This is a genomic window from Aeromonas sp. S2(2024) (genome assembly GCF_041402505.1).
Lineage (GTDB): Bacteria > Pseudomonadota > Gammaproteobacteria > Enterobacterales > Aeromonadaceae > Aeromonas > Aeromonas media.
Genome location: NZ_JBGLRL010000003.1, coordinates 56,910 through 284,277, shown reverse-complemented (window position 1 = coordinate 284,277; position 227,368 = coordinate 56,910). Strand labels below are relative to the sequence as shown.

210 protein-coding genes, 8 tRNA genes, 1 other RNA gene, 1 pseudogene and 1 riboswitch (2 of these 221 only partly in view) are annotated in these 227,368 nt (G+C 61.8%); of the genes and pseudogenes, 129 read left to right on the top strand and 91 right to left on the bottom strand.

Annotation, left to right across the window (positions count from 1 at the left end):
* The 4 genes in view from dolP to ACB039_RS05480 are tightly spaced (at most 9 nt apart) and all read right to left on the bottom strand, a layout consistent with a single transcriptional unit that may run on beyond the window.
* A protein-coding gene (dolP, locus tag ACB039_RS05495) for a division/outer membrane stress-associated lipid-binding lipoprotein (protein ID WP_005331387.1) crosses the window boundary here: on the bottom strand, positions 1–268 show its start. The gene continues 311 nt to the left of window position 1, outside the view; the window shows 268 of its 579 coding nt (coding positions 1–268); it begins with the start codon at positions 266–268; its stop codon lies beyond the left edge, outside the window.
* Between the two features lie 4 nt (positions 269–272).
* Positions 273–863 carry an SIS domain-containing protein gene (locus ACB039_RS05490; RefSeq protein ID WP_005331389.1) on the bottom strand — a complete coding sequence of 197 codons (591 nt, stop codon included), beginning with the start codon at positions 861–863 and terminating at the stop codon, positions 273–275.
* 9 nt (positions 864–872) lie between these two features.
* Positions 873–1,268 (bottom strand): YraN family protein, encoded by a 396-nt coding sequence (locus ACB039_RS05485; protein ID WP_081805612.1) that lies wholly within the window; start codon positions 1,266–1,268, stop codon positions 873–875.
* Positions 1,186–2,976 (bottom strand): penicillin-binding protein activator, encoded by a 1,791-nt coding sequence (locus tag ACB039_RS05480; RefSeq protein ID WP_005331397.1) that lies wholly within the window; start codon positions 2,974–2,976, stop codon positions 1,186–1,188. Before ACB039_RS05480 ends, ACB039_RS05485 begins: the two co-directional genes overlap by 83 nt.
* 199 nt (positions 2,977–3,175) lie before the next feature.
* Here ACB039_RS05480 and rsmI point away from each other — a divergent pair, with 199 nt between their 5' ends.
* The 20 genes from rsmI (at position 3,176) to mutT (ending at position 26,326) form a co-directional block, all read left to right on the top strand.
* A complete protein-coding gene (gene rsmI, locus ACB039_RS05475) occupies positions 3,176–4,009 on the top strand; it encodes a 16S rRNA (cytidine(1402)-2'-O)-methyltransferase (protein WP_041204888.1) in 834 nt (277 codons plus the stop codon).
* 187 nt (positions 4,010–4,196) lie between these two features.
* Positions 4,197–4,583: RNase P RNA component class A (gene rnpB, locus ACB039_RS05470), an RNA gene on the top strand.
* A gap of 443 nt (positions 4,584–5,026) precedes the next feature.
* Positions 5,027–5,485, top strand: a complete 459-nt coding sequence (gene mraZ / locus ACB039_RS05465) for a division/cell wall cluster transcriptional repressor MraZ (RefSeq protein WP_005332092.1) — start codon at positions 5,027–5,029, stop codon at positions 5,483–5,485.
* The gene (gene rsmH, locus ACB039_RS05460) at positions 5,486–6,424 is read left to right on the top strand and encodes a 16S rRNA (cytosine(1402)-N(4))-methyltransferase RsmH (RefSeq protein ID WP_218410014.1); all 939 of its coding nucleotides are present in this window, start codon (positions 5,486–5,488) and stop codon (positions 6,422–6,424) included.
* A 3-nt stretch (positions 6,425–6,427) separates the two neighbouring features.
* Positions 6,428–6,742 (top strand): cell division protein FtsL, encoded by a 315-nt coding sequence (gene ftsL, locus ACB039_RS05455; protein WP_005332094.1) that lies wholly within the window; start codon positions 6,428–6,430, stop codon positions 6,740–6,742.
* On the top strand, positions 6,739–8,505 hold the full coding sequence (locus ACB039_RS05450) for a penicillin-binding transpeptidase domain-containing protein (protein ID WP_139751892.1): 1,767 nt from the start codon (positions 6,739–6,741) through the stop codon (positions 8,503–8,505). Before ftsL ends, ACB039_RS05450 begins: the two co-directional genes overlap by 4 nt.
* A gap of 104 nt (positions 8,506–8,609) precedes the next feature.
* Complete coding sequence (murE, locus tag ACB039_RS05445; protein WP_139751896.1) at positions 8,610–10,094, top strand: UDP-N-acetylmuramoyl-L-alanyl-D-glutamate--2,6-diaminopimelate ligase; 1,485 nt, start codon at positions 8,610–8,612, stop codon at positions 10,092–10,094.
* Complete coding sequence (gene murF / locus ACB039_RS05440) at positions 10,091–11,446, top strand: UDP-N-acetylmuramoyl-tripeptide--D-alanyl-D-alanine ligase (RefSeq protein WP_041204900.1); 1,356 nt, start codon at positions 10,091–10,093, stop codon at positions 11,444–11,446. Before murE ends, murF begins: the two co-directional genes overlap by 4 nt.
* Entirely contained in the window at positions 11,440–12,522 is a 1,083-nt protein-coding gene (gene mraY / locus ACB039_RS05435) for a phospho-N-acetylmuramoyl-pentapeptide-transferase (protein WP_005332102.1), read from the top strand. Before murF ends, mraY begins: the two co-directional genes overlap by 7 nt.
* A gap of 3 nt (positions 12,523–12,525) precedes the next feature.
* Entirely contained in the window at positions 12,526–13,809 is a 1,284-nt protein-coding gene (gene murD / locus ACB039_RS05430) for a UDP-N-acetylmuramoyl-L-alanine--D-glutamate ligase (RefSeq protein ID WP_005332104.1), read from the top strand.
* Positions 13,806–14,990 (top strand): cell division protein FtsW, encoded by a 1,185-nt coding sequence (gene ftsW, locus ACB039_RS05425; protein ID WP_005332106.1) that lies wholly within the window; start codon positions 13,806–13,808, stop codon positions 14,988–14,990. Before murD ends, ftsW begins: the two co-directional genes overlap by 4 nt.
* On the top strand, positions 14,987–16,072 hold the full coding sequence (gene murG / locus ACB039_RS05420) for an undecaprenyldiphospho-muramoylpentapeptide beta-N-acetylglucosaminyltransferase (RefSeq protein ID WP_371165272.1): 1,086 nt from the start codon (positions 14,987–14,989) through the stop codon (positions 16,070–16,072). Before ftsW ends, murG begins: the two co-directional genes overlap by 4 nt.
* A gap of 109 nt (positions 16,073–16,181) precedes the next feature.
* The gene (murC, locus tag ACB039_RS05415) at positions 16,182–17,636 is read left to right on the top strand and encodes a UDP-N-acetylmuramate--L-alanine ligase (RefSeq protein ID WP_371165271.1); all 1,455 of its coding nucleotides are present in this window, start codon (positions 16,182–16,184) and stop codon (positions 17,634–17,636) included.
* Positions 17,637–17,733: 97 nt separating this feature from the next.
* Complete coding sequence (locus ACB039_RS05410) at positions 17,734–18,486, top strand: cell division protein FtsQ/DivIB (protein WP_171274318.1); 753 nt, start codon at positions 17,734–17,736, stop codon at positions 18,484–18,486.
* Positions 18,467–19,726, top strand: coding sequence for a cell division protein FtsA (gene ftsA / locus ACB039_RS05405; RefSeq protein ID WP_025328454.1), 1,260 nt, complete (start codon positions 18,467–18,469; stop codon positions 19,724–19,726). The genes ACB039_RS05410 and ftsA overlap by 20 nt, the downstream gene beginning before the upstream one ends.
* 39 nt (positions 19,727–19,765) lie before the next feature.
* A complete protein-coding gene (ftsZ, locus tag ACB039_RS05400; protein WP_005305686.1) occupies positions 19,766–20,917 on the top strand; it encodes a cell division protein FtsZ in 1,152 nt (383 codons plus the stop codon).
* 101 nt (positions 20,918–21,018) lie between these two features.
* A complete protein-coding gene (gene lpxC / locus ACB039_RS05395; RefSeq protein ID WP_025328453.1) occupies positions 21,019–21,942 on the top strand; it encodes a UDP-3-O-acyl-N-acetylglucosamine deacetylase in 924 nt (307 codons plus the stop codon).
* A gap of 140 nt (positions 21,943–22,082) precedes the next feature.
* A complete protein-coding gene (locus tag ACB039_RS05390; protein WP_042649032.1) occupies positions 22,083–22,988 on the top strand; it encodes a M23 family metallopeptidase in 906 nt (301 codons plus the stop codon).
* Between the two features lie 57 nt (positions 22,989–23,045).
* Positions 23,046–25,766: a preprotein translocase subunit SecA gene (secA, locus tag ACB039_RS05385; protein WP_371165270.1), complete on the top strand. Its 2,721-nt coding sequence runs from the start codon at positions 23,046–23,048 to the stop codon at positions 25,764–25,766.
* Positions 25,767–25,921: 155 nt separating this feature from the next.
* Positions 25,922–26,326 carry an 8-oxo-dGTP diphosphatase MutT gene (gene mutT / locus ACB039_RS05380; RefSeq protein WP_263684549.1) on the top strand — a complete coding sequence of 135 codons (405 nt, stop codon included), beginning with the start codon at positions 25,922–25,924 and terminating at the stop codon, positions 26,324–26,326.
* 75 nt (positions 26,327–26,401) lie between these two features.
* Here the strand turns inward: mutT and yacG are convergent, their stop codons facing one another.
* The 9 genes from yacG to ACB039_RS05335 form a co-directional block, all read right to left on the bottom strand.
* Positions 26,402–26,596, bottom strand: a complete 195-nt coding sequence (yacG, locus tag ACB039_RS05375) for a DNA gyrase inhibitor YacG (RefSeq protein ID WP_371165269.1) — start codon at positions 26,594–26,596, stop codon at positions 26,402–26,404.
* 9 nt (positions 26,597–26,605) lie between these two features.
* Positions 26,606–27,328, bottom strand: a complete 723-nt coding sequence (gene zapD / locus ACB039_RS05370; RefSeq protein ID WP_161507570.1) for a cell division protein ZapD — start codon at positions 27,326–27,328, stop codon at positions 26,606–26,608.
* Between the two features lie 37 nt (positions 27,329–27,365).
* Positions 27,366–27,980, bottom strand: a complete 615-nt coding sequence (gene coaE / locus ACB039_RS05365; RefSeq protein ID WP_371165268.1) for a dephospho-CoA kinase — start codon at positions 27,978–27,980, stop codon at positions 27,366–27,368.
* A gap of 18 nt (positions 27,981–27,998) precedes the next feature.
* Positions 27,999–28,871 carry an A24 family peptidase gene (locus ACB039_RS05360; protein WP_371165267.1) on the bottom strand — a complete coding sequence of 291 codons (873 nt, stop codon included), beginning with the start codon at positions 28,869–28,871 and terminating at the stop codon, positions 27,999–28,001.
* Positions 28,872–28,951: 80 nt separating this feature from the next.
* The gene (locus ACB039_RS05355; protein WP_371165266.1) at positions 28,952–30,193 is read right to left on the bottom strand and encodes a type II secretion system F family protein; all 1,242 of its coding nucleotides are present in this window, start codon (positions 30,191–30,193) and stop codon (positions 28,952–28,954) included.
* A 129-nt stretch (positions 30,194–30,322) separates the two neighbouring features.
* Positions 30,323–32,029: a PilB family type IVa pilus assembly ATPase TapB gene (gene tapB / locus ACB039_RS05350; protein ID WP_371165265.1), complete on the bottom strand. Its 1,707-nt coding sequence runs from the start codon at positions 32,027–32,029 to the stop codon at positions 30,323–30,325.
* Between the two features lie 3 nt (positions 32,030–32,032).
* Positions 32,033–32,491: a prepilin-type N-terminal cleavage/methylation domain-containing protein gene (locus ACB039_RS05345; protein WP_371165264.1), complete on the bottom strand. Its 459-nt coding sequence runs from the start codon at positions 32,489–32,491 to the stop codon at positions 32,033–32,035.
* Positions 32,492–32,800: 309 nt separating this feature from the next.
* Positions 32,801–33,664: a carboxylating nicotinate-nucleotide diphosphorylase gene (gene nadC / locus ACB039_RS05340; RefSeq protein ID WP_371165263.1), complete on the bottom strand. Its 864-nt coding sequence runs from the start codon at positions 33,662–33,664 to the stop codon at positions 32,801–32,803.
* A 3-nt stretch (positions 33,665–33,667) separates the two neighbouring features.
* Positions 33,668–34,129, bottom strand: coding sequence for a TIGR02281 family clan AA aspartic protease (locus ACB039_RS05335; protein ID WP_371165277.1), 462 nt, complete (start codon positions 34,127–34,129; stop codon positions 33,668–33,670).
* A gap of 145 nt (positions 34,130–34,274) precedes the next feature.
* Between ACB039_RS05335 and ampD the strand changes: the two genes are divergently transcribed.
* The 6 genes and pseudogenes from ampD to ACB039_RS05305 all read left to right on the top strand — a co-directional run.
* Entirely contained in the window at positions 34,275–34,847 is a 573-nt protein-coding gene (gene ampD, locus ACB039_RS05330) for a 1,6-anhydro-N-acetylmuramyl-L-alanine amidase AmpD (protein WP_371165262.1), read from the top strand.
* Positions 34,848–35,123: 276 nt separating this feature from the next.
* Positions 35,124–35,888, top strand: coding sequence for a pyruvate dehydrogenase complex transcriptional repressor PdhR (gene pdhR / locus ACB039_RS05325; protein ID WP_005329211.1), 765 nt, complete (start codon positions 35,124–35,126; stop codon positions 35,886–35,888).
* 68 nt (positions 35,889–35,956) lie between these two features.
* Positions 35,957–38,617 carry a pyruvate dehydrogenase (acetyl-transferring), homodimeric type gene (gene aceE / locus ACB039_RS05320; RefSeq protein WP_371165261.1) on the top strand — a complete coding sequence of 887 codons (2,661 nt, stop codon included), beginning with the start codon at positions 35,957–35,959 and terminating at the stop codon, positions 38,615–38,617.
* Positions 38,618–38,782: 165 nt separating this feature from the next.
* Positions 38,783–40,669, top strand: coding sequence for a pyruvate dehydrogenase complex dihydrolipoyllysine-residue acetyltransferase (aceF, locus tag ACB039_RS05315; RefSeq protein WP_041204909.1), 1,887 nt, complete (start codon positions 38,783–38,785; stop codon positions 40,667–40,669).
* A 153-nt stretch (positions 40,670–40,822) separates the two neighbouring features.
* Positions 40,823–42,250 (top strand): dihydrolipoyl dehydrogenase, encoded by a 1,428-nt coding sequence (gene lpdA, locus ACB039_RS05310; RefSeq protein WP_025328438.1) that lies wholly within the window; start codon positions 40,823–40,825, stop codon positions 42,248–42,250.
* 128 nt (positions 42,251–42,378) lie between these two features.
* A pseudogene (locus tag ACB039_RS05305) lies at positions 42,379–43,329 on the top strand (diguanylate cyclase domain-containing protein); the annotation flags it as partial.
* Between the two features lie 735 nt (positions 43,330–44,064).
* Here ACB039_RS05305 and ACB039_RS05300 read toward each other — a convergent pair.
* On the bottom strand, positions 44,065–44,277 hold the full coding sequence (locus ACB039_RS05300) for a hypothetical protein (RefSeq protein WP_005329196.1): 213 nt from the start codon (positions 44,275–44,277) through the stop codon (positions 44,065–44,067).
* 145 nt (positions 44,278–44,422) lie between these two features.
* Complete coding sequence (locus ACB039_RS05295) at positions 44,423–46,333, bottom strand: methyl-accepting chemotaxis protein (RefSeq protein ID WP_042648142.1); 1,911 nt, start codon at positions 46,331–46,333, stop codon at positions 44,423–44,425.
* A gap of 279 nt (positions 46,334–46,612) precedes the next feature.
* On the opposite strand from ACB039_RS05295, the gene ACB039_RS05290 reads away from it, so the two are divergent.
* The 3 genes from ACB039_RS05290 to ACB039_RS05280 all read left to right on the top strand — a co-directional run bounded on the left by ACB039_RS05290 (position 46,613) and on the right by ACB039_RS05280 (position 53,554).
* Entirely contained in the window at positions 46,613–48,910 is a 2,298-nt protein-coding gene (locus ACB039_RS05290; RefSeq protein WP_371165260.1) for a patatin-like phospholipase family protein, read from the top strand.
* Between the two features lie 228 nt (positions 48,911–49,138).
* On the top strand, positions 49,139–51,736 hold the full coding sequence (gene acnB / locus ACB039_RS05285) for a bifunctional aconitate hydratase 2/2-methylisocitrate dehydratase (protein WP_042648144.1): 2,598 nt from the start codon (positions 49,139–49,141) through the stop codon (positions 51,734–51,736).
* A gap of 243 nt (positions 51,737–51,979) precedes the next feature.
* Positions 51,980–53,554, top strand: coding sequence for a cyclic diguanylate phosphodiesterase (locus ACB039_RS05280; protein ID WP_042648145.1), 1,575 nt, complete (start codon positions 51,980–51,982; stop codon positions 53,552–53,554).
* Between the two features lie 6 nt (positions 53,555–53,560).
* On the opposite strand, the gene ACB039_RS05275 is transcribed toward ACB039_RS05280, so the two are convergent.
* On the bottom strand, positions 53,561–54,472 hold the full coding sequence (locus ACB039_RS05275) for a LysR family transcriptional regulator (protein ID WP_042648146.1): 912 nt from the start codon (positions 54,470–54,472) through the stop codon (positions 53,561–53,563).
* A gap of 76 nt (positions 54,473–54,548) precedes the next feature.
* On the opposite strand from ACB039_RS05275, the gene ACB039_RS05270 reads away from it, so the two are divergent.
* From ACB039_RS05270 to mdtD, 4 genes are all read left to right on the top strand, one after another.
* Positions 54,549–55,166: a LysE family translocator gene (locus ACB039_RS05270; protein WP_005329170.1), complete on the top strand. Its 618-nt coding sequence runs from the start codon at positions 54,549–54,551 to the stop codon at positions 55,164–55,166.
* A gap of 117 nt (positions 55,167–55,283) precedes the next feature.
* On the top strand, positions 55,284–56,690 hold the full coding sequence (locus tag ACB039_RS05265) for a D-arabinono-1,4-lactone oxidase (RefSeq protein ID WP_371165259.1): 1,407 nt from the start codon (positions 55,284–55,286) through the stop codon (positions 56,688–56,690).
* A 71-nt stretch (positions 56,691–56,761) separates the two neighbouring features.
* Complete coding sequence (locus ACB039_RS05260; RefSeq protein WP_371165258.1) at positions 56,762–57,889, top strand: GTP-binding protein; 1,128 nt, start codon at positions 56,762–56,764, stop codon at positions 57,887–57,889.
* 74 nt (positions 57,890–57,963) lie between these two features.
* On the top strand, positions 57,964–59,361 hold the full coding sequence (gene mdtD, locus ACB039_RS05255; protein ID WP_371165257.1) for a multidrug transporter subunit MdtD: 1,398 nt from the start codon (positions 57,964–57,966) through the stop codon (positions 59,359–59,361).
* A 16-nt stretch (positions 59,362–59,377) separates the two neighbouring features.
* Here the strand turns inward: mdtD and ACB039_RS05250 are convergent, their stop codons facing one another.
* From ACB039_RS05250 to folB, 3 genes are all read right to left on the bottom strand, one after another.
* Positions 59,378–59,863: a YbaK/EbsC family protein gene (locus tag ACB039_RS05250; protein ID WP_041206799.1), complete on the bottom strand. Its 486-nt coding sequence runs from the start codon at positions 59,861–59,863 to the stop codon at positions 59,378–59,380.
* Positions 59,864–59,968: 105 nt separating this feature from the next.
* Positions 59,969–60,478, bottom strand: a complete 510-nt coding sequence (gene folK, locus ACB039_RS05245) for a 2-amino-4-hydroxy-6-hydroxymethyldihydropteridine diphosphokinase (protein WP_005329164.1) — start codon at positions 60,476–60,478, stop codon at positions 59,969–59,971.
* A complete protein-coding gene (gene folB, locus ACB039_RS05240; RefSeq protein ID WP_042648152.1) occupies positions 60,478–60,849 on the bottom strand; it encodes a dihydroneopterin aldolase in 372 nt (123 codons plus the stop codon). Before folB ends, folK begins: the two co-directional genes overlap by 1 nt.
* Before the next feature lie 171 nt (positions 60,850–61,020).
* On the opposite strand from folB, the gene plsY reads away from it, so the two are divergent.
* From plsY to ACB039_RS05200, 8 genes are all read left to right on the top strand, one after another.
* The gene (gene plsY / locus ACB039_RS05235) at positions 61,021–61,683 is read left to right on the top strand and encodes a glycerol-3-phosphate 1-O-acyltransferase PlsY (protein WP_041204917.1); all 663 of its coding nucleotides are present in this window, start codon (positions 61,021–61,023) and stop codon (positions 61,681–61,683) included.
* 47 nt (positions 61,684–61,730) lie between these two features.
* A tRNA-Phe gene (locus ACB039_RS05230) sits at positions 61,731–61,806 on the top strand.
* 51 nt (positions 61,807–61,857) lie between these two features.
* Positions 61,858–61,933, top strand: a tRNA-Thr gene (locus tag ACB039_RS05225).
* A 3-nt stretch (positions 61,934–61,936) separates the two neighbouring features.
* Positions 61,937–62,012: transfer RNA gene (locus ACB039_RS05220), tRNA-Phe, on the top strand.
* Positions 62,013–62,057: 45 nt separating this feature from the next.
* A tRNA-Asn gene (locus ACB039_RS05215) sits at positions 62,058–62,133 on the top strand.
* 252 nt (positions 62,134–62,385) lie between these two features.
* Complete coding sequence (locus ACB039_RS05210; protein ID WP_371165256.1) at positions 62,386–63,405, top strand: OmpA family protein; 1,020 nt, start codon at positions 62,386–62,388, stop codon at positions 63,403–63,405.
* Positions 63,406–63,720: 315 nt separating this feature from the next.
* A complete protein-coding gene (locus ACB039_RS05205) occupies positions 63,721–65,064 on the top strand; it encodes a potassium channel family protein (RefSeq protein ID WP_182787485.1) in 1,344 nt (447 codons plus the stop codon).
* Positions 65,065–65,286: 222 nt separating this feature from the next.
* Positions 65,287–65,886: a Yip1 family protein gene (locus ACB039_RS05200; RefSeq protein ID WP_025328417.1), complete on the top strand. Its 600-nt coding sequence runs from the start codon at positions 65,287–65,289 to the stop codon at positions 65,884–65,886.
* A gap of 107 nt (positions 65,887–65,993) precedes the next feature.
* Here ACB039_RS05200 and ACB039_RS05195 read toward each other — a convergent pair whose 3' ends face one another.
* Positions 65,994–66,326, bottom strand: coding sequence for a hypothetical protein (locus ACB039_RS05195; protein ID WP_371165255.1), 333 nt, complete (start codon positions 66,324–66,326; stop codon positions 65,994–65,996).
* Positions 66,327–66,702: 376 nt separating this feature from the next.
* Here ACB039_RS05195 and ACB039_RS05190 point away from each other — a divergent pair, with 376 nt between their 5' ends.
* Complete coding sequence (locus ACB039_RS05190; RefSeq protein ID WP_371165254.1) at positions 66,703–68,208, top strand: histidine-type phosphatase; 1,506 nt, start codon at positions 66,703–66,705, stop codon at positions 68,206–68,208.
* 62 nt (positions 68,209–68,270) lie between these two features.
* On the opposite strand, the gene ACB039_RS05185 is transcribed toward ACB039_RS05190, so the two are convergent.
* On the bottom strand, positions 68,271–69,137 hold the full coding sequence (locus tag ACB039_RS05185; RefSeq protein WP_371165253.1) for a DMT family transporter: 867 nt from the start codon (positions 69,135–69,137) through the stop codon (positions 68,271–68,273).
* 105 nt (positions 69,138–69,242) lie between these two features.
* On the opposite strand from ACB039_RS05185, the gene ACB039_RS05180 reads away from it, so the two are divergent.
* Entirely contained in the window at positions 69,243–69,701 is a 459-nt protein-coding gene (locus tag ACB039_RS05180; RefSeq protein WP_042648158.1) for an Lrp/AsnC family transcriptional regulator, read from the top strand.
* 97 nt (positions 69,702–69,798) lie between these two features.
* Here the strand turns inward: ACB039_RS05180 and ACB039_RS05175 are convergent, their stop codons facing one another.
* The 4 genes from ACB039_RS05175 to treR form a co-directional block, all read right to left on the bottom strand.
* Entirely contained in the window at positions 69,799–70,419 is a 621-nt protein-coding gene (locus tag ACB039_RS05175; protein ID WP_171273157.1) for a sugar O-acetyltransferase, read from the bottom strand.
* Entirely contained in the window at positions 70,419–72,083 is a 1,665-nt protein-coding gene (treC, locus tag ACB039_RS05170) for an alpha,alpha-phosphotrehalase (protein WP_371165252.1), read from the bottom strand. Before treC ends, ACB039_RS05175 begins: the two co-directional genes overlap by 1 nt.
* An 83-nt stretch (positions 72,084–72,166) precedes the next feature.
* Positions 72,167–73,597 (bottom strand): PTS trehalose transporter subunit IIBC, encoded by a 1,431-nt coding sequence (treB, locus tag ACB039_RS05165; protein ID WP_371165251.1) that lies wholly within the window; start codon positions 73,595–73,597, stop codon positions 72,167–72,169.
* A 186-nt stretch (positions 73,598–73,783) separates the two neighbouring features.
* Complete coding sequence (gene treR, locus ACB039_RS05160) at positions 73,784–74,731, bottom strand: trehalose operon repressor TreR (RefSeq protein WP_371165250.1); 948 nt, start codon at positions 74,729–74,731, stop codon at positions 73,784–73,786.
* Between the two features lie 134 nt (positions 74,732–74,865).
* Between treR and ACB039_RS05155 the strand changes: the two genes are divergently transcribed.
* Positions 74,866–75,816: an AEC family transporter gene (locus tag ACB039_RS05155; RefSeq protein ID WP_005323502.1), complete on the top strand. Its 951-nt coding sequence runs from the start codon at positions 74,866–74,868 to the stop codon at positions 75,814–75,816.
* Between the two features lie 4 nt (positions 75,817–75,820).
* On the opposite strand, the gene ACB039_RS05150 is transcribed toward ACB039_RS05155, so the two are convergent.
* Complete coding sequence (locus ACB039_RS05150; RefSeq protein WP_161507869.1) at positions 75,821–77,116, bottom strand: PTS sugar transporter subunit IIC; 1,296 nt, start codon at positions 77,114–77,116, stop codon at positions 75,821–75,823.
* A gap of 263 nt (positions 77,117–77,379) precedes the next feature.
* Between ACB039_RS05150 and ACB039_RS05145 the strand changes: the two genes are divergently transcribed.
* From ACB039_RS05145 to ansB, 9 genes are all read left to right on the top strand, one after another.
* Positions 77,380–77,685: a PTS sugar transporter subunit IIB gene (locus ACB039_RS05145; RefSeq protein WP_041204936.1), complete on the top strand. Its 306-nt coding sequence runs from the start codon at positions 77,380–77,382 to the stop codon at positions 77,683–77,685.
* Positions 77,686–77,724: 39 nt separating this feature from the next.
* Entirely contained in the window at positions 77,725–79,050 is a 1,326-nt protein-coding gene (locus tag ACB039_RS05140; RefSeq protein WP_371165249.1) for a PTS sugar transporter subunit IIC, read from the top strand.
* Positions 79,051–79,103: 53 nt separating this feature from the next.
* A complete protein-coding gene (locus tag ACB039_RS05135) occupies positions 79,104–80,489 on the top strand; it encodes a glycoside hydrolase family 1 protein (protein WP_371165248.1) in 1,386 nt (461 codons plus the stop codon).
* Positions 80,490–80,562: 73 nt separating this feature from the next.
* Entirely contained in the window at positions 80,563–80,874 is a 312-nt protein-coding gene (gene chbA / locus ACB039_RS05130) for a PTS N,N'-diacetylchitobiose transporter subunit IIA (RefSeq protein ID WP_182787506.1), read from the top strand.
* A gap of 11 nt (positions 80,875–80,885) precedes the next feature.
* Positions 80,886–81,815 (top strand): ROK family protein, encoded by a 930-nt coding sequence (locus tag ACB039_RS05125; RefSeq protein WP_270824777.1) that lies wholly within the window; start codon positions 80,886–80,888, stop codon positions 81,813–81,815.
* 224 nt (positions 81,816–82,039) lie between these two features.
* A complete protein-coding gene (locus ACB039_RS05120; RefSeq protein WP_171273165.1) occupies positions 82,040–83,179 on the top strand; it encodes a carbohydrate porin in 1,140 nt (379 codons plus the stop codon).
* 132 nt (positions 83,180–83,311) lie between these two features.
* The gene (locus tag ACB039_RS05115) at positions 83,312–84,274 is read left to right on the top strand and encodes a LacI family DNA-binding transcriptional regulator (RefSeq protein ID WP_161507533.1); all 963 of its coding nucleotides are present in this window, start codon (positions 83,312–83,314) and stop codon (positions 84,272–84,274) included.
* A gap of 62 nt (positions 84,275–84,336) precedes the next feature.
* Positions 84,337–84,531 (top strand): heavy-metal-associated domain-containing protein, encoded by a 195-nt coding sequence (locus ACB039_RS05110; RefSeq protein ID WP_043128585.1) that lies wholly within the window; start codon positions 84,337–84,339, stop codon positions 84,529–84,531.
* 129 nt (positions 84,532–84,660) lie between these two features.
* Entirely contained in the window at positions 84,661–85,719 is a 1,059-nt protein-coding gene (gene ansB, locus ACB039_RS05105; protein WP_371165247.1) for an L-asparaginase 2, read from the top strand.
* A gap of 97 nt (positions 85,720–85,816) precedes the next feature.
* Here the strand turns inward: ansB and ACB039_RS05100 are convergent, their stop codons facing one another.
* Entirely contained in the window at positions 85,817–86,803 is a 987-nt protein-coding gene (locus tag ACB039_RS05100) for a sodium:calcium antiporter (RefSeq protein WP_268435612.1), read from the bottom strand.
* A gap of 89 nt (positions 86,804–86,892) precedes the next feature.
* Positions 86,893–86,999, bottom strand: a riboswitch (yybP-ykoY riboswitch).
* A gap of 203 nt (positions 87,000–87,202) precedes the next feature.
* Between ACB039_RS05100 and ACB039_RS05095 the strand changes: the two genes are divergently transcribed.
* Positions 87,203–87,790 carry a superinfection exclusion B family protein gene (locus ACB039_RS05095; RefSeq protein ID WP_005330454.1) on the top strand — a complete coding sequence of 196 codons (588 nt, stop codon included), beginning with the start codon at positions 87,203–87,205 and terminating at the stop codon, positions 87,788–87,790.
* A 63-nt stretch (positions 87,791–87,853) separates the two neighbouring features.
* Here ACB039_RS05095 and ACB039_RS05090 read toward each other — a convergent pair whose 3' ends face one another.
* The 3 genes from ACB039_RS05090 to ACB039_RS05080 form a co-directional block, all read right to left on the bottom strand.
* Positions 87,854–88,312, bottom strand: a complete 459-nt coding sequence (locus ACB039_RS05090) for a methylglyoxal synthase (protein ID WP_041204943.1) — start codon at positions 88,310–88,312, stop codon at positions 87,854–87,856.
* A 316-nt stretch (positions 88,313–88,628) separates the two neighbouring features.
* On the bottom strand, positions 88,629–89,108 hold the full coding sequence (bfr, locus tag ACB039_RS05085) for a bacterioferritin (RefSeq protein ID WP_371165246.1): 480 nt from the start codon (positions 89,106–89,108) through the stop codon (positions 88,629–88,631).
* Between the two features lie 141 nt (positions 89,109–89,249).
* Positions 89,250–89,456, bottom strand: coding sequence for a bacterioferritin-associated ferredoxin (locus ACB039_RS05080; protein ID WP_371165245.1), 207 nt, complete (start codon positions 89,454–89,456; stop codon positions 89,250–89,252).
* A gap of 139 nt (positions 89,457–89,595) precedes the next feature.
* Here ACB039_RS05080 and ACB039_RS05075 point away from each other — a divergent pair, with 139 nt between their 5' ends.
* Positions 89,596–89,910 carry an HlyU family transcriptional regulator gene (locus ACB039_RS05075; protein WP_371165244.1) on the top strand — a complete coding sequence of 105 codons (315 nt, stop codon included), beginning with the start codon at positions 89,596–89,598 and terminating at the stop codon, positions 89,908–89,910.
* Entirely contained in the window at positions 89,907–91,979 is a 2,073-nt protein-coding gene (locus ACB039_RS05070) for a tRNA(Met) cytidine acetyltransferase TmcA (RefSeq protein ID WP_371165243.1), read from the top strand. The genes ACB039_RS05075 and ACB039_RS05070 overlap by 4 nt, the downstream gene beginning before the upstream one ends.
* 148 nt (positions 91,980–92,127) lie before the next feature.
* Here the strand turns inward: ACB039_RS05070 and ACB039_RS05065 are convergent, their stop codons facing one another.
* Positions 92,128–92,415 carry a hypothetical protein gene (locus ACB039_RS05065; protein WP_371165278.1) on the bottom strand — a complete coding sequence of 96 codons (288 nt, stop codon included), beginning with the start codon at positions 92,413–92,415 and terminating at the stop codon, positions 92,128–92,130.
* On the opposite strand from ACB039_RS05065, the gene coxB reads away from it, so the two are divergent.
* The 4 genes from coxB to ACB039_RS05045 are packed head-to-tail and all read left to right on the top strand — an operon-like array spanning position 92,309 to position 96,552.
* Positions 92,309–93,508 (top strand): cytochrome c oxidase subunit II, encoded by a 1,200-nt coding sequence (coxB, locus tag ACB039_RS05060; RefSeq protein WP_371165242.1) that lies wholly within the window; start codon positions 92,309–92,311, stop codon positions 93,506–93,508. The genes ACB039_RS05065 and coxB overlap by 107 nt on opposite strands.
* Before the next feature lie 9 nt (positions 93,509–93,517).
* The gene (ctaD, locus tag ACB039_RS05055; RefSeq protein WP_041204949.1) at positions 93,518–95,104 is read left to right on the top strand and encodes a cytochrome c oxidase subunit I; all 1,587 of its coding nucleotides are present in this window, start codon (positions 93,518–93,520) and stop codon (positions 95,102–95,104) included.
* A gap of 9 nt (positions 95,105–95,113) precedes the next feature.
* Positions 95,114–95,668 carry a cytochrome c oxidase assembly protein gene (locus ACB039_RS05050; protein ID WP_005330440.1) on the top strand — a complete coding sequence of 185 codons (555 nt, stop codon included), beginning with the start codon at positions 95,114–95,116 and terminating at the stop codon, positions 95,666–95,668.
* 2 nt (positions 95,669–95,670) lie between these two features.
* Positions 95,671–96,552: a cytochrome c oxidase subunit 3 gene (locus ACB039_RS05045; RefSeq protein ID WP_041204951.1), complete on the top strand. Its 882-nt coding sequence runs from the start codon at positions 95,671–95,673 to the stop codon at positions 96,550–96,552.
* 8 nt (positions 96,553–96,560) lie between these two features.
* Here ACB039_RS05045 and ACB039_RS05040 read toward each other — a convergent pair whose 3' ends face one another.
* Positions 96,561–96,767, bottom strand: a complete 207-nt coding sequence (locus ACB039_RS05040; protein WP_005330432.1) for a DUF2909 family protein — start codon at positions 96,765–96,767, stop codon at positions 96,561–96,563.
* An 81-nt stretch (positions 96,768–96,848) separates the two neighbouring features.
* Here ACB039_RS05040 and ACB039_RS05035 point away from each other — a divergent pair, with 81 nt between their 5' ends.
* From ACB039_RS05035 to cyoE, 4 genes are all read left to right on the top strand, one after another.
* Entirely contained in the window at positions 96,849–97,511 is a 663-nt protein-coding gene (locus ACB039_RS05035) for an SURF1 family protein (protein WP_270824788.1), read from the top strand.
* Positions 97,508–97,996, top strand: a complete 489-nt coding sequence (locus ACB039_RS05030; RefSeq protein ID WP_042648177.1) for a hypothetical protein — start codon at positions 97,508–97,510, stop codon at positions 97,994–97,996. The genes ACB039_RS05035 and ACB039_RS05030 overlap by 4 nt, the downstream gene beginning before the upstream one ends.
* A gap of 70 nt (positions 97,997–98,066) precedes the next feature.
* Complete coding sequence (locus ACB039_RS05025) at positions 98,067–99,083, top strand: heme A synthase (protein ID WP_371165241.1); 1,017 nt, start codon at positions 98,067–98,069, stop codon at positions 99,081–99,083.
* Complete coding sequence (gene cyoE, locus ACB039_RS05020; protein WP_005330425.1) at positions 99,080–99,985, top strand: heme o synthase; 906 nt, start codon at positions 99,080–99,082, stop codon at positions 99,983–99,985. The genes ACB039_RS05025 and cyoE overlap by 4 nt, the downstream gene beginning before the upstream one ends.
* 75 nt (positions 99,986–100,060) lie before the next feature.
* On the opposite strand, the gene ACB039_RS05015 is transcribed toward cyoE, so the two are convergent.
* The 7 genes from ACB039_RS05015 to nhaC form a co-directional block, all read right to left on the bottom strand.
* Positions 100,061–101,491, bottom strand: a complete 1,431-nt coding sequence (locus ACB039_RS05015; protein WP_041211738.1) for a gamma-aminobutyraldehyde dehydrogenase — start codon at positions 101,489–101,491, stop codon at positions 100,061–100,063.
* A gap of 29 nt (positions 101,492–101,520) precedes the next feature.
* A complete protein-coding gene (locus ACB039_RS05010) occupies positions 101,521–102,336 on the bottom strand; it encodes an ABC transporter permease (RefSeq protein ID WP_161507522.1) in 816 nt (271 codons plus the stop codon).
* A gap of 7 nt (positions 102,337–102,343) precedes the next feature.
* Positions 102,344–103,312, bottom strand: coding sequence for an ABC transporter permease (locus ACB039_RS05005; protein ID WP_161507521.1), 969 nt, complete (start codon positions 103,310–103,312; stop codon positions 102,344–102,346).
* Complete coding sequence (locus tag ACB039_RS05000; protein ID WP_371165240.1) at positions 103,309–104,310, bottom strand: ABC transporter ATP-binding protein; 1,002 nt, start codon at positions 104,308–104,310, stop codon at positions 103,309–103,311. Before ACB039_RS05000 ends, ACB039_RS05005 begins: the two co-directional genes overlap by 4 nt.
* A gap of 73 nt (positions 104,311–104,383) precedes the next feature.
* Positions 104,384–105,529, bottom strand: a complete 1,146-nt coding sequence (locus ACB039_RS04995; RefSeq protein WP_371165239.1) for an ABC transporter substrate-binding protein — start codon at positions 105,527–105,529, stop codon at positions 104,384–104,386.
* 198 nt (positions 105,530–105,727) lie between these two features.
* Positions 105,728–106,651: a LysR family transcriptional regulator gene (locus tag ACB039_RS04990; protein ID WP_371165238.1), complete on the bottom strand. Its 924-nt coding sequence runs from the start codon at positions 106,649–106,651 to the stop codon at positions 105,728–105,730.
* A 105-nt stretch (positions 106,652–106,756) separates the two neighbouring features.
* Complete coding sequence (gene nhaC / locus ACB039_RS04985) at positions 106,757–108,166, bottom strand: Na+/H+ antiporter NhaC (protein WP_371165237.1); 1,410 nt, start codon at positions 108,164–108,166, stop codon at positions 106,757–106,759.
* Positions 108,167–108,470: 304 nt separating this feature from the next.
* Here nhaC and ACB039_RS04980 point away from each other — a divergent pair, with 304 nt between their 5' ends.
* A complete protein-coding gene (locus tag ACB039_RS04980; RefSeq protein ID WP_041206801.1) occupies positions 108,471–108,680 on the top strand; it encodes a hypothetical protein in 210 nt (69 codons plus the stop codon).
* Between the two features lie 7 nt (positions 108,681–108,687).
* Here ACB039_RS04980 and ACB039_RS04975 read toward each other — a convergent pair whose 3' ends face one another.
* From ACB039_RS04975 to rsmC, 8 genes are all read right to left on the bottom strand, one after another.
* Positions 108,688–108,954 (bottom strand): late competence development ComFB family protein, encoded by a 267-nt coding sequence (locus tag ACB039_RS04975; RefSeq protein ID WP_005330407.1) that lies wholly within the window; start codon positions 108,952–108,954, stop codon positions 108,688–108,690.
* 103 nt (positions 108,955–109,057) lie between these two features.
* Positions 109,058–109,143, bottom strand: a tRNA-Leu gene (locus tag ACB039_RS04970).
* Between the two features lie 71 nt (positions 109,144–109,214).
* Positions 109,215–109,300 (bottom strand) — tRNA-Leu (locus tag ACB039_RS04965).
* Positions 109,301–109,346: 46 nt separating this feature from the next.
* Positions 109,347–109,432 (bottom strand) — tRNA-Leu (locus ACB039_RS04960).
* A gap of 51 nt (positions 109,433–109,483) precedes the next feature.
* Positions 109,484–109,569, bottom strand: a tRNA-Leu gene (locus tag ACB039_RS04955).
* A 116-nt stretch (positions 109,570–109,685) separates the two neighbouring features.
* Positions 109,686–111,146 carry a glycogen synthase GlgA gene (gene glgA / locus ACB039_RS04950; RefSeq protein WP_041204957.1) on the bottom strand — a complete coding sequence of 487 codons (1,461 nt, stop codon included), beginning with the start codon at positions 111,144–111,146 and terminating at the stop codon, positions 109,686–109,688.
* Complete coding sequence (gene glgC / locus ACB039_RS04945; protein WP_005327542.1) at positions 111,136–112,353, bottom strand: glucose-1-phosphate adenylyltransferase; 1,218 nt, start codon at positions 112,351–112,353, stop codon at positions 111,136–111,138. Before glgC ends, glgA begins: the two co-directional genes overlap by 11 nt.
* A 148-nt stretch (positions 112,354–112,501) precedes the next feature.
* The gene (gene rsmC, locus ACB039_RS04940; protein WP_005327541.1) at positions 112,502–113,530 is read right to left on the bottom strand and encodes a 16S rRNA (guanine(1207)-N(2))-methyltransferase RsmC; all 1,029 of its coding nucleotides are present in this window, start codon (positions 113,528–113,530) and stop codon (positions 112,502–112,504) included.
* A gap of 278 nt (positions 113,531–113,808) precedes the next feature.
* Between rsmC and dapA the strand changes: the two genes are divergently transcribed.
* The 3 genes from dapA to ACB039_RS04925 all read left to right on the top strand — a co-directional run bounded on the left by dapA (position 113,809) and on the right by ACB039_RS04925 (position 117,180).
* Positions 113,809–114,681 carry a 4-hydroxy-tetrahydrodipicolinate synthase gene (gene dapA / locus ACB039_RS04935; RefSeq protein ID WP_005327540.1) on the top strand — a complete coding sequence of 291 codons (873 nt, stop codon included), beginning with the start codon at positions 113,809–113,811 and terminating at the stop codon, positions 114,679–114,681.
* Positions 114,682–114,776: 95 nt separating this feature from the next.
* Positions 114,777–116,417 carry a sensor domain-containing diguanylate cyclase gene (locus tag ACB039_RS04930; protein ID WP_042648185.1) on the top strand — a complete coding sequence of 547 codons (1,641 nt, stop codon included), beginning with the start codon at positions 114,777–114,779 and terminating at the stop codon, positions 116,415–116,417.
* Between the two features lie 172 nt (positions 116,418–116,589).
* Positions 116,590–117,180 (top strand): HAD family phosphatase, encoded by a 591-nt coding sequence (locus ACB039_RS04925; RefSeq protein ID WP_042648186.1) that lies wholly within the window; start codon positions 116,590–116,592, stop codon positions 117,178–117,180.
* 135 nt (positions 117,181–117,315) lie between these two features.
* On the opposite strand, the gene hfq is transcribed toward ACB039_RS04925, so the two are convergent.
* Positions 117,316–117,675, bottom strand: coding sequence for an RNA chaperone Hfq (gene hfq, locus ACB039_RS04920; RefSeq protein ID WP_005327536.1), 360 nt, complete (start codon positions 117,673–117,675; stop codon positions 117,316–117,318).
* A gap of 323 nt (positions 117,676–117,998) precedes the next feature.
* On the opposite strand from hfq, the gene ACB039_RS04915 reads away from it, so the two are divergent.
* The 3 genes from ACB039_RS04915 to ACB039_RS04905 are packed head-to-tail and all read left to right on the top strand — an operon-like array spanning position 117,999 to position 121,478.
* Positions 117,999–119,270 carry a paraquat-inducible protein A gene (locus ACB039_RS04915; RefSeq protein ID WP_042648187.1) on the top strand — a complete coding sequence of 424 codons (1,272 nt, stop codon included), beginning with the start codon at positions 117,999–118,001 and terminating at the stop codon, positions 119,268–119,270.
* Positions 119,263–120,909, top strand: a complete 1,647-nt coding sequence (gene pqiB, locus ACB039_RS04910) for an intermembrane transport protein PqiB (RefSeq protein ID WP_042648188.1) — start codon at positions 119,263–119,265, stop codon at positions 120,907–120,909. Before ACB039_RS04915 ends, pqiB begins: the two co-directional genes overlap by 8 nt.
* A complete protein-coding gene (locus tag ACB039_RS04905) occupies positions 120,909–121,478 on the top strand; it encodes a membrane integrity-associated transporter subunit PqiC (RefSeq protein ID WP_042648189.1) in 570 nt (189 codons plus the stop codon). The genes pqiB and ACB039_RS04905 overlap by 1 nt, the downstream gene beginning before the upstream one ends.
* A 57-nt stretch (positions 121,479–121,535) precedes the next feature.
* Here ACB039_RS04905 and ompA read toward each other — a convergent pair whose 3' ends face one another.
* Positions 121,536–122,567: a porin OmpA gene (ompA, locus tag ACB039_RS04900; protein WP_042648190.1), complete on the bottom strand. Its 1,032-nt coding sequence runs from the start codon at positions 122,565–122,567 to the stop codon at positions 121,536–121,538.
* Positions 122,568–122,852: 285 nt separating this feature from the next.
* Positions 122,853–123,860, bottom strand: coding sequence for an SGNH/GDSL hydrolase family protein (locus ACB039_RS04895; protein WP_042648191.1), 1,008 nt, complete (start codon positions 123,858–123,860; stop codon positions 122,853–122,855).
* Positions 123,861–124,097: 237 nt separating this feature from the next.
* Between ACB039_RS04895 and ACB039_RS04890 the strand changes: the two genes are divergently transcribed.
* On the top strand, positions 124,098–124,478 hold the full coding sequence (locus tag ACB039_RS04890) for a YgiW/YdeI family stress tolerance OB fold protein (RefSeq protein ID WP_042648192.1): 381 nt from the start codon (positions 124,098–124,100) through the stop codon (positions 124,476–124,478).
* A gap of 63 nt (positions 124,479–124,541) precedes the next feature.
* Here the strand turns inward: ACB039_RS04890 and mltC are convergent, their stop codons facing one another.
* From mltC to ACB039_RS04865, 5 genes are all read right to left on the bottom strand, one after another.
* On the bottom strand, positions 124,542–125,642 hold the full coding sequence (gene mltC, locus ACB039_RS04885; protein ID WP_042648193.1) for a membrane-bound lytic murein transglycosylase MltC: 1,101 nt from the start codon (positions 125,640–125,642) through the stop codon (positions 124,542–124,544).
* A 182-nt stretch (positions 125,643–125,824) separates the two neighbouring features.
* Entirely contained in the window at positions 125,825–126,097 is a 273-nt protein-coding gene (locus ACB039_RS04880; RefSeq protein ID WP_041204967.1) for an oxidative damage protection protein, read from the bottom strand.
* Positions 126,094–127,167 carry an A/G-specific adenine glycosylase gene (mutY, locus tag ACB039_RS04875; RefSeq protein ID WP_043128546.1) on the bottom strand — a complete coding sequence of 358 codons (1,074 nt, stop codon included), beginning with the start codon at positions 127,165–127,167 and terminating at the stop codon, positions 126,094–126,096. The genes ACB039_RS04880 and mutY overlap by 4 nt, the downstream gene beginning before the upstream one ends.
* A 94-nt stretch (positions 127,168–127,261) precedes the next feature.
* Positions 127,262–127,948, bottom strand: coding sequence for a GspB family T2SS assembly factor variant ExeB (gene exeB, locus ACB039_RS04870; RefSeq protein ID WP_371165236.1), 687 nt, complete (start codon positions 127,946–127,948; stop codon positions 127,262–127,264).
* Entirely contained in the window at positions 127,948–129,591 is a 1,644-nt protein-coding gene (locus ACB039_RS04865; RefSeq protein WP_042648196.1) for an ExeA family protein, read from the bottom strand. Before ACB039_RS04865 ends, exeB begins: the two co-directional genes overlap by 1 nt.
* Positions 129,592–129,810: 219 nt before the next feature.
* Here ACB039_RS04865 and ACB039_RS04860 point away from each other — a divergent pair, with 219 nt between their 5' ends.
* The gene (locus ACB039_RS04860; protein ID WP_182786551.1) at positions 129,811–131,049 is read left to right on the top strand and encodes a multifunctional CCA addition/repair protein; all 1,239 of its coding nucleotides are present in this window, start codon (positions 129,811–129,813) and stop codon (positions 131,047–131,049) included.
* 67 nt (positions 131,050–131,116) lie between these two features.
* On the opposite strand, the gene ACB039_RS04855 is transcribed toward ACB039_RS04860, so the two are convergent.
* Positions 131,117–132,382, bottom strand: coding sequence for an inorganic phosphate transporter (locus tag ACB039_RS04855; RefSeq protein ID WP_005327500.1), 1,266 nt, complete (start codon positions 132,380–132,382; stop codon positions 131,117–131,119).
* Positions 132,383–132,407: 25 nt separating this feature from the next.
* On the bottom strand, positions 132,408–133,088 hold the full coding sequence (locus ACB039_RS04850; RefSeq protein WP_025328355.1) for a TIGR00153 family protein: 681 nt from the start codon (positions 133,086–133,088) through the stop codon (positions 132,408–132,410).
* Positions 133,089–133,257: 169 nt separating this feature from the next.
* On the opposite strand from ACB039_RS04850, the gene ACB039_RS04845 reads away from it, so the two are divergent.
* Positions 133,258–134,202, top strand: coding sequence for an inorganic triphosphatase (locus tag ACB039_RS04845; RefSeq protein WP_182786549.1), 945 nt, complete (start codon positions 133,258–133,260; stop codon positions 134,200–134,202).
* Positions 134,203–134,283: 81 nt separating this feature from the next.
* On the opposite strand, the gene ACB039_RS04840 is transcribed toward ACB039_RS04845, so the two are convergent.
* The 7 genes from ACB039_RS04840 to hslR form a co-directional block, all read right to left on the bottom strand.
* Positions 134,284–134,754 (bottom strand): glycine zipper 2TM domain-containing protein, encoded by a 471-nt coding sequence (locus ACB039_RS04840; protein WP_182786547.1) that lies wholly within the window; start codon positions 134,752–134,754, stop codon positions 134,284–134,286.
* A 131-nt stretch (positions 134,755–134,885) separates the two neighbouring features.
* Positions 134,886–135,338 (bottom strand): N-acetyltransferase, encoded by a 453-nt coding sequence (locus tag ACB039_RS04835; RefSeq protein WP_042648199.1) that lies wholly within the window; start codon positions 135,336–135,338, stop codon positions 134,886–134,888.
* A gap of 208 nt (positions 135,339–135,546) precedes the next feature.
* Positions 135,547–137,349 carry an aminopeptidase P family protein gene (locus tag ACB039_RS04830; protein WP_371165235.1) on the bottom strand — a complete coding sequence of 601 codons (1,803 nt, stop codon included), beginning with the start codon at positions 137,347–137,349 and terminating at the stop codon, positions 135,547–135,549.
* 33 nt (positions 137,350–137,382) lie between these two features.
* The gene (locus ACB039_RS04825) at positions 137,383–138,048 is read right to left on the bottom strand and encodes a GntR family transcriptional regulator (RefSeq protein WP_371165234.1); all 666 of its coding nucleotides are present in this window, start codon (positions 138,046–138,048) and stop codon (positions 137,383–137,385) included.
* Between the two features lie 173 nt (positions 138,049–138,221).
* Positions 138,222–139,847, bottom strand: a complete 1,626-nt coding sequence (gene pckA, locus ACB039_RS04820; protein WP_005327486.1) for a phosphoenolpyruvate carboxykinase (ATP) — start codon at positions 139,845–139,847, stop codon at positions 138,222–138,224.
* Positions 139,848–139,996: 149 nt separating this feature from the next.
* The gene (gene hslO / locus ACB039_RS04815; RefSeq protein ID WP_041204975.1) at positions 139,997–140,881 is read right to left on the bottom strand and encodes an Hsp33 family molecular chaperone HslO; all 885 of its coding nucleotides are present in this window, start codon (positions 140,879–140,881) and stop codon (positions 139,997–139,999) included.
* Positions 140,882–140,986: 105 nt separating this feature from the next.
* Positions 140,987–141,385, bottom strand: a complete 399-nt coding sequence (gene hslR / locus ACB039_RS04810) for a ribosome-associated heat shock protein Hsp15 (RefSeq protein WP_005327483.1) — start codon at positions 141,383–141,385, stop codon at positions 140,987–140,989.
* Positions 141,386–141,602: 217 nt separating this feature from the next.
* On the opposite strand from hslR, the gene exeC reads away from it, so the two are divergent.
* The 12 genes from exeC (at position 141,603) to exeN (ending at position 153,521) form a co-directional block, all read left to right on the top strand.
* Positions 141,603–142,454: a GspC family type II secretion system variant ExeC gene (gene exeC / locus ACB039_RS04805; RefSeq protein WP_041204977.1), complete on the top strand. Its 852-nt coding sequence runs from the start codon at positions 141,603–141,605 to the stop codon at positions 142,452–142,454.
* A gap of 21 nt (positions 142,455–142,475) precedes the next feature.
* On the top strand, positions 142,476–144,524 hold the full coding sequence (exeD, locus tag ACB039_RS04800; protein WP_041204980.1) for a GspD family T2SS secretin variant ExeD: 2,049 nt from the start codon (positions 142,476–142,478) through the stop codon (positions 144,522–144,524).
* On the top strand, positions 144,524–146,029 hold the full coding sequence (exeE, locus tag ACB039_RS04795; protein WP_005327470.1) for a GspE family T2SS ATPase variant ExeE: 1,506 nt from the start codon (positions 144,524–144,526) through the stop codon (positions 146,027–146,029). The genes exeD and exeE overlap by 1 nt, the downstream gene beginning before the upstream one ends.
* Before the next feature lies 1 nt (position 146,030).
* On the top strand, positions 146,031–147,251 hold the full coding sequence (gene exeF, locus ACB039_RS04790) for a GspF family T2SS innner membrane protein variant ExeF (protein WP_005327468.1): 1,221 nt from the start codon (positions 146,031–146,033) through the stop codon (positions 147,249–147,251).
* A 233-nt stretch (positions 147,252–147,484) separates the two neighbouring features.
* Positions 147,485–147,916, top strand: a complete 432-nt coding sequence (exeG, locus tag ACB039_RS04785; protein WP_005327466.1) for a GspG family T2SS major pseudopilin variant ExeG — start codon at positions 147,485–147,487, stop codon at positions 147,914–147,916.
* Positions 147,917–147,954: 38 nt separating this feature from the next.
* Positions 147,955–148,506, top strand: a complete 552-nt coding sequence (gene exeH, locus ACB039_RS04780) for a GspH family T2SS minor pseudopilin variant ExeH (protein WP_005327465.1) — start codon at positions 147,955–147,957, stop codon at positions 148,504–148,506.
* 11 nt (positions 148,507–148,517) lie between these two features.
* Positions 148,518–148,877: a GspI family T2SS minor pseudopilin variant ExeI gene (gene exeI / locus ACB039_RS04775; protein ID WP_041206802.1), complete on the top strand. Its 360-nt coding sequence runs from the start codon at positions 148,518–148,520 to the stop codon at positions 148,875–148,877.
* A 59-nt stretch (positions 148,878–148,936) separates the two neighbouring features.
* Positions 148,937–149,563, top strand: coding sequence for a GspJ family T2SS minor pseudopilin variant ExeJ (gene exeJ / locus ACB039_RS04770; protein ID WP_081805622.1), 627 nt, complete (start codon positions 148,937–148,939; stop codon positions 149,561–149,563).
* Positions 149,564–149,852: 289 nt separating this feature from the next.
* The gene (exeK, locus tag ACB039_RS04765; RefSeq protein WP_270824129.1) at positions 149,853–150,878 is read left to right on the top strand and encodes a GspK family T2SS minor pseudopilin variant ExeK; all 1,026 of its coding nucleotides are present in this window, start codon (positions 149,853–149,855) and stop codon (positions 150,876–150,878) included.
* Between the two features lie 114 nt (positions 150,879–150,992).
* Positions 150,993–152,177, top strand: a complete 1,185-nt coding sequence (exeL, locus tag ACB039_RS04760) for a GspL family type II secretion system protein ExeL (protein WP_371165233.1) — start codon at positions 150,993–150,995, stop codon at positions 152,175–152,177.
* Entirely contained in the window at positions 152,174–152,665 is a 492-nt protein-coding gene (gene exeM, locus ACB039_RS04755) for a GspM family type II secretion system protein ExeM (RefSeq protein WP_371165232.1), read from the top strand. Before exeL ends, exeM begins: the two co-directional genes overlap by 4 nt.
* A gap of 97 nt (positions 152,666–152,762) precedes the next feature.
* The gene (gene exeN / locus ACB039_RS04750; RefSeq protein WP_263684604.1) at positions 152,763–153,521 is read left to right on the top strand and encodes a GspN family type II secretion system protein ExeN; all 759 of its coding nucleotides are present in this window, start codon (positions 152,763–152,765) and stop codon (positions 153,519–153,521) included.
* 48 nt (positions 153,522–153,569) lie between these two features.
* On the opposite strand, the gene ACB039_RS04745 is transcribed toward exeN, so the two are convergent.
* On the bottom strand, positions 153,570–154,403 hold the full coding sequence (locus ACB039_RS04745) for a LuxR C-terminal-related transcriptional regulator (protein ID WP_371165231.1): 834 nt from the start codon (positions 154,401–154,403) through the stop codon (positions 153,570–153,572).
* 145 nt (positions 154,404–154,548) lie between these two features.
* Between ACB039_RS04745 and tyrS the strand changes: the two genes are divergently transcribed.
* Positions 154,549–155,817 (top strand): tyrosine--tRNA ligase, encoded by a 1,269-nt coding sequence (gene tyrS, locus ACB039_RS04740; RefSeq protein ID WP_371165230.1) that lies wholly within the window; start codon positions 154,549–154,551, stop codon positions 155,815–155,817.
* A gap of 101 nt (positions 155,818–155,918) precedes the next feature.
* Here tyrS and yrfG read toward each other — a convergent pair whose 3' ends face one another.
* The gene (gene yrfG / locus ACB039_RS04735; RefSeq protein WP_371165229.1) at positions 155,919–156,587 is read right to left on the bottom strand and encodes a GMP/IMP nucleotidase; all 669 of its coding nucleotides are present in this window, start codon (positions 156,585–156,587) and stop codon (positions 155,919–155,921) included.
* A 146-nt stretch (positions 156,588–156,733) separates the two neighbouring features.
* Here yrfG and nudE point away from each other — a divergent pair, with 146 nt between their 5' ends.
* The 3 genes from nudE to ACB039_RS04720 all read left to right on the top strand — a co-directional run bounded on the left by nudE (position 156,734) and on the right by ACB039_RS04720 (position 159,874).
* Entirely contained in the window at positions 156,734–157,342 is a 609-nt protein-coding gene (gene nudE / locus ACB039_RS04730) for an ADP compounds hydrolase NudE (protein ID WP_005327154.1), read from the top strand.
* Between the two features lie 41 nt (positions 157,343–157,383).
* Entirely contained in the window at positions 157,384–158,196 is an 813-nt protein-coding gene (gene cysQ, locus ACB039_RS04725) for a 3'(2'),5'-bisphosphate nucleotidase CysQ (RefSeq protein WP_139433953.1), read from the top strand.
* A 412-nt stretch (positions 158,197–158,608) separates the two neighbouring features.
* Positions 158,609–159,874, top strand: a complete 1,266-nt coding sequence (locus ACB039_RS04720; RefSeq protein WP_263684608.1) for an aromatic amino acid transport family protein — start codon at positions 158,609–158,611, stop codon at positions 159,872–159,874.
* A gap of 72 nt (positions 159,875–159,946) precedes the next feature.
* Here the strand turns inward: ACB039_RS04720 and ACB039_RS04715 are convergent, their stop codons facing one another.
* The 3 genes from ACB039_RS04715 to metJ all read right to left on the bottom strand — a co-directional run bounded on the left by ACB039_RS04715 (position 159,947) and on the right by metJ (position 161,475).
* Positions 159,947–160,285 carry a tRNA-binding protein gene (locus ACB039_RS04715; protein ID WP_005327160.1) on the bottom strand — a complete coding sequence of 113 codons (339 nt, stop codon included), beginning with the start codon at positions 160,283–160,285 and terminating at the stop codon, positions 159,947–159,949.
* A gap of 84 nt (positions 160,286–160,369) precedes the next feature.
* Positions 160,370–161,116, bottom strand: coding sequence for an AraC family transcriptional regulator (locus tag ACB039_RS04710; RefSeq protein ID WP_263684620.1), 747 nt, complete (start codon positions 161,114–161,116; stop codon positions 160,370–160,372).
* A gap of 35 nt (positions 161,117–161,151) precedes the next feature.
* The gene (gene metJ / locus ACB039_RS04705) at positions 161,152–161,475 is read right to left on the bottom strand and encodes a met regulon transcriptional regulator MetJ (protein WP_005327165.1); all 324 of its coding nucleotides are present in this window, start codon (positions 161,473–161,475) and stop codon (positions 161,152–161,154) included.
* Between the two features lie 223 nt (positions 161,476–161,698).
* Here metJ and metB point away from each other — a divergent pair, with 223 nt between their 5' ends.
* Positions 161,699–162,877 (top strand): cystathionine gamma-synthase, encoded by a 1,179-nt coding sequence (metB, locus tag ACB039_RS04700; protein ID WP_043128488.1) that lies wholly within the window; start codon positions 161,699–161,701, stop codon positions 162,875–162,877.
* Positions 162,877–165,345, top strand: coding sequence for a bifunctional aspartate kinase/homoserine dehydrogenase II (locus ACB039_RS04695; protein ID WP_263684609.1), 2,469 nt, complete (start codon positions 162,877–162,879; stop codon positions 165,343–165,345). Before metB ends, ACB039_RS04695 begins: the two co-directional genes overlap by 1 nt.
* Before the next feature lie 67 nt (positions 165,346–165,412).
* On the opposite strand, the gene ACB039_RS04690 is transcribed toward ACB039_RS04695, so the two are convergent.
* On the bottom strand, positions 165,413–166,102 hold the full coding sequence (locus ACB039_RS04690) for an LrgB family protein (protein WP_043128483.1): 690 nt from the start codon (positions 166,100–166,102) through the stop codon (positions 165,413–165,415).
* A complete protein-coding gene (locus ACB039_RS04685) occupies positions 166,095–166,496 on the bottom strand; it encodes a CidA/LrgA family protein (RefSeq protein WP_139751557.1) in 402 nt (133 codons plus the stop codon). Before ACB039_RS04685 ends, ACB039_RS04690 begins: the two co-directional genes overlap by 8 nt.
* A gap of 125 nt (positions 166,497–166,621) precedes the next feature.
* Here ACB039_RS04685 and ACB039_RS04680 point away from each other — a divergent pair, with 125 nt between their 5' ends.
* Positions 166,622–167,506 (top strand): LysR substrate-binding domain-containing protein, encoded by an 885-nt coding sequence (locus ACB039_RS04680; RefSeq protein WP_371165228.1) that lies wholly within the window; start codon positions 166,622–166,624, stop codon positions 167,504–167,506.
* 3 nt (positions 167,507–167,509) lie between these two features.
* Here the strand turns inward: ACB039_RS04680 and ACB039_RS04675 are convergent, their stop codons facing one another.
* Both ACB039_RS04675 and ACB039_RS04670 read right to left on the bottom strand, forming a co-directional pair.
* The gene (locus tag ACB039_RS04675; RefSeq protein ID WP_371165227.1) at positions 167,510–168,415 is read right to left on the bottom strand and encodes a hypothetical protein; all 906 of its coding nucleotides are present in this window, start codon (positions 168,413–168,415) and stop codon (positions 167,510–167,512) included.
* Positions 168,416–168,671: 256 nt separating this feature from the next.
* Entirely contained in the window at positions 168,672–170,099 is a 1,428-nt protein-coding gene (locus ACB039_RS04670) for a PLP-dependent aminotransferase family protein (RefSeq protein WP_371165226.1), read from the bottom strand.
* Positions 170,100–170,630: 531 nt separating this feature from the next.
* Between ACB039_RS04670 and ACB039_RS04665 the strand changes: the two genes are divergently transcribed.
* The 3 genes from ACB039_RS04665 to ACB039_RS04655 are packed head-to-tail and all read left to right on the top strand — an operon-like array spanning position 170,631 to position 172,277.
* Positions 170,631–171,095 carry an OsmC family protein gene (locus ACB039_RS04665; RefSeq protein ID WP_371165225.1) on the top strand — a complete coding sequence of 155 codons (465 nt, stop codon included), beginning with the start codon at positions 170,631–170,633 and terminating at the stop codon, positions 171,093–171,095.
* Between the two features lie 17 nt (positions 171,096–171,112).
* Positions 171,113–171,562 (top strand): rhodanese-like domain-containing protein, encoded by a 450-nt coding sequence (locus ACB039_RS04660; protein WP_043128472.1) that lies wholly within the window; start codon positions 171,113–171,115, stop codon positions 171,560–171,562.
* Positions 171,552–172,277, top strand: coding sequence for a GNAT family N-acetyltransferase (locus tag ACB039_RS04655; RefSeq protein ID WP_371165224.1), 726 nt, complete (start codon positions 171,552–171,554; stop codon positions 172,275–172,277). The genes ACB039_RS04660 and ACB039_RS04655 overlap by 11 nt, the downstream gene beginning before the upstream one ends.
* Positions 172,278–172,366: 89 nt before the next feature.
* On the opposite strand, the gene ybaK is transcribed toward ACB039_RS04655, so the two are convergent.
* On the bottom strand, positions 172,367–172,837 hold the full coding sequence (gene ybaK / locus ACB039_RS04650) for a Cys-tRNA(Pro) deacylase (protein WP_005324867.1): 471 nt from the start codon (positions 172,835–172,837) through the stop codon (positions 172,367–172,369).
* A gap of 181 nt (positions 172,838–173,018) precedes the next feature.
* Here ybaK and ACB039_RS04645 point away from each other — a divergent pair, with 181 nt between their 5' ends.
* Positions 173,019–174,500 (top strand): diguanylate cyclase, encoded by a 1,482-nt coding sequence (locus ACB039_RS04645; RefSeq protein ID WP_371165223.1) that lies wholly within the window; start codon positions 173,019–173,021, stop codon positions 174,498–174,500.
* Positions 174,501–174,580: 80 nt separating this feature from the next.
* On the opposite strand, the gene ppc is transcribed toward ACB039_RS04645, so the two are convergent.
* Both ppc and argE read right to left on the bottom strand, forming a co-directional pair.
* Positions 174,581–177,214 (bottom strand): phosphoenolpyruvate carboxylase, encoded by a 2,634-nt coding sequence (gene ppc / locus ACB039_RS04640; RefSeq protein WP_005324863.1) that lies wholly within the window; start codon positions 177,212–177,214, stop codon positions 174,581–174,583.
* A gap of 215 nt (positions 177,215–177,429) precedes the next feature.
* On the bottom strand, positions 177,430–178,575 hold the full coding sequence (gene argE / locus ACB039_RS04635) for an acetylornithine deacetylase (protein WP_323981391.1): 1,146 nt from the start codon (positions 178,573–178,575) through the stop codon (positions 177,430–177,432).
* Between the two features lie 261 nt (positions 178,576–178,836).
* On the opposite strand from argE, the gene argC reads away from it, so the two are divergent.
* From argC to ACB039_RS04600, 7 genes are all read left to right on the top strand, one after another.
* Positions 178,837–179,844 carry an N-acetyl-gamma-glutamyl-phosphate reductase gene (gene argC / locus ACB039_RS04630; RefSeq protein WP_371165222.1) on the top strand — a complete coding sequence of 336 codons (1,008 nt, stop codon included), beginning with the start codon at positions 178,837–178,839 and terminating at the stop codon, positions 179,842–179,844.
* Positions 179,845–179,867: 23 nt separating this feature from the next.
* Positions 179,868–180,647, top strand: a complete 780-nt coding sequence (argB, locus tag ACB039_RS04625; RefSeq protein ID WP_371165221.1) for an acetylglutamate kinase — start codon at positions 179,868–179,870, stop codon at positions 180,645–180,647.
* Between the two features lie 25 nt (positions 180,648–180,672).
* Entirely contained in the window at positions 180,673–181,584 is a 912-nt protein-coding gene (locus ACB039_RS04620; protein WP_371165220.1) for an ornithine carbamoyltransferase, read from the top strand.
* A 57-nt stretch (positions 181,585–181,641) separates the two neighbouring features.
* The gene (locus tag ACB039_RS04615; protein ID WP_371165219.1) at positions 181,642–182,877 is read left to right on the top strand and encodes an argininosuccinate synthase; all 1,236 of its coding nucleotides are present in this window, start codon (positions 181,642–181,644) and stop codon (positions 182,875–182,877) included.
* 182 nt (positions 182,878–183,059) lie between these two features.
* Positions 183,060–184,445 (top strand): argininosuccinate lyase, encoded by a 1,386-nt coding sequence (gene argH / locus ACB039_RS04610; protein ID WP_371165218.1) that lies wholly within the window; start codon positions 183,060–183,062, stop codon positions 184,443–184,445.
* Between the two features lie 309 nt (positions 184,446–184,754).
* Positions 184,755–185,852, top strand: a complete 1,098-nt coding sequence (locus ACB039_RS04605) for a ParA family protein (RefSeq protein WP_371165217.1) — start codon at positions 184,755–184,757, stop codon at positions 185,850–185,852.
* Position 185,853: 1 nt separating this feature from the next.
* Complete coding sequence (locus tag ACB039_RS04600; protein ID WP_371165216.1) at positions 185,854–186,633, top strand: RelA/SpoT domain-containing protein; 780 nt, start codon at positions 185,854–185,856, stop codon at positions 186,631–186,633.
* A 212-nt stretch (positions 186,634–186,845) separates the two neighbouring features.
* Here the strand turns inward: ACB039_RS04600 and ACB039_RS04595 are convergent, their stop codons facing one another.
* The 4 genes from ACB039_RS04595 to ACB039_RS04580 all read right to left on the bottom strand — a co-directional run bounded on the left by ACB039_RS04595 (position 186,846) and on the right by ACB039_RS04580 (position 189,442).
* Entirely contained in the window at positions 186,846–187,058 is a 213-nt protein-coding gene (locus ACB039_RS04595; RefSeq protein WP_371165215.1) for a hypothetical protein, read from the bottom strand.
* A gap of 112 nt (positions 187,059–187,170) precedes the next feature.
* Positions 187,171–187,512, bottom strand: a complete 342-nt coding sequence (locus ACB039_RS04590; RefSeq protein WP_041205006.1) for a DUF1294 domain-containing protein — start codon at positions 187,510–187,512, stop codon at positions 187,171–187,173.
* A complete protein-coding gene (locus tag ACB039_RS04585; RefSeq protein WP_041205008.1) occupies positions 187,509–188,099 on the bottom strand; it encodes a sugar O-acetyltransferase in 591 nt (196 codons plus the stop codon). Before ACB039_RS04585 ends, ACB039_RS04590 begins: the two co-directional genes overlap by 4 nt.
* An 80-nt stretch (positions 188,100–188,179) precedes the next feature.
* Positions 188,180–189,442: an MgtC/SapB family protein gene (locus ACB039_RS04580; protein ID WP_005332842.1), complete on the bottom strand. Its 1,263-nt coding sequence runs from the start codon at positions 189,440–189,442 to the stop codon at positions 188,180–188,182.
* A gap of 180 nt (positions 189,443–189,622) precedes the next feature.
* Between ACB039_RS04580 and ACB039_RS04575 the strand changes: the two genes are divergently transcribed.
* The 3 genes from ACB039_RS04575 (at position 189,623) to ACB039_RS04565 (ending at position 194,940) form a co-directional block, all read left to right on the top strand.
* Complete coding sequence (locus ACB039_RS04575; protein WP_041205010.1) at positions 189,623–191,770, top strand: prolyl oligopeptidase family protein; 2,148 nt, start codon at positions 189,623–189,625, stop codon at positions 191,768–191,770.
* Positions 191,771–191,918: 148 nt separating this feature from the next.
* Positions 191,919–194,066 (top strand): AsmA family protein, encoded by a 2,148-nt coding sequence (locus ACB039_RS04570; RefSeq protein ID WP_371165214.1) that lies wholly within the window; start codon positions 191,919–191,921, stop codon positions 194,064–194,066.
* A gap of 139 nt (positions 194,067–194,205) precedes the next feature.
* Positions 194,206–194,940, top strand: coding sequence for an SDR family oxidoreductase (locus ACB039_RS04565; protein ID WP_005332837.1), 735 nt, complete (start codon positions 194,206–194,208; stop codon positions 194,938–194,940).
* A 50-nt stretch (positions 194,941–194,990) separates the two neighbouring features.
* Here the strand turns inward: ACB039_RS04565 and ACB039_RS04560 are convergent, their stop codons facing one another.
* The 4 genes from ACB039_RS04560 to ACB039_RS04545 form a co-directional block, all read right to left on the bottom strand.
* Positions 194,991–196,085: a type I restriction endonuclease gene (locus ACB039_RS04560; RefSeq protein WP_182786483.1), complete on the bottom strand. Its 1,095-nt coding sequence runs from the start codon at positions 196,083–196,085 to the stop codon at positions 194,991–194,993.
* Between the two features lie 273 nt (positions 196,086–196,358).
* Complete coding sequence (gene glnE / locus ACB039_RS04555) at positions 196,359–199,253, bottom strand: bifunctional [glutamate--ammonia ligase]-adenylyl-L-tyrosine phosphorylase/[glutamate--ammonia-ligase] adenylyltransferase (protein ID WP_371165213.1); 2,895 nt, start codon at positions 199,251–199,253, stop codon at positions 196,359–196,361.
* Positions 199,254–199,391: 138 nt separating this feature from the next.
* Entirely contained in the window at positions 199,392–199,832 is a 441-nt protein-coding gene (locus tag ACB039_RS04550; protein WP_317841506.1) for a GNAT family N-acetyltransferase, read from the bottom strand.
* Between the two features lie 77 nt (positions 199,833–199,909).
* Positions 199,910–201,160 (bottom strand): methyl-accepting chemotaxis protein, encoded by a 1,251-nt coding sequence (locus ACB039_RS04545; protein ID WP_371165212.1) that lies wholly within the window; start codon positions 201,158–201,160, stop codon positions 199,910–199,912.
* Positions 201,161–201,192: 32 nt separating this feature from the next.
* Here ACB039_RS04545 and ACB039_RS04540 point away from each other — a divergent pair, with 32 nt between their 5' ends.
* The 9 genes from ACB039_RS04540 (at position 201,193) to ACB039_RS04500 (ending at position 211,045) form a co-directional block, all read left to right on the top strand.
* Positions 201,193–202,014: a potassium channel family protein gene (locus ACB039_RS04540; RefSeq protein WP_042648717.1), complete on the top strand. Its 822-nt coding sequence runs from the start codon at positions 201,193–201,195 to the stop codon at positions 202,012–202,014.
* A gap of 153 nt (positions 202,015–202,167) precedes the next feature.
* Positions 202,168–202,773 (top strand): TIGR04211 family SH3 domain-containing protein, encoded by a 606-nt coding sequence (locus ACB039_RS04535; RefSeq protein ID WP_025328281.1) that lies wholly within the window; start codon positions 202,168–202,170, stop codon positions 202,771–202,773.
* Positions 202,774–202,928: 155 nt separating this feature from the next.
* A complete protein-coding gene (nudC, locus tag ACB039_RS04530; RefSeq protein ID WP_371165211.1) occupies positions 202,929–203,708 on the top strand; it encodes an NAD(+) diphosphatase in 780 nt (259 codons plus the stop codon).
* A 150-nt stretch (positions 203,709–203,858) separates the two neighbouring features.
* Positions 203,859–204,926: a uroporphyrinogen decarboxylase gene (gene hemE / locus ACB039_RS04525; protein ID WP_371165210.1), complete on the top strand. Its 1,068-nt coding sequence runs from the start codon at positions 203,859–203,861 to the stop codon at positions 204,924–204,926.
* 187 nt (positions 204,927–205,113) lie between these two features.
* Entirely contained in the window at positions 205,114–206,043 is a 930-nt protein-coding gene (locus ACB039_RS04520; RefSeq protein ID WP_371165209.1) for an ROK family protein, read from the top strand.
* Positions 206,044–206,092: 49 nt separating this feature from the next.
* The gene (gene epd / locus ACB039_RS04515) at positions 206,093–207,103 is read left to right on the top strand and encodes an erythrose-4-phosphate dehydrogenase (RefSeq protein ID WP_371165208.1); all 1,011 of its coding nucleotides are present in this window, start codon (positions 206,093–206,095) and stop codon (positions 207,101–207,103) included.
* A gap of 66 nt (positions 207,104–207,169) precedes the next feature.
* A complete protein-coding gene (locus ACB039_RS04510) occupies positions 207,170–208,333 on the top strand; it encodes a phosphoglycerate kinase (RefSeq protein ID WP_005332815.1) in 1,164 nt (387 codons plus the stop codon).
* 116 nt (positions 208,334–208,449) lie between these two features.
* Positions 208,450–209,529, top strand: coding sequence for a class II fructose-bisphosphate aldolase (gene fbaA / locus ACB039_RS04505; RefSeq protein ID WP_005332814.1), 1,080 nt, complete (start codon positions 208,450–208,452; stop codon positions 209,527–209,529).
* Positions 209,530–209,740: 211 nt separating this feature from the next.
* On the top strand, positions 209,741–211,045 hold the full coding sequence (locus tag ACB039_RS04500) for an FAD-binding oxidoreductase (protein WP_226170329.1): 1,305 nt from the start codon (positions 209,741–209,743) through the stop codon (positions 211,043–211,045).
* A gap of 37 nt (positions 211,046–211,082) precedes the next feature.
* On the opposite strand, the gene ACB039_RS04495 is transcribed toward ACB039_RS04500, so the two are convergent.
* The 4 genes from ACB039_RS04495 to cutA form a co-directional block, all read right to left on the bottom strand.
* Positions 211,083–211,502 (bottom strand): hypothetical protein, encoded by a 420-nt coding sequence (locus ACB039_RS04495; RefSeq protein ID WP_041205025.1) that lies wholly within the window; start codon positions 211,500–211,502, stop codon positions 211,083–211,085.
* Positions 211,503–211,581: 79 nt separating this feature from the next.
* The gene (locus ACB039_RS04490; protein WP_171273226.1) at positions 211,582–212,115 is read right to left on the bottom strand and encodes an N-acetyltransferase; all 534 of its coding nucleotides are present in this window, start codon (positions 212,113–212,115) and stop codon (positions 211,582–211,584) included.
* Positions 212,116–213,894: a protein-disulfide reductase DsbD gene (locus tag ACB039_RS04485; RefSeq protein WP_270824099.1), complete on the bottom strand. Its 1,779-nt coding sequence runs from the start codon at positions 213,892–213,894 to the stop codon at positions 212,116–212,118.
* Positions 213,891–214,208, bottom strand: coding sequence for a divalent-cation tolerance protein CutA (cutA, locus tag ACB039_RS04480; protein ID WP_005332803.1), 318 nt, complete (start codon positions 214,206–214,208; stop codon positions 213,891–213,893). The genes ACB039_RS04485 and cutA overlap by 4 nt, the downstream gene beginning before the upstream one ends.
* A gap of 194 nt (positions 214,209–214,402) precedes the next feature.
* Between cutA and ACB039_RS04475 the strand changes: the two genes are divergently transcribed.
* Positions 214,403–214,744 carry a hypothetical protein gene (locus ACB039_RS04475; RefSeq protein ID WP_041205027.1) on the top strand — a complete coding sequence of 114 codons (342 nt, stop codon included), beginning with the start codon at positions 214,403–214,405 and terminating at the stop codon, positions 214,742–214,744.
* 79 nt (positions 214,745–214,823) lie between these two features.
* Here the strand turns inward: ACB039_RS04475 and ACB039_RS04470 are convergent, their stop codons facing one another.
* Positions 214,824–215,261 (bottom strand): PACE efflux transporter, encoded by a 438-nt coding sequence (locus tag ACB039_RS04470; RefSeq protein WP_182788989.1) that lies wholly within the window; start codon positions 215,259–215,261, stop codon positions 214,824–214,826.
* A 144-nt stretch (positions 215,262–215,405) separates the two neighbouring features.
* Here ACB039_RS04470 and ACB039_RS04465 point away from each other — a divergent pair, with 144 nt between their 5' ends.
* A complete protein-coding gene (locus tag ACB039_RS04465) occupies positions 215,406–216,287 on the top strand; it encodes a LysR family transcriptional regulator (RefSeq protein WP_268434805.1) in 882 nt (293 codons plus the stop codon).
* A 6-nt stretch (positions 216,288–216,293) separates the two neighbouring features.
* On the opposite strand, the gene ygfZ is transcribed toward ACB039_RS04465, so the two are convergent.
* Positions 216,294–217,199 (bottom strand): tRNA-modifying protein YgfZ, encoded by a 906-nt coding sequence (gene ygfZ / locus ACB039_RS04460; protein WP_152565375.1) that lies wholly within the window; start codon positions 217,197–217,199, stop codon positions 216,294–216,296.
* 119 nt (positions 217,200–217,318) lie between these two features.
* Here ygfZ and ACB039_RS04455 point away from each other — a divergent pair, with 119 nt between their 5' ends.
* Both ACB039_RS04455 and ACB039_RS04450 read left to right on the top strand, forming a co-directional pair.
* Positions 217,319–217,588, top strand: a complete 270-nt coding sequence (locus tag ACB039_RS04455) for a succinate dehydrogenase assembly factor 2 (RefSeq protein ID WP_041205030.1) — start codon at positions 217,319–217,321, stop codon at positions 217,586–217,588.
* Between the two features lie 18 nt (positions 217,589–217,606).
* The gene (locus tag ACB039_RS04450; protein WP_270824149.1) at positions 217,607–218,005 is read left to right on the top strand and encodes a protein YgfX; all 399 of its coding nucleotides are present in this window, start codon (positions 217,607–217,609) and stop codon (positions 218,003–218,005) included.
* A gap of 44 nt (positions 218,006–218,049) precedes the next feature.
* Here the strand turns inward: ACB039_RS04450 and nadB are convergent, their stop codons facing one another.
* Entirely contained in the window at positions 218,050–219,657 is a 1,608-nt protein-coding gene (gene nadB / locus ACB039_RS04445; RefSeq protein WP_005332793.1) for an L-aspartate oxidase, read from the bottom strand.
* A gap of 181 nt (positions 219,658–219,838) precedes the next feature.
* On the opposite strand from nadB, the gene rpoE reads away from it, so the two are divergent.
* From rpoE to recO, 9 genes are all read left to right on the top strand, one after another.
* Positions 219,839–220,420, top strand: a complete 582-nt coding sequence (gene rpoE, locus ACB039_RS04440; protein WP_005332791.1) for an RNA polymerase sigma factor RpoE — start codon at positions 219,839–219,841, stop codon at positions 220,418–220,420.
* 23 nt (positions 220,421–220,443) lie between these two features.
* Entirely contained in the window at positions 220,444–221,031 is a 588-nt protein-coding gene (locus tag ACB039_RS04435) for an RseA family anti-sigma factor (RefSeq protein ID WP_005332789.1), read from the top strand.
* A 21-nt stretch (positions 221,032–221,052) separates the two neighbouring features.
* A complete protein-coding gene (locus ACB039_RS04430) occupies positions 221,053–222,033 on the top strand; it encodes a MucB/RseB C-terminal domain-containing protein (RefSeq protein ID WP_043128421.1) in 981 nt (326 codons plus the stop codon).
* Positions 222,034–222,123: 90 nt separating this feature from the next.
* Entirely contained in the window at positions 222,124–222,585 is a 462-nt protein-coding gene (locus tag ACB039_RS04425) for a SoxR reducing system RseC family protein (RefSeq protein WP_005332785.1), read from the top strand.
* Between the two features lie 170 nt (positions 222,586–222,755).
* Positions 222,756–224,549: a translation elongation factor 4 gene (gene lepA, locus ACB039_RS04420; protein ID WP_025328260.1), complete on the top strand. Its 1,794-nt coding sequence runs from the start codon at positions 222,756–222,758 to the stop codon at positions 224,547–224,549.
* 3 nt (positions 224,550–224,552) lie between these two features.
* Complete coding sequence (lepB, locus tag ACB039_RS04415) at positions 224,553–225,476, top strand: signal peptidase I (RefSeq protein ID WP_371165207.1); 924 nt, start codon at positions 224,553–224,555, stop codon at positions 225,474–225,476.
* Positions 225,477–226,148 (top strand): ribonuclease III, encoded by a 672-nt coding sequence (gene rnc, locus ACB039_RS04410; protein ID WP_182786461.1) that lies wholly within the window; start codon positions 225,477–225,479, stop codon positions 226,146–226,148. It begins immediately after the preceding gene.
* Entirely contained in the window at positions 226,145–227,044 is a 900-nt protein-coding gene (era, locus tag ACB039_RS04405; RefSeq protein WP_043128418.1) for a GTPase Era, read from the top strand. Before rnc ends, era begins: the two co-directional genes overlap by 4 nt.
* 158 nt (positions 227,045–227,202) lie before the next feature.
* On the top strand, positions 227,203–227,368 hold the beginning of the coding sequence (gene recO, locus ACB039_RS04400; protein ID WP_371165206.1) for a DNA repair protein RecO. It continues 545 nt past the right edge of the window; only the first 166 of its 711 coding nucleotides appear in the window; it begins with the start codon at positions 227,203–227,205; the stop codon falls past the right edge of the window.

Here is a 227,368-nt window from a genome sequence, read left to right as displayed (position 1 = left end):
ATGCGTCAGAGGGTGTCTGACCGACCAGCAAGACGCGGCCGTTGTTGCTGTAGACGCTGATCTTGCTAGCGGCGCTCAGCGGCTTGTTGTCGGCCAGCAGATTGGCCGCCTTCAGCTCTATGGCCTGATCGTCCCACTGGGCACCCAGGGTGCGACGATCCCCGGTCGCCTTGGCGGTACCGGCTGCGCCACCGACTACCACGGCGGCACAGCCTTGCAGCAGCAGGGCACCGGTCAGCAGGGCGAGTGCGAGAATAGGCTTCTTCATGGTTTCAATCTTCCTGTTGCGGGAAAAGTGTCTGGTCGATGAGATCACAGAGGCAGTGCAGGGTCAACAGATTCACTTCCAGAATGCGAGGACGGCGGGCGGATGGCACGCGGATCTCCACATCGTTGGGCCCGAGCAGGCCGGCTATCTCGCCACCGTCGCCCCCCCCGAGCACTATGATGGTCATGTCGCGGGAGAGTGCCGCCTCGGCGGCCTTGATCAGGCTGCGGCTGTTGCCCGTGGTGGTGAGCACCACCAGGATGTCGCCGGGCTGACCCAGAGCCCTGATCTGCTTGGCATAGACCTCTTCGAAGCCGTGATCGGTGGCGATGGCGCTGATGGTGGCCATATCTGGGGTCAGAGCCAGGCCGGGCAGGGAGGGGCGTGGTGTCTCGTAGCAGTTGACCAGCTCGGAGATGAACAGCTGTGCCAGGGCCGAGGAGGGGCCATTGCCGCATGCCATGACCTTGTGGCCATTGAGCAGGCAGATGGTCAGCATCTGGGCCGCGGTGTGGATGGCGTCCGGCAGCGCCTCGGCGGCGGCTATCTTGGTCTGGATGCTTTCGGTGTAATTCTCTTTGATGGGATCAGTCATGGGGTCCTCTTAAAATGCGCTCTGGATCCAGTCTGGCTGGTCGCCCTCGAACGCGATCACATCGAATCGGCAGGCCTGGCTGGCCTCGTTGATGGCATGTTGCTTGAAATAGTGGCGCGCGGCCAGCACGATCTTGTGCTGCTTGCGTTGGGTGACCGAGCTGGCGGCTCCGCCATGGCTGGCCCGAGCGCGATATCTGACCTCGACAAACACCAGGGTATCCCCCTGGCGCATGATCAGATCTATTTCACCGCCACGGCAGCGGTAGTTGCGGGTCACGGGTTGCAGGCCGCGGGCCTGCAACCAGCGTTCCGCTACTTGCTCAAAGTGCTGTCCCTTGCTCGTCGCTGCCGACGGCAACAGGTTCAACCACTGCTGGTGCAGTTGTGCCAGTAGCCTCTTCATGGGTGGTGTCCTCCAGCTGGGGCACGGCGCTGTCGCTGACCAGCTTGCCATTCTGGTAGGTGGCCCAGTCCAGCATGCGCACTATGTTGCCCTGCGGATCCACGCTCAGTTGGCCGCTCATGCCCGGTTGCTGCATGGCATTGAGCTTGCGCATCTGCGGCAGGTTTCCGGCCAGACTGACCGCGTCGTAGCCGAGGGCAAACAGGCGCAGCAGGTCACCCTGGGTCTGTGGCCAGAGCAGGGCTATCTGCTCCCGTTGCTGCTCATAGCCTCCCAGCAGCAGCGGCATGTCGGAGATGTGCATGCCGTTGAGTTCGGAAGCCACCTCGGTCGCCCCGCTGTCATAGCCTCGCGAGCTGCTGTAGATGGGCAGGCTGCCCATGGGATTGACCGAGATGTCCACATAGGGCTTGATCATCCGGGTCTCCAGGCTGTTGGCCACCACATAGACGGCATCTATGCTGCGCGGCGCCGCATCAGAGAGCTGCACTATCTCCCCGGCCCGGGCGGTGGAACGACCGCTCAGGGCATTCTTGACCATGCCCTGCACCTCGTTGCGCGCCCCGAAGGTGGCGACTACGGGCTTCTCCTGGCTGACGCCAGCCCAGGCCTGCTCGAACGCCTTGATGCTGCTGTAGCCAATCCGGCCTTGCGCCGCGATCAGCAGCGGCTTGCGGTAACCCTGACCATAGAGGTACTGGGCGGCCTGGCTCGCATCGGCGGCGGCGGAGAGGGAGAAGTAGAAGGTGTTGTCGTTGATGATCGGCTTGTCCAGCTCGTTGAGCGCCAGCACCGGCACGGTCGGGCTGGCCTTGAGCAGCTCCTCGACCTGGTCTTTGAGCAGAGGGCCTATGATCATGTTGGCCCCCTCCTGGATCGCCTGCTTGTAGAGATCCCCCATCGCCTTGCCCTGAGTGTCATAGAAGTTCAGGGTGAATTGCCCCTGATTCTCCTTGTAGGACATCAGCATGCCGTTGCGGATGGCGGCGCCTTGCGCCTCCAGGTTGCCGGAGAGGGGCAGGAAGACGGCGACCTGCTGCAGTGTGCCTGTGTCCGTGGTGGCGAGATCCCCGAGGCCGGCCGGCATGTCAGTTTGGGCCGGATGGTTCGGGAAGCTCTGCTTCCAGCCTGCGAGCTGGCGGGCGAGTTGACTCGGCTGGGCGCCGAATTCGTTCACCAGTGCCGCCAGTCGCAGCCAGCCAGTGGTCACGTCGGGGGCCGGTGCCTCTTCCAGCGCCTGCAGGGTGGAGGGGGTCATGCTTTTCAGCAGGGACCAGATCTGCTGGTGGTTGGTGGCCAGCTCATTCTTGGCCAGGTAAGGCTCCAGCAGGGTCAGCGACTTGGCGGCACCAAACTTGTTGTTGATGTCCAGTTGCAGCACCACCCGCTGGCGATACCAATCCTTCTGGGTATCGGCATCGAGGGCCACTTCCGGCTTGCCTTCCAGCAGGATCAGGGCCTGATTGGCATTGCCCTGGGCCAGCAGGAGGTGCGCCTGCAGCAGCTGCAGTTGTGCCTGCTGCACCGGGTTGCCGGCCTGCTTCTGCAACTGTTGATATAGGGCGGCGGCCGGTTTGGCCTGGCCGAGCGCCAGATAGCTGCGCGCCGCCATCACCTGCCAGGTGAAGGCCTCAGCCGGTTTGGCGGGATCCACCTGCTCCAGATACCATTGGGCATTCTTGGTCAGATCCGAGAACGCCGACGGCATGCCGGGCTCCGCGGAAGATGGGTTGGGCTCCGACGCACAGGCGGCGAGCAGTACTGCCGCGAGTATGATGCCGAAGAGTCGTGATACACTTAGCTGCTTTGTAACCCGGTTCAAGTTCATTCCCCGACCAGTGTTGAAGTTCTCCATAGTGTAAACGGGCCAATATGGCGACACAATTGTCGGGACACTCGGAGATCCCATGAGTGACACCCCAACCCTGTATATAGTCCCCACTCCCATCGGTAATCTGGCGGATATCACCCAGCGTGCATTGGACATTTTACGCAGCGTCGATCTGGTGGCCGCCGAAGATACCCGGCACTCCGGCATCCTGCTCAGCCATTACCAGATCTCGGTGCCGACCTTCGCCCTGCACGATCACAACGAACAACAGAAGGCGGATGTGCTGATCGACCGGATCAAGGAGGGCAAGAGCATCGCCCTGGTGTCGGATGCGGGCACCCCGCTCATCAGCGACCCCGGCTATCACCTGGTCACCCGCTGTCGCGAGGCCGGGGTCAAGGTGGTGCCGCTGCCGGGACCTTGCGCCGCCATCACGGCACTCTCTGCCGCAGGTCTGCCCACAGATCGCTTCGCCTTCGAAGGATTTCTGCCTGCGAAAGCCAAGGGCCGTGACGATCGGCTGCAGGCCGTCATCGAAGACACCCGCTCCCTGGTGTTCTATGAGTCACCGCGCCGGGTGCAGGATACGGTGGAAGCCATCGCTCGCATTCTCGGTGAACGCCAGGTGGTGGTGTGTCGCGAGCTGACCAAGACTTTCGAATCCATCCACGGTCTGCCTGCCTCCGAGATGCTGACCTGGCTTGGAGAAGACGATAATCGCTGCCGTGGCGAAATCGTGCTGGTGGTCGCCGGTGCCAGCAAGGTGGATGAAGAGTTGCCCGCCGAGGCTATCCGCACCCTTGGGCTGCTGGTAGCGGAGCTGCCGCTGAAAAAAGCGGCGGCCTTGACCGCCGAGATCCACGGCGTGAAGAAGAATGCCCTCTACAAATACGGTCTCGAGCACCACTGAGCCGTGCAAGCAGGCCAATGAGCACCGCCAAGGCGTAAAAATAGGCAAAATGAGAGCGTTCTGACTGGCGCAGGCCAGGGGGCCCGCAAGAGTGGGCCCGGCTGGCAGGGGTTGGCGCACTATTAATTGCTGCAAACGGGAATTGCCGGTTTACCCCACTGTGTCACGAGGCTATAATCCGCGCCTCGGAGTCGGCTGGGCAATCGCTGCTTCGTCGTTGTGTCCCTCGGGACAGACGGGCGGAGGGGAGGAAAGTCCGGGCTTCATAGGGCAGGGTGCCAGGTAACGCCTGGGAGGCGCGAGCCTACGACCAGTGCAACAGAGAGCAAACCGCCGATGGCCCGCAAGGGATCAGGTAAGGGTGAAAGGGTGCGGTAAGAGCGCACCGCGCGACTGGCAACAGTTCGTGGCACGGTAAACTCCACCCGAAGCAAGACCAAATAGGCCCCTATTGGCGCGGCCCGCGTTGGGGGCGGGTAGGTTGCTTGAGCCAGTGAGCGATTGCTGGCCTAGAGGAATGATTGCTACCCGGGGCAACCCGGTACAGAACCCGGCTTACAGGCCGACTCCGACCTATTCCTGAAGAGCCTTGCGATTTATCGCGAGGCTCTTTTTTATAGCGGTAGAAAATAGCAAAAGATTGGATGAAGATACTGGCCGACATAGAGAGGTATCATGAAAATTACATGTAAATCAATATATTGCATTTTGTTTGCATACGATTGTCATGCATTACTGTGTAAAAAGAGGGGAGACTCCAGCATGTGTTACTTCTTTCACATTGTTCATTTTAAAAATGTTCGCAATTAATCCTATGGCCTTTAACACAAATAACTTGTGGAAAATCAACTCATTTAATCTGTAGCCTCCCTGCGCTGCGTCAATATGTTCCCCCTGCCCGAGATCCTTGCTTGAAAAGCCCCTTGCTCGTCCTTAAACTTCATGGTGGAGAAAAGTGGATCAAAGTGGTTTTTATCGGGCGATTTGCCCCCTTAACTCATTTTCAGGGACTGCAATTTGTTGCGTGGCGCTCACGCCATCAGCCTGGACAGCAAAGGGCGACTGGCGATTCCGACCAAATATCGAGATTGGCTGCGCTCCGAGCGCGACGGCCAGCTGGTCTGCACCATCGACATTGCCCACCCCTGTCTGCTGCTTTACCCCCTGAGTGAATGGGAAGAGATAGAGCGCAAGCTCAAGACACTTTCCAGTACCAACCCGGCGGAACGCCGCCTGCAGCGCATGTTGCTCGGCCATGCGACCGAGTGCGAACTGGATGGCAATGGCCGTCTGCTGCTGAGTCAGCCACTGCGTAGCCACGCCGGGCTGGACAAGAAGATCATGCTGGTGGGCCAGCTCAACAAGTTTGAGTTGTGGGATGAAGCCCGCTGGCAACAACAGATCAATGACGACATTCTGGGCCTGCCCGAGGACGATTGGGCAAGTTCACCACGACTACAGGACTTTTCTTTATAAATGACCCAAGCCGCTGAACACATCACAGTGCTGTTGCACGAAGCCGTCGAAGGGCTGGCCATCAAGCCGGACGGTATCTACGTCGACGGTACCTTTGGCCGGGGTGGTCACTCTCGTCTCATTCTCCAGCAACTGGGTCCCAACGGCCGGTTGATCGCCATCGACCGGGATCCCCAGGCCATTGCCGAGGCGGCCAAGATCCAGGATCCCCGCTTCGAGATCGTGCACGGTCCCTTCTCCGGCATCACCAGCTACCTGAGCGATCGCGGTTTGCTGGGCAAGGTCGACGGCTTCCTGCTGGATCTGGGTGTCTCTTCTCCCCAACTCGACGACGCCGAGCGCGGTTTCAGCTTCATGAAAGACGGCCCCCTCGACATGCGCATGGACCCGACCACGGGCCAGAGCGCCGCCGAGTGGCTGGCTCGCGCCGATGTGGATGACATCGCCTGGGTGCTGAAGACCTTCGGCGAGGAGCGCTTTGCCAAGAAGATTGCCCGCGCCATCGTCCATGATCGGGTGACCGAGCCCTACGTGCGCACCCGTCAGCTGGCCGAGATGATTGCCCGGGTCAATCCGAGCAAGGAGAAGGGCAAGCATGCGGCAACCCGAAGCTTCCAGGCCATCCGCATCTACATCAACAGCGAGCTGGACGAGATCGAGACTGCGCTGAACGGTGCGTTGCAGGCGCTGGCGACCGATGGTCGTCTCTCCGTCATCAGCTTCCACTCCCTGGAAGACCGGCTGGTGAAGCACTTCATTCGCAAGCACGAGAAGGGGCCGGAAGTGCCCCATGGCATCCCGTTGACCGAGGCTCAGCTGGCCGGTGGCCGCAAGTTGAAGTCGGTCGGCAAGGCGCTCAAACCTTCCGAACATGAAGTCACCGAAAACAGCCGGTCTCGCAGCTCGGTGCTGCGAGTCGCCCAGCGCCTGGCGGATTGAGTCATGAGTGAGGTACGGATTCATCTGTCCAGAGAGATCATCAGCGATCTCTGGCGCCACAAGCTGCAGGTCGTGTTGACCCTGGCCGTACTGATCACCGCCTTTGCGGTGATCCTGGTGACCAACATGACCCGCGGGTTGACGGCCAAGCAGAATGACCTGATGGCGGAAGAGGACAGGCTCAACATCGAGTGGCGGCACCTGCTGCTGGAGCAGGGGACCTTGGCCGAACACTCCCGGGTGGCGAGTCTGGCCATGGATAAATTGCAGATGGCTCGCCCGTTGGTGACCACCGAAAAGGTAATTACACAACCATGACACGCAAGGCCGCCACCAAGGCTCCGGCAAAGGACAAAGCCAAGGCTAAAGCACCGTCACTCTACCCGTGGCGCTTTCGCACGCTGGTGTTTTTCATCGGCATCGCGTTTGCGGGGCTGATCTTGCGGCTGGCCTGGATCCAGGTGATAGATCCGGACAGACTGCGCCAGGAAGGGGACATGCGCTCCCTGCGTACCACCTCCACCCAGGCGGTGCGCGGCATGATCACCGACCGCAACGGCGAGCAGCTGGCGGTCTCGGTGCCGGTCGAGGCGGTCTGGGCCGATCCCAAGACGGTCCACGAATCCGGCGCCATCCACAACGAACGCGCCTGGCTGGCGCTCTCCGCCGTGCTCAAGCTCGACATCAACACCCTCAAGCACCGCATCTCCAACCCCAGCAAGCGCTTCGTCTATCTGCAGCGTCAGGTGACCCCTGCCGTAGCGGAATACATCAAAGGTTTGAAGCTGGGGGGCATCTACCTGCGCCCCGAGGCGCGCCGTTTCTATCCGACCGGCGAAATCAGCGCCCACCTGGTGGGGGTGACCAACATCGACGGCAGCGGCATCGAGGGGATAGAGCGCAGCTACAACGAATGGCTGACCGCGACCCCGGGCGAGATGCGGGTGCGCAAGGACAGGCAGGGCCGGGTCATCGAGCGGCTCGGCCTGGTCAAGGAGGGCAAGCACGCCAACGATCTGCAGCTCAGTATCGATCAGCGGGTGCAGGCGCTGGCCTACCGCGCCCTCAAGCGCGCCACCGACGAGAACAAGGCGACCTCCGGCTCCATGGTGATGCTGGACGTCAAGACCGGCGAGGTGCTCGCCATGGTCAACACCCCCTCCTACAACCCGAACAACCGGGGCCAGTATCAGAGCTTCCGGGTGCGCAACCGGGTGGTAACCGACACCTACGAGCCGGGTTCGACCGTCAAGCCTTTGATCCTGCTCAGTGCCCTGCAGGCGGGCGTCACCAGCTGGAAGGACACCATACCCGGTGGTCCCCTGTTCATCGGGGCCAAGCAGATCCGCGATGTGAGCATTCACAAGGCGACCAATCTGTACGACATACTGCGCTACTCCTCCAACATCGGCATGTCGCGGATCGCGCTGCGGATGCCGGCCCAGGAGATGATCAACACCCTCAGCATGGTCGGTTTCGGCATGGATACCGGTAGCGGCCTGATGGGGGAGAGCGGCGGCATGCTGCCCCAGCGCCGCCGCTGGTCCGACATCGAGCGGGCGACCCTCTCGTTCGGCTATGGCCTGCGGGTCACCCCGCTGCAGCTGGCTTCTGCCTATGCCACCCTGGCCAACAAGGGCAAGCGGGTGCCGCTCTCCATCATCAAGGTGACCACGCCACCCAAGGGTGAGCAGGTCATCGACCACAACAACGCCACCGCCATGCTGCAGGCGCTGGAGTACGTGGTCAGCAATGCCATTCCCAAGGCGCAGATCCCGGGTTATCGGGTCGGTGGCAAGAGTGGGACCGCCAAGGTCGCCGTCGCCGGTGGCTACGGCAAGGATTACATGGCCTGGTTTGCCGGCTTCGCACCGGCCAGCAACCCCCGCTTCGTCATGGTGGTGGTGATCAACGAGCCCAAGGGCGATGCCTATTACGGTGGTGCCGTGGCGACCCCGCCATTCGCCGAGGCCATGGGTGGCGTGCTGCAGCTCTTCAATATTCGCCCCGACGCCATCCCCCCTGAGGTGCCGGCGAAGCTTGCCCGTACGGAGACCGCCAATGGCGCACCTCGTACCTGACAGGCATCCGCGTTTCTCTGTCGACCCCGCGACTGTCGGGGTGTTTTCCATGGCGCCCCGTCCCCTGAGCGTCTGCATTCCTGTCCATTCGGAGGCTTCCCATGTTGCCGCCCCGCGCACTTGATCAACTCATGAGCCATTTCGGCATCACTGCCCCGGCGCTTCCCCTCACCGACATCCAGCTCGACAGCCGGCGAGTCGGGCCCGGTTCTCTCTTCGTGGCCATCCGGGGCCACCAGATGGATGGCAGGCGTTTCATCGAACAGGCGGTGGCTCAGGGAGCGACCGCCGTCCTGTTTGAGGAGGATGGGGAATTCGTTGCACCCGTCACTTCCATCCCCTGTTTCGGGCTCAAGGATCTGCCCGCTCGCCTCTCCGAACTGGCTGGCCATTTCTATGACCATCCGGCGCAGAAGCTGCAGTTGGTGGGCATCACTGGCACCAACGGCAAGAGCACCACGGCCTTGCTGGTCGCCAACTGGCGCACCCTGCTGGGAGGCAAGGCCGGGGTGATGGGTACCATAGGCAACGGCCTGTTTGGCAATCTGATCGAAGCGGAAAACACCACCGGCAGCGCCGTCCAGGTGCAGGCCAATCTGGCGGCGCTGCAACAGCAGGGAGCCGATCTGGTGGCGATGGAGGTCTCCAGCCACGGTCTGGTGCAGCATCGCGTCGCAGCTCTGCCGTTTTCCGCGGCTGTGTTCACCAACCTGAGCCGTGATCACCTGGATTATCACGGCACCATGGAGGCCTATGGTGCCGCCAAGGAAGAGTTGCTGAAACTGGTGGACGAGCCCTGCGCCGTCATCAATGCCGACGACCGTCTGGGGCGCCAGTGGCTGGCAGCCTACCCCGGCGCGGTGGCCTTCGGCGTGCATGGCCCGATTGAAAACCATGCCGGGCGACAGTTGACGGCGCAGGACCCCCATTTCCACCAACAAGGATTTGACACGCGCATTAACTCCAGCTGGGGGAATGGTGTATTATCCGCCCCCTTGCTCGGCCGCTTCAACGTCAGCAATGTGCTGGCCGCCATGGGCGCCATGCTGGTACTGGGTTATGACTTCGATGCACTGTTGGCCAGCGCCCCGAAACTGCAACCAGTGACCGGTCGCATGGAGTGCTTCGGCGGTGGCAAGGCGCCGCTGGCGGTGGTCGATTATGCCCATACCCCGGATGCGCTGGAGAAGGCATTGCAGGCCCTGCGGGTGCACTGCGAAGGCCGGCTCTGGTGTCTGGTGGGCTGTGGTGGCGACCGGGATCGCGGCAAGCGGCCCATGATGGCCGCCATGGCGGAGCAACATGCGGACTGCGTGATCCTGACCGACGACAATCCCCGTACCGAGGCGCCGGAGCAGATAATGGCGGACATGGTGGCGGGCCTTCGTGATCCCGGTCTGGTGCAGATCGAGCACGACAGGGTCAAGGCGATTGCGCTGGCCCTCAGCCAGGCGAGCAAGCAGGACATCATCCTGGTGGCCGGTAAGGGCCACGAGGATTATCAGATCATTGGAACCGACAAGCGGCACTACAGCGATCGGGAAACCGTCGCAGCCGCGTTGCACACATTAATGGAGTCATTCACATGATGACCCTCAGGCTTGCCGACCTGGCGCAGGTGCTCGATGCCCGTCTGATCGGTGGCGATCACGAGATCACGGCAGTCAGTACCGACACCCGCACTCTGGGCAAGGGGGCGCTGTTCGTCGCGCTGCGTGGCGAGCGTTTCGACGCCCACGATTTTTGCGACCAGGCCGTTCAGGCAGGGGCCTCTGTCCTGCTGGTGGAGCGCGAGCTGCCGCTGGCCATTCCGCAACTGGTAGTGGCCGATACCCTCAAGGGGCTGGGTCGCCTCGGCAAGCTGGTACGCGAGCGGATCAACCCGAAAGTGCTGGCCATCACTGGCAGTTGTGGCAAGACCACGGTGAAGGAGATGGCGACTGCCATCCTGCGCCAGGAAGGGGAGGTGCTGGCCACCGCCGGCAACTTCAACAACGAGGTGGGGGTGCCGCTCACCCTGCTGCGCCTCGAGGCGCAGCACCAGTTTGCTGTGATGGAGCTGGGTGCCAATCACCCCGGCGAGATCGCCTGGACCACGTCGCTGGCCCAACCCGATGCCGCCATCATCAACAACGTGGCCGCCGCCCATCTGGAGGGGTTCGGCTCCCTGGAAGGGGTGTTCCACGCCAAGAGCGAAATTTTTGAGGGCCTGAGCGAGGGTGGCACAGCCATCGTCAATGCTGACAACGAGTTCTGGCCGAAGTGGCAGGCGAAGGGCATTCATTGCGCCTTCTCCCTCGAGGATCAGAGCCAGCCGTTCCACGCCCGTGACATCGTACTCAACGGGCAGGGCTGCGCCGAATTCGTGATGGTGACCCCTCAGGGGGAATTAACCCTGACCCTGGCCATTCCGGGCCGCCACAACGTGGCCAACGCCCTGGCTGCCGCTGCCGGTACGCTGGCGCTGGGCGCCTCGCTCGCCTCGGTCAAGGCCGGGCTGGAGCAGATGGCACCGGTCAAGGGCCGCTTCTGCGTGCAACGCTGGGGTGGCCTCACCCTGGTGGATGACACCTACAACGCCAGCGTGGAGTCCGTGCTGGCGGGCATCGATGCCCTGACCGCCATGAGCGGCTACAAGGTGCTGGTGTTTGGTGACATGAAGGAGTTGGGGGAGGAGTCCGCGGCCCAGCACGCCCGGGTTGGACACCACGCCCGCGAACAGAGCCTCGACGCCGTGCTGACGGTAGGGGAACAGAGTCGTCACACCGCAGATGCCGCGGCGGGTCGACATTTCGATAACAAGGCGTCGTTGTTTGAAGTGCTTGCGCAAATGATAAATACACATCAAGAAATCTCGATCCTGGTCAAGGGTGCCCGCGGGTCCCGCATGGAAGATATCGTCAAGATGGTCGTTGACCGTCAGGAGTCAGCCACATGCTAGTCTGGCTGGCGGAACTGCTCACCCCGCACTTCACCTTCTTCAACGTCTTCTCCTACCTGACGTTCCGCGCCATCCTGTCGATCATCACCGGTCTGGTGGTGGCGCTCTGGATGGGGCCGCGCCTCATCCGTCGTCTGCAGATCCTGAAATTCGGTCAGGTGATCCGCAACGACGGCCCCGAGTCACACCTCAGCAAGAAGGGCACCCCGACCATGGGGGGGCTGATGATCATCGCGGCCATCTTCATCTCAGTGCTGCTCTGGAGCCGCCTCGACAATCCCTATGTCTGGCTGGTGCTGTTCGTGCTCGGTGCCTACGGTGCCATCGGCTTTGCCGACGACTACCTCAAGGTGGTGCGCAAGAATACCGACGGCCTGATCGCCCGCTGGAAGTACTTCTGGCAATCCGCCGTTGCCCTGGCCGTGGCGGTGTTCCTCTATGCCACCGCGACCCATGACGGTCAGACCCAGCTGGTGGTGCCCTTCCTCAAGGATGTGATGCCGCAGCTCGGTCTGATGTTCATCGTGCTGACCTATTTCGTCATCGTCGGTACCTCCAACGCGGTCAACCTGACCGACGGCCTGGATGGACTGGCCATCATGCCGACCGTGATGGTGGCAGGTGGCTTCGCCTTTGTCGCCTGGGCCACCGGCAACGTGAACTTCGCGAACTACCTGCACATTCCCTACGTGCCCTACACCTCCGAGCTGGTGATCGTCTGTACCGCCATCGTCGGGGCGGGTCTGGGGTTCCTCTGGTTCAACACCTATCCGGCCCAGGTCTTCATGGGGGACGTCGGCTCCCTGGCCCTCGGCGGCGCGCTCGGCACCATCGCCGTGCTGGTGCGTCAGGAGTTCCTGCTGGTGATCATGGGGGGCGTCTTCGTGATGGAGACAGTCTCGGTGATCCTGCAGGTGGGGTCCTACAAGCTGCGCGGCGTGCGCATCTTCCGCATGGCGCCCATCCATCACCACTATGAGAAGAAGGGCTGGCCGGAGCCGCGAGTCATTGTGCGCTTCTGGATCATCACCCTCATGCTGGTGCTGCTCGGCCTCGCCACCCTGAAGGTGAGGTAAGCCATGGTCATCATCATCGGACTCGGCAAAACCGGACTCTCCTGCGTCGACTACTTCCTCGGTCGTGGCGTGACGCCCCTGGTGATGGATACCCGCGCCAATCCGCCGGGTAAGGAGCAACTTCCCCCCGAGGTGGAGCTCGTTCACGGGCTGGACGGCGATCTGCTCAAGCAGGCGCACATGATAGTGGCGAGTCCGGGTATCGCCCTGGCGACCCCCGAACTGAAAGCCGCAGCCGAGTTCGGGGTGCGCATCGTCGGCGACATCGAACTGTTCGTGCGCGAGACCCAGACCCCCGTCATCGCCATCACCGGCTCCAACGGCAAGAGCACCGTCACCACGCTAGTGGGAGAGATGATCGCCGAGGCCGGCCTCAAGGTGGGCGTGGGTGGCAACATCGGCACCCCGGCGCTCGAGCTGCTCAAGCAGCCCATGGATCTCTGTGTGCTGGAGCTCTCCAGCTTCCAGCTCGAGACTACCTACAGCCTGCGTGCCGCGGCGTCCGTGGTGCTGAACCTCTCCGAGGATCACATGGATCGCTATGAGGGCATGGCGGATTACCGCGCCGCCAAGCAGGAGATCCATCAGCACTCCCAGCACATCCTGGTCAACCGGGACGATCCTCAGACCCTGCCCGACGTGGGTCAGGTGTGGCAGAGCTTCGGGCTCGATTGCAATGGTTACGGTCGCTGCGAGCTGGATGGCCGCCACTGGCTGACCCTGCACGGGGAGCCGCTGCTCGCCGTGGACGAGATGAAGATAGTTGGTGCCCACAATCAGGCCAACGCCTTGGCGGCCATGGCCCTGTGCGATGCGGTCGGGATTCCCCGTGAGCCGCAACTCGCCGTGCTGCGCCGCTTCGAAGGCCTGCCCCACCGTGCCCGCTTCGTGCGGGAAGTAAACGGGGTGCGCTGGATCAACGACTCCAAGGCCACCAACGTGGGGGCCACCCTGGCCGCCGTGGCCGGTGTGCGTGAATCGGTGAAAGGCCGCCTGCTGTTGCTGGCCGGTGGCCAGGGCAAGGGGCAGGATTTCGGTCCGGTGCAGGCGCTGCTCGGCAACCAGATCGATCACATGTATTGCTTCGGCCAGGATGCGGACATCCTGCTCGCGCTGGGTGAGCAGACTGAGCAGGTCGCCTCCCTCGACGACGCCGTGGCCAAGGCCGCAGTCGACGCCAGGCCCGGTGACTGGGTACTGCTGGCGCCGGCCTGTGCCAGCCTGGATCAGTTCACGTCTTTCGAAGCGCGCGGTGATCGTTTCACCGAACTGGTGATGACGCTATGAACGCCCTTCGCGTCGTCGCAGGCTTTTTGCAGCGCTGGCTGTTGCCTGCGCGCCCTGCAGGTCTCTACGACAGGCAGCTGGTGGTGCTGGCGCTGGCGTTGATGTCGGTAGGGTTGGTGATCGTGGCCTCCGCCTCCATCCCCGAAGGGATAGCCCTCGGCGATGACCCCTTCATGTTCGTGAAGCGTCACGGGATGTTTCTGGTGATGGCGCTCGGCATCTCCTGGTTCGTGCTGCAGGTGCCCATGGCGCGCTGGCAGCAGTACAACGGCCCCATGTTGCTGCTGGCCATCGTGCTGCTGGTGATGGTGTTGCTGGTGGGCCGCAGCGTCAACGGTTCGGTGCGCTGGCTGCCACTCGGCCCCTTCAACCTGCAGCCGGCCGAGTTCGGCAAGCTGGCGCTGTTCGTCTATCTGGCGGGTTACCTGGTGCGCCGTCAGAGCGAGGTGCGCGAGCGCTTCATCGGTTTCATGAAACCCATGGCGGTGTTGTTCGTGGTGGCCATTCTGCTGCTGGCCCAGCCCGATCTCGGCTCCGTGGTGGTGATGTTCGTCACCTCCCTCGGCATGCTGTTCCTGGCGGGGGCCCGCATGGTGCAGTTCATCGGCCTCATCCTGGTGGGGGTGAGCGCTGTGGTGACCCTGATCATCGCCGAGCCCTACCGGATGCGGCGTGTCACCTCCTTCCTGGATCCCTGGGCCGATCCGTTCGGCAGCGGCTACCAGCTGACCCAGTCCCTGATGGCGTTCGGTCGTGGCAGCTGGTTTGGCGAGGGGCTCGGCAACTCCATCCAGAAGATGGAGTACCTGCCGGAGGCCCACACCGACTTCGTGTTTGCCATCCTGGGCGAGGAGCTGGGGTATGTGGGCGTACTGGGTGCGCTCTTCCTCATCTTTTCGCTGGCGGTGAAGGCGCTCAAGCTCGGTCATCAGGCGCTGGTATCAGAGCGCCTGTATGAAGGCTATCTGGCCATCGGCATCGGCATCTGGTTCAGCTTCCAGACCTTCGTCAACGTCGGCGCCGCCAGCGGCATGATGCCGACCAAGGGCCTGACCCTGCCGCTGGTCAGTTACGGTGGTTCCAGTCTCATCATCATGATGGTGGCGGTGAGCATGTTGATTCGTATCGATTTCGAGTTGCGCCAGGCCAGTGCCCAGGCGCGCGTGCGGGAGGTTGCGTGAGCAAGACGTTACTGGTGATGGCGGGCGGTACCGGGGGCCATGTGTTCCCCGGGCTTGCCGTGGCCGATCGCCTCAAGGCACAGGGCTGGACTATTCACTGGCTCGGTACCGCCGACCGGATGGAGGCCGAGCTGGTGCCCGCCCATGGCTACCCCATCTCCTTCATCGACATCCAGGGGGTGCGTGGCAACGGCATCAAGCGGTTGCTGGCGGCGCCCTACCGGATCGTCAAATCCGTGCTGCAGGCCCGCCAGGTGCTCAAGACCATCCAGCCCGACGTGGTGCTCGGCATGGGGGGCTTCGCCTCCGGTCCGGGCGGTGTTGCCGCCTGGCTCTCCGGCATTCCGCTGCTGCTGCACGAGCAGAACGCGGCAGCCGGCATGACCAACAAGCTGCTGGCACGTCTGGCCAAGCGGGTGCTGATGGCCTTCCCTGGCGCCTTCGCTCCCAATGCCCGTACCGCCGTGGTGGGCAACCCGGTGCGCCCCGAAGTGGTGGCGCTGCCGGATCCCCAGCTGCGTAGCAGCAGCGAGCCGCTGCGGCTGCTGATCGTCGGCGGCAGCCTGGGAGCCCGGGTGCTCAACGAACAGGTGCCGCCAGCGGTCGCAGCCGCCGGTGTGCCCATCGCGGTGCGCCACCAGTGCGGCAAGGGCAACCGGGAGGCTGTCGCGCAGGCCTATGCCGTGCAGGGCGTCGAGGCCGAGGTGAGCGAGTTTATCAAGGACATGGCCGATGCCTACGCCTGGGCCGACCTGGTGGTGTGCCGGGCTGGTGCCCTGACGGTCTCCGAAGTGGCTGCCGCCGGTGTGGCCGCCATCTTCGTGCCGCTGCCCCATGCGGTGGATGATCACCAGACCCGCAACGCCCTGACCCTGGTCGATGGCGGGGCGGCGGAGTTCCTGCCCCAATCCGAGCTGACCCCGGCCTCCCTGGCGGCGCGTCTCTCCTGGCTCGCCGGGCGCAGGGAAACCCTGTTGAACATGGCCCAGGCCGCGCGCCGCGTCGCCATCATCGATGCCGCCGAGCGGGTGGCCGATGAGTGCAAGCGGCTCGCCAGCGGGCAGAGTGAGAAAGCATGTTGAGCAAGATTGTACAGGCCAGGCCGTGCAGTCTTGTCCCCGTATATATTGATGCCGCCGAGCAGGTTGCCGATGTGGGCAAGCGGCTGGCGGCAGACATGAAGAGAGAGCTATGACCAAGGTTGAACTGGCAAAACTGCGTACCGTAATCCCCGAAATGCGCCGCGTGCGTCGCATCCACTTCATCGGCATAGGTGGTGCCGGTATGGGGGGGATCGCCGAGGTGCTTGCTAACGAGGGCTATCAAATTTCCGGCTCCGATCTGTCCCGCAATGCGGTGACCGAACGGCTCGCATCCCTGGGGGCTCATATCTTCGTGGGACACAGTGCCGAGCACGTGAACGAGGCGAGCGTGGTGGTGGTGTCCACCGCCATCAAGCAGGACAACCCCGAGTTGCTGGCCGCCCGCGAGCTGCGCATTCCCGTGGTGCGCCGTGCCGAGATGCTGGCCGAGCTGATGCGCTTCCGCCACGGAGTTGCCGTCGCCGGCACTCACGGCAAGACCACCACTACCAGTCTGGTGGCGAGCATCTATGCCGAAGCCGATCGCGACCCGACCTTCGTCATCGGCGGTCTGCTCAACAGCGCCGGCACCAACGCCCGCCTGGGCAGCAGCCGCTATCTGATCGCCGAGGCGGACGAGAGCGACGCCTCCTTCCTGCATCTGCAACCCATGGTTTCCATCGTGACCAACATCGAAGCGGATCACATGGACACCTATGGTGGCGACTTCTCCAGGCTCAAAGCCACCTTCATCGACTTCCTGCACAACCTGCCGTTCTACGGTCTGGCCGTGGTGTGCGTGGATGATCCCGTGATCCGTGGCATGCTGCCGGAGATCGCCCGTCCGACCCTGACCTACGGCCTTTCCGAAGATGCCGATGTACAGGTGCTGGACTTCGTGCAGACCAGCAACCGCAGCCGCTTCCGGGTTCGTCGCAAGGATACCGGCGAGCTGACCGTCACCCTGAATCTGCCGGGCATCCACAATGCGCTCAACGCCGCCGCCGCCATCGCGGTTGCGACCGAAGACGGCATTGGTGACGAGGCCATCATCCAGGCGCTCGCCAAGTTCGAAGGGGTGGGCCGCCGCTTCCAGCAATATGGCGAGTTCGAGACGGGTCGTGGCAAGGCCATGCTGGTGGATGATTACGGTCACCACCCGAGCGAGGTCAAGGTGACCATCAACGCCGCTCGCGCCGGCTGGCCAGAGAAGCGACTGGTCATGGTGTTCCAGCCACACCGTTACAGCCGGACCCGGGATCTCTACGAAGATTTCGCCGACGTGCTCTCCAAGGTGGATGTGCTGGTGATGCTGGAGGTGTATGCCGCCGGTGAAGAGCCGATTCCGGGTGCCGATGGCCGTGCCCTGTGCCGCTCCATCCGCTCTCGCGGCACCCTGGAACCCATCTTTGTCGCAACGCCTGACGATGTGCCGGCGGTGCTGGCCGACCTGATTGGCGAGGGGGATCTGGTGCTGACTCAGGGCGCCGGTAACGTCGGGGCACTGGCCCGCCGTCTCGGTGAGATGAAATTGAGCGTAGATAGCATGAAATCCGGTGCCTGAGGGCCCAATGAGTATTTTGACCGCCAAGCCGGGGCCTATATAATGGCGAACCGGTCTGCAAGTGGCCGGCATGGCGCGTTATACGGGGATCGATCGGGTGGAGGCAAGGGCACAAGGGCGCACCAAGGGGGGCTTCATCGCCGGGGTGGCATTTTTCATCCTGGTCATGTGGGGGCTCTACCAGACTGCGCTGGATGTTAAAGACTGGCTGACGGATGCCAGTCGGTTGCCCATGAGCGAGCTGTTGCTGCAGGGGCAACACGAATATTTGAAAGCCGATGAGTTGCGCGCGGCCGTGCTGGATGGCGCCGAGTTGCGCAACTTCTTCGAGTTGGACGTGAACGAATTGCAGGGGCGTTTGAACGCCCTGCCCTGGGTGGCCCAGGTCTCGGTACGCAAGAAGTGGCCGAACAAGATCAAGGTCTACCTCACCGAACAGGATGTAGCGGCACGCTGGAACGGCAACCGCTTCGTCAACACAAAGGGTGAGGTGTTCAGTGCGCCGGACAGGGTGAAGAAACCCCTGATGCAGTTGTCCGGGCCCGATGATCAGGCCGCAAAGGTGCTGGAAGCCAGCCATCAGTACGAGACGCTGCTGGCGGCCAGGGGATACAAGTTGTTGGGGGTGAATCTGACCCCCCGCCATGCCTGGGAACTGACCCTGGATGGCAACATTCAGCTGTTCGTGGGGCGCTCGGATATCGCGCTTCGCCTGCAGCGGTTTATCGATGCCTTTCCGGTCATCGAACCCCGTGAGCGGGTTGCTTACGTGGATCTTCGATACGACACCGGGATGGCCGTTGGCTGGAAGAAAAGCGAAGAGAAAGTGAATGACCAACACCGCAGATAGAAATTTGATTGTCGGACTGGATATCGGCACGACCAAGGTGGCGGTACTGGTTGGCGAAGTATTGCCCGATGGCGAACTCAATGTCATCGGCATGGGCAGCCACGCTTCTCGCGGGATGGAGAAGGGCGGGGTCAACGACCTCGACTCCGTGGTCAAGTCCCTGCGCCGCGCGGTGGAAGAAGCCGAGATGATGGCCGACTGCCAGATCAGCTCCGTCTATCTGGGGCTGTCCGGCAAGCACATCGATTGCCGCAACGAGACCGGCATGGTGCCCATCTCCGACGAAGAGGTGACCCAGGAGGACGTGGACAACGTCATCCACACCGCCAAGTCGGTACGACTGTCCGATGAGCTGCGGGTGCTGCACGTGCTGCCTCAGGAGTTTGCCATCGACTATCAGGAAGGCATCAAGAATCCGGTCGGTCTCTCCGGCGTGCGGATGGCGGCCAAGGTGCACCTGATCACCTGCCACAACGACATGGCTCGCAACATCGAGAAATGTGTGGAGAAGGTGGGTCTGCGGGTGGATCAGCTGATCTTTTCGGCCCTGGCTTCCAGCTATGCCGTGCTGACCGAAGACGAGAAGGAGCTGGGTGTCTGCGTGGTGGACATCGGTGGCGGGACCATGGACATGTCGCTGTTTACCGGCGGTGCCCTGCGCCACACCAAGGTGATCCCTTACGCTGGCAGCACTGTGACCAGCGACATCGCCTACGCCTTTGGCACACCGCCACTGGACGCGGAAGCGATCAAGGTGCGCTACGGTTGCGCCCTCGGCCGCCTGGTCAGCAAGGAAGACAATATTGAAGTCCCCAGTGTCGGCGGTCGCCCGGCGCGCAGCCTGCAACGGCAGACACTGGCTGAAGTGATTGAACCCCGCTACACGGAATTGCTCTCCATGGTGAATGACGAGCTGGTACGGGTGCAGAGCGAATTGAAGGCACAGGGGGTCAAGCATCAGCTGGCGGCCGGTGTGGTATTGACCGGTGGCGCGGCCCAGATCGAAGGCATTGTGGAGTGCGCAGAGCAGATCTTCCAGAGCCAGGTCCGGGTGGGCGAACCCATGAACATTCGGGGATTGAGCGATTACGTGCAGGCACCTGTGTACTCGACTGCGGTCGGGCTGCTGCAGTACGGCCGTACCAATCAATCCACCGGCAGTAGCAAGGAATATGCCGCCAAGGCAAGCGTAGGTGGGCTGGTCAAACGGGTCAGCAACTGGTTGCGTGGCGAGTTCTAAAGATTTTGCTGAGTCAGGCAAATAAAGCGGAGAGACAACATGTTTGAATTTATGGATAGCCACACTGACGAAGCCGTCATCAAGGTGATAGGTGTGGGTGGCGGCGGCGGCAACGCAGTCGAGCACATGGTTCGTCAAAACATCGAGGGTGTTGAGTTCATTACCGTCAACACCGACGCCCAGGCACTGCGCAACTCCAGTGCCAACACGACTCTGCAGATCGGCGGTGGCATCACCAAGGGTCTGGGAGCCGGAGCCAATCCGGAAGTGGGCCGTGATGCCGCCATGGAAGACAGGGAAGCGCTGCGTGAGCTGCTGACCGGTTCAGACATGGTCTTCATCGCCGCCGGCATGGGTGGTGGTACAGGCACCGGTGCCGCACCTATCGTGGCCGAAGTGGCCCGCGAGATGGGTATCCTGACCGTCGCCGTCGTGACCAAGCCGTTCTCCTTCGAAGGGAAGAAGCGGATGGGCTTCGCCGCTCACGGTATCGAGGAGCTGTCCAAGAACGTCGATTCCCTGATCACCATCCCCAACGACAAGTTGCTGAAGGTGCTGGGTCGTGGCATCTCCCTGCTGGACGCCTTCAAGGCGGCCAACGATGTACTGCTGGGTGCGGTACAGGGCATTGCCGAGCTGATCACCCGTCCGGGCCTGATCAACGTCGACTTCGCGGACGTGCGTACCGTGATGCGCGAGATGGGTACCGCCATGATGGGTACCGGCTCCGCCTCCGGTGATGACCGTGCCGAAGAAGCGGCCGAGAAGGCCATCTCCAGCCCGTTGCTGGAAGATGTGGATCTGGCCGGTGCCCGTGGCATCCTGGTCAACATCACCGCCGGCATGGACATGACCATCGAAGAGTTCGAAACCGTGGGTAACGCGGTCAAGGCCTTCGCCTCCGAGAACGCCACCGTTGTGGTGGGTACCGTAATCGACCCGGAAATGCACGACGAACTGCGGGTCACCGTGGTGGCGACCGGCATCGGTGCCGAGCGCAAGCCCGACATCACGCTCGTAAAAAATAATATGGTACAAGAGCGTCCGGCCCGTCAGCCCCTGATCAGCGAAGCCCTGCAGTCTCGCGTGATGGAAGAGGCCCCGGCCAAGGTGGTGAACGCCGAGCCGCAAGCTCGTCGCGAACCGGATTATCTCGATATTCCTGCGTTCCTGCGCAAGCAAGCTGACTAAGTCTCGCATGGACCTGGTTTGTTTGTTGCTTAAGGATTGTGCTAAGATGGCCCGGCAACGACCATCTGGTCAGGAATTTGAGCTGTTAAGCGGATACGCCCATGATTAGACAAAGAACCTTGAAAACGAGTGTCCAGGCCACCGGTGTGGGCCTGCATTCGGGCCGGAAAGTCACAATGACGTTCCGTCCGGCGCCTGTTAACACAGGGATCGTTTACTTGCGTACCGATCTGAATCCTGTGGTCGCGCTGCCAGCCAACGCCGATCAGGTGCGTGATACCGTGCTTTGTACCGCTCTGGTAAACGAAGCCGGTGTCCGCGTGTCAACCATCGAACACCTCTCTGCCGCTCTGGCCGGGATGGGGATCGACAACCTCTATGTCGAGGTTGACGCACCCGAAATCCCGGTGATGGACGGCAGTGCGCACCCGTTCATCTACCTGCTGCAAGAAGTGGGTATCCGTGAGCAGAATGCGCCCAAGCAGTTCGTGCGGATCAAGCAGAGCATCCGGGTTGAAGACGGCGACAAGTGGGCGGAATTCCACCCCTATCGCAACGGCTTCAAGATGGATCTCGAGATCGATTTCCAGCATCCGGTATTTGAAGGCCGCAACCAGCGTTGCGTGCTGGACTTCTCCGGTGCCTCTTTCGTGAAAGAGATCAGCCGTGCCCGTACCTTCGGCTTCATGCGTGACATCGAGTACCTGCGTTCCCAGAACCTGGCCCTGGGCGGAAGCTTGGAAAACGCCGTGGTACTGGATGACTACCGGGTGCTGAACGAAGATGGTCTGCGTTACGAGGACGAGTTCGTCAAGCACAAGATGCTGGATGCCATCGGCGACCTCTATATGTGCAACCGCAGCATCATCGGCGAATTCCGTGCCTACAAGACGGGCCATGCCCTGAACAACAAACTGCTGCGTGCCTTGCTGGCCAAGCAGGAGGCCTGGGAACTGGTGACCTTCGAGGGTGAGGGCGACAAAGCGCCCATCGCTTACTACGATAACGGTCTGGTTCTGGCCTGATAGCTGTGCAACAGGACGTCGGTCATCTCTCCGCACCGACGTCCTGTCATTTGTTTATTCCATCCTTTAATACCGATTATCTCCCGGTTTTATTGCCCGTGCTGGCTCCTGGCCTCACCTGACCGAGAAGACAGATTTCTATGAGCATTACCCTGATCCTCAACGGTAAGCAGCGCCGCAAGTTGCACTTACCCAAACAACGTCTGGCCTGGGTCGGCGGTATCCTCTTCACTGTATTGGCACTGAGTGGTGGTTGGCTCTGGCAGAGCTGGCACCAGAAAATGGAGGCGCTGGAAGTCGCGCTGGCCATGGCCGAACAGCAAAAATCCACGCAAGGGGCCGATGAAGCCCGTGAACAGCTTGCCATGCTGGCCGCCCAGGTGGGCACCATGCAGGGGCAACTCGGTCGTCTCAATGCGCTCGGCGAGCGTCTGACCGAGAAGGCAGACCTCGATCCCGACGAATTCAATTTCAAGGAGCTGCCCCCCATGGGTGGCCCTTCCTATGACGAAGAGCTGGAAGTGAGCCTGGGCGAGCTGCAAGCCTCCATGAAACACCTCAGCCAGCAGCTCAGCAGCCGTGAAGAACAGCTGTCGGTACTTGAATCTTTCATCATGAATCACCATATCACCGATGCCGGTTTCATCTCGGGTTCACCGGTGAAGCAGGAGCGCGTCTGGATCTCCTCCGGGTTCGGTGGACGGGTCGATCCGTTCAACGGCCGCGCCAAGATGCACAAGGGGGTGGATTTTCGTGGCAAGCCCGGCACTCCCATCCTGGCGACCGGCAAGGGGATCATCAGCTGGGCAGGCCGCCACCCGGAATTTGGCAACATGGTGGAGATAGACCATGGCAATGGTCTGGTGACCCGCTATGCCCACAACTCCAAGTTGTTGGTGGATGTGGGCACCCTGGTCGATGAGGGCCAGAAGATTGCCTTGATGGGGCGTACCGGTCGTGCGACCGGGGTCCATCTGCATTACGAAGTGTTGAAAGATGGTCGTCAGGTCAACCCCGCGCGCTTTCTGAATGCCAGACGGGGTTAGGTTTTTTCTTCAGGTTCCAGTGACGGAACGCTTATATAACCAAAACAGTTGGTACACATGATTAGCACACTGCTCACCAAGATTATCGGCAGCCGGAACGACAGAACGCTCAAGGCTTTGCGCAAAATTGTTAAACAGATCAATGCGATGGAGCCTCAGTTCGAGGCCTTGTCCGATGGCGAGCTGCAGGCGAAGACCGCCGAGTACCGTCAGCGCCTGGAGCAGGGCGAGACGCTTGAGCAGCTGTTGCCGGAAGCGTTCGCCACCGTACGTGAGGCCTCCCGCAGGGTGTTCGGCATGCGTCACTTCGACGTGCAGCTGATCGGCGGCATGGTGCTGAACTCCAACCGCATCGCCGAGATGAAGACGGGTGAAGGCAAGACCCTCACCGCGACTCTGCCGGCCTATCTGAACGCGCTGACCGGTCGCGGTGTGCACGTGGTGACGGTGAACGACTATCTGGCCAAGCGTGATGCGGAGGCGAACCGTCCGCTGTTCACTTTCCTCGGCATGACGGTCGACTGCAACGTGCCCGGCATGGATGCGTCCCAGAAGCGTGACGCTTATGCTGCAGATATTACCTACGGTACCAACAACGAATTCGGTTTCGACTACCTGCGCGACAACATGGCGTTCTCGCCCGAGCAGCGCGTGCAGCGTCCGCTCAACTACGCGCTGGTGGATGAGGTGGATTCGGTGCTCATCGATGAAGCCCGTACCCCGCTCATCATCTCCGGCCCGGCGGAAGACAGCTCCGCCATGTATACCCAGATCAACAAGCTGATCCCGCTGCTGGTCAAGCAGGACAAGGAAGACTCGGAAGAGTATACCGGCGATGGCCACTACACCGTGGACGAGAAGAACCGCCAGGCGCTGCTGACCGAAAACGGCCAGATTTTCGTGGAAGAGCTGCTCAAGAAAGAGGGGCTGCTGGCGGAAGAGGACTCCCTGTTCTCCGCCACCAACATCAGCCTGCTGCACCACGTCAATGCCGGCCTGCGCGCTCACACCCTGTTTGAACGCAACGTCGACTACATCGTCCAGAAAGATGAGATCGTCATCGTTGACGAGCACACCGGCCGTACTATGCCGGGTCGTCGCTGGTCCGACGGCCTGCACCAGGCGGTCGAGGCGAAGGAAGGAGTCAAGATCCAGAACGAGAACCAGACCCTGGCCTCCATCACCTTCCAGAACTACTTCCGCCTGTATGACAAGCTGGCGGGGATGACCGGGACTGCGGATACAGAAGCCTTTGAATTCCAGCAGATTTATGGTCTGGATACAGTGGTCATTCCGACCAACAAGCCGATGGTGCGCAAGGACATGGGCGATCTGGTCTACCTGACCGCCCAGGAGAAGTACGTCGCCATCGTCGAAGATATCCGTGGCTGCGTCGAGCGTGGCCAACCTGTACTGGTCGGTACCGTCTCCATCGAGAACTCCGAACTGCTGTCCGGCATCCTGACCAAGGAAAACATCCCGCACAAGGTGCTGAACGCCAAGTTCCACGCCATGGAAGCGGAAATCGTCGCCCAGGCCGGTCAGACCGGCGCAGTCACCATTGCCACCAACATGGCCGGTCGCGGTACCGACATCGTGCTCGGCGGCAACTGGCAGGCCGAGATTGCCGTGCTGGAGAACCCGACCAGCGAGCAGATTGCCGAGCTGAAAGCGGCCTGGCAGGTGCGTCATGACGCTGTACTGGCCTCGGGTGGTCTGCACATCATAGGTACCGAGCGCCACGAATCCCGTCGCATCGACAACCAGCTGCGTGGCCGTTCCGGTCGTCAGGGTGACCCGGGCTCCTCCCGTTTCTACCTCTCCATGGAAGATACCCTGATGCGGATCTTCGCCTCCGATCGCGTCACCGGCATGATGAAGAAGCTGGGGATGGAAGAGGGAGAGGCCATCGAACATCCCTGGGTGACCAAGGCCATCGAGAATGCCCAGCGCAAGGTGGAAGGCCGCAACTTCGACATCCGTAAAAACCTGCTCGAGTTCGATGACGTGGCGAACGACCAGCGCAAGGTGGTCTACGAACAGCGCAACGAGCTGCTGGACACCAACGACATCTCCGACACCATCCATGTCATCCGGGACGACGTCTATGGCAGCGTGATCGACGAGTACATTCCGCCCCAGTCCCTGGAAGAAATGTGGGACGTGCCTGGTCTGGAGGCGCGTCTGAAGTCCGATTTCGCGCTGGACCTGCCGCTGCAGCAGTGGCTGGCGGAAGACGACAAGCTGTATGAAGAGAAGCTGCGCGAGCGCATCCTGGAAGAAGCCACCAAGCTCTACGCCCACAAGGAAGAGCTGGTCGGCAAGGACGTATTGCGCAACTTCGAGAAGGCGGTGATGCTGCAGACCCTGGATGGCCTGTGGAAGGAGCATCTGGCGGCCATGGATCACCTGCGCCAGGGCATCCATCTGCGCGGCTACGCCCAGAAGAACCCCAAGCAGGAGTACAAGCGCGAGTCCTTCGATCTGTTCACCCAGATGCTGGAAACCCTCAAGCGTGACGTGGTCAGCATCCTAAGCCGGGTACAGGTCCAGGAGCGCGATGTGGAGGCGATGGAAGAGCAGCAGCGCCAGCAGGCGGAAGCGGCTCCCCGCACCTATACCCATGCCGCCGCCGAGAACCAGCTGGCCGACGAAGAGACCCAGGCCGACGCGGCGCCGGTGACCTTCGTGCGCGACGAGCAGAAGGTCGGTCGCAACGATCCCTGCCCCTGCGGATCCGGCAAGAAGTACAAGCATTGTCACGGTCAGTTGACCTGAGTGACCTAATGCCATGACAAGGCGGGCCCGGTGCCCGCCTTGTTTTTGTCACATGGCGACGCAAAATCGGATGTTGGGCATCATCGGCAGCTCACCCAGCCGGGTGCTGGGGTCATAGAGCGATCCGAACAGGCAGAGAGTACAAAGGTAACAAGATGGAACAGAAAAAGCGGATCTGGGTGGCGGTCGGCGTCATCGAGAATGAACGGGGCGATATCTTCATCGCCAAGCGCTCTTCCGATCGCCATCAGGGGGATCGCTGGGAGTTTCCCGGGGGCAAGGTGGAGTCAGGGGAAGACCTGCTCACCGCGCTCGACAGGGAGCTGTGGGAGGAGATCGGCATCCGGGTGCAGGATTGCACACCTTTCATGGAGCTGCATCACGACTACCCGGACAAGCAGGTGCTGCTGGATATCTGGAAGGTGACCCGCTTCCTGGGCGAGCCCTTTGGCAAGGAGGGGCAGGAGTGCCGCTGGGTGCCGCTGGCCGAGTTGCACAACTACCACTTCCCCGATGCCAATGGCCCCATAGTGGCGCGGCTGCAGGCCGTGCTGGCTTGAGCAGGTAGCAAGATAAAATGAAAAAGGGCCAAGCGGCCCTTTTTCATTTTGCAGAGGTGAGTGACCGCCACTGGCTTATAGCCACTGGCCGCCCTCTTCCGGCTCCGGCAGCAGATCCGGGTTGATCTCCCCTGGGATCCGCTTCTCTTCATCCGCCCATTCGCCGAGATCGATCAGCTGACAGCGCTTGCTGCAGAAGGGGCGAAACGGGCTCTGTGGGCCCCATTCCACTTCGTTCTGACAGGTCGGACATTTTACCTTGGTGACCATGGGAGCTCCTTAGCAGCAGGCAAGCTGGAAGGATACATCGCCAATTGGTTGTTCTGTTGTGGGCAGAAAACGCAGGGCGAAGCGGTTCTTGTGGCCACTCAGGGTCGGGTAGCAGGACTGGGAACCGGTCAGGCGGATGCGGATCAGCTCGGCCCCCTCGGCGGTATCCTGGAAGAAGCCATTGGTGGCTACCTGATCGCTGAAGTGGCCAGATTCACGCCACAGCCTCAGCAGCAGGGAGATGGCGTTCATCAGCAGGTTGATGTCACTGAGCCATTGCTGCATCTGTTGATGGCGGCCCACGGCCGGCGTCACTAGCCAGTGGTGCAGTTGTGGCACGTCGAAGGCACATAGACCACCGGGAATGGAGAAGCGCTGGCGGATGGAGCCGAGCAGACGATCCTCTTTCAGGCGGGCGCCAGGACGAGGGGAGCTGAGCAGGCTGCGGGAAAGCTGGGTGCTCTCCTGCTGCATCCGCTGGATCTGCTCGAGGTCAACGTCCGGCAGGCTGGCCCAATGGCTCAGACGCTGGCCGAGACGCTCGAGATCCTTGATCAGATCGGCGCGCAGATCACCGCGCTCCAGCAACTCCTGCAAATCGAACAACCCCTTGAAGAAGGCGATGTGTGCCCAGGACTGGTCACTCTCCAGATTGTCGCGGATCTGGGAAAACAGGGACTCCAGACGAAGATAGGTCCGGCTTTTTTCGTTGAGGGGAAAATCGTAAATCATGCCTAATCCTGGCCAGCCATAAACCGGCCTAGTGTACTCACACTTGGGGGGCTTGTTGAGAGGCAAATGCCAGATATGTCTCGTGCAGCGCTAAAATTCGCGCCCGTATGGTCTCAGTCGTGCCACTCTGGTTGTCCAGTACGTCATCGGCCATCGCCAGACGCTCGCTGCGGCTCGCCTGGGATGCCAGTATGGCCTGGGCCTGCTCTCGGCTGACTCCGTCCCGGTGACAGGTTCGCTCGATCTGGGTCGCTTCATCTACGTCGATGACCAGTACTCTATCGGCCAGTTCGGTAAGCCGGTTTTCCACCAGCAGGGGCACCACCAGAAGACAGTAGGGGGAACTGACTGCCGCGCACTGGCGCAGCATCTCGCTGCGAATGATCGGATGGAGAAGGGCATTGAGCCAGGACTTGGCCGCCGGATCGCTGAAGATCCGCTCGCGCAGGACTCGCCTGTCCAGCAGTCCCTGCTCGGTCAAGATCTCTGGGCCGAAGTGGCTGGTGATGGCGGCCAGGGCCGGGGTGCCGGGTGCCACCACTTCGCGGGCAATCAGGTCGGCATCGACCACCTCTATCCCCAGGGCCGCAAACTGGTTGGCGACTGTCGTCTTGCCGCTGCCTATACCGCCGGTGATGGCTACCACATACATAGATTTGTGATCCCCTTGCTAGAGAGCGATGTCCAGATACCAGCGGGTGATGTTATCCCCCCACAGCAGCGCTATCCAGCCCGCGATGGCGAGATAGGGGCCAAAGGGGATGGGTTTGCCCTGATGATGGTTGCGCAGCAGGATGAGCCCGATCCCGATGATGGCGCCGACCAGTGATGAGAGCAGCAGCACAATGGGCAGCGCCTGCCAGCCCAGCCAGGCACCGAGTGCCGCCAGCAGCTTGAAGTCGCCATGGCCCATCCCCTCCTTGCCGGTCAGCAGCTTGAACGCCCAGTAGAGGCTCCAGAGCACCAGATAGCCCGCCATGGCGCCGATCACCGCATCGGCCAGCGGCACAAAGCCGCCGGCCAGATTGAACAACAGACCGCCCCACAGCAGCGGCAGGGTGAGCTGGTCCGGCAGCAGCATCTTGTCCAGATCGATGAAGGTGAGGGCCACCAGTACCCAGGTCAGTGCGAGGGCTGCCAGGGCTCCCCAGCCGGGAGTGAGGGTCGCCGCAACGGTGACCGACAACAGGGCGGTCAGCAGCTCGACCAGGGGATAGCGGGCCGAAATTGGCGCCTTGCATTGTCGGCAGCGTCCCTTGAGCCAGAGCCAGCTCAGCAGGGGGATGTTCTCCAGCGCGCTTATGGGGTGATCGCAGTGGGGGCAGCGAGAGCGCGGTACCATCAGGTTGTAAGGTTCGGCGGGGGAAGTGGCAACCTCGCTGCCGAAGTAATCACGGTAGTCTGCATGCCACTCCCGCTCCAGCATGATGGGCAGGCGATGGATCACCACGTTGAGGAAGCTGCCAATCATCAGGGAGAAGAGAAAAATCAGGGAGAGATAGAGCCAGGGCAGGCCCTGGGCCAGTTCGATCAGAGGCACCATAAATCAACCGCTTGTGTGGAGAATCAGGATGGCAGAGGACCAGAACGAGCCATGCCCGCTGGTCACTCTGCCGAAGGGGCTCAGTGTATCACAGAGCCCAGCTTGAAGATGGGGAGGTACATGGCGACGACCATGCCACCGACCAGCACCCCGAGCACCACCATGATGATGGGTTCGAGCAGGCTGGTGAGGCCATCGACCATGTCGTCCACCTCCTGCTCGAAGATGGCGGCAACCTTGGAGAGCATGTCATCGATGGCGCCTGACTCTTCACCAATCATCACCATCTGGATCACCATGTCTGGGAAGAGATCCACGGTACGCATGGCGACGTTGATCTGCATGCCGGCCACCACTTCGTTGCGAATGGCCAGGATGGCCGTGCGATAGACATAGTTGCCAGAGGCGCCGGCCGCTGACACCAGGGCATCCACCAGAGGTATCCCGGCGGAGAAGGTGGTGGAGAGGGTACGGGCGAAGCGGGCCATAGCCGCCTTGTGCAATATGTTGCCCACGACCGGAATGGTGAGGATGAATCTGTCGGTGTTGTCCCGCACCTTCTGGGATTTTCGCCAGGTGCGCACATAGAGGAAGATGGCCAAGGCAGTGCCACCAAAGATGATATACCACCAAGCTTGCATGAAGCGGGAGATACCGATGACGAATTGGGTGAAGACTGGCAGCTCTGCCCCGAAGCTCTTGAAGATCTCCTCGAACTGGGGAATGACGAACAGCAGCAGGATGGAGGTTACGATGATGGCGACCAGGATGACCATGGCGGGATAGAACATGGCTTTCTTGATCTTGGACTTCAGCGCCTCACTCTTCTCGCGGTATGTGGCAATCCGGTCGTAGATGGTTTCCAGCGCGCCGGACTGCTCCCCCGCGTCTACCAGGTCGCAGTAAAGCGCATCGAAGTGGCGGGGATGGCGGCGCAGCGCCTCTGACAGCGGAGTGCCGGTTTCCACATCGGTTGCGATCTGGCCGATGAGTTCGCGTACTGCTGCCTTCTCATGACCGCGGGCGATGATCTGCAAGCTTTGCACCAGCGGCACACCGGCCGAGAGCATGGTGGTGATCTGGCGGGAGATGACGGCGATGTCCATCGGCTTGATCCGAGCACCCCCCTTTGAAAACAGGCCCTGGCCCTGCTTGCTGACCTTGGTGACATTGACGCCCTGCTTGCGCAGCTCCGCCTTGACGGTGTTGATGCTGTCGGCCTGGAACTCACCGGAAACCTTTTGTCCCTTGCGATTGAATCCATGCCAGCGGAAGGAGAAGACCTTTTTAGGTGTGTTACGTTTTTGCGCTAATGTTGCCATCACTGCATCCTGCACTTGGGCGACGGTGGCCGGATGAGACACTGCCCGTCCGGTTCATCTTGGCTTGAAGAACATCATCGGGGTGATTGTATCGGCCTCACCCGGCTTGATGACTGGAACATTATGTATTCAGTTGGTCGTAATCCTGTTGATCTCGGCCAGGCTGGTGACCCCCAGACGAGCCTTCTCCAGGCCGGAAATGCGCAGGGTACGCATACCCTCCTTCTGGGCGATGGCAGCGATCTGCAGCGAGTTTGCTCCCTGCATGATCAGCTTGGCGATGTTCTCCGACATCAGCATGATTTCATAGATGCCGACCCGTCCTCTGTATCCTCCCGAACACTCCTTGCAACCGACCGGTTTGAACAGCCGCAAACCGGCGGCCAGCTGTTGCTGGGTAAAACCGAACTCCAGCAATTCGGCTTCCGGCACCGCCTCGGGCACCTTGCAGTGATCGCACAGCTTGCGGGCGAGGCGCTGGGCCATGATCAGGGTCACCGAGGAGGCGATGTTGAAGGCGGGCACCCCCATGTTCATCATCCGGGTCAGGGTCTCGGCCGCAGAGTTGGTGTGCAGAGTTGACAGTACCAGGTGTCCGGTCTGGGCCGCCTTGATGGCAATCTCGGCGGTTTCCAGATCCCGGATCTCCCCCACCATGACGATGTCGGGATCCTGGCGCAGGAAGGAGCGCAGGGCACTGGCGAAGGTGAGCCCCGCCTTGGGATTGATCTGCACCTGATTGACGCCGGGCAGGTTGATCTCCACCGGATCCTCGGCGGTGGAGATGTTGACCTCGCTGGTATTGAGGATGTTGAGACCGGTATAGAGTGACACCGTCTTGCCCGATCCCGTGGGGCCCGTGACCAGGATCATGCCCTGTGGTTTGGAGAGCGCATGCAGATATTGCGCCTTCTGGCGTTCGTCGAAGCCGAGTTGATCGAGGTTGAGGCGAGATACTGACGAGTCCAGCAGGCGAATGACGACCTTTTCTCCCCACATGGTGGGCAGGGTGTTGACCCGCATATCCATGGACCGGTTGCGGGAGATCTTCAGCTTGATCCGTCCATCCTGGGGCAGGCGCCGCTCGGCGATATCGAGCCGCGCCATTACCTTTAAGCGAGCCGCGAAACGGTTCGCCAGGTTCACCGGCGGGGTGGCGATTTCGTGCAGTATGCCGTCGATCCGGAAGCGGATCCGGTACTTGGTCTCGTAAGGTTCGAAATGCAGGTCCGATGCGCCACGCTTGATGGCGTCCATCATGATCTTGTGAATGTATTTAACGATGGGGGCATCGTCGTCGGCGGTATTGACGCTGTCGTCGAGCCGCGAGCTCTCATCAGAGACCTCGAGTTCCGAGATTTCGGCCTCGTCGATGTGATCCATGCCCAGAGTGTCCTGCTCGCTTTCCATCAGCTTGCCGATGGCGGCGGTCAGCTTGCCCTCTTCGACCAGCAAGGCCTCGGTGTGCAGGCCGAAGCTGAAGCCGAAGTCCTCCAGGGCCGACACATTGGTCGGGTCCGACATGGCGATATAGAGGGTGTGGCCCTGGGTGTAGATGGGCAGCACATGGTGTTTCTCGATAAGCTTCTGATTGAGGTACTTCTGCGGGATCTCGGAGAGGTCGAAGGCGGCAAGATCCAGCAGAGGTACCCCATACTCCAGCTCGCAGAAATCCGCGAGGGCCTTGCTGTCGAGGATGTCATTTTCGATCAGGAAGGTGACAAAGGGCTTGCGCTGCGCCCTGGCCTGGCTCAGATAGCGCTGTGAGTCCGGCTCACTGAGGAGGGAGGAAGCGGCCAGGCTGGTGGCCAGGCCGCTATTGGGACTAGAGGTCATGTGCTAGCAGAGGCCAGCAGCTTGACAAGTACCGCCTTTGGCCCAGGTGATTTGATCTCCGGCTGCTGCATTCGCGACTAAAGGATTGGGCGTTAGCGTAAAGGTATAGTCAGAAGTATCCAAATTATTTGAATTTGTTACGGTGATAACGCCAGTAGAGCCGACAAAAGACGCGGTACTAGCTGCATCAACATATTGCTGATTCACAATCCCATCTGCCAATGCGCTGTTTGCTCTGGCCACACATCCATTGGTAGTGTTAGTGATCTCACCGCTGGAAACCGCACCTTGAACACACACCTCATAAGCTGTTTTAGCTGGACCAGCAGCTGCAATAACCTCCGAGAATTTGGCTCGTTTGGTATAGGTCTGATACGCAGGCAGCGCAATGGCGGCCAGTATGGCGACGATAGCGACCACTATCATCAGTTCGATCAGGGTAAAGCCCGACTGTCTTTTCATGTTGAATATCCTTATTTCCATGTTTTTTTAGATGTGCCGGTGGAGTCTATCCACACGCCAGTATCTTATCCGAGCGCTGGGGTTCGCGACAGAGGTAAACACTTGTCGACCCCAATTCTGTCATTCGTCGAAGGGGAGCGGCGCATCCACGCCATGCTGGATTATTATGGCGCTCGCCATGGTGGTGGTGGGTCCATCTTCACACTCCTTATGTCGAGGGATCCTGAATAAAGAAAAGGCGCCGATGGCGCCTTTTGCAAGTTTCGAGCCCTGTAATATTTTTGGGCCACACTGACAGATTCGACTTGCTCAATCCTCGATAAAGCGCATCGAGAGGTCCAGTGCCCGCACGTGCTTGGTCAGGGCTCCCACCGAGATAAAGTCGACGCCGGTCGCGGCATAGCTGGCAAGGGTGTCGAGCGTCACGTTGCCGGAGACCTCCAGCTTGGCGCGTCCCTGGTTCAGGTGGACGGCCTCCTGCATCATGGGGATGTCGAAGTTGTCCAGCATCACGATGTCAGCCCGGGCGGTCAGTGCCTGCTCCAGCTCGGCCAGGGACTCCACCTCCACTTCCACCGGTTTGCCCGGGTTGAGGCGGCGCGCCTCGGCGATGGCTTCGGCAATGCCGCCACAGGCGAGGATATGGTTCTCTTTGATGAGATAGGCGTCATAGAGGCCGATGCGGTGGTTTTTGCCGCCACCGCAGGTAACCGCATATTTCTGGGCGCTGCGAAGGCCGGGCAGGGTCTTGCGGGTGTCGAGCAGTCGGCACTCGGTCCCCGCCAGCTCGGCCACGTAACGAGCTGTGAGGGTGGCAACCCCGGAGAGGGTCTGCACGAAGTTCAGGGCATTGCGTTCGCCGGTCAGCAGCACCCGGGCCGGGCCGTGGAGGCGGAACAGCTCCTGATTGGGGGAGAGGCGCTCGCCGTCCTGGACCTTCCATTCCACCTTGACCTCGCCGCCGAGCTGGGCAAACACCTCATCTACCCAGGGTTGACCGCAGAATACGCCAGCCTCGCGGGTGATGACCCGGGCCGTCGAGATGCGATCGACCGGGATCAACTGGGCGGTGATATCGGCGCTGGCATCCGGTTGATCCAGTGCGGTGAGGGCATCGCCCAAGTCTTCGAGTAGTGCGGCGCGCACGGCGCGGCTGATGTCCTGTTGTAACATGCCTTATTCCTGCAAGGGTCTGAGAAGCAACTGCCGCTCTTTTTGAACCAGCTCCAGCCGACCGAGGGCGTTCATGCCAACCAGCACTTCGTCACCGTCTGCCGCCGGGTTAATAAAGATGGCCAGATCGTACAAGGTCAATGGCCCCATCGCCAGCGTTTCGATAGTACCGTTGCCGACCCGGATCTGACCCGCAGCGGTATTGACCTGGCTGCTGCCATGGGCGATCAGACCAAGCCGATCGGCAACCTGTTGCGGGATGGTGACGCGGGTGGCCCCCGTGTCCAGCAGCAGTTGCACCGGCTGGTCGTTGATGGCACCCTCCAGACGATAATGACCGCTGGCATCGGCCTTGAGCAGCAGCTCGCCGCTGGCGGTCACGCTGGGTTTGGCGCTGGAGTAGAAGTAGAGGTTCAGCAGACCCAGCAGTGAGAGCCAGGCCAGCAGCCAGAGACGGCGTGCCATCGGGTGCATATGGGATCCAGTGCCTTGCAAGTGATGGCTCAGCCTAACACAGCTTTACCCATGGATTCAGAGGCTTGGTTCCGGTTTTTTGCGGTGGTAGGCACTGTCCATGGCGTCCCTCTCCCCATTGTGAGTCGAGTAGATGATGACTGAACCCACAACCATTTTTTCCATCGATCGCGCAGGGTGGTGTGAGCAGGCCCGCAAGGTGCCTTCTCCCCATCACAATGAGCGGAGCAGTCCGGACGACATCTCTCTGCTGGTGATACATGGCATCAGTCTGCCACCTGGCGAGTTTGGCGGCCCCTGGATCGACGATCTGTTTCTCGGGCGCCTCGATTCCGACGCTCATCCTTACTTTGCCGGCATTCATCAGCTGCGGGTATCTGCCCACTGCCTGATCCGCCGTGATGGCGAACTGGTACAGTATGTGCCGTTCACTGCGCGAGCCTGGCATGCGGGGGTATCGAGCTGGGAGGGGCGGGAGGCGTGCAACGACTTCTCCATCGGCATCGAGCTGGAAGGAACCGACGAGCTGCCGTACAGCGATGTACAGTATGAGGTGCTGGCAGGCCTCAGTCGGGCCATTTCCGGTCAGTATCCCGAGGTGACGGCAGCACGCATCGTCGGCCATTGCGACATAGCGCCGGGTCGCAAGACGGATCCCGGTACCAGTTTCGAATGGCAGCGTTATCGCGGAATGCTCAACTTTGAGTAAAAAATCCAAACATTAGTTTGTGTATTTAGAATCAATGGCTTGCCTTTTTTGGCTGGCCATTTTTCATGCTGTTGGCCAAATGTTATCTCTGAGCAAGCTCAATAATATTGGTCAGACCATTTTCTATGAGCTATATCATGATTCCGCTCTTTTACCCCTAAAGTGGCAAGCTCCCTTCTTGATGCAGATCATATTTTGGGTGGACTTTTTCCAAGCCCTCTGCTAATTTTCGCCCCAACCATAGAATTGGTAATACCAATTTAACAAAGTAGCCTCATGCCCTATATCAAGATAACTCAGCCCAAGCTGGCCGACGCCATCGTCGCCGAGCTGGAAAGCATGATTCTGGAAGGCAGCTTGCAGCCGGGGCAGAAGCTGCCCCCCGAGCGGGAACTCGCCATCCAGTTTCAGGTGTCGCGGCCTTCTCTGCGCGAAGCCATCCAGCGCCTGGAAGCGAGGGGACTCTTGTATCGCCGTCAGGGCGGCGGCACTTATGTGCAGAATGCCTTGAGCAAGGGGATCGCCGATCCCCTGTTCGAGCTGCTCAGTACTCATCCGGAAGCCCAGTATGACCTGCTGGAGTTTCGTCACGCGCTGGAAGGCATCTGTGCCTACTATGCCGCGCTGCGGGGGACTGAGGCAGACTTCGAGCGGATCCGCCTGGCGCAGTCCGCCATCGAAGAGGCAGGTCAGCAGGGGTCGCTGGTGGTCGAGTCGACCGCCGTCACCCAGTTCTATCTCGCGGTGGCGGAGGCGTCCCACAACGTGGTGCTGCTGCACCTGCTGCGGGCCATGGGCCCCATGCTCGAACAGAACATTTTACGAAATAACGAGATTTTGAATCGCCGTCCGGGAGTGGTAGCCAAGATCCGTCGCCATCGTGCGAGCCTGATCGAGGCTATCCTGTCGGGGGCTCCGGAGCGGGCCAGGGCTGCTTGTCATGAGCACCTGGCCTTTATCGAGGACACCTTGTTGGATATGCAGAGGGAAGACAGCCGGATCCAGCGATCCATGCGTCGGATCCGTCAGCAGGAAAACTAATCCCACAAGGCTTTATTGTCGAATTCTTGCGCATCTTAACCGCCGTGCAATAACAATAGGAACCAGCCATGTCTGATATCCTGAAGAACGATGTGGACCCGATAGAAACGCTGGAGTGGCTTGCCTCTCTGGAATCCCTGCTGCGTGAAGAGGGTCCGCAACGCGCTCAGTTCATCCTTGAACAGCTTGCCGAGAAGGCTCGCGCAAGCGGCGTGGACGTAGCTGCCAAAGCGACTCGCGACTACATCAACACCATTCCTGCCAGCGACGAACCGGCTTACCCGGGCGACCTGGAGATGGAACGTCGCATCCGCGCCATCATCCGCTGGAATGCCATGATGATAGTGCTGCGCGCCTCCAAGAAAGACCTGGACCTCGGCGGTCACATGTCTTCCTTCGCCTCTTCCGCGACCATCTATGAAGTCTGCTACAACCACTTCTTCCGCGCTCGCAGCGAGAAGGACGGTGGCGATCTGGTCTACTTCCAGGGCCACATCTCCCCGGGCATCTACGCCCGTGCCTTCGCCGAAGGTCGTCTGACCGAAGAGCAGCTGGACAACTTCCGTCAGGAAGTGGACGGCAAGGGCATTCCTTCCTACCCGCACCCGAAACTGATGCCGGACTTCTGGCAGTTCCCGACTGTTTCCATGGGTCTGGGCCCCATCGCCGCCATCTATCAGGCTCGCTTCCTGAAGTACCTGACCGACCGTGGCATCAAGGATTGCTCCGAGCAGACCGTTTACGCCTTCCTGGGTGACGGCGAGATGGACGAGCCGGAAGCCAAGGGTGCCCTGACCGTTGCCGTGCGTGAAAAGCTCGACAACCTGGTGTTCGTGGTCAACTGCAACCTGCAGCGTCTGGACGGTCCTGTTGTCGGCAACGGCAAGGTCATCAACGAACTGGAAGGCCTGTTCGCCGGCGCCGGCTGGGATGTCACCAAGGTCATCTGGGGTCGCAAGTGGGATGAGCTGCTGAAGAAAGACACTTCCGGCAAGCTGATCCAGCTGATGAACGAGACCGTGGATGGTGACTATCAGACCATGAAGTCCCGTGACGGCGGCTACGTGCGTGAGCACTTCTTCAACCGTTACCCGGAAACCGCCGCCCTGGTCAAAGACATGACCGACGAGGAGATCTTCGCCCTGAACCGCGGTGGTCACGATCCTCGCAAACTGTTCGCCGCCTTCTCCAAGGCCGCAGCGACCAAGGGCAAGCCGACCGTCATCCTGGCCAAGACCATCAAGGGTTATGGCATGGGCGAAGCGGCCGAAGGCAAGAACATCGCTCACCAGGTCAAGAAGATGGATCTGGGCTCGGTGCGTCACCTGCGCGATCGTTTCAGCCTGCCGGTCACCGACGAGCAGCTGGAAAACCTGCCGTACCTGAAGATCGAAGAAGGTACCGAAGAGCACAAGTACCTGCACGCCCGTCGTGCCGCGTTGAAGGGCTATGTACCGACCCGTCTGCGCGAGAGCACCACCAAGCTGGAAATCCCGGCGCTGGATGCCTTTGGCCCGCTGCTGGGTGAGCAGGCGCGCGAGATCTCCACCACCATGGCGTTCGTGCGTTCCCTGAACGTGCTGCTGAAAGACAAGTCCATCGGCAAGCGCATCGTGCCGATCCTGGCCGACGAAGCCCGTACCTTCGGTATGGAAGGTCTGTTCCGTCAGATCGGCATCTACAGCCCGCACGGTCAGCAGTACACCCCGCAAGACCGCGACATCGTCTCCTACTACAAGGAAGACAAGCAGGGTCAGGTTCTGCAAGACGGCATCAACGAGCTGGGCGCCATGTCCTCCTGGCTGGCTGCTGCGACCTCTTACAGCACCAACGACTGCCCGATGATCCCGTTCTACATCTACTACTCCATGTTCGGCTTCCAGCGGATCGGCGACATGGCGTGGGCAGCCGGTGACCAGCAAGCCCGTGGCTTCCTGCTGGGCGCGACCTCCGGTCGTACCACCCTCAACGGTGAAGGTCTGCAGCACGAAGATGGTCACAGCCACATCCTGGCTGGCACCATCCCGAACTGCATCTCCTATGACCCGTCCTACGCCTATGAAGTGGCGGTGATCGTACAGGACGGCTTGCGCCGCATGTACGGTGAGAAGCCGGAGAACGTCTTCTACTACATCACCACCCTCAACGAGAACTATGCCATGCCGGCCATGCCGGAAGGCGCAGAGGAAGGCATCCGCAAGGGTATCTACAAGCTGGAATCCGTGGCCGGCAACAAGGCCAAGGTACAGCTGCTGGGTTGTGGCTCCATCCTGGGTCACGTCCGTACCGCCGCCCAGATCCTGGCGAGCGAATACGGCGTGGGTTCCGACGTGTTCAGCGTCACCTCCTTCAACGAGCTGGCTCGTGATGGTCAGGACGCCGATCGCTGGAACATGCTGCACCCGACTGCGGCCGCCCGTGTGCCCTACATCACTTCGGTACTGGGTTCCGAAGCCACTATCGCCGCGACCGACTACATGAAGTCCTTCGCCGAGCAGGTGCGTGCCTTCGTGCCGACCGAGAACTACCGTGTACTGGGTACCGACGGTTATGGCCGTTCCGACAGCCGTGCCAACCTGCGTCGTCACTTCGAAGTGAACGAGTTCTACGTCGTCGTTGCTGCCCTGACCGAACTGGCCAAGCGCGGCGAGATCGACAAGCAGGTTGTGGCCGACGCCATCGCTAAATACGGCATCGATGCCGACAAGGTTAACCCGCTGTACGCGTAAGAGGATTGAGCGCCCTGTCCGGACTTGCGTACCGGACAGGGCCTTGCCCAGGTTAATGCGACATAAGAGTAAGAGGACACACAGGGTCCGGACGGCAACAACGAGCCGGAACCTGCTCTTGCCAAGGTTAACGCGATAAACGTACGCGTAAGAGGATAAAGCACAATGTCCAAACAGATTATGGTGCCGGATATCGGTGCCGATGAAGTGGAAGTGACCGAGATCATGGTCGCCGTGGGTGACAAGGTCGAACTGGACCAGTCCCTGATCGCCGTGGAAGGTGACAAGGCCTCCATGGAAGTCCCGGCTCCGGCCGCAGGTATCGTCAAAGAGATCCTGATCAAGGTGGGTGACAAGGTTGCCACCGGTTCCCAGATCATGATCTTCGAAGCGGAAGGCGCTGCCGCCGCTCCGGCTCAGGCTGCCGCTCCGGTTGCCGCCGCACCGGCTGCCCCTGTTGCTGCCGCTGCCAAAGACGTGCACGTACCTGACATCGGTGACGACGAAGTCGAAGTGACCGAGATCATGGTTGCTGTGGGCGACATGGTTGAAGCCGACCAGTCCATCATCGCCGTGGAAGGTGACAAGGCCTCCATGGAAGTCCCGGCGCCGTTCGCGGGCCGCGTGGTCGAGATCAAGGTTGCCGCTGGTGCCAAGGTATCCACCGGTTCCCTGGTGATGGTATTCGAAGTGGCTGGCGCCGCGCCTGCTGCCGTTGCCGCGCCGGTTCAGGCTGCCGCTCCCGTGGCTGCTGCCCCGGTTGCCGCTGCTGCCAAAGAGGTCAACGTACCTGACATCGGTGGCGATGAAGTGGAAGTCACCGAGATCATGGTGGCCGTGGGTGACAAGGTCGAAGCCGACCAGTCCCTGATCGCCGTGGAAGGTGACAAGGCCTCCATGGAAGTGCCTGCACCGTTCGCCGGTGTGGTCAAGGAAATCAAGGTCAAGGCCGGTGACAAGGTCTCCACCGGTTCCCTGATCATGGTGTTCGAAGTCGCTGGTGCTGCTCCAGCCGCCTCCCCGGTTGCTCAGGCTGCTGCCCCCGTTGCCGCCGCCCCTGCCGCTGCCCCGGTTGCTCAGGCTGCAGCCCCGGCTGCCGCTGCCTCCGATTTCGTGGCCAACGATGCCTATGTTCACGCCTCCCCGGCGGTGCGCCGTCTTGCTCGTGAATTCGGCGTCAACCTGGCCAAGGTGAAGGCTTCCGGTCGCAAGGGCCGCATTGTCAAAGAAGACGTGCAGGCCTACGTGAAGGATGCGGTCAAGCGTGCCGAGTCCGCCCCGGCTGCGGGTCAAGGCACTGGCAACGGCATGAGCGTCGTGGCCTGGCCCAAGGTTGATTTCAGCAAGTTCGGCCCGGTCGAAGAGCTGGAACTGACCCGGATCCAGAAGATCTCCGGTCCTGCCCTGCACCGCAACTGGGCCATGATCCCTCATGTCACCCAGTTTGACGAAGCAGATACCACGGATCTGGAAGCGTTCCGCAAAGAGCAGAACATCCTGGCCGAGAAGCAGAAGCTGGACGTGAAGATCACCCCGCTGGTGTTCATCCTGAAGGCGGCCGCCAAGGCGCTGGAAGCGCACCCGCGCTTCTGCAGCGCTCTGTCCGAAGACGGCAGCAAGCTGATCATGAAGAAGTACATCCACATCGGTGTGGCGGTTGACACCCCGGGTGGCCTGGTTGTGCCGGTCGTTCGCGACGTCAACAAGAAGGGCATCCATGAGCTGTCCCGCGATCTGGCCGAGATCTCCAAGAAGGCCCGTGCCGGCAAGCTGACCGCTGCCGACATGCAGGGCGGTTGCTTCACCATCTCCAGCCTGGGTGGCATCGGCGGTACCAGCTTTACCCCGATCGTCAACGCGCCGGAAGTGGCCATCCTGGGCGTCTCCAAGTCCGAGATGAAGCCGAAGTGGAACGGCAAGGAGTTTGTGCCTCGCCTGATGCTGCCGCTGGCCCTGAGCTATGACCACCGCGTCATCGACGGCGCCGACGGGGCTCGCTTCATCACCACCCTGAGTGGCGTGCTGTCCGACATTCGTCGACTGGTTCTGTAAATGTAAATGAGAGGGCGAGCACAGAGCTCGCCCTTTTCACTTCTCATTTCATTAACAAAATTATAAACTTGCCCCGTTTTTTTCACGGCTGCAGCCGCCTTCTTTGGCATAAGACTGTGCTGTCCGGGGATATAGAACGACAAAGAGGTCATGATGAGTAAAGAGATCAAAACCCAGGTCGTAGTACTGGGTGCTGGCCCTGCCGGTTATTCCGCTGCTTTCCGCGCTGCCGATTTGGGTCTGGATACCGTTATCGTCGAGCGTTACTCCACCCTGGGTGGCGTCTGCCTGAACGTGGGCTGCATCCCCTCCAAGGCGCTGCTGCACGTTGCCAAAGTGATCGAAGAAGCCAAGGCGCTGGCCGAGCACGGCATCGTCTTCGGTGCCCCGCAGACCGACATCGACAAGGTGCGTCTGTGGAAAGAGAAGGTCATCAACCAGCTGACCGGCGGTCTGGCCGGCATGGCCAAGATGCGTAAAGTCCAGGTTGTGAACGGCTTCGGCAAGTTCACCGGCCCGAACACCCTCGAAGTGGAAGGTGCCGACGGCAAGACCACAGTGACCTTCGACAACGCCATCATCGCGGCCGGTTCCCGTCCGGTGAAGCTGCCCTTCATCCCCCACGATGACCCCCGCGTATGGGATTCAACTGATGCGCTGGAACTGACCACAGTACCGGGCAAGCTGCTGGTTATCGGTGGCGGCATCATCGGTCTGGAGATGGGTACCGTTTACTCCTCCCTGGGCTCCGAGATCGACGTGGTGGAATTTGCCGATCAGCTGGTACCTGCTGCCGACAAAGACATCGTCAAGATCTACACCAAGCGCGTTGCCAAGAAATTCAACATCATGCTGGAGACCAAGGTCACCGCAGTTGAAGCCCGTGAGGACGGCCTGTACGTCTCCTACGAAGGCAAGCACGCCCCGGCCGAGCCGGTTCGCTACGACAACGTGCTGGTCGCGGTCGGTCGTGTGCCGAACGGCAAGCTGATGGACGCCGAGAAAGCCGGTGTTGCCGTCAACGAGCGCGGTTTCATCGAAGTGGACAAGCAACTGCGTACCAACGTTCCGCACATCCACGCCATCGGTGACATCGTCGGCCAGCCGATGCTGGCTCACAAGGGTGTGCACGAAGGCCACGTGGCGGCCGAAGTCATCGCCGGTAAGAAGCACTACTTCGACCCGAAAGTGATCCCGTCCATCGCCTACACAGAGCCAGAGATGGCCTGGGTCGGTCTGACCGAGAAGGAAGCCAAGCAACAGGGCCTGAACTTCGAAGTCGCTACCTTCCCTTGGGCTGCTTCCGGCCGTGCCATCGCCTCCGACTGCGCCGACGGCATGACCAAGCTGATCTTCGACAAGGACAGCAACCGCGTCATCGGTGGTGCCATCGTCGGTACCAACGGTGGTGAGCTGCTGGGCGAGATCGGTCTGGCCATCGAGATGGGTGCCGACGCCGAAGATCTGGCGCTGACCATCCACGCTCACCCGACTCTGCACGAGTCCGTGGGTCTGGCTGCCGAAGTGTTCGAAGGCTCCATCACCGACCTGCCGAACGCCAAGGCCAAGAAGAAGAAGTAAGCCTCTTCTTCTTGCCATGATGAAAAGCCGCTCTCAGGAGCGGCTTTTTTGTTGCCCGACGATGGATGAGATTTGCTCGAGGCCATTTGCTATGCTGAGGCTTCTGTCATCAACCGCCGGCTCTTCCCATGCAAGCACCTGCCATACCCGAACACGAACGACAGCGACTCGATGGCCTGCGCCGTCTCGCCATTCTGGATAGCACGGCGGAGGAGCGTTTCGATCGCATTACCCGGATGGCGCGCAACATGTTCGAGGTGCCCATCTCGCTCATCTCCCTGGTGGATGAGGAGCGGCAGTGGTTCAAGTCCCGCTGCGGTCTGGATGCGCAGGAGACTCCACGCGACGTCTCCTTCTGTGGCCATGCCATCCTCGGCGAAGAGATCTTCGTGGTGGAGGATGCGACCCGGGATCCACGCTTCGCCGACAATCCCCTGGTGCTGGGGGACCCCCACATCCGTTTCTATGCAGGAACGCCTTTGCATATCGCCGGTGGCTACAAGGTGGGTACCCTCTGCCTTATCGATCGCAGGCCGCGCCAGCTGGATGAGCGTCAGCGGGCCTTGTTGATGGATCTGGCGGGCATGGTGGAGCATGAGCTGGCCGCCATTCAACTGGCTATCCTGGACGAGCTGACCGGCATCACCAACCGTCGTGGCTTCATCATGTTGGGGCAGAAGTGCCTGCAGCTCTCCCATCGGCAGGGGCGGGAGGCGAGTCTGCTGTTCCTCGACCTCGACCGTTTCAAGGAGATTAACGACACCCTGGGACACGAGGTGGGGGATGATGCCCTGCGCCAGGTGGCATTGCTGCTCTCCCGGGTGTTTCGCAATGCGGATATCTTCGCCCGGCTTGGCGGGGACGAGTTCGTGGTGCTGCTGCCGGGCATAGGATCGGCGCTGGTGTCCCGGGTGCTGGCCCGTTTCGAGAAGGCGCTGGCGACCTTCAACCGGGAGCAGGGCAAGCCCTACCAACTGTTTTGCTCCACCGGCGTCGCCCACTATGATCCGCTGCTGCCGCCCGATCTGGAACTGCTGTTGCAACAGGCGGACAAGCAGATGTACGACCGCAAAAAAGGTACTAGCAGCGCCCTTTTTTCGCCTGCCCTGGCGGGCAGAAGGTGCGATAGCCGCCCTGGCGATGGTGGTGATCGTCATAGCGGTAGTAATAGCGACCAGGGTAGCGGTCATCGTAATAGCGGCGGTAATAGCCATCGTGGTGATGGTGGTCATCGTAATAGCGATAGTAATGGCCCCCATGATAGCGGTAGTAGCCGTCAGTGACCCGGATATGGGCATCGTCCACGCTGAAATCTGCGTCGTGTACCCGTACCGGGCCACTGGTGCAGGCGGTGAGCAAGGCGCCAAGCAGTACCATCAGAATCCGCTTGTCCATAACAACCTCCTAGGGTTTCCCCTGATTATGCTGCCGTTCCCCCTGGGCATCGGGGGAAGTTGGTGGCGTTGCGTCATGACTTGCCGCTGACATAACCGGGAACATGCGGTGTTCCCTCAAGTATGGGGTAGAACGCGTGCTGCGAGGACCGTGCTCTGCAGCGATGTGCCCTTGCTGGCGCTGTCGTTTCATTGCCGCGCCACACGTTGGCGTCACCGCATGATGGAATGGCTTATATGCCGGGCCTGAGCGGGCCTGGCATCAAAGGAGCAGTCCATGGCGGCGCTCAAGGCACAGGAGGAGAGGTGTATTCTGGCTGAGGTGGTGGTCGATACCGGAATGGGAGCCTGCGTGACCCGGAGCTGTCCCTCGCAGTAGACCCGGTTGCGGCGGGCAGATGGCGACCATAAAAAAAGGCGCTAGCAGCGCCCTTTCTTGGCCTGTCCCGGGGGACAGAAACGACCCCGCTGGCCGCCATGATAGTCATCATCGTAATAGCCATCATGATGGCCATCGTAGACCCGGATCCGGGTGTCATCCACACTGACATCGGCGCCGTGCACTCGCACCGGACCGCTGCTGCAGGCCGACAACAGCGCCCCCAGTACCATTACCATCATCAGTTTGCCCATTTCCGTTCTCCTTGGTTCTCCTCTGATTATGCGGCATTTCGGCCGAGATCCTGAGTCGAGTTGGCGCCGCTGCGTCATGGCTTGCCGTTGTCGAAGAACAGGGAGCGCGGCTGCGCTCCCTGAGTGAGTGGGAGGGCTAAAAGGCTCAGAGCCGGAAGTTGCCGACCAGCTTGTCGAGCTCGCCGGAGAGCTGCTGCAGACTGCGGCTGGACTCGGTCAGCTGGTGGGCGATGTCGGCGGTCTCCATGGTGAGCTGGTTGATGTCCTCTACGTTGCGGTTGATCTCGCCCACCACGCTGGACTGCTCCTCGGTGGCGGTGGCGACCTGGATATTCATGTCGCTGATCTGGGTGATGTGGGCGGTGATCTGGCCGAGCGCCCCGTCGGCCGCATCGGCCTGGGTGACCACTTCCAGGCTCTGGTTGCGGCCCTGGGCCATGGCGCTGACGGCGCGGGCGCTCTGCTCCTGCAGCCGGTTGATCATGCCCTGGATCTCGGCGGTGGAGGCGGCGGAGCGGCTGGCGAGGTTGCGCACCTCGTCGGCCACCACGGCGAAGCCGCGGCCCTGCTCACCGGCGCGGGCGGCCTCGATGGCGGCGTTGAGGGCCAGCAGGTTGGTCTGCTCGGAGATACTGCGGATGGTGTCGAGGATGCTGCCGATGGAGTCGGTCTGGCTGGCCAGGGACTCGATGACCCCGGCGACCTGCTCGATCTCGCCGGAGAGGCCGACGATGCCGTGGCGGGCCTGGGCCACTACCTGAGCCCCCGCATCGGCCTGATCGTTGGCCTGCCTGGCGACGTCGGCGGCCAGGGACGCATTGCCGGCGATCTCGCTGACGGTGGCGCCCATCTCGTGGATGGCGGTGGCGACCTGGACGGTGCGATCCCGCTGGGCGGTGCAGTTGTGCTGGGTCAGCTGGGCCTTGGCGGCCACCTCGTTGGCGGTGGCGGCGAGCTGGCGGGAGTTGCTCGCCACCTGCTCGATGGAACCGTGGATCTTGGCGACGAAGTTGTTGAAGCCGGTGGCGACCTGGCTCAGTTCGTCCCGTCCTTCCACCTTGAGGCGTTGGGTCAGATCCCCGTCACCACTGCCCAGTTCCCGGAACAGGCGAGCCAGTTCGTTGAGGGGGCGACTGACGGAGCCGGCCAGCAGCACGCTGAGCAGCCCCATGCCTACGGCGATGAGCAGGCTCACCAGCACTATGTGCAGCCGCGCCTTGTCCAGTTCGGCATAGATCTCGGCCTCCGGCACCTGGGCCACCAGATACCAGTCGAGCAGGGGAATATAGCTGGTGGCGAGTACCACCGGCTGGCCATCGATCTCGGCATGAGTGGCGGCGAACGCTTGCTTGGTCATCAGCGCGCCTGCGCCCGGGCCAGCCAGTTGACCCAGGCTGTCTCTGTCGATGCGGGCGGCGTCCGGGTGTAGCTTCACCTTGCCGCTGCCATCGGTCATGAAGACGAAGCCGCTGTCGCCGATGCGAAAGTTGGCGAGCATGCTGACCATGCTGTCGAGAGACTTGGCGAGGCCGGCCAGGCCGCGCCCGTCTAGCTGCTGGAAGTTGACGAACAGCTTCACCTCGCCATTGCTCTCGCGAAAGATGCTGAGCATCAGATCCTGGCCGCTCTTGGTGTAGTCGTAGAACCAGTTGTCCTGCTCATGGTTCAGGATGCGCAGGAAGCCGTCCTGGTTGTAGTAGGCGGCACTCTGGCGATCGGCGAAGGAGGCGGTGACCAGGCCATACTGGCTGGTCATGTCCTTGAGCTGGTCGATGAGGATGGATTCCTGTTCCTTGGGCATGCCGCGGGCCACCCAGTCCAGCACGAAGCGGTCATTGGCCAGTTGCCTGGCGGCGCTTGCGACCGAGGTGAGGTCTTTCTCGATCTCCTTGCCGATGCGCTGGGTGAGGTTGGGTAGCTCCTGTTCGAACATGCGGGTCTCGATCAGCTGTTGGGCCGAGCGCTGGCTGAAATAGCCCACCAGCAGACAGGAGAGAGCCACGGCGAGGATGACGGTGGCCAGAATTTTCTGTTTGAGTGTCAGGCTTGCGAACATAAGGGTGACTCGGGAGTGTGGGCCTAAGGTTGAGTACATATTAACGGCTGACCGAGCGGGCTCTTGAGGTGGTGGTGGCGTTTATTGCCGATTAACGTTTGCGCTCACATCAGGTCGGGACTGGATTGACACTATTCATCCCTGGCTCTGCAGTGCAACCACGGGACGATGACATCTCGCCAGCGCGGCCGGTTGCAGTTAAAGTTCTTCAACTCATAGTTGGCGGCACTCACGTCGGCGGACAGCTCACTCGACTCGCACGGATCAATGGACACTCATATGCGCATCTTTCATTGGGGATGGACCCAACTGCTAATGCTTCTGATGGCGACCCTGCCATGGACGGGGGCGGCCCAGGCCAGCGATGCCGCTCAGGTGCAAGGCGGTGGCACCAAGGCGGATCGGCCCAGGATAGCCCTGGTGCTGAGCGGCGGCGGCGCCAAGGGGGCGGCCCACATCGGGGTGCTCAAGGTGCTGGAAGAGAAACGCATCCCGGTCGACATCGTGGTGGGCACCAGCATGGGTTCCTACGTAGCGGGCATGTACGCCATGGGGCTCAGTGCCGAAGAGGTGGAGCGCATAACCCTCGCCATCGACTGGAACAAGGGTTATCAGGACAAGGTCGGTCGTGACGAGCTCTCCCTGCGCAAGAAGCAGCAGAGCGAGAAGTACCAGCTGCGCACCGACATCGGGGTCAACGGTGACCAGACTCAGCTGCCGGACGGCTTCTTCCAGGGCCAGTCCATGGCCAGCCTGCTGCGCCATGCCACCTCCAACCTGCCGGCGCAGAAGAGCTTCGACGATCTGCCCATTCCCTACCGCGCCATGGCCACCGACATGGAGACGGTGACCCCCTTCGTGCTTGACCATGGCAGCCTGGCCAAGGCGATGCAGGCCTCCATGTCCATCCCCGGCGCCCTCAAGCCCGTGGAGTGGGAGGGGCACATCCTGGCCGACGGCGGCACCGTCAACAACATGCCGGTGGACGTGGCCAAGGCCATGGGTGCCGACGTGGTGATCGCGGTGGACATCGGCGCCAAGCTGCGCACCCGGGAGTCGCTCAAATCCGGGCTGGCCATGATCGACCAGCTCACCACCTACATGACCCAGGTCGGCACCGAGAAGCAGAAGGCGCTGCTGGGGCCCAAGGACGTGCTGCTCAGCCCTGAGTTCGGAGACATGGGGATCGCCGATTTTGCCCGGATGCCGGAGGGGATCAAGCAGGGGGAGGCGGTGGCCAATCGCGCCGCTGCCCAGCTCGATGCCCTGTCACTCTCCCCCGACGCTTACGCGGATTACCGCAACAAGAAGCTGAGTCGCCGCGCCGAGCGTAGCGGTCAACCGGCCTACTACATCGACAAGGTGGAGATCCTCAACAAGTCGCGCCTCTCCGACGAGACGGTGCGGGCCATGCTCAAGGTGCGCCCGGACAAGGTGCAGACCTATGAGAGCCTGGAGGCCGGCATTCGCCGCCTCTACGCCCTGGAGTCGTTCGACCGCATCACCTACGAGGTGGTGGAGCGGGACGGCGAGAATGTGCTGGTGGTGGATGCCAGCGAGAAGAACTGGGGACCTGGCTATCTCAACTTCCAGCTCGGCTTCTCCGATGACTTCGAGAGCAGCTCCAACTACAACGTCGGCATGTCCTATACCCTGACCAACGTCAACGACTGGGGCGCCGAGTGGCTGACCGAGGCGTCGCTCGGCACGGCCAAGCACCTCAAGACCGACTTCTATACGCCACTCGAGCCCTCCCAGACCTTCTATGGCGAGGCGAGCCTGGCTTATGACAAGACCGAGCGCCGGGTCTTCTTCCCGGAGGAAGATGTGCAGCTGTCCGGAGTCCGTTACCTGGACTCGGAGTACAGCTTCACCAGCGTGGATCTCGCCGTCGGTTGGAATCGGCAGCCCTGGAGCAGGGTGTCCCTGGGGCTGGAAGGCCAGGTGGGCAGCGTCGATGTCCAGAACCTGTCCGACGCGAGTGCGGATGCCACCGCCTGGGGGCCCTACATTCGCTTCGAGCACGACACCCTCGACAGCCGCTACTTCCCCTACGAGGGAATCTACTGGGACATCAAGGGGGGCTACTCCCACATCAAGATTGAGCCGACCGGCGAGCCGACGGAGAACACCGAGGGGCTTAATTACCACCTGGCGATGATCAAGCCCTGGTCATGGGGACGGCACAGTCTCAACCTGATGCTGGAAGGGGGCGGCTCCTCCTCGGAGGAAGAGGTGCCGCTGTTCGTACAGGATCTCGGCGGTCTGTTCCGGCTATCAGGCTTCCAGCACTACCAGCTGAGCGGCCGCTACAGTCTGTTCAGCGGTCTGCGCTACATCTACCGGGTGGCGGACAACGACTTCGGGGCCATCAAGGCACCCCTGTTCCTCGGGGGATCTCTCGAGCAGGGTGGAGTCTGGGACAAGGGAGCCGACATCAGCCTGGAGTCCTCCTACACCGCCGGCTCCGTCTATGTGGGGGTGGAGAGCTTCCTCGGCCCCATCTTCCTCGGCTATGGCATGGCGGAGGGGGGGCATGACATGTTCTATCTGCAATTGGGCACTACGTTCCAATAAGGGTGAAATGCTGACTTTTTGTTAACTTGTCTGTGTTGTGTGTCTTGTCAGTTTAAAAAAATCTAACTGGCTTATATGGTTATGCTGGTTTGATGAATAACTGCACAGGGTTTGGATTTTAATTAGTCGTTAAAACTTATATAGTGGGGGGCACCCTACGGGTGTCCCGCAAGGACGATCGCCGCGAGCTTGGGCGAACCCCAAAAAAAGACCAAAGAGGAATTAGTCGTGCTTGAAACATACCGTAAACACGTCGCAGAACGTGCCGCCGAGGGCGTGGTTGCCAAACCTCTGGATGCAGAGCAGGTCGCCGCCCTGGTTGAACTGCTCAAGAACCCCCCCGCCGGTGAACATGATTTTCTGAAAGAACTGTTGTCCTCCCGCATTCCCCCGGGTGTTGATGAAGCGGCCTATGTCAAAGCCGGCTTCCTCACCGCCGTCGCCAAGGGCGAGGCTCACTCTCCCATCCTGACTGCGGCCGAAGCGGTCGAGCTGCTCGGCACCATGCAGGGTGGTTACAACATCCAGCCGCTGATCGATCTGCTGGATGACGCCGAGCTGGCTCCTCTTGCTGCCAAGGGCCTCTCCCACACCCTGCTGATGTTTGACTCCTTCCACGACGTGGAAGAGAAGGCGAAGGCGGGCAATGCCCACGCCCAGCAGGTGCTGCAATCCTGGGCCGATGCCGAGTGGTTCCTGAACCGCCCCGCCCTGGCCGAGAAGATCACCGTCACCGTGTTCAAGGTGACCGGCGAGACCAACACCGATGATCTGTCCCCTGCACCGGATGCCTGGTCCCGTCCCGATATCCCGCTCCATGCCCTGGCGATGTTGAAGAACGCCCGTCCCGGCATCACCCCGGACAAGGACGGCGTCATCGGCCCCGTCAAGGCCATCGAAGAGCTCAAGCAGACCGGTTTCCCGCTGGCGTACGTCGGTGACGTGGTCGGTACCGGCTCTTCACGCAAATCTGCCACCAACTCGGTGCTCTGGTTCATGGGCGACGACATTCCGTTCGTGCCGAACAAGCGCGCCGGCGGCGTCTGCCTCGGCGGCAAGATTGCCCCCATCTTCTTCAACACCATGGAAGATGCTGGCGCCCTGCCCATCGAAGTGGACGTCTCCAAACTGGAGATGGGCGATGTCATCGACATCTTCCCCTATGAGGGCAAGATCACCCGTCACGGCACCGACGAGGTGCTGGCCCGCTTTGAACTGAAAACCGAGGTGCTGATCGACGAAGTGCGCGCCGGTGGCCGTATTCCGCTGATCATCGGCCGCGGCCTGACCGACAAGGCCCGCGAGGCCTTAGGGTTGCCGTTCTCTACCGTGTTCCGTCGCCCGCAACCGGTGGCCGACACCGGCAAGGGTTACACCCTGGCCCAGAAGATGGTGGGCAAGGCGTGCGGCGTGCAGGGCATTCGCCCGGGCACCTACTGCGAGCCCCGCATGACCACGGTCGGCTCCCAGGACACCACGGGCCCCATGACCCGCGACGAGCTCAAAGATCTGGCTTGCCTCGGTTTCTCCGCCGATCTGACCATGCAGTCCTTCTGCCACACCGCGGCCTATCCCAAGCCCATCGACGTGCAGACCCACCACACCCTGCCGGACTTCATCATGAACCGCGGCGGTGTGAGCCTGCGCCCGGGTGACGGTGTCATCCACTCCTGGCTGAACCGCATGCTGTTGCCGGATACCGTGGGTACCGGTGGTGACTCCCACACCCGCTTCCCCATCGGGATCTCCTTCCCGGCGGGCTCCGGTCTGGTGGCCTTCGCCGCCGCCACCGGTGTGATGCCGCTGGACATGCCGGAATCCGTGCTGGTGCGCTTCAAGGGCGAGCTGCAGCCGGGCATCACATTGCGTGACCTGGTCCATGCCATCCCCTACGCCGCCATCCAGAAGGGGCTGCTGACCGTCGAGAAGGCAGGCAAGAAGAACATCTTCTCCGGCCGCATCCTCGAGATCGAAGGTCTGCCGACCCTGAAGGTGGAGCAGGCGTTCGAGCTGGCCGATGCCAGCGCCGAGCGCTCCGCCGCTGGTTGCACCATCAAGCTGGATCAGGCGCCGATCATCGAGTACCTGAAGTCCAACATCGTGATGCTGAAATGGATGCTGTCCGAAGGCTACGGCGACGTGCGCACCATCACCCGTCGTATCAAGGGGATGGAAGAGTGGCTGGCCAACCCGGTGCTGATGGAAGCGGACAAGGATGCCGAGTACGCCGAAATCATCGAGATCGATCTGGCCACCATCAAGGAGCCCATCCTCTGTGCGCCGAACGATCCTGACGACGCTCGCCTGCTGAGCGACGTGGCTGGCAGCCAGATCGATGAGGTATTCATCGGTTCCTGCATGACCAACATCGGCCACTTCCGCGCCGCCGGCAAGCTGCTCGAGAAGTATCAGGGTGAGCTGCCGACCCGCATGTGGATCGCCCCGCCCACCAAGATGGACAAGGATCAGCTGACCGAAGAGGGCTACTACGGCATCTTTGGTCGCGTTGGTGCCCGCATCGAGATCCCGGGCTGCTCCCTGTGCATGGGCAACCAGGCGCGCGTAGCGGAAGGGGCCTCCGTGGTCTCCACCTCCACCCGCAACTTCCCGAACCGTCTGGGCAAGGGCGCCAACGTCTATCTGGCCTCCGCCGAGCTGGCTGCGGTTGCCGCCATCATCGGCAAGATCCCGACCGTGGCGGAGTACCTGCAGTACGCCAAGACCCTGGATGCCACGGCGGCAGATACTTACCGCTACCTCAACTTCAACGAGATCGCCTCTTACACCAAGAAGGCCGATGCGGTGATTTTGCAACAGGCGGTCTAAGGACTGACTGGTTGGACTCTCCACCCGATATAAACAATGCCGCGTCTCTACGCGGCATTTTCCATTTATGGCGGTTGCGCAATAATGGGCAGCCAATCTCCCGCCACTGCGTCGTCGATGCATTTACCAGTGCGCTGCGTTAGGTTGTCTGGCCTGGATGGTCCCATTGTCTTCTGTGTGAAGTGGGCGTTATTTCACTGTGGCGCTTGCCGGGGCAAGCCTGCGAATTGCGGCGTGGTTTCTATGTTTCTGTTCCGGATTGATCTGGCCCGTACGAGATGGCGCCTTGGCTGCACCCTGCTGGTATTGACTCTGCCATTACTGGCGGGAGGCTGGATGGTACACGGCAGCTACGAGCAGGAGTTGAAGGCGGACGCCAGCGCCTCTGCCCACAAGGCCAAGACCTTGTTGGAGCACATGTTGGATCAGGCCGAACAGGCCAATCTGGAGGCATTGTCGCTGGTGAACCGCCCCTGCGTCGACAATCTGCTGTTGCTGCGCAAGAGAGTGGCCCTCGAGCCTTTCCTGCGCTCAGTCAACCTGGCGCGCGGCGGCGTGATCCGTTGTTCTTCATTGTTTGGCCCCGTCCATGAAGTGGATGACGGCACTATCTACACCGGAAACAAGCTGCTGCTGATGAACGGCAACAAGGTGCGCCTGGATCATCCGCTGCTGGTGGTGCGCCATGAGCGCGGGCACGATGTGGCGCTGAGCGCCATCGACAGCACCCAGCTCAGCTTCATGCTCGCCATGAGCAGTGATACCAGCGAGCTGTTCCTGCAGGTGGGGTCGGACTGGATCGATGAATCCGGACATCACCAGAACCAGCCCCCCAGGCTGTACAGCAAGATCAGCCTTGAACTCTCCTCCCACCGCTACCCCTTCGCCATCCATGCAGGCTATGCCATGCCGCTCTACTGGCACACCCTGTGGGAGGCTCGTCATCTGGCCCTGCTGTGGCTGGCAGGGACCTCGGTGTTGCTCGCACTGCTGGTATGGTGGGTGCTGGGTCGTCCGGGTTCCCAGACGGATGAGCTGAGGCGCGGGCTGCTGGCGGGGGAGTTTGTCCCCTACCTGCAACCCCTGATGGCCAGCGACGACGGCAGGATGGTAGGGGCGGAGGTGCTGATGCGCTGGCGCCACCCGAGATCTGGCTTGATCCGCCCCGATCTCTTCATCCCCCAGGCGGAAGAGTCTGGGCTGATCGTGCCCATGACCACTCATCTCATGAAGGTCGTGGCCCAGCGTCTGAAGCCGGTGCAAACCCGGCTGCCTGACGCTTTTCACATCAGCTTCAACATCAGCGCCGCCCACTGCCGGGATCTTTCCCTGCTGGCGGAGTGTCGCGCCTTCCTCGCGCATTTTGTGCCGGGGCGGGTGGTGCTGGTGCTGGAACTCACCGAGCGGGAGCTGCTGGTGACCAACCCGCAGACGCTCTCCTTGTTCCGCCAGCTCGACGAGATGGGCGTGCGGCTCTCCATCGATGACTTCGGCACCGGTCACTCCAGCCTTCACTACCTGCAACAGTTCCACGTGGACTATCTCAAGATCGATCGCTCCTTCATCGGTCGCATCGGGACCGAGTCGCTGTCCGAGCATATCGTCGACAACGTCATCGACCTCGGCCGGCGGCTGGGCCTCTCCCTGGTAGCCGAAGGAGTGGAGACGGAGCAACAGGCCGCCTACCTCAGGGGCAAGGGGGTTCAGTATCTGCAGGGGTTCCTGTTCGCCCGTCCTATGCCACTGCGCCAGTTCTGCCGGAAACTGACGACGGCGGAGAGATACACTCCCGCCGTCGAGCGCGCCACCCAGGCTTGATGCGGCTCAGCGCACCAGACCGTGCAACCAGTTCGCCAGGGTCTCGTGGGCGCTGCCGGGTTCGGGCGGCGCGGGGGCGAGCAGGTGATAACCGGTGCCATCTGGGATGAATCCGAGCGGGGCGGCCAGCAGGCCGGCGGCGACATCGTCGCACACCAGTCGGTAAGGGCCGATGGCGACGCCAAGGCCCGCCACGGCGGCCTGCAGGCTGAAGTAGAAGTGCTCGAAGGTCTGGGTCGGCGCCTCGTCGCTCGCACCCTGTCCGGCCTGCGCCTGCCAGCTTTGCCAGGCGGCGGGACGGGTCCTGGTGTGCAGGCGGGGGGCCGAGGCGCGCAGAGCCGGCAGCTCTCCTCCTAGCTCGAAAAACTGCGCCACCTTGCCCGGCTGGCAGACAGGCCCGGTCAGCTCCTCGAACAGCAGCTGGCTGTGCAGATCCTCGGGCCAGTCGAAGTCGTTGCGGCGGATGGCGAGATCGATGCCGCTGCCAAAGCTGAGGGCGCCGCCCCCCGCCATCAGATGGACGTCCAGCTCGGGGTGCAGGGCCTGAAATGCGGGCCAGCGCGGGATCAGCCAGCGCATCAGCAGGGTGGGCTCGCAGGAGAGCACCAGCGACTGGGGGCGGCTCTGCTGGCGCAGCGCCTGGGCCGTTTCCCGGATCTGGCCCAGCCCCTCCCTGACCGCCTGATAGAGCCGCTCACCCGCCTCGGTCAGGAAGACCCGGCGCTGGCGCCGCTCGAACAGCCTGACGCCCAGGTCTTCCTCCAGCAGGCGCACCGCCCGGCTGATGGCGCCATGGGTGAGGTGCAGCTCGTCGGCGGCGCGGCCGAAGTGCTCGGTGCGGGCCGCCACCTCGAAGCAGCGCAGGGCCGTCAGGGAGGGAAGCGAGAGGGTTTTCTGTGAATTTTTCTCACCGTTCATGTCAGAAATCATCGTTCGTCATGGGGGTTATTGCCAAATAAAATAGCCGATATCCCATGTGAACAGGACTATTTTCATGACCGAACTGTTAGCCGTAGTAGCCATCACCTTCTTTGCCGTCATCAGCCCGGGCCCGGATTTTGCCATGGTGTCGCGCAACAGCCTGCTGCTCTCCCGTCGTACCGGCGTGCTGACGGCGCTCGGCATAGCGGCCGGGGTCTGCATCCACGTGAGCTACACCCTGCTGGGGGTGGGGCTGCTGATCCAGCAGTCCCTCTGGCTGTTCAACCTCATCAAGCTGGCGGGGGCGGCCTACCTCATCTTCCTCGGCATCAAGATGCTGCGGGCCCAGCCCGAGACCGGGGAGGAGCTGGCCAGTCAGCCAGCCCTCTCCAGCCTGGGGGCGCTGCGTACCGGTTTTCTGACCAATGTGCTCAACCCCAAGACCACCATCTTCATCGTCAGTCTCTTCATGCAGGTGGTGCAGCCGCAGACGCCGCTGGCGGTCCAGCTCGGCTACGGCGCCTTCATCGTGCTGGCCCACGCCCTCTGGTTCAGCGCGGTGGCGCTCTTCTTCTCCAGCTCGTCGGTACGGTCCCGCCTGTTGGCGGTGCGCCACTGGATCGATCGGATCTTTGGCGGTCTGCTGGTGGGATTCGGCATGCTGCTGGCACTGACCCAGCCCTCGCGCTGAGGGGAGGGGGGCGGGTCCCCCTTATCCACCCTCGAACAGCAGGGGCTTATTTTTCATGCCTTGGCGCGCGCTTTTCGGTAGAATTGCCGCTCATTTTGAAGTCAGATGAGGCGCGGTATGACGGTCAGGTTCCAGGCATTTCACAGCATCAAGGCGATTGGCAATCGGGAGGTGCTGTTCAACTGGTCCAGGACCAACCCGCTCGGCGCCTTGGATCAGGTGTGGCGCCCGCAAAACCGCGACGAGCTGCAGCAACTGCTGCGTGAATACCCGGAGCGCAAGCTGCGGCTCATCGGTTCCGGCCTCTCCTTCGAACCCATCCACAGCGTCTATGCCGAGGGCAGCCAGGCGCTGCTGGTGGACCTGCACCACCTGCGCGGTCAGCTGGACAAGAGTGTCGATACGGTGACCTATCAGGCGGGCACGCCGCTCGATACCGTCTATGGGGATCTCATCGCCATGGATCGGATGCTGCCGGCGTCCCCCGGGGTCATTGGCATTCAGACCCTGGGCGGGGCGCTCAGCACCGGCACCCACGGCCAGGGGCTGCACCAGTCCTCCCTGTGCGACGCGGTGGAGGCCCTGACGGTGATGCTGGCCAATGGCGACATCATAGGCGTGGATCGCACGGACCCGCGCTTCGGCGCCTTCGTGATGGGGATGGGGATGCTCGGCGTGCTGCTCGACGTGCGCCTGCGCACCGTGCCGAACCGGATCATGCGCTGCACCAAGTTCACCACCGACTACCCCTTCCTGCTGGCCCACAACGAGCGGCTCAACCGCGAGCACGGCTTCGTGAAGAGCTGGTGGTTCGCCTGGACCGGCGAGAGCCACATCTGGCTGGTTGACCCGGCAAGCGACGAGGAGGTGGCCCGTTATCGCGCCGGGGGCAGCGAGCCGCTGCTGCTGGAGGGGGACGCCGACAGCGCCATGAATGCCGCCCTCAATACCACCATAGACGCGACCCTGCAGAAGATGGCCAGAGACACCAAGGACGAGGCCAGGGCCGGGGAGCACTTCGAGACGGTGCGCCGCTTCAAGGATGCCTCTGATCTCGTGGGCAACGTCTACCAGATCCTCTGCAAGGGGATACCGGCGCCCCAGATCAACTGCGAGGTGGCGGTGCCGCTGGAGCGCATGCAGGAGGCACTGGAGATCCTGCAGCACTGGCAGGAGCGCAACCCGGGGGCGCTGCACTACCCCTTTATCCTGCGCTGCACCGGCCCCTCTGAGGCTTGGCTCAGCGCCGCCTATGGCAAGCCGGTGTGCTGGATAGGGTTCCTGGTCTATCTGGCGGCGGACGGCACCTTCGTGGGCGGCTCCATGGAGCAGATGCGCGAGCTGCAGCAGTTGCTGGTGCCGCTCGGCGGCACGCCGCATTTTGGCAAGCACTTGGCGATGGATCTCTACGACTTCCCGGCCCTGCTGCCACGCTGGCACGACTTCCTGGCCTTGAAGCGCGAGCTCGACCCCCACGGCCGCTTCGAGAATCGCTGGCTCGGCGAGCTGTTTGCCAACCGGTAAGGATTGAACATGACCGATATGCAAGACCCCCGCGTACTCATCACCCTGCCGATCAGAAGGGAGTCATCGAGATGACAGATATGCAAGACACCCGAATCCCCGTGACCCTGCTGACCGGCTTTCTCGGCAGCGGCAAGACCACCTTGCTCAATTACTGGGTCAAGCAGCCGGAGCTCGGCGAGTGCGCGGTGCTTATCAACGAGTTCGGCTCGGTGGGGCTGGATCATCACCTGGTACAACAGGTGGATGAGCAGGTGGTGTTGCTCGATTCCGGCTGCATCTGCTGCTCGGTGCAGGGCTCCCTGGTGGAGGCGCTGCAGGGGCTGTTTATGAAGGCTATTCAGCGCAAGATCAAACCGTTCAAGCGGCTGATTATCGAAACCACCGGTCTGGCCGATCCGGCCCCCGTGCTCTTTACCCTGCGCGAAGAGGGCTTTATCGCCCAGCGCTACCGCTTCGATGGCACCGTCACAGTAGTGGATGCCGGTCATATCGAGCAGCAGCTGGCAGCCCAGTATGAAGCGGTGAAACAGGTAGCGCTGGCGGATCTGCTGGTGGTGAGCAAGGGGGATCTGGTGGACGGCGAGCAGCTGGCTCGGGTCGAAGCCCAGCTGGCGGCCCTCAACCCGGCGGCCCCCATCCAGCAGGTGACCAATGGCGAACTGTCGCCAGCGGTGCTGGAGAAGCTTGGCGCCTACAACGAAGCGGCGGGGCGTGACATGCGCCAGCTGCTGGCCTGGCTGCGCACAGAAGCCCCCAAGCAGGGGCTGGCCTCGCCGATGCAGCCAAAGATGAAGCCGTTCGCTGCCAAGGTGGGTACCGCTGCGCCGACCCATTTCGAGCATGGCAACATCGAGAGCTTCTCCCTGCGCATCGGCGAGCCGCTCAAGCCGTCCCGCCTGCTGGCTGCCATCGACGCGGTGCAGGGGCGGTATGGCGACGCCCTGCTGCGGCTCAAGGGGATTTTGCAGCTGGAGGGAGAGAGCCAGCCGGTGGTGATCCACGGCGTCCACGGCCAGCTCTATCCGTTGCAGGCGCTGGGGGAGTGGCCGGAGGGCAAAGCCCAGTCCAGGCTGGTGTTCATCGTGAAGAGTCAGGACAAGGCGGGCATAGAGCGACTCTTCATGGAAACGCTCAAGGCCCCGGAGCCCAGCCTGGAAGAGCAACTCAGGGCCATGCTCGGCCAGCCGGATGCCTGATATGCTGATCTGACCCGCCCAGTCTGCAAACCTGAGTGCGGGTCTTTTTCTATCTGAAGAAGAGGTGACAGCTCATGCCTGAAAGCGCACAGATGGTGACCCCTGCCCAACGCAAATGGCTGCCCTGGTTGACTGCGGTCGGTTTCTTCATGCAGACGCTGGATGGCACCATCCTCAACACCGCCTTGCCCAACATGGCCGAGACCCTGGGGGAGAGCCCGCTGCAGATGCAGTCGGTGGTGATCGCCTACATGCTGACAGTGGCCCTGCTCATTCCCGCTTCCGGCTGGCTGGCGGACCGATTCGGCACTCGCCGCATCTATCTGGCCGCCATCCTGCTGTTTACCCTGGGGTCGCTCGCCTGTGCAGCCGCGAACACCCTGCCGATGCTGGTGGCTGCCCGGGTGCTGCAAGGGGTGGGCGGCGCCCTGCTGATGCCCATAGGACGCCTTGCCGTGCTGCGGGTCTACAGCAAGCACGAACTGCTGCGGGTGATGTCCTTCGTCACCATTCCCGGCCTGGTGGGGCCGCTGATCGGCCCGGCCCTGGGGGGCTGGCTGGTGGAAGTGGTGAGCTGGCACTGGGTGTTTCTCATCAATCTGCCGGTGGGAATACTCGGCTTTATCGCGAGCTGGTACTTCATGCCGGACTTGCGGCAAGGCACGGCCACGTTCGACTGGCAGGGATTTGTGATGTTCAGCGCCGGCATGGTGCTGGTGTCGGTGGGTTTGCAGGGGCTGGGGGAGCACAGCATCTCCACCGGCTGGGCGCTGTTTGCCCTGCTGTTTGGTCTGGCCGCCATGGCCAGCTACTGGCTCTATGCCGCCAATGCCGAGGAGCCGCTGTTCAGTCTGGCGCTGTTCAAGACCAGCACCTTCGCCATCGGCATCTGGGGCAACCTGTTTGCCCGCCTCGGCAGCGGTGCCATGCCCTTCCTCACCCCGCTGTTTCTGCAACTGGGGCTCGGCTTCTCGCCGAGCAAGGCGGGGATGACCATGATCCCCACCGTGTTGGGGGCCATGCTGACCAAGACGCTGGTGAACAGGTTGATCCCGCGCATCGGCTATCGCCGCATCCTGATCGGCAATACCCTGGCACTCGGGGCCATGATCGCCAGCTTCTCCCTCATCGACAACCAGGTGCCCTACGGGGTGTTGCTGGGTTGGCTGGCGGTGTTCGGCGCCATCAACTCGCTGCAGTTCTCCGCCATGAACACGCTCACACTGCAAGACTTGAGCGCCGAGCACGCCAGCAGTGGCAACGGCTTGCTGTCGGTTGTAATGCAGCTCTCCATGAGTCTTGGGGTGGCCATCGCCGCCAGCCTGCTCGGGCTCTTTTCCGCCGGACTGCCGGCCCAGGATAGCGAGCGTTGGCTCGGCGGCTTCCACCTCACTTATCTGTGCATCGGTCTGATGTCCATGCTGGCGGCGCTGATCTTTGCCCAACTGGCGAGGAAGGAGAGCAGGGAGTAAAAGCCAGGGGTAGATGTCAGGCCTGGGCGGGCAGGTAGCTGACCTGGCAGGGCAGACGCGCCAGCAGGCTGGCAAGATGTTCGGTAGCCAGCAGCAAGGTCAGCTCGGGGTGGCCCGGGGTCCAGGTGAAAGCGTGATGGGCCAACAGGGCCGGATCCACCAGCAGCGGGATATCGGCGTGGGGCAGGAAGGGGCAGACGGCCCCCGGCAGGCAGCCGATCTGCGCCTGCATCTCCTCGGCGCTGCAGATGGAGGGCTTGGCACCGAGGATAGCCTTGACCGCCTTGCTGTCGAGCCGCCCCTCCCTGTGGGTCAGCAACAGGGCGAAGCGGCCATCCTTGAACTTGAGAAACAGGGTCTTGCTGAACTCCGCCTGCCAGCCGAGGCGGGCCTTGACCCGCTCGTCGGTGGCGTAATCGAGGATGGGCTCGTGCTCATAGCGCTGGTGGGGCAGCTCGGCCAGCAGCCGGCAGTTGAAGTCATGGATAGTGTCGAGTGGCATGGGGGTCTCCTGTGTCAAGGTCATGCTGCCAGCCGCACCGGCCCGGGCCCAATCATCCTTTCTGATGGCGGATAAGCGACAAGGGCACCGAGGTGCCCTTGTCGATCAGTGCGGCTGCAGTTCGACCGCATCCCAGTGGAAGGGAATGGGGCTGAGCCGCTGGGAGGCCTTGTCGTAGATATTCCACAGCTCGCCCAGGGGGCGGCCATCGACGGGATGGCGCAGGGCGGGGGCCAGCTCCGCCAGCGGCCAGAGCACGAAGGCGTTGGTGAGGATCTCGCCGCGGGGCAGTACCAGGGGCGCCTCACAGACCAGATCGCCATAGAGCAGCAGATCGAGATCCAGGGTGCGGGGGGCGAACTTCTTGGCATCCGGCTCGCGGCCGTGGGCGAACTCCATGGCACGCAGACGCTGGCACAGGGTCGCCAGCGGCAGGTCAGTGTCGGCGCCGACCACCAGGTTATAGAAGGGGCGGCCATTGAAGCCCACCGCCTCGCTCTCGAATACCCTGGAGACAGCAAGCTGCCCAAACTCAGCCTGCAGGGCGTCGAGTCCGGCTCGGATGTGGTGCTCCCGTTCTATGTTCGACCCCAGGCTGATATAGATGCGGGTCATCAGCTGGCGCTCGCGGCCGGGGTGCGGTGACGCAGGATCTCGACCCCGACCCCGGCGGCATTGGGTACGGCGCCCGGCTTGGTCAGGGTGACCTTGACCCACTGCACCCGCTCGTCGTCCAGCACCAGGGCGGCCACTTGCTCGGCCATGGTTTCGACCAGCTCCACTACCTTGCTCTGGGCGTGATCACAGATCTTGCGGGAGAGGGTGGCGTAATCCAGCGCCAGATTGATATCGTCGGTTGCGGCGGCGGGTCGGTTGTCGAATCCCATCTCGAGATCGAAACAGAGCTTCTGGCGAATGCCCTTCTCCCACTCATATACCCCTATGGTGGTCAAAACCTCGAGTCCGCGAATAAACACCTTGTCCATGACAGTACTTCTTCTTTACTCTTGATGGGCTGTGAAAACAGCGCAGGGATGCAGGCCTGGCAAGCCGATTGCCGCTGGCGGCCGGTTTGGGCGACACGCTTTCGGGCAAGCCCAGACCAGAGAATGTGGCCCGCATCATACCCCATTCATATCGTGGTAAAAACGACCAAGATGACGGCCCTGACGATTTTGATGATTATTCTGGCCTATCTGGGCGGCTCGCTGTCCAGCGCCGTGCTGGTTTCCCGCCTCACGGGTCTGCCGGATCCCCGCGACCATGGCTCCCACAACCCGGGGGCGACCAATGTGCTGCGCCTCGGTGGGCGCATGGCGGCACTCATCGTCCTGTTGCTCGACGTGCTCAAGGGCATGGCTCCCGTCTATCTCGCCTGGTATCTGCAGATCAAGCCTGTCTATCTCGGTTTCATCGGTGTCGCCGCCTGTCTGGGTCACATGTATCCCATCTTCTTCCACTTTCGGGGCGGCAAGGGGGTCGCCACGGCGCTCGGCACCATGCTGCCCATCGGCTTTGCCATGGGGGGCGCCGCGATCGCCACCTGGTTGCTGGTGCTGCTGGTGAGCGGCTACTCTTCACTGGCCTCCATCGTTACCGTGCTGCTGACGCCACTCTTTACCTACCTGCTCAAACCCGAATATACCCTGCCGGTCTCCCTGCTCTCCTGCCTCATTCTGGTTCGCCATCATGAGAACATCACCCGCCTGCTCAGGGGCGAGGAATCCCGGCTCTGGGGCCGCCGGGGAGCGGCTTCCCCCACAGAAGTGATAAAAATGAGTGATGCTGCGCAAAAAAGAGACGAACGAGACGAAAAGTGAAATTTCCCGTTGACCACCTGCCCTAAAATCCGTTTAATAGCGCCCACGCCCAGATAGCTCAGTCGGTAGAGCAGGGGATTGAAAATCCCCGTGTCGGCGGTTCGATTCCGTCTCTGGGCACCAATATTTTGGTGCAATGAAAAAAATTTTGTTCATGCACAACGATTTAAGTGTGCCGGCTTAGCTCAGTAGGTAGAGCAACTGACTTGTAATCAGTAGGTCACCAGTTCGATTCCGGTAGCCGGCACCATTTGCCCAGATAGCTCAGTCGGTAGAGCAGGGGATTGAAAATCCCCGTGTCGGCGGTTCGATTCCGTCTCTGGGCACCACCATCAAGGCGATGAGATAGCGATATCTGGTCTCCGAAGTACAATTCCTCCTTAGTTCAGTCGGTAGAACGGCGGACTGTTAATCCGTATGTCACTGGTTCAAGTCCAGTAGGAGGAGCCAATTAAAAAGACCCCTGTCGCAAGACAGGGGTCTTTTTTTATGGTCTCGCATGCGTATCTCCGCCGTCGGGATGCGCTCGCCAGGATGTTGGCCACAATGGCTTAACAGAAAGCTGAAAGTGCATTAAAAACAGGCGGTAAATGCATCATAAATGGTCTCGTTGCTTAAGCTCCTGTACAAGAACTGGTCGGTACAATGGTGCTCATATAGAACAAGGGCTATGAGCCCATAACTAGCATCGACGAGGCTGTGATGAACTTAAGACTGACACCTGTATGGATTGCATTGGCATTGGCTGGCACGGTTGCTCACGCAAGTGACGACATCTACTTCGGTGCCGGTGTCGGTGCCGTTCACTTCAATGGCCTGAACAAGGTAGAAGGCGTTGAGAGTGGAACCGAAGACGCCTTCACCGGCAACCTCTTCATGGGTTACAACTTCAACGAAACGTTCGGTGCCGAACTGGGTTACCAGTACGCTGGCCGGGGCAATACCAACGGTGGCATCAACAACAACGCCTACGAAAATCAGGGTGCCACCCTGTCCGGTATCGCCCGTCTGCCGCTGGGAGAGGATTTTTCCCTGTTTGGTGAAGCGGGTGCCTACTGGTCGCACACCCACGGCTTTGGCGTGACGGATTCCCGCGTGTCGCCGATGGCTGGCGTCGGTCTGACCTACAAGTTGAACGATGCCCTGGATCTGCAGGCACGCTACCGCTACATGTGGGACGTGGCTGATTTGACCACTTACACCGGTGAGCAGTACAAGTCCAACCAGAGCGTGGCGACGCTGGAAGCGGTATATCACCCGTTCCGCACCTCCTACGTTGAGCCTGTTGCTGCTCCGGTCGTTACAGAAGCGGCTCCCGTGGTTGTCGAGAAGAACTTTGCCCTGAACTCCGACGTGCTGTTTGCCTTTGGCAAAGCCGAGCTGAAGGCTGAAGGTGTCGAGGCTCTGGATGGTCTGTACAAGCAAATCGTTGAATTCCAGCCCAAAGATGGCAGCGCCATCGTCATTGGTTACAGCGACCGCATCGGTTCCGAGGCTTATAACCAGAAGCTGTCCGAAGCCCGTGCCCGCACCGTGGCCGACTTCCTGGTCAGCAAGGGTCTGGCCACCAGCAAGATCGCCATCGAAGGCCGTGGTGAAGCCGACCCGGTCACCGGCACCCAGTGTGACGGCGTCAAGGGCAAGAATGAGCTGATCACCTGCCTGGCACCGGACCGCCGTGTCGAAGTCCGCGTCTCTGGCGTGCAGGAAGTGCAGCAATAAGCCGACGCCGCTCGATGGATGTGAAGAGGGGATGCCATGGCATCCCCTCTTGTTTGTCGGGCTTGCGCTTCGCAGACGGGTAAAACCATCCGTCACGACGTCTGGTGTCCGATCCTTCTGCAATCGCTCGAAAATGTGTCGAACCCTTCCTCTTATACCTTCCCTGTCAGTGAGTTACAGCCATCATCTTGCCTAGTATGATGGCGTGATGAGCCTGTGTCCCGTTATCCTGCGTCATCCCGGTCCGGGCGTGCGGGCTTCTGATCCCCTCCCTCGACATCCCGAAGCGGGACAAATCCATGACAGAGGTAATCTATGAATGCGACAGAGCTGTGGCAGCTTTCTCCCGAGCAGTTCAACGAGTGGCGGCGGGAGAATGACTATCCATTGATTTGGACATTGCTGGTGGCCTCGCTACCTCATTTCGGCGACTGGATGACAGAGCAGAAAATAGAGAAAAGCGTCATCTTCCAGATCGGCATCGCCCGTTTCATCAGCTCGCGATCCGTGCTCAGCCTCTGCGTCTACATGAGCGATGACAAGATAAGGCTGTATGAGACTGCCTCGAGTGCTCTGGAGTCCCTGCGCAAGAGCGGCCTCATCCGCTCCGAATCCCGCTTCGAGCCTTACTGCATGTGGCTGGCCGGCAAGTACGGCAAGGATGAGGTGAAACGGGTGCAGAGCCTGCTCTCCGTTTCCGAGAACAACAAGGGGGAGGCCCAGGTGCTGGGCAAGCATCGCCTGCTTAACATCGGCGGCGTCGAGCTCAAGAGCCCCATCATCTCCGGCCGGCTGCTCGACTTCACCTGCCTGGACGAGCTCTCGCTGGACGGCGCCGTCAACAACTCCAAGGTCTATCTGTGGCACTGCTCGGCCAAGGGGGTGAGGGTCAACGGCGGGGTGATCGGGCTCGATCTGTTCGATTCCTTGCTGTGGGACCACAGGGCCTGGGCCAAGAAGCGGGAGCTGGCGCTGGAGGACGGGGTGTTTCAGGACTTCACCATAGAGTGCGAGGAGATCCGCTTTCACTCCTCCCGGGCCGTGCTGAAAAACTTCAACGTCAGTGCCAAGAACTTCGATGCCACCATGGAGCACACCAATCTGGACAAGGTGCAGGTGGTCTACAACGAGAATGGCCGGATCGATCATAACGAAGCCAGCAAACTTTACCGCAATGCCAAGCGACTCTTCTCCAGCGTGGGGGACACCGTGGATGCCGGTGAATGCTACTACAAGGAGAAGCTGCACGAGATGAAATCCCTGGCGCGTCCAAGGGAGCTGTTCAGGGAGCGCTGGTTGCGCAGCGGCTTGATGAAGAAGGGGTGGCTCTCTCTGCTGTGCTACCTCAAGTGTGCCGGCAAGTTTGTCAGCTTCATCACCTGGGGATTTGGCGAGCGGCCCATCAGAAGTCTGCTGATGTCGATGGGGGTCATCCTGCTGGCAACCCTGACCTACTTCCTGGCGCCGGAGTCCGTGACCCATGGCCATCTGGGGCGCTCCCTCTACTTCAGCATAGTAACCTTCGTGACCCTGGGTTACGGTGATATCTCCCAGACCTCCTCTCCCCTCCAGCTGTTGTCGGCCATAGAGGCGTTCTGCGGCATGTTTCTGACCGGTCTCTTCCTCGCCGGCTTTGCCTCGAAAACCAAGCAGTACTGACGACCAGGCTGGCGGTGGGGGGGCAGCCAGCCCCGCCGCCAGAGGCTGAACGTCCATCGATCCCCCCTTCTTCCTTGACGCAGCGGTAGTGGAGCGACTTTATTTAGAGTCATCGATCGCGATCGCGATGGATGGCGCGGCAAGCGTTGTACGAGAGAAACACACAGGGGAGCGAGAGCGGTATCGAACAGTCCACAATCGAAGCATAGAAGGAATAACGCTATGATATTGAATCACTTATGGGGATTGTATGCGCATCCTCACACCGAATGGCATACCATAGACGAGCGGCATGACAGTTTCCGAAACAGTCTGACCCATATCCTGATCGTGGCCCTTATCCCCCCCATCTGCGCCTATTATTCCGCCGTACACATCGGCTGGAGCATTGGTGTCGGGGATCCCATCACCCTGACCGCGAACAGCGCTCTCATGCTGTCGATAGCCATGTACGTGACGCTCATCATCGGCGTCCTCGCGCTCTCCTATCTGGTGCACTGGATGGGTCACACCTTTGGCTCGGATCCCAGCTACACGACGTCGCTCGAGCTCGCAGCCTACACCTCCACACCGCTGTTCATGGTCGGTTTCTCCGCGTTCTTCCCGCACCTCTGGTTCGTGATGATCATCGGACTCATCGGACTCAGCTACTCGGTTTACCTGCTCTATGTGGGGGTGCCTATCCTGATGCACATTCCCAAGGAGCAGGGGTTCATCTATGCCAGCTCCGTGGTCACGGTCGGCCTGGTGTTGCTGGTCTGCGTGCTGGCAGCCACGGCCATTCTGTGGGGATCTGGTTTTGGTCCCGTGTTTACCCAGTAGCCAGCAAGCCGGCAGAAACGACAAGGGCGCCATCATGGCGCCCTTGTCGTGGAACTGGCTCACGCATCTCTGGTTGAGGCAACCCGACGGGGCTGCCTCAACCAGTATCAGCGCGGGTTGCCGCTGCCGATGCCGAACGGGATGCGGTAGTCGCTGCTCTGATCCCCGAGGCTCAGGCTCAGTCTGCCCTGGGTGCGGCTCGGGATCTGCACCTGCTGGGTGCCCATCAGGTTGGCGTGGACGGAAGCCACCACATCACCAGACTCGTCGCGTACCTCCAGCATGGGGTTGTCATTGCCAGCGACAGCCGCACTGGTATGCCAGTTCACGAACAATACACCAGGAGCGGCATTGAAGTCGGCGGGGACGGCAGCCTGGGCAACACCGGCACTCATCAGGCCTGCGACGGCCAGCATCTTGATTACATTTTTCATGTTCATTCGCTCTCTTGATTTTTATGTCATTGGCAAGGCCGGTTCGGCCCGCATCAACGCATCCTTGCAAGAGGTCATTCAAATAATATGCAGTTCTTTTGCTGACATCAGATACCCACTTTAGGGGGCACAGTCCTGAACGACCTGTTATTTGGCGGCTTGGCTATCCTGCCTAAGCGATGTATGAATGGTAATCAGGATCTTGAGCGGTTGTTAGCGAGATAAACTGGCCTAGATGTTCAAAAAAAATGAACAAAATATAAGCGAGTGACCGCCCCAGACTCCAGGGTGTGAGCCGATACGGCCATAGAAAGCGGCGATTGACACCGGATTGTCATCTGAAGCACTTAAGGTGCAACCTTATTTTCAATATGGTTCAAGGATGACTATGTTCCGCCTCTCTTCCCTCACCCTCGCGCTCTCTGCCGGTCTGGCCATGACACTGCTGACCGGTTGCAACTCGGATAACGACTCCTCTTCGGCCACCGGGTCCGACTACCAGTACAGTACCAAGGCTGTCTATGTCGCTCGCCAGGATGCGGGCAGTTATGAAGCGGCGCCAGCCGGCTTCACCCCCGTCTTCACCGAACTGGTTGCCCGACATGGCTCCCGTTCCCTGTCCAGCCCCAAGTATGACGTGCTGACCAAGCAAATCTGGGATGCGGCTTCCCGGCAGGGGGCGCTGACCGATCTGGGTCAGAAGCTCGGCGCCAAGGTGGACGCGGTCACCGCAGCCAACCGGCAATTGGGCTATGGCCTGCTCTCTGCGGTCGGCAAGGAGGAACATGCCCTGCTGGCGACCTGCCTGGCCGAGCGGCTGCCGGCCCTGCTCGGCAAGGGAGGTGTGCCCGGCTGTATCCGGGTCGAGACCTCAGGCAAGGACAGAGCCAACGAGAGCGCCTACTACTTCATGGAGAGCCTGGCCAAACGGGTCGATTTCATCACTGACAGCAAGGCTTGTTACGTGAGCCAGCAGAACCCCTCCGAGATCGACAAGGGGCTGCGCAACAAGTTCGAACTCTACTTCCACAAGACGGAGCCGGAAGGGGATTACCTCCAGTACCTGCCCGCCTTCCAGGCCTATATGGCGTTCGTCGGGGATGAGGAGGAGGGCGTGTCCCCGGCGCCCGAGCTGAGCGAGGCGCTCGGTGGCCTCAAGACCCTGCCCCAGACCCGGGTGATGGCGCGCGAGATGCTTGAACGCCTCTACAGCAAGGCGTTCGTCGACGAGCTGGCTGCCGGTGTCGAATATGTGGCGGTGAACCCGGAAGATGGTGACAAGACCTATGTGCGTGACGAGGTGGATGCCGCCCTCATGCTCTACAACCTCTTCATCATTGGCCCGGGGATGATCCGCGAGGCGCAGGTGCAAGGGGCGCCCTGGGATCTGGAGCAGTTCATCACCCCGGAGGAGTCGGCCTGGTTCTCCTACCTCTCCGATGCCGAGGACTTCTACGAGAAGGGGCCAAGCCTTGCCAGCCAGCGCGCTACCTACGCCGTGGCCCAACCCCTGCTCGACGGCCTGTTCGACGAGGTGCAGACCCAGGTGGTCGAAGGGGCCGGCGAGCACGTCGCCAAGCTGCGCTTTGCCCATGCCGAGACCTTGATCCCGCTGGCGGCACTGATGCAGCTGGAAGGCAGCCGTCAGAGCGCCCAGCCTGGCGTGCTGATGAGTCAGGCCAACAACGAATGGCGCGGCGGCTGGGTCTCTCCTTATGCGGCCAACATCCAGTGGGACGTTTACCGCAACGACGCAGGCCGGGTGTTGGTGAAGATGCTCTACAACGAGAAGGAGCTTGCCTTCAAGGCCGGTTGCTCTCCCATCGCGGTCGGCAGCTTCTTCTATGACTTCGGCGAGCTCAAGCGTTGCTACGGTTATCCGTCCTGACACCCGCTCCTTGCCTTTGATAGAGCGGGCCTGTCATCACAGGCCCGCTCTGTTTGGCGGCGTCACACCGGGTCGGCTCGTCGTCGTCCCCCATGCCAGGTGGTGCCCATGGATGCGGCTATGATGGCGGCTATCCCGAGCCACTGGGTCGGAGGCAGTTGCTCCTCCAGCCACAACAATCCCATCAGGGCGCCCATGGCGGGCTCGCCGCTGGTCAGAATGCCGTAGCTCTTGAGCGGCAACCGACGCAGGGCAAACATCTCGAGGGAGTAGGGAATGGCACTGGAGAGCAGCCCCACCCCGGCGATGGTCAGCACCACGGGGAGGGTGAAAGTAACCTCGTTCACCCCGCCGAAGCCGAAGGGCAGCACCAGCAGAGTGCCCACCCACATGCCAAGGGCCGGCGCCTGGGCCCCCAGCAAGGCACCTGCCCGCTTGCCGGTCAGCATGTAGAGCCCCCAGAACACCCCGGCCCCGAGCGCCAACGCCACCCCCAGGGGATCGAGGGCCTGTTCGGCCGCCCGCAGCGGCAGCAACAACAGCAGGCCGACGATGGCCAGCGCCAGCCAGAGGAAGTCTGCCCGATGGCGGGAGCCGAGCAGCGCCACCGTCAGCGGGCCGATGAACTCGATGGCCAGCGCCACGCCGAGGGGGATCCGCTCGATCGCCAGATAGAAGAGCAGGTTCATGGCCCCGAGCGACAGCCCATAGGGGATGGCTCCCAGCAGGGTGCGCCGATCGAGGGGCATTCGCCAGAGACGAAACACCAGCGAGAGGAGCAGTGCGGCGCATCCCAGCCGGAACAAGGTGGTACCGGCGGCCCCGATCAGGGGAAATAAGGACTTGGCCAGGGAGGCGCCGAGGGTAATCGACAGCATGGCGAGGATGACCGCCAACAGGGAGGAGAGGGTGGTGGCGTTTGGCGGCATCTCGTTCACACCTGAGCAGGGAAAGGGAAGTAAAATATATCTGGCGATAGCCGTAATCTCGGTCTAAAACTGGACCTATTCGATAATTTTTATCTCTCTATCCCCATGACCGATAAGTTCGATCTGCTCATCCTCGCCGAGCTGCAACAGGATGCCCGTCTACCCACGCCGGAGCTGGCCCACAGGGTCGGTCTTTCCGCCCCTGCCTGCTATCGCCGCGTTCGCGCCTTGCGGGAGTCGGGTCTCATCGAGCGGGAGGTGGCGTTGGTGGCCCCGGCGACCATGGGCTGGCCGATCACCATGCTGGTGCTTGTCACCCTGGAGCGGGATCACGGCCGTATCGTCGATGAGATGATTGGCGTTCTGAAAGGGGAGCCTGAGGTGATGGACCTCTGGTATGTGACGGGGGAGCAGGACTTCGTGCTGCAGGTCGCCGCCAGGGACATGGCGAGCTACGAGCAGTTCACCCGGCGGGTGCTGCATGCCAGGGAGCAGGTGCGCAGTTTCAAGACCCTGGTGGTCATGGGGCAGCACAAGCGTTGCGGCGCCTTGCTGCCAGGGTGAGGAAAGAGGAGGGTGCCGCCGCCTTTCCCGGAATCAAAGGAGCGCGAAGGGGCCGTCAGGAAAACTAAAAGGGACAGGTACTACCTGCCCCTCTGTGTCAGTCGGGCTCCCCGGCAGCCAGCTCCTCTGCCGTCATGGGCCGCAGCACCCGGCAGGGGTTGCCAGCCGCGACCACCCCCGCCGGTACATCCTTGGTCACCACGGATCCCGCCCCGATGACGCTGTTGTCACCTATGGTGACGCCGGGGCAGATGACGACGCTGCCCCCAATCCAGACGTTGTGGCCGATGCGCACCGGCTTGCCGAACTCCACCCCCTTGATGCGCGGCGCCACCGCCACCGGGTGGGCTGCGGTGTAGATCTGCACCCCGGGCGCCAGCAGCACGTTGTCACCTATGTGTACCTCGCACACGTCGAGAATGGTGCACCCCACGTTGGCGTAGAAGTTCTCGCCGACGAAGATGTTGGCGCCATAGTCGCAGAAGAACGGCGGATTGATGGCGCACGCTTTGCCACGGCCGCCCAGCAGTTCATGGAGCAGGGCATCCCGTGCCGGCTTCTCCTGCCAGCTGGTGTTGAAGCTGTGATAGAGCCTGCGGCAGCGCTCCCGCGCCGCCCTGAGTTCGGGGTCACCCGCATCATAGGGCTCCCCCGCCACCATCTTCTGCCACTCGGGGCAACGCTCGGCTGCCCGCTGCGCTGTGATTGTCTCAGCCATCATTGCTCCATCAACCAGATCAGGGATTCGTAAGGGCGCAGCTCGCAGGATTGCGGGCGGGCAGGACTGTCGGGGTAGTTGCCAAGCAGCAAGCGGCCTTCGCCGGTTTGCAGCTCGGCGGGCAGCGCAAACTCCACCGGCTCGCCGTAGAAGTTGCTCACCACCAGCAGGGTCTGGCCGTCGGCGCTGCGCGTATAGGCCCAGATCTGCTCATTTCCCGCCAGCAGCTCCTGATAATCCCCCTGCGTGAAGATGGGGTGCGCCTTGCGAAGGGCGATGAGATCCCGGTAGTGCCAGAACACCGAGTCCGGGTCGGCCAGCGCCGCCTCGGCGTTGATCTCGGGGTAGTTGGCGGCGGGTTTGAGCCAGGGCGAACCTTGGGTGAAGCCTGCGTTGGGGGCCGCGCTCCACTGCATGGGCGTGCGGGAGTTGTCTCTGGACTTGGCCGCCAGAATGGCGAGGATCTCGGCCTCGCTCATCCCTTCAGCCTGCTTGATGGCGAAAATATTGCGGCTCTCCACATCCTGATAGTCATCGATGCGCTGATAGCCGGGGTTGGTCATGCCGATCTCCTCCCCCTGATAGATGTAGGGCGTCCCCTGCAACCCGTGCAAGGTGCTGGCCAGCATCTTGGCGGCCACCACCCGATGTTCACCCTCATCACCGAAGCGAGAGACGATGCGCGGCTGATCGTGGTTGCACCAGAACAGCGCCGACCAGCCCTTGCCGTGCATGCCGCTCTGCCAGTGGTTGAAGATGCGCTTGAGCTCGAGGAAATCGAACGGCGCCTTGGTCCACTTGTCACCATTGGGGTAATCCACCTTGAGGTGGTGGAAGTTGAACACCATGGAGAGCTCGGAGCCGTCCAGCGCGCCGTAGCGCTGGCAGTGCTCCAGCGACGTGGAGGACATCTCCCCTACCGTCATGGCGCCCACGGGGGCGAAGACGTCGCGGCTTATGTCCTGCAGGAATTCGTGGATGCGCGGCCCGTCGGTGTAGAAGCGGCGGCCATCCCCCATCTCGTCGCTCGGGAACGCCTGATCCTTGGAGATGAGGTTGATGACGTCGAGGCGGAAGCCGTCGACCCCCTTCTTGGCCCAGAAGTGGATGATGTTTTTGACCTCGGCGAGCACGGCCGGGTTCTCCCAGTTGAGATCCGCCTGCTCGCGGGCGAACAGGTGCAGGTAGTACTGACCGGTGGCCGGGTCCAGCTCCCAGGCGCTGCCGCCAAACTTGGATTGCCAGTTGTTCGGTACGCCGCCTTCTACAGGGTCTTTCCAGATGTAGTAGTCGCGATAGGGGCTGTTTTTATCCCCCAGCGCCGACTTGAACCAGGCGTGCTCGGTGGAGGTGTGGTTGACCACTATATCCATCACGATGCAGATGCCGCGCCCGTGGGCGGCGGCCAGCAGCGCCTCGAAATCTTCCATGGTGCCGTAGGCCGGGTCTATGGCCAGGTAGTCGGCGATGTCGTAGCCGTTGTCCACCTGGGGGGAGACGTAGACGGGGGTCAACCAGAGGGCGTCGATGCCGAGGGTCTTGAGGTAGTCGAGGCGGGCCATGATCCCCTTGAGATCACCGGTGCCACGGGCGCCGGAGTCCTGAAAGCTCTTGGGGTAGATCTGGTAAATCACGGCGCTTTGCCACCAGGGTGTCTGTGTCATGGTTGGTTCGCTCATTGGTTGAAACTGGTTGGAACAGGGCAAAGAAAAAGGGCGGAGCCATGGCTCCGCCGATGTTGTGTGGATCAGGCGGTCGCCAGGTCCAGCTTGCCGGCAGCCTGCTGGCGCTTGTAGACCAGCAGGGTCAGCACCACGGGCACCATTATGGCCACCAGCATGGCGACGGCGTAGATGCCCCAGTATTGCGGCTGGATGGAGAGGATGCCCGGCAGGCCGCCCACCCCGATGCCGTTGGCCATCACGCCGCTGAAGCCGCAGATGAGGGCTGCGAGGCTGGAGCCCACCATGGCGCACAGCATGGGGAACTTGTACTTGAGGTTGATCCCGTACATGGCCGGCTCTGTCACCCCGAGGTAGGCAGAGATGGCGGCCGGGACCGAAATCTCCCGTTCGTTCTCCTTGCGGCTGATAAGGATGATCCCCACCACGGCAGAGGCCTGGGCTATGTTGGAGAGCGCGATCAGTGGCCAGATGGGGGTGCCTCCCATGCTCTGCATCAGCTGCAGATCCACCGCGTTGGTGGTGTGGTGGATGCCGGTGATGACCAGGGGGGCATAGAGGAAGCCGAACAGGGCAGCGCCGATGGGGGCGAAGGAACCTGTCATGGCGGCCTTGGCGGCGAAGCCGACACCCTCACCAATCCAGCGACCGAAGGGGCCGATGAAGGCGTGGGCCACGATCACCGCCAGCAGCAGGGAGATGAAGGGCACTATCACCAGGTAGAGGTAAGCCGGAATGATGCGCTTGAGGTTGGTCTCTACCCAGGCGAGGAAGACACCCGCCAGCAGGGCCGGAATGACCTGGGCCTGATAGCCCACCTTCTGGATGACGAAGAGGCCGAAGTCCCACACTTCCGGGGTCTGCTGGCCGATGCCGTAGGCGTTCATCAGCTGCGGCGAGACCAGGGTGATACCCAGCACTATGCCGAGGATCTCGGAGCCCCCCATCTTCTTCACCGCAGACCAGCAGACACCCACCGGCAGGAAGTGGAAGATGGCCTCACCCAGCAACCAGAGGAAGGCGTGGACCTGGGCCCAGAACTGGCTGATCTCCACCAGGGTATGGGTCCCGTCGTCGAACATCTTGATGTCGCCGATGACGTTGCGAAAACCCAGGATCAGGCCGCCGGTGATGATGGCGGGCAGCAGGGGCACGAAGATCTCCGCCAGGTGGGAGATGCCGCGCTCCAGCGGATTCATGTTGTGGCGGGCCGCCTGCTTGGCGGCATCCTTGCTGGCGCCGCTCACCCCTATCTCCTGGGTCAGCGCCTTGTACCACTGATCCACCTCGTTGCCGATCACCACCTGGAACTGGCCGCCCTGGGTGAAGCTCCCCTTCACCGAGGGTATGGTCTCGATGGCCTTGGGGTCGGCCTTGGCCGGGTCGGCCAGCACGAACCTGAGTCGGGTCAGGCAGTGGCTGACGGTGGTGATGTTGTCCTTGCCGCCGATCCGTTCGATCAGCTGTGCCAGATGTTGTGTGTTGACTTTTGACATGAGCCTTCCCTCTGTGACTCCATGAATAATGGTCGTGTCTTTGCCGGCTGGCCAATGACCGCCCGCTTATTGGTATCGTTCCCAATCAGCATGAGGCCAGTGGTCGACATCAGCAATGGGAACGTTCCCAATTCGTGGCGCTGGTCACAAAAAGCGCAAAACACCGAGAATGGAGGTAAAGATAGACTACAGGGGCTGACAGGGGGCGATGGTGGCTCTGGGGGGCTGCCCCTCTTCAATCTGGTCGAGCAGCTGTCTGGCGGCCAGGATACCGGCGTCCTTGTAGCCGAAATCCAGGCTGAGGGTGTTGGCAAAGAGGAAAGTCAGCATGGGATTGCTGCCGAGGCCGCTCACCAGGATGTCGGTGCGACCCTGCTCCTGCAGGTATTTGGCGGCGCCTATGGCCAGGGTATCGCTGGCGCAGACCATGGCCTGGATGGTGGGGGTGAGCAGCTCGGCCGCGAGCCGATAGCCGCTTTGCAGACCGAGATCCCCGAGGGCGCTGTGGGGGACGCGCCCCTGCTCCCGACAGTAGTCGAGATAGGCCTGGTGCCGGCGCAGCCCCGTGGTGAGATCGTTGCGTTCGACCCCCAGATAGGCCACCTCGTCGATGCCTCGTCCCCTGAGGTGATCGAGCACGGCCCGCACCGCCCCCTCGTCATCGTAACAAACGGACGAAAACCCGGGGTGCTCGCGCACCATCAACACCAGCTTTTCCTTGAGCGGCGCCATGGCGGCGTAGTCCAGATCGTTGAAGGCAAACAGGATGATGCCGTCCACCCCGCGCCGCTCCAGCACTGCCAGGTGCTCGCTCACCTTGGTGGGGGAGAACTTGCTCTCCATCAGCACGGCGTCGTAGCCGCGGGCGTAGAGGGTCTCCAGCATGCCGCGCACCGCCTGGTTCTCCGAGCTGGAGTCGAGGCGTGACACCACTATGCCGACCACCTGCTGGCTCTGGCTGCGCATGGCCCGGGCCGACTTGCTCGGCACGAAGTCGTGCTCTGCGATCACCGCCTCGACCCTGGCTCTGGTCTGGGCGTTGACCTTGGGATCCTGATTGAGCACCCGGGAGACGGTCGACTTGCCGACCCCGCTGAGGCGAGCGATATCGAGGATGGTCAGTTTCTTTTCCATGGGGGATCCGTGACAGGGGAGGGCGACAACCGGGATGCAGACATTGTTGTGATTAACTCCTGTGAATACAAGCCCATGGCGTTAGAATGCCCTTTCCCAGGCGACTTTCTTCGCCGTTGCACAGGACGCGCATCATGGATCTGTTGGCAAGTCTGCACTTCTCCCTCTCCATCACGGGCCCCATCTGTCTGGTGCTGGTGCTCGGCATCTGGCTCAAGCGGCTGGGCCTCTTGCCTGACAGCTTCGTCGAGTCCGCCTCCCGTCTGGTGTTTCAGGTCACCCTGCCCGCCCTTTTGTTTCTCAGCATGGTGCGCACCGACTTTTCCACCATGCCGAGCCCCTGGCTGATCCTCTACGGCCTGCTCGGCACCCTGGCCGGTTTTCTGGTGCTCGAGCTGCTGGCGGCCCGCTTCATCAGCGAGCAGAAATTGCGGGGCATCTTCGTGCAGGGCAGCTTTCGCGGCAACATGGGGATCATGGGGCTGGCCTACGTGCAAAACGCCTACGGCCCGGAGGGGATAGGCGCCGCCGCCCTGCTGGTGGGCTCCATCACCGTGCTCTACAACATCCTCGCGGTGATCACCCTGACCCGCAGCCTGGGGGGCGGGAAAGGGATCAGGCCCATCCTCAAGGGGATTGTCAGAAATCCCCTCATCATCGCCATCCTGGCGGCGCTGCCGTTCGGCCTGCTCGGCATAGAGTTGCCCCAGCTGGTGATTACCACGGGCAACTACTTCGCCAACATGACACTACCGTTGGCGCTGCTCTGCACCGGTGCCAGCCTCAACCTCAAGGCCCTGCGCGGCGGCGCCATGCTGACCGGCTGGGCCACCGCCAACCGTCTGTTCTGCATTCCCGTGCTGCTGGTGCTGGGAGCCTGGGCGCTCGGTTTCAACACCCAGGCCCTCGGCATCCTGTTTCTCATCAGCTCCACCCCCACCGCAGCCGCCAGCTATGTGATGACCCGTGCCATGGGGGGCGACAGCGCCCTGGCGGCGAACATCATCGCCACCACCACGCTCGGTTCGCTGGTGACCACCAGCCTGGGGGCGGCGCTGATGAACTATCTGGGGCTGATGGGATAGCCCTTCAGCCCAGCCGCTCGCGTTCCTGCTCCAGCACCATTTTTTCATGGGCCAGGAAGAAGGGGCGGTAGAGTACATAGCTGTTGAGGATACAGACCAGGCTCATCAGGCCATTGCTCCAACTGCCGTTGGCCGCCCAGGCGGCGCCCAGCGGGGAGGGCATGGACCAGGGCAGCAGGGCGATGAACTTGTCGAGGAAACCCCACTGGGTCAGCTGCCAGGCGATCACCGCATTGATCAGGGGAACGCCGATAAAGGGCAGGAAAAACAACGGATTCATGATGATGGGAAAACCGAACAGCAGCGGCTCGTTGATGTTGAACATGGAGGGGATGAACCCCAGCTTGCCCACCGACTGGATGGAGTGGCTGCGGCTGCGCATGGCCATGAACACCAGAGGCAAGGTAGTCCCAATCCCCCCGATCAGCAGGTAATAGTCCCAGAACCCTTGCAGGAAGATGTGGGGCAGGGGCTCACCCGCCATGAGCGCGGCCTGGTTGGCGCTCACCCCGGCCATCCAGAAGGGTGACAGCAAACCGGTCACTATAAGGGCGCCGTGGATCCCCATGAACCAGAGCAGATGGGCAATCAGCAGGGTGATCAGCAGGGCTGGCAGGGTGTCGGCACCCACGATCAGGGGCCGGAACAGGGCGGCCATGAAGTCCGGTAGACTGATCCCGAACTGTTGCTGCAACCAGAGCCGCAGCAGGCTCAGCGAAAGCATGATGAACAGCAGCGGCACGATCAGCTGAAAGCCTCGCCGCGTCATCACCGGCACCTCATCCGGCATCTGGATGTACCAGCCCCGGCGATAGAAGAACCGGGTCACCTCTACCGAGTAGAACGCCATCAGCAGGGCCGTGAAGATTCCGGCGCCCCCCAGATAACCAAAGACACCGGGCTGCAGCGAGCGAAAGTCGATCAGCATCAGGAACGCCATGCAGCCTCCCAGACCGCATAGACGCTCGGGCATCTCGTATGCCTTGGCGAGGCTGGACGCCGCGCCGAAGGCGATGATCAGTGCCACCAGCCCCAGGGTGTGGGAGTAGACGGGAAACAGGAAGGGATGCAGCTCCCGCGCCAGCCAGTGCAACCACTGCCCGAAGGCGTGCGGCGTGTCGGGGGCGATGGGAGGATAGAGAATGGGGACCAGCAGGCTGCCGACGATGACGAAGGGCATGGCCAGCTGAAAACCATCGCGCAACGAGAGCACATGGCGACTGCGGGTCAGCCAGTTGGCAAACGGTACCATGCGCTGCTCTATCATGCCGACCAGCATTGCCATCCATTGCAGATTCATCACGTTATTCGGTTCCTTGTCATCCTGATACCCCTTGTCATGATGGGGCTTGGACGCCATTTTGACGGCTTTGCGGTTTTGTTTCCGTAATATCCGCGACCATTTTGCCATTTCATTACCTCGCTCACACTTCCCGACCCTTTGAATCGGAAAATGCCGATCTCGCTCACACATCAATGGATTTAATTTGGAAACCGGTTTCCAAATTAAATCCATCCGATCCAGAATGCGCCATCCGTTACGAACGTCTGGAGAATCGGGAAATGAAAAAAATCATGTTGTGCTGCTCTTCCGGCATGTCCACCAGCCTGCTGGTCAAGAAGATGAAAGAGGAGGCGGACAAGCGGGGATTGGACGCCGAGATACAGGCCTTCGGGGCGGCAGAGTTCGATCTGCAGATGCCCCACTACCAGGTGGTGCTGCTGGGGCCCCAGGTCAAATACATGCAAGCCGAGCTGCAGCAGCGTGCCGCAGCCCACGGCGTACCGGTCGACACCATCAACATGATGGATTACGGCATGCAACGGGGTGACAAGGTCCTCGACCATGCCCTCACCCTGATCGGCTGATGTGCAACCCCAACCAGTGAATGTCACAAGGAAACTTTCATGAACACCCTTTACGAGCGTTTTGTCAGTACCATAGAGAACCGGGTCAGCCCCCTGGCCGGGCGGATTGGCCAGCAGAAATACGTGCAGGCGATCCGTGATGGCTTCATCGCCGCTTTGCCCTTCATGATCGTCGGCAGCTTCATGCTGGTGTTCATCTTTCCCCCCTTCTCACCCCAGACCCAGTGGGGCTTCGCCCGCGCCTGGCTCGACTTCTCAGCCACCTATCAACCCCAGCTGCTGCTGCCGTTCCAGCTGAGCATGGGGCTGATGACCCTGTTCATCTCGGTGGGGATAGGGGCCAGCCTGGCCCGCCAGAATGGACTGGATCCGGTCACCACGGGTCTGCTCTGCCTGATGTCCTTCATGCTGGTGGCCGCGCCGGTCAAGGATGGCGCCATCTCCATGCAGTACTTCTCCGGCCAGGGGATCTTCACGGCCCTGATCACCGCCATCTATGCGGCCGAGGTCTATGCCTTCCTCAAGCGCAACAACATCACCATCAAGCTGCCGCCCCAGGTGCCGACCGGTGTCGCCCGCTCCTTCGAGGTGTTGATCCCGGTGCTGGTGATCATCCTGACCCTGCATCCCCTCAACCTGCTGCTGGAAAACAGCACCGGCATGATCCTGCCGGAAGCCATCATGTCCCTGGTCAAGCCGCTGGTGGCCGCCTCCGACTCCCTGCCTGCCATGCTGCTGGCGGTGCTGGTGTGTCAGATCCTCTGGTTCGCCGGGATCCACGGTGCCCTGATCGTCACCGGCATCATGAACCCGTTCTGGATGGCCAACCTGGCCAGCAACCAGGCCGCCATGGCGGCGGGTGAGGCGTTGCCCCACATCTTCCTGCAGGGCTTCTGGGATCACTATCTGCTGATCGGCGGCGTCGGCTCCACCCTGCCGCTGGCCTTCCTGCTACTGCGCAGCAAGGCGGCGCACCTGAGATCCATCGGCAAGATGGGCGTGGTGCCGGGCCTGTTCAACATCAACGAGCCGATCCTGTTCGGTGCCCCCATCGTCATGAACCCTGTCTTCTTCCTGCCCTTCATCCTGGTGCCGATGATCAACGCCACCCTGGCCTGGTTTGCCCTGGATCTTGGTCTGGTCGAGCGGGTGGTGTCGCTCACCCCCTGGACCACACCAGGCCCCATCGGTGCCTCCTGGGCCGCCAACTGGGCCATCAGCCCCATGGTGCTGAGCCTGCTGTGCATGTGCTCCGCCGCAGCCATGTATTACCCCTTCCTGAAGGCCTATGAGCGCACGTTGCTCAAGCAGGAAGAACGGACTGACTCGAAAGAACCGACACTGGCGGCTGTTGCCAGCCGTTGATTGCCTGCGGGGCCGCCAGGCGGCCTCTTTTTTCAAGCTTGGAGTAACACGAGATGCAATACCGTTTTCCTGAACAGTTCTGGTGGGGCAGCGCCTCGTCTGCCGCCCAGGCGGAAGGTGCCAGCCAGCAAGGGGGCAAGGCGCCCACCATCTGGGATCACTGGTTCGAGCAGTCCCCCCATCGCTTCCATCAGCAGATTGGGCCGGCGCAGACCTCCGGTTTCTATGAGCATTTTCGCGATGATATCCGCCTGCTGAAGCAGCTTGGCCACAACAGTTTCCGCACCTCCATCGCCTGGTCGCGGTTGATCCCGGCGGGACGGGGAGAACCCAACCCACAGGCCGTCGCCTTCTACGACGCCATGCTCGACGAGCTCAAGGCCGAGGGGATAGAGCCCTTCATCTGCCTGTTCCACTTCGACATGCCAATGAGCATGCAGGCGCTGGGTGGCTGGGAGAGTCGGGAGGTGGTCGCCGCTTACGCCGACTTCGCCGACACCTGCTTCCGGTTGTTCGGTCACAAGGTCAAGCACTGGTTCACCTTCAACGAGCCGATCGTGCCGGTGGAGGGGGGCTACCTCTACGACTTCCACTATCCGAACGTGGTGGATTTTCGCCGCGCCGCCACCGTGGCCTATCACACCATGCTGGCTCATGCCACGGCGGTGCAGCGTTACCGGGCCCTCGGTCAGGATGGCCAGATCGGCATCATCCTGAACCTGACCCCCTCCTATCCGCGCTCACAACACCCGGCAGATCTGAAGGCGGCCAACATCGCCGACCTGATGTTCAACCGCAGCTTCCTGGATCCGGCGGTCAAGGGGGAATACCCCGCCGAACTGGTCGAACTGCTGCGCGAATACGATCAGCTGCCGGTCTGCGAGCCGGGGGACAAGGCCCTGCTGGCGGCGGGCAAGATCGACCTGCTGGGGGTCAACTACTACCAGCCGCGCCGGATCAAGGCGCGCAGCCACGCGGTCAACCCTGCCAGCCCCTTCATGCCGGAGTGGTTCTTCGATTACTACGAGATGCCGGGCCGCAAGATGAACCCGCACCGGGGCTGGGAGATCTACGAGCAGGGGATCTACGACATCCTGGTCAACCTGCGCGACCACTACGGCAACATCCCGAGCTACATCTCGGAGAACGGCATGGGGGTCGAGGGGGAGGCCAAGTTCAAGGGCGAGGATGGCCAGATCCAGGATGACTACCGCATCGGCTTCATCCGGGATCACCTCATCTGGCTGCACAAGGCGCTGGAAGAAGGCTGCCAGTGCCGGGGTTATCACCTCTGGACCTTCATCGACAACTGGTCCTGGAGCAACGCCTACAAGAACCGCTACGGCTTCATCGAGCTGGAGCTGGAGAGCCAGACCCGGCGCATCAAGAAGAGCGGCCAGTGGTTTGCCACCGCCGCCCGCGAGCATGGCTTCGACTGATTATTCCGTCAGTCGACCCGTATAAAGAAAGCGCGCCAGCCCAAGGGCCGGCGCCCATCACCAAGGAGTGTGTATGTTCGATCTGGAAGAGACAGTCATGGGTCTCATCATCAATGCCGGCACGAGCCGCAGCCTCTGCTTCGAGGCGCTGCGTCAGGCCAGGGCCGGCCAGTTTGCCGAAGCCGATGACTTGCTGCGTCAGGCCGCCGAGGCCGCTAACGCCGCCCATGCGGTGCAGACCCGGCTGATCGAGGCGGATGAGGGGGAGGGCAAGATCCCGGTCACGCTGATCCTGGTGCATGCCCAGGATCACCTGATGACCGCCATGCTGGCCCGGGAGCTGGTCACCGAGCTCATCGAGCTGCACCGCAAGCTGGCCGCCTGAGGAAGACGATCATGTTGCGACTCGGACTCGACATCGGCGGCACCAAGATTGAGGCTCAACTGCTCGATGGCCTGGGCGTCAGCCTGCTGTGCAAGCGTATCGCGACCCCGACCACGGGGTATGCCGATTTTCTGGTGGCCATCACCGACCTGGTGAACGAGATACGCCAGGAACTGGATGGCCCCTTCACCATAGGCATAGGGCTGCCCGGGGCCATCGACCCGCAGACGGGGCGGATCAAGAATGCCAACTGCCTGTTTCTCAACGGACAAGACCTTAAAGGAGACTTGACCAAGGCGCTGGGCCAGCCGGTCTGGCTCGCCAATGATGCCGACTGTTTCGCCCTCTCGGAGGCCGTCGACGGGGCGGGAGAGGCGGGCAGGGTAGTGTTCGGCATCATCCTCGGCACCGGCTGTGGTGGCGGGCTGGTGGTCAATCGCCAACTCATCGTCGGCCCCAACGCCATCACCGGAGAGTGGGGACACAACCCCCTGCCCGGCTATGACCCGGCTCTGGATGGCCCGAGCCAGCCCTGCTACTGCGGCCGCGACAACTGCATCGAGCGGTTCGTCTCCGGCACTGGATTTGCCGGCCGGTTCGTGGAGCGCCACGGCCGAGGACTGTCGCCGATCGGTATCATCACGGCCGCCGCCGAGGGGGATGTGGAGGCCGAGGCCCACTATGACCACTTCATCCAGGCCCTGGCCCGCAGCGTCGCCAGCCTGATCAACGTGCTGGACCCGGATGTCATCGTGCTGGGAGGAGGTCTTTCCAACATAGATCGCCTCTATCTGGATTTGCCCCAGGCACTGACGCCCTACCTGTTTTCGGATCGCTGCATCACCCCCATGGTGCCTGCCCGTTACGGGGACAGCAGCGGGGTTCGCGGCGCCGCCTGGCTGCCGAGCTGCGTCGAAGGAGCCACCACATGGGCCATCTGAACCATGGTCGGAGGGAGAGCGCCGACTCGCCTCCCCCGGCAGGCGACGCCTGTCAGGGGCTGAGACACTGCCTCGGGCCCTAGCCCCACCCGATTTGATCCATGCCCTTTGCCCCACATTGCGTCGCGATGGGGGAAAGGCATGCCCAAATTTGTCCTCCTCTCGGGGAGACAGATAAATAAGTGCTTGTATATCAAAAACATAAAACTCAAGGAATGATAATAATGAAACTGACAAACCTGTCCGCCCGGATCTTTGCCATCCTGGCCCTGAGCACCCCTTTCATGGCCAGCGCCGTGGTGGAAACCAACACGGACTTCGGGCGCCTGAGCCTGGGGGGTGATGCGGAGATCAACCTGAACGCGTCCAATACTACCCGTGGCAACGTGCTGGGGCAGACCAGCGAGACCCGCACCGATCGCTGGGACGAGGACGGTCGCCTGTTGCTGAACTTCCTCGGAGTGCGAGAATTGGAAGACGGTCGCTACGGCCAGATCCAGATCCAGCCCACCATAGGCACCAACGGTGGAGCCGGTGCCGATGACGCTTATCTGGGATTCGGCCAGCGCAGCAACTGGGGGATGAAGGTCGGCCGTTTCGAGGCCTATGACATGTTCCCGCTGGGTCAGGACATCTTCGTCGAGCACTCCGGTGACAGCGCCAACGACCTCTACTCCGATGGCAATGGTTATGTCTACATGCTGAAGGAGGGTCGTGGCCGGGCAGGAAAGGGCGGCCAGCTGCTGCTCAACAAGGAGACGGGCAACTGGTACCTGGAGCTCTCCAGCCTGATCGGGGACCGCACCAATCTGTTTGCCGGCCAGCAGTACCACGGCTATGCGCTGACCAAGGCCAAGGACTCCATCATCGTGCGTCCCGTCATCGCCTGGAAGGGGGAGAACCTCAAGGTCGCTCTGGGGGCCGAGGGCAACGTGATCAGCGACGCCATCGTCACCAGCGATGACGTCTCGGTGTCCGATCGCATGGGTTACGGCCTCACCACCAGCTGGACCCAGGACGCCCTGGTCATCAACGCCAACGCGGCCCGCATGGACGCCGAGGATGAAACCGATACCACCCTGGGCGCCAACCTGCTCTGGCACAATGCCGGCCTGGGTTACATCTATGCCATCAACGACATCAGCAGCGCCAATCTGAACAACCCCAACGCCGACTTCGGCAAGATGGTGGGCAAGCACACCATCAACACCGTCTATGCCTCCTACAAGATCCCGAGCGTGCTGGATCTGGACAACTTCGACATCTATCTGGGGGCCTACTGGTCCCAGCTGAATGTCGACAGCGCCGAGGTGGACAACATCGACCATTATGGTGGCCGCGTGCGCTTCAAATACTTCTTCTGACCGCCGGGGTCAGAGCTGGCAGGGGGTGGCGATGGCCACCCTTTTCCATTTGTCTCAGCAGGCAAACCTTACCGGCGGGTGCTGGCCTATGTTAGGATGAACTTCTGTTAACCGGTTACCGTTGATGAAGCCATGGCCAATATTACCGATGTATCGCGCCTTGCGAATGTATCCAAAGCCACCGTCTCCCGCGTCCTGAGTGGCTCGCGCGGCGTGCGTGAAGAGAGCCGGTTGGCCGTGCTGCAAGCCGCCGAGCAGCTGAATTTCCGACCCAATGCCACGGCCCGCTCCCTGGCGACCCAGGCGACGGATTGCGTGGGCATCATCCTCTCCCCCCAGCTTGGCAATCGTCTGGCCAGCATGCTGCCGCTGCTGGAAGGGGCCTTGGCCAGGGCGGGAAAGAACATGCTTGTGCGCTTCGCCGATGGGGCGCAGCAACAGCAGCAGGCGGTCGATGAACTGCTGGGAGGGCGTTGTGACGGCGTGCTGGTACTCGGTACCAAACAGCCTCTGAACCCGGACTCGCGCCTCATTCAGCTGGATGGGGTGAGTGAGAGCGACAACCTCAATCTCTGCTACGACCTGACCTTCGCCACCGAGAGCGCCTGTCGCTTCCTGCTCGGCAAGGGCCATCGCCAGCTGGTGCTGATGCTGGATGACAAGAGCTCCCCTGCGGGAAAGAGCGCCATTCAAGGCTATCAACAGGCCCTGCAGCAGCAATCTCTGCCCTATAACAGCCAGTTGGTGATCGATGGCACCGACAACCAGCAGGCGCTGCTCGGCCTGCTCAACCGCTACCTGCCCTTTACCGCACTGGTGGTGCAGCAAGATGCCCAGGCTGCCGACGCCATGCGGCTGTTGCGCGAGTTCAACCTCCATATCCCCCAGGATGTCTCCGTCATCAGCCTGGAAGGCTCCGCCCTGGCGAGCCAGTTGACCCCACCGCTGACCTGCATCGAGTATCCGAGTGAACGGCTGGCCCAGGAGAGCGTGCGGGTGTTGCAAGCGCAACTGGCACAGAGTCTGCGACCGGCCGATGAACAGCAGAAATTCCAGGGGCGTCTGGTGGTGCGTGAATCCGTGGTGGCCCGCTAGGACTTGACCTTGCCGCGAGCGTCAGCTTTAGGCTGACGGCACATCAACAGAGGAGATATCCCATGACCATAGAACTCACCATTTCCGGCATGTCCTGCGGTGGCTGCGCCGCCAGCCTGCAAAAAGCCCTGCTGGCCCAGAGTGCCGTCAGCCAGGCCCAGGTGGATTTTGCCAGCAGCAAGGCCATCATCGAGAGCGAGCTGAGCAAAACCGAATTGATCGCACTGATCGAAGCCAAGGGCTTTAGTGCAAAATGATTTATCCCTATATGGGTAAAAATCAGACCAATATTCTGCTTGCTTCTTTTTATTGGTGGGAGTGATCACTTAAATTTGGTTTAAAAAGGATAAAAATGCTGCAGTTTCCCCATTCAAAAGGACTGCAGCATGACCCTCCCTATCCGCAAGACCCTGATCGCCACCGTACTCGGCCTGACCCTCTCTCCCCTAGCCATGGCCCTGCCCAGCGTCCATATCCTGGCCACTGGCGGCACCATCGCCGGTGCGGGACAGTCCGCCACCCAATCCAACTATGAAGCAGGCAAGGTGGCCATCGAGACCCTGATCGCCGCCGTGCCCGAGATGAAGAACGTGGCCGAGGTGCAGGGTGAGCAGGTGGTCAAGATAGGCTCCCAGGACATGAACGACGAGGTGTGGCTCACGCTCGCCAAGCGGGTCAACGAGCTGCTGGCCAAGGACGACGTGGACGGTATCGTCATCACCCACGGTACCGACACCATGGAAGAGACCGCCTACTTCCTCAACCTGACCGTCAAGAGCGACAAGCCGGTGGTGCTGGTCGGCGCCATGCGTCCCTCCACCGCCATGAGTGCCGATGGCCCGCTCAACCTCTACAACGCCGTAGTGACTGCCTCCGACCCCAGCTCCAAGGGCCGTGGCGTCATGGTCGCCATGAACGATACCGTGCTGGATGCTCGCGATGTCACCAAGACCAACACCACAGGGGTGCAGACCTTCGCCGCCCCCAACTTCGGCCCGCTCGGCTACATCCACAACGGCAAGATCGACTACCAGCGCAGCCCTGCCCGTCTGCACACCAGCAAGACCCCATTTGACGTGAGCAAGCTCGACAAGCTGCCGCTGGTGGGCATCGTCTACAGCTACGCCAACGCCACCGACCTGCCGGCCAAGGCCATGGTGGATGCCAAGTTTGACGGCATCGTCAGCGCCGGGGTGGGCAACGGCAACCTCTACCACAGCCTGTTCGACACCCTGGCCAAGGCGAGCAAGGATGGCATCCGGGTGGTGCGCTCCGCCCGCGTGCCGACCGGTGCCACCACCCTGGATGCCGAGATCGATGACGCCAAGTACGGCTTCGTGGCCGCCGGCACCCTGAACCCGCAGAAGGCACGCATTCTGCTGATGCTCTCCCTGACCCAGAGCAAGGATCCGGCCCAGATCCAGCGCTGGTTCCAGCAGTTCTGATCCCGGGGTTCAACCCGCTAACGTAAACCCATGAAAAAAAGGGGCAGGATCGGATCCTGCCCTTGCTCATGGCGTCATCTTCACATAGAGCGCGCCGTCAGCTCACCATCAGCCAGCCGCAGAACCCCAGGTACACCAGCCCCACGCAGGCCAGCCTGCCCGCCGTCATCCGCCCACGGCTGAAGCCCCACCACAGCAGTGCCACCGCCAGTAGAGTCACCAGCGAGGAGACCATCATGGTGCTGTCGAGCAACCAGGGGGTGAACAGCAGGCAGAACGCCTTGGGAATGGTGCCCTGGATCATCATGGCACCGGAGATGTTGGCCAGTGCCAGCCGGTGTTTGCCCTGCCGCACCCAGATCAGCACGTTCATCAGCTCCGGCATCTCGGTTGCCACCGGGCTCAGCAGCAAGGCCGCCAATACGGGGGAGAGACCAAACAGCTCGCCCATGCTCTCCAGCTGATGAACGAACAGCTGGGCCGACAACGCCACCACCACCAGCGCTCCTAGGGTCTGCAACAGCACCTTGCGAAGGGCCGGGATCTCGGCCTCGGGATCCAGCTTGAGAGGCTCTGGCAACTCGACCTCGTGGCTGTCGGTCTGTTTCAGCTCACGCCGCACGTAGACCAGATAAACCAGCACGAACAGCGGGGCCAGCCAGGTTTTACCGGTGAAGGCCACCATGCCGAGGGCCACCGCCACCAGGAAGATGCCGGCGAACCAGGCCTGATCCCGGCCTATCTCGCGCTGTACCTCGCCATCGATGACCCTGTGTTCACGGCTCATGCACAGCAGCAGGGTCACGCCGACGGCGGCATAGCCTATGGTGGAGAGCACCAGGGGACCACCGAGGGCGGCGCCTATCCCAATCTGCTGCTGGGCGGGAGCATCCCCCATCAACAGCGCGGTCAGGGTGACGATGCATTCGGGCAGGGCAGTGCCGAGGGCCGCCAGCAGGGAACCGGTGGCGCTTTGGGATAACTTGAAGTGATGGCCGGTCCATTCGATACCGTTGACGAAATATTCGCAGGCGAGATAGATGGTGACGGCAGAGAACAGGAATAACAGCAGGGTGATCAACATAATAGGTAACCGCCAGGCGAGCAGAACAACCGATGGACCCGATACGGCTCGCCCGGCTGGCTTGCGTATCGAGGCCAAAGGTCTTGCAGAGCGATAGATGCTATCGCCGCTCATGCCATGGACCGGCAGATCCAAGAATGTTGACATGAGCCCTGCCCGGATCTCGGGCGGGTTGCTACTCCCCAATGACAGTGCGGGATTTTTACCAAGAGATGGGGCGCCCCACAAGGAAAATGGCGGCTCATCCCCCCGGCAAGTTGTAAGGGGATGTAACCAACCCACCCAGCAAATCCCTCGGATCTGCCCATAGAGATCCTGAACCCGTCCCAAGACCCTCGCCTTGGCACAGGCCTTGCTATGAGTTGACTACTGTCCACATTGACTTGGGAAGGGTGAACGATGAAACGGTGGATCCAACATTTTTACCAGCTGAATCGCCTCAACTGGCTAATGGTCTGGCTGCTGCTCTGCTGCAGCATCATACTGCTGTTCCCGGCCGGGCTGATGAAAGGCGCCGTGAGCCAGTGGGCCACGGTCCACGCCGCCTGGCTGGGGGTCGGCATGCTGATCGCCATCTCCTATTTCTGCAGCCAGGGTTTCCTGATTGCCTGGGAATGGGCCTGCGAAGAGTGGCAATCCCGCCGTCAGCAGGATCAGCTGGCCCAGATGATAGGATTCCTCGACTTCAACGAGAAGGCTGTGTTGCGGGAGTTCGTGCTGCAACGGAAAAGCGTCATAAACCTGCCGATCACCGAGCCCGCCGTCAAAAACCTGATGGATGCCGGGGTGCTGACCTATGCCTATGGCAAGCCGGTGCGAGAGAAGGAGGACGAAAACCAGATCCGCGCCCTGATGATTGCACTGCCGGCACGGCCGCTGCTGACCTACAAGGTGCTGGGGCTGTCGCGCGGCAAGATGAGCGACGAGCAGGTGGAGCAGATCATGAACGCCAGACCCAAGTTCGCCCAGAAGAGCTTCCAGCGCTGAGCCGTCACCATCCTTCATACAAAAGAGCCGGACACTGTCCGGCTCTTTGCTATCTGGCTAGGGCTACTCGGTTCTTGCCTTGAGATAACCGGCGTAGTCGGGCACCTGTACGCTGAATGCCTGCTGCATGTGCGGGCTGTCCATGATGAAGTCCGCCGTCGCTTCGTTGGTGGCGACCGGGATGTTCCAGACCGCCGCGAGACGCAGCAGCGCCTTCACGTCCGGATCGTGTGCCGCGGCATTGAGAGGATCCCAGAAGAAGATCATCACGTCGATCCTGCCCTCGGCGATCAGGGCGCCGAGCTGCTGATCGCCGCCCATGGGGCCGGAGAAGAGGCAGGTGATGGGGAGTTGTGCCTGCTTGCCGAGCAGGGTGCCCGTGGTGCCGGTCGCATAGAGGTGGTGGAGCTTGAGCTCCTCCTTGCGGCGCAGCACCCAGTTCAGCAATGGGGCTTTCATGTTGTCGTGAGCCACCAGGGCCACCCGCTTGTGGGGGGCCATCTCACGTGCAATCAATTCCATGGAGATCATCCGTAGCAAAGTGATGGAAATAGGGCCGTATCTTAATCGAAAGCGGCGCGTGCTGCTTTGCCCTGGATCGTAACTGTGATCACTGCAATGGTTCAATCCGGCTTGGGGCTGTGCCTCGTTCGCCGGATCCGGCGGTGCGTCCCGTTCCGTGAAGGGGGTTGGCTGACTTGGGGAAACAACCCGGTTGGCCACCTGCCTGGCAGGCAGTAACGTCCGTATATTTCAAATTCATGCATGCGCTTGAAGCTGGCGGCCCAGAAAAAACCCGCCTTGGCGGGTTGGGGGCAGATCATGATGACATCCGCACTCAGGATGACTCTGAATGAAGCTGGGATTGCTGGTAATTTTCCAGACCGATACGGGCGATCAGATCGAGCTGGGTTTCCAGCCAGTCAACATGCTCCTCCTCGTCTTCCAGGATATCCAGGAACAGATCGCGGCTGACGTAATCCTGCACGGACTCGGCATAGGTGATGGCCACTTTCAGGTCGGGAATGGCATCCATTTCCAGTGACAGATCACAACGCAACATCTCCTCGACGGTCTCACCGATGCGCAGCTTTCCCAGATCCTGCAAGTTGGGCAGCCCTTCCAGAAACAGCACTCGCTTGACCAACTCGTCGGCATGTTTCATCTCATCGATGGACTCATGATATTCCTTGTGCCCGAGCCCCTTGAGGCCCCAGTCATCGTAGATGCGGGCATGCAGAAAATATTGGTTGATGGCAACCAGCTCATTGGCCAGCACCTTGTTGAGGTGGGCAATGATTTTGGGATCTCCTTTCATCGACATTACTCCTCATGTTCGAGCCTAGGGCACCGATCACTAGAGCTTAGTCGAGAAAAATGACCATAAAAAGATAGCGAATAGGCCCCCCAGAAAGGGAGAGCCTTCGCTCGATGAGGTGAGATGTCGGGAAGAGGCGCTTCAGGCCACTTCGTAATAAAGGGGCGCCTGCTCCGATTCCATCTTGTCGACTTCGGCGGCAATGACCTCCATCGCCATGCGCACGCATTTGCCACATTGGGTACCGACTTCCAGCGACTGTTTCAGCTGTCTGAACTCGGTCTTGCCTGCCTGTACCGCCTTGCGGATCTGGTTATCTGTGATGCCGCGGCACAAACACACGTACATATTAATGGACCTCATGCTGGAATGAGATGAAATCTAAATGAGAATAGTTCGTAATGCAAAGAACTAATGGTAATAAGATCCCCTGCTTGCCAGTGATTCCCCCCTTGAGGAGAATGCAACTATCAGAGAGGAGACCAAGATGCTCAAGAAACTATTCAATGCCCTGTTCAAAGAGCAACCTGCCCAGATAGTCGATGTCGCGCCCACCGAATACGCCGGTTATCTCATTTATCCCGAACCCATGGCGGAAGGGGGGCAGTTCCGGCTTGCAGGACGCATCACCAAGGATGTGGATGGCGCCCTGCAAACTCACCGCTTCATCCGCTCCGATCTGTTCACCAACCCAGCCGACGCCGAGCGCTTCATGGTGCAAAAAGCCCATACCTTCATCGATCAGATGGGGGAGCGCATGTTTGAGCCACGGGTGAAGCCGGGCGACAGCTCATCCTCATGATCCCAGCCGAGGTGGATCTGTTGCGCCAAGGTCTCGCTCACGCCGGTGAGCGTCGCCTGATCTGGCTGGAAGGTCTCGAAGCCGATTGCATCACCCGCGCCGAACCCTTGCTGGGGGAGGTGGTCTTCTGGCTGGGAGATGGCCCCGAGCACCATGGACCGTTGCCCGCTGCCAAAGCGCTACAACGGCTTGGTCAGGAGTGCGATACCCTGGTGTTCAATGCCTTCAGCGGCTTTCATCCCGATGCGTTCGGCGCCTTGGCGGGCACGCTGCGCGCCGGTGGCCTGCTGCTGCTGCTGACGCCTCCCAGAGCGGCGTGGCCAGCCTACCCGGATCCCGACAGGTTGCGGCTGGTCGCCCAGCCCGAGGATGCCAAGCGGGCGGGTCATGGTTTTATCGCCCGCCTGGTGCGGCTGCTGACAGGGGACCCGGCCCTCTCCTTGAGCCCTCCCGTCGGCGGCGAGCCTTGGCGTCCTCTTGACGCAAGCCGGCCACTCAGTGCCGATCAAGCCCGTGCGCTGCCGGCCATCCACAAAGTATTGCATGGTCATCGCCGTCGTCCGCTGGTGCTGAGCGCTGATCGTGGCCGTGGCAAGAGTGCGCTGCTGGGTCTGGCCAGCGCCGATCTGCTGCGCCAGGATCCCGGCCTGCAGATAGTGGTGACGGCTCCCGCCCAGGCGACGGTCGCCACGCTCTTTGCCCATGCCTCGGCGGCGCTGGCAGACACGCCTGAGCGGCTGGCGGGGCTGACCTATGTGTCGCCAGACCGAGTCGCTCAAGGGGATGTGCAAGCGGATCTGCTGTTGGTAGATGAGGCCGCCGCCATTCCTACTCCACTGCTGGAGGCCATCCTGGCCCATCACAGCCGCATAGTGTTCGCTACCACCGAGCACGGCTATGAGGGGACGGGGCGTGGCTTTCATCTGCGTTTCAAGCGGGTGCTCGATAGGCAGACCCCGGATTGGCAGGAGCTGCATCTGGCTGAACCCATCCGCTGGAGCCTGCATGATCCGCTGGAGCCGCTGATCTTCCGGTTGCTAGGCCTCAATGCCAACATAGTGGCACCTCAACCCCCGAAGACACCGAGCTGGCGACAGCTGGCGCAGGAGGCGCTGGCCGGGGATGAGGCGCTGCTCAATCGGGTGTTCGGCCTGCTCGTCCTGGCCCATTATCAGACCAGTCCCAGCGATCTGCGGTATTTGCTGGAGAGCCCGGACCTCGACATCCACTTGCTGGAGCAGGAGAGGGAGCTGCTCGGTGTTGCCCTGGTGGCCCGGGAAGGGAACATAGCGCCTGCGCTGGCTCATGACATCTGGGCTGGGCGAAGACGTCCCCGCGGTCATCTGCTGCCCCAGTCGCTGCTGGCACACGCCGGCTTAATCACGGCTGGGGAGCGCACCTATGCCAGGGTGATGCGCATCGCCATTCATCCCGCCCTGCATCGCCTGGGACTGGGTTCTTTGCTGCTGGCGCAGCTGGAAACACACTACCGCGCGCAGGGATACGACTATCTGGGGTCAGCCTTTTCTGCGAGTCCCGATCTGCTGCCATTCTGGCTCAAGGGGGGCTTGACGGTATTGCGCATCGGCCTGCAGCGGGATGCAGCCAGCGGCAGCCATGCGGCCTTGTTGCTCAAACCGCTGAAAGTGGAGCTCGATCCGGAACTGGCTCAATGGCGACGGCGCTTCGTGAGCCAGTTGCCCACCCTGTTGGCAGGAGAGCTCAAGGGGCTGGAGCCCGAACTGGTCTGGCTATGTCTGAGAGGCGATGTGGCCGCAGAGGCGCCCGAACTGGATGAGTTCGAGTATCAGGAGCTCGACTGCTTTGCCCATCATCACAAGCCGTTCGAGCTGTGCCAAGCCAGCCTGCAACGCTGGCTGGCCAGTCGCTTGACTGTGCTGGATGAACTGCTTACCGACGAGCGTCGGCTGCTGATCGCCCCCATCTGGCAGTATGTGCCCTGGGCCGAGCTGGCAAAGACGTTGGGGGTTGCCGGCAAGCCTGCAGTGATCAAGATGCTGCGCAGCCTGCTGGCCCGGCTGTTGGACAAACAGGCGCCCATGACCTGATGACGGACGACATGGCCGCGACGGTGCGAGATGACACCTGCGGTCGCCATATAAGAACAAGGGGCCTGTGTGGCCCCTTCTCTTTTGTCGCGCGGCCCTGGCCGCTCGCTACCGGATATATCCTGTGATTGCGCCGTTCAGGGCGATGTCATGGGGCAATGGCCGCCACCGCCCCCTCCTCGTTTGCCCCGGAGAGGATGCCAACTGCTCTGATGAGTCCCTCGTCGGCCGGCACCACTTTGGTTTTTTCAGAATATGGACTAATACTTGAGTGTGACTGAGCGTTTAATAAATGCATTATTTTCAGATGGTTAGCTTTTAAACTGTCAATGCTTGCCATCTTTTCTAACGTGCACAGGGAGTGCAATGTGGGAAAAAATGCAATTAACCATGGCGCATGGATGGTGTGGCTCGCCAGCAGCAGTGTTTCCGCCAACGACATCACATTCAACATGACACGCGGGGCGACCGCCATCAGCCAGCAGGTGTATGACCTGCATATGACGATCTTCTATATCTGCTGTGCCATTGGCCTTATCGTCTTCGGGGCCATGCTCTGGTCCATCGTCCACCACAGAAAGTCTCGTGGCGCCAAGGCCGCCCAATTTCACGAGAGCACCCGCATCGAGCTGCTATGGACGGCCATCCCGGTGCTGATTCTGGTCGCGATGGCGGCACCGGCGACCTCGACTCTGCTGAAGATGGAGGATACCTCCAAAGCCGATCTCACCGTGCTCATCACGGGCTCGCAATGGAAATGGCATTACAAATACCTCGAGCATCCGGTGGAGTTTTACTCCTTGCTGGCGACCAGCAAGAAGCAGATCTCGGGCGACGAACCCAAGAGCGGCACCTATTTGCTGGAAGTGGATCAGCCTCTGGTGTTGCCCGTCGGCAAGAAGATCCGATTCCTGATGACCTCGGACGATGTAATTCATTCCTGGTGGGTGCCCGCCTTCGCGGTGAAGAAAGATGCCAATCCCGGTTACATCAACGAATCCTGGACCCGCATCGACAAGGCTGGCACCTACCGGGGGCAGTGTGCCGAGCTGTGCGGCAAAGACCACGGCTTCATGCCCATAGTGGTGGTGGCCAAGCCGGCCGGGGAGTTCGATGGTTGGATCGCAAAGACAGCGGCAGATCAGGCGGCAGACAAGGCCCAGCAGCAAGACCTGGCCAGCCAGACCATGACACTGCCGCAGGCCATGGAGCTGGGTGAGAAGGTGTTCCTGGGACATTGCGCCGCCTGCCATCAGCCCGCGGGTACGGGTTTGCCCGGCATCTTCCCGGCCCTCAAGGGCAGCAAGGTGGCGACGCTGCCAGAACACAGGGCCCAGCACCTGGACATAGTCCTGCATGGCAAGAGCGGGACTGCGATGCAGCCCTTCGGCAAGCAGCTGACGGCGCAGGAGCTCGCCGCCGTCGTGACATACGAGCGCAATGCCTGGGACAACAAGACCGGTGATGTCATTCAGGCTGCAGAGGTGCAGTCCCTTCTGAACCCAGTCGAACCAAACAAGGACAAGTGAGGCGCCAGCATGAGTGATGGAATCACGGATACCCTGCACAGCGAGCACGCCCACCAACCTGCATCGGGCCTGAAACGCTGGCTATACACCACGAATCACAAAGATATCGGCACTCTCTATCTGCTGTTCGCCCTGACCATGTTCTTCACCGGTGGCGCCATGGCCATGGTCATTCGGGCCGAGCTGTTCCAGCCCGGTCTGCAACTGGTCGAGCCCCTGTTCTTCAACCAGATGACCACTGTACATGGCCTCATCATGGTCTTTGGCGCCGTGATGCCCGCCTTCACCGGTCTCGCCAACTGGCTGATCCCCATCATGATCGGGGCCCCGGACATGGCATTGCCCCGGATGAACAACTGGAGCTTCTGGATCCTGCCGTTTGCGTTTCTGATCCTGCTGTCGAGCCTATTCATGGAGGGTGGTGGCCCCAGCTCGGGCTGGACCTTCTATGCCCCCCTGTCCACCAAATACAGCGGCAACAGCACGGCGCTATTCGTCTTCGCCATCCACATCATGGGTATCTCCTCCATCATGGGAGCCATCAACGTCATCGTTACCATCTTCAACCTGCGGGCGCCGGGCATGGGTTGGATGAAGATGCCGCTGTTTGTCTGGACCTGGCTAATCACGGCTTTCCTGCTCATTGCTGTCATGCCGGTTCTGGCTGCGGCGGTGACCATGGTGCTGACGGACAAGTATTTCGGGACCAGCTTCTTCGACGCGGCCGGGGGAGGGGATCCTGTGATGTTCCAACACATCTTCTGGTTCTTTGGCCACCCTGAGGTGTACATCATGATACTGCCGGCCTTTGGCATCGTTTCCAGCATCATTCCCACCTTCTCTCGCAAGAAACTGTTTGGTTATCGCTCCATGGTCTATGCCACCAGCAGCATCGCCTTGCTCTCCTTCATGGTCTGGGCTCACCACATGTTTACGACTGGGCTGCCGGTTGTCGCCGAACTGTTCTTCATGTACGCCACCATGCTGATCGCGGTGCCGACCGGGGTGAAGGTATTCAACTGGGTGGCCACCATGTGGCGGGGGTCACTGACGTTCGAGACCCCCATGCTGTTTGCCATCGCCTTCATCACCCTGTTCACCATAGGTGGCTTCTCGGGGTTGATGCTGGCCATGATCCCGGCCGATTTCCAATATCACGATACCTATTTTGTCGTGGCCCATTTTCATTATGTGCTGGTCACCGGCGCCGTCTTCTCGATCCTGGCAGCCGCCTATTACTGGCTGCCCAAATGGACGGGGCACATGTATGACGAGCGACTCGGGCAGTGGCATTTCTGGTGCTCGCTCATTTCGGTCAATGTGCTCTTCTTCCCCATGCATTTCGTCGGTCTGGCGGGCATGCCCCGTCGCATTCCGGATTACGCGCTGCAGTTTGCCGACTTCAACATGCTGATCAGTCTTGGCGGCTTCGCCTTCGGGTTGTCGCAGTTGCTGTTCGTCTGGGGGGTGATCAAGTGCATCAGAGGAGGGCAGCAGGCGAGCAATCAGGTGTGGGAAGGGGCTGAGGGGCTGGAGTGGACGCTCTCATCCCCCCCTCCCTACCACAGCTTCAAGACTCCGCCAGAGGTGCGGTAAGGAGGTCATATGGCTCAGGTCAATCACGGTCCCCTACTCAGAAAGCTGGCCCTGGTGGTGCTTGTCATGTTCGGGTTTGCCTTTGCACTGGTGCCGCTGTATGACGTCTTCTGCAGGATCACCGGTCTCAACGGCAAGACTGCAGTACAGCCGGCCACGACAGAGCGGGCGGTGATCGACAGCAAACGGACCATCCAGATCGAGTTTCTTGCCCATGCGGACACCCGGATGCCGTGGCAGTTCAGCGGCGAAACGGCGCGGTTGTCGGTGCGGCCTGGTGAAATGAAGCTGGTCAATTATCGGGTGTTCAATCCCACCGATCGCACCATGATTGGTCAGGCGGTACCGTCAGTCTCGCCCGGTCCTGCCGCCGCCTATTTGAAGAAAGTGGAGTGCTTTTGCTTCAACCGTCAGGAGTTGCAGGCGGGAGAGAGCAAGCTGATGCCGCTCAAGTTTTATGTCGACCCCGATTTGCCCGACAACATCAACACCATCACGCTCTCCTACTCACTCTATGAGATCACTCAGTCCACCCCAGCCCCGACGCTGGCGCAGAGGAAATAATCATGGCCAAAGTGAACCAGACGTATTACGTCCCTGACCAGAGCCGCTGGCCCATCATAGGGGCGGTGGCCCTGTTTTTCCTGGCTTTCGGGGCGGGGCATCTGGTCAATGAGGTGGCGAGCAAGCAGGCCGGGGTCGGCCGGTACTTGATGATGGCTGGCGTTGCCTTGCTGATTTTCATGCTGTTTGGCTGGTTTCGTCACATCATCCAGGAGTCTATGACCGGGCTCTACAGCGCCCAGATGGACAGATCCTTCCGGCAAGGCATGGTCTGGTTCATCTTCTCCGAGGTGATGTTCTTCCTTGCCTTCTTCGGAGTGCTGTTCTATGCCCGCCAGCTTGCCATGCCCTGGCTGGACGGCGCGGGCAACAAGGCGATGACGGCCCAGTTGCTGTGGCCGGATTTCTCGGCGCACTGGCCCATGGTCAAGACCCCGGGAGGAACCACGACCCAGGCCATGCCCTGGCACGGAATCCCCCTCATCAATACCCTGATCCTGCTCGGCTCCTCCGTCACCCTGCTGTTTGCTCATACCGGGCTGGAGAATGGAAAACGCAGTCGTCTCAAGGGGATGCTGCTTGTGACCGTGCTGCTCGGGTTGGCGTTCCTCTGGCTGCAAGGCTATGAATACCTGCATGCGTACCGGGATCTGGGGCTGCGACTGGACTCCGGCATCTACGGCAATACCTTCTTCATCCTGACCGGATTCCATGGCTTGCATGTCACCCTGGGGACTGTGTTCCTGCTGATCATATGGTTGCGGATAGTGCTGAAGGATCACTTCACCGCCGAGCGCCACTTCGCCTTCCAGGCCGCGGCCTGGTACTGGCACTTCGTCGACGTGGTATGGCTCTGCCTCTTCGTGTTCGTCTACCTGCTCTGAGATCGGGATCAGTAAGGGCGCGGGTTGGGCTCCAGCCAGCCCATCATGAGGGAGAGCAGCAGGATGACGACCACCAGCAGGGAAAAGAACACCCGACGCCCCAGCGGGGCGGACATCTTCTGGGGATGACCCGTGGTCATCATCAGCCAGAGGGCATGAAACAGCTGCCCAATGATGAGCAGCAGCATCAGTACCAGCACTATCTTGATCAACATGTTGGAGCCCTCCGTTATATGCGTGACATGGCTACATGGGATAAGCAGCGACCATGGCATCACAGGCGCTGGATCGTACTGATGTTCACTCTGGTTGTGACGGCGGGTTTGTGCAAGCTGTCGCTTTGGCAGTGGCAGCGGGGGATGGAGAAAGAGGCCTGGCTGGGGCGGATGGCAGTGGCGCAGCAGGTGGCGCCACTGACGCTTGCCCGGATCGACTGGCGCAACCTCGAGTCACTGGACGGCCTGTCACTGGGAGGGGAGGTCGAATGGGTGTCCCCTCATGTCTGGTTGCTGGACAACCAGGCGGTGGCGGGCGAGATCGGCTATGACGTCATCATACCGGTACGCGCCGGTGATGCCCGTCCCTTGTTGCTGGTCAACCTGGGCTGGGTGCCTGCACCCGCCAGCCGGCAGCAGCTGCCAAGGCCCGTCATCCCGGCAACTCTGGAGCTCGACGGTCTGTTGCGCACAGCCCCCGGTGGCGTCTTGCTGGGTCAGAACATAGAGTCCGGCCCCTATCCTAACCGGCTGCAGTCCATCAGGGTGAATGCCCTGAGCGAGATCATCGGCTCGCCCCTTGCTGACGCCGTGTTTTATCAAAGGCAGACTCCATTCCTCCATCACTACCAGCCGAATGTCATGCCGCCCGAGAAGCACAGGGCGTATGCAGTGCAATGGCTTGGGCTGGCACTGGTGATGCTGGTGGGCGGTCTGGTGCTGACAAGGAGGTTGTCCCCATGAACTCATGGTCAAGATGGAAGGTACCTGTCCTTTTTTGGCTGGTGATACTGCTGCCTGTGGTATTGGCTGCGCTGACCCTGAGGCAGGGCTGGTATGAACCCGGTACTCGCAACAAGGGGGCCTGGTTGGATCGGGAGGTCTATCTGTTGCAGCCGCTCCCGTCCCATCAGAGCAAATGGCGGCTGGTCTATCTGGCTGCCAGGCGTTGTGAGGCGCAATGCCAGCAGGTGCCAGAGTTGATGTCGCGGATCCAAAGCGCCCTTGGCCGCAATCTGGACAAGCTGGAACTGGTGCAACTGACCGATGCGCCGCCGCGCGGGGCGAACGGAGCCGTGCGGGCGGGCGATATGATGCTGGTGGACTCGCAAGGGCTGGCCATTCTGCGTTACGAGGTGCCGGCCAGCACGGCGGCGTGGCCGCTGCTTGGCAAGGCAGTGCTGTCGGATCTGCAGCAACTGCTCAAGTATCAGCGAGGTGTGCAATGAACGCGCACCTGAGGCCTGTGTCGTGTGTCCTGTTGCCATCATCCGGGTACAAGCTTCAGCGGGGGGGCGTATGAAAATACAGAAGAGGCTGGCATCGATCGCCATTGTGCTGGCGGTGTTGGTCATCGTGCTCGGTGCCTATACCCGGCTGACGGATGCCGGGTTGGCCTGCCCCGATTGGCCCGGTTGTTACGGCTCCCTGGCCGTCCCCCAATCCATGCATATGGAGCGGGCGGCCCAGCTCTACCCGGATACGCCGCTGGAGCCCCACAAGGCGCGCAGCGAGATGGTGCACCGCTACTTTGCCGGTGTGCTGGGTTGTGTGATTGCGTTGCTGTTCGTGCTGAGCTGGCGCGCTGGCGGTCGTCTGCGTCACCTCTCGGGGGCCTTGCTGGTGCTGGTGGTTGGGCAGGCGGCGCTGGGCATGTGGACGGTGACGCTGGCGCTGCACCCTCTGGTGGTGACCACCCATCTGCTGGGTGGGTTCGCCATCCTGACCCTGCTCTGGCTCTATCGGGTCGAGCTTGCGAGCTCCCCCGCGAACGCGCCCGTCTGCCGCGGTCAGGGCTTGCCCTGGCTGGGCAATGCGGCCTGCGGCGTGCTGCTGCTGCAGATAGCGCTGGGGGGCTGGACGTCGGCGAACTATGCGGCCATGGCCTGCGTCGAGCTGCCTCTCTGCCAGGGGAGCTGGCAGGAGCAGCTGAACTGGGAGGAGGCATTTCATCTGCCGCTCGGCCACGCCAGCTATGAGTTCGGGGTGTTGAGCAAGGAAGCGCGCCAGACCATCCATATCGCCCATCGTCTGGGAGCCCTGGCCACCGCCCTGCTGGTGGGGGGCTTTGCCCTCGCTCTGATCCGTCAGGGGGCCCCGTTGCGCTTCCTGGGGGGGGGCTTGCTGGCCCTGCTGCTGGTGCAAATTGCCTTGGGGCTGGCGAATGTCCACCTGGCCCTGCCGTTGGCCAATGCCCTCGCGCACAACCTGGTGGCGGCGCACCTGCTGGTGTGTTGTGTACTGGCCCGTGGGCGGCTCTCCCGCCCCCGGCTTTCCCCTTCGCTGTCGCCTGAGGCGATCAGGAGTCAGACATGAACAGCAAGTCATTGGCCCGCTTCATCGACACCCGGCTGTTGCGGGACTACTACCAACTGACCAAGCCCAAGGTGGTGGCCTTGCTGCTGCTGACCGCCTGGGTCGGCATGCTGCTGGCCGAGCCGACCCAGGCCTCACTGGACGAGATGGTGCTGGGACTGACGGGGATAGGGCTGCTGGCTGCGGGGGCCGCGGCCATGAATCACTCTCTGGATCACGGCATCGATGCCCAGATGCGCAGAACGCGCTGGCGACCGGTCGCCATGGGGCGGATCGGGCCTAAGTCTGCGATGGTGTTTGCGCTCTGGCTGGCGTTGACGGGCTTCGTCCTGCTCTATTGGGGCGTGAATCCTCTGACCGCCTGGCTGACCCTGGCCAGCCTGTTTGGCTATGCGGTCGTCTATACCCTGCTGCTCAAGCGGGCCACACCACAGAACATCGTCATCGGCGGGTTGGCAGGGGCCATGCCACCGCTGCTGGGCTGGACCAGCATAACGGGAGGGCTCTCGGCCGAGCCCTGGCTGCTGGTGATGATCATCTTCACCTGGACGCCGCCTCACTTCTGGTCCCTGGCCATCCACAGACGGGATGACTATGCTGGCGCGAACATTCCCATGCTGCCCGTCACCCACGGCATCGCATTCACCAAGACGGCAATCCTGCTCTATCTGATGATCCTGACCCTGGTCTGCCTGCTGCCCTACCTGATCGGCATGTCCGGGCTGCTTTATCTGATCGGCAGTCTGGCGTTGAACCTCGGGTTCTGCTGGCATGGCTGGTTGCTGAAGTATTCGGATCGCCCCGGTCAGGCGATGCGCACTTTCCGCTTCTCCATCTATCACCTGATGTTGCTGTTTGGTCTGCTTATTCTGGATCACCACTGGTTGTGGCGGCTGTCATAGGGGGAAGTATCTGGCAGGGGATTTGCGTAGTTGCTTGTGCATTCAGGCTGGCCCCGGGGCCAGCCTGAATCATGTTCAGAGCTTGACCATGATGTGGCGCGGCACCGTGTAGTCCTCCAGCGCGTAGAGGGAGAGATCCTTGCCGTAGCCGGACATCTTCATGCCGCCGTGGGGCATCTCGGAGGTGAGCATGAAGTGGGTGTTAATCCAGGTGCAGCCGTACTGCAGGTGGCTGGCCACCTTGCTGGCAAGGCCGAGATCCCGGGTCCAGACCGAGCTGGCGAGGCCGTAGTCCGAGTCGTTGGCCCACTGCACCACCTGCTCGGCGTCGCTGAAGCGGGTCACCGACACCACCGGGCCGAACACCTCCCGGCGCACGATTTCATCCTCCTGGCGGGCATGGGCGATCAGGGTCGGCTCGAAGAAGAAGCCGTTGCCGGGGCGGATCTTGCCCCCCGCCGTCACCTCCACGTGGCCGCTGCTCTGGGCCCGCTCCACGAAGCTGGCCACCCGGTTGCGCTGCCGGTCAGAGATGAGCGGCCCCATCTCCACCCCCTCCTCGCGTGGACCGCCCACCTTGATGGAGGCCACCGCCTCGGTCATGGCGGCGACGAACTTGTCGTAGATCTTGCCCTGAGCGTAGATGCGGCAGGCGGCGGTGCAATCCTGGCCGGCGTTGTAGAAGCCGAAGGTGCGAATGCCCGCCACTACGGCCTCCAGATCCGCATCGTCGAAGATGATGACCGGCGCCTTGCCCCCTAGCTCCAGGTGGGTTCGCTTCATGGTGCGGGCGGCACTCTGCAGGATCTTCTGGCCGGTGGCGATGTCACCGGTGAGCGACACCATGCGCACCAGCGGGTGCTCCACCAGCGGCGCCCCCACGCTCTCGCCCCGGCCGCAGACGATGTTGATGACGCCGCGCGGGAAGAGCTCGCTGGCAAGCTCCGCCAGGCGCAGGGCGGTGAGCGGGGTCTGCTCGGAGGGCTTGAGCACCACCGTATTGCCGGCGGCGAGCACGGGGGCCATCTTCCAGGCCGCCATCATCAGCGGATAGTTCCAGGGGGCAATGCTGCCCACCACCCCGATGGGGTCGCGGCGGATCATGCTGGTGTGCCCCTCGATGTACTCCCCCGCCAGCGGCCCCTGCAGGCAGCGGGCGGCGCCGGCGAAGAAACGGAAACAGTCCACCACCGCAGGCAGCTCGTCATTGAGCACAGCCAGATAGGGTTTGCCGCAGTTGAGGGATTCGAGGGCCGCAAACTCCTCGGCGTGGCGCTCGATGGCATCGGCCAGGCGCAGCAGCAGGGTGCTGCGGCTTGCCGGGGTGGTGCGGCTCCACTGGGCGAAGGCGCGCTGGGCACCGTTCACCGCCCGGTTCACCTGCTCGAATGAAGCTTCTGGCACCGAGGCGAGAAGCTCCCCGGTGGCCGGGTTGAGGATGGGCTCGGCCTGGCCGTCACCGGTGACGAACTGACCGTCGATCAAGAGTTGGGTAGAGAGTTTCATGGTTGCATCCTTGCGCACGCGTTGAGTCGTTATTTGCCACTGCCGGCGACGTCCTGGCCGTCGCGGGTGAGGTAGTAGGCAAGCAGAATGGGAATGGTGGTGAAGGCCACTATGATGAGCGCCACCACGTTGGTGACCGGCCTGTCCCGTGGCCGGATCAGCTCCTGATACATCCAGATCGGCAGTGTGGTCTGCTGGCCGGCGGTGAAGGTGGTGACGATCACCTCGTCAAAGCTGAGCGCAAACGCCAGCATGCCCCCCGCCAGCAGGGCGGTGGCGAGGTTGGGCAGGATCACGTAGCGCAGAGTCTGGAAGCCGTCGGCACCGAGATCCATCGACGCCTCGATGAGGCTCTGGTTGGTGCGGCGAAAGCGCGCCAGGGCATTGTTGTAGACCACCACCACGCAGAAGGTGGCGTGACCGATGACGATGGTCCAGAAGCTGAAGGGGATCTCCATCACCCCATAGGCGGAGCGCAGCGCGATGCCGGTGACGATGCCGGGCAGGGCGATGGGCAGCACCAGCAACAGCGACACCACCTCCTGGCCGAAGAAGCGGCTGCGGGCGATGGCCCCCGCCGCCAGGGTGCCGAGTACCATGGCGGCCAGCGTCGCCAGCCCCGCTACCTCCAGCGACAGCTGGATGGCGCGCCACACATCGGGGCGGTTGAGGGTCACCTCGAACCACTTGAGGGTGAGCCCGGGCGGCGGGAACTGGTAGCTCTTGCTCTCGCTGGTGAAGGCGTAGAGGAAGATGAACAGGATCGGAAAGTGCAGGAACAGGAGGCCGCCGATGGCCGCGTACTTGAGCAGGCCGGAAGGCTGGCGGCCATGGTCCCGTTTCATGGGCTGATTAGAGCGCATCGAAGGCCCCCAGGCGTTTCGCGATGGTGAGGTAGATGGCGATGATGAGGATCGGCACCAGCGAGAAGGCGGCGGCGAAGGGCAGGTTGCCCGCCGTACCCTGCTGCATGTAGACCACCTGACCTATGTACATGGTGGAGTTGCCTATGATGCCGGGGATGATGTAGTCCCCCAGCGTCAGGGAGAAGGTGAAGATGGATCCCGCCACCACGCCGGGCAGGGCCAGCGGCAGTATCAGGGTGCGGAAGGTCTGGGCCGGGGTGGCGCCGAGATCGCCGCTCGCCTCCAGCAGGGAACGCGGGATCCGCTCTACCGCCGCCTGGATGGGCAGGATCATGAAGGGCAGCCAGACGTAGACGAACACGATGAAGGTGCCGATGCGCGAGAACGACAGCGACGGCCCCCCGATCACCGGCAGCGAGAGGATGGCGTCCAGCAACCAGTCCAGCCCCAGGGTGTCTGCCAGCCAGCTCACCACCCCCTCTTTGGCCAGGATCAGCTTCCAGGCGTAGACCCGCACCAGATAGCTGGACCAGAGCGGCAGCATGATGCCGACGTAGAACAGGGCCCGGGTCTTGCCGCTGGTGTAGCGCGCCATGTAGTAGGCCACCGGAAAGCCGAGGAGGGCGCAGGCCAGGGTCACCAGCAGCGACATGCCGACGGTACGGCCGATGACGTCGAGATTCTCCGCCCGCAGCAGGGCGACGAAGTTCTGCAGCCCCAGTTCATGGCGGATCTGGCCGCTGAACTCGTCCAGCCCGAAGAAGGCGTTGGAGAGCAGCATCAGCAGGGAACCGACATAGATGATGCCAAGCCACAGCAGGGGCGGCCCGAGCAGGATGGCCAGCAACAGACCCGGCCGCCCGTAGAGCAGGGTGGAGAGGCGCCGTAGCGGCCGATAGGAGAGGGGGGCAGTGGGTTGGCTCATGGCAAGGCTCGCACTGTGGGGGGCGCTCATGGTTGAGCTCCCAGAGGGGCGGTGTGCAGGCGATGGATCGCCTGCTCCGGCCAGCTGAGGCTGACCCGGGCGCCACGGGGCAGGCGGGCCTGGCCCTCGTTGGGGTGGTTGACGATAAGCTCGAGCTGCTCGCCGAGATCGACCCGGTAGCGCACGAAGGGACCGAGGTACTCCACCTCGCGCACCTCCCCTGACCAGCCCGGTGTGCCGGCCTCGGCGAGCCGGATCCGCTCCGGGCGCACCATCATCTGGCGAGCATCGCCGCACAGACGGCGGGCCTGCTCCCCCTCGAACAGGTTGACGGTGCCGACGAAGGGGGTGGCGGGGGCGTCGTAGATAGTATCCGGCGCGGCTATCTGCTCGATCTTGCCCTGATTGAAGATGCAGATGCGGTCGCTCATGGAGAGCGCCTCCTGCTGATCGTGGGTGACGAAGATGAAGGTGATGCCGAGCTGGCGCTGCAAGGCTTTCAGTTCGAGCTGCATCTGCTCGCGCAGCTTGAGGTCGAGCGCCCCGAGCGGTTCGTCCAGCAGCAGGATGCGCGGCTGGTTGATCAGTGCCCGGGCGATGGCGATGCGCTGGCGCTGGCCGCCGGAGAGCTGGCCGGGCTTGCGGCTGCCGACGCCGGGCAGGCGCACCAGATCCAGCATCTCGTCCACCTTGCGGTAACGCTCCGCCTTGGCGACGCCTTTGAGCATCAGGCCGTAGCCGATGTTGTCGCGCACATCCATGTTGGGAAACAGGGCGTAATCCTGAAACACGGTATTGAGGTTGCGATCGTAGGGGGGCACGGTGGAGCAGGGCTCGCCGAACAGCCGGATCTCCCCCTCGCTCGGGTATTCGAAGCCCGCTATCATCCGCAGGCAGGTGGTCTTGCCGGAACCGCTCGGCCCCAGCAGGGTGAAAAACTCGCCGGCCGGGATCTGGAAGGAGATGTCATCGACCGCCTTCACCTCGCCATAGTGGCGGCTGACCCGGTCAAATTGTACGGCGTTCATGGGACGTCCTTGTCTGTGTAGGAAGCGGGCCGGACTCCTGTCCGGCCCCATATCGGCATTTACGGAGGCTGTCTCAGCGACCACCCAGGATGGTGATATAGTCCGAGACCCAGCGGTAGTAAGGCACACAGGTTCCCTGGCTCTTGCACTGGGAGACGGGGGTACGCCAGAAGTGAACCCGATCGAAGTTGTCGATGCCGTTGGTCTTGCAGCCCTCTTTCCCGAGCAGGGCGTTGCCCTCGCAGGCGGCGGGCACCACGGGCACGGAGCCGAACCAGGAGGCGAGATCTCCCTGCAACTTGTTGTTCAGGGAGTGCTCCAGCCACTTATAGGCACAGGTGAGGTTCTTGGCCTCGTTGTGCACCATGCTGGTATCGGCCCAGCCGGTGACGCCCTCCTTGGGCACCGTCGTGGCGATGGGCTGCTTGTCGGCGATCAGGGTATTGGCCTGGAACGGCCAGGAGCCGGAGGCCACCACCCCCTCGTTCTTGAAATCATCTATCTGGACGAAGGCGTCGTGCCAGTAGCGCCCCACCAGCTGGCGCTGCTTGCGCAGCAGATCGAGGGAGGCCTTGTACTGCTCCTCGTTCAGCTCGTAAGGATCCTTGATGCCGAGCGCCGGCTGGTGGGTCATCAGATAGAGGGCGGCGTCTGCGATATGGATGGGGCCATCGAACGCTTGCACCCGCCCCTTGTTAGATTTGCCGTCCGGCAGGGTCTGCTCCTCGAACACCACGCTCCAGGAGTCGGGCGCCTTGGGGAACACCTTGGTGTTGTACATCAATATGTTGCCGCCCCACTGGTAGGGCACGCCATAGTGCTTGCCATCTACCGTGTGCCAGGGAGCATTCTGCAGGCGGGGGTCTATCTTGCTGTAGCTCGGGATGAGCGCCAGGTTGAGTGCCTGCACCTTGCCCCCCGCGATGAGGCGCAGGCTGGCGTCGCCGGAGGCGGTCACCAGATCGAAGCCCCCTTCGTTCATCAGGGCCACCATCTCGTCCGAGGTGGCGGCCGTCTTGACGCTGACCTTGCAGCCGGTCTCCTTCTCGAAGCCGGTTACCCAGTCGTAGTTCTTGTCGGTCTCGCCGCGCTCCACGTAGCCGGCCCAGGCCACGATATTGAGCTGGCCTTCACCCTTGCCGAGGGTGGTGGGGGCAGCCTGGGTCTGGCCTGCCAGCAGGGCGGGGATCAGGGCCAGGGTCAGGGGGGTCAGTTTCATCTTGCTCTCCTTGCATGAACTGGAGCCATGCGCTACCGCAATGGCACTTAACATCCTGTTAACCAGTCATGAGCGTAGGAGAAGGCAGTGGGAATGAGAATTTCAATTTTTGACGCCAGAGGTATCTGCCAAATCTATATCGAGTGCAGATGAATCTTTTTTTTGATGATGGCTCGGTGATCACCCTGAGGGCGCTGGCTAGCGGGAGACCGGCTGGCGGGCCCGCAGCCGGCTCTGATCCCGCGCTATGTCAATGAACTCGCGGGCGGTCCAGTCGAGCCGCGAGCCGCGCCGCCACACCAGGCCGATGTCGATGGCGGGGATGGGCTCCTTGATGGCGCGGGCCTCGACCCGCTCCTGCTCCAGCGACCAGGGGCGGTAGGCAAAGTCCGGCAGCAGGGCGAGCCCGAGTTGGCTCGCCACCAGGCTGCGCACCGCTTCCACCGAAGCGGTGCGCAGCACAGTGCGGGGGGAGATGCCGTAGCGGCGCAGGCCGGCCCCGATGATCTGATCCAGCTGATCGGCGGTCAGCGAGATCATGGGCTCGTCACCTAACGCCTTGAGGGAGAGGGTCGATTCCGCGCAGAGGGGGTGGTTGGCGGCGAGCCAGAGCCGCAGGGGTGATCGGGTCAGTAGCTCGGTATCGAACGCCTCCTGGCGTATGGTGCGGTTGGTCATCAGGATCCCCACGTCCACCTCGCCGTTGACGATCTGATGCTCCAGAAACTGCTGATCGTCTTCCTTCACCTCGATACGTACCGCCGGAAAGGCGCGGCGAAAGCGTCCTATGGCCTCCGACAGGTAGTAGCCGGCCACCAGCGTCGTCACCCCTATGGTGAGCTGCCCCTGATCCTGCTGGGCCACCGCCTTGAGGGACTGGCCGGCTTCGGTCATGGCGCCGAGAATGCGCCTGGCATGGAGCAGAAACTGGTGGCCCTGGGCCGTCAGGGTGACGCCACGCGGGTTGCGCTCGAACAGGGCCGCGCCGAGCTCGGTCTCCAGCTCGCGGATGGCGCTGGTGACTGCCGACTGGGAGATGTGCAGCTCGGCGGCGGCGCGGCTGACCGAGAAGCTGTCGGCCACGGCCACGAAGTAACGGATCTGGCGAAAGGTAAAATTCATCTGGGCATCCTGCCACGGGCGACGAGGTTGGCTGCCAGCTTAACCCCGAACTTCCCCCAAGCAAAAGGCGCCGTGATGGCGCCTTTATCAGTATTTTTCCTGCTGTTAGCGGGAGCTGGCCGCCTCGATCACCGGCACCCGGTTCACCGCCTTGCCCAGATAGGCGAGGGTGATGGTCACTATGATGCAGGTGAAGCTGAGCCACATGTAGGGCAGGTAGTCGAGTGTGGCCACCCCCAGCACCCCGGCCATGAAGATGCCGTTGTCGCTCCAGGGCACCATGCCGCAGGTGAGGGTGCCGCCGAACTCGGCGTTGCGGGAGAGGTTCTTGCGCGCCAGCCCCAGCCGGTCGTAGTTCTTGGCCATGATCTTGGGGGTCAGGATCAGGGACACATACATGGCGGAACCGAACACGTTGGCCAGGAAGGCGGTGCCTATGGTGTGGCTGGTCAGGCTGCCGACGCTGTTGATGCGCTTCTCGAAGGCGCTGGCGATCACTGCCAGTATGCCGACCTTCTCCAGCAGGCCGCCAAAGCCCAAGCCGAAGATGATGACGGCCACCGAGCCCAGCATGGACTCCATGCCGCCGCGACCCAGGATGTTGTCGATGAAGTCGACGCCTGAGGTGATGGCGAACGGGCTATAGGCGGAGTGCATCGCCTTGACCGGATCCATGTCCTGGAAGGCGATGGCCCAGACAAGGCCGAGCAGGGCGCCGAAGCTGATCACCGGGAAGGCGGGTTTGCGGTTCGCCAGCAGGCCCAGCACCAGCACCACCGGCACAATGGCCAGCGGGGTGATGTTGAACTGCTTGTCGAGGGCCTCCATCACCAGGTTGACCTGCTCTAGGCTGACGTTGCCGGAGTACTGCATGCCGACCACGGTGAACAGGGCGGCGGTGATGACGTAGGAGAACAGACTGATGGGCAGCATCCCCTTGATGTGTTCCACCACATCGACGTTGGACATGGTCGAGGCCAGTACTACGGAGTCGGAGAGCGGGGAGAGCTTGTCACCGAAGTAGACGCCGGAGAGCACGGCACCGGCCACCAGGGGGGCGGGCACCCCAAGACTGTGGCCGATCCCCATCATGGCGATCCCCGCCGTGGCGGCAGAGCCCCAGGAGGTGCCGGTAGCCAGCGAGGTGAGGGAGCAGATGATCAGGGTCGCCAGCAGGAAGATGGAGGGGTGTATCACCTTGAGGCCGAAGTAGATGATGCTGGGGACTATGCCGCCGGCGATCCAGGTGCCCACCAGGGCACCGACGGAGACCAGTATCAATATGGCCCCCATCCCCTTGGCGACGCCGTCGACGGCCGCCTGCTCCAGAGACTTGTAATCATGGCCTAGCCGGATGCCGAGCCCCATGATGACGAACCAGGCAATGAACAGTGCCAGCTGGATCGGCAGATCGAGCACGCTGGTGAACGAAAAGGCCAGGGCCAGGAAAATGGCCAGGCAGGCAAAGACCTGTGCCATGCCAGGCAATCGGATGTGGTTTTGTTGGTTTTGCATAGATACTTCCTAAACTCTTGCTCGCCAAGGTCGGTCCCTCTCGTCCTGTGGATACACGTATCCCGAGGGGCCGGCCCAAAAAGAGGCCGCAATCTACCACAAACCCGGGGCGCAAAATCCCAACTTATTTAGCAAAAATGCATTAATGTTTGATAAATCTACTCATTAGTTGATCTCATCGGCGCTTTTTTTGAATATCAGGCCGATGCAGGGCAAATAGCCAAAACCCATAGAGAAGTCCGATTGCACTCTCCACAGTCACAAACGATAATCGTTATCGTTTGATTCTATGAGTAGCATCATCATGATCTGGATAGTGCGGTGTCTCTTACTGGCAGCCTTGCTGGCGGTGTTGGGCTGGGGTCAGGACAAGGCATACGGCCTGTGGAGTCTGGGCTTCTTGCTGGCCGCCTGGGTCATGCTGGAACCCAGGCTGAGGCCGGCGCTGATCCTGCTGCCGGTCGCGGGCATGACGGGGGTCGTCACCCTGCTCTGGCAGCAAAGCTGGCTATAGGAGCCGTTCAGCGGGAAGGGACGGCCCGGATCTTGTCATAGGCCTGGCGGAGGGCGGCGATGACCTTCTGCTCCATCTCGGTGCGTTCGGCATCCGGGGTGAAGTAGATCATGTCGACGTTGTGGCGTATGTAGTGAGAGGGGAGTTGATTGAGGGTCAGGCAACAGAGATCGGCCAGCTGGTAGGGGGTCAGTGTCTGGTTAAGCCCTTGTTTTTCTATCTCTTTGAGCACCAGATGCTCATAGAAGTTGTGAATGTCGGTATCCAGGATCATGGGAAAACCCCTGTGGTGGCATGGCATTCTCAACAGCATAGCCATGGCAGGGGCAAAAACAAAAGGCCCATCACTTTCGTGATGGGCCTTTTTGCATGATGAATGGTGCGAAGAGAGGGACTCGAACCCTCACATCCGTGGGACACTAACACCTGAAGCTAGCGCGTCTACCAATTCCGCCACCTTCGCACACTGATTTTCTCCAGCTGGTTTTTAAATGCGATTGGAGCGCATTGCTCTGTGTTTACATGTCAGAATCATGGTGCGAAGAGAGGGACTCGAACCCTCACACCCGGGGGGCACTAACACCTGAAGCTAGCGCGTCTACCAATTCCGCCACCTTCGCACATTCGGGTTATCAGTCTGGATTTACATGCTGTCTGATAAAAGCATGGTGCGAAGAGAGGGACTCGAACCCTCACATCCGTGGGACACTAACACCTGAAGCTAGCGCGTCTACCAATTCCGCCACCTTCGCACATTGTCATCAATCTTGTTTTACATGCCATCGATGAAGCATGTTGCAGTATGGTGCGAAGAGAGGGACTCGAACCCTCACATCCGTGGGACACTAACACCTGAAGCTAGCGCGTCTACCAATTCCGCCACCTTCGCATCACTGCGGTGGGGGATTCTATAGAGTTTTGGGGGGGCGTCAACAGCCAAAGGGGACTTTTTTCGCTGTTGACGGATAAAGCCGTGTCAAGGGCACAAAACTTCAGCAATCTGGGTCACGCCGGGGCCAGTGCGTCCTGATACATCTGTTCGTACAGAGGGATGGAGTCGGCCCAGTCGAAGCGGGTGTGCATGGCATTTTGCTGCACGCGGGCAAACCGTTCGGGTTCTTGCAGGTAGTGGAGCAGGCTGCGGCGCATGGCATCGAGCAAGGTGCTGGCGGTGGGATCGTTGAAGCAGAAACCGGTCGCCCTGGCGGGATCGGCATCCCAGTCCACCACGGTATCTTTCAGTCCGCCGACGGCCCGTACCAACGGCAGGGTGCCATAGGCCAGGCTGTACATCTGGTTGAGGCCGCAGGGCTCGAACAGCGAAGGCATCAGGAAGAAATCGGCGCCGGCTTCCACCAGGTGGGCCAAACGGTCGTCATAGGCATTGATGAAGGCGAACCGGTCGGGATGTTGCTGGGCTATGGTCTGCAACTGGGCGGCGAGGGAAGGGTCGCCCGAGCCCACGATCACCACCTGGACCTGGTGTTGCAGGAACTTGTCCAGCGCCGGGATAAGCAAATGCACCCCTTTCTGCTCGGTCAGACGACACACCATGCCATAGATGGGCAAGTTGCCGACGGGCAGCCCCGTCTCCTGCTGCAGTGCCCGTTTGCAGGTGTGTTTGCCGGCTAAGTGGTCGGCGTCATAGGTGGCGGGCAGCAGGGGATCGAAGGCAGGATCCCAATCCTGATAGTCACAACCGTTGAGGATGCCGCGCAAGTCGCTCGCCCGTTGTTGGAACACGCTGGCCATGCCGTGAGCCCCCAGGTGCGTCAGCAGCTCGCTGGCATAGTTGGGGCTGACTGCATTGATCTTGTCTGCGTAGAGCACACCGCACTTGAGCAGGTTGATGTGACCGTAGTCGTAGTTGATGCGCTGCTCGTAGTCCTGGATCTCAGGCACTGCCCAGAACTGCTGGCGATCGAACACCCCCTGAAAAGCCGCATTGTGGATGCTGATGACAGACCGGGTGCGCTGGAAGAAGGGATTGTGAGCGTGGCGCGTCTTGAGCAGCAGCGGCAGCAGGCCGGTGTGCCAGTCGTTGCAGTGGACTATGTCAGGGGCGAAGTTCAGCTGCTCGCAGGCGTGCAGGGCCGCCGCCGCGAGGAAGGCGAAACGCTCGCCGTTGTCGGGATAGGCCTGATTGTTCTCGGCATAGAGCTGGGGCCGTTCGAAATAGGCTGGGCAATCGAGCAGATAGACGCAGATCCCGTCCAGTTCCAGCTGGTAGATGCGATAGCTGATGTCGTCCCGCCCCTGGGGGGTGGGCAACCAGCGCGAGGCGAGTAGTCTGGCTTCATCCCGGCGCTTTAGCGTCTGGTAGAAGGGCAGGATGATGCGAACGTCGTGACCCTCCCGGGCGAGATGCTGCGGCAGGGCCTTGGCCACATCCGCCAGGCCCCCGGTCTTCACAAGCCCCTCAACCTCCGAGGCGACAAACAGGACTTTCAGTGGGTTAATAGCCAACTCTTGCTCCCTTAGGTACCACGACGATACCGCCTTCGGATACGGTAAACCGCTCTCTGTCATGGTCCAGATTCTCACCGATCACGGTGCCGGGTGCAATTTCAACGTTTTTGTCGATGATGGCGCGTCGAATTGAGCAGCCTTCACCTATCTTCACATCCCCGAGCAGCACGGACTCGCTGATGTGGCTGCAGGGGCCTATGTTGCAGCGAAAACCCAGGATGGAGCGCTGGATCTGGCTGCCCTGAATGAAGCAACCGCCGGAGATCAAGGAGTTGGCAATCTTGACCTTGCAGTCATCGGTGTCGATGAAGGTGGCGGGGGGCAGCGGCGGATAGTGGGTGTGCAGCGGCCACTTGCGATTGTAGAGGGAGAAGGGGGCGTCGTCGGCCACCAGATCCATGTGGGCTTGCCAATAGGAGTCGAGAGTCCCCACATCACGCCAGTAGACGTTGGGCTTCTCACCCGGGATCACGTTGGTGCTGTAGTCATAGACATAGACGGGAGCGCGCGGGAACAGGCTGGGGATGATGTCCTTGCCGAAATCGTGGCTGGAATTCTCCTCGGCGGCATCGCGCTTGAGCTCACGGTAGAGCGCCTCGGTCTCGAAGATGTAGTTGCCCATGGAGACCAGAGCCTGAGTGGGATCTCCAGGGATGGGCTTCGGATGCCTGGGTTTTTCTTCAAACCCTATCATGCGGCCTTCCTGATCCACCTCGATCACCCCGAAGGCACTCGCCTCCTCGATGGGCATACGCAGGGCTGCCACGGTGAGGGCAGCGGCCTTCTGCTTGTGGAAGCTCACCATCTGGCTCACATCCATCTTGTAGATGTGGTCGGAACCGAAGATGCAGACGTGTTCGGGGTCGGAGATCTCGATGAAGCGCAGGTTCTGATAGATGGCGTCGGCCGTGCCGTCATACCAGCGTTTGCCCATCCGCATCTGAGCCGGAATGGGATCGATGAAACGATCCGTGATGCCGACGATGTTCCAGCCTTTCTTCATGTGCAGGTAGAGGGACTGGGACTTGAACTGGGTGAGCACGTAGATGCGCAGGAAGTCGGCGTTGACGAAGTTGTTGAGGACGAAGTCGATCAAGCGGTAGCTGCCACCGAATGGGACAGAGGGCTTGCTGCGGGTGGTGGTCAGTGGCTGCAGTCGGGTTCCTTCGCCGCCAGCCAGTATCATGGTGAGTATGCCTGCCATCGTATTTCTCTCCCTGAGTTCATACCTTGAAAAGGTTTTCATGCCGCTGCGAAAAAACACCCCTAAAGGGGTGGTAAACGTTTTCTTGGTACCTTAACAGATCCCTTCTGGCACTCTCTACTTGTTTTATTACAACCGTTGCACTTATTTAGGCTTTGCTCAGATACACCTTGAATTTGCCATCGCCGGCGATCACCTCGGTCCGTTTGAAGTGCGTCTCCAGTATAGGTTGGTAACGCAGGAAGGCATTGGCGACTATGGTCAGGGCGCCATCGGCGGTGAGAAATTCGGGTGCCCTTGCCAGGAAGGTTTCGGTGGCTGCATAGAAGGTCTTGAGCCCGGCATGGAAGGGGGGATTCGAGACGATATGTTGGAATCTTTCGGCAATATCGGAGTAGACATCAGAGGCATAGACTCGCCCCTGCAGACCGTTGACCGCCAGGGTGCGGCGGCTGGATTCGAGCGCAAGGGCGCTGATGTCCACCATGTTCACCGTCAGTGCCGGGTTGCGTTTGGCCAATATCGAGCCGATGACGCCGGCGCCACAGCCAAAATCGAGCAGCTTGCCCTGCATGGGTGGGAGGCTCGCCAACAGCATCTGGCTGCCGAGATCCAGCCCGTCGGCGCTGAAGACCCCTGGCAGTGCCATGACGGTCAGCGCGGTATCGCCGGCCTTGCACTCATAACGGCTGAACCAGGCATCCAGCTCGAACGGGGCGACCGGCTTGCCGAGCTCGCCATGATAGAGGGAGCAGCGGCGGGCCGAGTCGCGTTTGACCGGTTTCTCACCATAGGGAGCCAGCAGCTTGTCGGCTCCATTGATGCCGCCGCGGTTCTCGCCAGCGAGGAACAGCTCGGCGCCAGGCTCCAGCAGCGGGGCCATCATGGCCAGCAGATATTGCGCCTCGGCCTTGGCCTTGGGCATCAGTAGCAGCAGGGCATCGAAGCGAGGGCTCCCGCCGAGCTGGTGATCGAACAGGATGCGCTCACCCAGGGCCGCCTGCTGGCTGCGGTAATAGCAGTAATCCGTGGTGAAGACCGCCAGGGAGTCGGTCAGCTCGGCCAGTTGACGAGGGTAATCATCCTCCAGGGCACCACACACCAATAGCCGTTTGCCGACAAAGAGGGCTTGATTACGTTCCAGCATCTGGCTGACGGCACTGACAGGACGGCTCATTGGGACTCTCCACACTTTTTTGGGCGGCCATTATACATGGCCGCTTTCGCCTTGACATTTATGCCGTGTTCCCGAAATATGCCCAGACACCTTATTTATCCAGAGATGATGCAATGCGGTCATGCGTATCGAAACGAAAGCATAAACACAGCCTGACATTCGGGCCTGCTGGCGTGCGCGCGTAACCTCTCATCCCTGAGACGATTCAAGCCCCGGTAGCGACCCACGTACCGGGGCTTTTTATTGACCAATCCATCTGTTTAGGAGAAGGAAATCCCATGTTTCAAGGTTCGATAGTTGCCCTGATCACCCCATTTCGACAGGGCCAGCTGGACGAGGCCGCGCTGGCTCGTCTGGTGGAGTGGCACATAGAGCAGGGGACCCATGGCATAGTGCCGGTCGGTACCACGGGGGAGAGCCCGACCCTGACCCACGACGAGCACTGCCGGGTGGTGGAGCTGGTGGTCAAGCAGGTGGCGGGGCGCATTCCGGTGATTGCCGGGGCTGGCTCCAACAATCCGGTCGAAGCCATCGAATACACCCGTTTCGCCGAGCAGATGGGGGCGGATGCCACCCTGCATGTGGCCGGTTACTACAACCGCCCGAATCAGGAAGGCTTGTTCCACCACTTCAAGGCGGTCCATGACGCCACCACAAAACCCATCATCGTCTACAACATTCCGCCCCGCGCCATCGTCGATGTGCAGCCGGCGACCCTGGCCCGCCTCGCCGAGTTGCCGCGCATCGCCGGCGTGAAGGATGCCACCGGCGATCTGGCCCGCCCCTGGGTTGAACGCCAGCTCATCAAGAAGCCCTTTGCCTGGCTCTCCGGGGAAGATGCCACCGCCGTTGCCTACAACATCGGCGGTGGTCAGGGCTGCATCTCGGTGACGGCCAACGTGGCCCCCAAGCTGGTGGCCGAGGTCCAGAACCTGACCCTGGCCGGCGAGTGGCAGGCCGCCCGCGAGCTGCAGGACAAGCTGATCCCGCTGCATCAGGCCATGTTCGCCGAGCCGAGCCCGGCGGGCGCCAAGTATGCAGTCTCCCTGCTTGGTCTGTGCAGTGAGGAGTGCCGTCTGCCGGTGATGCCGCTGTCTGACGCTACCCGCGAGCGGATCCGCCAAGCCATGCAGGCCTTGAATCTGTTGTAAAAACTGGGCTCTGGATCTCGCTTTTGATTGCCAGGTCAATTAATGGCCAGGCTTTGCCGATATACTCGCTTGGATACAACCAAGGATGATTTGGCATGCAAGAATGGGATCCGGAGCACTTCACCAGTTTTGAACATCTCTGTGAAGTGACGTTGGCGGCGGTCAGAGAAAAGACCGAGGCCGAGCAGATCTATCTGTGGCTGCGGGCGCCAACGCCCCAGCTCTACCACTACAGGCCTGAGCAGGGCTTGCTCTGTCTGAGCGCCGACATGCTCACCTCCCTCGACCTGCCTCTCCTCTTCATTGAACGTTCCCTCGATCTCGGCCAGTTGCTGGTGGAGCCGATCGCGCCGACTCGTGCCATCTGGGAGAGCGTCGAGCCGGAGAGCCCACGCCTGCGTGCAAGCTTCCCGCTCAAGCGCCACAAGGGGTTGGAGGCCGTGGTCTATCTGGAAACCCGGCGCCGCCTCGATCGCTTGCCAAGGCGTCAGCAACAGAGCATCCAGTTGCTGATGCACTACCTCGCCGCCGAGCTGGAGAGCCGGCGACTCGCCGGTCAGGTCGATCTGGAGCGGGATCAACGGATCAATACCCAGGCCGATCTCGTCCGCAGCCAGGCCCTGCAGGACTCCTTCCTCAGCATGCTGCAGGCATTGCACCAGGTAGGAGTCAAGCTGTCGCGCTGTGACGGTGAGGATCGCCTGCTGCACGATGCGGTGGTGCTGGCGCGCCAGGAGTTGCAGTTCGATCGCATCGCCATCTTCCTGACGGACAGTCAACTCAAGACCATGCACGGTACCTGGGGTACCAACGAGGCGGGTGAGCTCATCGACGAGCGCCATTTCATCAGTCCCATTCCTGATCATCCCACGGTGCAGGAGGCGCTGCGGCGCAAGGATTATGTGCTGGTGCTGGAGGATACCCCGCTCTATTACGAGAAGCAGGTGGTGGGGCGCGGCTGGAATGCCATGGTGTCGCTCTGGGACGGGGGCACCCCCATCGGCTGGATCGCCGCCGACAACCTGCTCTGGCGTCGTCCGCTCAAGGCGTATCAGAGCGAGATCTTCAAGCAATATGCCGCCGTGCTTTCCCAGTTGCTGATCCGCCAGCGCACCCAGGCGGCGCTCGAGCGTTTCAACCGTGACCTGGAGCTGCGGGTGCAGGAGCGGACCCGGCAGCTGGCCGACACCAACCGGGCGCTGGAGGAGGCCAACCGGCGTCTCTCCCTGCTGTCGCTGGAGGATCCCCTGACCGGGATCGCCAACCGCCGTCAGTGGGACATCACCATGGAGCGGGAGTGGGAGCGGGCGCGCCGTCATCAGGGGATATTGGCAGTACTGATGATAGACGTGGACGAGTTCAAGTCCTACAACGATCACTTCGGCCACGGCAAGGGGGATCAGTGTCTGCAACGGGTCGCGGCCCTGCTGCAGGACACCGAGCGGCGGCGTACCAATCTGGTGGCCCGTTATGGCGGTGAGGAGTTCGTAATCCTGCTGTGCGCCCCGCAACCCGGGGAGGCAGAGCGGCTGGCGGAGCAGATCCACCACGGGCTGGAAGCCCTGCAGATCCCCCATCCGGCCTCCCGGGTGGCGGCGGCGCTTACCGTCAGCATCGGCTTCAGTTACCTCATCCCCTCCTCGGACAAGGGGTGGCAGACCCTGACCGAGCAGGCGGATCAGGCGCTCTATCACGCCAAGTCACAGGGCCGGGCCTGTACCCTGGCCTATCGCTGACGTCGGACTCACCCTCTCTCCTTCCTCACCGCGCCAGGGGGCCAACGCTCTGGTGCATCTCTTTTCCTCGGCATAAATGTGGTGGCAAGCGTTTCTCGCCCTCTGACGCATGGCGATGGGGCCGGGGTCTGGCTAGAATGGGGGCCCATTTTTCACAGACAGATCCTGCACCATGACCCTATCCGGATTTCAAGGCCTGGTTTTCGACCTCGACGGCACCCTGGTGGACTCCATGCCTTTGCACCTGGCCGCCTGGGAACATACCGCCCGCGAGTTTGGCTTTCAGTTCGATGCCGACTGGTTTTATGAACTGGGTGGCATGCCCAGCCGCAAGATAGCCTTGCTGGTGGCCGAGGTGCAGCAGATCGCGCTGGACCCGCTGGTGGTGACGCGCTGCAAGACGGAGCACTATGTGGCCAACCTGCACAAGGCGACCCCCTTCCCGGCCATGCTGGATCTGGTCAGGCGCTATCACGGTCTCATTCCCATGGGGATAGGCACGGGATCACCTCGCATCAATGCCGAGGCGGTGCTGCGCAATACCGGACTGGATAGCTACTTCCCCGTGGTGGTGACCGCCGACGACGTGGCGCTGCACAAACCCCATCCGGATACCTTTCTGCTGGTGGCGCAGCGACTCGGGGTTGCGCCTGACGGCTGTCTGGTGTTCGAGGACACGGGCATAGGGGCGCAGGCCGGTGAGGCCGCAGGCATGCAGGTGTGCATGGTCAAGGAAGGGAAGCCGGTCGGATTGACCTACTGAGCAAACGGGCTGGCCGTCGAGGCCGCCTGGGGGAGAAGACCCACTCTCATACGGGACAGGCATGACATGAGAGTGGGGATGCGCGTCGTCACTAATTGACGCAGCGGCAAGCTCAGAGTCAGGAGGAGGCGAGCATCACTGCTCGCTGCTACCGCCCTGGTTGTCGTCATAACGGCTAGGGCCGCCGTGGGGACGCGGAGCCATGGAGACCCGTGGCTTGCGGGCGCGCTGGATGCTGACCTGGGGGCGGCCGGAGTGCATGGCGATGGTGGAGATCTTGGCCTTGTAGACCAGTTGCTGATTGCCATGGGCATCGGTCAACAGCACGCTGTACTGGTCGAAGCCGCTGATGGTCCCCTCCAGCTTGATGCCGCTCACCAGGAAGATGGCGACCTGACTGCGGTTCTTGCGCAACCAGTTGAGGGCAGAATCTTGCCCGTTCCCAAGGGAGAATGCCTGCTCGATGGTGGAGTAGCTTGGGGATTCAGTTGTCATAAATTATTGTCCCGCGGAAAAAAAGTGGCGTTTGATTGTGCTAAATGGTCACAGGCTTGTCAAAGTCATTCTCACCCTGCCGCCAAAGCATCGATGAACAGGGGCTGATGTGCGGGAGCTTGCGCAAATTTGCAGATAAATATGCCCCTTATCCCTGGGGCCAGGGTCGAGCTATGCCAAAAAAAACCTTTCCAGGCCGCGCCCCATGCCCATCTATCTCCCGTCCCTTAAGGCCCTGTACATGAACAGGGCTGGTGGTTAGCGGCGGTGGCTGCAATAATTGGCGCCTCTGGCCGTTCGCGGCCTCATGCTGGGGTCCTATCTTGCATCCGGTTTCACACCAACACCCGATTACCTATACCCATGACGCGACCGCGTGCGAAGAGTGTGACTTGCTGGTGCCGGCCACCGCGCTGGCCGTGGGGGAGACGAGCAGTTGTCCCCGTTGCGGTCACACCCTGAGTGCGCACCTGCCGCAGCAGGAGCTCAGACCCATCGCCTACGGCTTTGCGGCGCTCATCATGTTCGTGCTCTCCAACGCCTTCACCTTCATGTCGTTCTCGGCCAAGGGAGTGGGGCAGGAGATGACCTTCCTGCAGTGCATCACCACCCTGGTGGATCAGGGCTATCTGTTTCTGGGGGCCGTGCTGAGCCTGACCCTGATCGGTCTGCCACTGGTCTATATCGGCTCCATCATGCTGGTGCTGTGGCGGCTCGACAAGGATCTGCACAGCAATGCCCTGCGCTCACTCGGCCGATTGCTGTGCCGGATCAAACCCTGGTTGATGGTGGATGTCTTCCTCATCGGGGTGCTCATCTCTCTGGTCAAGCTGATGGGCATGGCCGACATCAAGATGGGGCTGTCGTTCTGGGCCTTCGTGGGCTACACGGTGCTGCTGATCAAGATGATCTCGTCCCTGGACCGGATGTGGCTGTGGCAACGTTTGTTCGGCCAGACCGAGGCGAGAGAGCTGGATCCCGAGGCCAGCGCCCTGGAGTACGGGCTGGTGGGGTGCCACATCTGCGGCGCGCTCAATGACGGCGATGCCCATAGCTGCTCCCGCTGCGGCGATCGTCTGCACCAGCGCAAGCCGGGCGGTCTGAACCGTACCTGGGCACTGCTCATCACCTCGGTGATCCTCTATATTCCTGCCAACCTCTATCCCATCATGGACACCGTCTTTCTGGGGGACGACAGCCCCTCGACCATCATGGGGGGGGTGGTGTTGCTCTGGGCCATGGGCTCCTACCCCATCGCCGCCGTCATCTTCTTTGCCAGCGTGGTGGTGCCCCTGGTGAAGATCCTGGCGCTGCTGTGGCTCTGCTACATGGTGCAGCGTGGCCGGGTCGGTTCTCCCCTTGGCAAGCTCAAGCTCTATCGCATGACCGAATTTGTGGGACGCTGGTCGATGATCGACGTCTTCGTGGTGGCCATCTTGGCCGGCCTCATCCGCCTCGATAATCTGATGACCATCTACCCGGGCCCCGCGGCCGTTGCTTTTGCCGGGGTCGTTTTGATCACCATGGTGGCCGCCATGAGTTTCGATTCCCGCCTGATCTGGGATTTACAACAAGGAGAGCGCGAACGTGAGTGAGCGTAAGACAAGGTGGAAACCGGGCTCTGACTTTATGAGCTCGGCCGCCGCTATCTGGATGGTGCCGCTGCTGGCGCTGTTCATCGGAGCCTGGATGCTGTTCCAGCACTGGTATTCACAAGGCCCCAGTTTCACCCTGACGGTTGCCACCGCGGAGGGCATAGTGGCGGGCAAGACGGTTATCCGCTCCCGTGAGGTGGAAGTGGGTCGCATCGAGGCGGTGGAGCTCAGCGATGACTACAGCCATGCGGTGCTCAAGGCCCGTCTGACCAATGCCGCCGCCGGCATGCTCAAGAAGGACAGCCAGTTCTGGGTAGTCAAACCCAGGGTCGGGCGGGAAGGGGTGTCGGGTCTGGGCACCCTGCTCTCCGGTGCCTACATCGAACTCGCCCCTGGCAAGAAGGGCAAGGCGCGCGACGAATACGCCATGCTGGACAAGCCGCCGCTCGCCTCGGTGGATGCCAAGGGGCTGCGGCTCTCTCTCAGCAGCCGCGATGCGCGCGCCCTGGGGATAGGCTCCCCCATCAGCTATCAGGGCTTCACCATAGGCCAGATAGAGGAGGCCAAGTTCCTGCCCGAGAAGAGCGAGATGCAGTACCAGCTCTTCATCAATGCCCCCTACGACATCCTGGTGAGCAGCAACTCCCGCTTCTGGCTGACCCCGGGCTTCGAGGTCTCCATGAGCAGCGAGGGGATGAAGGTGAAGATGGATTCGCTCGAGAGCCTGCTGGACGGCGGCATCACCATGGGGCTGCCACCGGGCTGGACACCCGGTGAGCCGGTCAAGCAGATGGACAGCTTCACCCTGTTCCAGGACGAGGCGAGCGTGCTGGCCGGTAGCCTGGATCAGTTCATCGACTACGTCTTCCTGTTCGAGGACAACGTGGGTGGCCTGCACCCCGGGGCGGCGGTGCAGTATCGCGGCATCCGGGTCGGTACCGTCATCTCCGCCCCCTACCTCATCGACGACAAGGGGGTGCAGATCTTCAAGAGCCGGCAGATCCCCGTGCTGGCCCGCATCGAGGTACAGCGCCTCTCCCATCGCTACGCCAATGCGGAGCGGGAGCAGTGGCGAGCGCTGTTCAGCAAGCAGTTCAAGGAGGGATTGCGGGCCAGCCTCAAGACGTCCAGTCTGCTGACCGGCGGCAAGGTGGTGGATCTCAACTTCTACCCGGATGCGCCTGCCTATGAACCTTTCAAGCTGGCAGGCTATCAGGTGTTCCCGACCGTGCAGGCCGGGCTGGACCAGATAGAGCGCAAGGTGAACCTCATCCTCGACAAGTTCGTCGACATGGACATGGCCACCACGCTGACGCAGGTCAATAGCACCCTGGCGACCCTGGACAAAACCCTCAAACACATCAAGGCCGTGAGTGCCAATCTGGAACAGTTCACCGGTCAGCGCTCGACCCAACAGTTGCCCGAATCCCTCAACCAGAGTCTCAAGCAGTTGCAGGAGACGTTGCAGGCTTATGATGCTGGTTCCCAGACCAACCAGGAGTTGCGCCAGTCGGTGCAGTCTCTCAATCAGCTGATGGGGGAGCTGCAACCCTTGGTCCACTCACTGAACGAGCAGCCCAGTTCGCTGATCTTCGACCGCTCCCGTCCCCAGGATCCTGAGCCCAAGCGAGGAAAATGATGAAAAAACGGATGATGACCCTGGCCTTGCTGGGTTTGCTGACGGGGTGCAGTGCCGCCCCGACGGCACTGCACTACTACTCGCTGGATGCGGAGCTCCCGCAGTCGAACAGCGTTACGGCACAGCCCCGGCATCAGCTGGTGCTGCGTCCCGTCGCCCTGTCTGGCCAGCTGGATCGGATGAGCCTGGTCTATCAGCTGGAAGGCAAGGAGCTGCACTTTGCCGAGTATCATCGCTGGGCGGGCTCGCTGGATGCGCAGTTGAACCAGCTTACCCTGAATGGCCTCTCCAGCAGGTTGCCGGGTTGGGTGGTGCGCCAGGACGGGGCCCGCAAGGGGCCAGTGCTGACCATCTCGGTCGAGCGCTTCCAGGGACGGCACGATGGCCGCGCCCTGCTCAGCGGCCGCTGGCGCTTGCTGACGGAGGAAGGGGTCGTGCTGCGGGACGTGCCTTTCCAGCAGGAGCGGGTCTTGCCGGCCGATGGTTATGGCGCCCTGGTGGACGAGCTGGGGCAGGGGTGGCAGCTACTGCTCGATCAGATTGCGGCGGATGTGCGCACGTGCAGCTGAACGGAACAATGAAAAACGGGAGGCCAATGCCTCCCGTTTTGTTATCTGACACAGGGATTATTGCTGAACTTCCGAGACCCCCTGCACCTTGACCTCTACCCGACGATCCGGGGCCAGGCAGACGATCAGCTCGCGCTTGGACTTGCTGGTGCAGCTGTCGCCGGTGACGGGAGAATTCTTGCCCTGACCCTCCACGTTTACCTTGCCGGCAGGCAAGCCCTTGCCGATCAGGTAGTCGGCCACGGTCTGGGCCCGCTGCTCGGAGAGCTTCTGGTTATAGGCGTCGGAGCCGATGCGATCGGTGTAGCCGATGACGGTGGCCGAGCCATCCTTGGGTCTGGCTTCTTCAATCTGGCTATAGAGGGTATCCAGTGCCTGGCCGGCTTCCGGCTTGAGGGTGGCCTTGTTGAAGTCAAACAGCACATCCGAGCTCAGGGTGAACTGCTTGTCGACCATCACTGGCTCGGGGGCCGGTGCCGGGGCGGCGACCGGCATGGCCGGTGGAACCTGGCCGAAGCGATAGACGGCGGCCAGGGAGAGCAGGCCGTTGTCCATGCGCAAACCCGTGTCTTCACGGCTGCCGTACGGGGTGCTGTACTGGTACTCGAGGCGGGCGGCCCAATCCAGATTGAAGGCGTACTCGGCCCCCAACGCACCGACGAAGACGGCGCGGCTGTCGCTGTCCAGCTCATCGCTGCTGGTCCAGCCGTAGCCGCCACCGAGGCGACCGTAGAGATCCAGATTGTCCGCTACCGGGAAGCCGAGCTTCAGGGTCAGCTGGGCCAGTTGGGCTTCGACAGAGTCATTGAAGGCAGCGGCATTGCGGGTACCGTTGTACTTGAGCTTGCCAAGGTAGTCGTAACCGAGCTCGATCCCCAGGTTCTGGTTGATCTGGTAACCGGCGAAGGCACCGGCGCCCACTTCATCGTCATCCTTGTCTTCGGTGGAGATGCTGTTGCTCTCGTCGACGCCGTAGAAGTTGGACCAACCCAGTTTGGCACCGCCATACCAGGTATTGTCTTGTCCGGCTGCCTGAGCGTTGGCCGCAAGCAAGCCTGAAACCAGCAAGGTAATCAGTGTTTTGTTCATATGAAGCCTCTGCAATTTGTCTGTGGGAGAGATCGAATCTGTGTCGCCTCGCCTCATGGGTTGGGCCAGCGTTGAGCCACAACATGTTTAAACGTAGCCCGTATTTTTTGAACCACAAGCAACTGATATAAAACATATTGTGATAACTATGCCCATCATAGGGGAGTTATCCGGGCAGGAAGGCCAGTATGACTCCAATTTGTGACGGGAGTCATATGAGCTGTGTGTTTACTGTCCAGTCAGGCAAGCACAAAAAAGGCCGACATTGTGTCGGCCTCTGCATCCTCACTGGGGGATGAACTCGTACTCCCGTTCGATGAAGGTGGCGGCGCGCTCGCTCAGGGCGGCGTGCACGGCCGTGGTCGGGTGGACCTGATCCCAGAACATCTTGCCTTCACAGTTGAGCTCACTGGCGCTGCGGCGAGCCAGCGGACTGGCAACGGCCTGGGCCAGCAGGGGGTTGCCGGCGATGGCGAGGCGCTCCTGCGCATTGAAGGGGGTAAGCTGGCTGTCGGCGGTGGCGCTGCGGGAGGCAAACGGCTTCCACACATAGCCGCCGCCGTAGCAGGCGTTCTCGGTGTCGCTCAGGCCGAAGTTCTGTGGGTCCCGCAGCATCTCGGCGAACTGCTTGTCGATCTCGAACAGTTTCACCATGCCGGTGGGAGCCAGCTCGCGGGCCAGGTTCAGCAACAGCTCGTTGTGATAGCGGGAGACATGGCTGGCCGCCTCCACCACCTTCTGGCTGCGGGCCGAGGGGTTCTGGCCAAGATCCGGCAGGTTGAATAGCAGGATCTGCTTGGCACCGTTCAATACCATGCGGTTGGCCGAGTCGCTGATGACGTCGCGCACCCGCTTGGCGTCCAGCTCGGTATTCCAGCCATAGGCGAGATAGTCGTTGGCGCCGACCCAGAGGATCACCAGATCGTCGGGTTTGAAGCTGTCCTTCTCCAGAAACTGGGTAATTTCATAGTCCAGGTTGTTGATGACCTGGTACTTGGGGTTCCAGGAGATCTTGTTGTAGGCCACCGCGGTGGCGCCCCCCTCCGCCTCGTTGACTATTTTCAGTCCCGGGAACGGCTGGGTCAGCTGCTCCAGCCAGACCGGGCCATTGGAGAAGCGGCCCTGGTAGTAGGGCGGGCTGGAGGGGAGATAACCGCGCATCTTGCCGTACATCTTGCCGGTGTCGGAGAGGCTGTCGCCGAACATCACGATGCGGGAAAAAGCGGGACGCGTCTCGGCGGCATGGGCCGTCAGGGCGAAGAGTCCCAGTAAACACAGAAGCCATTTGTTCATCTTGCTGTTCTCATGGAGTGGAGGCAGGCGCTGCCTGCGGGCTGTTCCTCGAAGGCAAGGGGCTGGGGACCCCGGTTGCCAGGCTGCACGGTATCCACTCGAATACAATCTTGCAGCAAGCCAGGGGCATTAAATCGATTGCGGTCACACTGCTCTCCCCTGGATGGGGAGGCTTCACGTTTGTTTCACGCACGCCCTGGCAAGATGCCTGCATACCCCAATGACAGGAGCGTGAAAATGAACAAAGCAAAGGTAATCGGCCTGCTGGCCCTGATGTCCGTCTCTTCCTTCGCCATGGCGGCCTACACCGGCCCCGAGGAGCAGAACAAGGTCTCGGTCGCGCAGTTGAAAGACGTGGCAGATGATCAGTGGGTGACCCTGGAAGGCAAGCTGGTAAAGCACCTTGGCGGCGAGAACTACAGCTTCCGCGATGACAGCGGCGAAGTGGAAGTGGAAGTGGACGGGGACGTGTGGCGCGGCGTCGAAGTGGGCCCGAACGATCTGATCCGCATCCGTGGCGAGGTTGACCACAGCTGGAACAAGACAGAGGTCGAGGTCGAGCACCTGGAGAAGGTTGGTGCCGCTCCCCAGAGCAAGGGCGGCTTTATCGCCAAGTGATCTGCTGGACATCAATGGCAAGAGGGGCGCTCCATCAGCGCCCCTCTTGCTTTTTTAACGCCGTCAGCCCGCCCGGACGGCGACGGTACGCTTGAACCCCTTCTCGGCCTGATTGACCTTGTAGAGGTAGCGACGGGCCTCCGCCTTGGGGTGCTGCTCGGTCAGCACCTGATAGACCGCCTCGGGAGAGAGCCGGTTGATCATATCAGGGGCCGCCTTGCGGTTGCTGGAGAAGGTGTTGAGCACCCCGCCCGCACCGCCGTTGTAGGCGGAGATCACCGCATAGCGACGGGATTGGGGATCCTGGATATCCGCCAGATAGACGGTCTGCAGCAGGTGCAGATAGGCCGTCCCCACGTCTATGTTGTAGGCCGGATTGAACAGATCCTCCCGGGTTGGCTGGCCATTCTTGCCCTTGACCCGCACATAAACGTCCCGTCCGGCGGTGGCCGGGATCACCTGCATCAGGCCATAGGCATTGGCATGGCTGACCGCATAGGGGTTGAAGCTGCTCTCTGTCTTGATCACTGCATAGATCAGGCTCTCGGCGACCCCGTACTTGCGGGAGGCCTCGCGGATGATGCTGGCGTACTTGTAGCCGCGCTTGTCCTCATGGTTGGCCACCATGGGGATGTCGACGAAGAAGATGGTGCGAATGCCAAGGGTGCGCTTCTTCATCGCGCTGGCGAGCAGGTAGTCGGCATAGCGCTCTGCGCGCCAGCTGGAGCGGATGGCCTGCCCCTGGTTGTCCAGCACCTGGCCGTAGAGGAAGGGCTCGCCACCGGGCATGATCTCCCTGTCCGAATAGAGATCCACTTCCGCCGGATCGTCCGGAGTCAGCAGGGTCTCTATGATGGCACGGCGCAAGTGGGCACGGGGATCGAGCCCGGAGACCGTCTCCACCATGATGTGGCCGCTGGAGAAGTCGATGTGGGCCCGGCTCTTGTATTGATCCGTGTATTTGACGTAGTCAAACTTGCCCGCAAACAGTGCCTCGCGCCCCCATATCTCGTTCACGTTATGGGAGAGTGCACTGATCATGTGTTCGAAGCCGCGTATGTCCTTGCCGTTGACCAGATCTTCGTCTTCTGCCCCGGGTTTGGGAGAAGAGGAGCAGGCAGAGAGAAACAGCAGGGCGCACAGCAGCCAAAAAATTCGACCCATAAGATCCTCAAACTGGGCGGTGGGGTCGCCCGTCACGCACGTGCCGTGAACCAGAAGAGTGCCAGCCGTTGATGGGCACTCAAGCTGGATCACGGTGACAACTCATTGGCACCGGGCCGGGAGAAGCATGGCCATAGATAGCCGGGTTGCGGCGCTCTGTGCTCCCTGCTCATCGGCTCGACTCACTGGCTGGGAGGGGTATAGCCGTCGATGGCCACTTCACCGGCTTCAAACAGGTAGTTCACCATCTCTTTTTCCAGCAACTGGCGGTGCTCGAGATTCATCATGTTCAGCTTCTTCTCGTTGATCAGCATCACCTGCTTCTTCTGCCATTCGGTCCAGGCTTCCTTGCTGATGTTGTCGAAGATCCGCTTGCCGAGTTCACCGGGGTAGAGTTGGAAATCGAGACCCGGCGCCTCTTTTTTCAGACGCTGGCAAAATACGGTACGGCTCATGTTGACCTCTGTGGTTGTAAGTCCGGGTAGGCGAGCAGGCGGGCCGTGGCGGCCGCCAATCCCACCTCGGCAGGATGGCGTAAGTTATACCAGAGTCGGGAATCTGCTTCCATGAGCAAGGGCGGCGGCGGGGCAGCCATTTCGATCAGCAAGGGGCGAATATCGAGGTGGAAGTGACTGAAAGTGTGGCGAAATCCAGCGAGCTCCCGGTAGTCGGTCTCATCGAGTCCCAGCCCCTGCAAGCGGCCCGTCACCTCCGTGAGCGACTCCACCTGCGGGAAGCAGTATAGCCCGCCCCAGATCCCCTGGGGCGGGCGCTTCTCCAGCAACAGCTGGTCGCCGTGACGGATGATCAGCATGATGCCGTTGCGGGCCGGAATGCTTTTCTTCGGTTTGCTGTTGGGGTAGGTGGTGGGGTTGCCCTGCGACAGCCCCTGGCAATCGACCTGTACCGGGCAGCGCGCGCAGGCGGGCTTGCTGCGGGTGCAGACGGTGGCGCCCATGTCCATCATGGCCTGGTTGTACTGGGCCACGCCGAGCCTTGGGGTGAGGCGGGTCGCCAGCTCCCAGAGATCGTTCTCCACCTGCTTCTGGCCGGGCCAGCCCGGTAGCGCCAGCCAGCGGGTGAGCACCCGCTTCACGTTGCCGTCCAGGATGGCATGGGGCTGACCGAGAGAGAGGGAGAGCACGGCACCGGCGGTGGAGCGCCCTATCCCGGGCAAGGCCATCACCTCTTCCAGTCGCTCCGGAAACAGGCCGCCGTGCAGATCACGGATCTGCTGCGCCGCCTTGTGCAGGTTGCGGGCACGGGCGTAGTAACCGAGCCCGGTCCAGTGGTGCAGCACCTCGTCGATGGGGGCGTCGGCCAGCGCCAGCACATCGGGGAAGCGGGCCATGAAGCGCTGATAGTAGGGGATGACGGTGGCTACCTGGGTCTGCTGCAGCATGATCTCGGAGATCCAGACCCGGTAGGGGGTCTTGTCCTCCTGCCAGGGCAGGGTCTTGCGGCCGTGGATCTGGTACCAGTCCAGGATCCGGGTGGCGAAAGTGCTGTTATCTGAATTGCTCACGGGGTTCTCATGTTTTGATTAAAAAGGGGAGCTCTCGGGCTCCCTCTTGAGATGGCTGCCGGGCCAGCAGGTCCGGCTTGTTACTGTGGCCCGGTCAGCCGCGCCAGTCCTGCAACGCCTTGAGGCTGACATGCTGACCGCCGACCTGCAGGATGATGTAATCCTGGGCGATGGCAACCAGCAGTACGCCGGGGGCGACCTCGCTGCCCTCGCGCAGCTCCCGCCCGTTGATCACCACGGCCCGTTTGGACGGGTCAGAGGAGAAGTTGTGGGCACCATAGGTCAGGGGAGGAACCTGTTGTTTCAGCGCGGGATCCAGAGAGCTGAGGGGCATGGCTCCGGACTGGGGCTGGGCTTGCGCTGCCCCCTCTTCCACCAGCGGGGTGTTGTTGAGGGCCATCATGATGCGCTCGGCCAGGCTCTGGGGGGCATTGCCGGCGGTCGCCGCTGCGGGGGCGGCGGCAACGGGTCTGGGTTGTACCACGGGCTCCGGCAGGGGCGGGGGCAGCGGGCGGGTGACCATGGATCTGGGTTCGACTCGCACGAAGGGCGGCGTCACCACCTCCTTCACCTCGATCTGCTGTTCGAGTGGCTTGAGGTGGTAGAGGTGCCAGCCGTAGTTGGCGGCGGCCCCCATGAGCAGGGCCAGGGGAGCCAGGAGCCACCAGATCCAGCGGCGGCCTGGCTCTTCTTCCTGGCTCACGGGCAGGCCCATGAGCGGCATGTGGGGAGTGAACTGGGATTGGTCGGCGCGGCGCAGAGCCTTGAGCAGGGTAGACATCAGGAGGCATCCTCCATCAGGGGATCCATGGTGTCATCCGCCACGGCATCCAGATCGACAGGCGTGCTGGCACGCAGGGATTCATCTTCCAGCCTCGGCATGGGTTCACCGGCCACGGCATTCAAGCGCAACAGGGTATTGCTGCCGGCGATGCCGTCCGGGGTCAACCCCTGCTCACGCTGGAACTGTTGCAGCTTGCTCTTGAGGGCTGCATCAAAGCGGCTCACCTTGCGATCCGGCTGCTGCATGGCGCGGTTCAGTGCATTGTCCAGCCACTGGGCCTGGGCCGCACTGGCATTACTACCTATCAGGGGCACGCCGCCCTTGGGCATACGCCATAGCAGGGTATAACTGCCCCCCCAGGCGTCGGACAGCCACTGCCTGTCCACCTGCCAGCTCTGATTGCCGATGAGCAAGGACGCCTTGTCCGGCCCCAGGCTTACCAGGGTGGCGTAATAGAGTCCTCCTGTTTCATCGGTCAGGCTGATGAGGGCGGGATATTGCAGCGCCTGCAGCTCGGCCAGCGAGGCTTCCCCTTCCTGGCAACGCAGGCCGGCACGGGGGGCGTCATTGCAGGTCGCCTCCTCCAGCTCGGTCTGATAGCCCCATACCCTGAAGAGATTCTGCATGGCGACGTCCGGCTCCAGCGCCTGATTGATAGCGCGGGTCAGCTGTTCCAACTGTTCCGGCGTCTCATCCACCTTGACCGGCACTTCTACCTTGACCAGGGGGCGGGCAGGGAAGACGCCGAAGAACTGCCAGCCCCACCAGCCAGCGGCGACCAGCAGGGCGCCTGCCAGGGTCACGGTGAGGCCGGACTGCCAGCTTCCCTCGTCACGAATGCCGCTCACTTCATAGGCCGCCAGGCTGATGTCGCCGTGGGCTATCTTGTGGCTGCCGCGGGCGAAGGCGGCGATCAGGGCGCGGTCGCAGATGAGGTTGATGAGGCGCGGGATGCCGCCGGAGAGGCGGTGCAAGGTCTGGATTGCCCTAGGGGTGAAGATGGGCTGGACACAGCCAGCCACCTGCAGCCGGAAGCGCACATAGGCGTCTACATCCTGACAGGAGAGCGGCAGCAGATGGTAGCGGGCCGTGATGCGCTGGGCCAGCTGGCGCAGCAGGGGCTGACGCAGCATCTGCTGCAGCTCGGGCTGGCCGATGAGCACTACCTGCAGCAGCTTCTTCTCGTCGGTCTCCAGGTTGGTGAGCAGTCGCAACTGCTCCAGCACGCCGGGCAGCAGATGCTGGGCTTCATCCACCAGCACCACGCTGCGCTTGCCCGCCGCCAGATTGGCCAGCAGGTGATCGCGAATGAGGTCGAACAACTGCTTGAGACTGGCTTCCTGGGCGTAGGGCAACTGGAACTCGTCACAGATGGCCGCCAGCAGATCCCGTTCGGTCAGGGAAGGATTGAGGATGTAGGCGATCTCGGTCTCGGCGGGCAACTGCTGGAGCAGGCAGCGGGAGACAGTGGTCTTGCCCGTGCCCACTTCCCCCGTCAGCAGCACGAAGCCGCCGCCGTCCTGCAACCCGTAGTTGAGGTGGGCGAGGGCCTCCCCGTGGCGTTCGCTCATGTAGAGATATTTGGGGTTGGGCGAGATGGAGAACGGGGGCTCCGACAGACCGAAGAACTGTGTGTACATAAGGATCCATTCCATTGTTATGGCGGCAGGTTAAAGCCTCCCCAGAGGGATGTCAAAGACCCGGATACCATAAGAGGGGCATCCCGGTCACCGGCTCAAACGGCAATGAGGCGCGGGGTCGAATGATCAGAGGGTAGTCGCACTTCCTGAGCCGGGATCCGTCGTGTCTGTCGGCCAAAAGCGGTATCATCGAGGCAGGTTTATCGAGGGAGAGTGCGCGTGCAGATTTATCTGGTTGGGGGAGCGGTCCGTGATCGCCTGTTGGGATTGCCGCAGGGGGACAGAGACCACCTGGTGGTCGGTGCTACCGTGCAACAGATGCTGAGCCTCGGGTTCACCCAGGTTGGTCGCGACTTTCCGGTGTTTCTCCACCCCAGCACCCAGCAGGAGTATGCCCTGGCCCGCACCGAGCGCAAACAGGGCCTGGGTTATACAGGCTTCGTCTGTCATGCCTCTCCCGAGGTGACGCTGGAGCAGGATCTGCTGCGCCGGGATCTCACCATCAACGCCATCGCCGAAGATGAGGGCGGGCAACTGCACGATCCCTATGGCGGTCTCAGGGATCTGGAGGCGCGGCTGTTGCGCCACGTCTCTCCGGCGTTTGCCGAAGATCCCCTGCGCATCCTGCGGGTGGCGCGCTTCGCCGCCCGTTTCCATGAGCAGGGCTTCGTGGTGGCCCCCGAGACGCTGGCGCTGATGCGGGAGATGACCGACGCCGGCGAGCTTGCCCACCTGACCCCGGAGCGGGTCTGGAAGGAGTTGGAGAAGGTACTGCTGGGGCAGACTCCCCGGGTCTTCTTCGAGGTATTGCGCGAATGTGGTGCCCTCAACGCGCTCTTCCCCGAGCTGGACGCCCTGTTCGGGGTGCCGGCACCCGCCAAGTGGCACCCGGAGATCGATACTGGCATCCACACCATGATGGTGCTGGATCAGGCCTGTCAGCGCTCTTCGGATCTGCCGGTTCGCTTCGCCGCCCTCTGCCACGATTTTGGCAAGGGTGTGACACCCCCTGCGTTTTGGCCCAGCCATCACGGTCATGGTCAGAAAGGGCTGCCGCTCATCCGGGATTTCTGCGAGCGGTTCAGAGTGCCGAACGACTGCCGTGATCTGGCGCTGCTGGTGAGCGACCTGCACACCCATATCCACATCGCCTTCGATCTCAAGCCACCGACCCTGCTGAAGGTATTCGACAAGGCGGACGCCTGGCGCAGGCCGGATCGCTTCGCCCAGTTGCTGGATGCCTGCCGCGCCGACTTCCACGGCCGTACCGGTTTCGAAGAGAAGGTCTACAGCCAGCCGGATTATGTGGCCCAGGCCCTGGCTGCGGCCCAGGCGGTGCCGGTCAAGGAGATAGTGGCGGCGGGTTTCAAGGGGGAGGGGATCCGCGAACAGCTCGCCAAGCGGCGGCTCGATGCCATCAGCCGGGTGCGAGACGAGTGGACCTTTATCGAGGAGTGATGTCGGCCCTGAATGCCAACCATGAAAAAGCCCGAGTCACTGACTCGGGCTTTTTGCTGTGAGGTGCTTAAGAGAAGCAGGCCTGCAGCACGTAGAAGATGGCGATGGCCAGGATGGCACCGGCGGGCAGTGTGATGACCCAGGAGACCACGATGTTGCGCAACACGCCCAGGTTCAGGGCGGCGATGCCACGGGCCAGACCCACCCCCATCACGGCACCGACCAGGGTCTGGGTGGTGGAGATGGGCAGACCTGTCCCCGAGGCGATCACCACGGTGGCGGCGGTGGCCAGCTGGGCGGCGAAGCCACGGCTCGGGGTCAGGTGGGTGATGCCGGTGCCGACGGTGGCCATCACCTTCTCACCCATGGTGGCCAGACCGATGACGATACCTATGCCGCCAAGGGGCAGTATCCACCAGGCGATGTGGGAATTACCGGTGATCTGGCCGGCACTCTCGACGGTGGATACCACGGCGGAGAGCGGGCCTATGGCGTTTGCCACGTCGTTGGAGCCGTGGGCGAAGGCCATGGCACAGGCGGTGATCACCATCAGGATGCCGAACACCTTCTCCACGTTGGCGAAGTGCATCTTGTTGTCATCCTGCGGGTTGTACTGCTGACCGCGAATGTAGAACCAGCCACCGATGGAGAGGGTTACCGAGATGGCGATGGAGAGCAGTATGCCCTCACCGTCGCTCAGGTGCAGACCGACATGGGTCAACCCCTTCTTGATGGTCACCAGGCAGATGACCAGCGCGGTCAGGAACATGTAGAACGGGACATAGCGCTTGGCGTTGGCCAGCGGGTTGTCCGTGTTGAAGATGAGCTTCTGCACGCTGATGAACATGAAGTAGGCGATGATGCCGGAGATGGCCGGTGTGACCACCCAGGAGCCGACGATGCCGCCAAACTTGCTCCATTGCACCGCTTCCGGGCCGACGCTCACCACGGCGAAGCCGACGATGGCCCCGATGATGGAGTGCGTGGTCGAGACCGGCCAGCCGAAGTAGGAGGCCAGGATCAGCCAGAGGCCCGCAGCCAGCAGAGAGGCTATCATGCCGAGCACCAGCACATCCGGGGTATCGGTGAAGGCATTGGTATCTATGATGCCGTTACGGATGGTCGCCGTGACTTCGCCGCCCGCCAGATAGGCACCGGCGAACTCGAAGATCATGGCGATGATGATCGCCTGACGTATGGTCAGAGACTTGGTGCCGACCGATGTGCCCATGGCGTTGGCGACGTCGTTCGCCCCTATGCCCCAGGCCATCAAAAAGCCGAACAAGGCCGCCACGAGCACCAGGGTGGTGCCGTAATTTGCGATAATGTCCATTAGTAGTGTTTACCCAGTCAGTCGATTACGAACGAGCCAGCATCAGTTCCAGACGGGCGCCAACGCGCTCGGCCTGATCAGCCAGGTCACCTACCCATTCGAGGATCTTGTAGAGGAACATAACGTCGATCGGATTGTATTTGTGCTCAACGGCTTGCAGCTGTTGGCGCAGCCCGATCTGCATGGTGTCAGTATCGTCCTCGATGAGATCCAGCTGATGGATCATCTCGGCAACCATTTCAACTTCACGTCCTTTAAAGCCGGTTTCGAGCAGCTCATCGAGTTCTCCGATGGCTTTTTCGGCTTGGGCGGTCGCATCGATACAACGTTTGAGATAGGCCATGAAATCGGCACGCATCTCGGTGGGGAATTCCATCTTGCGGCCAAGCATGCGGCCGGAAATATCCTTGGCACGATTGGCAATCTTGTCTTGCTGGGTCAACAGCTCCAGCAGGTCGGTACGCGCGACCGGCAGAAACAGGCCGCGAGGCAGTTTAAGGCGAATTTCGCGTTTGAGAATATCCGCTTCTTTTTCCAGCTGGGCTATCTGTTGCCGGATTTTTTCGGCATCTTCCCAACGGTCTTCGGCAACGGCATCAAAGAAGGGAACCAGCTGCTGGGAGCACTGGTGAACCTTGACGATATGCTTCTGCAGCGGCTTGATGGGGGACTTGGCAAAAAGACCCAAAATAGTATTTACTGGCATGGCCAAACCTGTGTCGGTGAAAAAACACTCGATACGATTTTATGAGGGGCGCAGGATAACCGAACTGTGCCATCAATAAAACCGTGAATTAATCCTTATCTATCGCTGGCATTATATCCTCGCGACCCGGATCATGCCCCCCAAAGTTGCCTGCCTGCCCGGAATGACTATGCAAACTGAGATCGAGATAAAGTTTTTCGTCACCAGCAACATTCAAGACTTTATCTCCAACTTTCTGAATTCACTTGAAATTATCTCTTCTGAACAGGTCCACCTCGGCAATGTCTATTTCGATACGCCCGCTCTGGATTTACGCCGGCTCGACATGGGATTGCGCATCCGTCGCAGTGACCATTTTTCCGAGCAGACCATCAAATGCCGTGGCCAGGTGGTCGGGGGGCTGCACGCCAGACCCGAATACAACGCCCCGGTGAGCAGCGATCTGCCGACCCTGTCCGCGTTCCCTGACCACATCTGGCCAAGTCTGGCCGTGCGCGACGAGATCCAGTCCTGCCTGGTGGCCCAGTTCAGCACCGACTTCCTGCGCCGTCACTGGTTGATCGCCTTCGACGGTGCACAGATTGAACTGGCCTGGGATCGGGGGGAGATTGTCGGTGTCCTGGGCCGCGCCGAGATCGACGAGCTGGAGCTGGAGCTCAAGTCCGGTGAGGCGAGCGCCCTGTTCGGGTTGGCTGCGCACCTGGCGGATCTGGGAGGGGTCAGGCTGGGATCCCAATCCAAGGCGCAGCGGGGCTATCGGTTGGCGGGGCTCGGCAAGCCGCTGGCGGTGCAACCCCTGCCGGATATCGGCGGGCTCGATGGCAAGGCCTGCATCACGCTCGGCCTGCAGCTCTGGCAGCATCACGAGCAGCTCTGGCTGGAGTGCGGGAAGGAAGAGCGGCAGCAGGCGCTGCAAGGGATGCTGCAGGGTTGCGACCTGGTGGCCGAGGCCGCCGAGAACTTGGCGCAGGCCCCTGCCTGGTTGCCCGTTCTTCGGGTGCAGCAGCATTTGCTGGCTGAGGCGGGGGAGGAGCGGCTGTCGGCCCTGCTGCACGAAGCGGATCTCGTGGGCCTGCAACTGGCCATTGCAGCCTGGCTGCACCTGGATTCTTGAGGGTTCAGGTTTGCACTGAATGCAAAAAAGGTGAGCCATGGCTCACCTTTTTTGCATGTGGAAGATGGTCTGAGGGGGAGCTCAGTTCACCACGGCCACGTTGATGGTGCCGTTGCCCTGGGTCATGCGGACTCGGGCGCCGGGCACGAAGGTGGGGTTGGCTTTTTGCACCACCACGATGGATTCGCCGTTCTCTTTCTTGATCTCGAGCTCGACGCCATCCACCTGATTGAGCTTGTCACCGGCGGCCTTGCCAGCAGCTGCTCCCGCGATGGCACCGCCGGCGGCGGCGATGTCGCTGCCGCGACCCCCCCCTATGGTGCTGCCGAGCAGGCCACCGACCACGGCACCGCCTATGGTGCCGATCAGGGAGTTTTCATCGACCTGGATCTTCACCGGGCGAGTCGAGAGGATGGTGCCGTAGCTGACGGTCTGAACCTGCTTGGCGCGATCCTTGGTATAGACATCGCCGGAGTAGACATCGCTGTTGGCACAGCCCGTGATGGCGGTAGTGGCGGCCAGCAGGGTGATGAGAGCGATACGTTTCAACATGATGGACCTCCTGGGCGGTCATCGGATTAATCGGCTTGATGCATTCCACTCTACGCCAACCGGGTTGCGCATTAAACCCGCAAAGTGTAACCAATTATGTGGCGTGAACGGTGGCCCGACCCCGACGCGGGTCAGGCCAGGGTCTTCTCCAGCAGCAGGCGATCCTCCCCCGGGCCGAAATAGCCGGGCTCTTCGGCCAACAGTGCATAACCTAGGCGGAAATAGAGGCGCTGGGCCGGATTGGCCGGATCCACGGTCAGCCTGACTCGCGCCACCTGCACTTCTGCCAGTGCTTGCTCTACCCGCAGCATCATGCGCTCGGCCAGGCCAAAGCCGCGGGCTTCGGGCCGTACCGCCAGAGAGAGCAGCCAGCCCTGCGACCGATCCTGACCCAGGCCTCCCAAGGCATAACCCAGCAGCCTGCCCTCCAGCTCCGCCACGACCAGCAAGGCGGGCCACAGATCCATGGCCTGACGGAAGAAGAAGGCGGGGTAGACATCCTCCCCGAAGACGTCGGCGTCGATCTGCCAGATGGCGTGCATGTCGGCGTGGGTGGCAAGGCGTAATAGGGGGGATGGCTGCATCCGGGCTCCTGTGGTACTTGCTGCCGGGGGGCAGTCAAAAAGAGCGCACAGGGTAGTGGGCTCGCCAGGCTGATGCAAGCGGGTCTGGTTCGGAGGCCAGACAGGGGAGGCAGAGCCGGGGGAATCGATCGCAGCTCAGATGGTGCTCAAGGGGTAAAGAAACAGGGCCCGCAGGCCCTGTTTCACCGGATAACCTCGATTGCTGCGATCAGATGAGGCGGGTCGCCTGCTCCAGCCAGGCGAGATCCTCGCCCTCCAGCAGCGGGCTCAGACGGCGGTAAACCTCGGCATGGTAGTCGTTGATCCAGCGGAACTCGGCCTGGCTCAGCAGGCTGCGATCGATGAGGCGGGTATCGAACGGCACATAGGTCAGCCGTTCGAAGCCCAGCATGGGCAGCTCGCCCACCCGCTCCAGCTCGGTCACCACCACCAGGTTCTCGCAGCGGATACCGAAGCCGTTTTCCCGGTAGTAACCCGGTTCGTTGGAGAGCACCATGCCCGGCTGCAGGGCCACCAGGCTGCCCTTGGGGGCGATGCGCTGCGGGCCTTCGTGCACGCTGAGGAAGTGGCCGACCCCGTGGCCTGTGCCATGGTCGTAGTTGTAACCGGCTTGCCACAGGGGCATGCGGGCCAGCACGTCGAGCTGGATGCCGGCGGTGCCGCGGGGGAAGCGTGCCTGATCCAGTGCGATATGGCCCTGCAGCACCCGGGTGAACATGGCCTTGTGCTCGTCGGTGACCTCACCCACCTTGACGGTGCGGGTGATGTCGGTGGTGCCGTCCAGATACTGGGCGCCGGAATCCACCAGATAGATGCTGTCCTGACCGAAGGGGCGCGGGGTGCCGTTGGTGTGACGGTAGTGGCACATGGCGGCATTGGGGCCCAGCGCCGAGATGGTGTCAAAGCTCGGCTCGACGTAGTGATCCTGCTCGCGGCGGAAGGCCTCCAGGCGATCGGCCAGGGTGCCCTCATCCATATCCTGATAGTCGCCGGAGGCGATCAGCCGATCCAGCCAGGCGAGGAAACGGGTGACGGCGACGCCGTCGCGCAGATGGGCGCGCTGCATGCCGGCCAGCTCCACGGCGTTCTTGCACGCCTTGGGCAGCATGGTGGGATCCTGCCCCGCCACCAGGATGGCGCCTGCCTCCTCCATGGTGAGCTGGGTCCAGGCGTTGGCGGTGTTGGGGTCGGCCAGCACTTTTTGCTGATCCTCGCCGATGCGCTGCAGCACGTCACCCAGCTTGTCGATGGGATAGACGGAGACATCCTGCCCCACGTGGCGGCTGAAGGCGATGCAGTCGATCTTGTCGGTGTCGACGAAGAAATCCATGCTGGTGTTGGCGTAAAGCACCGCGAAGCCCAGCACCACCGGCAGTCGCTCCACGTCGCGGCCACGCAGGTTGAGCAGCCAGTTGATGGGCTCGGCCTGGGTCAGCAGCACCGCATCCAGGCCGCGCTTGCGCAGATCCGCCGCCAGCAGCTCGCGCTTGGCCTGGCTGGACTGGCCCGCCAGCTCCTCGCTGTAGAGGATGACAGGGGTCTTGGTCGGGGCGGGGCGATCGCTCCAGTGCAGATCGATGGGGTTCTCATTGACCCGTACCAGCGTTATACCGCGCTCGGCCAAGATCGGCCTGGCACTCTGATACCAGGCCAGGCTGTGCAGGCGGGCGTCGAAGCCGACCCGGGCGCCGGACGGCAGTTGATCTGCCAGCCACTGGACGTGGGGATCTTCGTTCAGGTGAAGAAACTCAAACAGCTCGGCCGGTGCCTGCATGCGGGCCTGCACCGTATAACGACCGTCGACGAACAGGGCTGCCCGCTGTGCCATGATGATGGCGATGCCAGCGGAGCCGTTGAAACCCGTGATCCAGTCCAGCCGTTCGGCATAGGCGGGAATGTACTCCCCCAGGTGCTCGTCGTCGTGGGGAACGATGAAGGCGTCCAGTTCCAACGTGGCCAGAGTGGCCCTGACCTGGGCGACGCGGGTTTCAATAATCTCGAAATGATTCATGTCGTTATTGCCAGATTGTGATGATGTGAGTGTTCACTGATTGTGGCCGCTTGCCAGGATCTGTCGGATCGACTGGCCTGCCGCCTCGATATGTTGCTTGAGCAGGACCACGGCCTCGTGCTTGCGGCGGGCGCGGCACAGCTCCAGCAGGCGGGCGTGTTCGCGCTCGGCCTTGTCCACGCCACCCTGGGCGAACAGCAGCTCGAAGCGCACGTAGCGATCGCAGCTCAGATTGATCTGGGCGATCAGCTCCAGTGCCTGGGGACGGTTGGCGGCCTGATAGAGGGTGGCGTGAAAACGGTGGTTCAACTCGGCCCAGTGTTCGATCTGGGTGCCGGACTCCAGCGCCAGATCAAACTGGGCCAGGATGGCTTGCGCCTTGGCGAAGGTCTCCTCCGTCATCAGGTCGACGGCGTGGAACAGGGTATCGGCTTCCAGCAGCGCCCGCAAATAAAAGAGCTCCTCGATGGCCGAGGCATCCAGCATGGTCACCACGGCGCCGCGATGGGCCTCGAACTTCACCAGCCCCTGGGCCTCCAGCTGCATCAGCGCCTCTCGCACCGGAATGCGGCTCACCGCCAACTCCTTGGCGATGGCGTCCTGACGCAGGGGGGCGCCGGCGGGAAACTCCCCACGCAATATCCGGCCGCGGAGGTTCTCCATCACCATCTGGGTTCGGGTCTTGTAGGGTGGGGTCATGCTTGAGTCACGGGCAGGTTGCAAAATTGTATATTGTATAAAGTTTGGCTGAATCTAACGCGCAACCGCGTGCAAGGCAAGGCTTGGCGTGAGCCATATGCTGTGCATCGACCAAAAAAATACCGGCCAGCTGGGCTGACCGGTATGGGATTGTCACCTTGACAGGGCGCAGCTTACAGCTGCGGGCCCGCAGCAACCAGGCGTTTGCCTTCGTCGTTGTCGGTGAAGCGCTCGAAGTTCTTGATGAAGCGCTGGGCCAGATCCTGTGCCTTGGCGTCCCACTCGGCCTGGTCGGCATAAGTGTCGCGCGGGTCGAGGATGGCCGGGTTCACGCCCGGCAGTTCGGTCGGCACTTCCAGGTTGAAGATCGGCAGCACCTTGGTCGGCGCCTGCTCGATGGAACCATCCAGGATGGCATCGATGATGGCGCGGGTGTCCTTGATGGAGATGCGCTTTCCGGTGCCGTTCCAACCGGTGTTGACCAGATAGGCTTCCGCCCCTGCGGCTTCCATCCGTTTCACCAGCTCCTGACCGTACTTGGTCGGGTGCAGGCTGAGGAAGGCGGCGCCAAAGCAGGAGGAGAAGGTCGGAGTCGGCTCCGTGATGCCACGCTCGGTACCGGCCAGCTTGGCGGTGAAGCCCGACAGGAAGTGGTACTTGGTTTGCTCCTTGGTCAGCTTGGCGACCGGGGGCAGCACGCCGAAAGCATCAGCTGTCAGGAAGATCACCTTGTTGGCATGACCCGCCTTGGAGACCGGCTTGACGATGTTCTCGATGTGATAGATGGGGTAGGAGACCCGGGTGTTCTCGGTCTTGGAGCCATCATCGAAGTCGATGGTGCCATCGGCGGCAACGGTCACGTTCTCCAGCAGCGCATCGCGGCGGATGGCGTTGTAGATATCCGGCTCGGCTTCCTTGGAGAGCTTGATGGTCTTGGCGTAGCAGCCCCCTTCGAAGTTGAACACGCCGTGGTCGTCCCAGCCGTGCTCGTCGTCACCGATGAGCTGACGCTTGGGATCGGTGGAGAGGGTAGTCTTGCCGGTACCGGAGAGGCCGAAGAAGATGGCCACGTCCCCATCCTTGCCCACGTTGGCGGAGCAGTGCATGGAGGCAATGCCGCGCAGGGGCAGGAAGTAGTTCATCATGGAGAACATGCCCTTCTTCATCTCGCCACCGTACCAGGTGCCACCGATGAGCTGCATCTTCTCCGTCATGTTGAAGGCGACGAAGTTCTCGGAGTTGAGCCCCTGCTCCTGCCAGTTCGGGTTGGTGCACTTGGCGCCGTTCATCACCACGAAGTCGGGCTTGAAGGTTTTCAGCTCTTCATCGCTCGGGCGAATGAACATGTTCTTCACGAAGTGTGCCTGCCAGGCCACCTCGGTGATGATGCGCACCGCCAGGCGGGTATCCGGGTTGGCACCGCAGAAACCATCGACCACAAACAGGCGCTTGCCGGAGAGCTGTTTGGTCACCAGGGATTTCAGATGTGACCACACTTCGGGGGTGATGGCCTTGTTATCGTTCTTGCCCTGGTCAGACCACCATACGGTATCCTGGGTAGTGGCGTCTTTGACGATATATTTATCTTTTGGGGAACGGCCGGTGAAGATGCCGGTATTGACGTTAACGGCGCCGAGTTCGGTGACGACGCCACGTTCGAATCCTTCCAGGTCTGGGCGGGTCTCTTCTGCGAAAAGCTGCTCATAGGAAGGGTTGCGAACGATTTCCTGGCTGTTTTTGATACCGTATTGGTCCAGTTTCAGTTGTTGTGCCAGGGCGGGTTCTACCACGATAGTCATTATGTTCTCCTGGGTTCAGAGGTGTGTAGGGTTCTATCTGGCGTCCATACTACTACCTAGGTGGTAGTTTTTAGCGATCGCCATCAAACTTTATAAAATAGGGTATTTTTTTGTTATTTAAGTTAAAGGCGGGTTTTGCCCGCCTTTATTTAGTGTAACTTGTTTGCATCATTACCGGGAGCCCCGCTGAACAGGGTTTCGATGTCTATCCCATCAAATTGGTAGTGCGTGCCGCAGTAATCGCAGTGCATGTCGATCTTGCCGAGCTCCTGCACCATGGCCACCGCTTCCTCCTTTTCTATCTGCAGCAGCGCCCCTTCACAGCGAGCGCGGGAGCAGGTGCAGCGGAACTCGATCGCCTGGGGATCGAACACTCGCACCTTGTCCTGATGGTAGAGGCGGTAGAGGATCTCTTCGGCCTCCAGGCCGAACAGCTCTTCATCCTTGATGGTGCTGGTGAGCTGGATCAGGTGATCGAAGTCGGCGCCGTGATCCTCGCTCCGGGCCGGCAACTCCTGCAACAGGATGCCGGCGGCGCGGGGAGTGCCCTCGTGGTGGCCGGTACGGATCCAGAGCCGGGTAGCGAGTTGCTCGGACTGGGCGAAGTACTGCTCGAGGCAGGCCGCCAGGGTATCGGCCTCGAGTGCGATGATGCCCTGATAGCGTTCGCCCTCTTCAGGGGTGATGGTGATCACCAACTGGCCATTGCCAATCAGGCTCTGCAGCTTGTCGTCAGTCGGCAGGTCGCCTTCATGGCGGGCGACACCGCGCAACTGCTGATTGTGATCGCCGTTGATCACCGCCAGACGCACGGGCCCGTCCCCTTGCAGTTGCACCGTGATGGAGCCTTCAAACTTGAGGGTGGCGGTCAGCAGGCTGGTGGCGACCAGCAGTTCACCCAGCAGTTTCTGCACCTGTACCGGATAGTTCTGGGCATCGACGATGTGGCGATAGGTACTATCCAGCTGGACCAGCTCCCCCCGCACTTCGTACTCTTCGAACAGATAGCGATACAGGAGATCTTGGTTACTCATCATGCTTTCCTAGGATTTTCTGGGAGAAAAGATAAATACATTGTTAAACAGGTGGTTAGGAACTAATTCCTGTGCCTGTCGTCATAAAAGAGCCACGGAGGCGAGTCAGTATTGCTTGACCTTGATCAACTGGCGCCGCTCCTGCTTGTCGGGGCGGCGCTCCGGACTCGGGGCAAACTGGCTGTTGAAGCGTCTCGCCTCGCTGTTCTGGGCCCGTTTTTTCAGGCTCTCTTCGGTCTCTTCATAGAGCAACTGGGCCAGGGGGGCGGCCTTGCGCTGCTCGCTGACCTGCAGCACCCGCACTTCCCGTTCATCCTGGCCCTGCCAGAAGCGGACGAGAGCGCCGACCTCGACGGTCTTGCCCGGTTTGCTACGCTGGCCGTTATAATGCACCTTGCCACCGTCGATCTGATCCCTCGCCAGACTGCGGGTCTTGTAGAAGCGTGCCGCCCACAGCCACTTGTCGAGGCGGACCAGGGTGCTGATTTGTGCTGGATTCGACATGGATCGGCTCCGGGATGGCTGAAAGGGGAGCCTGATTATACCAGAGGCAGGCCCCGGGATAGAAACAGGGGGAACCGGGGTGTGACGGAATCTGAATTTTCACAGCATCATCCCATCCGGTCGGTTGTCTCTGGGTCCATTGCCGTACACAATAGCTAACCGATTTGGATGCCAGAATATTTTGATAAACATGACGCTACCGTTCAGGGATGACTTGTTGGGCTCCCTTCTGGCTCGCTGCAAGACAGTGCCACTCTCCCGTTTCAGCCAGCCTCTGTTCTGGCTGCTGTTGCTGTTGCTGGCCCAGCAGTGCGCCGTGCTCACCTGGCGTCTGTTCGAGCTGGCCCAGCCTTCCCGCGCCGTGCCCTGGCAGCCAGCTGTCACCTCGGGCCAGGGCGCGGGACCGTCCCGCCTCGATCTCGGCAACGTCAGCCGTCTCTCCCTGTTTGGCAAGGCGCAGCAACTGCAAGCCGACAAGGCTGCCCAAGCGGCCCTGATCGATGCCCCCAAGACCCAGCTCAACGCCCAGCTCAACGGGGTGCTGGCCAGTTCCGATCCGGCAAAATCCATCGCCATCATCGCCCACAACGGGCTGCAGAACTCCTATGGTATAGGGGATTACATCGACGGCACTCAGGCCAGGATCCGTCAGGTGTTTGCCGACAGGGTCATCATTGCCCGCGATGGTCGTGACGAGACCCTGATGCTGGATGGGGAAGAGTATGGCAAGCCGTTGCCCAAGGCGACTCGACAGGGGGCAGCGCTCTCTTCCGTTCGCAGCGAGTTGATGAGCAATCCTGGCAAGATCACCGATTATCTCAATATTTCTCCGGTCCGGGTGGATGGTCGCATGGTCGGCTATCGTCTCAACCCGGGCAGCAATCCCGAAATGTTCAATCAACTCGGGCTGGTCGCCAACGATCTGGCGGTCAGCATCAATGGCCTGGATCTGCGTGACAACGCACAGGCCATGCAGGCGATGCAGCAAGTGGCGGGCGCCACGGAAATGACCGTCACCGTCGAGCGGCAAGGACAGCTCTACGACGTTTATGTCGGCTTGTCAGAATAATGAATTGGAGTAGCACCAAGAATGACAAATAAAGGGAAGGGCTGGCGTCTGGCCACGGTGGCAGCTGCCTTGATGATGACGGGCTCTGCCTGGGCCACCGAGTATGCCGCCAGTTTCAAGAATGCCGACATTGAAGAGTTCATCAACACGGTCGGCAAGAACCTGAACAAGACCATCATCATCGAGCCCTCGGTGCGCGGCAAGATCAACGTCCGCAGCTACGACCTGCTCAATGAGGATCAGTACTACCAATTCTTCCTGAGCGTGCTCGACGTCTACGGCTTCGCCGTGGTGCCCATGAACAATGGCGTACTCAAGGTGGTGCGCTCCAAGGATGCCAAGACTTCGGCCATCCCCGTGGTGGACGATACTAACCCCGGTGTGGGGGACGAGATGGTGACCCGGGTGGTACCGGTGCGCAACGTCTCGGTACGGGAGCTTGCGCCCCTGCTGCGCCAGCTCAACGACAACGCTGGCGGTGGCAACGTGGTGCATTACGAGCCGTCCAACGTGCTGCTCATCACCGGCCGGGCGGCCGTGGTCAACCGTCTGGTGGAAGTGGTACGCCGGGTCGACAAGGCGGGCGACCAGGATATGGACGTCATCAAGCTGAAATATGCCTCGGCGGGCGAGATGGTGCGGCTGGTGACCAACCTCAACAAGGATGGCAACAACCAGGGTGCCAATGCCTCCCTGCTGCTCTCCCCCAAGGTGGTCGCCGACGAGCGCACCAACTCCGTGGTGATCAGCGGTGAGCCCAAGGCGCGGGCCCGCATCATCCAGATGGTGCGCCAGCTCGACCGGGATCTGCAGAGTCAGGGCAACACCCGGGTCTTCTACCTGAAATATGGCAAGGCCAAGGATCTGGTGGATGTGCTCAAGGGCGTCAGCTCCAGCATCGAGGCGGACAAGAAGGGGGGGGCGGCCACCGGTGGTGGTGCCAGCATCGGCGGCGGTCAGCTCGCCATCTCCGCCGACGAGACCACCAATGCCTTGGTGATCACCGCTCAGCCTGACGTCATGGCCGAGCTGGAGCAGGTCATCGCCAAGCTCGACATCCGCCGCGCTCAGGTGCTGGTGGAGGCGATCATCGTCGAGATCCAGGACGGTGACGGCCTCAACCTTGGGGTGCAGTGGGCCAACGCCAATGGCGGCGGCACCCAGTTCACCAATACCGGTCTGCCCATCGGACCTGCCATCATCGCGGGCAAGGATTACGACGACAACGGCAACACCGACGGGCTCGAAAACCTGCTCGGTGATTTCAGCGGCATGGCGGCCGGCTTCTACAAGGGGGATTGGGCCATGCTGGTGACGGCGCTCTCCACCAACACCAAGAACGACATCCTCTCGACCCCGAGCATCGTCACCATGGACAACAAGGAAGCCTCCTTCAACGTCGGCCAGGAAGTGCCGGTACAGAGCGGCTCCCAGAGTTCCACCACCAGCGATCAGGTATTCAACACCATAGAGCGCAAGACGGTGGGTACCAAGCTGGTGGTGACGCCCCAGATCAACGAAGGGGACTCGGTGCTGCTCAACATCGAGCAGGAGGTCTCCAGTGTGGCTCAGACCCAGGCGACCGGCACCGCCAACCTCGGTCCCACCTTCGATACCCGTACCGTCAAGAATGCGGTGCTGGTGAAGAGTGGCGAAACCGTGGTGCTGGGCGGCCTGATGGACGAGCAGACCAAGGAGCAGATCTCCAAGGTACCGCTGCTGGGGGACATCCCAGTGCTGGGCTACCTGTTCCGCTCCACCTCCAACACCACCTCCAAACGCAATCTGATGGTGTTTATCCGGCCGACCATCTTGCGCGACGCCAACGTCTATTCCGGGGTCTCCAGCAACAAGTACACCCTGTTCCGTGCCGAACAGTTGAACCTGGCGGCCGAGGAGGGTTACGCCACTTCGCCAGCCCGTCAGGTGCTGCCCGCCTATGGTCAGGATGTGATGATGTCCCCCGAGGTGCAGCAGCAGATCGAGCGGATGAAGGCCCAGCAGCAGTCCACTGCCACCGGGGCCAAAACCCAGGTGCAGGGACAGCCCTTCGTGCAGAGCAAGCCCTGATGGCCGCCTACCAGCTCGATGGCAGCGAGCTGCCTGCCCCCTTGCCGGAACTGCCGTTTGCCTTTGCCCGCAACTTCGGGGTGATCCTGACTGAGCGCCAGGGTGCCCCGGTGCTGCTATGTCGCCAGGGGGTGACGCCGCAGACCCTGCTGGAGGTGCGTCGGGTGGTGGGGTGCACCTTCGTGGTGGAGCAGCTTGGCCATGATGAGTTCGAGACGCTGCTGACGGCCCATTACCAGCGCGACTCCTCCGAGGCGCGCCAGCTGATGGAGGATCTCGGCAACGAGATGGACTTCTTCGCCCTGGCCGAAGAGTTGCCCCAGAGTGAAGATCTGCTGGACGCCGATGACGATGCCCCCATCATCCGTCTCATCAACGCCATGCTGAGCGAGGCGATCAAGGAGGAGGCGTCCGACATCCATATCGAGACCTTCGAACGGGCCCTGGTCATTCGCTTCCGCATTGATGGGGTGCTGCGGGAGATACTGCGCCCCCATCGCAAGCTCGCCTCGCTGCTGGTGTCGCGCATCAAGGTCATGTCCCGCATGGACATTGCCGAGAAGCGGGTACCCCAGGATGGCCGCATCTCATTGCGCATCGGCGGCCGCGCCGTGGACGTGCGGGTCTCCACCATGCCGTCCAGCTACGGCGAGCGGGTGGTGCTGCGTCTACTCGACAAGAACAACGTGCGGCTCGAGCTCAAGCAGCTCGGCATGACGCTGGCCAACCGCAACATCATCAGCGAGCTCATTCGCAAGCCCCACGGCATCATCCTGGTGACGGGCCCGACCGGCTCGGGCAAGTCCACCACCCTCTATGCGGCGCTCTCCGAGATCAACTCGCGGGATCGCAACATCCTGACCGTCGAAGACCCCATCGAATATGACCTGGAAGGGGTGGGCCAGACCCAGGTCAACACCAAGGTGGACATGACCTTCGCCCGGGGGCTGCGCGCCATCCTGCGTCAGGATCCGGATGTGGTGATGGTGGGGGAAATTCGCGACCTCGAAACCGCCCAGATCGCGGTGCAGGCGTCGCTGACCGGTCACCTGGTGATGTCGACCCTGCATACCAACACCGCCATCGGTGCCATCACCCGGATGCGGGACATGGGGATCGAGTCCTTCCTGCTCTCCTCCTCCTTGCTGGCGGTGCTGGCCCAACGACTGGTGCGCACCCTCTGCCCGGATTGCCGCGCCCCGCACCCCATCACCGAGCAGGAGCGGATCGCCATGGGCATCGAACTGGCGCCGGATCAGCAGATGTGGCGCTCGGTGGGCTGTGAGCAGTGCAACCACACCGGCTACCGTGGCCGGACCGGCATCCACGAGCTGGTGGTGATCGACGAGGCGGTGCGCGAGGCGATCCACAGTGCCAGCGGCGAACTCGCCATCGAGCGCCTGATCCGGGGCCATACCCCCAGCATCCGTCGTGACGGCATCGACAAGGTGCTCCAGGGGCAGACCAGCCTCGAAGAGGTGCTGCGCGTGACCCGGGAAGACTAAGATGGCTGCGTTCGAATACAAGGCGCTCGACGGCAAGGGGCGCAACAAGAGCGGCGTGCTGGAGGGGGATTCTGCCCGTCAGGTGCGTCAGCTGCTGCGCGAGCAGGGGTTGACCCCCCTCGAGGTGAACGAGACCACCGAAAAGGCGAAGCGCGAGGCCAATCGCTTCGTGCTGTTTCGCCGTGGCGCTTCCACCTCGGAACTGGCCCTTATCACCCGCCAGCTGGCGACCCTGGTGGGCGCTGGGTTGACTATCGAAGAGGCTCTCAAGGCGGTGGCCGAACAGTGCGAGAAGGCCCACCTGCGCAGCCTGGTGGCCACGGTCCGCAGCAAGGTGGTGGAGGGCTATTCCCTCGCCGATTCACTCGGCGCCTTCCCCCACGTGTTCGATCAGCTGTTTCGCTCCATGGTGGCGGCCGGTGAGAAGTCCGGTCACCTGGAGAAGGTGCTCAACCGCCTCGCCGATTACACCGAGCAGCGCCAGCACATGCGTACCAAGCTGCTGCAGGCGATGATCTATCCCATCGTCCTCACCTTGGTGGCCGTGGGCGTCATCTCCATACTGCTCACCGCCGTGGTGCCCAAGGTGGTGGCCCAGTTCGAGCACATGGGCCAGCAACTGCCGGCCACTACCCGTTTCCTCATCGGCACCAGTGAACTGATGCAGCACTATGGCCTCTGGTTCCTGCTGTTGTTGTTCATTGGCGGCTTTGTCTGGCGCTGGTGGCTGACGGACGCCGGGCGTCGACGTCACTGGCATCAGGTGGTGCTGCGCCTGCCGGTCATCGGCCGGGTCAGCCGGGGACTCAACACTGCCCGCTTCGCCCGTACCCTCAGCATCCTCAACGCCAGCGCCGTGCCGCTGCTGGAGGGGATGAAGATCTCGGGGGAGGTACTCTCCAACGACTTTGCCCGCCACCGCATCGGCGAGGCGACCGAGCGGGTGCGCGAGGGGACCAGCCTGCGCAAGGCGCTGGATGAGACCAAGATTTTTCCGCCCATGATGCTGCACATGATCGCCTCCGGCGAGCAGAGCGGCGAGCTCGACAGCATGCTGGAACGGGCGGCCGACAACCAGGACAGGGAGTTTGAAACCCAGGTGAACATCGCCCTCGGGGTGTTCGAGCCCATGCTGGTGGTTTCCATGGCAGGGGTGGTGCTCTTTATCGTGATGTCGATCCTGCAGCCGATCCTGGAGCTCAACAACATGGTCAATCTATGATGCAGGCCTCCAGGCGCCTTGCTCCGGTCGATCCTGCGGTCCACTCACTCAAACTCAATCACATGGTGAATTTGTGAGGTCAGGCGTTCGAATAGGCTTCGTTATTTGATCCCACAAATCCAATCGAACTCGTGGGTTCTATTGGCCGACAGGCATAATCGAACGGTCGTGGTTCAACAATATGATCATTTTCTGATGACACACGTCATCTCATTCGTTAGGGAGTCATAGCAATGCACAAGCGTCGTCAAGCCGGTTTTACTCTGCTGGAAGTCATGGTGGTTATCGTGATCCTGGGGATCCTGGCCAGCCTGGTGGTGCCCAATCTGATGGGCAACAAGGAGAAGGCAGATCAGCAGAAAGCGGTCTCCGACATAGTGGCGCTGGAAAATGCCCTCGACATGTACAAGCTGGACAACAACCGCTATCCGACCACGGAGCAGGGGCTGGATGCCCTGGTCAACAAGCCGACCGCGTCCCCCGAGCCACGTAGCTACCGGGAAGGGGGCTACATCAAGCGCCTGCCGCAGGATCCCTGGGGCAACCCGTACCAGCTGCTCAGCCCGGGTCAGTTCGGCAAGCTAGACATCTTCAGCATGGGGCTGGACGGGGAAGCCGGGACCGATGACGACATCGGCAACTGGAACCTGAAGGATTTCCAATAAGTGATGGGTTGCGCCGCCATGCTGATGGGGCTGGTCTTGTGAAACCTTATCGTCAGGCGGGTTTCACCCTGCTGGAGGTGTTGCTGGTCGCCATGTTGATGGGGCTGGTGGCCACCGCCGTCACCCTCAGCATGGGGGGCGCCCGGGGGGATCGGGAGCTGGATAAGCAGGCGCGCCGCTTCATGGCAACCCTGCAGCAGGCGCAGGAGTATTCGGTGATGGATGGCCGGCTGCTGGGCCTGCGAGTCGAGGAGAGCGGCTGGCAGTTTATGTCCCGCAACCCCAAGGATCGCAAGTGGCAGGCGTTGACCGGCGACAAGATCCTGGGGCAGGTGCAGCTGCCGGAGGAGATGACCCTGACCGTTGAACTGGAGGGCTTCAGCTGGCGTACCGACTCGGACGAGAAGAACGAACAGGGCCGCGACGAGAAGGAGCGCACGCCCCAGATCTTCGTCTTCCCGGGGGGCGAACTCACCCCCTTCATGCTGACCCTGAGTCAGCAGGTGGATGACGAGAAGTACCTGCGCACCGTCAAGGGGGATGAGTTTGGTCGCCTCTCCCTGCTAGAAGACGAAGAGGAAGAAGAGTGAGAGCCCCCTCTATCAAGGCGCGCGGCATGACGCTGCTGGAGGTCATGGTGGCGCTGGCGGTGTTTGCCATCGCCGGCCTGGCCGTGATGAAGACCGCCAGCGAACACCTCTCCGGCCTCAACTACCTGGAAGAGAAGACGCTGGCGACCTGGGTGGTGGAAAACCAGCTGGTGCAGCAGAAGCTCGAGGCCAAGTGGCCGGGTGACAGCTGGGTGGAAGGGAACGAGGAGCTGGCCGGCGAGACCTGGTACTGGCGCTATCGCGGCGTCGCCACCAGCGACAACAACTTCAAGGCTCTGGACATGGAAGTGCGTACCGCGCCCAAGGCCGAGAGCCCGGTGGCCATGATCCGGACCTATATCAGCCGATGAACAAGCACCGTGTTGTCCCCATGATCCGGAGCCGGTGCCAGCGGACGAGTGCCTGCCCGATGCCGAGGCGCCGTCAGAGCGGCTTTACCCTGCTGGAGATGCTGGTGGCCATCGCCATCTTCGCCAGCCTCAGCATGGGGGCCTATCAGGTGCTGCAGGGGGTGCTTACCAGCGACGAGGTGGCCAAGCGCAAGGAGGTCCGTCTCTCCGAACTGCAGCTCGCCTTCAGCCTGCTGGAGCGAGACGTCACCCAGATGGTGCCGCGCAGCGGCCGCATCGATGGTGAGAACAACAAGGTGCTGCTGGCGGCCTCCCGCTTCGGCCAGCAGAGCGATGACTGGGGCATGGCTTTCATCCGCGGTGGCTGGCTAAATCCGGACGGCATGCTGCCGCGCTCCGGCTTGCAGCGGGTGGGTTGGCGACTCAAGGAGCAGACTCTGGAACGGCTCAGCTACCTCTATCCGGATCCCGCGATCGGCACCGAGCCGCGCATTCAGCCGGTGTTGACCGGGGTGACGGCCCTGCGACTCTATTTCTACGACAAGGGGATGTGGAAGGAGGAGTGGACCCAGCGCGACCTGTTGCCTCATGGGCTGGCGGTGGAGCTGGATCTGGAGGATTACGGCACCATACGTCGTCAGTTCCTCATCGGGGCCGGCGGCCAGAGGGCTGAAAATGGTAATTGATCGTCATTTTTCCCCGACCGTCATGGAAGATAACGGTACCCTTCGCCGTCGTCAGTTCCTCATCGGGGCCGGCGGCCAGAGGGCTGAAAATGGTAATTGATCGTCGTTGTTCCCCGACCGTCATGGAGGATTACGGCACCCTTCGCCGTCGTCAGTTCCTCATCGGGGCCAGCGGCCAGAGGGCTGAAAATGGTAATTGAGCGTCATTTTTCCCCGACCGTCATGGAAGATAACGGTACCCTTCGCCGTCGTCAGTTCCTCATCGGGGCCGGCGGCCAGCGAGCGGACAATGGCAGTTAAGCGCAGCCGGGGCCCATCCCGTACCACACCGGGCCGGCAAGGGGGCATGGCCCTGCTGGTGGTACTGCTCATCCTGTCGGTGATGGTGATCATCGCCAGCAACATGAGCGGCCGGTTGCAACTGGAGTTGCGCCGGACCAGCAACCTCACCGCCGGCAAGCAGGCCTGGTGGTATGCCATGTCGGCGGAGGCGCTGGTGATCAAGGTGCTCAACCAGGATTTCAAGGATGACCCCGATGTGGTCAATCTGGGTCAGAACTGGGCGCGCCAGGATGCTGTCTTTCCGGTGGATGACGGTACTCTGTCCGGACGGGTGCGGGATCTGCAATCCTGTTTCAACCTCAACAGCCTGAGCCTGGCCCTGAAAGAGGGGGAGAGTGGCGATGACCTCGAGGCGCAGCCCTATCAGTTCAAGGCGTTCCGGGCGCTGCTCGAGGCGCTGGAGGTGGATGAGTACGAGACGGTGCAGCTCACCGACGCCATCCGCGACTGGACCGACAAGGATACCCAGCTGGTGTCGAGCAACGGGGCCGAGGATGCCTATTACGAGGGGCTCAATCCCCCCTATCTGGTGGCGAATCAGTGGCTGCTGGGAACGGACGAATTGCGGGCCGTGCGCGGGGTGAGCAGCGAGCTCTACGCCCGGCTCGCCCCCTATGTGTGCACCCTGCCCAGCGACAAGCTGGTGGTGAACATCAACACCATCAAGCCGGAGCAGGCGGCCCTGCTGGTGGGGCTCTACCAGGGCAAGATCGGGCTGGACGACGCCAAGCAGGTGCTGACTAACCGCCCCAAGAAGGGGTGGAAGGAGAAGAAGGAGATGACGGACGAGCTGCCGGTGCAGCCGGGCGCCATCACGGGGCTGGATGCTGCACTGGACATCAAGAGCAACTTCTTCGAAGCCCGTCTGCTGGCCGAGGTGGGTGATGTGCGGGCCCGGCTGGAGACTGTTTTCCAGCGTGGCAAGGACAACAAGCTGGTGATGCTGCGTCGTCTGAACGATGGCGCAGAATAACAGGGAGATGGCTGGCCTCTGGCCTGTCTGTCCCGCCCCTTATCTGGACTGCAGCCGATGGCTGCGGCTCGCCCATCGACAAGGATGCTGGCGGGCATGGCAGGAGAATCATTTGTGAGCGAGAGTCTGGTCATCCGTCTGGGGACCAATGCGCAGCAGCCGGTGCATTGGCTGGTGTGGTCGACGCAGGAGCAGGAGATCATCGCCTCCGGAATCCTGGCCTCGGCCCATGCCCTGGGTGAGCTGCAGGAGCGTGCCGGCGGCCGCCCCGTGGTGACCCTGGTGCCTGGCAGCGATCTCATCTTCCGGCGGGTCAGCCTGCCGGGCAAGTATAGTCGTCAGGCCGCGGCGGCGCTGCCCTATCTGCTCGAGGAGCAGATCGCTTCCGATGTGGATGAACTGCATCTGGTGGTGCTGGCTCATCAGGGGAACGACGTGGATCTGATGGCGGTGGACAAGGCGAAGATGCAGGAGTGGCTGGCGTGGCTGCAGCAGGCGGGTCTCAAGACCCTGCAACTGCTGCCGGATGTGCTGGCCCTGCCACCCGCCACCGAGGGATGGTCTGCCCTGCAGCTTGGCGCAGAGTGGTTGATCCGTCAGGGCCCCGTTCAGGGGATAGTCGCCGACGAGCCGCTGCTGGCCATGTTGCTGGCGGCCCAGCCCGAGCCGGTGACCCTGTATAGCCACACCCCCATTCCGGCCATGGCGGCCGGCAACTGGCGGGGGGCTGATCCCGAGCTGCCCATGCTGCTGCTGGCGAAAGGGGCGCTCGCTTGCCAGGCCAACCTGTTGCAGGGGCCCTATCGACCGCAGACCGAATACGCCCGTTATTGGCTGCAGTGGCGCAAGGTGGCGGTGGTGGCGGGGATCCTGCTGCTGGTGGCGCTGACCCAGCGTGGGGTGCATCTTCATCAGCTGGCGGAGCAGGACAAGGCCCTCAAGGCGGAGATCCGGCAGGTCTATACCCGGATTTTCCCGGGGGAGACCCGGATCGTCAACGTCCGCAGCCAGATGACCCAGCACCTCAAGTCCCTGGGGCAGACCCCGCAGGATGGGATCCTGCTGCTGCTGACCGAGTTGGCGCCGGTGTTTGCCGAGGTACCCGGCCTCAAGCCCGAGGTGCTGCGTTTCGATGCGGGCAGGGGTGAGCTCAGGTTGCAGGTCACGGCCCCGGGTTTCACCGAGATCGAGCGCTTCCGTGAGCTGGCGGGAAAGCGCTTTGAGGTGCAGCAGGGTGAGGTGCGAAGCACCGAGGGCAAGGTGGAAGGCGCGCTGGTGCTGAAGGGGAAATCATCATGATGGACAAACTGCAAATCTGGTGGCATGGCATCAGCCTCCGCGAACAGCGGCTGGTGGCGGTGGGCGGCGGCATACTGCTGCTCGGGCTTTGCTACTGGGTCATCTGGCAACCTGTCGCCAATCGTATCGACGAGCGGGAGAGGCAGGTGGCCAATCAGCAGCAGACGCTTGCCTGGTTGAAAGAGAAAGGGCAGGAGGTGTTGGCGATGCAGGGTGGCCAAGGCCGGCAAATCGACACCAGCGGCACTCTGGACGGGGTGGTGAACCGCACCGCCTTCAACCAGAAGATCAAGATTGCCCGGCTGCAACCCCAGGGGCAGGAGCTGCAAGTGTGGATAGACACGGTACCGTTCGATGATCTGCTGCTCTGGCTCGCGACCCTCTCCGATCAATACGGGGTCCAGGTGCAGATCATCGAGGTGGCCCGTGAGGGGTTGGCTCCTGGCCTGGTCAAGGTCAGACGTTTGCAGTTGAGCCGCCCCCAATGACACCAAGCGTTCAATTCGCCGTCCGGTTTCCGGCATCGCATTCCGTTATGGCATCGGGCCTCGCCTGGGCCGGATCCTTGCAGTCGAGTCATGTTCTATGAAGCAAAAAGTACTGATTGCCGTCCTGTTTCTGACGGTCTATCTGATGTTCCTGCTGGCCAGGTTGCCCGCCACTCTGGTGGTGCGCCATCTGCCTCTGCCCCCCAACCTGGTGCAGCTGGAAGGGGTGAGCGGTACTCTCTGGAGCGGCCAGATTGCCCGGCTGCAATATGCCAGCGAGTCCCTGACCCAACTGCGCTGGGAGCTCGATGGCTGGTCGTTGTTGCGCCTGGCTCCCGAGGTGTCGCTGCGTTTCGGCGAGCGCGCCGGCCTCAATGGCCAGGGGGTGATCGGCTGGAATGGCGCGGCCTTCGGCCGTGACATCACCCTCAACGCACCTGCCCCCTGGGTGTTGGCGCGGGTGCCCATGGGCCTGCCCTTCCCCCTGACGGCGGCGGGTCAGCTGCAACTCAAGGTCGATCAGTTCGCCCAGGGCAATCCCTGGTGTGAGGAGCTCTACGGCAATCTCAACTGGTATGACGCGCAGGCCGACACCCCGGCGGGCAAGCTTCCACTGGGGGATCCCGAGGTCAAGTTGACCTGCCTCGACTCCCGCCTGGTGGCCGAGATCAAGCAGGGTTCGGAGGCGGTGCAAGTGCTCGGCAAGCTGGAGCTGCAGGCCAATCGCCAGTACTTGTTCCAGGGTACCCTCAAGCCGGGCCCGGCACTGCCGGAACAGATGAGGCAGGGGTTGCCCTTCCTCGGTCAACCCGATGGTCAGGGGCGCTTCCCGCTGCGCTATCAGGGCCGCATCTGACGACATGGCTCTTGACAGACAACACCCCGCTCCGGCGGGGTGTTGTCGTTATGGGGCGGGCTCCTCTGGTGGGAGGGGGCTCAAGGGCGTGGTGATGAGGTGGTTGAGAAAGAGGTTGAACAGCTCGGCGCGCGAGCCGAGCCGCAGCTTGCCGTAGAGGTGCTTGCGGTGATTCTTCACGGTGCCGCTGCCGATGCCGAGTTCGGCGGCGATTGCCTCCGTGTCCAGCCCCTGCAGCAACAGGCCCGCCACCTGCCGCTCCCGGCGAGTTAGCCTGTCTCCGCCCACGCTGGCGATGGCCTGCTCCACCGTCGCCTTGAGGTCGCTGCCATCGGGCCGGGCCGGGTTCTGGGCCAGCAGCGGTACCGCCTCTCGCCACTGCTGGCGACACAGGGAATGCACCAGCGGAAACAGCGCCTCCAGCCGGGCCCGTTCGTCCGGGCGCAGGGCCTGGCGCTTGTCGAGACGACCCAGAAACAGCATTAGCGTGAACCCGTCACGCACCGGCAGGATCAGCCCCACCTCCTCCTGCCAGCCGGTGGCCTGATAGAAATGGTGGCGATATTCGGGATCCAGCCGCCCCTTAGACACCTGCGCCAGGGTCCATACACCGGCCCCCAGACCCTGTTCCAGGGCCTGCATAAAGGGATCCTGGCTGAAGTGGCTGGTGAGATAGCGATCAAACAGCAGGGCCCGCTGGTGGCTCAAGTTGTCATGGAGGTAGACCGGGCGCTGCCCCACTCCGAGCAGCAGGGCGCAGTCGAATGCCACCTGCTGCTGGATGAGGCGCACCAGGGCCGCCGCAAAGGCCGGGCTGTGCAGGGCATCGACGACGGCGGTCAGGCTCTGGGGCAGCGAGTCTGTGGCGAGGGGCTGGCTCATGGCGACGGGCTCCGGATGGCGGGGGCAGGCTCCCCGATATGGGCGGGATGCTAGCACGAGAGTGGCAAAACTATCCCCTGGGGGACATATCCGCCCCGAGCCATAGGGGCGAGTATGGCGACTTTCCCCTGCTGTTGGAGACCCCATGATCGACCCCCATTTGCTCACTGACCTTACCGAGCGCGGCCTGGTGGCCCAGATGTCGGACCCGGCGGTCCTGGCCGCCCACCTCGCCCAGGCGCGCACCCTCTACTGTGGCTTCGATCCCACTGCCAGCAGCCTGCATATCGGTCATCTGGTGCCGCTCTTGATGCTGCGCCGCTTCCAGCTGGCGGGTCACACCCCAGTGGCCCTGGTGGGGGGCGCCACCGGTCTCATCGGCGATCCCAGCTTCAAGGCGACCGAGCGCAGCCTCAGCAGCGCGGACAGGGTGCAGGGCTGGGTGGCCAGCCTGTCCGCCCAGATCCGGGCGCTGCTGCCCGCGAGCGAGGGGCTGGCGGCCCCTGTGCTGGTCAACAACGCCGACTGGATGGGGCAGATGTCGGCCCTCGATTTTCTGCGGGACATCGGCAAGCACTTTTCGGTCAATGCCATGCTGGCCCGCGAATCGGTGCGCCAGCGGCTGGCCCGCCCGGATCAAGGGATCTCCTTTACCGAATTCTCCTACGCCCTGCTGCAATCCCAGGACTTCGCCGTGCTCAACCAGCGTCTCGGTTGCACCCTGCAGATCGGCGGCAACGATCAATGGGGCAACATCACCAGCGGCATGGATCTCACGCGGCGGCTGCATCAGACCCAGGTTCACGGCATGACGCTGCCCCTCATCACCAAGGCAGATGGCACCAAGTTCGGCAAGACGGAAGGGGGCGCCATCTGGCTGGATCCGGCGCTCACGTCGCCCTACGCCTTCCATCAGTTCTGGCTCGGCACGGCGGACGAGGATGTCTACCGCTTCCTGCGCTACTACAGCTTTATGCCGCTGGCGGCCATCAGGGAGCTGGAAGTCGAAGATGCGGGTCGGCAGGGGCGCAAGCAGGCCCAGCAGGTGCTGGCGGACGAGCTGACCGAACTGGTGCACGGCAAGGGGGCACTGGCGGCGGCGCGGCGCATCGGCGAGCTGCTGTTCAGCGGCGACGTGGCCCGCCTTGGCGAAAGCGATCTGGCCCAGCTGGCGCAGGATGGTATGCCGAGCTGCCATATCGAGGGGGAAACGGATCTGGTGACCCTGCTGGTGGAGAGCGGCCTGGCGAGTTCGAAGCACATCGCCCGGGAGCTGCTGGGGGCGGGCGCCATCAGCCTCAACGGCGGCATAAGACAGGATGAACGGCTAAGTGCAGTGGATCGGCTGTTTGGCCGCTACCTGCTGCTGCGCCGGGGCAAGAAGCAGTACCGGCTGGTGGAGTGGGCGGACTAGCTCCCCCGATATCCATGAGAAAGGACTGCCTGGGCAGTCCTTTTGCTTGTCCGCTTGCTCATGGGGTCTGTGGCTTCCCCATTGATGCGAAAAATGCCGATTCACACGGCCAGCGGCAATAACTCGGCGTAGTCGCGGATCGCCGGGAAGGCGGTAATCTGCTGCTCCGGCTGGCGACTGTCCGGGTTCTGGATGGCGAGCTGATAGCCGATGCCGTAGTCGGCGGCGGCGCGCAGGATCCGCTCGCTGTCATCGACGAACAGGGTGCGGGCCGGATCGAATGCCAGTTGTTCTGCCAGCGCCTGCCAGCAGTGCTGGCTCTCCTTCGACCAGCCGAGCTCATGGGTGCTCACCATGAGATCCAGGTGGTCAGCCAACCCCAGCCGTGCATCCTTGACCGACAGGCTGGCGGGGTGGGCATTGGTGAAGAGCACCAGCTGCTTGCCCGCCGCCCGCAGGGCGGCCAGGAAGGGGATGACGTGGGGCCGCCACTGGATCTTGTCCAGTATCTCCTGCTTGAGGGCGCGGATGTCGAGTCCGAGGGTCCGGCTCCAGTAATCGACGCAGTACCAGTCGAGGGTGCCGCTGACAGCCTGATAGTGGGCATCGATCTGCGCCTTGGCGTCGGCCAGCGGCAGGCCGAGGCGCGCGGCGTAGCGTTCGGGCACCAGCTGCTGCCAGAGGTGGCTGTCAAAATGAAGGTCGATCAGGGTGCCATCCATGTCGAGCAGAACTGTGTCTATCTGGTGCCAGGGCAGTGGGGTGGGCATGAGGCCTCTTTGTGTCGGACTGGGTGGGGAAAACGGGGGGCATTATAACGGATTTTTCAGGCACCTTTCCGGCCCTTGCCCCGTGGTGTTCCCTCGGGGAGTCGTTTACTCTTGAAGCACTCTTTTTTAACGAGCAGTCAGCCCAGATGAGTGACCCCCACAAGTGCAAACCCGAACACGTCCGCGTCGAGGCCATGGCCCACGACAAGCGCAAGCCGGAGATCATCAAGGCCGAGCTGGTGGCCGAGAGTCGGCTGTTCAAGGTGGAATCCCTGCACCTGAAATTCAGCAACGGGGAGGAGCGGGTCTACGAGCGGATGCGCGGCGGCAACCGGGGTGCCGTCATGGTGGTGCCCCTGTTCGATGCCCACACCCTGCTGCTGGTGCGCGAATACGCGGCGGGCACTCACTCCTACGAGCTGGGCTTTCCCAAGGGGCTGATCGATCCGGGCGAAGATGCCTTCGAGGCGGGCAACCGGGAGCTGATGGAGGAGGCGGGCTTCGGGGCCCGTGACCTGATCCCTCTCAAGCAGGTCTCCCTGGCTCCCGGCTATTTTTCCAGCCGGATGGACATACTGCTGGCACGGGATCTCTACCCCGAGCAGCGGGTGGGCGACGAGCCCGAGCCCCTCGAGGTGATCCCCTGGCCCCTCAATCGCATCGACGAATTGCTGGCGCGACCCGACTTCACCGAGTCGCGCAGCATCAGTGCCCTGCTGCTGGCCAGCAAATGGCTGGCGGAGCAGGAAAGCTAGCCCAAGCGTGGGTAAAGGTAATAAAAACAGAGGATAACAAGATGCAGGAGTTGTTGGCCTGGATACCTGGGGTCAAGGAGATAGCCCGCGAAGCGGGACGTATCCTTCACGAAATCTATCACGGCGGTCAGTTCGAGCGTCAGCTGAAGGAGGATGCGACCCCGGTCACCAGTGCCGATCTTGCTGCCGATGCCTACCTCAAGCAGGCGCTGTCGGCGCTCACCCCCCATGTGCCCGTGCTGACCGAAGAGGCGGCCGATGTGCCCTTCAGCCAGCGTGCCAACTGGCGGCAATACTGGCTGGTGGACCCCCTCGACGGCACCGGCGAGTTCATCGCCGGCAGCGGTGATTTCGCCACTTTGATCGCCCTGGTGCGGGACAATGTGCCCGTGCTCGGGGTCATCTATGCCCCTGAGGCCGACGTGCTCTACTGGGCGGTGCGCGGCCACGGCGCTTTCAAGGAGGTGAACGGCGAGGTGTACCCCATCAGCGCCATGCACCACGAGCACGACCAGCCGGACTCCCTGGTGGTAGCCATCAGCCGCCGCCAGAAGCTGGAGAACCTGACCCGCCGCCTCAACCCGGCCATCAACTACGAGCTGATCCCGCTTGGCTCCAGCTCCCTCAAGTCCTGCCTGGTGGCGGAAGGGGCGGCAGACTGCTATGTGCGGCTCGGCCCCACCGGCGAGTGGGATACCGCCGCCGCCCAGTGCATCGTCGAGGCGGCGGGGGGGCGCATCCTCAGCCTGGCGTTGCAGCCGCTCAGCTACAACGAAACCGAGTCGCTGGAGAACCCTGACTTCATCGTGATGGGGGACCCGGATCTCGCCTGGGGCAAGATCCTGACTCACTGAGCCGGTTGAAATATAGCCAGCTCATCCAATCAGGCGGCCTCGTGGCCGCCTGATTGCTTGGTGTGATCCGCTGGCTTGCCACGGCATATTCAGGTGTATTCGCTACTTAAATGGATTGCTGTAGTGGATCATCACAATCAAACCCAAAGTGCTGGCATCTATTTTCAGGTAATTCTGAAAACTTCGCATTGGTCGAAATAAAAAATCGACCAGTGGTTATATTTTGGTTTTATATTTCGCGTAATTCGCCGTTTAAAGGTTTAACCGAACAGGGTGGACTGGAAATTCCGCCCAATCTCACTGGCTGAACCTGGCTTTGCCAGTGAGATCTGCCAATGCCGTTTTTTGAGAATTAAATGCTAAAGGAGCACAATATTTTTAGATTTTAATACTATATATAAGTGGTTTATCAATGAGTTCATCTGTAGAGGTCACCCGGGAGCTATCTGGTTCCCCATCCATCACCCGCACTGGCTGGTGCCGCCACGATACCCACTGGGTGATCAGCCTGTTTGGCACCGCCGTTGGCGCCGGCATACTCTTCCTCCCCATCAACCTGGGTCTGGGGGGCATCTGGCCCCTCGTTATCGTCGCCGTGCTGGCCGGCCCCATGACCTTCCTGGCCCATCGCGGGCTGGCGCGCTTCGTGCTCTCCTCTTCCCGCCCCCACGCCGACTTCACCGAGGTGGCCGAGGAGCACTTCGGCAAGATGGCCGGTCGCCTCATCTCGGCGCTCTACTTCCTCTCCATCTTCCCGATCCTGCTCATCTACGGGGTCGGGCTCACCAACACGGTGGAGAGCTTCATGATCAACCAGCTCGGCATGGATGCCCCGAACCGGGTGATGCTCTCCGGCCTGCTGGTGTTCGCCATGATCGCCGTGATGATGGCGGGGGAGAAGGCGATGCTGCGGGCCTTCGCCTTCATGGTCTACCCGTTGGCGGCCATTCTGGCGGCACTCTCCTGCTATCTGATCCCCCAGTGGCACTGGCCGGAAGTGACCGCGTTCGAGGGGGCCAGCTTCCTCAACACCGTCTGGCTGGCGCTGCCGGTCACAGTGTTCGCCTTCAGCCACGCTGCCGCCATCTCCGGCTTTGCCAACGTGCAGCGCCGGGAATATGGCGAGCAGGCTGAAGCAAAGAGCGGCCTGATCCTGCGTAACACCACCGTCATGCTGGTGGGCTTCGTGCTCTTCTTCGTCTTCTCCTGCGTGTTGAGCCTCTCTCCGGCCCAGCTGGCCGAGGCCAAGGCCCAGAACGTCTCCGTGCTCTCCTACCTCGCCAACATCACCGACAACCCTGTGATCGTGACCCTGGGGCCGCTCATCGCCTTCATCGCCATCAGCTCCTCCTTCCTCGGCCACTTCCTCGGCGCCCGGGAGAGCCTGAAAAGCTTGATCGCCAAGCCCACAGGGTTGTCGCTGGCAAAGGCGGACCGGCTCGGCATCGCCCTGATGTTCTTCGCCATCTGGGGGGCGGCTGTCATCAACCCCGGCATCCTCGGCCTGATGGAGACCCTCTCCGGCCCCGTCATCGCCATGATCCTCTTCATCATGCCGGTGGTGGCCATCTACAAGGTGGAGGCGCTGGCCCGCTTCCGTCACGGCTGGGTGAACGGCTTCATCCTGCTGACCGGTTCGCTCTCGGTCTCGGCCCTGCTCTTCAGCCTGCTGAAGTAACAGCGGCGCGATGGCTAAAAAGAGAAGAGGCGACCCCGGGGTCGCCTCTTCTCTTTCATGGGGCACAGTGTCTCAGCCCAGCTTGGCGCCGTTCTCCACCGCCTGCTCCGGGATGGCCATCACCACGGCGCCATCGGCCCGGTAGAAGCCGGTCAGCAGAAACTCCGACTGGATGGGACCTATCTGCTTGGCCGGGAAGTTCACCACGGCGACTATCTGGCGCCCCACCAGATCCTCCGGTTGATAGAGATCCGTTATCTGGGCGCTGCTCTTGCGCACCCCGAGCTCGGGGCCGAAATCCGCCCACACCTTGTAGGCGGGCTTGCGCGCCTCGGGGAAGGGCTCGACCCGCACCAGGGTGCCCACTCTCAGCTCCACCATCTCGAACTGCTGCCAGCTTATGGTCTGCATCTTGGCTCCTCCTTTCACACACCTTGCATTGACCCCAGCATGCCTCGAAACGACAGCCCCTGTCTTCGGCAAGGGGCCGGACTGTTATGGCTGCGGGCCGTTTTGCTGGCGCCAGCGGGAGGGGGTGAGGCCCGTCTCGGCCAGGAAACGCTCGGCGAAGGCTCCCTGATCCTGATAGCCGCAGCGGCTGGCCACCTCGCCTATGGGCAGGGCGGTCTGGGCGAGCAGGGTGCGTGCCAGCGCCATGCGCCGACTGCGAATGTAGTGGGAGGCGCTCATGCCGAACTGCTGGCGAAAGGCGTACTTGAACTGGCTCTGGCCGAGGCAGGCAACAGCAGCGAGCTGCTGATTGGTCAGTGCAGCCGCAAGGTTGGCCTCGATATGGCGCTGCACTCTTGTCATGCGGGGGGCCAGGGTGGGGCCCATGCCCTGACTCTGGGCCAGGAGGCCCAGCCAGACCTGCTCCATGCCGGCTACATGGCGACCCTGGCGCACCATCTGATGCAGGAAGGCGAGGTAGTGGCGCTGGGGTTCGTCCAGGGGGATGAAGTGGCGTTCGCCAAGGGCCTCCGGCAGCCAGTGGCTCTCCTGCACCAGGAAGGAGAGCGCCGGGTCGGCGGCGTAGTCGTGGCGAAGACCGGGGGCGATGACGCAGGCAAAGCCAGGCGCGAGGCGACGTCCCTGGCCCTGCACCTCGATCTCGAGGGGGCCGTCCAGGGGGATCACCAGCTGGGCGAAGTCGTGGCTGTGGCTGCTGATGTCGCTCTGGTAGCAGCGCAGGCTGAACGGGCAGTGGGCGGATAAGGATGACGCGGCACCGGGCCGCGTCATCGAAGAGGGGGGATTATGTGCCATGGGCCACCGGATTACTCGGCGTCGAAATCTTCGATCTCTTTGCCGAGCGCCTCCATGATGGCGCGGGCCTCGGCGGGGACGCTGTCCGGATGATCCTTGCGCAGATCGTCGTCACAGGGCAGCGGCTGACCGGTGAATGCGTGCAGGAAGGCCTCACAGAGCAGCTCGCTGTTGGTCGCATGACGCAGGTTGTTCACCTGGCGACGGGTGCGCTCATCGGTCAACACCTTCAGCACCTTGAGCGGGATCGAGACAGTAATCTTCTTGACCTGTTCGCTCTTCTTGCCGTGCTCCGCATAGGGGCTGACGTAGTCGCCGTTCCACTCTGTACCCATGTTCCACCTGTTCTCGTTTGGCCGTGAGCGCGGATTTTAACCCTTAAGGATCTCAATGGCAATCCAACAGCAAAGCCATTTAGACGTCTAGAAGTGTTGACGGCTTTTTTAAGGTGGCGTAGTGTGATGCACCATGGACCGGCACTCCGGCCAGCGCAAATGAGAGCGGGGCAGGACGACCCACGAGGCGGACCGGCTCCGGCAACACATCAAGGAGAGTGACATGACCCACAAGGCCACCCTGGCGGTACGCACCGGGATTGAGACAGACACACAACACGGTGCCGTGGTGCCCCCCATCTACCTCTCCAGCAACTACACCTTTGCCGACTTTGGCGAGCCCCGTCAATACGATTATGCCCGCTCGGGCAACCCGACTCGCACCAATCTGGCGGACGCTCTGGCTGCCCTGGAAGGGGGCGCCGGCGCCGTGGTGACCGGTACCGGCATGGGAGCCGTTCACCTGGTGACCACGGCCCTGCTCAAGGCGGGGGATCTGCTGATCGCCCCCCACGACTGCTACGGCGGCACCTGGCGCCTGTTCGAGTATCTGGCGGCCAAGGGCCACTACAGGGTGCAATTCGTCGATCAGGGGGACGAGTCGGCGCTCGCCGAGGCGCTGGCGCAGCAGCCGGCCCTGGTGTGGGTAGAGACCCCTTCCAACCCGCTGCTGCGGGTGGTGGACGTGGCCGCCATCGCCACCGCCTCCCATGAGGTGGGTGCCAGGGTGGTGGTGGACAACACCTTCCTCTCCCCGCTGCTGCAACAGCCGCTCTCGCTGGGGGCCGACGTGGTGGTGCATTCGACCACCAAGTACATCAACGGCCACTCCGACGTGGTGGGCGGGGTCGCGATCGCCAAGGAGGCCGAGCTGGCCGAGTCTCTGGTGTGGTGGGCCAACTGTCTGGGACTCACCTCCGGTGCCTTCGACTCCTACCTCACCCTTCGTGGCCTGCGCACCCTGGCGCCGCGCCTGCGTGCCCATCAGGAGAACACGGACAGGATCCTGGCCTTCCTGCAGCAGCAGCCGCTGGTCAAAAAAATCTATCACCCCAGCCTGCCGAGCCACCCGGGCCACGAGATTGCGCGCCGTCAACAGTCCGGTTTCGGCGCCATGCTAAGTTTTGAACTCGATTGCAACGAGACGGGGCTGCGCGCCTTCCTCGCGGCGCTGCGTCTCTTCTCTGTGGCGGAATCCCTCGGCGGGGTGGAGAGTCTGGTGGCCCATCCGGCCAGCATGACCCACAGGGCCATGACCCCGGCGGCGCAGCAGGCGGCGGGCATCAGCGCCCAGTTGCTGCGCCTCTCGGTGGGCATAGAACACGGTGAAGACCTGGTGGCCGATCTGGCTCAAGGCTTTGAACAGGCGCAGTTGGCACAACAGGCAGAACAGGTGAAGTAATGGAACAGCAACAGCAAGGAGAGAGTGCGGTGGCGGCAGAGAGAGCCTTGAAGCGGCGTCATGTGCACAAGTTTGGCGGCAGCAGCCTGGCGGATCCTGTCTGCTATCGCCGGGTCGCCAGCATTCTCGAACAACAGGCCGAGCAGCAGGGCGGGGGCAGGGAACTGGTGGTGGTCTCCGCCGCTGGCAAGACCACCAACCGGCTGATCCAGCTGGTGGAGCTGGCCGAGGCGGGTGATGAGGCCGCGGGCGAAGCCATCACGGCCCTGCACGCCTATCAGCAGAGCCTGATCGACGGTCTGCTGGAGGGAGAGTTGCAGCTCGACTTGAGCCAGCAGCTGACCGACGACATGCAACTGATCGCCAAGACCTTGGAGGGGCAGTTCGATCGCTTCGCGCGCAATGGCCTGCTTGCCTTTGGCGAGGTGTGGTCGGCGCGCCTGCTGGCCGCCCTGCTCACCAGCCGCGGCGACAAGGCCATCTGGCTCGACGCCCGCAGCTTCCTGCGCGCCGAGGATGGCGCCCTGGTCAAGGTCAACACCGCCATCTCCAGCGAGTTGCTCAAGGCCCGTCTGGTCGAACACCCCGGCCGCATCGTGGTGACCGGCTTCATCGCCGCCGACATGGAGGGGCGCTCATTGCTGCTCGGTCGCAACGGCTCCGACTACAGCGCCAGCTTGCTTGCCGCCCTGGCGGACGGGGAGTCCACCACCATCTGGAGCGACGTAGCCGGGGTCTACAGCGCCGACCCGCGTCGGGTCAAAGAAGCCCGTCTGCTGGAGCGCCTGAGTCTGGCGGAAGCCAACGAGCTGGCCCGTCTCGGCTCCTCCGTGCTCCATTCCCGCACCCTGCAACCGGTGGCCGACAGCCGCCAGCGCCTCACCCTGCGCTGCAGCTACAACCCGGACGAAGGCTGCACCCATATCCTGCGCCGCGCCCCCCGCTCCGGCGGCGCCCGCATCGTCTCCTCGGTGGATCAGATTGCCCTCATCGAGCTCAAGGTGCTGCCCCAGACCGGCTATGAGCAGACGGTGGCCGCCATCGAGGCCCATCTGGCCCGCCATCGCCTCCACCCGCTCACCCTGCAGCGCCAGCCGGATCGTCGGATCCTGCGTCTGGCCTATACCCTGGAGGTGGCACAAGGGGCCTTCGAGGTGCTGCGGGACTTCCAGCTGCAGGGAAGCTTCACAGGCCTGATCCAGAAGGAAGGGTTCAGTCTGGTGGCCCTGGTGGGCGCAGGGGTGACCGACAACGCCGAGCAGTGTCACCGCTTCTATCAACTGCTGGCGGATCAGCCGCTGGAGTTCGTCCAGGTGGCCAGAGACGGCCTGAGCCTGGTGGCCGTGCTGCGCCAGGTGGTGCTGGAGCCCCTGCTTATCGCCCTGCACAGCGCCCTGTTCAGCCGTCCGACCCGGGTCGGTCTGGTGGTGTTCGGCAAGGGCAACATAGGGGGTCAGTGGCTCAGCCTCTACGCCCGGGAGAAGGCGCGGCTCGAGCACGAGCTCAATCTGGCGCTCACCCTCTACGGGGTGTTCGACTCCAAGGGAGGCCTGCTGGATGAGGAGGGGCTGGATCCCCTCAAGGTGCGTGACAACTTCAATCCCAAGCCGCTGATCTGGCCGGAGCTGCTCTCCCAGCTGGAGCAGCACGGTTTTGACTCCCTGATCGCGCTCGACATGACAGCCAGCGAGACGGTGAGCCGCTACTACCCGGACTTCGCCCAGCTCGGCTGCCACATCATTGCGGCCAACAAGTTTGCCGGTGCCGCCGACAGCGAGTTCTACCAGCGCATCAAGCAGAGCTGCCGCGATCATCAGGTGCAGTGGCGCTACAACGCCACCGTGGGGGCCGGGTTGCCCATCCAGTCCAGCATCCAGATGCTGCGCCAGAGCGGGGATCGCATCCAGGGAGTCTCCGGCATCTTCTCCGGCACCCTCTCCTGGCTGTTCCAGCAGTATGACGGCAGCCGCCCCTTCTCCGAGCTGGTGGACGAGGCCTGGCAGCACGGTCTGACCGAGCCGGATCCCCGGGAGGACCTCTCCGGTCAGGACGTGCGCCGCAAGCTGCTCATCCTGGCGCGGGAGGCGGGCTTCGAGCTCGACTCCGCCGACATCGAGCTGGAGAACCTGGTGCCGGTCTCCCTGCGCAAGGTGAGCACGGATCAGTTCATGGACAGGCTCAAGGAGCTGGATGATCCCATCCAGACCGCGTTCGAGGGGGCACGCCGGGTCGGCAAGGTGCTGCGCTACGTCGCCCGTTTCGAGCACGACGGCAAGGCGCGGGTCGGGCTGGAGACCCTGGAGCCCCACCATCCGTTCGCCAACCTCCTGCCCTGCGACAACGTGTTTGCCATCGAGAGCGACAGCTATCGCACCAATCCGCTGGTCATTCAGGGGCCGGGGGCGGGGCGCGAGGTGACGGCAGCTGCCATTCAGTACGACTTGTGGCAGATCTGCGCCAGCCTGTGAGGGACTGGTGGATGATACAAAGAAGAGGCGCCCAAGGGCGCCTCTTCTCGTTGGGGGTCGCAATGCCTTACCAGAACAACTTGCCCAGCAGGGGGGCGAGCAGCACAGTTGCCATGCCGGCTATCATCATCACCATGCTGGAGACCACCCCCTCCTCGTTGCCCATCTGATAGGCCCGGGCGGTACCGGCGCCGTGGGCGGAAGCGCCGAAGCCCGCCCCCTTGCCGAGGCGGCTGCGGATGGCGAGCACCGTCAGCACGCTCTCCCCCACCGCCATGCCGATCACCCCGGTCAGCACCACGAACAGGGCGGTGAGATCGGCGTTGCCACCCACGGAGCGGGTCGCCTCCACCGCGAAGGGGGTGGTGATGGATCGCATGGCCATGCTGCGCTGCAGCAGCTCGGAGAGGTTCAGCCAGCGGGCCAGCAGCACTGTGCTGCCCACCGCCATCACCACAGAGGCGATCACTCCCACCGATAGGGAGAGCCAGTGGCGGCGCATCAACTCGCGGTTCTCGTAGACGGGCACCGCGAAGGCGACGGTGGCCGGACCCAGCAGCCAGAGCAGCCAGTGGGATTCGGCCATGTAGTCCTGATAGGGGATGTTGAACAGCACCACCACGGCCACCAGCAGGGCGGGGGCCAGCAGCAGCGGCATCAGGGGCAGGATGCGCTTCTTGCCATAGAGCCACTTGCTGGCGTAGTAGAACAGCAGGGTGAGGGCGAAGCAGAGCAGGCCGAGCAGGGTGTCAGACATGGCGGCGGCTCCGGCGGGCCAGCTTCAGCTCCAGGCGATAGACCCTGTCCACCACCAGGGCCGTGGTGCCGAGCACCAGCACAGTGCTTGTCACCAGCACCACCATGATGCGCCACCCCTCCTGCAGCAGCAGCTCCTGATAGTTGACCACGGCTACCACGGCGGGGACGAAGAACAGCAGCATCTCTGCCAACAGCCAGCGGGCTCCGGCGCTGAACCACTGGGCCTTGACCACCCCGAGCAGGATGCAGACCAGCAGCAACAGCATGCCGGTGAGGTTGGCGGGCAGGGGCAGGTGGAAGGTGCGTACCGCGGTGTCGGCCAGCAGCCAGATGGCCGCCAGCAGGGCGATTTGGAAGGGGGTTTGCAACCAGCGAAGGCAGAAGGCTTTCATGATGGGCGTCTTTCTGTGAACCTGGTCACAGTATAAGCGGGGGCTAAACCTGCAAAAAATGAATTTAAATTATGAAAAATATGCCAAATTGGCATTATTTGGCGATCACCCCAGACGAGCGTCCCATGGATATCCGAGCCCTGCGTTACTTTGTCGAACTGGTGCGGGAGAAGAGTTTCACCCGCGCCTCCGAGAAGCTGTTCGTCACCCAGCCCACCATCAGCAAGATGATCCGCAACATGGAGGAGGAGCTGGGCCAGCCCCTGCTCAATCGGGAGGGACACAGCTTCACCCTGACCGACAGCGGCCAGGTGCTGTTTGCCCGTGGCCAGCTAATCCTGGCCCAGATGCAGCAGCTGGAGGCGGAGCTCGCGGATCTGCAGAGCCTGCAGCATGGGCGCCTGGCGCTCGGCATACCCCCCATGGTGGGTCACGTCTATGCGGATCTCATCCGCGCCTACCGCAGCCGCTATCCCAGGGTGGAGCTCTCGATTGTCGAGTACGGCGGGCGCCGCATCGAGCAGGCGGTGCTGGAGGGGGAGCTGGATCTCGCCATCACCATGCTGCCGACCAGGGAAGAGGGGGTACTGAGTGCGCTGGAGCTGGACTGCTATCCCATACAGGTGGTGCTGCCGGACCTGCCCCGCTGGTGTGGGGGCAGCGAGATCCGGCTGGCGGATCTGCAGGAGGAGCCCTTCCTGCTCTACACCCAGGCCTTCACCCTGAGCGAGCGACTGGAGCAGGCCTGTCAGCAGGCGGGCTTCGTGCCCCAGGTGGCGGCGCGCAGCAGCCAGTGGGATTTTCTCACCGCCATGGTGCGCAGCGGCATGGGGGTCGCCTTTTTGCCCGAGCCCATCTGTCGGCGACTGACGCCGGACGGCCTGGTGTTGCGTCCCCTGTTGCCGGAGCTGAGTTGGCGACTCGGGGTGATCTGGCCCGCGAAACGTTACCTCTCCCGCACTGCCGAGGCCTGGCTCGCCCTGTGTCGAGAGCAGGGGGCGCGGGGCTAGGCGCTACTTGCCGACCTTGCCCGTCTTGTCGTCGGGAGGCATGCCGAAGGTATCCCGGGCCGGATCATAGAGATAGGATCTGTAGTCGCTCCCCTCGGCGGGCAACTGGGGGTTGCTCAGCCTGAACAGCTGGCGCGAGGTCAGTTGGGTGAACGCCAGGGAGGGTTGGAAGTGCTGGCGCCAGAGCCGCTGGAGTGAGCCGTCCTGCCAGGCCAGCCGCAGACCGAGCTGGATGCGCTCGCGCTCCTTGTGGTAGGTGACATGGCTGTAGAAGGCGTGGATCAAGGGATAGAAGAGGATCACATGGCGATCGACGGCGAGGGTCGGCAACCTGGGGTGGTGGGTCTCCCACTCCGCCAGTATCTCGTTGGCACCGCGACAGAAGAGGTCGACCCGGCCCCGGGCCACCATGCGAAACAGCGACTCGTAGTTGTCCACCTCCTGCACCTGGAAGCCGTTGTGGCGCAAGATATCGGCATCCTGCCACCCCTTGCCACTTCCCTGACTGAACGCCTGCAGTTGTGCCAGGGTGCGGACCCCGGCCAGCGCCTCAGCACGGTCGGCGCCGACGAAGCAGACCCGGTAACCGAGAATGCCGAGATCGATGGGGAAGGGGATCCGGCTGACCTCTGGGTGAGGCGTCTTCTGGGGCCAGTTGTCGATGATGAAGAGGGCATTTCTGCCCGGCTTTTGCACCTCGAGCCGCATCCGCGCCTTGTTCATCTTGAGGGAGTCGTGCAGCTCGTAGTCGCCATATTGCTGGCGGGTCTTCTCCAGCGCCAGTCGCATCGCCTCCCGGTAGTAGTCCATGCGGGCATCCTGTTCATTCTCCGGGCTGAGCAGGGTAAATCGGGTGGCCGCCATCGGGGAGGAAAAGAGGGAGAGCGTGAGGAGCAGGAGTCGATGCATCTTGGCCGGGTTCTACAACGGGATTGTGCCCATTATAGTTCGGGGCCCCCTGCCTACACAGCGCTATTGGCCCCGGCTCCTCTGACCTCTGGGCCTGGCTTCAGACGATTTTTACCTGCGAACCCGACTGGGGACACAGTGCGATTGTGGGGGCCGGACGCCTCTGACTTCTGGGCCTGGCCTCAGACGGCATTTATCTGCGACCTCAACAGGCAGCAGAGTGTGATGATGGGACCCGGGCTCTTCTGGCCTAACCTCAGACCGATTCCATCAGGGCGCCCAGCTGGCGGCACAGCTGGCGCAGGGTCTGGTTGTCGAGACAGCCGAAGCCGAGCAACCAGCCCTCCCGGGTGGGCGGGGCGAGGTGATACTGACGCAAGGGGCGCAGCCCCAACCCCCGGGCGTTGGCCGCCTCAGTCCAGCGGGCCTCTCCCCCGGCGGGGAGCAGCACGGCGCACTGCAACCCGGCGCCGCTGTGGACGGGGGTGAGCCTTGGGCAGTGCTCGGCCAGCTCGGCCAGCAGCAGATCCCGCCGGCTCTGGTAAACGAGACGGCTCTGGCGCAGGTGAGTGGCGAAGTGGCCGGCGCGGATGAAGTCCGCGGTGACCGCCTGCTGCAACTGGTTGCTGTGGCCGTCGACGGCGGCGCGAGCCCGGCTGAATGCCTCCATCAGGGGGCGCGGCAAGACTAGGTAGGCGAGGCGCAAGGAACCAAACAGCACCTTGCTGAAGGTGCCCACATAGAGGACGCGCCCCTGACCATCCAGCCCCTGCAGGGCGGGGAGCGGCCGCTGATCGTACTGGTACTCCCCGTCGTAGTCGTCTTCCAGGATCCAGGTGCCGCGCCGCTCGGCCTCCGCCAGCAGTGCCATGCGGCGCGGCAGGCTCATGGGCACGCCCAGGGGGTACTGGTGGGCCGGGGTGCAGTAGATGAGCCTGGGGCTGGGGTGTTCACCGGCGGGGTTGAGCCCCTCCTCGTCCACCGGCACCGGGTGGATGCGGGCGCCGGCGCTCTCCATGGCGGTGCGGGCACCGGGATAGCCCGGATCCTCCACCCAGACGGTGTCACCGGCATCGATGAGCAGCTGGGTCGCCAGCAATATGCCCTGCTGGGAGCTGGTGAGGATCAGGATCTGCTCCGGCTCGCACACCACGCCCCGCGACTGTACCAGGTAGCTGCTGATGGCGGCGCGCAGCGTGGCCAGCCCTTGCGGATCCCCGTAATTCATCCAGTCGCTGGCCCCCTGACGCCACTGCTGCTGCATCAGGCGACCCCAGAGTGCCTGGGGAAAGAGGCGGGGATCCGGCTGGCTGGAGGCAAAGGAGTTGCCCACTTCGGGCACCTCGTGGCAAGCCCCCCCTTGCGCCATCTCCTGACCACGGCGTGAGAGCCCCGCCGCCGACTGGGGCGGGCGCGGAGCGGGGCGCACCGCCGCCAGGGCGACGAAGCTGCCGGCCCCCACCTTGCGCACCAGATACCCTTCCGCCTCCAGTCGGCCATAGGCCAGCTCCACCGTGCTGCGGGAGATGCCGAGATCCCGGGCCAGCATGCGGCTGGCCGGCAGCCTGCCGTGCAGCGGCAGATGACCCGCCAGTATCGCCTCCCGCAGGGTGCGCACCAACTGTTCGTGCAGGGGAAGATCGTTTTGCTGCTGGTCGGTAAAGAGGGTTGGCAGGACTGTCATGATTGGCCTCCGTGGGGGCGGGGCAGATGGCCCCCCCATCCGGATATCGCCTCACGCAGGGTGCGCACCAACTGTTCGTGCAGGGGAAGATCGTTTTGCTGCTGGTCGGCAAAGAGGGTTGGCAGGACTGTCATGATTGGCCTCCGCGGGGCCGGGGCAGATGGCCCCCCCATCCGGATATTGCTTCGCGCAGGGTGCGCACCAGCTGTTCGTGCAGAGGAAGATCGTTTTGCTGCTGGTCGGCAAAGAGGGTTGGCAGGACTGTCATGATTGGCCTCCGCGGGGGCGGGGCAGATGGCCCCCCCATCCGGATATCGCCTCCCGCAGGGTGCGCACCAGCTGTTCGTGCAGGGGAAGATCGTTTTGTTGCTGGTCGGCAAAGAGGGTCGGCAGGACTGTCATGGCACTTCCCGTTGCGGATAAATTGGTCTGCCCATATTGGCAAAATTGGTCGGCGTGGCAAGGCCATTTTGTCGCTACATTGGTGGGCAAGGAAGTGAAGCAATCCCATTGGCTACAGAAGGAGTCTGCATGTCGGAATACAGCGCCACCATCAGCTGGCAGCGAGGGGCCAGCGAGCCTTTTGTCGATCAGCGCTACAGCCGGGCCCATGAGTGGGCGTTTGACGGTGGAGTCAGGGTGCCCGCCTCCTCCTCCCATGTGGTGCCCTTGCCTTGGTCGGTGGCCGAGCACGTGGATCCCGAGGAGGCCTTCGTCGCATCCCTCTCCAGTTGTCACATGCTGACCTTCCTCTGGCTGGTCGCCAGGGCGGGTTATCTGGTGGAGAGCTACCGGGATGAGGCCGTCGGCGTCATGGAGCAGAACGAGCGAGGTCGCCAGTCCATTACCCGGGTTACCCTGCGCCCCAGGGTGCGGTTTGGCGGCGAACGCCGGCCCGATCTCGCCGCGCTGGAGCGGTTGCACCATCAGGCCCACGAGGAGTGCTTCATCGCCAACTCGGTCAACACAGTCGTCACCACAGAGATAGCGCTCTAATCACAAGGAGGTTCAGGATGAGTCATGTATTGAGTACCGGGGTCGCGAGCCCGCTGGAGGCCAGCGCGTTTTTCGAGGCCCAGTTGAAGTTTCGCACCGATCCGGCGGATCTCGCCGCCGATCTGCTGGCCGGGGAGGCGGACGAGAGGGGCAGCATAGTGGTCATCGACACCCGCTCCCCCGCGCACTACGCCGAGGGTCATATTCCCGGTGCCATCTCCTTCCCCCATCGCACCATGAGCCCGGCGACCACCCAGGGGCTGTCGCGGGACAGGGTCTATGTCTGCTACTGCGATGGCATCGGCTGCAACGGCTCGACCCAGGGGGCGTACAAGCTGGCGGCCCTGGGCTTTCGGGTCAAGGAGCTGATCGGCGGCCTGCACTGGTGGCGCCAGGACGGCTTCGCCGTCGCCACCGGCAGCGAGGCCGGCGTCTTGCTGGAAGGGGGGATCGCCTGTGCCTGCTGAATCCCTCTTCAACGGCCATGGCCAACCCCTGGGGGAGTCTCTGCCCGACTGGCGGGGCGCCGAGTTCCCTCCTCATCGGGTGCTGAGCGGCTGGGGCTGTCGCCTGGAACCGCTCGATCCCGAGCGCCACGGCGGCAGCCTGTGGCAGGCCTTCTGTGCCGACAGCGGGGCCATGTGGACCTACCTCACCAGCGGCCCCTTCGAGAATGAGGCGGCCATGCTGGCCTGGCTGCGAGGGGTCGCCGCCAAGGCCGATCCCCAGTTCTATGCCATTGTCGATGAGAGGAGCGGCCGGGCGCTGGGGCTCGCCAGCTACCTGCGCATCGACCCCGCCGCGGGCAGCGTGGAGGTGGGCTGGCTGCACTTCTCGCCGGCCCTGCAGCAGTCGCGGCTGGCGACGGCGGCCATGGCGCTGATGATGGCCAATGCCTTCGCCCTGGGGTATCGCCGCTACGAGTGGAAGTGCAATGCCCTGAACCGGCCCTCCTGGCAGGCGGCGCTGCGGCTCGGCTTTTGCTATGAGGGGACGTTCCGCCAGGCGCGGGTGGACAAGGGGCACAGCCGGGATACCGCCTGGTTCTCGGTGATAGACGGCGAGTGGCCCGCTTTGAAGGGCTGTTTCGAGCCCTGGCTGGCGGATGCCAACTTCGACGAGCAGGGGCGCCAGCGGCTGCGCCTCTCCGAGCTCACCGCCGCCTGCCGGGTGACGCCATAAGCCTGTGGTCCCTTGGGCCTGAAGGGCAAAACGCAAGAGGACCCGATTGCGGGGCCTCTCTCATGCTGGATGTTGCTTGATGAGTGAACTCATTCATGGTGCTCGCCGATGGGGGCGGCTATCCACTTCATCAGGCGCACCATGTCCTCGGGCGCCACCCCGACCGAGAGGCCGCGCTTGCCGCCACTCACCAGGATCTCGTCAAACGCCATGGCGGAGTCGTCCAGCACGGTCGGCAACAACTTCTTCTGGGCCAGCGGGCTGATGCCGCCCACCTTGTAGCCGGTCAGCTTCTCGGCATCGGCCGGCTTCATCATCTCCACCTTCTTGAGGCCGGTGGCCTTGGCGAGCTGTTTGAGGCTGCACATGCCGGAGGAGGGGACTATGGCGACCACCGCCTGCTTGTCGTGGTGAGCCAGCAAGGTCTTGAACACCTGAGCCTGGGGCAGGCCGAGCTGGGTCGCGGCATGCTTGCCGAAATCGTCGTGGGCTTCGCACTCGTAGGGATAGAGCTTGTGGGGGATTTTCAGCTTCTTCAGCAGGTTGATGGCGGGTGTCATGGGGTCTCCTCGGGCCGGAACAAGGCCAGACAGTCTGCGCCCGAGGGCCAGATGTGGCAAGTGTCAGCCTTCACCCCCCATGGGGGCCTCTGTTCGCGCAACCGGATGCCGGATCCTATGATCTGAGCTCTTGTTCCCGCATTCCACCGCGATGCGATGGCGATCGAAAGGAATCGTAGCCATGAATACCCCAGCAATCCGCTCTCGCGATATCGACACGTTCGATCGTTATGAGGCCCTGGCCCGGCTGACCGCCCTCGACCGGACCTACGGCATGGTCGAGTTCGATCTGGATGGCCGCATGGTGTCGGTCAACCTGCTGTTCTGCCGCATGTTCGGCTATGCCCCCGATGCGCTGGTCGGCCAGTCCCATCTGCTGCTGTTGCCGCCGGAGCTGCACGCCGAGTACGGACGCTTCTGGCAGGGCGTGTTGAAGGGCGAGATCCACTCGGGGGAGTTTCGCCGCGTCATGCACGATGGCGGTACCCTCTGGATCCATGCCACCTACATGCCCATCACCGACGAAGCGGGGGCCCTGCTCGGGGTGATCAAGCTGGCCCACGACATCACCTCCGAGGTGCTGGCCAAGCAACGGGTCGAGCAGCAGAGCCAGCTGTTCGACATCGTCGTGGCCGCCCATCAGAGCTTTCTGCTCGACCGCAACCTGGCATCCGCCTGCGACACCGTGTTCGAGCGGCTGCTGAGCGTCAGCCAGAGCACCTATGGCTTCATCGGCATCGTCCAGTACGAGGAGGGGCTGCCCAGCCTCTACATCCCCTCCATCTCGAACGTCTCCTGGGACGATGCGACCCACGCCTGGTACGAGCAGCAACGCCAGAACCGGGGCGGCCTCATCTTCAGCAAGCTCGACAACCTGTTCGGCCACGTGGTGACCCACAACACCCTGGTGTGCTGCAACGATCTGCCGAGTCATCCGGCGAGTCGCGGCGTCTCCCCCCGGGGGCACCCCCGTCTGGACAGTTTTCTCGGCATCCCCATCCGCCACAAGGGGGAGGCCATCGGGATGATCGCCCTGGCGAACCGTCCCTGTGGCTTCGACGAAACCCTGGTGACTCAGCTCGAACCGCTCACCACGGCGCTTGGCACCCTGATCCACGCTCGCAATCTGGAGGATGAGCGCAGCCGGATGGAGCGGGTGCTGCGCTTCAACGCCGAGCACGACTTTCTCACCAAGCTGCCCAACCGCAGCAGCTTCTTCACCCAGGCGAATGTCCTGCTCGATCATATCCAGCGCCATCCGGCCGAGGGAGAAGCCTGCTGCCTGGTCCTCATCGATATCGACTTTTTCAAGCAGATCAACGATGAGCATGGTCACCTTGCCGGGGATGCTGTGCTCGAGGAGCTGGCGCGTCTGCTGATGCAGGCGGTGCGCAGCCAGGATCTGGTGGCGAGGTTTGGCGGGGAGGAGTTCATCATGCTGCTGCGCGGCACCACCCTGGAGGAGGCTCGCGCCATCATGGAGCGCATCCGGCAACTGGTCGAGCAGCACAGCTTCCTGTATCAACACCAGACGATCACCGTCACCATCAGCCTGGGCCTCACCCCCTATCAGATGAGCTACCGCTGCATGGATGACTGGTTGTTGTGCGTGGATCAGCGCCTCTACGAGGCCAAGCGCCTCGGACGCAACCGGATTGCCTAGGCTGGCTGGACAGCAGAAACAGAAAGGGCGCCATATAGGCGCCCTTTTATATCAGGAAGAGGTGCTTGATGGCCTGGCCATCAACCCGTGTTGCGCATGCCGGCGGCGATACCGGCGATGGTGACCATCAGCGCCTGATCCAGCTCGGGGTGCAGAGTTTCAGGGTTTTTGCGCGAGCGACCCAGCAGCTCGACCTGCAGCACGTTGAGCGGGTCTGTGTAGGGGTTGCGCAGCTTGATGGACTCCTTTATCCAGGGCTGGTCGTCCAGCAGGTCTCCCTGCGGGCGCAGCTCCAGCACCACCTGGATGGAGTCGGAGAGCTCCTGACGCAGCTGCTTGCCGAGGGCCCACAGCTCTTTGGGCACCAGACGGGTGTCGTAGTACTCCGCCAGCCAGAGGTCGGCCTTGAGGAACACCATCTCCAGCATCTCGAGACGGGTGCGGAAGAAAGGCCACTGGCGGCTCATCTCGTCCAGCACGCTCTTCTGACCGTCATCTATGGCCTGCTGCAGACCCTTGTGGGCACCGAGCCAGGCCGGCAGCATCAGCCGGTTCTGGGTCCAGGCGAAGATCCAGGGGATGGCGCGCAGGCTCTCGACGCCGCCGTTGGGCTTGCGCTTGGCGGGACGGGAACCGAGCGGCAGTTTGCCGAGCTCCATCTCCGGGGTGGCGGCGCGGAAGTAGGGCACAAAGTCCGGATGGCCGCGCACTATGCTGCGGTAGTGATCGCAGGAGACGGTGGCCAGCTGCTCCATCACGGCGCGCCAGCACTCCTTGGGCTTGGGTGGCGGCAGCAGGTTCCCCTCCAGCACGGCGCTGGTGTAGAGGTTCAGGCTGTGGATGGCGACCTTGGGCAGGCCGAACTTGAAGCGGATCATCTCGCCCTGTTCGGTGACCCGCAGACCACCGCGCAGGGATCCCGGCGGTTGGGACAGGATCGCCTGATGGGCGGGGGCGCCGCCGCGACCGACGGTACCGCCACGGCCATGGAACAGGGTCAGGCGGATGTTGTTGGCTTCAGCCAGCCCCACCAGGGATTCCATGGCGGCGTACTGGGCCCAGCCGGCGGCCATCATGCCCGCGTCCTTGGCGGAATCCGAGTAACCGATCATCACGTACTGACGACCCTGGATGTAGCCGCGATACCAGTCCACCGACAGCAGGCGATCCATCACGGCGGTGCCTGCCATCAGATCTTCCTGGGTCTCGAACAGCGGGGCGACCGGCATGCGGAACTTGCAACCCGCCTCCTTCAGCAGCAGCTGCACCGCCAAGACGTCGGACGGTGCACCGGCCATGGAGATGATGTAGATGCCGAACGCATCGGGGTCGTGACCGGCGATCACCCGGCAGGTGTCTATGGTCTCGCGGGTCTCGTCGCTCGGTGCCCAGTCGGTGGGGATCAGCGGGCGGCGGGAGTTCAGTTCGTTGAGCAGGAAGGCCTGCTTGTCGTCCTCGCTCCACTCGGCGTAGTCACCCATGCCGAGGTAGCGGGTCAGCTCGGAGAAGACCTGACCATGACGCTCACCGTCCTGGCGGATGTCCAGCTTGACCAGATGGATGCCGAAGCAGGCCAGCTTGCGCAGCACGTCCAGCAGCATGCCGTCGGCGATGTTGCCCATGCCGCAGGCGTGCAGGGAGTGGTAGCAGAGCTCCAGCGGCTCGCGCAGCTGGGCCGTGGTCTTGATGAGATCGCGGCTCTCGCTCGCCTGACCCTGCACCTTGGCGGTGAGGAACTCCTGGGTCTCGCGCAGTTGCTCGCGCAGCTCGCGCACCAGGGCGCGGTAGGGCTCGGGGTTGTCACCGACCCGGGCGCGCACGGCCTCGGTACAGTCGGCCATGGAGAGCTCGGAGGTGAGCTCCTTGATGTCGCGGTAGAAGAGGTTGACCGCCATCCAGCGGCCCAGCTCCAGCACCTCGGCGGTCACCTTGGCGGTGACGAAGGGGTTGCCGTCGCGGTCACCGCCCATCCAGGAGGTGAACTTGACCGGCGCGGCATCCAGCGGCAGGCGCACACCCAGGTGGTGTTGCAGGCGCTCGTCCAGATTGCGCATGAATTCGGGAATGGCCGGCCACAGGCTGTTTTCCACCACGGCGAAGCCCCACTTGGCTTCGTCCACCGGGGTCGGACGCTGCTCGCGGATCTCGTTGGTGTGCCAGGCCTGATTGACCAGCTGTTCGATGCGATTGAGGATCTTGTCCCGCTCGCGGGGCAGCAGATCGGAGAGCTCCAGCGCTTCCAGGCAGTCGTTGAGCTGCACGTGCTTGTGGATCAGGGTACGACGGGTCACCTCGGTGGGGTGGGCGGTCAGCACCAGGTCGATGTCCAGCTCGCGTACCGCCTGGATGATGGCCTCCTGGGAGAGGTTGGAGGCTTTTAGCTTGGCAAACATCTGCTCAAGCGGGTCCGGCGTGCACTCCTGCTCTTCGCAGCGGCGGGAGATGGTGTGGAACTGCTCCGCCACGTTGGCCAGATTGAGGAACTGGCTGAAGGCGCGGGCCACGGGCAGCAGCTCGTCATCGGAGAGAGTACGCAGGGTCTCTAGCAGGCGTTCCCGGTCTGACTCGTTGCCCTTGCGGGAGGACTTGGCCAGTTGACGAATGGTCTCAATCTTGTCGAGGAAGGCTTGACCCTGATGATCCTTGATGGACTTCCCCAGCAGTTGGCCCAACATGCCTACGTTGGCCCGTAGGGCGGCGTACTTTTCGTTCATTCCACATCCTTATTTGGTTGGTGCCCCTTGACCTTCCGAGGGGAGAGGCAGCCTCACTTATTGTTGTGCGATTACAACATATGCTCCGTCATCTTAGGGGGACAATCTACCCAGATTGTCTGCGCAAGGTCAAATAACAGGCCGATTCAGAACATGTATTTCCCTCACCTGTCCCGAGGCGGCATGTCATGTAACTTACTTACATTCCCCTCGACCTAGGCGCAGAAACGCCGGATCAGGTGCTGCAGCACCGCCGTGGTCGGTTTGACGAACGAGAGATCCAGGTATTCATCGGGCTGATGGGCCTGAGTGATATGGCCCGGGCCCATCACTATGGTCTGGCATCCCAACTGCTGGATAAAGGGGGCCTCGGTACAATAGTTCACGGATTCGGCGGCCCGACCGCTCGCCCGCTCGGCCTCGCGTACCAGATCGGAGCCGTCCTCGCAGGCATAGGCCGGAATGGGTTCGTGCAGGTGTTGCAGGTGCAGGCAGCCCGGCTGGTGAACTTCGATGGGGGAGAGCGCCTCTTTCAGCAGGCCCATCAGTTCATCCGGTCCCACCTGAGGGGTGGGCCTCATGTCGATGTGCAGCTCGCAGCAGCCGCAGATGCGGTTCGGGCTGTCGCCCCCCTGGATGTAGCCCAGATTCAACGTGGGCTGGGGCACGGCGAATCTGTGGTCGGCATAGCGATCCTTGAGATCCTGCTGAAGTTTGAGCACCTGGCCCATGGCTTTGTGCATGATCTCCATGGCGTTGACGCCGTTGGCGGGATCCGAGCTGTGACCGCTTCGGCCTGTGATGCGAATGGCCTCCGACATGTGGCCCTTGTGAGCCACTACGGGCACCAGACCGGTCGGTTCACCGATCACCGCATAGTCGGGTTTGATCTCGGCCGCCGCGGCGATGGCGCGGGCCCCCGCCATGGTGGTCTCCTCGTCGGCGGTGGCCAGGATGCGTAGCGGCTTGCTGAGGGTGGTCAGATCAATATCTTTCAGCGCCTCCACGATAAAGGCGAAGAAGCCCTTCATGTCGATGGTGCCGAGCCCGTACAGGCGGTTGCCCTCCTCGGTTACCTTGAAGGGATCCTTGCTCCAGCCTCCCTCGTCGAACGGCACAGTATCGGTGTGACCTGCCAGCAGCAGGCCCCCTTCCCCCTGGCCATAGGTCGCCACCAGATTGAATTTGCCCGGCAGGTCGGGCAATGCCGTCACCTCGCACTGGAAGCCGAGCTGGCCGAACCAGTCGGCCAGCAGCCGGATCACCGCCTCGTTGCTCTGATCCCAGCGAGGATCCGTGCTGCTGATAGAGGGAATCGCAATAATATTCTTATAAAGTGAAAAAAAATCCAGATTGGCCATCAGCTCCTCCTTGCGTCCCCGGAGTGTTTCTGTTAGAAAATACAAATGCAAAGTGAGTGCATGAATATTCTGTTCAAGTGCTCATCAACAAGGCTTCTAGTTGTAAGGGAAAGTTAATGTTCTGTCACCTGATCTGTAACCGACGACGCATATCCGCCTGAATTGCCCCTCCGCATTCGTTGCATCTAAGGGGCGATAGCCGACCCCTTGCACCGCAGCACCACGCTGTGAATTTCGAACCCAGACTTGGAATACTCAAACATGCTCAATACCGTTATCGTCGGTGCCAGTGGCTACGCGGGGGCCGAACTGGCCGCACTGGTCCAGAACCATCCAGAACTCAAGCTGTTCGGCCTCTATGTCTCCGCCGGCAGCCAGGACGCCCACAAGCGTTTCTCTTCCCTGCATCCTCAGTGGGTCGGTGAGCTGGATCAGCCGCTGCTGCCGCTGGACGAGGACGGCATGACCCGGATCCTGACCCAGGCCGACCTGGTGCTGCTGGCCACCGCCCACGAGGTGAGCGCCGAGCTTGCCCCCAAGTTCCTGGCCAAGGGGCTGCCGGTGTTCGATCTCTCCGGCGCCTTCCGGGTCAAGGATCAGGGGTTCTACGCCTCCTTCTACGGTTTCACCCACGAGAGCGAGCAGTGGCTGGAACAGGCCGTCTACGGTCTGGCGGAGTGGAATGCCGATGCCATTGCCGCTGCCCAGCTGATTGCGGTGCCCGGCTGCTATCCGACCGCCTCCCTCTGCGCCCTCAAGCCGCTGCAGCAGGCCGGTCTGATTGCCAAAGAGTGGCAGCCCATCATCAATGCCGTCTCCGGTGTCTCCGGGGCCGGTCGCAAGGCCGCCATCAACACCAGCTTCTGCGAGGTTAGCCTGAGCCCCTACGGCACCTTCAATCACAGACACCAGCCGGAGATCAGCCACCACCTCGGCAAGGGGGTGCTGTTCCAGCCCCACCTTGGCAACTATGTGCGGGGCATACTGGCCACCATCTATGTGCAACTGGCGGATGGGGTGACGCAGACCCAGGTGGATCAAGCCTATCTCAAGGCCTATGAAGGCAAGCCCCTGGTGCGCCTCACCGGCCAGATGCCCTCCATCCGTGGCGTGGCCAATACCCCTTACTGCGACCTCGCCTGGCAGCAGCAGGGCAACATGCTGGTGGTGGTTTCCGCCATCGACAACCTGCTCAAGGGCGCCGCCTCCCAGGCGATGCAGTGCATAAATATCAAGTTTGGTTTTGAACCGGCCACCGGCCTGATTTAACGCTTTAAGGAAGGATCGAGAAGATGGACAAGCAGACGCTGGTAATCAAGTTGGGCGGCGCCCTGATCGAGAACGACGAGGCCCTGACCGCCCTGTTCGCCACCCTGAAAACCTTCCTGGACGATCAGCACCGTCCCCTGGTGCTGGTGCACGGTGGTGGCTGCCTGGTGGATGACCTGCTCAAGGGGCTGGGGATGACCTCCACCAAGAAGAACGGCCTGCGGGTCACCCCGTTCGAGCAGATCCCCTTCATCGCCGGGGCCTTGGCGGGCACCGCGAACAAGATGATGATGGCCAAGGCCATCGCCACCGGCATCCCTGCTGTGGGGCTCTGCCTCGCCGACGGCGGCCTCTGCCAAGTGACCCAGCTAGATCCGGATCTCGGCGCCGTGGGTGACTGCCAGCCGGGCAACCCGGCGCTGGTGGCCGGCATCCTGGGGCAGGGTTTCCTGCCGGTGGTGAGTTCCATCGGCATCACCGCCGACGGCCAGCTGATGAACGTCAACGCGGATCAGGCGGCCACGGCGATTGCCGAGGCGCTGGGCGCCGATCTGGTGATGCTGTCGGATGTGAGCGGCATCCTGGATGGCAAGGGCAAGCTGGTGCCGCAGTTGGACAAACAGAGCGCGCTGGACCTGATGGAGAAGGGCGTTATTCGCGATGGCATGGCGGTCAAGGTGAAGGCCGCCCTGCATGCCGCAGAGACCCTGGGCAAACCTGTCTGTGTCGCCAGCTGGCGCTACCCGGAGCAACTGCTCAAGCTGCTGGCGGGCGGCGCCGTCGGCACCCAAGTCACCCTCTAACCCTGGCCGGAAAAAGGAACATCCAATGCAACATCTTCTGAAAGACAGCGACCTGAGCAAGGCCCAGATAGAGGCACTGATTGCCCTGGGCAAATCGGTCAAGGCCGACCCCAAGAAGTACGGCCAGGCGCTGGCGGGCAAGAGCGTGGTCACCTTGTTCGAGAAGCCCTCCCTGCGCACCCGGGTCACCTTCGACATCGGCATCGCCCGGCTCGGCGGTCACAGCGTCTACCTGGATCAGCAGAACGGCGCGCTCGGCAAGCGGGAATCGGTGAAGGATTTCGCCGCCAACCTGTCGCGCTGGTGTGACGCCATCGTCGCGCGGGTGTTCGATCACCAGACCCTGGTCGAGCTGGCGGAGCATGGTTCTGTGCCGGTGGTGAACAGCCTGTGCAACCTCTACCACCCCTGCCAGGGGCTGGCGGACTTCATGACCATCAGCGAGCACTACAGCGATCTCTCCAAGGTGAAGCTGGCCTACCTTGGCGATGGCAACAACGTCAGCCACTCCCTGCTGCTGCTGGGGGCGACCCTTGGCACCGACGTGACCCTGATCTGCCCCAAGGGCCATGGCCCGGATACCCAGATCTTCCTGCAGGCCCAGGCGCTGGCTGCCGATTCCGGCGCCACCATTCACATCAGCGATGACGTGGGGGATATCGAAGGGTTTGACGTGGTTTACACCGATACCTGGGTCTCCATGGGTGACAACACGCCAATGGAGCAGGTAAAAGATATCTTTATGCCTTATCAGATCAACCAGGCCCTGCTCGACCGCACCGGCATCCAGCATGTGCTGCACTGCCAGCCGGCGCACCGGGAGCTGGAGATCACCTCCCAGGTCATGGATGGCCCAGCCTCCCTCATCATGGACGAGGCCGAGAACCGTATGCATATCCAGAACGCCGTGCTGCTGACGCTTTTGGGTCATAAATAAGCCGGCGACCGACCCTGAATCACAACCTTTTATCGAATCATCATGGAGAGAAGTAAAATGAGCGGAATCAACAAGATAGTACTGGCTTACTCGGGCGGACTGGATACCTCGGCCATCATTCCCTGGCTGAAAGAGAACTATGACGCGGAAATCATCGCCTTCGTCGCCGACGTCGGTCAGGAGCGCGACGATCTGGAAGGGATAGAGCAAAAGGCCATCGCCTCCGGCGCCACCAAGTGCATCGTCAAGGATCTGCGCGAAGAGTTCGTCAAGGAGTACGTCTACCCGACCCTGAAGACGGGCGCCGTCTACGAAGGCACCTACCTGCTCGGCACCTCAATGGCGCGTCCCATCATCGCCAAGGCCATGGTGGAAGCGGCGCTGGCGGAAGGCGCCGACGCCATCTCCCACGGTTGCACCGGCAAGGGCAACGATCAGGTGCGTTTCGAAGGCGCCGTGGCGGCCCTGGCCCCGCAACTGAAGGTGATCGCCCCCTGGCGTCTGTGGGACATGCGCTCCCGTGAAGATCTGCTGGCCTATCTGGAAGCCCGCGACATCCCCTGCAAGGCGACCCTGAAGAAGATCTACAGCCGCGATGCCAACGCCTGGCACATCTCCACCGAGGGTGGCGAGCTGGAGAGCACCTGGAACGAGCCGTCCGAAGCGGTCTGGCAGTGGACTGTCTCTGCCGAGCAGGCACCGAACGAGCCGGAATACGTCAAGCTGACCGTGGCTCAGGGCGAAGTGGTGGCCGTTGACGATCAACCGCTGACTCCGCTCCAGATCCTGATGACCCTGAACGAGCGTGCCGGCAAGCACGGCGTGGGTCGTATCGACATCACCGAAAACCGCATGGTGGGCATGAAGTCTCGTGGCTGCTACGAGACCCCGGGTGGCACCGTCATGGTCGCCGCACTGCGCGCCGTGGAAGAGCTGGTCTTGGATCGTCCGACCCGCGCCTGGCGGGAGAAGCTGGGTGCCGAGTTCTCCCACCTGGTGTATGACGGTCGCTGGTTCACCCCGCTGTGCAAGGCCATTGTCGCCTCCGCCAACGCCATCGCCGAGGATCTCGACGGTGAAGTGGTGCTGAAGATGTACAAGGGTCAGGTCACTGCGGTGCAGAAGAAGTCGCCGAACAGCCTCTACTCCGAAGACTTCGCCACCTTCGGTGCCGACGAAGTGTATGACCAGAGCCACGCCGAAGGCTTCATCCGTCTCTACACCCTGGCGAGCCGGATCCGCGCCATGAAGGAGCAGCATCAGGCCATCGGCGGCGATCACACCCACGGCTAAGCCGCAGGATTAAATCCGCTGGTACCGGAGAGGGGGCATTGCCCCCTCTTGTATCAGTGGGGTGTGAGCAGAGCGGCAGCGTCCTGGCCGCTTCTGTGAGATAACAGGCTCGCAGAACAACAGGGCACGATTTCAAGCTCGGTGGCCAGGGCGCCGCCGACAACGCATTCAAGGAGAGCAGTATGGCACTTTGGGGTGGACGCTTCAGTCAGGGAGCCGATAGCCGGTTCAAGCAGTTCAACGATTCGCTGCGGTTCGATTACCGCTTGGCGGAGCAGGATATTCAGGGCTCCATGGCCTGGGCCAAAGCGCTGGTCAAGGTGGGCGTGTTGACCGCCGATGAGCAGGGCAAACTGCAACAGGCGATGGAGGTGCTGCTCGCCTCGGTGCAGCAGGATCCCCAGCAGATCCTGAGTTCGGATGCCGAAGATATCCACTCCTGGGTCGAGAGCCAGCTCATCGCCGCCGTCGGCGATCTCGGCAAGAAGCTGCACACCGGCCGCTCGCGCAACGATCAGGTCGCCACCGACCTGAAACTCTGGTGCAAGGCCCAGGGCGAGCTGCTGCTCGGCTCCATCACTGCCCTGCAACAGGGGCTGGTTGATTCGGCGCGCGCCAACCAGGCTGCCGTGCTGCCCGGTTACACCCATTTGCAGCGGGCCCAGCCGGTCACCTTCGCCCACTGGGCGCTGGCCTATGTGGAGATGCTGGAGCGGGACCATTCCCGTCTGCAGGATGCCCTGAAACGGCTCGACACCAGTCCGCTCGGCTGCGGCGCCCTGGCGGGCACCGCCTATGCCATCGACCGTGAGGCGCTGGCGCTGGACATGGGCTTTAGCGGTGCGACCCGCAACAGCCTGGACTCGGTCTCCGACAGGGATCATGTGGTGGAGCTGATGCACGTGGCGTCCCTCTCCATGGCGCACCTGTCGCGCTTCGCCGAAGACCTGATCTTCTACAACACCGGCGAGGCGGGCTTCGTGGAGCTCTCCGATGCTGTCACCTCCGGCTCCTCCCTGATGCCCCAGAAGAAGAACCCGGACGCGCTGGAGCTCATCCGTGGCAAGACTGGCCGGGTGGTCGGCGCCCAGATGGGCATGCTGATGAGCCTCAAGGCGCTGCCGCTGGCCTACAACAAGGACATGCAGGAAGACAAGGAAGGGCTGTTCGACGCCCTCGACACCTGGCACGACTGCCTCGACATGGCGGCCCTGGTGCTGATCGATCTGAAAGTGAATGGCGAGCGCACCAAGGCGGCAGCCCAGGGCGGCTACGCCAACGCCACCGAACTGGCGGACTATCTGGTGGCCAAGGGGATTCCGTTCCGTGAAGCGCACCATATCGTCGGCGAAACTGTGGTCTACGCGATCCAGGTGAAGAAGCCGCTGGAAGAGCTCTCTTTGCCTGAGTTCCAGCGCTTCAGCCCTGTCGTAGGCGAAGATGTGTATCCGAACCTGGAGCTGGAGGCGACCCTGGCCAAGCGGGTCGCCAAAGGTGGCGTCGCCCGCGAGCTGGTGGATGCGGCCCTCACCGCCGCCGAAGCCTGGCTGGCCAAGCGGGTAGGTTAAATTACGGCTTTCGCCATCCGAAATGGAAAGCAAAACGGCAACCTGAGGTTGCCGTTTTTTATTGTTCAATCCTTGCCAATACGGAGTAATCGCCAAGGGAAATGATAATTAAAACTGGATTGTCGCCATCCAGAATACTTAGTTGTGTTGGATTGCGTATGGACCTCTATGAGTTGAGTGACAGACTGTGGTATTTTTAGCGAAGTTCATTAGCTGTGACGAAGATGTATTTACACTTATGATGGATTTTGATACAGCCTAATGATATGTGTTTAGCTTAGCGTTTATGCCCTTAGAGAGAATGCATTCATGAAAATAATTTCGGTATTTAATAATAAAGGCGGGGTAGGTAAATCAACATTAACGTACCATTTAGGTGCGGCTTTATCCGAATCAGGAAAACGAGTTTTATTGATTGACCTAGATCCTCAATCAAACTTAACACTGTATGGCCTTACAGAGGCACAACTTGAAAAAATCTGGAGTGATGAGGATGAATTCATCGCTGACTATAAAGTCGCAAAAAATAAAATGTCTCTAGAAGAATTCAACGCATTCCATCAACGTAGCCGTTCTATACATTATTTATTAAAGCCCATAGAAGATGGTGAGTCAGACGAGGATTGTCTGACTACACCGATAAAATTAAATGAAAAATTTGATTTAATTCCGGGAAGGTTGACGCTGCATTTATTTGAAAATAAATTGTCAAAGCAGTGGAGTGATGCATTCCTTGGGGAGCCACAAGCAATAAGAATTGTTACATCAATTAGAAAGATATGTTCTGATTACGCGAAAAAATTTCAATATGATTATATTTTAATAGATACATCACCTAGTTTAGGTGCGCTAAATAAAATTATCATTTCTAATTCTGATACCTTTGTTATTCCATGTGCTCCTGATATGTTTTCAGACTATGGGATAAGGAATATAGGAAATGCGCTAACGATTTGGAATCGAGAATTCAATACTATGTACTCTTTATTACCAGATAGTAAGAGAGAATACTTCCCTAATAAATTTGTGAAACTATTAGGATACACAGTATATAATGCCAAGAAAATCTCTAATGCGCCGAATGAGCTTGATATAGCTTTAGCTCATTACAATTACGCAAGTAAATTGTCAGATACCATAAAGAAATTTATTCCCAAAGATTGCCTTATTAATGATGGAGAACATTACTTCGATTGTTCTATTGGAAAAAATGCTGTTATTCATGGTCACGGAACGCTGCCTACAATGGCACAGAAATATAAAAAACCCATGTGGTTTGTTCCAGATGTTGCAAATTTAGGGGATGATAAAGCAACTATAAAAGGAAATGCTAGCAGCTACCGTGCTACTCAGGCAGGATACGAGAATTTGGCAAGTGATATAGTGGACCGGCTGGAGTTGCTTTAATATGGCGACAAATAATGTTGACAATGCAGTTGAAATCATAAAACAAAACCTTCATTCCTATGGTTTATTACATGATAAAATAATTTCCCTTTTAAATAGAGATCCAGATTTAAGTAAGCTTATACATAGTTATAAGTCAAGAATGAAAGATATTACGCATTTAAAAGATAAGATTATTCGAAAAAATGCAGAAGATGATCTCTTGGAGTTTTCAAAAAAAAAGGGACATATACATCATGAAAATATAATGAAAAGAATAACTGACATATGTGGAATACGCATTTTGCATCTTTACATAGGACAATTTGAAAGCATTCACAAAGCTATCATGAAATATGAGGAAGAAGGGGAGATATCACTTTTTGAAGATCCTAAAGCATACACGTGGGATCCTGAGTTTTCACATTTTTTCAAGAAGTTAGGTTTGGACACGAGTCTAAAGGAAAGCTTTTACACAAGCGTGCACTACGTATTCAAACCACGAGCGGATAGTAATATCACGTGTGAAGTTCAAGTAAGAACATTATTTGAAGAAGTATGGGGGGAAATAGACCATACTTTTAATTATCCAGTAGCATCCAGTAGCAAAGTTGTCCAAGAACAATTAAAGGTTCTTGCTAGGGTTGTAGGTGCAGGAACAAAATTATCAGATTCAATATTTGAATTGCATAAATTAGATAACACTCAGCGAAAGGCATCAAGTGCAATCGAGAAAAAAGAGATAGAAGAGGCCAAAATATCAATTAATAATTTACTAAGCCCATTTAAGGTAGAAGTTTGATCTTGCCAATCATGGACGATATTTATGCCAAAATGGGGGGAGATTATAGTGAGTCTCCTCCACTTTTTCAGCAGGGTGGCTGAACGCTCTTGGAAGCAGGCCATTATCAATGGACACAAGTAGTAATTGACCGCTAAATGCCAGCTCTAGGGACTGTATCAACTCCTCCCATAAAGTGGCTAATGGCAGGGTGGTTCTGTTCTCAGCAGGGCTCACAGCTCCTTGAATGGCCGCCGCTTTTCCTCTTCGATGACGATGGCCTCCAGATTGGCGACCCGCTCCTGCAACTCCCTGATGATGAGATCCTGCTTGCCGAGGCGATCCGTGATGCGGGCGTCCCCCAGCTGATAGCGGGCGCGTTTGCCGAGATAGCCGAACAGCACGCTGATGAAGACGATCAGGACTATGCCTGTCCACATGGTCATAACTCACTCCTTGTCGATGTAGAAACGAGACGATCCGCCCCAAGGATCTCGTTGTCTCACAACGATCCATTGGCGGCAATGCCTGCACGGGCATTGCCTGGGGCTTGCCCGTTCAGCCTCCCTGCCAGAGCGGCCGGCCGACCCAGAGTCCCCACAGGGTGAGGTGCAGCAGCACGATAAACCAGAACACCCGCCGGTAGCTCCCCTTCTGGGTCTTGTGGCGTAGCCAGTGGCGAGCCACCAGGGCGCCGGGCCAGCCGCCGAGCAACTCCAGCAGGTGCAGGCGGGATTCCGGAATGCGCCAGCCGCCGCGTATGGCCTGGCGCTTGTCGTGGGCATAGGCGAGCACGGTGAGCAGGCTCATGGTGGTGATCAGGACCAGCGGCCACCAGTTGGCCTCCTGAATGCCAAGCCAGGCGGTCCATATGAGGGGCAGCAGTGCCAGGGCCATCATGACAGCAGCGCCGGATCCCGGGGCTCGTCCGGGCAGAGGGTGCGAATGACCCTGGCCGGGTTGCCTACCGCCAAGGAGTCTGCCGGAATGTCCCGGGTCACCACGGCGCCGGCACCTATGATCGCGCGCGGCCCTATGGTGACGCCGGGGCAGATGATGGCGCCGCCGCCAATCCAGCAGTCATCGCCGATGCGCACCGGCTTGTTGTAGGCGGTCCAGCTGCGCCGCTCCAGATAATCCATGCTGTGGGTGGCGGTGTAGATCTGCACGTTGGGGGCCAGCAGCACATGGCTGCCGATGTGTACCTCGCCCACGTCCAGTATGGTGATGTTGAAATTGAAGAAGGTCTTCTCGCCGATGTGGATGTTGCGGCCGAATTCGCAGGTGAAGGGGGTGCTGATCCAGCAGGAGTCCGGGCAGTGGCCGAACAGCTCGGTGCACAGACGCTGACGCGCCTCGTGATCCCCCACCGGTGTGGCGTTGAGTTGCGCCAGCAGGGCCTGGCCGCGGATCCGGTCGTTCGCTATCTCCTCGCTCTGGCTGTTCAGGGCGCCCCCCGCCAGTACCTTGTCCCAGTCGCTTGCCATGCTCACCTCCTCTCATGTGCCAAGAGGCGCCAGTATACGCCAGCGACGCCGGCGGCGTCAGGCGCGTCCTGGTGGTCGGGTCAGTTGCCTGGCCAGATGAGGGGCAGGATCAGCAGGATGGAGAGGAGGTAGGGCAGCATGACCCTCAGCCCCAGACGGCGGCCGCCGATCACCAGCGCCAGCAGTCCCTTCACCAGGGAGTTGACCAGGCCGGCGAGCAGAATGGCCCGGGCCGCCACCTCCAGGGCCAGCTCCTTGTGGGAGAGCTGGGAGAGGGAGAGGGTGATGGCGTCCACGTCTGTGATGCCGGAGACCAGCGCCAGCAGATAGACCCCGGAGTTGCCCACCTTGCTCTGCAGCAGGGTGGCCATGAAGCCGATGAGCGCCAGCAGCAGGCCGAACTTGATGGCGGTGGCGAGATCCAGCGGGTTGCGGGTTTCGGGTTGTACCGGGTTGTCTGTCATCTCTTCACGCTGGCGCCAGAACCAGAAGGCGAAACCGTAGACGGTGGCCGCCAGCAGCAGCAGGGGGGGGGCCAGGCGCATGGCCAGCTCGTTGTGAATGAGCAGCACCAGCACCAGCAGCCGCAACCACATGGTGGCACCCGCCAGCAGGATGCCGGTGGCCAGCAGCCGCTCCAGCCCGGGCTGCTCCTTGTTGAGGCGGGCAAATTGCAGGGTGAGGGCGGTGGAGGAGGCGAGCCCCGCCAGCATGCTGGTGAGCACCAGACCTGCGCGGGTGCCGAGCAGGCGCACCGCGAAGTGGCCCGAGAACGAGATGCCGGCGATCACCACCACCATCAGCCAGATCTTGAAGGGGTTGAAGGCGTTGAGGGGGCCCATCTCGACGTCGGGCAACACGGGCAGCAGCACCAGAGAGATGAGCAGGAAGCGCAGAGTGGCGTGAAATTCCGTCTCGCTCAAGAACAGCATGCCCTGCTGGATCTTGCCCTTGAGCCCCATCAAGAGCGCCGCCAGCACGGCACAGGCCACCGCCTCGCTCGGGCTCTGCAACACGGACATCAGCCCCAGCAGATAGGTGAGCACCATGGCCACCGAGCTGGTGAGGCCAAACTCCCCCTGCCAGCGCTGGGCCAGCCAGACCGAGAGACCGCAGCCTGCCACCACCGCCAGCAGGCCGAGCAGGGCCAGCCAGGCGCCCAGGGTGGGCAGCAGCAGGGCGCAGACCCCGCCGAGCAGACCGATGAGACCATAGGTGCGCATCCCGGCGATGCGCTGGTTGTCTCCCAGTTGGCGCACCTGCCAGCCCCGTTCCAGTCCGATGATGAGCCCGATGGCCAGTGACACCAGGGCGCCATAGACGGGCTCCGCCTCGATCCACATGCTGCTCTCCTCTCATTGTTCTCCATGTCAGGATGGCACAGACCGCTCACGGGCAGGGGGAGCTGGCTCACAGAGCAGGCGCAGGCTTTGGTTGGTGAGGGCAGACCCGTTGGGGGGTTGGGCCGTTCGGCGCTCTTTGCTAACCTGCCCGCTTCACCGAAATTGCAGGGAGCCGCATCGATGCGAACCATTGTCAGCCTGCTGGCCCTGTCACTGCTGTGTGCGTGCAGCGGCCAGTCAACCGAAGAGGATGCCATGTCAGGGAAAACGCGCCTTCACTACCCCGTCACCCGCCAGGGGGATCAGGTGGATCACTACTTCGGCCAGGCCGTGGCCGACCCCTATCGCTGGCTGGAGGATGACCGCAGCCCCGAGACCGAGGCCTGGGTCGAGGCCCAGAACGCCGTGACCCGGGACTACCTTGCACAGATCCCCTATCGCGCCGCCATCAAGGAGAAGCTGGCCGCCTCCTGGAACTACGCCAAGGAGGGGGCACCGTTTCGCGAGGGGCGCTACCACTACTTCTTCAAGAACGACGGCCTACAGAACCAGAACGTGCTGTGGCGCCAGCTGCCGGGCAAGTCGGCCGAGGTGTTCCTCGATCCCAATACCCTCAGCCCCGACGGCACCACGGCGCTGGATCAGCTGAGCTTCTCCCGGGACGGCCGCATCCTGGCCTACTCCCTGTCACTGGCCGGCAGCGACTGGCGCGAGATCCATCTGATGGACGTGGAGAGCAAACAGCCCCTTGAGGCGCCCCTCAAGGACGTGAAGTTCAGCGGTATCAGCTGGCTCGGCAACGAGGGCTTCTTCTACTCGAGCTACGACAAGCCGGATGGCAGCGAGCTGTCGGCCAAGACCGATCAGCACAAAGTCTATTTCCACCGGCTCGGTACGGCGCAGGAGGATGACCGGCTGGTGTTCGGCGCCATCCCGGCCCAGCACCACCGCTACGTGGGGGCGACCGTCACCGAAGATGACCGCTTCCTGCTTATCTCGGCGGCGAACTCCACCTCGGGCAACCGCCTCTATGTGAAGGATCTGAGCCAGGAGAACGCGCCGCTGCTGACGGTGCAGGGGGATTTGGAGGCGGACGTGAGCCTGGTGGACAACAAGGGCAGCACGCTCTACCTGCAGACCAACCGGGACGCCCCCAATGGCCGGCTGGTGACGGTGGACGCCGCCAACCCGGGCCCCGAACAGTGGCGCGACCTCATCCCGGAACGCCAGCAGGTGCTGACGGTGCACAGCGGCAGCGGCTACCTGTTCGCCGAGTACATGGTGGATGCCACCGCCCGGGTCGAGCAGTTCGACTATGAGGGCAAGCGGGTGCGCGAGGTGGCGCTGCCCGGCCTTGGCAGCGTCAGCGGCTTCAACGGCAAACACGATGATCCTGCCCTCTACTTCGGCTTCGAGAACTATGCCCAGCCGCCCACCCTCTACCGGTTCGAGCCAAAGAGCGGGGCCATCAGCCTCTATCGCGCCTCGGCGGCGCCGTTCAAGCCAGAGGATTACATCTCCGAGCAGCGTTTCTACCAGAGCAAGGACGGCACCCGGGTGCCGCTCATCATCAGCTACCGCAAGGGGCTCAAGCTCGATGGCAGCAACCCGACCATCCTCTACGGCTATGGCGGCTTCGACGTGAGCCTGACCCCGAGCTTCAGCGTGTCGGTGGCCAACTGGCTGGATCTGGGGGGCGTCTATGCGGTGGCCAACCTGCGCGGGGGCGGCGAGTACGGCCAGGCCTGGCACCTGGCGGGCACCAGGATGAACAAGCAGAACGTGTTCGACGACTTCATCGCGGCGGCCGAGTATCTCAAGGCCGAGGGCTACACCCGCACCGATCGGCTGGCGATCCGCGGTGGCTCCAACGGCGGTCTGCTGGTGGGGGCTGTCATGACCCAGCGGCCGGATCTGATGCGGGTCGCGCTGCCGGCGGTGGGGGTGCTCGACATGTTGCGCTATCACACCTTCACCGCCGGGGCGGGCTGGGCCTATGACTACGGCACCAGCGCCGACGATGAGGCGATGTTCGCGTACCTGAAGGGCTACTCGCCGCTGCACCGGGTGCGGTCCGGGGTCAGCTACCCCTCGACCCTGGTGACCACGGCGGATCACGACGACCGGGTGGTGCCAGCTCACTCCTTCAAGTTCGCCGCCACCCTGCAGGCCGACAATGCCGGTCCCCATCCCCAGCTCATCCGCATCGAGACCAATGCCGGGCACGGGGCGGGCACGCCGGTGGCGAAGCTTATCGAGCAGAGCGCGGACCTCTATGCCTTCACCCTCTACGAGATGGGCTACCGGCAACTGCCGACCATCCAGTGAGACAAGGGCCCTGCGGGGCCCTTTTTGTGCTGGGACAGGCGGGCGCGACCATCCCTGTCTCGCCATTTGCCCGTTTTGGGGTCGGTACAGCCTGCGCCTGGCCCCCGGTGGTATAGTCAGCCACAGGATCTGCATTGAGGAGTTCGTCGTGAAGAAGATCATCTACATCCTGCTGGGGTTGGCGCTGGCCGCCGTGGTGGCCATCGCCGCCCTGGTGTCCCTGATTGACCCCAATCAATTCAAGCCCCAACTGGCGGAGCAGGTGCGCAAGAGCACGGGCCGCGAGCTGGTGATGGAAGGGGATATCGGCTGGCGCTTCTGGCCAAGCCTCGGTCTCTCTCTCGAGAAGGTGCAGCTTCGCAACCCCGCCGGCTTTGCCGAGCCTGACCTGCTGCGCTTCGCGCAAGGTGACGCCTCTGTCGCCCTGCTGCCGCTGCTCTCCCACCGGCTGGAGATCGGCAAGGTGACGCTCAGTGGCGCCCATCTCTTTATCCAGACTCGGGCCGATGGCAGATCCAACCTGAATGGCCTGGTCAAGGCCTCTGCTGCCGACAAGCAACCCTCAGCCGGCGAGAGCCAGCCTGCCGCTGCTGCCGCCAGTGAAGAAAAACCCTGGCAGATCAGCCTGCAAGGGGTGGCACTGGTCGAGGCCAGCGCTCTGGTGCGAGACGATCGCAGCGGCGCCGTCTCCCGTCTCGACCGACTCGACCTCGATCTGGGACAGCTGACCCCGGGTGAGTGGGTACCGGTGACCCTGGCCGCCAAGGGCGCACGCGGGGAGCTGACCTTTGATCTCAAGGGGCAGACCCAGCTCAAACCGGCCCAGGAGGCGATGAAGAGCGAGCTCAAGGATCTCAGCCTCAGCGGCAGCCTGAGCCAGCCATCGCAGCGGCTCGATGCCTTCACCCTCAAAGCCGATCGGTTGGCGCTGGGGCAGTGGAGCAGCCTGACCCTTAACCTGAGCGGCGCCCAGGGGGCGGCGGACAAGCCGACCCTGGCAGGCACCCTGGAGGGCACCCTCAAGGCGCGGCTCGATCAGGGGCTGCAACTGGTGGAGGTGTCGGATGCGGTGCTGGCCGCCAAGCTCAGTGGCGATGGCCTGCCACGCCCGCAGATGCAGCTCAAGCTGGCAGGCTTTGCCCGCGCCGAGCTGGACAAGCAGACAGTCACCCTGAGCAACCTGGTGATGGGGGCGGATGACGCCCTGCTCAGCGGCAACGGCACCGTGCATCTGAGGGCCGTGCCCAAGGTGGAGTTCGACCTCAAGGGGGAGAAACTCGACCTCGACAGCTGGCTCGGTCAGCCGGCCAAGGCTGCCCCGACTGCGGCGGCCTCAGGGGCTGTTGCTCCGGCAGGGGCGAAGGCGCAGGCTGCCGCCACCAAGGCGCTCTCCACCATGGAGCCCGATCTCGCCGCCCTCAAGGCGGTGGATCTGGCCGGTCGGCTGCAACTGGGCAGCCTGCGGCTGAAGGGGCTGGATCTCAACGCCGTGGATCTGCAGCTCGCCCTGGCCGGTGGCCAGCTCAACCTCAAGCAGTTCGGCGCCGGGGTGGCCGGTGGTCGGGTGACGGCGAATGGCATGCTCGATGCCCGCCAGCAACCCGCCCGCTATCAGGTACACAAGCGGATACAGGGGGTGGATATTCGCCCGCTGCTGCAGACCCTGGCCCAGAACGATCGACTGGAAGGCAAGGGGGATCTCGAGGTGCAGGTACAGGGCACCGGTCTCTCCGAGCAGGCGCTGCGCAGCCAGATGCAGGGCAAGGTGAGCCTCAGGCTGAGCGACGGTGCCCTGCATGGCATCAACCTGGCGGGGATGATCCGTGAGGCGCGGGCCACCCTGACCGGCAAGGGGGCGGATCAGGTGAAGGAAGCGCGCAAGACCGACTTCAGCGCCCTGACCGCCAGCTTCCAGATCGCCAATGGCGTGGCGCGTAGCGACGACATCCAGCTGCTCGCCCCCGCCCTGCGGGTGAAGGGCCAGGGCCAGACCGCCCTGGTGCCCGAGACCCTCGACTTCCTGTTCCTCACCTCAGTGGTGGAGAGCAGCAAGGGCCAGGGGGGCAAGAGCGTGGATGAGCTCAAGGACGTCACCATACCGGTGCGTATCGGCGGCCACTGGCAGGCACCGAGCTACCGGCTCGACGTGAAGGAACTGCTCAGCAACAACAAGGTGCTGGAGGAGAAGGCCCGCAAGGAGGCCGAGCGCGGCCTCAAGAAATTGCTGGGCGACAAGGCCGACGACGAAGGGGTGAAGGGAGTAGCCGACCAGCTGCTCAAGGGCCTGTTCAAATAGCCCGCCTCCCGCTGATGCCATCCAGAGCCCGCCCCGTGCGGGCTCTTTGTTGTGACGCAGGTCGCCATGGGGTGAGGCCTGATCAGGAACATGGGGTAATATCCGTGGCAGTCATCAAAACCGGGAACCAGGAGGGTTCATGAACAAACGGGTGCTGATCACCGGCGGCGGCAGAGGCATAGGGGCCGCGACGGCCCGTTATCTGGCGGGGCAGGGGTATCACCTCTGCCTCAACTATCGCTATGACAGGGCCAGTGCCGAGGCGCTGGTGGCCGAGATCCGGGCGCAGCATCCGGTCTCCTGCATAGCGGTGCAGGCGGATGTCAGCGTGGAGGCCGAGGTGGTGCGCCTGTTCGAGGAGATGGACGCGCGGCTCGGCCCCATCACCCATCTGGTGAACAACGCAGGCAGGCTGCAGCCCCAGATGAAGGTGCTGGAGATGAGCGCAGAGCGGATCAACAAGACCCTGACCACCAATGTCACCGGCTATTTTCTCTGTTGCCGCGAGGCTGTCCGCCGCATGGCACCGGGCGGCGCCATCGTCAACGTCTCCTCCGCCGCCGCGCGCCTGGGCTCCCCCGGGGAGTATGTGGACTACGCCGCCGCCAAGGGGGCCATAGACGTGCTGACCAGAGGGCTGTCCCTGGAGGTGGCGGCCCAGGGGATCCGGGTCAATGGGGTACGGCCCGGCTTTATCTACACCGAGATGCATGCCGACGGCGGCGAGCCCGGCCGGGTAGACAGGGTCAAGAGCCATATTCCGCTGCAGCGGGGCGGCGAACCTCGTGAGGTGGCCGCCGCCATCGCCTGGCTGCTGTCGGACGAGGCCTCCTACGCCACAGGTACCTTTATCGACGTGGCTGGCGGGCGATAGGCGTCTTGCTGGAGGAAAAAGGGGGAGGCGTCGCTCCCCCTGGATCAGGATTATTCGTATACGGCTGTGGCTGTCAGCAACTGATCGGCAAAGGTAAATATCTCATCAACGGAGCCAATAGGATGTCGGGTTTCTTTCTTGTCAGCATCAAATAAACCAAGATATTTCTGCTTCGAATTGAAATGTAAGCGGCACAGAGGCTTGCGGTTATTGTCGTCGAGCAGGATACCAAAATAACTCTGGGTGTCCCTTGCCGCGATTCTTGTTACATCAAACCGCTGCCTCAGGATGGCTTTGACGACGTTGAATCCTTCAACCTCCTCAATGCTGGTATCTATCTTCGATTTTTCTTCATTATTATTCTCAGCCTCATTGCCATCGTTTGAACCACTGCTGTCAAAGGCGGGCTGAATTGTCGAGGCATTGACGCTGCTACCAATCGCTGACTTCAATCTGGCATTGATGCTGTCATTGAGGAACTGGCTGAGGGCTTTCTTGGTGATGTCGGTGAAAGACTGTTTCACTCGTGCAGTAAGAACGCCGTCATAAATACGGGATGCAAAGAATTTCACAAAGTCTTCTTCTGGCGAGGAAAATTGCTCGGCGAGCAATTTCTTGATTTGACTGAGGTATTTCAGCTCTCCCGCCGCATCGACTACGGATTCAACATCGAAGGAGGTCTTGGTCAGCTTCAGCACCTCGGGTACTACGTGCTCATCGATATCTTCCAGATCCAGCGTTAGAAATGGTTTCTCGTCCATCTTGTTCGGGGCATCAAGGTCGGTATAGAACTCGTATTGAGCACCATTGGTCAGTATCCCGATCCGGGCATTGGTGACGGCAAAGTACCTGAATAGCTGTCCTGAATGTTTGGCAGAGAGCTTCTCACTGTATTTCTTACACTCCACCAATATTTGTACCTGACCATCTTTGAGAATGGCGTAGTCAACTTTTTCGCCTTTCTTGATGCCCGTGTCTGCAGTGAACTCAGGGATTACTTCGGTGGGGTCGAACACATCATAACCGAGTACGCGGTTGAGAAATGGCATGACAAAGGCGTTCTTCGTTGCCTCTTCAGTTGCGATCATGGATGACTGCTGAGTGATTTTTTTGGCTAGGCTCTGTAGCTGTTCTGAAAAATCCATTATTTCCTCTCTGCATCGACGCGTTGTGTTGGTACTGTTCAGTTGGGGTTAGATGCTCCTCTCTGGATTAACGATATGCCTGTGACCCAGATACCCACGTTTCTGCCCATATTCAGCAAAGCGCCATACGATGCCAAGATATGAATACCTGAAACAGGATCCAGCTCACCGCTATTGAGCTGTATATGAAATAAATCGAGGGATCTTGTTCGAGCGGGCCTTAATACAACAAGGGGCGCCATGGCGCCCCTTGTTGCTGATACGGTGGGATCCTTACTCCCCCAGCAGCTGTTGCCAGACCGCCAGCACATGGCCCCGCTCGGTCAGCAGCTGATCGTCCCCCACCTTGCGGGAGATCTCCGAGAGGTTGAGGCGATGGCCCTGGTTGCGGATCTCCAGATAGGCGTGCTTGAGCCCCTCCGCCTGGTCCAGGGTCAACACCCCCGCCATCACGCACTCGTCGAAGATGCGCACGTTGTCCGACCAGCGGGTCAGGGCCTCCGGCTCGCCGCAGGCGTGGGCCAGCACCAGGTACTGGGCGATGAATTCTATGTCCACCATGCCGCCCGGGGACTGTTTGAGGTCGAACTCTCCCTCGCCAGCTTTCAACAGGTGATCCCGCATCTTGTGGCGCATCTCGCGCACCTCGCGGGCCAGGGTCGGCAGGTCGCGATCCTTGGCCAGCACGGCGCGGCGGATGCGGGCAAATTCAGCGACCACGGCATCATCGCCATAGATGGGACGCGCCCGCACCAGGGCCTGATGCTCCCAGGTCCAGGCCTCGTGCTGCTGATACAGCTCATAGGCGGCGAGGGAGGAGACCAGCAGGCCGGCGTCGCCGGAGGGGCGCAGCCGCATGTCGATCTCGTAGAGGATGCCGGACGGGGTGCGGGTGCTGAACAGGTGCAGGATCCGCTGGGCCAGGCGCAGGTAGAACTGGCGGCAGTCGATGGGCTTGCGCCCGTCGGTGTAACTGTTGGGGTCGCCGCCGTGCAGGAACACCAGATCGAGATCCGAGCCGTAGCCGAGCTCGATGCCGCCGAGCTTGCCGTAGGCCACCACCGCAAAACCGCGCTGGCCGCTCAGTGCCACCTCGGGGGGCACCCCGTAGCGCTCGCTCATCTGGGCCCAGGCCTGATTGACCACCTCTTCGGTGATCGCCTCCGCCAGCCAGGTGAGGTGGTCGCTCACCTTCATCAGCGGCAGGGCGCCGGCGATGTCGGCCGCGACGATGCGCAGCAGCTGCACCTGCTTGAACTGGCGCAGCGCCTCCATCTGCTGCTCCACGTCCTCCTCGGGGATGCGCAGCAGGAACTGGCGCAACTGGGGCTTGTACTGATCCAGCGGGGTGGGGTGGTAGAGGTGCTGGGGATCCAGCAGCTCGTCCAGCAAGATGGGGTAGCGGGCGAGCTGCTCGCTCACCAGGTTGCTCTCGTCGCACAGACGCACCAGCTGGCGCAGGGCGGCGGGGTTCTCCGCCAGCAGCTGCAGGTAGGCGCTGCGGGTGAAGATGCGGGTCAGCAGGGTACAGACCCGCTCGAACAGGCGGGCGGGCTCTCGGCTCGCCACCACCAGTCGCAGCAGCTCGGGCATCAGCCAGTCCAGGGCGATGCGCCCCTGGGGCCCGACCTGGCGGCGCTTGTACTCCTCCTTGAAGCGCAGCAGAGCGGCGCAAAGCGGCGCAGGCTCGGTCACCCCCTGGGCGGTGAGCAGCTTCTCCAGCTCGGCGGCATCGAGCTCGGTGCGCCAGAGATCGAGCCAGAGCTGTTCCAGGTGGGCGGGGGCCTCCTTCTCTTCCCCCACCACGGCGACGAACTCCTGATGGACTATGGCCATCTCCTCGTCGAGGTGCGTCATGAAGCGCTCCCAGTCTGCGAACCCGGTGGCGGCGATCAGTCGCTGGCGATCCCGCTCCTCGGTGGGCAGGGTCTGGGTCTGCTGATCCCCTATCTCCTGCAATATGTTCTCGACCCGGCGCAGGAAGCGATAGGCCTGGAGCAGGCGCGCGCAGCGCTCCTCGTCGAGGGCGCCGCTCTGGGCTATGGCCGCCAGGGCCTCGGGCAGGTGACGCACCCGCAGGGCGGGCTCGCGACCGCCACGAATGAGCTGCAGCGCCTGGGCGATGAACTCCACCTCGCGGATGCCGCCGGCTCCCAGCTTGATGTTGCCCTCCAGCCCCTTGCGGCGCACCTCGGCGGCTATCATCGCCTTCATCTGGCGCAGGCCGTCGATGACGCCGAAGTCGATGTAGCGGCGGAACACGAAGGGGCGCAGCAGCTCGGTGAGGGCCTGGGCGTGTTCGCACTGGGGCCCCAGCACCCGTGCCTTGACCATGGCGTAGCGTTCCCAGTTGCGGCCATGGTGCTGGTAGTAATCCTCCATGGCGGCAAACGAGATCGCGAGCGGCCCCGCCTCGCCGAAGGGCCGCAGCCGCATGTCGACCCGAAACACCTGACCATCCTGGGTGGGCTGGTGCAGGGCGTTGATCAGGCGCTGCCCCAGCTTGATGAAGAACTGCTGATTCGCGAGCTCCCGCCGCCCGCCGACCGTGTAGCCGTTGTCGGGGAAGGTGAAGATGAGGTCGATGTCCGAGGAGAAATTCAGCTCGCCGCCACCCAGCTTGCCCATGCCGAGGATGAGCAGGGGCTGGGGGTCGCCGTTGCCGTCCATGGGGGTGCCGAGCTCGGCACACTGCCTGGCGTAGAGCCAGTCCCGGGCGCCGCAGATCAGCGCGTCCGCGAGCCTGGTGAGATGGACAAAGCTCTCTTCGACCTCTGACTCCCCGAGCAGCTCGCGCCAGGCGATCACCAGCATGCGGCTGCGCCTGAACTGGCGCAGCACGCGCTTGAGCGCCTCCTCGTCATGGACTTCGGCGAGCAGGGCAGCCAGATCGCCCTCGTAGGCGGGCCAGCGCTCGTACAGCGCCAGATCCCCGGAGGCCAGGGTCTGCGCCAGCAGCTCGGGTTGCTTGATGAGGGAGTCGGCGACAAAATCGGAGAGGCCAAACAGGGTCAGCAGGGTCTGGCGAATCGCATCGGGCAGGGCGTCATAGTCGGGCGCCAGCTCGACCAGCCGCTGCCACTGGCGCCCGGCCTGATCCTGCAGCAATGGAGACAGAGTAGAGAGGGATGCTGGCGATGAGGGAAGAGAAGAGGAATGCTGGGCCACGGTTGCCGTCCTTGTGATTAACGGGTCTGCAGAGGGAATGAAAACACCGGCAGCCAATCTAGCATTGTCCCGTGCTCGCGTCACAGCCCGGGAGAGAGAAGCATGAGCCGGCGGGGAAAATGGGCCGCCGGCGCGGGCTCAGGGGCGCCGATAGATCTCGGGGTCGTACTTTTCCATCAGGCTGCCGGGGGCGCGAGGTGGCGCGAAGCCAAAACCGGCATAGAGGCCCTGGGCATCCGAGGTGGCCAGCATGAGGCGGCGCAGCCCCTGCAAGGCGGGATGGTCGACAATGGCCGTCATCAACGCCTTGCTATGGCCGCGTCCGCGATGGGCGGGCAGCACGAAGACATCGGAGAGATAGCCGAAGGTGGCCCGGTCTGTGATGACCCGGGCGAAGGCCACCTGCTGGCCGTCGACATAGCCGCCGAAGCACAGGGAATGATTGATGGCCCGTTGCACAGTGGAGAGGGGAATGCCGAGGCTCCAGTAGGCCTCCTCGGACAGGAAACGGTGAATGAGCGGGACATCGAGCCGTCCCTTGTCGTCGCTGATCTCCAGTGGGGATTGGGTGTGCTGCATCCTGGCTCCTTGCCGTGACATGAGATGAAATGAAAAAGGCCCCTCGCGGGGCCTTCCAGTTTACTCAAATCACGGCCTCAGGCCAGCTTGAAGGCCTGGATATGATTGTCCAGCGTCTGGCTGTGGTGCTCCACCAGTTCGGAGGCATCTTTCAGCTCCCGCAGCACCACCACGGAGCCTTCCACCACCTGTTTGACCTGCTCCAGGTTGGCGTTCATCTCTTCGGCCACCGAGCTCTGCTGCTCGGAGGCGGCGGCGATCTGGCGGTTCATGTCGGCCACCCCCTGCACCCGCTGCACTATGGTGGCGAGCTGATCGCCGGCCTGGGTCACCTGCGCCACCCCCTTGTCCGCCTGCTGCACGCTCTCGGCCATCAGGCCGACGGCCTGGCGGGCATTGCCCTGCAACTGCTCGATCATCTTCTGGATCTCGACGGTGGCGGCCTGGGCCCGGTTCGCGAGTTCGCGCACCTCGGAGGCGACCACGGCGAAGCCACGCCCCGCCTCGCCGGCGCGGGCGGCCTCGATGGCGGCGTTCAGGGCCAGCAGGTTGGTCTGCTCCGAGATGCTGCGGATGGTGTCCACCACTGAGCCGATGCGATCGACCCCGTGCTCCACCTCGTTGACCACGGCAGAGGAGCGCTGGATGTTGCCGGAGAGGGTGTCTATGGTGCTGACGGTGGCGGCCACACAGCGGCTGCCCTCCTCGGCCAGGGTGCTGGCATCAAAGGTGGCGTGGGAGGCCTGTTCCGCATGGTTGGCCACCTCGCGAATGGCGCCCACCATCTGGCTCATGGCGCTGGCGAGCTGCTCTATCTGGGTGAACTCCTCGTTGATCGCCTCGTTCGCCTCCTCCATGCAAAGCGTCACCTGGGAGGCGATGTCATTGAGCTCCTTGCAGGCGGCGCGCTGGGTGCCGAACACCTCCTTGAGGTTATCCTGGGAATGGGCGACCGCCTTGGCGATATCCCCGAACTCGTCCCGGGACTTGAGCAGCACGCTGTGGCTGAGATCCTTGCGGGCGAAGCGCTCCAGCAGACCCACCAGATAGTGCACCTGCTTGACCATGAGCCGGGAGCCGGTCAGCAGCAGCACCACGAAGACGACCCCCATCAGCGCCGTCTCCATCAGACCGGTCCAGAGCAGACGATCGGCAATGGCATTCGCCTTGGTGGCGTCTATGCCCTCGCCGAGCAGGGTGGCTTCCAGGTTGCTGGCATCGAACCAGAGCTTGGCCAGCAAGAGCAGCGTACTGAACACCATGAGCAGCACCACCTTGGGCACCAACCGGATGTTGCTCATTCGCCTCTCCAGCGAGTTTAACTGCATAATCTTTCTCCTTCTTAATGGCCGGTTTTCCTTTGTCCTCAGGAATATCGGCATTATCTTCCTTTTTATTAATTCGCACCGTGCCTAAAGTAGGAAATTGTATGCGACATCACTTAACTCACCTGCGCGCCATGGATCTGCTGATGGCGTTTCTGTCGGTGATCTCCGTTTCTCTGGTCTGCGCCCGCTGGTGGGGCCACAGTGAGTGGAGTCCACAGACCCTGCAACTCTTCTATGACGTCGATAGCCTGATCTGCTATTTCTTCCTCGCCCACTTCGCCTACGGCTGGGTGCGGGCCCCCAATCGGATGGCCTTCTTCAAGGCCAACTGGTTCTATCTGCCGGGCAGCCTGCCCATGGTGGAACAGCTGCGCTGGGCGCGACTGATCCAGCTGTGGCGGGTCTATCAGCTGCTGCGAGACAGGCCGGATCTGCTGGGCATGTTTCGCCGGGAGCGCAACGAAACCACCTTGTCCGGCATCCTCTTCCTGTTCTTCCTGCTGCTGGGGGTGGGCTCCGGCGTCATGTACTGGCTGGAGACGGGCCAGCCAGGCAGCCTGATCCAGACCCCCTATGACGCCTTCTGGTGGACGCTGGTCACGCTCTCGACTGTGGGTTACGGGGATCTGGTACCCAAGACCGAGGAGGGGCGCTTCGTCGCCAGTCTGCTCATCCTGTTTGGTGTGGGTCTGTTTGGCGCCCTCAGTGGTTTCATGGCCAGCCTGTTCGTGCATCCCGGCAAGACCAATGACGACACCACCCTGTGGCGACGTCAGCAGAGCGAGCAGCAGGCGCAACTGTTGCAGGAGCTGAAGGCCCTGCGTGCCGAGGTGAGGGCATTGCAACAGAAGTAGCCTGCGGCGTCTGGAATGGTCGCGTGGCAAACGGGAGAGACGGTGAGGCGCCTCTCAGTCAGGGGGGCGCCGCTTTTCTTTGCTTGTCCTTTGACCCGCTGGCGGCTTAACATTCGGCCTGCAACCTAATTCAACGAAGAGAATCGATCGACCATGCGCGCCCTTCTCGGGATCTTGATCTGCTTGTGTGCCCAACAGGTACTGGCCGATACCCGTTATGTCTCAGACAACATCTTTACCTATATCCACAACGGTCCTGGCACCCAGTACCGGATCCTCGGCAGCGTCAAGGCTGGTGAGCCGCTGGAGGTCAAGGCGGTGAACAACGACGCCGGTTTCACCCAGGTGGTGGACGGCCGTGGTCGTGAAGGCTGGATCAAGAACAGCGAGCTGCAGGCGGAGATCAGCCTGCGCGAGCGCCTGCCCCAGGTTCAGAAAGAGCTGGATGAGGCCAAGGCCCGTCTGCTGAACCTCAATGGCGACAACGAGCGACGTTTCGCCGAGAAGGATGGCCAGATCACCGAGCAAAGCAAGGAGATCGCCAGCCTGAAGGCCCAGCTCGCCAGCCAGAGCACCGAGATGAGCAGCCTCAAGGAGCAGAACGACGCCCTGACTCAGAGCTATGACAACCAGGAGCACGACATGCAGATGGACTGGTTCATCCGCGGTGGTGCCATGGTGCTCGGCGGCATACTGCTCGGCATTCTCCTCCCCATGCTGCCCCGTCGTCGCAAGAGCAGCGAGCGCTGGATGAACTGATCGCCCGGGCGATCGCCAAGAGAAAGGTCGCCACGGCGGCCTTTTTTCATGGGGGCGCATAGACCATGTCAGGGGTCGCCAGGGGGCCTCTGCGGCCGTAAGATGAGCCCAAGACCCGTGCCCTGCGCACCCTTCTCAACAAGAGCCTTCAACATATGTCATCAACCGAACAGGCCCGCTGGTTCGTGCTGGGGGGCGATCACCTCGTCCTGCTGGATGAACGGGGGCAGATCCCCCAGGGCCCCAGGGCCTGCCTGCCCGCCCATCTGCACTCCGCCCATTTTGAGTCTTTTGATGAGTGGGACGGGCTGCCCTGTTATCTGCTGGATCTGGGGCCGGATGCCGAGAGCCCTCCCCTGGCGGGGCTGCGCCAGCTGATGGTGGCGGGGGACGAGGAGGGGTTTCGCCTCGCCGGTCGCGCCTGGCAGTTGGCCACCTTCCGCCGCACCCATCGCTTCTGCGGCGAATGTGGCGCCCCCATGACCCCCAAGGCGAGGGAGTGGGCGCAGGTGTGCCGGCATGGTCACGTCGTCTACCCGCGCATCTCCCCCTGTATCATAGTGGCGGTGCGCAAGGGCCCGGCTATCCTGCTGGCGGCCCATCGCCGTCACTATCAGGCGGAGGATCCCATGTATACGGTGCTGGCGGGCTTCGTGGAGGCGGGGGAGAACCTGGAGCAGTGCGTGGCGCGGGAGGTGTTCGAGGAGAGCGGCATCCGGGTGTGCAACGTGCGCTACGTGGCGAGCCAGCCCTGGCCCTTCCCCCACAGCCTGATGATGGGCTTCACCGCCGACTACCAGAGCGGCGAGATCAAGGTGCAGGACGACGAGCTGGTGGCCGCCGACTTCTTCGAGGCGGACCGGCTGCCACGGCTGCCCCCCCACGGCACCATAGCGCGGCGGCTGATCGAGCAGAGCCTCGCAGAGAAGTGGTGAGGGCGAGGCCCTGAAAAGCGGGGCCTTGGTTTGCGCCCCCTCACATCTTTGCACTCCGGCGACCCTGCGGCGCGTTTGTGCCGCCCTCAGCCTCGCACAAAGTGGTATCATATCCGCCATTTTATGCTGGATATGAACTCAGGAACTGGGATGAAAGAGCTGAAGAACGATCGATACCTGCGTGCCCTGCTGCGCCAGGATGTGGACATGACCCCGGTGTGGATGATGCGTCAGGCTGGCCGCTACCTGCCGGAATACAAGGCGACCCGCGCCGTCGCGGGGGACTTCATGTCCCTGTGCCGCAACGCCGAGCTGGCCTGTGAAGTCACCCTGCAGCCGCTGCGCCGCTATCCCCTCGATGCCGCCATCCTCTTCTCCGACATCCTGACCGTGCCCGACGCCATGGGGCTGGGCCTCTACTTCGAGCACGGGGAAGGCCCGCGCTTCGAGCGCCCCATCAAGTCCATGGCCGACGTGCAGGCGCTGCCCATCCCGGATCCGGAAGACGAGCTCGGTTACGTGATGAACGCGGTGCGCACCATTCGCCGCGAGCTCAAGGGCGAAGTGCCGCTGATCGGCTTCTCCGGCAGCCCCTGGACCCTGGCCACCTACATGGTGGAGGGGGGCAGCTCCAAGGCCTTCACCAAGATCAAGCAGATGATGTATGCAGAGCCGCAGACCCTGCACCTGCTGCTGGACAAGCTGGCGGACAGCGTGATCAGCTACCTCAACGCCCAGATCAGGGCGGGTGCCCAGTCCGTCATGGTGTTCGACACCTGGGGCGGCGTGCTGACCCCGCGGGATTACCGCGACTTCTCCCTGCAGTACATGCACAAGATCGTCGATGGCCTGATCCGTGAAAATGAGGGGCGCCGTGTGCCTGTCACCCTGTTCACCAAGAACGGCGGCCAGTGGCTGGAGCAGATCGCCGCCACCGGCTGCGATGCGCTGGGACTGGACTGGACCACCGACATTGCCGACGCCAAGCGCCGGGTCGGTGACAAGGTGGCGCTGCAGGGCAACATGGATCCCTCCATGCTTTACGCCGCGCCTGCGCGTATCCGCGAAGAGGTCGCCACCATTCTGGCGGGCTTTGGCAGCGGCAACGGCCACGTCTTCAACCTGGGTCACGGCATCCATCAGGATGTGGATCCGGAGCACGCCGGGGTGTTTGTGAACGCGGTGCACGAGCTGTCGGCTCAGTACCACGGCCGCTGAGCGCGGCAGACAGCACAACGATAACGGGGCCTGCGGGCCCCGTTTTGCTGCCCGGCCTCACGGGGGCTGCATCCTGGTCACCGCTCGGGTTACACTGCACCACCACTGAACAGGGTCGCGGACAGGATGGGCGAGTGCGCCTCCTGACGACCGGGTGAGGGCGTCGTCGAACATGGCAGGAGGCTGGATGAGCAAGGGTTCTTGGGATTGGGGTATCGACCTTGGCGGGACCAAGTGTGAATGCGTGGTGCTCGATGGCGACGAGGTGCTGCTGCGCCATCGCATCCCCACCGAGCGCCAGGGCGGCTATCAGCACATGATCGGCCAGATCGCCAAACTGGTGGACGAATGCGCCGCCAGGCTGGGTCAGCGGCCGACCGTGCTGGGCATGGGCACGCCGGGGGCGCGGGATCCCCAGACCGGGCTGATGAAGAACTGCAACACCACAGAGCTCAACGGCAAGCCGTTCAAGGAAGACCTGGAGCGCAAGCTGGGCGTGCCCGTGCTGATTGCCAACGACGCCAACTGCTTCGCGCTGGCGGAGACCCACCTGGGGGCTGTGCGTCAGCACCATCCGGATGCCAAGGTGGTGTTCGGCATCATCATGGGCACCGGGGTGGGTTCAGGCATCGTCATCAATGGCCAGATCCTCAACGGCCACCACGGCATCGCCGGGGAGTGGGGCCACAACGTGCTCTCCCCCGACGGGCCCGAGTGCTACTGCGGCAAGCGCGGCTGCGTCGAGACCTTCATCAGCGGCCCGGCGCTGGAAGCCTGGTATCAGGCCAAGGCCAAGCGTCATCTGTCGCTGGCCCAGATTGCGGCGGCCAGCGCCCACGATCACGTGGCCAAGCTCACCATAGACAGACTGCATCTGCTGTTTGGTCAGGCGCTGGCCAACGTGGTCAACATTCTGGATCCGGACGTCATCGTCATCGGCGGCGGGGTCGGCAACGTGCAGAGTCTCTACAGCGCCGGGCGGCAGACAATTTTACCCTTCCTCTTTAATCCCCGCTTCGCGACCCCCATTATTGCTCCAGCCCTGGGGGATAGCGCCGGGGTGTTCGGGGCCGCCCTGCTGGCCCGTGGCGTATTCCAGGATGCCCTGCTGTCGTGAGCCAGTCAGGGACCCGTCACTTTGTCGCAGGTAAGGACACAGATTTTTCATGATCAAGATTGCCATCAACGGATACGGGCGCATCGGCCGCAACGTGTTGCGCGCCCTCTATGAAAGCGGGCGCGATCAGACCATCAAGATAGTTGCCATCAACGAGCTGGCGGCGCCCGAGGCCATGGTGCACCTCACCCGTTTCGACACCAGCCACGGCCGCTTCCGGTATCCGGTGCAGCTGGCCGGCAGCAGCATGCTGGTGGGGGAGGATCTCATCTCCCTGTTCGCCGAGCGGGATCCGTCGCGGCTACCCTGGCGGGCGCTGGGGGTGGATGTGGTGCTGGACTGCACCGGGGTGTTCGGCTCCCGGGCCGATGCCGAACTGCATCTGGGGGCGGGAGCGGGCAAGGTGTTGTTCTCCCATCCAGCCGATGCAGATGTGGATGCGACCATAGTCTACGGGGTGAACCATCAGGTGCTGACGGGAAGGGAGCGGATCGTCTCCAACGCCTCCTGTACCACCAACTGCGTGGTGCCCGTCATAGAAACATTGCATCGAGAATTCGAGATAAATTGTGGTACTATTACGACAATTCATTCGGCCATGCATGATCAGCAAGTCATCGATGCCTACCACAGTGACTTGCGTCGAACCCGTGCTGCCAGCCAGTCCATCATCCCGGTGGATACCAAGCTGGCAAAGGGGTTGGAGCGAATCCTTCCCCACTTCGCCGGCAAGTTCGAGGCGATCGCGGTACGGGTACCGACCATCAACGTCACCGCAATGGATCTCAGTATTACTGTTCGTAAAAAAGTGACGGTTACTGACGTAAATCAAGCCCTGCAACGGGCATCCAGAGGTACATTAAGCGGTATTCTGGATTACACGGAAGAGCCGCTGGTCTCCGTAGACTTTAATCATGATGCACACTCCTGCATCATTGATGGTACCCAGACCCGGGTGAGCGATGCCAACCTCGTCAAGATGTTGATGTGGTGTGATAACGAATGGGGCTTCGCCAACCGCATGCTGGATACCACCCGGGCCATGATGGCCGCAGGCTGAGAGTCTGCACCGGGCGCAAGGTTACTGTTTTTTTAACATTACCTGAAAATATATAGAGGACTGAATATGTCTGTTATCAAGATGACCGACCTGGATCTGGCGGGTAAACGCGTTCTGATCCGTGCTGACCTGAACGTGCCGGTAAAAGACGGCAAGGTCACTTCCGATGCACGTATCGTGGCGACGCTGCCGACCATCAAGCTGGCTCTGGAAAAGGGCGCCAAGCTGATGATCACCTCCCACCTGGGTCGTCCGACCGAGGGTGAATACAACGAAGAATTCTCCCTGGCCCCGGTAGTCAACTATCTGAAAGACGCTCTGTCCTGCCCGGTCCGCCTGGCCAAGGATTACCTGGATGGCGTAGACGTCGCCGCCGGTGAGCTGGTTGTGCTGGAAAACTGCCGTTTCAACAAAGGGGAGAAGAAGAACACCGAAGAGCTGGCCAAAAAATACGCCGCCCTGTGTGACGTCTTTGTAATGGATGCGTTCGGTACTGCTCACCGTGCCGAAGGTTCCACCTACGGTGTGGCTCAGTTCGCCCCGGTTGCCTGTGCAGGTCCGCTGCTGGCCGGTGAACTGGACGCCTTGGGCAAGGCCATGCTCAAGCCCGAGCGCCCCATGGTTGCCATCGTTGGCGGCTCCAAGGTCTCCACCAAGCTGACCGTGCTGGAATCCCTCTCCAAGATCGCTGACCAGCTGGTTGTCGGTGGTGGCATCGCCAACACCTTCATCGCCGCTGCCGGTCACAACGTCGGCAAGTCCCTGTGCGAGCACGACCTGATCGACACCGCCAAGAAACTGGCTGCCGAGACCAACATTCCGGTGACCACAGACGTGGTTGTTGGCACCGAATTCTCCGAGTCCACTCCGGCCACCATCAAGTCCGTGAGCGATGTGACCGACGGCGACATGATCTTCGACATCGGTCCTGACTCTGCCAAGGCCCTGGCCGACATCATCATGAACGCCAAGACCATCCTGTGGAACGGCCCGGTCGGCGTGTTCGAGTTCGACCAGTTCGCCGAAGGCACCAAGGTGATCGCTGAAGCCATCGCCGCTTCCCCGGCCTTCTCCATCGCTGGCGGTGGTGACACCCTGGCCGCCATCGACAAGTTCGGCATCGCCGACAAGGTCTCCTACATCTCCACCGGCGGCGGCGCCTTCCTGGAGTTCGTAGAAGGCAAGGTACTGCCGGCTGTCGCGATTCTTGAAGAACGCGCCAAAGCCTAATTGACCCGGGACGGGGGGCAAAAGCCTCCCGTTTCGTTTATCATGTGGCCGCTGTGCCGGTTCATGATGAACCCCCCATTTTTTATTAACGGCATACGAGAACAGGACGATTAAACATGTCTAAGAAAATTTTCGACTTCGTAAAACCCGGCGTGATCACTGGTGATGACGTTCAGAAAGTGTTCGCCATCGCTAAAGAGAACGGCTTCGCTCTGCCTGCCGTAAACTGCGTGGGTACCGACTCCGTCAACGCCGTGCTGGAAGCTGCCGCCAAGGTCAAAGCCCCGGTCATCGTTCAGTTCTCCAACGGTGGTGCCGTGTTCACCGCCGGCAAGGGTCTGAAGCTGGAAGGCCAGCAGGCTGCCATCATCGGTGCCATCTCCGGTGCCAAGCACGTGCACGCCGTCGCCGAAGCCTACGGTGTACCCGTGATCCTGCACACCGACCACGCCGCCAAGAAGCTGCTGCCGTGGATCGACGGTCTGCTGGAAGCGGGCGAGAAGCACTTTGCCGAAACCGGCAAGCCGCTGTTCTCCTCCCACATGCTGGATCTGTCCGAAGAGTCTCTGGAAGAGAACATCGACATCTGCTGCGAGTACCTGACTCGCATGGCCAAGATGAACATGACTCTGGAGCTGGAACTGGGTTGCACCGGTGGCGAAGAAGACGGTGTGGACAACAGCCACATGGATCAATCCGCCCTGTACACCCAGCCGGAAGACGTGGCTTACGCCTACGAGCGTCTGTCCAAGATCAGCCCGCGTTTCACCATCGCTGCCTCCTTTGGCAACGTGCACGGTGTGTACAAGCCGGGTAACGTCAAGCTGACCCCGTCCATCCTGGACGCTTCCCAGAAATACGTTTCCGAGAAGTTCGGTCTGCCGGCCAAGTCCCTGGACTTCGTGTTCCACGGTGGCTCAGGTTCCACCCTGGAAGAGATCCGCGAATCCATCTCCTACGGCGTCGTGAAGATGAACATCGACACCGACACCCAGTGGGCTACCTGGGAAGGTCTGTTGAACTTCTACAAGACCAACGAAGCCTACCTGCAAGGCCAGCTGGGCAACCCGGAAGGTGCTGACAAGCCGAACAAGAAGTTCTACGATCCGCGCGTATGGCTGCGTGCCGGTCAGACTTCCATGATCGCCCGTCTGGAGAAAGCCTTCTCCGACCTGAACGCCATCAACGTACTGTAATTCGTTACCGTATCTTGATTGCTGAAGAGGCGCCCTGCGGGGCGCCTCTTTCATTTTGGGCCCCTCGGCTGGCCCCTCAAAAGGTGTCCTTCGGGACACCTTTTACATTTCTGTGATCCACGGAGGCTGGAATGGTGACCCTGGGCTGGGTATTATCGATGACACTGCGTTTAATTTAGTAAACAAATGCAACCAAGGCAGGATGCTGAGCATGCAGACAGGAAGACACAACGGACACCAGGAGCACGTGGCCTCCTATTACGCGGCCACCCGCAACGACCATAGGCAGTGGCCCGAGCTCAGCGGTGAGCTGAATGCCGACGTCTGCATCATAGGCGGCGGTTTCACCGGCCTCAACACCGCCATCAACCTGGCCGAGGTCGGTTACAAGGTGGTGCTACTGGAGGCCAACCGCATCGGCTGGGGCGCCTCTGGGCGCAACGGCGGCCAGCTCATTCGCGGCATAGGCCACGACACCAGCCAGTTTGCCCGCTGGATAGGCGAGCAAGGGGTGCGCGAGCTGGACCTGATGGGGCTGGAGGCGGTGCAGCTGGTGCGCGAGCGGGTCGCGCGGTTCAACATCGACTGCGATCTGACCTGGGGCTACTGCGATCTGGCCACCAAGTCACGCCACCTCAAGGGATTTGAGGAGGATGCCGAGCACTTGGCCAGCCTGGGCTACCAGCATGAGGTCAGGCTGGTCCCCAAGGGTGAGATAAGGTCAGTGGTGGGGTCGGATCGCTATATCGGCGGCATGATCGACATGGGCTCAGGCCACCTGCACCCCCTCAACCTGGCGCTCGGCGAGGCCCGTGCGGCAGCCAGCTTGGGCGTCGCCCTGTTCGAGCACTCCAGGGTGACCCACATCGACTATGGCGAGCGGGTCGAGGTGACCACGGCCCACGGCCGTTGCCGCGCCAACTATCTGGTGATCGGCTGCAACGCCTACCTCAATGAGCTCAATCCCGAACTGGGGGGCAAGGTGCTGCCGGCGGGCTCCTACATACTCGCCACCCAGGTACTGGAGAAACGGCTGCGTCAGCGGCTGCTGCCGCAAAACATGGCGGTGTGCGATCAGAACGTGGCGCTCGACTACTACCGGTTGTCGGCCGATGGTCGCCTGCTGTTTGGCGGGGCCTGCAACTACTCGGGGCGTGATCCCAGGGACATCAAGGCGTTTATGCTGCCCAAGCTGCTGCGGGTCTTCCCTGAGCTGGCGGGCACCGCCATCGAGTTTCAGTGGGGGGGCATGATAGGCATAGGCGCCAACCGGCTGCCTCAGATCGGGCGCCTCAAGGAGCACCCCAATGTGCTCTATGCCCAGGCTTACTCGGGGCACGGCCTCAATGCCACTCACATGGCCGCCAAGCTGGTGGCCGAGGCGATCAGGGGGGAGAGCCGGGGCTTCGATCTCTTCAGTAGCGTGCCCCACATGACCTTCCCCGGCGGACCTGCCCTGCGCTCCCCCTTGCTGGCGCTCGGGATGCTGTGGCACCGGATGAAGGATCTGCTGTAAGTCTAAGGGGGAGGGCTGGCGGCAGGGAGGAGGGCGCTTATCCCTGCTGCGCCGGTTCTGCCAATTGCCAGCCCTGCTCTGTCTTCATCATCCAGACCTGGCTCTCCTGCGCCAGGGCCTGGCCTGCCTCGAATTCGCCGTATTTGCGCTCCAGCTCCATCAGCGCCATCTCCTGCTGGAAGGGGCCGACCCTGTCATAGACCAGATCCTCGTCGTGCAGTACCTGCAGCTGATCCAGCCCCTGCTTGAAGTGGAGCCGGTAGCTCACCCTGACGAGATAGACCCCCTCCATCCGCTCCTCCTTGTCGAGCACGGCGAAGTCGCTGATCTCGAACAGGTTAGCGTCTGTCTCGGCCTGCAGCCTGGCGGTGACCTGGCTCTGGATCGCCTCTTCACCTGGACCTGAGTTGCAGCCATAGAGCCAGCAGGCCAGCAGGGGGATGAACCACTTTTTCATCAAAACTCCGGATGATGCGAGACGGGAAAGGGAAAATTTTGCCATGGCGCCAGTCATATACAAGGGATGGTCAGAAAAATCAACGCGCGGTGGCCGAGTTGCTGGATTCGGGGCGGTATGGATGACTGACGGTGCGCGTCATGACCAGAGTATCGCCAGTGAACCCGGCTATCTGCTTGCGATCCACTTGCTTAAAGCCGTGTTTCGACCAGAAATGCAGGGCAGGGGCGTTGGTCTCGATGACCCCGAGTCGCAGGGTGGTGCAACCCCAGCCAGCCGCCATCCCCATGAGTCGTGCGACCAGTTCGCTACCAACCCCCCGTCGCTGCCAGCACTCCTTCAAAAGCAGCAGGCCAAGATAGGCCGTCTGCTTATCTGGATAACCGCGAACCAGATCGACGCAGCCAAGCAGCACCTCTTCCTCCTGGATGGCCAGCACAAACTTGTCATGCTCTCCTATGCCCGGTGGGCAGGCTCGCAGTATCTCCAAGGCATCCGCAGGGTTGGGTGCCTTGCCTTCCGTCAGCCAACTGTAGGCAGGCGTCGCCAGCACGACCTCCTCCAGCCACTGTATGTGGCTCGAGTGAGCCGATGACAGGCGCCGCAACTCCATCTAGCGCAGCTTGTCCAGCTGGCCGAGGAACTCGGCGGGCCCCATAAAGCCGGTCACCCGCTGCCCGCTTACCTCGTTGCCATCGCGATCGAAGAAGATCAGGGTCGGCAGCCCCAGCACGTTCAGGCCGTTGAGCAGATCCACATCGGCATCGTCGTTGGCGGTGACGTCAGCCTGCAGCAGCACCATGTCGGCGAAGCGTGCTCGCACCTCGGAATCGCTGAAGGTCTTGTGCTCGAACTCCTTGCAGGCGACACACCAGTCGGCGTAGAGATCCAGTAGCACCGGCTTACCGCGGGCGGCCTCGAGTCGGGTCTTGAGGTCATCCAGGGTCTTGATGCGGATGAATTGAGGAGCCTGGATCCCGGTGCTGGCCTTGACGCCAGGCTCGGGCAGCAGCAGATCCTTGCCGACCACCACCAGAGTCATCATCGCCAGCAGCAGCACGAAGCCGCCGAGACTCTTGCCGAGCGAGTGGGTGCGATGCTGGTTGTGGTGATAGAGATAGGCACACAGCACCAGTGCCCAGCCGAGCCAGAGCAGGGTGGCAATCTGGTCGCTCAAGAGCCGTGACAGCAGCAGTATGGGCACCGCCAGCAGTGCAAAACCAAAGAGTTGCTTGATCACATCCATCCAGGCGCCCGCCTTGGGCAGTAACTTGCCCCCCGAGGTGCCGAGCAGCAGCAGCGGCAGACCCATCCCCAGCGACAGGGCATAGAGCGCCGCGCCGCCAAGCCAGAGATCGCCGCTCTGGGCTACGTAAATAAGCGCCCCCGAGAGCGGCGCCGTGGTGCAGGGGGAGCAGACCAGGCCGGAGATCATCCCCATGATGGCAACCCCTACCACGGATCCACCCTGTTGGCGGTTGGAGAGGCCTGACAGCCGGGTCTGCAGGCTGCTCGGCAGTTGCAGGGTATAGAGCCCGAACATGGAGAGCGCCAGCAGCACGAACATGACGGAGAGGCCGATCAGCACATAGGGGTGCTGCAGCGCGGCCTGGAACTTCAAGCCGGCCGAGGCGACGACCAGCCCGAGCAGGGTGTAGGTGACCGCCATCCCCTGCACATAGACGAAGGAGAGCAGGAAGGCGCGGCGGGTGGAGAGGTGCTGACCGGCACCGGCGATGATGCCGGTCAAAATGGGGTACATGGGGAAGACGCAGGGGGTGAATGCCAGCCCCAGCCCGAGCGCAAAGAAGGCGGCGATGCTGAGCCAGAAGCCCTGGCTGCCGAGGGCGGCCGCCAGTCTGTCCTGCTGGCTGCTGGCTGGCGCCTCGATGGCGTCAGCGGGGCCGGCCTGCCCGGCGGCGTCACTGGTGGCAGTGAGAGGCTGCACCGGGATCCGCTTGTCGGTGGGCGGATAGCAGAGACCCTCGGTGCAACCCTGATAGCTTATCTTGAGGCTGGCGGCGTCCCCCACCTGGGTCAGGGTGACGGGGATCTGCAGCTCCTGATAAAAGACCCGGGTCTTGCCGAAGAAGTCATCCTCATGTTCGGTGCCGGCAGGCAGCACGGGCGCCTCGAAGGCGAGGTTGTCCCCCTTGACGCCGATGCTGTGGCGATAGAGGTAGTAGCCGTCGGCGAGGCGCAGGGTCAGCAGCAGCTTGTTTCCCTGCTGCTCGCTCTCGAGGGCGAAGGCCTCGTCGACTTTCAGAAATTTGGGCTGGGTATTGGTCTCGATGCCGAGACTGTTGAGCAGATCCTGGCTGCTGGCCTGGACGGGGGCCGCGAGCAGGCTCAGCAGGAGCAGCAGGGGGCAAAGCAGGCGAAACAGTGTCATGAGGTCTCCTGTGTCAACCAGTCGAGATAGGGTTGATGACCCTGGCTTGCGGGGAGCGCCAGGATCTCCGGCACCTGGTAAGGGTGGTGAGCCAGAATGCACTGACGCAAGGGCTCGAACAGCGAGGCCCTGGATTTGATGATGAGCTGGATTTCACGTGCGCGCTCAATTTTCCCCTGCCAGCGATAGACGGAGTTTACTCCCGGTAACTGGTTGATGCAGGCGGCGAGGCGCTGGGTGAGGAGGTGCTCGCAGAGGAGGTCTGCACTGGCTTCATCAGGGCAGGTGCAGAGCACCAGAATGGCGTCGGTCATGGGGTTGGCAGTCTCATCAACGGGGGCGCTCTGGCCCTCTGGAACAGCGGTTACTATACCGGGCAAAGGGGCAAATAGCACCCGGTCCGCGCCCGGCTGGCGGGACGCTCAATTAGTGATGCGCCCGAGATAGACGCTGTGAAAAGGACAGGGCAGAATGAGCGGGCTTGTTCCCACTCTACGTAAGGAAATGTATGACCCAACAGAATGAGCAGCAGAGAAACCGCATGTTGAGCCTGTTGCGTGAAGGCGAGCGTCGCATGTTGGTGCAACTGGCCGGTCTGCTGCGTACCAGTGTCGATGAAATCAATGCTGAACTGGAGAAAGAGGAGCTGCTGTCCGCCCTGGAGCAACCCATCACGGTGGAGTATCTCAACGGCGTGGTGCAGCACCATCTGTTCGAGCGTCTGCACAAGGGGGACATGGTCGCGGCACAGCGCATGCTGAACCAATATCAGAGCGACCTTGAGGCCATGCTGAACCAGGAATCGGCCCAGATCGAGACGCCCGCCGACGAGGTAAAGGCGCAAGCCTGAATGCCTGTCTTCTGAGGCTCCAGATCAGCACCATCATGCCAGCCGCATGATGGTGCCTCGTTTTATTCCCTTCCTCTTGTTAACCCGTGACCCGTTGCGCCCCCTGGCCCGGGATGGGGAACACCTTGTCATAGCTCCAGTTGTAAATGAAGGCATAGACCAAGTAGAACAGCACGAAACCCAGATCCAGCGCCAGCGCCTCCAGCAGGCCGATGTCGAGCCACCAGGACATTACCGGCAGTGCGACGACCAGCAAGCCCCCCTCGAAACCCAAGGTATGCAGCACCCGCTGCCACAGGCTCTTGTGGGTATGGCCCTGCAGGCGTAGCAGCAACCTGTCCACCCCGATGTTGTAGACATAGTTCCAGACGGTGGCGACTACCGAGAAGAACAGGGCAAGCGGGCCCATGTGGTTGAGACCGACGCCGGTGACCCAGCTTGCCAGGGGGGCGGCGATCAGCAGGCCAATCAATTCGAAGCCGATGGCGTGGCGCAGGCGGTCACGGGTATTACGCATCATCTGTCTCTCTATCTATCTCTTTCTGTGGATGGCGACCAATGTATCGCTATTATTCGATAGGTTCATGTTGGTATCTATCGTTAAAATAGATAGAGCTAGGTCCAAGAGCAGAGCAGAGCAGAGCAGAGCAGGAGCAGATGGATGACCCCTTCACTGGAACAATTCAAGGCGTTGCTGGCGGCGGCTGAGACGGGATCTTTCTCGGCGGCGGCGCGCCGGCTGGGCAAGGCGCAATCGGTGGTGAGCACCGCCATCGCCAACCTGGAGATCGACCTCGGCCTCGAGTTGTTCGATCGCAGCGGCCGCTACCCGGTGCTGACCGAGGCGGGGGCCCGCATCAGCCAGGAGGCGGGGGTGCTGCTGGCCCAGAGCGAGCGGCTGCAGGCCATTGCCGGGGAGCTGGCCAGCGGCATAGAGTCGCGCCTGACGCTCGCCATCGACGATGACTCCCACCTGCCCTGGCTGGGGGCTCTGCTGGAGGCGTTCGCCAGCCGCTACCCGGCGGTGGAGCTGGAGCTGCTGTTCCCGCTGATGGAAGATGTGACCGAGCTGCTCAAGAGCGGGCGGGCCCAGCTCGGCATCAGCTACCAGAAGGCCCACCCCGAGCGGGAGCTGGTTTCCCGCTCCCTGGGGAGCGTCGCCATGCCCCTGGTGGTCTCCCCGGATCATCCCCTGGCCCACAAGACACCGCTGCACGAGAGCGACCTGCAAGGGGCCCGCCAGCTGATGGTGACGGGGCGGCGGGAGGGCACGGAGCGCCATCGCTTTCGCCTCTCGTCCCAGGTGTGGTGGGTCGAGGGGGATCTCGGGATCCTGGAGCTGGTAAAGCTGGGGCTGGGCTGGTCTGCGGTGCCCGAGTTTCTGCTGCACCGGCCGCTGGCGCGAGGGGAGCTGGTGGTACTCAAGCCGGATTTCATGCCCCAGGCCGAGCTGGAGCTGGAGTTGCAGTGGTATCGCGCCCGCCCGCTCGGGCAGGCGGGGCGCTGGCTGAAGGAGGCCCTGCTGGCGCGGGTGCCTCGTTAGCCGACCTTACTCGGTCAGGGAGTAGGGCAGGGGTTGCAGGGCAAGGCGGGAGCCTTCCTCCTGCTTGAGGCGGAAACTGGCATCGGCCTCGGTGTCTTTTGGCAGCACGGCGGTGAGCCACAGCTGGCCATCCTGCTGCCAGGCGTTCAACACCATGCCGCTGCGCCGCCAGTTGTCACCGAGCTGGATCTCCAGGGTATCGCCGCTGGCAACGGGGCCACTGGCCTGCCCGGCCAGCACGAAGAGGGCGCGGTTGTTGGCACCGCGGTACTTCGCGCGCGCCACTATCTCCTGTCCCATGTAGCAGCCCTTGGTGAAGCTGATGCCGTCCAGGGCCTGCAGGTTCAGCATCTGGGGAATGTACTCACCCTGATGAACCGCCTCCAGGTGCGGGATGCCGGCCTTGATATCCAGACCCCACCAGAGTGATTCCTGTCCGACGGGCAAGCCGATATCGAGCGGTTGTTCGCTCACCAGCAACCATCGTTCGGCTTCCACCTTGACCGCCATGCCCCCCTCGACGAGGCCGGTCTCCTGAAGGCCGTATTGCGCGGCGATCCAGGTGTCTGTGCCCTGACCGGCCACGCCGACCGCCTGGCCCTGGAACTCGCCGATCTCGACCTTGGCGAACACCGCAAATTTCTTGAGCTCGGGCAACTGGCGCGCCAGCACCGACGGCTTGGTCAGCAGCAGCAGGCTCTCATCGAGGCAGAGCAGGCGAAAATCGCTCCACAGCTTGCCCTTGGGGTCGCAATGGCCACCGAGGGTGCTTTGGCCCGGTTGCAGGGTATTGACGTCGCAGGTGACCTGGCCTTGCAGATATTTCACGCGATCATTGCCGGTGAGGCGGGTGATGGCCAGATCGGTCAGGGGAAACAGGGTTGGCTCGGCAGGAAGAACAGGGGTCGGCAGGCTCACGATGGTATTCCAGAGACAGAAAGTATGTGACCTGCATGGTAAAGACGTAAGGAATGTTTGTCAGCCGGAAAATCCAGCTGCTACCATCCCCGGGTCTTTGTAAGGAGAGTTCCATGTTGAGCCCAATTGAAAAGTCCCGCCTGAAGTGGGCCTGCCGTCGCGGCATGCTCGAGCTGGATGTGATATTTATGCCCTTTTTCGAGCACGAGTTCGACTCCCTGAGCGAAGCACAGCAGCAGACCTTCATCCGCCTGCTGGAGTGCGAGGATCCTGAACTGTTCCGCTGGAGCATGGGCCACGGTGTGCCGAGCGATCCCGATTTCGCCGCCATGATCCCCCTGATCCTGGAGCGCAATCAGGCCCGTCATGATCGCCTGAGCTGATCCCCGATGCGGGTCCTGATGCCCGTCATCCCCTCCCGGCGGCAGCGCATGCTGCTGCTTGCCCTGTTTCTGCTGTTGCTCTGGCCGGTTGCCGCTCTGATCCATGGCTGGCAATGGGGGCTGTTTCTCCCCTGCTGGTTGCTGGGGCTCTGGCTGGCCTGGCGCCCTGTCATGCAGAGGGGCGATGCGCTCTGCTGGGACGGAGAGTGGCTGGAGTGGCAAGGCCGACGTCATCGGCTGGATGACCGCAGCCGTATCCTGCCCGGTGTGCTCTGGCTGAGGTTGCAGACAGAAGAGGGCGCCGAGCGCCGCCTCTGGCTCTTCTCCGATGCTCTGGCACCCGCGCATTACCGCGCCCTGGCCCGCGCCATCCACCTCGCCCTGCCCAAACCGCCAGATTCACCCCATAACAGATGACCCCGCCGGGGCGGGGTCATCTGATTGACGGTGGTGGGAGTCATTCACTCCCGATCCGGCGTCAGCACTGTCGGCTTGGGGTTTGCTTGCATGTCCGGGTAGTCGAGGTTGTAGTGCAACCCGCGGGACTCCTTGCGCTCCAGGGCACAGTTGACGATAAGCTCGGCCACCTGCAACAGGTTGCGCAGCTCCAGCAGGTTGTTGGAGACGCGGAAGTTGGCGTAGTACTCCTGCACCTCCTGCTTGAGCAGGTCGATACGGCGCTTGGCGCGCGCCAGCCGTTTGTTGGTGCGCACTATCCCCACGTAATCCCACATCATCAGCCGCAACTCGTGCCAGTTGTGCTGGATCACCACTTGTTCGTCCGAGTCATCCACCTGACTCTCGTCCCAGGCGGGTAGATGGGGTGGTTCCACGCTGGTCGGGAGCTTGGCCAGGATGTCGGCCCCCGCCTGATGGGCGTAGACCACGCATTCCAGCAGGGAGTTGGAGGCCATGCGGTTGGCGCCGTGCAGCCCGGTGTAGGTCACCTCGCCGATGGCGTAGAGGCCGGGGATGTCGGTCTGGCCGTTGTTGTCGATCATCACGCCGCCACAGGTGTAGTGGGCCGCCGGTACTATGGGCATCGCCTCTTTGGTGATGTCGATGCCCACCGCGAGACAGCGCTCATAAATGGTCGGGAAGTGCTTGATGATGAAGTCGGCCGGTTTGTGGCTGATGTCCAGATACATGCAGTCGGCCCCGAGTCGCTTCATCTCGTGGTCGATGGCGCGGGCGACGATATCACGGGGTGCCAGCTCGGCCCGCTCGTCAAACTCAGGCATGAAGCGGCTGCCATCGGGACGGCGCAGATAGGCCCCTTCCCCGCGCAACGCTTCGGTCAGCAGGAAGTTGGGGTCATCGGGATGGAACAGGCTGGTGGGATGGAACTGGTTGAACTCCAGGTTCGCCACCCGACAGCCAGCGCGCCACGCCATGGCGATGCCGTCCCCCGAGCTCACGTCCGGGTTTGAGGTGTACTGATACACCTTGGAGGCGCCGCCGGTGGCCAGTGCCACGAAGCGGGCGCGGATCACCTCGACCTGCTCGACGTTGCGATTCCAGACGTAGGCGCCGAGTACCCGGTTGCCTGGCAGGTCCAGCTTGCGGGTGGTAATGAGATCGACCGCGTTGAAGCGCTCCATCAACTGGATGTTGGGGTGGGCGCGTACCTGATCGATCAGGGTGAGCTGCACCGCCTTGCCGGTGGCGTCCGCCGCGTGGAAGATGCGGCGATGGCTGTGACCCCCTTCCCGGGTCAGGTGATAGTGGGATTCCCCCTCGGCATCCTCCTCCTGATCGAAGGGGACACCTTGCTGGATCAGCCACTGGATGGAGTCGCGGGCGTTGCGGGCGGTGAACTCCACCACGGCCGGGTCACACAACCCGGCGCCAGCGTTGAGCGTGTCGCTCACATGGGATTCGATGCTGTCGGTCTCGTCGAACACGGCAGCGATGCCTCCTTGCGCATAGAGAGTGGCCCCTTCACTGATGGGCCCCTTGCTCAGAACCAGGACTTTGGCCTGGTCTGCCAATCGCAACGCGAGGGACAGACCGGCGGCACCGCTGCCAATGATCAGTACGTCGCAAAGGTATTCAACACTTGCTTTCATAAGTATCATTGGCCTGGATTAAGAACTGGCCCCATGGTAGCCCAAGGGGGGTTGTGATGCAGCCTGCATCACATTTTTTTCAATGCAAGCGAACTTTCTCTGATTCCTCCTGTCTGAACTTGTGCGCTTAGAAGGGGCCGGAAAAGAAGAACGATAACCTGATGGGGGTTTTACGGCTCTGATGAGCGACCAGAATCTACTGGACGAACAGCTGGTTGAACGGGTCCAGCGTGGCGATAAAAATGCATTCAACCTGTTGGTAAGAAAATACCAGCATAAGGTGGTCAACCTGGTGGCCAGGTATGTCAACAATCCGGGCGATGTGCCGGATGTGGCGCAGGAGGCCTTTATCAAGGCTTACCGGGCGTTGCCGACATTCCGTGGCGAGAGTGCGTTTTACACTTGGTTGTATCGGATCGCCGTCAACACGGCCAAAAATTACCTGACCTCACAGGGGCGCAGACCGCCCAGCAGTGATGTCGAAGCGGACGAGGCTGAATATTATGGTGGTGGTGAAGCCCTGCAAGAAGTGGCCACCCCGGAAAATCTGGCGCTGACCGACGAGATCAAGCGTACCGTGTTTGCCGCCATAGAAGCCTTGCCAGAAGACTTGAGAACAGCGATCACCCTTCGTGAAATGGAAGGGCTGAGCTACGAAGAGATTGCGGAGATCATGGATTGCCCTGTGGGTACGGTGAGATCCCGTATCTTTCGGGCGAGGGAAGCAATCGATAAAAAGCTGCAACCTCTGATCGAGAATTAAACTGGGGAAAGACAGGCAAACTTATGGCAAATAAAGAGCAACTTTCAGCCCTGATGGATGGTGACCTCAGCGACATGGAGGTTCTGAACGAGCTGGGAACGGATCCCGCTCTGCAAGATACCTGGGCTCGTTACCATCTGATCGGTGATGCCATGCGGGGAGACCTGCCGGTCAATCTGCAACTGGATCTCAGTGACAGCATCATGCTGGCACTGGAAGATGAACCCGTCATACTGGCGCCCAAGCTGGTGCAACCTGTTATGCCTCAGGTGAAGCCTGCTGGCAAGGTAATACCTCTGGTCCGCCGGTTTGGCCAACAGATGGGGCAGTACGCCATTGCCGCATCGGTGGCCGCCGCCGTCATCTTCGGGGTGCAGCAGTACCAGGGCAGCGACGGCATGCCGGCCAACCCTGTGCTCAACACCATACCGGTCGGTGGCAGTGCGACGCCAGTGAGTGTGCACTATCCCCAGGAGGGCAACCGCGCCACTCCTCGCCAGCAAGGCTTGAACGAGCAACAGATGCAGGAGCAGCGCGAGCGTATCAACGCCTTCCTGCGAGACCATCAATTGCAACAGCGTCTGCTGCAAGACAAGCAGATTCAGGAATAACGCATCTTTAGGGATCAGACCGTGCGCCAGTCCAGCCTCATTCTGCTGGCCTCTCTCCTGCTGATTTGTGCCAAGGCCTCGGCCGACGATCTGTCGGCCGAGGCCTTGTTGCAGCAGATGCAGAGTGCCGTTTCGCAACAAAATTTTGAGTTGTCCATGGTCAAGGCCCGTCAGGGACGCCTCGAGCCCATTCGTTTCAGTCACGGGGTGATCGATGGCAAGGAGGTTGCTCATCTGAGCTACCTCGACGGCAAGGCGGTGGAGTACCTGCAACGCCAGAATGAATACACCTTCTTCGAGAACACCCACGAACCCTACACACTGAAGGGGGCGCGTTTTCCTGGCGTATGGTCGAGTCTGGTGAGGATGCCGCTGCCCCGGGTGCTGGAAAGCTATGACCCCGTGCTGGCCGGTCGTAGCCGGGTGGCCGGTCTGGTGGCGCAAGTCGTGAGACTGGTGCCCAAGGAGGCGGACAAGTACGGCTTTGTACTCTGGGTCGATGAGCAGAGTCATCTGCTGCTGCGGGTGGACATGGTGGACAAGGAAGGCAACCTGGTGGAGCAGGTGCTGGGGGTAGATCTGGACAGGCAGCCGGCGCCCGCGCCCTGGCTTGTCACCTTGGCCCGCAGCAAGCTGCCCGATGCGCTGGCATTGGAAGACGCCTATCCCGCTCCCCAGCAGACCCTGAACTGGCACCTGACCTGGCTGCCGGGTGGATTCAAGGTGCTCTCTCAGGACAGGCACCAGCTGGTCAGCACCAGCCTGCCGGTGGACTACATGATGCTGTCGGACGGCGTGGTGGATCTCTCCGTCTATGTCTCCCGGGTCGATCCCAAGCAGGCGGTGCGTCAGCAATTGATCCGCCAGGGGGCCACTTCACTGGTGAGCTTCGTCAACGAGGTCGGCGTGGAGATCACCGTGGTCGGGGAAGTCCCTACCGAGACGGCCAAGCGCATCGCCGAGTCGGTGCAGCCGCTGGCCCGCAACGAGGCGGTTCAGTGAGGTGGCATGCGGCCACTTGCCGAACCGGGACGACCGTGCTGAGATCGGGTAAGTCCATAGCCGTTCGTCTGGAGTCATCTTGTGAGTAACATGAGCGAAGAGCTGGCAACCGTGGTGGCCGTCGAGGGGGCTTTTGCCTGGGTGGAGTGTGAACGGCGTTCAGCCTGCAGCGGCTGCCACCAGCAGTCCAATTGCGGTACCGGCACAGTCGCCAAGGCCTTTCCCCTGAAGTCGCAGCGACTGCGGGTGGCGCTGACCGCCGAGGTTCTGGTCGGTCAGCAAATCAGGCTTGGCATTCCCCAGGCGAGTATCCTGCGCGGCGCGGCCCTGGTTTATGTGCTGCCGCTGTTCTGCCTGCTACTCGGTGCCCTGCTCGGCCAGCTCTGGTTGGCGCCGCTGCTGTCGGCGGGGGAGGGCGTCACCATCCTCAGTTGCTTGCTCGGTGGCACCATCGGATTTTTACTGGTTCGTTACTTTTCTGCCCGGCTCGAGCAAGGGGAATATGGTCCCCGCATGCTCGGCGTGGTACTCAATACCCGTCACCTCTCCTGAGCGGCGTTACCCTTTTCTGGCTCCGTCGCCGCCGTTTTGGTGCCGAGGGCCCGCCAGACAAGGCGCTATTTCTGGTGCCCGCCGACTAAAGATTGGCCGTCGACCTGGTTATCCAGTAAAATCCTGCCCTCATATCCGACCCTAACTTAATTTTGAGTGATTCTTGCTCGATGAAACACATTCGTAACTTTTCGATTATTGCGCACATCGACCACGGTAAATCGACCCTGTCGGACCGTCTGATCCAGACTTGTGGCGGCCTGTCCGACCGCGAGATGCAGGCTCAGGTGCTTGACTCCATGGATCTGGAGCGCGAGCGCGGCATTACCATCAAAGCACAGAGTGTGACCCTGAACTACCAGGCACAAGACGGTAACACCTATCAGCTGAACTTTATCGACACCCCGGGCCACGTGGATTTCTCCTACGAGGTTTCTCGCTCCCTGGCGGCCTGTGAAGGGGCTCTGCTGGTGGTGGATGCCGGTCAGGGGGTTGAGGCACAGACTCTGGCCAACTGCTACACCGCCATGGAGATGGAGCTGGAAGTGGTGCCGATCCTGAACAAGATCGATCTGCCTGCCGCAGAACCCGAGCGGGTCGCGGAAGAGATCGAGGACATCGTCGGCATAGACGCGGTGGATGCGGTGCGTTGCTCCGCCAAGACCGGTCTGGGTGTCGATCTGGTGCTGGAAGAGATAGTGGCCCGCATTCCGGCACCGGAAGGTGATCCGGATGCCCCGCTGCAGGCGCTGATCATCGACTCCTGGTTCGACTCCTACCTGGGCGTCGTCTCCCTGGTGCGCATCAAGAACGGTTCCCTCAAGAAGAACGACAAGATCAAGGTGATGAGCACCGGTCAGGTGTGGGGCGTGGATCGCATCGGTATCTTCACCCCCAAGCAGGTGGATACCATGGGGCTGGGTTGCGGCGAGGTAGGTTGGGTTGTCTGCGGTATCAAGGACATCCACGGCGCTCCGGTGGGCGATACCCTGACGCAGGCCAAGAACGGTGCCGACAAGGCGCTGGCCGGCTTCAAGAAGGTGAAGCCACAGGTCTATGCCGGTCTGTTCCCCATCTCCAGCGATGACTACGAGTCGTTCCGTGACGCCCTCGACAAGCTCTCCCTGAACGATGCCTCCCTGTTCTTCGAGCCGGAAAGCTCCACCGCGCTGGGCTTCGGCTTCCGTTGTGGCTTCCTCGGCATGCTGCACATGGAGATCATCCAGGAGCGTCTGGAGCGGGAATACGACCTGGACCTCATCACCACGGCACCGACCGTAGTGTATGAAATCGAGCTGAACAACGGCGAGACCATCCACATCGACAGCCCGGCTGCAATGCCTCCGGTCAACAACATCAAAGAGATGCGCGAGCCCATCGCCGAGTGCAACATCCTGCTGCCGCAAGAGTACATGGGCAACGTGATCACCCTCTGTATCGAGAAGCGTGGCGTGCAGACCAACATGGTCTATCACGGCAAGCAGGTGGCGCTGACCTATGAGATCCCGATGGCGGAAGTGGTGCTCGATTTCTTCGACCGCCTGAAATCCACCAGTCGCGGCTACGCCTCCCTGGATTACGGCTTCAAGCGCTTCGAGACCTCCGAGATGGTGCGCCTCGACATCATGATCAACGGTGAGCGCGTCGATGCCCTGGCCATCATCACCCACAAGGAGAACGCCCAGTATCGCGGTCGCCAGGTGGTGGAGAAGATGCGTGAGCTGATCCCGCGCCAGATGTTCGACATCGCGATTCAGGCCTCCATCGGTAACCAGATCATTGCCCGCAGCACGGTCAAGGCCCTGCGCAAGGACGTGACCGCCAAGTGCTACGGCGGTGACGTGAGCCGGAAGAAAAAGCTGCTGAACAAGCAGAAAGAAGGCAAGAAGCGGATGAAGTCCCTGGGCCGTGTCGACGTGCCGCAAGAGGCCTTCCTCGCCATTCTCCACGTCGGAAAGGATTAATCGATGGCAAGCACCTTTTCCCTGATCCTGGCCATTGTCACCCTGCTGACCGGCATCATCTGGACAGTCGACAAGCTGGTCTGGTCCAAGCAGCGGGCGGCCAAGATTGCGGCCGCACGTGCCAGCGCCGGCTCGAACATTGACGAGAAGACCCTGGCCAAGGTGGCCCCCATGCCGGTCTGGATCGAGCAGACCGGCGGTGTCTTCCCGGTCATCGCGCTGGTGCTGATCCTGCGTTCCTTCATCTTCGAGCCGTTCCAGATCCCGTCTGGTTCCATGATGCCCACCCTGTTGGTGGGCGACTTCATCCTGGTGGAGAAGTTCGCCTACGGCCTGCGTGATCCCGTGACCAACACCAAGTTCCTCGAGACGGGTTCTCCCGAGCGTGGCGACGTGGTGGTGTTCAAGTATCCGCTGGATACCCGGGTGGATTACATCAAGCGGGTGGTCGGCATGCCGGGCGATCGGGTGATCTATCGCAACAAGGAGCTGATGATCCGGCCCAAGTGCGATGAACAGGAAGGGAAAACGTGCCCGGGTTTCAAGAAGCTCGACGTCAAGTTCGAGCAACGGGGGGAGTTCAGCCAGATGGGGATCCCGCTGGATCGCTACACCGAACAGCTGGGAACCGTCTCTCACGAGACCCTGCGCAACCCCCTGATGCCGGACCTGGTGGATCGCTACTATCGCCAGCCGGGCACCTACCCGGATGAGTGGGTGGTGCCGGAAGGCCACTATTTCGTGATGGGTGACAACCGCGACAACAGTACCGACAGTCGTTTCTGGGGCTTCGTGCCCGAGCAGAACCTGGTGGGCAAGGCGGTCGCCATCTGGATCAGTTTCGAATTTGAGCGCGAGGAAGGATCCAGCTTGCCAGGCTGGGTGCCGACCGGTGTGCGCTTCAACCGCATTGGCGGAATTAAGTAAATGAATATCAAGATGAACAGACTGCAGTCCCGTCTCGGGCATGTCTTTCAGGATCAAGAGCTGCTGACCCGGGCGCTGACCCACCGCAGCGCCGGTTCCCGTCACAATGAGCGACTGGAATTTCTGGGGGACTCCATCCTGAGTCTGGTGATTGCCGATGATCTCTTCCACCGCTTCCCGCAAGCGGCGGAAGGGGATCTCAGCCGGATGCGCGCCACCCTGGTGCGGGAGAAGACCCTGGCCGAACTCGGTCGGGAGTTTGACCTCGGGGATCACCTGATCCTGGGGCCCGGCGAGCTGAAAAGCGGCGGGTTCCGTCGCGAGTCGATCCTTGCCGACACGGTCGAGGCGGTGATCGGCGCCGTCTATCTGGATACCGATCTGGAGCGGGTGCGGACCCTGTTGCTTAGCTGGTACGCCAGCCGCCTGGACGAGATTCGTCCCGGCATCGAGCAGAAGGATCCCAAGACCCGACTGCAGGAAATTTTGCAGGGAAGCCGCAAATCCCTGCCGACCTACACAGTGACCAACGTCAAGGGCGAAGCCCACAACCAGGAGTTCACCGTCCAGTGTGACGTAGATGGTCTGGATGGTCCGCTGGTCGGGGTCGGCACCAGCCGCCGCAAGGCCGAACAGGCCGCGGCGCAGCAAGCATTGGAAAAACTGTCATGACAGATACTACCTACTGCGGCTTTGTCGCCATCGTGGGCCGCCCCAACGTGGGCAAGTCCACCCTGCTCAACAAGCTGCTTGGCCAGAAGGTCAGCATCACCTCGAAGAAGCCCCAGACCACCCGTCACCGGATCCTGGGGATAGACACCGAGGATAACTACCAGACCATCTATGTGGATACCCCGGGTCTGCACATCGAAGAGAAGCGGGCCATCAACCGCCTGATGAACCGCGCCGCCACCAGTTCCCTGGGGGACGTAGCCATGGTGGTGTTCATGGTCGACGGTACCCACTGGACCAAGGACGACGAGATGGTGCTCGGCAAGTTGCGCCACCTCAAGTGCCCTGTAGTGCTGGCGGTCAACAAGATCGACAACGTCAAAGAGAAAGAAGATCTGCTGCCCCACCTGGAGTGGCTGGGCCAGCAGATGAACTTTGCCCACATCCTGCCCATCAGTGCCGAGAAGGGCACCAACGTGGAGAAGATCCGCGAGTGGGCCAAGCCGTTGCTGCCGGAGAACGTTCACTTCTTCCCGGAAGACTACGTGACCGACCGTTCGTCCCGCTTCATGGCCTCCGAGATTATCCGCGAGAAGCTGATGCGTTTCACTGGCGAGGAGCTGCCCTACTCGGTGACGGTGGAGATCGAGCGCTTCAAGGTGGAAGAGAATGGCCTCTACCACATCCATGGCCTGATCCTGGTGGAGCGCGATGGCCAGAAGAAGATGGTCATCGGCAACAAGGGCGAGAAGATCAAGACCATAGGTACCGAAGCGCGCCTCGACATGGAACGACTGTTCCAGAACAAGGTGCACCTGGAGCTGTGGGTCAAGGTCAAGTCCGGCTGGGCCGATGACGAGCGCGCCCTGCGCAGTCTCGGTTACGGCGATGACTAAGAACCTGTGCACGCGCTTACTGCGAGGCCATGATCAAGGCTCATGCGCTGCTCGGAATCCTCATGTGTGTTTACACACTCCGGTTCCTGCGCTGCTCTTTACCTTGCTGACGGCCTCTCGTGACAGAGCGTGGACAGGTTTTGATAGGTAATGGCGGATTGCTGAACCCGGCTTTCGTCATCCACAGTCGGCCCTATCGGGAGACCAGCCAGCTGGTCGAGGTCTTCACCCAGGATAGTGGCCGATTTACCCTGGTGGCTCGCGGTTCCCGCGGGCCGCGCTCCCCTCTGAAGGGGCTGCTGCAACCCTTCACCCTGCTCACCA

Bases quoted from the DNA above. Each gene is read 5' to 3' on its own strand.
- ACB039_RS05490 (WP_005331389.1), bottom strand. From the start codon at position 863: ATGACTGATCCCATCAAAGAGAATTACACCGAAAGCATCCAGACCAAG.
- ACB039_RS05485 (WP_081805612.1), bottom strand. From the start codon at position 1,268: ATGAAGAGGCTACTGGCACAACTGCACCAGCAGTGGTTGAACCTGTTG.
- ACB039_RS05480 (WP_005331397.1), bottom strand. From the start codon at position 2,976: ATGCCGTCGGCGTTCTCGGATCTGACCAAGAATGCCCAATGGTATCTG.
- rsmI (WP_041204888.1), top strand. From the start codon at position 3,176: ATGAGTGACACCCCAACCCTGTATATAGTCCCCACTCCCATCGGTAAT.
- rsmH (WP_218410014.1), top strand. From the start codon at position 5,486: ATGACCCAAGCCGCTGAACACATCACAGTGCTGTTGCACGAAGCCGTC.
- ftsL (WP_005332094.1), top strand. From the start codon at position 6,428: ATGAGTGAGGTACGGATTCATCTGTCCAGAGAGATCATCAGCGATCTC.
- ACB039_RS05450 (WP_139751892.1), top strand. From the start codon at position 6,739: ATGACACGCAAGGCCGCCACCAAGGCTCCGGCAAAGGACAAAGCCAAG.
- murF (WP_041204900.1), top strand. From the start codon at position 10,091: ATGATGACCCTCAGGCTTGCCGACCTGGCGCAGGTGCTCGATGCCCGT.
- mraY (WP_005332102.1), top strand. From the start codon at position 11,440: ATGCTAGTCTGGCTGGCGGAACTGCTCACCCCGCACTTCACCTTCTTC.
- murD (WP_005332104.1), top strand. From the start codon at position 12,526: ATGGTCATCATCATCGGACTCGGCAAAACCGGACTCTCCTGCGTCGAC.
- ftsW (WP_005332106.1), top strand. From the start codon at position 13,806: ATGAACGCCCTTCGCGTCGTCGCAGGCTTTTTGCAGCGCTGGCTGTTG.
- murC (WP_371165271.1), top strand. From the start codon at position 16,182: ATGACCAAGGTTGAACTGGCAAAACTGCGTACCGTAATCCCCGAAATG.
- ftsA (WP_025328454.1), top strand. From the start codon at position 18,467: ATGACCAACACCGCAGATAGAAATTTGATTGTCGGACTGGATATCGGC.
- ftsZ (WP_005305686.1), top strand. From the start codon at position 19,766: ATGTTTGAATTTATGGATAGCCACACTGACGAAGCCGTCATCAAGGTG.
- lpxC (WP_025328453.1), top strand. From the start codon at position 21,019: ATGATTAGACAAAGAACCTTGAAAACGAGTGTCCAGGCCACCGGTGTG.
- ACB039_RS05390 (WP_042649032.1), top strand. From the start codon at position 22,083: ATGAGCATTACCCTGATCCTCAACGGTAAGCAGCGCCGCAAGTTGCAC.
- secA (WP_371165270.1), top strand. From the start codon at position 23,046: ATGATTAGCACACTGCTCACCAAGATTATCGGCAGCCGGAACGACAGA.
- mutT (WP_263684549.1), top strand. From the start codon at position 25,922: ATGGAACAGAAAAAGCGGATCTGGGTGGCGGTCGGCGTCATCGAGAAT.
- yacG (WP_371165269.1), bottom strand. From the start codon at position 26,596: ATGGTCACCAAGGTAAAATGTCCGACCTGTCAGAACGAAGTGGAATGG.
- zapD (WP_161507570.1), bottom strand. From the start codon at position 27,328: ATGATTTACGATTTTCCCCTCAACGAAAAAAGCCGGACCTATCTTCGT.
- coaE (WP_371165268.1), bottom strand. From the start codon at position 27,980: ATGTATGTGGTAGCCATCACCGGCGGTATAGGCAGCGGCAAGACGACA.
- ACB039_RS05360 (WP_371165267.1), bottom strand. From the start codon at position 28,871: ATGGTGCCTCTGATCGAACTGGCCCAGGGCCTGCCCTGGCTCTATCTC.
- ACB039_RS05355 (WP_371165266.1), bottom strand. From the start codon at position 30,193: ATGGCAACATTAGCGCAAAAACGTAACACACCTAAAAAGGTCTTCTCC.
- tapB (WP_371165265.1), bottom strand. From the start codon at position 32,029: ATGACCTCTAGTCCCAATAGCGGCCTGGCCACCAGCCTGGCCGCTTCC.
- ACB039_RS05345 (WP_371165264.1), bottom strand. From the start codon at position 32,491: ATGAAAAGACAGTCGGGCTTTACCCTGATCGAACTGATGATAGTGGTC.
- nadC (WP_371165263.1), bottom strand. From the start codon at position 33,664: ATGTTACAACAGGACATCAGCCGCGCCGTGCGCGCCGCACTACTCGAA.
- ACB039_RS05335 (WP_371165277.1), bottom strand. From the start codon at position 34,129: ATGGCACGCCGTCTCTGGCTGCTGGCCTGGCTCTCACTGCTGGGTCTG.
- ampD (WP_371165262.1), top strand. From the start codon at position 34,275: ATGACTGAACCCACAACCATTTTTTCCATCGATCGCGCAGGGTGGTGT.
- pdhR (WP_005329211.1), top strand. From the start codon at position 35,124: ATGCCCTATATCAAGATAACTCAGCCCAAGCTGGCCGACGCCATCGTC.
- aceE (WP_371165261.1), top strand. From the start codon at position 35,957: ATGTCTGATATCCTGAAGAACGATGTGGACCCGATAGAAACGCTGGAG.
- aceF (WP_041204909.1), top strand. From the start codon at position 38,783: ATGTCCAAACAGATTATGGTGCCGGATATCGGTGCCGATGAAGTGGAA.
- lpdA (WP_025328438.1), top strand. From the start codon at position 40,823: ATGAGTAAAGAGATCAAAACCCAGGTCGTAGTACTGGGTGCTGGCCCT.
- ACB039_RS05300 (WP_005329196.1), bottom strand. From the start codon at position 44,277: ATGGGCAAACTGATGATGGTAATGGTACTGGGGGCGCTGTTGTCGGCC.
- ACB039_RS05295 (WP_042648142.1), bottom strand. From the start codon at position 46,333: ATGTTCGCAAGCCTGACACTCAAACAGAAAATTCTGGCCACCGTCATC.
- ACB039_RS05290 (WP_371165260.1), top strand. From the start codon at position 46,613: ATGCGCATCTTTCATTGGGGATGGACCCAACTGCTAATGCTTCTGATG.
- ACB039_RS05280 (WP_042648145.1), top strand. From the start codon at position 51,980: ATGTTTCTGTTCCGGATTGATCTGGCCCGTACGAGATGGCGCCTTGGC.
- ACB039_RS05275 (WP_042648146.1), bottom strand. From the start codon at position 54,472: ATGAACGGTGAGAAAAATTCACAGAAAACCCTCTCGCTTCCCTCCCTG.
- ACB039_RS05270 (WP_005329170.1), top strand. From the start codon at position 54,549: ATGACCGAACTGTTAGCCGTAGTAGCCATCACCTTCTTTGCCGTCATC.
- ACB039_RS05265 (WP_371165259.1), top strand. From the start codon at position 55,284: ATGACGGTCAGGTTCCAGGCATTTCACAGCATCAAGGCGATTGGCAAT.
- ACB039_RS05260 (WP_371165258.1), top strand. From the start codon at position 56,762: ATGACAGATATGCAAGACACCCGAATCCCCGTGACCCTGCTGACCGGC.
- mdtD (WP_371165257.1), top strand. From the start codon at position 57,964: ATGCCTGAAAGCGCACAGATGGTGACCCCTGCCCAACGCAAATGGCTG.
- ACB039_RS05250 (WP_041206799.1), bottom strand. From the start codon at position 59,863: ATGCCACTCGACACTATCCATGACTTCAACTGCCGGCTGCTGGCCGAG.
- folK (WP_005329164.1), bottom strand. From the start codon at position 60,478: ATGACCCGCATCTATATCAGCCTGGGGTCGAACATAGAACGGGAGCAC.
- folB (WP_042648152.1), bottom strand. From the start codon at position 60,849: ATGGACAAGGTGTTTATTCGCGGACTCGAGGTTTTGACCACCATAGGG.
- plsY (WP_041204917.1), top strand. From the start codon at position 61,021: ATGACGGCCCTGACGATTTTGATGATTATTCTGGCCTATCTGGGCGGC.
- ACB039_RS05210 (WP_371165256.1), top strand. From the start codon at position 62,386: ATGAACTTAAGACTGACACCTGTATGGATTGCATTGGCATTGGCTGGC.
- ACB039_RS05205 (WP_182787485.1), top strand. From the start codon at position 63,721: ATGAATGCGACAGAGCTGTGGCAGCTTTCTCCCGAGCAGTTCAACGAG.
- ACB039_RS05200 (WP_025328417.1), top strand. From the start codon at position 65,287: ATGATATTGAATCACTTATGGGGATTGTATGCGCATCCTCACACCGAA.
- ACB039_RS05195 (WP_371165255.1), bottom strand. From the start codon at position 66,326: ATGAACATGAAAAATGTAATCAAGATGCTGGCCGTCGCAGGCCTGATG.
- ACB039_RS05190 (WP_371165254.1), top strand. From the start codon at position 66,703: ATGACTATGTTCCGCCTCTCTTCCCTCACCCTCGCGCTCTCTGCCGGT.
- ACB039_RS05185 (WP_371165253.1), bottom strand. From the start codon at position 69,137: ATGCCGCCAAACGCCACCACCCTCTCCTCCCTGTTGGCGGTCATCCTC.
- ACB039_RS05180 (WP_042648158.1), top strand. From the start codon at position 69,243: ATGACCGATAAGTTCGATCTGCTCATCCTCGCCGAGCTGCAACAGGAT.
- ACB039_RS05175 (WP_171273157.1), bottom strand. From the start codon at position 70,419: ATGGCTGAGACAATCACAGCGCAGCGGGCAGCCGAGCGTTGCCCCGAG.
- treC (WP_371165252.1), bottom strand. From the start codon at position 72,083: ATGACACAGACACCCTGGTGGCAAAGCGCCGTGATTTACCAGATCTAC.
- treB (WP_371165251.1), bottom strand. From the start codon at position 73,597: ATGTCAAAAGTCAACACACAACATCTGGCACAGCTGATCGAACGGATC.
- treR (WP_371165250.1), bottom strand. From the start codon at position 74,731: ATGGAAAAGAAACTGACCATCCTCGATATCGCTCGCCTCAGCGGGGTC.
- ACB039_RS05155 (WP_005323502.1), top strand. From the start codon at position 74,866: ATGGATCTGTTGGCAAGTCTGCACTTCTCCCTCTCCATCACGGGCCCC.
- ACB039_RS05150 (WP_161507869.1), bottom strand. From the start codon at position 77,116: ATGAATCTGCAATGGATGGCAATGCTGGTCGGCATGATAGAGCAGCGC.
- ACB039_RS05145 (WP_041204936.1), top strand. From the start codon at position 77,380: ATGAAAAAAATCATGTTGTGCTGCTCTTCCGGCATGTCCACCAGCCTG.
- ACB039_RS05140 (WP_371165249.1), top strand. From the start codon at position 77,725: ATGAACACCCTTTACGAGCGTTTTGTCAGTACCATAGAGAACCGGGTC.
- ACB039_RS05135 (WP_371165248.1), top strand. From the start codon at position 79,104: ATGCAATACCGTTTTCCTGAACAGTTCTGGTGGGGCAGCGCCTCGTCT.
- chbA (WP_182787506.1), top strand. From the start codon at position 80,563: ATGTTCGATCTGGAAGAGACAGTCATGGGTCTCATCATCAATGCCGGC.
- ACB039_RS05125 (WP_270824777.1), top strand. From the start codon at position 80,886: ATGTTGCGACTCGGACTCGACATCGGCGGCACCAAGATTGAGGCTCAA.
- ACB039_RS05120 (WP_171273165.1), top strand. From the start codon at position 82,040: ATGAAACTGACAAACCTGTCCGCCCGGATCTTTGCCATCCTGGCCCTG.
- ACB039_RS05115 (WP_161507533.1), top strand. From the start codon at position 83,312: ATGGCCAATATTACCGATGTATCGCGCCTTGCGAATGTATCCAAAGCC.
- ACB039_RS05110 (WP_043128585.1), top strand. From the start codon at position 84,337: ATGACCATAGAACTCACCATTTCCGGCATGTCCTGCGGTGGCTGCGCC.
- ansB (WP_371165247.1), top strand. From the start codon at position 84,661: ATGACCCTCCCTATCCGCAAGACCCTGATCGCCACCGTACTCGGCCTG.
- ACB039_RS05100 (WP_268435612.1), bottom strand. From the start codon at position 86,803: ATGTTGATCACCCTGCTGTTATTCCTGTTCTCTGCCGTCACCATCTAT.
- ACB039_RS05095 (WP_005330454.1), top strand. From the start codon at position 87,203: ATGAAACGGTGGATCCAACATTTTTACCAGCTGAATCGCCTCAACTGG.
- ACB039_RS05090 (WP_041204943.1), bottom strand. From the start codon at position 88,312: ATGGAATTGATTGCACGTGAGATGGCCCCCCACAAGCGGGTGGCCCTG.
- bfr (WP_371165246.1), bottom strand. From the start codon at position 89,108: ATGAAAGGAGATCCCAAAATCATTGCCCACCTCAACAAGGTGCTGGCC.
- ACB039_RS05080 (WP_371165245.1), bottom strand. From the start codon at position 89,456: ATGTACGTGTGTTTGTGCCGCGGCATCACAGATAACCAGATCCGCAAG.
- ACB039_RS05075 (WP_371165244.1), top strand. From the start codon at position 89,596: ATGCTCAAGAAACTATTCAATGCCCTGTTCAAAGAGCAACCTGCCCAG.
- ACB039_RS05070 (WP_371165243.1), top strand. From the start codon at position 89,907: ATGATCCCAGCCGAGGTGGATCTGTTGCGCCAAGGTCTCGCTCACGCC.
- coxB (WP_371165242.1), top strand. From the start codon at position 92,309: ATGCTTGCCATCTTTTCTAACGTGCACAGGGAGTGCAATGTGGGAAAA.
- ctaD (WP_041204949.1), top strand. From the start codon at position 93,518: ATGAGTGATGGAATCACGGATACCCTGCACAGCGAGCACGCCCACCAA.
- ACB039_RS05050 (WP_005330440.1), top strand. From the start codon at position 95,114: ATGGCTCAGGTCAATCACGGTCCCCTACTCAGAAAGCTGGCCCTGGTG.
- ACB039_RS05045 (WP_041204951.1), top strand. From the start codon at position 95,671: ATGGCCAAAGTGAACCAGACGTATTACGTCCCTGACCAGAGCCGCTGG.
- ACB039_RS05040 (WP_005330432.1), bottom strand. From the start codon at position 96,767: ATGTTGATCAAGATAGTGCTGGTACTGATGCTGCTGCTCATCATTGGG.
- ACB039_RS05035 (WP_270824788.1), top strand. From the start codon at position 96,849: ATGTTCACTCTGGTTGTGACGGCGGGTTTGTGCAAGCTGTCGCTTTGG.
- ACB039_RS05030 (WP_042648177.1), top strand. From the start codon at position 97,508: ATGAACTCATGGTCAAGATGGAAGGTACCTGTCCTTTTTTGGCTGGTG.
- ACB039_RS05025 (WP_371165241.1), top strand. From the start codon at position 98,067: ATGAAAATACAGAAGAGGCTGGCATCGATCGCCATTGTGCTGGCGGTG.
- cyoE (WP_005330425.1), top strand. From the start codon at position 99,080: ATGAACAGCAAGTCATTGGCCCGCTTCATCGACACCCGGCTGTTGCGG.
- ACB039_RS05015 (WP_041211738.1), bottom strand. From the start codon at position 101,491: ATGAAACTCTCTACCCAACTCTTGATCGACGGTCAGTTCGTCACCGGT.
- ACB039_RS05010 (WP_161507522.1), bottom strand. From the start codon at position 102,336: ATGAAACGGGACCATGGCCGCCAGCCTTCCGGCCTGCTCAAGTACGCG.
- ACB039_RS05005 (WP_161507521.1), bottom strand. From the start codon at position 103,312: ATGAGCGCCCCCCACAGTGCGAGCCTTGCCATGAGCCAACCCACTGCC.
- ACB039_RS05000 (WP_371165240.1), bottom strand. From the start codon at position 104,310: ATGAACGCCGTACAATTTGACCGGGTCAGCCGCCACTATGGCGAGGTG.
- ACB039_RS04995 (WP_371165239.1), bottom strand. From the start codon at position 105,529: ATGAAACTGACCCCCCTGACCCTGGCCCTGATCCCCGCCCTGCTGGCA.
- ACB039_RS04990 (WP_371165238.1), bottom strand. From the start codon at position 106,651: ATGAATTTTACCTTTCGCCAGATCCGTTACTTCGTGGCCGTGGCCGAC.
- nhaC (WP_371165237.1), bottom strand. From the start codon at position 108,166: ATGCAAAACCAACAAAACCACATCCGATTGCCTGGCATGGCACAGGTC.
- ACB039_RS04980 (WP_041206801.1), top strand. From the start codon at position 108,471: ATGATCTGGATAGTGCGGTGTCTCTTACTGGCAGCCTTGCTGGCGGTG.
- ACB039_RS04975 (WP_005330407.1), bottom strand. From the start codon at position 108,954: ATGATCCTGGATACCGACATTCACAACTTCTATGAGCATCTGGTGCTC.
- glgC (WP_005327542.1), bottom strand. From the start codon at position 112,353: ATGGCAGGCATACTCACCATGATACTGGCTGGCGGCGAAGGAACCCGA.
- rsmC (WP_005327541.1), bottom strand. From the start codon at position 113,530: ATGAGCCGTCCTGTCAGTGCCGTCAGCCAGATGCTGGAACGTAATCAA.
- dapA (WP_005327540.1), top strand. From the start codon at position 113,809: ATGTTTCAAGGTTCGATAGTTGCCCTGATCACCCCATTTCGACAGGGC.
- ACB039_RS04930 (WP_042648185.1), top strand. From the start codon at position 114,777: ATGCAAGAATGGGATCCGGAGCACTTCACCAGTTTTGAACATCTCTGT.
- ACB039_RS04925 (WP_042648186.1), top strand. From the start codon at position 116,590: ATGACCCTATCCGGATTTCAAGGCCTGGTTTTCGACCTCGACGGCACC.
- hfq (WP_005327536.1), bottom strand. From the start codon at position 117,675: ATGACAACTGAATCCCCAAGCTACTCCACCATCGAGCAGGCATTCTCC.
- ACB039_RS04905 (WP_042648189.1), top strand. From the start codon at position 120,909: ATGAAAAAACGGATGATGACCCTGGCCTTGCTGGGTTTGCTGACGGGG.
- ompA (WP_042648190.1), bottom strand. From the start codon at position 122,567: ATGAACAAAACACTGATTACCTTGCTGGTTTCAGGCTTGCTTGCGGCC.
- ACB039_RS04895 (WP_042648191.1), bottom strand. From the start codon at position 123,860: ATGAACAAATGGCTTCTGTGTTTACTGGGACTCTTCGCCCTGACGGCC.
- ACB039_RS04890 (WP_042648192.1), top strand. From the start codon at position 124,098: ATGAACAAAGCAAAGGTAATCGGCCTGCTGGCCCTGATGTCCGTCTCT.
- mltC (WP_042648193.1), bottom strand. From the start codon at position 125,642: ATGGGTCGAATTTTTTGGCTGCTGTGCGCCCTGCTGTTTCTCTCTGCC.
- ACB039_RS04880 (WP_041204967.1), bottom strand. From the start codon at position 126,097: ATGAGCCGTACCGTATTTTGCCAGCGTCTGAAAAAAGAGGCGCCGGGT.
- exeB (WP_371165236.1), bottom strand. From the start codon at position 127,948: ATGTCTACCCTGCTCAAGGCTCTGCGCCGCGCCGACCAATCCCAGTTC.
- ACB039_RS04865 (WP_042648196.1), bottom strand. From the start codon at position 129,591: ATGTACACACAGTTCTTCGGTCTGTCGGAGCCCCCGTTCTCCATCTCG.
- ACB039_RS04855 (WP_005327500.1), bottom strand. From the start codon at position 132,382: ATGGACATTATCGCAAATTACGGCACCACCCTGGTGCTCGTGGCGGCC.
- ACB039_RS04850 (WP_025328355.1), bottom strand. From the start codon at position 133,088: ATGCCAGTAAATACTATTTTGGGTCTTTTTGCCAAGTCCCCCATCAAG.
- ACB039_RS04845 (WP_182786549.1), top strand. From the start codon at position 133,258: ATGCAAACTGAGATCGAGATAAAGTTTTTCGTCACCAGCAACATTCAA.
- ACB039_RS04840 (WP_182786547.1), bottom strand. From the start codon at position 134,754: ATGTTGAAACGTATCGCTCTCATCACCCTGCTGGCCGCCACTACCGCC.
- ACB039_RS04835 (WP_042648199.1), bottom strand. From the start codon at position 135,338: ATGCAGCCATCCCCCCTATTACGCCTTGCCACCCACGCCGACATGCAC.
- ACB039_RS04830 (WP_371165235.1), bottom strand. From the start codon at position 137,349: ATGAATCATTTCGAGATTATTGAAACCCGCGTCGCCCAGGTCAGGGCC.
- ACB039_RS04825 (WP_371165234.1), bottom strand. From the start codon at position 138,048: ATGACCCCACCCTACAAGACCCGAACCCAGATGGTGATGGAGAACCTC.
- pckA (WP_005327486.1), bottom strand. From the start codon at position 139,847: ATGACTATCGTGGTAGAACCCGCCCTGGCACAACAACTGAAACTGGAC.
- hslO (WP_041204975.1), bottom strand. From the start codon at position 140,881: ATGAGTAACCAAGATCTCCTGTATCGCTATCTGTTCGAAGAGTACGAA.
- hslR (WP_005327483.1), bottom strand. From the start codon at position 141,385: ATGTCGAATCCAGCACAAATCAGCACCCTGGTCCGCCTCGACAAGTGG.
- exeD (WP_041204980.1), top strand. From the start codon at position 142,476: ATGACAAATAAAGGGAAGGGCTGGCGTCTGGCCACGGTGGCAGCTGCC.
- exeE (WP_005327470.1), top strand. From the start codon at position 144,524: ATGGCCGCCTACCAGCTCGATGGCAGCGAGCTGCCTGCCCCCTTGCCG.
- exeF (WP_005327468.1), top strand. From the start codon at position 146,031: ATGGCTGCGTTCGAATACAAGGCGCTCGACGGCAAGGGGCGCAACAAG.
- exeG (WP_005327466.1), top strand. From the start codon at position 147,485: ATGCACAAGCGTCGTCAAGCCGGTTTTACTCTGCTGGAAGTCATGGTG.
- exeJ (WP_081805622.1), top strand. From the start codon at position 148,937: ATGCCGAGGCGCCGTCAGAGCGGCTTTACCCTGCTGGAGATGCTGGTG.
- exeK (WP_270824129.1), top strand. From the start codon at position 149,853: ATGGCAGTTAAGCGCAGCCGGGGCCCATCCCGTACCACACCGGGCCGG.
- exeM (WP_371165232.1), top strand. From the start codon at position 152,174: ATGATGGACAAACTGCAAATCTGGTGGCATGGCATCAGCCTCCGCGAA.
- exeN (WP_263684604.1), top strand. From the start codon at position 152,763: ATGAAGCAAAAAGTACTGATTGCCGTCCTGTTTCTGACGGTCTATCTG.
- ACB039_RS04745 (WP_371165231.1), bottom strand. From the start codon at position 154,403: ATGAGCCAGCCCCTCGCCACAGACTCGCTGCCCCAGAGCCTGACCGCC.
- tyrS (WP_371165230.1), top strand. From the start codon at position 154,549: ATGATCGACCCCCATTTGCTCACTGACCTTACCGAGCGCGGCCTGGTG.
- yrfG (WP_371165229.1), bottom strand. From the start codon at position 156,587: ATGCCCACCCCACTGCCCTGGCACCAGATAGACACAGTTCTGCTCGAC.
- nudE (WP_005327154.1), top strand. From the start codon at position 156,734: ATGAGTGACCCCCACAAGTGCAAACCCGAACACGTCCGCGTCGAGGCC.
- cysQ (WP_139433953.1), top strand. From the start codon at position 157,384: ATGCAGGAGTTGTTGGCCTGGATACCTGGGGTCAAGGAGATAGCCCGC.
- ACB039_RS04720 (WP_263684608.1), top strand. From the start codon at position 158,609: ATGAGTTCATCTGTAGAGGTCACCCGGGAGCTATCTGGTTCCCCATCC.
- ACB039_RS04715 (WP_005327160.1), bottom strand. From the start codon at position 160,285: ATGCAGACCATAAGCTGGCAGCAGTTCGAGATGGTGGAGCTGAGAGTG.
- ACB039_RS04710 (WP_263684620.1), bottom strand. From the start codon at position 161,116: ATGACGCGGCCCGGTGCCGCGTCATCCTTATCCGCCCACTGCCCGTTC.
- metJ (WP_005327165.1), bottom strand. From the start codon at position 161,475: ATGGGTACAGAGTGGAACGGCGACTACGTCAGCCCCTATGCGGAGCAC.
- metB (WP_043128488.1), top strand. From the start codon at position 161,699: ATGACCCACAAGGCCACCCTGGCGGTACGCACCGGGATTGAGACAGAC.
- ACB039_RS04695 (WP_263684609.1), top strand. From the start codon at position 162,877: ATGGAACAGCAACAGCAAGGAGAGAGTGCGGTGGCGGCAGAGAGAGCC.
- ACB039_RS04690 (WP_043128483.1), bottom strand. From the start codon at position 166,102: ATGTCTGACACCCTGCTCGGCCTGCTCTGCTTCGCCCTCACCCTGCTG.
- ACB039_RS04685 (WP_139751557.1), bottom strand. From the start codon at position 166,496: ATGAAAGCCTTCTGCCTTCGCTGGTTGCAAACCCCCTTCCAAATCGCC.
- ACB039_RS04680 (WP_371165228.1), top strand. From the start codon at position 166,622: ATGGATATCCGAGCCCTGCGTTACTTTGTCGAACTGGTGCGGGAGAAG.
- ACB039_RS04675 (WP_371165227.1), bottom strand. From the start codon at position 168,415: ATGCATCGACTCCTGCTCCTCACGCTCTCCCTCTTTTCCTCCCCGATG.
- ACB039_RS04670 (WP_371165226.1), bottom strand. From the start codon at position 170,099: ATGACAGTCCTGCCAACCCTCTTTACCGACCAGCAGCAAAACGATCTT.
- ACB039_RS04665 (WP_371165225.1), top strand. From the start codon at position 170,631: ATGTCGGAATACAGCGCCACCATCAGCTGGCAGCGAGGGGCCAGCGAG.
- ACB039_RS04660 (WP_043128472.1), top strand. From the start codon at position 171,113: ATGAGTCATGTATTGAGTACCGGGGTCGCGAGCCCGCTGGAGGCCAGC.
- ybaK (WP_005324867.1), bottom strand. From the start codon at position 172,837: ATGACACCCGCCATCAACCTGCTGAAGAAGCTGAAAATCCCCCACAAG.
- ACB039_RS04645 (WP_371165223.1), top strand. From the start codon at position 173,019: ATGAATACCCCAGCAATCCGCTCTCGCGATATCGACACGTTCGATCGT.
- ppc (WP_005324863.1), bottom strand. From the start codon at position 177,214: ATGAACGAAAAGTACGCCGCCCTACGGGCCAACGTAGGCATGTTGGGC.
- argE (WP_323981391.1), bottom strand. From the start codon at position 178,575: ATGGCCAATCTGGATTTTTTTTCACTTTATAAGAATATTATTGCGATT.
- argC (WP_371165222.1), top strand. From the start codon at position 178,837: ATGCTCAATACCGTTATCGTCGGTGCCAGTGGCTACGCGGGGGCCGAA.
- argB (WP_371165221.1), top strand. From the start codon at position 179,868: ATGGACAAGCAGACGCTGGTAATCAAGTTGGGCGGCGCCCTGATCGAG.
- ACB039_RS04620 (WP_371165220.1), top strand. From the start codon at position 180,673: ATGCAACATCTTCTGAAAGACAGCGACCTGAGCAAGGCCCAGATAGAG.
- ACB039_RS04615 (WP_371165219.1), top strand. From the start codon at position 181,642: ATGAGCGGAATCAACAAGATAGTACTGGCTTACTCGGGCGGACTGGAT.
- argH (WP_371165218.1), top strand. From the start codon at position 183,060: ATGGCACTTTGGGGTGGACGCTTCAGTCAGGGAGCCGATAGCCGGTTC.
- ACB039_RS04605 (WP_371165217.1), top strand. From the start codon at position 184,755: ATGAAAATAATTTCGGTATTTAATAATAAAGGCGGGGTAGGTAAATCA.
- ACB039_RS04600 (WP_371165216.1), top strand. From the start codon at position 185,854: ATGGCGACAAATAATGTTGACAATGCAGTTGAAATCATAAAACAAAAC.
- ACB039_RS04595 (WP_371165215.1), bottom strand. From the start codon at position 187,058: ATGACCATGTGGACAGGCATAGTCCTGATCGTCTTCATCAGCGTGCTG.
- ACB039_RS04590 (WP_041205006.1), bottom strand. From the start codon at position 187,512: ATGATGGCCCTGGCACTGCTGCCCCTCATATGGACCGCCTGGCTTGGC.
- ACB039_RS04585 (WP_041205008.1), bottom strand. From the start codon at position 188,099: ATGGCAAGCGACTGGGACAAGGTACTGGCGGGGGGCGCCCTGAACAGC.
- ACB039_RS04580 (WP_005332842.1), bottom strand. From the start codon at position 189,442: ATGTGGATCGAGGCGGAGCCCGTCTATGGCGCCCTGGTGTCACTGGCC.
- ACB039_RS04575 (WP_041205010.1), top strand. From the start codon at position 189,623: ATGCGAACCATTGTCAGCCTGCTGGCCCTGTCACTGCTGTGTGCGTGC.
- ACB039_RS04565 (WP_005332837.1), top strand. From the start codon at position 194,206: ATGAACAAACGGGTGCTGATCACCGGCGGCGGCAGAGGCATAGGGGCC.
- ACB039_RS04560 (WP_182786483.1), bottom strand. From the start codon at position 196,085: ATGGATTTTTCAGAACAGCTACAGAGCCTAGCCAAAAAAATCACTCAG.
- ACB039_RS04550 (WP_317841506.1), bottom strand. From the start codon at position 199,832: ATGCAGCACACCCAATCCCCACTGGAGATCAGCGACGACAAGGGACGG.
- ACB039_RS04545 (WP_371165212.1), bottom strand. From the start codon at position 201,160: ATGCAGTTAAACTCGCTGGAGAGGCGAATGAGCAACATCCGGTTGGTG.
- ACB039_RS04535 (WP_025328281.1), top strand. From the start codon at position 202,168: ATGCGCGCCCTTCTCGGGATCTTGATCTGCTTGTGTGCCCAACAGGTA.
- nudC (WP_371165211.1), top strand. From the start codon at position 202,929: ATGTCATCAACCGAACAGGCCCGCTGGTTCGTGCTGGGGGGCGATCAC.
- hemE (WP_371165210.1), top strand. From the start codon at position 203,859: ATGAAAGAGCTGAAGAACGATCGATACCTGCGTGCCCTGCTGCGCCAG.
- ACB039_RS04520 (WP_371165209.1), top strand. From the start codon at position 205,114: ATGAGCAAGGGTTCTTGGGATTGGGGTATCGACCTTGGCGGGACCAAG.
- epd (WP_371165208.1), top strand. From the start codon at position 206,093: ATGATCAAGATTGCCATCAACGGATACGGGCGCATCGGCCGCAACGTG.
- ACB039_RS04510 (WP_005332815.1), top strand. From the start codon at position 207,170: ATGTCTGTTATCAAGATGACCGACCTGGATCTGGCGGGTAAACGCGTT.
- fbaA (WP_005332814.1), top strand. From the start codon at position 208,450: ATGTCTAAGAAAATTTTCGACTTCGTAAAACCCGGCGTGATCACTGGT.
- ACB039_RS04500 (WP_226170329.1), top strand. From the start codon at position 209,741: ATGCAGACAGGAAGACACAACGGACACCAGGAGCACGTGGCCTCCTAT.
- ACB039_RS04495 (WP_041205025.1), bottom strand. From the start codon at position 211,502: ATGAAAAAGTGGTTCATCCCCCTGCTGGCCTGCTGGCTCTATGGCTGC.
- ACB039_RS04490 (WP_171273226.1), bottom strand. From the start codon at position 212,115: ATGGAGTTGCGGCGCCTGTCATCGGCTCACTCGAGCCACATACAGTGG.
- ACB039_RS04485 (WP_270824099.1), bottom strand. From the start codon at position 213,894: ATGACACTGTTTCGCCTGCTTTGCCCCCTGCTGCTCCTGCTGAGCCTG.
- cutA (WP_005332803.1), bottom strand. From the start codon at position 214,208: ATGACCGACGCCATTCTGGTGCTCTGCACCTGCCCTGATGAAGCCAGT.
- ACB039_RS04475 (WP_041205027.1), top strand. From the start codon at position 214,403: ATGACCCAACAGAATGAGCAGCAGAGAAACCGCATGTTGAGCCTGTTG.
- ACB039_RS04470 (WP_182788989.1), bottom strand. From the start codon at position 215,261: ATGCGTAATACCCGTGACCGCCTGCGCCACGCCATCGGCTTCGAATTG.
- ACB039_RS04465 (WP_268434805.1), top strand. From the start codon at position 215,406: ATGACCCCTTCACTGGAACAATTCAAGGCGTTGCTGGCGGCGGCTGAG.
- ACB039_RS04455 (WP_041205030.1), top strand. From the start codon at position 217,319: ATGTTGAGCCCAATTGAAAAGTCCCGCCTGAAGTGGGCCTGCCGTCGC.
- ACB039_RS04450 (WP_270824149.1), top strand. From the start codon at position 217,607: ATGCCCGTCATCCCCTCCCGGCGGCAGCGCATGCTGCTGCTTGCCCTG.
- nadB (WP_005332793.1), bottom strand. From the start codon at position 219,657: ATGAAAGCAAGTGTTGAATACCTTTGCGACGTACTGATCATTGGCAGC.
- rpoE (WP_005332791.1), top strand. From the start codon at position 219,839: ATGAGCGACCAGAATCTACTGGACGAACAGCTGGTTGAACGGGTCCAG.
- ACB039_RS04435 (WP_005332789.1), top strand. From the start codon at position 220,444: ATGGCAAATAAAGAGCAACTTTCAGCCCTGATGGATGGTGACCTCAGC.
- ACB039_RS04425 (WP_005332785.1), top strand. From the start codon at position 222,124: ATGAGCGAAGAGCTGGCAACCGTGGTGGCCGTCGAGGGGGCTTTTGCC.
- lepA (WP_025328260.1), top strand. From the start codon at position 222,756: ATGAAACACATTCGTAACTTTTCGATTATTGCGCACATCGACCACGGT.
- lepB (WP_371165207.1), top strand. From the start codon at position 224,553: ATGGCAAGCACCTTTTCCCTGATCCTGGCCATTGTCACCCTGCTGACC.
- rnc (WP_182786461.1), top strand. From the start codon at position 225,477: ATGAATATCAAGATGAACAGACTGCAGTCCCGTCTCGGGCATGTCTTT.
- era (WP_043128418.1), top strand. From the start codon at position 226,145: ATGACAGATACTACCTACTGCGGCTTTGTCGCCATCGTGGGCCGCCCC.